This is a genomic window from Arsenophonus endosymbiont of Apis mellifera (assembly GCF_903968575.1).
Lineage (GTDB): Bacteria > Pseudomonadota > Gammaproteobacteria > Enterobacterales > Enterobacteriaceae > Arsenophonus > Arsenophonus apicola.
The window spans coordinates 57672-288357 of record NZ_CAJCFU010000079.1 but is presented as its reverse complement, the minus strand read 5'-3'; the positions used below and the strand labels follow the sequence as shown (position 1 = coordinate 288357).

At 36.8% G+C, this 230686-nt stretch carries 215 protein-coding genes, 4 tRNA genes, 11 pseudogenes, 2 riboswitches and 1 other annotated feature (2 of these 233 only partly in view); of the genes and pseudogenes, 133 read left to right on the top strand and 97 right to left on the bottom strand.

Annotated elements, in window-relative coordinates; all coding sequences use genetic code 11:
* Positions 1-153, top strand: the 3' portion of a protein-coding gene (gene pqiC / locus H1X92_RS15175) for a membrane integrity-associated transporter subunit PqiC (protein WP_180560922.1). 405 nt of this gene lie to the left of the window's left edge; the window shows 153 of its 558 coding nt (coding positions 406-558); its start codon lies off the left edge, out of view; it ends in the stop codon at positions 151-153.
* A gap of 69 nt (positions 154-222) precedes the next feature.
* On the opposite strand, the gene fabA is transcribed toward pqiC, so the two are convergent.
* The gene (fabA, locus tag H1X92_RS15170) at positions 223-741 is read right to left on the bottom strand and encodes a bifunctional 3-hydroxydecanoyl-ACP dehydratase/trans-2-decenoyl-ACP isomerase (RefSeq protein ID WP_180560921.1); all 519 of its coding nucleotides are present in this window, start codon (positions 739-741) and stop codon (positions 223-225) included.
* Between the two features lie 86 nt (positions 742-827).
* The gene (locus H1X92_RS15165) at positions 828-2567 is read right to left on the bottom strand and encodes an AAA family ATPase (protein ID WP_180560920.1); all 1740 of its coding nucleotides are present in this window, start codon (positions 2565-2567) and stop codon (positions 828-830) included.
* Between the two features lie 552 nt (positions 2568-3119).
* Between H1X92_RS15165 and matP the strand changes: the two genes are divergently transcribed.
* The gene (gene matP, locus H1X92_RS15160) at positions 3120-3569 is read left to right on the top strand and encodes a macrodomain Ter protein MatP (protein ID WP_180560919.1); all 450 of its coding nucleotides are present in this window, start codon (positions 3120-3122) and stop codon (positions 3567-3569) included.
* 119 nt (positions 3570-3688) lie between these two features.
* Here the strand turns inward: matP and ompA are convergent, their stop codons facing one another.
* On the bottom strand, positions 3689-4732 hold the full coding sequence (ompA, locus tag H1X92_RS15155; RefSeq protein WP_180560918.1) for a porin OmpA: 1044 nt from the start codon (positions 4730-4732) through the stop codon (positions 3689-3691).
* Between the two features lie 379 nt (positions 4733-5111).
* On the bottom strand, positions 5112-5627 hold the full coding sequence (sulA, locus tag H1X92_RS15150; RefSeq protein ID WP_180560917.1) for an SOS-induced cell division inhibitor SulA: 516 nt from the start codon (positions 5625-5627) through the stop codon (positions 5112-5114).
* Positions 5628-6112: 485 nt separating this feature from the next.
* Here sulA and H1X92_RS15145 point away from each other — a divergent pair, with 485 nt between their 5' ends.
* Positions 6113-6712 carry a TfoX/Sxy family DNA transformation protein gene (locus tag H1X92_RS15145; RefSeq protein ID WP_180560916.1) on the top strand — a complete coding sequence of 200 codons (600 nt, stop codon included), beginning with the start codon at positions 6113-6115 and terminating at the stop codon, positions 6710-6712.
* Between the two features lie 63 nt (positions 6713-6775).
* Here H1X92_RS15145 and yccS read toward each other — a convergent pair whose 3' ends face one another.
* A complete protein-coding gene (gene yccS / locus H1X92_RS15140) occupies positions 6776-8926 on the bottom strand; it encodes a YccS family putative transporter (RefSeq protein WP_180560915.1) in 2151 nt (716 codons plus the stop codon).
* A 127-nt stretch (positions 8927-9053) separates the two neighbouring features.
* On the opposite strand from yccS, the gene helD reads away from it, so the two are divergent.
* Positions 9054-11108: a DNA helicase IV gene (gene helD / locus H1X92_RS15135; RefSeq protein WP_180560914.1), complete on the top strand. Its 2055-nt coding sequence runs from the start codon at positions 9054-9056 to the stop codon at positions 11106-11108.
* Positions 11109-11190: 82 nt separating this feature from the next.
* Here helD and H1X92_RS15130 read toward each other — a convergent pair whose 3' ends face one another.
* Entirely contained in the window at positions 11191-11649 is a 459-nt protein-coding gene (locus tag H1X92_RS15130; RefSeq protein ID WP_180560913.1) for a methylglyoxal synthase, read from the bottom strand.
* Positions 11650-11807: 158 nt separating this feature from the next.
* Between H1X92_RS15130 and H1X92_RS15125 the strand changes: the two genes are divergently transcribed.
* A complete protein-coding gene (locus tag H1X92_RS15125; protein WP_180560912.1) occupies positions 11808-12221 on the top strand; it encodes a CoA-binding protein in 414 nt (137 codons plus the stop codon).
* A 49-nt stretch (positions 12222-12270) separates the two neighbouring features.
* On the opposite strand, the gene hspQ is transcribed toward H1X92_RS15125, so the two are convergent.
* Positions 12271-12591, bottom strand: a complete 321-nt coding sequence (hspQ, locus tag H1X92_RS15120) for a heat shock protein HspQ (RefSeq protein ID WP_180560911.1) — start codon at positions 12589-12591, stop codon at positions 12271-12273.
* Positions 12592-12792: 201 nt separating this feature from the next.
* On the opposite strand from hspQ, the gene yccX reads away from it, so the two are divergent.
* The gene (yccX, locus tag H1X92_RS15115; RefSeq protein WP_180560910.1) at positions 12793-13080 is read left to right on the top strand and encodes an acylphosphatase; all 288 of its coding nucleotides are present in this window, start codon (positions 12793-12795) and stop codon (positions 13078-13080) included.
* 3 nt (positions 13081-13083) lie between these two features.
* Here yccX and H1X92_RS15110 read toward each other — a convergent pair whose 3' ends face one another.
* A complete protein-coding gene (locus H1X92_RS15110; RefSeq protein WP_180560909.1) occupies positions 13084-13413 on the bottom strand; it encodes a TusE/DsrC/DsvC family sulfur relay protein in 330 nt (109 codons plus the stop codon).
* A 182-nt stretch (positions 13414-13595) separates the two neighbouring features.
* On the opposite strand from H1X92_RS15110, the gene H1X92_RS15105 reads away from it, so the two are divergent.
* Positions 13596-13683, top strand: a tRNA-Ser gene (locus H1X92_RS15105).
* 348 nt (positions 13684-14031) lie between these two features.
* Here H1X92_RS15105 and H1X92_RS15100 read toward each other — a convergent pair.
* A complete protein-coding gene (locus tag H1X92_RS15100; protein WP_180560908.1) occupies positions 14032-14250 on the bottom strand; it encodes a hypothetical protein in 219 nt (72 codons plus the stop codon).
* Between the two features lie 173 nt (positions 14251-14423).
* Entirely contained in the window at positions 14424-14738 is a 315-nt protein-coding gene (locus H1X92_RS15095; protein WP_180560907.1) for a hypothetical protein, read from the bottom strand.
* A gap of 457 nt (positions 14739-15195) precedes the next feature.
* Between H1X92_RS15095 and H1X92_RS15090 the strand changes: the two genes are divergently transcribed.
* The 6 genes from H1X92_RS15090 to H1X92_RS15065 all read left to right on the top strand — a co-directional run bounded on the left by H1X92_RS15090 (position 15196) and on the right by H1X92_RS15065 (position 19636).
* Positions 15196-16176, top strand: coding sequence for a hypothetical protein (locus H1X92_RS15090; protein ID WP_180560906.1), 981 nt, complete (start codon positions 15196-15198; stop codon positions 16174-16176).
* Positions 16177-16364: 188 nt separating this feature from the next.
* Entirely contained in the window at positions 16365-17045 is a 681-nt protein-coding gene (locus H1X92_RS15085) for a hypothetical protein (RefSeq protein WP_180560905.1), read from the top strand.
* A 533-nt stretch (positions 17046-17578) separates the two neighbouring features.
* Positions 17579-17722, top strand: coding sequence for a hypothetical protein (locus H1X92_RS15080; RefSeq protein ID WP_180560904.1), 144 nt, complete (start codon positions 17579-17581; stop codon positions 17720-17722).
* Positions 17723-17815: 93 nt separating this feature from the next.
* On the top strand, positions 17816-18088 hold the full coding sequence (locus H1X92_RS15075; protein WP_180560903.1) for a hypothetical protein: 273 nt from the start codon (positions 17816-17818) through the stop codon (positions 18086-18088).
* Positions 18089-18185: 97 nt separating this feature from the next.
* Positions 18186-19196, top strand: coding sequence for a gp53-like domain-containing protein (locus H1X92_RS15070; protein ID WP_180560902.1), 1011 nt, complete (start codon positions 18186-18188; stop codon positions 19194-19196).
* A gap of 2 nt (positions 19197-19198) precedes the next feature.
* Entirely contained in the window at positions 19199-19636 is a 438-nt protein-coding gene (locus tag H1X92_RS15065) for a tail fiber assembly protein (RefSeq protein ID WP_225505536.1), read from the top strand.
* Positions 19637-19875: 239 nt separating this feature from the next.
* Here the strand turns inward: H1X92_RS15065 and H1X92_RS15060 are convergent, their stop codons facing one another.
* Positions 19876-20241 (bottom strand): hypothetical protein, encoded by a 366-nt coding sequence (locus H1X92_RS15060; RefSeq protein WP_180560900.1) that lies wholly within the window; start codon positions 20239-20241, stop codon positions 19876-19878.
* 593 nt (positions 20242-20834) lie between these two features.
* Between H1X92_RS15060 and H1X92_RS15055 the strand changes: the two genes are divergently transcribed.
* Positions 20835-21308, top strand: coding sequence for a DUF1003 domain-containing protein (locus tag H1X92_RS15055; RefSeq protein ID WP_180561007.1), 474 nt, complete (start codon positions 20835-20837; stop codon positions 21306-21308).
* 78 nt (positions 21309-21386) lie between these two features.
* Here the strand turns inward: H1X92_RS15055 and H1X92_RS15050 are convergent, their stop codons facing one another.
* The 4 genes from H1X92_RS15050 to H1X92_RS15035 all read right to left on the bottom strand — a co-directional run bounded on the left by H1X92_RS15050 (position 21387) and on the right by H1X92_RS15035 (position 23579).
* On the bottom strand, positions 21387-22205 hold the full coding sequence (locus tag H1X92_RS15050; RefSeq protein WP_370520710.1) for a polysaccharide deacetylase family protein: 819 nt from the start codon (positions 22203-22205) through the stop codon (positions 21387-21389).
* 250 nt (positions 22206-22455) lie between these two features.
* Entirely contained in the window at positions 22456-22611 is a 156-nt protein-coding gene (locus tag H1X92_RS15045; protein ID WP_180560898.1) for a hypothetical protein, read from the bottom strand.
* A complete protein-coding gene (locus H1X92_RS15040; RefSeq protein WP_180560897.1) occupies positions 22592-23440 on the bottom strand; it encodes a glycosyltransferase in 849 nt (282 codons plus the stop codon). Before H1X92_RS15040 ends, H1X92_RS15045 begins: the two co-directional genes overlap by 20 nt.
* On the bottom strand, positions 23421-23579 hold the full coding sequence (locus tag H1X92_RS15035) for a hypothetical protein (RefSeq protein ID WP_180560896.1): 159 nt from the start codon (positions 23577-23579) through the stop codon (positions 23421-23423). Before H1X92_RS15035 ends, H1X92_RS15040 begins: the two co-directional genes overlap by 20 nt.
* 727 nt (positions 23580-24306) lie before the next feature.
* On the opposite strand from H1X92_RS15035, the gene H1X92_RS15030 reads away from it, so the two are divergent.
* The 4 genes and pseudogenes from H1X92_RS15030 to H1X92_RS15015 all read left to right on the top strand — a co-directional run bounded on the left by H1X92_RS15030 (position 24307) and on the right by H1X92_RS15015 (position 29425).
* Positions 24307-24675: a YcgJ family protein gene (locus H1X92_RS15030; protein ID WP_233458172.1), complete on the top strand. Its 369-nt coding sequence runs from the start codon at positions 24307-24309 to the stop codon at positions 24673-24675.
* 1673 nt (positions 24676-26348) lie between these two features.
* On the top strand, positions 26349-27611 hold the full coding sequence (gene agp, locus H1X92_RS15025) for a bifunctional glucose-1-phosphatase/inositol phosphatase (RefSeq protein WP_180560895.1): 1263 nt from the start codon (positions 26349-26351) through the stop codon (positions 27609-27611).
* Between the two features lie 679 nt (positions 27612-28290).
* A pseudogene (locus H1X92_RS15975) lies at positions 28291-28722 on the top strand (DUF3757 domain-containing protein).
* Positions 28723-29029: 307 nt separating this feature from the next.
* Entirely contained in the window at positions 29030-29425 is a 396-nt protein-coding gene (locus tag H1X92_RS15015; RefSeq protein WP_180560894.1) for a hypothetical protein, read from the top strand.
* A 212-nt stretch (positions 29426-29637) separates the two neighbouring features.
* Here H1X92_RS15015 and msrA read toward each other — a convergent pair whose 3' ends face one another.
* The 9 genes from msrA to H1X92_RS14970 form a co-directional block, all read right to left on the bottom strand.
* On the bottom strand, positions 29638-30168 hold the full coding sequence (msrA, locus tag H1X92_RS15010) for a peptide-methionine (S)-S-oxide reductase MsrA (protein WP_180560893.1): 531 nt from the start codon (positions 30166-30168) through the stop codon (positions 29638-29640).
* A gap of 296 nt (positions 30169-30464) precedes the next feature.
* The gene (locus tag H1X92_RS15005) at positions 30465-31991 is read right to left on the bottom strand and encodes a peptide MFS transporter (RefSeq protein WP_180560892.1); all 1527 of its coding nucleotides are present in this window, start codon (positions 31989-31991) and stop codon (positions 30465-30467) included.
* 507 nt (positions 31992-32498) lie between these two features.
* Positions 32499-33443 (bottom strand): Kdo(2)-lipid IV(A) acyltransferase, encoded by a 945-nt coding sequence (locus tag H1X92_RS15000; protein ID WP_180560891.1) that lies wholly within the window; start codon positions 33441-33443, stop codon positions 32499-32501.
* A 400-nt stretch (positions 33444-33843) separates the two neighbouring features.
* Entirely contained in the window at positions 33844-34443 is a 600-nt protein-coding gene (locus H1X92_RS14995) for a LuxR C-terminal-related transcriptional regulator (RefSeq protein ID WP_180560890.1), read from the bottom strand.
* 477 nt (positions 34444-34920) lie between these two features.
* Positions 34921-35970, bottom strand: a complete 1050-nt coding sequence (pyrC, locus tag H1X92_RS14990; protein WP_180560889.1) for a dihydroorotase — start codon at positions 35968-35970, stop codon at positions 34921-34923.
* A 168-nt stretch (positions 35971-36138) separates the two neighbouring features.
* Positions 36139-36214: transfer RNA gene (locus H1X92_RS14985), tRNA-Asn, on the bottom strand.
* Positions 36215-36415: 201 nt separating this feature from the next.
* Positions 36416-36491, bottom strand: a tRNA-Asn gene (locus tag H1X92_RS14980).
* A 287-nt stretch (positions 36492-36778) separates the two neighbouring features.
* Positions 36779-36854: transfer RNA gene (locus tag H1X92_RS14975), tRNA-Asn, on the bottom strand.
* Between the two features lie 151 nt (positions 36855-37005).
* Positions 37006-37491 carry a YlaC family protein gene (locus H1X92_RS14970; RefSeq protein WP_180560888.1) on the bottom strand — a complete coding sequence of 162 codons (486 nt, stop codon included), beginning with the start codon at positions 37489-37491 and terminating at the stop codon, positions 37006-37008.
* A gap of 475 nt (positions 37492-37966) precedes the next feature.
* Between H1X92_RS14970 and cspE the strand changes: the two genes are divergently transcribed.
* The 14 genes and pseudogenes from cspE to H1X92_RS14900 all read left to right on the top strand — a co-directional run bounded on the left by cspE (position 37967) and on the right by H1X92_RS14900 (position 51453).
* Positions 37967-38179 (top strand): transcription antiterminator/RNA stability regulator CspE, encoded by a 213-nt coding sequence (cspE, locus tag H1X92_RS14965; protein WP_026823671.1) that lies wholly within the window; start codon positions 37967-37969, stop codon positions 38177-38179.
* Between the two features lie 86 nt (positions 38180-38265).
* On the top strand, positions 38266-38460 hold the full coding sequence (gene dsrB / locus H1X92_RS14960; protein WP_180560887.1) for a protein DsrB: 195 nt from the start codon (positions 38266-38268) through the stop codon (positions 38458-38460).
* A 1029-nt stretch (positions 38461-39489) separates the two neighbouring features.
* Complete coding sequence (gene flhD / locus H1X92_RS14955; protein ID WP_180560886.1) at positions 39490-39837, top strand: flagellar transcriptional regulator FlhD; 348 nt, start codon at positions 39490-39492, stop codon at positions 39835-39837.
* A gap of 2 nt (positions 39838-39839) precedes the next feature.
* A pseudogene (gene flhC / locus H1X92_RS14950) lies at positions 39840-40409 on the top strand (flagellar transcriptional regulator FlhC).
* A gap of 122 nt (positions 40410-40531) precedes the next feature.
* A complete protein-coding gene (gene motA / locus H1X92_RS14945) occupies positions 40532-41425 on the top strand; it encodes a flagellar motor stator protein MotA (RefSeq protein WP_180560885.1) in 894 nt (297 codons plus the stop codon).
* A 2-nt stretch (positions 41426-41427) separates the two neighbouring features.
* On the top strand, positions 41428-42390 hold the full coding sequence (gene motB, locus H1X92_RS14940; RefSeq protein WP_180560884.1) for a flagellar motor protein MotB: 963 nt from the start codon (positions 41428-41430) through the stop codon (positions 42388-42390).
* Between the two features lie 2 nt (positions 42391-42392).
* Positions 42393-44330, top strand: a complete 1938-nt coding sequence (gene cheA / locus H1X92_RS14935; protein ID WP_180560883.1) for a chemotaxis protein CheA — start codon at positions 42393-42395, stop codon at positions 44328-44330.
* A 54-nt stretch (positions 44331-44384) separates the two neighbouring features.
* Positions 44385-44879: a chemotaxis protein CheW gene (locus H1X92_RS14930; RefSeq protein ID WP_180560882.1), complete on the top strand. Its 495-nt coding sequence runs from the start codon at positions 44385-44387 to the stop codon at positions 44877-44879.
* Positions 44880-45127: 248 nt separating this feature from the next.
* Positions 45128-46804, top strand: a pseudogene (locus tag H1X92_RS16310) (methyl-accepting chemotaxis protein).
* Positions 46805-46854: 50 nt separating this feature from the next.
* A complete protein-coding gene (locus tag H1X92_RS14920) occupies positions 46855-48462 on the top strand; it encodes a methyl-accepting chemotaxis protein (protein ID WP_180560881.1) in 1608 nt (535 codons plus the stop codon).
* Positions 48459-49322 carry a CheR family methyltransferase gene (locus H1X92_RS14915; RefSeq protein ID WP_180560880.1) on the top strand — a complete coding sequence of 288 codons (864 nt, stop codon included), beginning with the start codon at positions 48459-48461 and terminating at the stop codon, positions 49320-49322. Before H1X92_RS14920 ends, H1X92_RS14915 begins: the two co-directional genes overlap by 4 nt.
* Positions 49310-50356 (top strand): protein-glutamate methylesterase/protein-glutamine glutaminase, encoded by a 1047-nt coding sequence (locus H1X92_RS14910; protein WP_180560879.1) that lies wholly within the window; start codon positions 49310-49312, stop codon positions 50354-50356. The genes H1X92_RS14915 and H1X92_RS14910 overlap by 13 nt, the downstream gene beginning before the upstream one ends.
* A gap of 39 nt (positions 50357-50395) precedes the next feature.
* The gene (cheY, locus tag H1X92_RS14905; protein WP_026823460.1) at positions 50396-50782 is read left to right on the top strand and encodes a chemotaxis response regulator CheY; all 387 of its coding nucleotides are present in this window, start codon (positions 50396-50398) and stop codon (positions 50780-50782) included.
* Between the two features lie 14 nt (positions 50783-50796).
* Positions 50797-51453 (top strand): protein phosphatase CheZ, encoded by a 657-nt coding sequence (locus tag H1X92_RS14900; RefSeq protein ID WP_180560878.1) that lies wholly within the window; start codon positions 50797-50799, stop codon positions 51451-51453.
* Between the two features lie 133 nt (positions 51454-51586).
* Here the strand turns inward: H1X92_RS14900 and H1X92_RS14895 are convergent, their stop codons facing one another.
* A complete protein-coding gene (locus H1X92_RS14895) occupies positions 51587-51898 on the bottom strand; it encodes a DUF5339 domain-containing protein (RefSeq protein WP_180560877.1) in 312 nt (103 codons plus the stop codon).
* A 388-nt stretch (positions 51899-52286) separates the two neighbouring features.
* Here H1X92_RS14895 and flhB point away from each other — a divergent pair, with 388 nt between their 5' ends.
* Both flhB and flhA read left to right on the top strand, forming a co-directional pair.
* Entirely contained in the window at positions 52287-53438 is a 1152-nt protein-coding gene (flhB, locus tag H1X92_RS14890) for a flagellar biosynthesis protein FlhB (RefSeq protein WP_180560876.1), read from the top strand.
* Complete coding sequence (gene flhA / locus H1X92_RS14885) at positions 53431-55518, top strand: flagellar biosynthesis protein FlhA (RefSeq protein ID WP_180560875.1); 2088 nt, start codon at positions 53431-53433, stop codon at positions 55516-55518. The genes flhB and flhA overlap by 8 nt, the downstream gene beginning before the upstream one ends.
* A gap of 304 nt (positions 55519-55822) precedes the next feature.
* Here the strand turns inward: flhA and H1X92_RS16305 are convergent, their stop codons facing one another.
* The 5 genes and pseudogenes from H1X92_RS16305 to flgA form a co-directional block, all read right to left on the bottom strand.
* Positions 55823-55885, bottom strand: coding sequence for a hypothetical protein (locus H1X92_RS16305; protein ID WP_370520709.1), 63 nt, complete (start codon positions 55883-55885; stop codon positions 55823-55825).
* Positions 55886-56058: 173 nt separating this feature from the next.
* Positions 56059-56262: a type II toxin-antitoxin system RelE/ParE family toxin gene (locus H1X92_RS14875; protein WP_180560874.1), complete on the bottom strand. Its 204-nt coding sequence runs from the start codon at positions 56260-56262 to the stop codon at positions 56059-56061.
* Positions 56263-56465: 203 nt separating this feature from the next.
* Complete coding sequence (locus H1X92_RS14870) at positions 56466-56909, bottom strand: flagella synthesis protein FlgN (protein ID WP_180560873.1); 444 nt, start codon at positions 56907-56909, stop codon at positions 56466-56468.
* A 4-nt stretch (positions 56910-56913) separates the two neighbouring features.
* Positions 56914-57207 (bottom strand): flagellar biosynthesis anti-sigma factor FlgM, encoded by a 294-nt coding sequence (gene flgM / locus H1X92_RS14865; RefSeq protein WP_180560872.1) that lies wholly within the window; start codon positions 57205-57207, stop codon positions 56914-56916.
* A gap of 100 nt (positions 57208-57307) precedes the next feature.
* A pseudogene (gene flgA / locus H1X92_RS14855) lies at positions 57308-57925 on the bottom strand (flagellar basal body P-ring formation chaperone FlgA).
* Positions 57926-58177: 252 nt separating this feature from the next.
* Between flgA and flgB the strand changes: the two are divergent.
* From flgB to H1X92_RS14795, 12 genes are all read left to right on the top strand, one after another.
* Positions 58178-58585 (top strand): flagellar basal body rod protein FlgB, encoded by a 408-nt coding sequence (gene flgB / locus H1X92_RS14850; RefSeq protein ID WP_180560869.1) that lies wholly within the window; start codon positions 58178-58180, stop codon positions 58583-58585.
* Positions 58586-58601: 16 nt separating this feature from the next.
* Entirely contained in the window at positions 58602-59006 is a 405-nt protein-coding gene (gene flgC, locus H1X92_RS14845) for a flagellar basal body rod protein FlgC (protein WP_180561004.1), read from the top strand.
* Between the two features lie 13 nt (positions 59007-59019).
* Positions 59020-59742 carry a flagellar hook assembly protein FlgD gene (locus tag H1X92_RS14840; protein ID WP_180560868.1) on the top strand — a complete coding sequence of 241 codons (723 nt, stop codon included), beginning with the start codon at positions 59020-59022 and terminating at the stop codon, positions 59740-59742.
* A gap of 32 nt (positions 59743-59774) precedes the next feature.
* Positions 59775-61010 carry a flagellar hook protein FlgE gene (gene flgE / locus H1X92_RS14835; RefSeq protein ID WP_180560867.1) on the top strand — a complete coding sequence of 412 codons (1236 nt, stop codon included), beginning with the start codon at positions 59775-59777 and terminating at the stop codon, positions 61008-61010.
* 14 nt (positions 61011-61024) lie between these two features.
* Positions 61025-61771 carry a flagellar basal body rod protein FlgF gene (locus H1X92_RS14830; protein ID WP_180560866.1) on the top strand — a complete coding sequence of 249 codons (747 nt, stop codon included), beginning with the start codon at positions 61025-61027 and terminating at the stop codon, positions 61769-61771.
* Positions 61772-61794: 23 nt separating this feature from the next.
* Entirely contained in the window at positions 61795-62577 is a 783-nt protein-coding gene (gene flgG, locus H1X92_RS14825; protein WP_180560865.1) for a flagellar basal-body rod protein FlgG, read from the top strand.
* Positions 62578-62635: 58 nt separating this feature from the next.
* The gene (locus H1X92_RS14820) at positions 62636-63385 is read left to right on the top strand and encodes a flagellar basal body L-ring protein FlgH (RefSeq protein ID WP_180560864.1); all 750 of its coding nucleotides are present in this window, start codon (positions 62636-62638) and stop codon (positions 63383-63385) included.
* Between the two features lie 61 nt (positions 63386-63446).
* The gene (locus tag H1X92_RS14815) at positions 63447-64520 is read left to right on the top strand and encodes a flagellar basal body P-ring protein FlgI (protein WP_233458174.1); all 1074 of its coding nucleotides are present in this window, start codon (positions 63447-63449) and stop codon (positions 64518-64520) included.
* A complete protein-coding gene (gene flgJ, locus H1X92_RS14810; RefSeq protein ID WP_180560862.1) occupies positions 64520-65443 on the top strand; it encodes a flagellar assembly peptidoglycan hydrolase FlgJ in 924 nt (307 codons plus the stop codon). The genes H1X92_RS14815 and flgJ overlap by 1 nt, the downstream gene beginning before the upstream one ends.
* 106 nt (positions 65444-65549) lie before the next feature.
* Complete coding sequence (gene flgK, locus H1X92_RS14805; RefSeq protein WP_180560861.1) at positions 65550-67193, top strand: flagellar hook-associated protein FlgK; 1644 nt, start codon at positions 65550-65552, stop codon at positions 67191-67193.
* 29 nt (positions 67194-67222) lie between these two features.
* The gene (gene flgL / locus H1X92_RS14800; protein WP_180560860.1) at positions 67223-68161 is read left to right on the top strand and encodes a flagellar hook-associated protein FlgL; all 939 of its coding nucleotides are present in this window, start codon (positions 67223-67225) and stop codon (positions 68159-68161) included.
* A 449-nt stretch (positions 68162-68610) separates the two neighbouring features.
* On the top strand, positions 68611-69384 hold the full coding sequence (locus tag H1X92_RS14795; protein WP_225505515.1) for a transporter substrate-binding domain-containing protein: 774 nt from the start codon (positions 68611-68613) through the stop codon (positions 69382-69384).
* Between the two features lie 147 nt (positions 69385-69531).
* On the opposite strand, the gene fliR is transcribed toward H1X92_RS14795, so the two are convergent.
* From fliR to fliF, 13 genes and pseudogenes are all read right to left on the bottom strand, one after another.
* Positions 69532-70317: a flagellar biosynthetic protein FliR gene (fliR, locus tag H1X92_RS14790; protein ID WP_180560859.1), complete on the bottom strand. Its 786-nt coding sequence runs from the start codon at positions 70315-70317 to the stop codon at positions 69532-69534.
* 2 nt (positions 70318-70319) lie between these two features.
* A complete protein-coding gene (fliQ, locus tag H1X92_RS14785) occupies positions 70320-70589 on the bottom strand; it encodes a flagellar biosynthesis protein FliQ (RefSeq protein WP_180560858.1) in 270 nt (89 codons plus the stop codon).
* Positions 70590-70597: 8 nt separating this feature from the next.
* Positions 70598-71335 carry a flagellar type III secretion system pore protein FliP gene (gene fliP, locus H1X92_RS14780; protein ID WP_180560857.1) on the bottom strand — a complete coding sequence of 246 codons (738 nt, stop codon included), beginning with the start codon at positions 71333-71335 and terminating at the stop codon, positions 70598-70600.
* Positions 71328-71777 carry a flagellar biosynthetic protein FliO gene (gene fliO, locus H1X92_RS14775; RefSeq protein ID WP_180560856.1) on the bottom strand — a complete coding sequence of 150 codons (450 nt, stop codon included), beginning with the start codon at positions 71775-71777 and terminating at the stop codon, positions 71328-71330. The genes fliP and fliO overlap by 8 nt, the downstream gene beginning before the upstream one ends.
* Before the next feature lie 3 nt (positions 71778-71780).
* Positions 71781-72200 (bottom strand): flagellar motor switch protein FliN, encoded by a 420-nt coding sequence (gene fliN, locus H1X92_RS14770; RefSeq protein WP_180560855.1) that lies wholly within the window; start codon positions 72198-72200, stop codon positions 71781-71783.
* Positions 72197-73210 (bottom strand): flagellar motor switch protein FliM, encoded by a 1014-nt coding sequence (gene fliM, locus H1X92_RS14765; protein WP_180560854.1) that lies wholly within the window; start codon positions 73208-73210, stop codon positions 72197-72199. Before fliM ends, fliN begins: the two co-directional genes overlap by 4 nt.
* Before the next feature lie 5 nt (positions 73211-73215).
* On the bottom strand, positions 73216-73692 hold the full coding sequence (fliL, locus tag H1X92_RS14760; protein ID WP_180560853.1) for a flagellar basal body-associated protein FliL: 477 nt from the start codon (positions 73690-73692) through the stop codon (positions 73216-73218).
* 219 nt (positions 73693-73911) lie between these two features.
* Entirely contained in the window at positions 73912-75057 is a 1146-nt protein-coding gene (locus H1X92_RS14755) for a flagellar hook-length control protein FliK (RefSeq protein WP_180560852.1), read from the bottom strand.
* On the bottom strand, positions 75057-75497 hold the full coding sequence (gene fliJ / locus H1X92_RS14750) for a flagellar export protein FliJ (protein ID WP_180560851.1): 441 nt from the start codon (positions 75495-75497) through the stop codon (positions 75057-75059). The genes H1X92_RS14755 and fliJ overlap by 1 nt, the downstream gene beginning before the upstream one ends.
* Complete coding sequence (gene fliI, locus H1X92_RS14745) at positions 75494-76879, bottom strand: flagellar protein export ATPase FliI (RefSeq protein WP_180560850.1); 1386 nt, start codon at positions 76877-76879, stop codon at positions 75494-75496. Before fliI ends, fliJ begins: the two co-directional genes overlap by 4 nt.
* The gene (fliH, locus tag H1X92_RS14740; protein WP_180560849.1) at positions 76876-77616 is read right to left on the bottom strand and encodes a flagellar assembly protein FliH; all 741 of its coding nucleotides are present in this window, start codon (positions 77614-77616) and stop codon (positions 76876-76878) included. The genes fliI and fliH overlap by 4 nt, the downstream gene beginning before the upstream one ends.
* Complete coding sequence (fliG, locus tag H1X92_RS14735; protein ID WP_180560848.1) at positions 77609-78601, bottom strand: flagellar motor switch protein FliG; 993 nt, start codon at positions 78599-78601, stop codon at positions 77609-77611. Before fliG ends, fliH begins: the two co-directional genes overlap by 8 nt.
* A pseudogene (gene fliF / locus H1X92_RS14730) lies at positions 78598-80268 on the bottom strand (flagellar basal-body MS-ring/collar protein FliF). The gene fliG and the pseudogene fliF overlap by 4 nt, the downstream one beginning before the upstream one ends.
* A 275-nt stretch (positions 80269-80543) precedes the next feature.
* On the opposite strand from fliF, the gene fliE reads away from it, so the two are divergent.
* Positions 80544-80855, top strand: a complete 312-nt coding sequence (gene fliE / locus H1X92_RS14725; RefSeq protein WP_180560847.1) for a flagellar hook-basal body complex protein FliE — start codon at positions 80544-80546, stop codon at positions 80853-80855.
* Between the two features lie 796 nt (positions 80856-81651).
* On the opposite strand, the gene fliT is transcribed toward fliE, so the two are convergent.
* From fliT to fliD, 3 genes are read right to left on the bottom strand one after another with little or no spacing between them, the layout of a single operon-like run.
* Complete coding sequence (fliT, locus tag H1X92_RS14720) at positions 81652-81987, bottom strand: flagellar protein FliT (RefSeq protein WP_180560846.1); 336 nt, start codon at positions 81985-81987, stop codon at positions 81652-81654.
* Positions 81977-82384 carry a flagellar export chaperone FliS gene (fliS, locus tag H1X92_RS14715; RefSeq protein WP_180560845.1) on the bottom strand — a complete coding sequence of 136 codons (408 nt, stop codon included), beginning with the start codon at positions 82382-82384 and terminating at the stop codon, positions 81977-81979. Before fliS ends, fliT begins: the two co-directional genes overlap by 11 nt.
* 3 nt (positions 82385-82387) lie before the next feature.
* On the bottom strand, positions 82388-83797 hold the full coding sequence (fliD, locus tag H1X92_RS14710; RefSeq protein ID WP_180560844.1) for a flagellar filament capping protein FliD: 1410 nt from the start codon (positions 83795-83797) through the stop codon (positions 82388-82390).
* Positions 83798-83974: 177 nt separating this feature from the next.
* Here fliD and H1X92_RS14705 point away from each other — a divergent pair, with 177 nt between their 5' ends.
* From H1X92_RS14705 to fliZ, 5 genes are all read left to right on the top strand, one after another.
* Positions 83975-85183, top strand: a complete 1209-nt coding sequence (locus H1X92_RS14705; protein WP_180560843.1) for a FliC/FljB family flagellin — start codon at positions 83975-83977, stop codon at positions 85181-85183.
* A gap of 181 nt (positions 85184-85364) precedes the next feature.
* Positions 85365-86558: a FliC/FljB family flagellin gene (locus H1X92_RS14700; RefSeq protein WP_180560842.1), complete on the top strand. Its 1194-nt coding sequence runs from the start codon at positions 85365-85367 to the stop codon at positions 86556-86558.
* Between the two features lie 133 nt (positions 86559-86691).
* Complete coding sequence (locus H1X92_RS14695; protein ID WP_180560841.1) at positions 86692-87912, top strand: flagellin N-terminal helical domain-containing protein; 1221 nt, start codon at positions 86692-86694, stop codon at positions 87910-87912.
* Positions 87913-88066: 154 nt separating this feature from the next.
* Positions 88067-88789: an RNA polymerase sigma factor FliA gene (locus H1X92_RS14690; protein WP_180560840.1), complete on the top strand. Its 723-nt coding sequence runs from the start codon at positions 88067-88069 to the stop codon at positions 88787-88789.
* A 47-nt stretch (positions 88790-88836) separates the two neighbouring features.
* The gene (gene fliZ / locus H1X92_RS14685) at positions 88837-89352 is read left to right on the top strand and encodes a flagella biosynthesis regulatory protein FliZ (protein ID WP_180560839.1); all 516 of its coding nucleotides are present in this window, start codon (positions 88837-88839) and stop codon (positions 89350-89352) included.
* Between the two features lie 92 nt (positions 89353-89444).
* On the opposite strand, the pseudogene putA reads toward fliZ, so the two are convergent.
* Positions 89445-93329: pseudogene (gene putA, locus H1X92_RS14680) on the bottom strand (trifunctional transcriptional regulator/proline dehydrogenase/L-glutamate gamma-semialdehyde dehydrogenase); the annotation flags it as partial.
* A gap of 572 nt (positions 93330-93901) precedes the next feature.
* On the opposite strand from putA, the gene putP reads away from it, so the two are divergent.
* A complete protein-coding gene (gene putP, locus H1X92_RS14675) occupies positions 93902-95389 on the top strand; it encodes a sodium/proline symporter PutP (protein ID WP_180560838.1) in 1488 nt (495 codons plus the stop codon).
* Between the two features lie 202 nt (positions 95390-95591).
* Here the strand turns inward: putP and cycA are convergent, their stop codons facing one another.
* A complete protein-coding gene (gene cycA / locus H1X92_RS14670) occupies positions 95592-96989 on the bottom strand; it encodes a D-serine/D-alanine/glycine transporter (protein WP_180560837.1) in 1398 nt (465 codons plus the stop codon).
* Positions 96990-97470: 481 nt separating this feature from the next.
* On the opposite strand from cycA, the gene modA reads away from it, so the two are divergent.
* The 3 genes from modA to modC are packed head-to-tail and all read left to right on the top strand — an operon-like array spanning position 97471 to position 100012.
* Positions 97471-98244, top strand: a complete 774-nt coding sequence (gene modA, locus H1X92_RS14665) for a molybdate ABC transporter substrate-binding protein (RefSeq protein ID WP_180561002.1) — start codon at positions 97471-97473, stop codon at positions 98242-98244.
* A 17-nt stretch (positions 98245-98261) separates the two neighbouring features.
* Complete coding sequence (gene modB / locus H1X92_RS14660) at positions 98262-98954, top strand: molybdate ABC transporter permease subunit (RefSeq protein WP_180561001.1); 693 nt, start codon at positions 98262-98264, stop codon at positions 98952-98954.
* Complete coding sequence (gene modC / locus H1X92_RS14655) at positions 98948-100012, top strand: molybdenum ABC transporter ATP-binding protein ModC (RefSeq protein ID WP_180560836.1); 1065 nt, start codon at positions 98948-98950, stop codon at positions 100010-100012. The genes modB and modC overlap by 7 nt, the downstream gene beginning before the upstream one ends.
* Positions 100013-100079: 67 nt before the next feature.
* Here modC and H1X92_RS14650 read toward each other — a convergent pair whose 3' ends face one another.
* A complete protein-coding gene (locus H1X92_RS14650) occupies positions 100080-100898 on the bottom strand; it encodes a pyridoxal phosphatase (RefSeq protein ID WP_180560835.1) in 819 nt (272 codons plus the stop codon).
* An 823-nt stretch (positions 100899-101721) separates the two neighbouring features.
* Between H1X92_RS14650 and H1X92_RS14645 the strand changes: the two genes are divergently transcribed.
* Positions 101722-102321: a lytic polysaccharide monooxygenase gene (locus H1X92_RS14645; RefSeq protein ID WP_180560834.1), complete on the top strand. Its 600-nt coding sequence runs from the start codon at positions 101722-101724 to the stop codon at positions 102319-102321.
* A 206-nt stretch (positions 102322-102527) separates the two neighbouring features.
* Here H1X92_RS14645 and H1X92_RS14640 read toward each other — a convergent pair whose 3' ends face one another.
* A complete protein-coding gene (locus H1X92_RS14640; protein WP_180560833.1) occupies positions 102528-103094 on the bottom strand; it encodes a 3'-5' exonuclease in 567 nt (188 codons plus the stop codon).
* Between the two features lie 620 nt (positions 103095-103714).
* On the opposite strand from H1X92_RS14640, the gene pgl reads away from it, so the two are divergent.
* A complete protein-coding gene (gene pgl / locus H1X92_RS14635; RefSeq protein ID WP_180560832.1) occupies positions 103715-104707 on the top strand; it encodes a 6-phosphogluconolactonase in 993 nt (330 codons plus the stop codon).
* A 12-nt stretch (positions 104708-104719) separates the two neighbouring features.
* Here pgl and bioA read toward each other — a convergent pair whose 3' ends face one another.
* Positions 104720-105994 (bottom strand): adenosylmethionine--8-amino-7-oxononanoate transaminase, encoded by a 1275-nt coding sequence (gene bioA, locus H1X92_RS14630; RefSeq protein ID WP_180561000.1) that lies wholly within the window; start codon positions 105992-105994, stop codon positions 104720-104722.
* Positions 105995-106091: 97 nt separating this feature from the next.
* Here bioA and bioB point away from each other — a divergent pair, with 97 nt between their 5' ends.
* From bioB to uvrB, 5 genes are all read left to right on the top strand, one after another.
* The gene (gene bioB / locus H1X92_RS14625; RefSeq protein ID WP_370520708.1) at positions 106092-107123 is read left to right on the top strand and encodes a biotin synthase BioB; all 1032 of its coding nucleotides are present in this window, start codon (positions 106092-106094) and stop codon (positions 107121-107123) included.
* Entirely contained in the window at positions 107123-108289 is a 1167-nt protein-coding gene (bioF, locus tag H1X92_RS14620; RefSeq protein WP_180560999.1) for an 8-amino-7-oxononanoate synthase, read from the top strand. The genes bioB and bioF overlap by 1 nt, the downstream gene beginning before the upstream one ends.
* On the top strand, positions 108258-109031 hold the full coding sequence (gene bioC, locus H1X92_RS14615; RefSeq protein WP_180560830.1) for a malonyl-ACP O-methyltransferase BioC: 774 nt from the start codon (positions 108258-108260) through the stop codon (positions 109029-109031). Before bioF ends, bioC begins: the two co-directional genes overlap by 32 nt.
* Entirely contained in the window at positions 109024-109701 is a 678-nt protein-coding gene (gene bioD, locus H1X92_RS14610; protein ID WP_180560829.1) for a dethiobiotin synthase, read from the top strand. Before bioC ends, bioD begins: the two co-directional genes overlap by 8 nt.
* Before the next feature lie 565 nt (positions 109702-110266).
* A complete protein-coding gene (gene uvrB, locus H1X92_RS14605) occupies positions 110267-112279 on the top strand; it encodes an excinuclease ABC subunit UvrB (protein WP_180560828.1) in 2013 nt (670 codons plus the stop codon).
* Between the two features lie 74 nt (positions 112280-112353).
* On the opposite strand, the gene yvcK is transcribed toward uvrB, so the two are convergent.
* Positions 112354-113307 carry a uridine diphosphate-N-acetylglucosamine-binding protein YvcK gene (yvcK, locus tag H1X92_RS14600; RefSeq protein ID WP_180560827.1) on the bottom strand — a complete coding sequence of 318 codons (954 nt, stop codon included), beginning with the start codon at positions 113305-113307 and terminating at the stop codon, positions 112354-112356.
* 240 nt (positions 113308-113547) lie between these two features.
* Positions 113548-113698: riboswitch (molybdenum cofactor riboswitch) on the top strand.
* Between yvcK and moaA the strand changes: the two genes are divergently transcribed.
* From moaA to H1X92_RS14575, 5 genes are all read left to right on the top strand, one after another.
* Positions 113688-114668 carry a GTP 3',8-cyclase MoaA gene (gene moaA, locus H1X92_RS14595; RefSeq protein ID WP_180560826.1) on the top strand — a complete coding sequence of 327 codons (981 nt, stop codon included), beginning with the start codon at positions 113688-113690 and terminating at the stop codon, positions 114666-114668. Its footprint overlaps the riboswitch before it by 11 nt.
* Before the next feature lie 32 nt (positions 114669-114700).
* Positions 114701-115180, top strand: coding sequence for a cyclic pyranopterin monophosphate synthase MoaC (moaC, locus tag H1X92_RS14590; protein ID WP_180560825.1), 480 nt, complete (start codon positions 114701-114703; stop codon positions 115178-115180).
* A complete protein-coding gene (gene moaD / locus H1X92_RS14585) occupies positions 115177-115422 on the top strand; it encodes a molybdopterin synthase sulfur carrier subunit (RefSeq protein ID WP_180560824.1) in 246 nt (81 codons plus the stop codon). Before moaC ends, moaD begins: the two co-directional genes overlap by 4 nt.
* Complete coding sequence (moaE, locus tag H1X92_RS14580; RefSeq protein ID WP_180560823.1) at positions 115423-115881, top strand: molybdopterin synthase catalytic subunit MoaE; 459 nt, start codon at positions 115423-115425, stop codon at positions 115879-115881.
* A 196-nt stretch (positions 115882-116077) separates the two neighbouring features.
* Positions 116078-116788: a Bax inhibitor-1/YccA family protein gene (locus tag H1X92_RS14575; protein WP_180560822.1), complete on the top strand. Its 711-nt coding sequence runs from the start codon at positions 116078-116080 to the stop codon at positions 116786-116788.
* A 66-nt stretch (positions 116789-116854) separates the two neighbouring features.
* Here H1X92_RS14575 and H1X92_RS14570 read toward each other — a convergent pair whose 3' ends face one another.
* The 4 genes from H1X92_RS14570 to hlyD are packed head-to-tail and all read right to left on the bottom strand — an operon-like array spanning position 116855 to position 121867.
* Complete coding sequence (locus tag H1X92_RS14570) at positions 116855-117961, bottom strand: ABC transporter permease (RefSeq protein WP_180560821.1); 1107 nt, start codon at positions 117959-117961, stop codon at positions 116855-116857.
* Between the two features lie 9 nt (positions 117962-117970).
* A complete protein-coding gene (locus H1X92_RS14565; protein WP_180560820.1) occupies positions 117971-119128 on the bottom strand; it encodes an ABC transporter permease in 1158 nt (385 codons plus the stop codon).
* Positions 119125-120861 carry an ATP-binding cassette domain-containing protein gene (locus H1X92_RS14560; RefSeq protein WP_180560819.1) on the bottom strand — a complete coding sequence of 579 codons (1737 nt, stop codon included), beginning with the start codon at positions 120859-120861 and terminating at the stop codon, positions 119125-119127. Before H1X92_RS14560 ends, H1X92_RS14565 begins: the two co-directional genes overlap by 4 nt.
* Positions 120862-120871: 10 nt before the next feature.
* On the bottom strand, positions 120872-121867 hold the full coding sequence (gene hlyD, locus H1X92_RS14555) for a secretion protein HlyD (RefSeq protein WP_180560818.1): 996 nt from the start codon (positions 121865-121867) through the stop codon (positions 120872-120874).
* A 248-nt stretch (positions 121868-122115) separates the two neighbouring features.
* Here hlyD and rhlE point away from each other — a divergent pair, with 248 nt between their 5' ends.
* The 3 genes from rhlE (at position 122116) to H1X92_RS14540 (ending at position 124834) form a co-directional block, all read left to right on the top strand.
* Positions 122116-123420 carry an ATP-dependent RNA helicase RhlE gene (gene rhlE, locus H1X92_RS14550; RefSeq protein ID WP_180560817.1) on the top strand — a complete coding sequence of 435 codons (1305 nt, stop codon included), beginning with the start codon at positions 122116-122118 and terminating at the stop codon, positions 123418-123420.
* Complete coding sequence (dusC, locus tag H1X92_RS14545; protein WP_180560816.1) at positions 123421-124362, top strand: tRNA dihydrouridine(16) synthase DusC; 942 nt, start codon at positions 123421-123423, stop codon at positions 124360-124362.
* Positions 124363-124582: 220 nt separating this feature from the next.
* Positions 124583-124834 (top strand): GlsB/YeaQ/YmgE family stress response membrane protein, encoded by a 252-nt coding sequence (locus tag H1X92_RS14540; RefSeq protein WP_026822154.1) that lies wholly within the window; start codon positions 124583-124585, stop codon positions 124832-124834.
* 70 nt (positions 124835-124904) lie between these two features.
* Here the strand turns inward: H1X92_RS14540 and sseA are convergent, their stop codons facing one another.
* Entirely contained in the window at positions 124905-125747 is an 843-nt protein-coding gene (sseA, locus tag H1X92_RS14535; protein WP_180560815.1) for a 3-mercaptopyruvate sulfurtransferase, read from the bottom strand.
* A 184-nt stretch (positions 125748-125931) separates the two neighbouring features.
* On the opposite strand from sseA, the pseudogene dinG reads away from it, so the two are divergent.
* A pseudogene (gene dinG, locus H1X92_RS14530) lies at positions 125932-128036 on the top strand (ATP-dependent DNA helicase DinG).
* A gap of 57 nt (positions 128037-128093) precedes the next feature.
* On the opposite strand, the gene H1X92_RS14525 reads toward dinG, so the two are convergent.
* The 3 genes from H1X92_RS14525 to rhtA form a co-directional block, all read right to left on the bottom strand.
* A complete protein-coding gene (locus tag H1X92_RS14525) occupies positions 128094-128315 on the bottom strand; it encodes an alkylphosphonate utilization protein (RefSeq protein ID WP_026822158.1) in 222 nt (73 codons plus the stop codon).
* 147 nt (positions 128316-128462) lie between these two features.
* Positions 128463-128969 carry a DNA starvation/stationary phase protection protein Dps gene (gene dps, locus H1X92_RS14520; RefSeq protein ID WP_180560814.1) on the bottom strand — a complete coding sequence of 169 codons (507 nt, stop codon included), beginning with the start codon at positions 128967-128969 and terminating at the stop codon, positions 128463-128465.
* Positions 128970-129210: 241 nt separating this feature from the next.
* Positions 129211-130098 carry a threonine/homoserine exporter RhtA gene (gene rhtA / locus H1X92_RS14515; protein WP_180560813.1) on the bottom strand — a complete coding sequence of 296 codons (888 nt, stop codon included), beginning with the start codon at positions 130096-130098 and terminating at the stop codon, positions 129211-129213.
* 274 nt (positions 130099-130372) lie between these two features.
* On the opposite strand from rhtA, the gene H1X92_RS14510 reads away from it, so the two are divergent.
* Positions 130373-130954, top strand: coding sequence for a TIGR00730 family Rossman fold protein (locus H1X92_RS14510; protein WP_180560812.1), 582 nt, complete (start codon positions 130373-130375; stop codon positions 130952-130954).
* A gap of 88 nt (positions 130955-131042) precedes the next feature.
* Here the strand turns inward: H1X92_RS14510 and moeB are convergent, their stop codons facing one another.
* Together moeB and moeA are read right to left on the bottom strand one after the other, a co-directional pair.
* Positions 131043-131804 (bottom strand): molybdopterin-synthase adenylyltransferase MoeB, encoded by a 762-nt coding sequence (gene moeB / locus H1X92_RS14505; protein ID WP_180560811.1) that lies wholly within the window; start codon positions 131802-131804, stop codon positions 131043-131045.
* A 2-nt stretch (positions 131805-131806) separates the two neighbouring features.
* Complete coding sequence (gene moeA, locus H1X92_RS14500) at positions 131807-133048, bottom strand: molybdopterin molybdotransferase MoeA (RefSeq protein WP_180560810.1); 1242 nt, start codon at positions 133046-133048, stop codon at positions 131807-131809.
* Between the two features lie 242 nt (positions 133049-133290).
* Here moeA and H1X92_RS14495 point away from each other — a divergent pair, with 242 nt between their 5' ends.
* The 7 genes and pseudogenes from H1X92_RS14495 (at position 133291) to H1X92_RS14470 (ending at position 139216) form a co-directional block, all read left to right on the top strand.
* The gene (locus tag H1X92_RS14495; protein ID WP_180560809.1) at positions 133291-133656 is read left to right on the top strand and encodes a copper resistance protein; all 366 of its coding nucleotides are present in this window, start codon (positions 133291-133293) and stop codon (positions 133654-133656) included.
* A 48-nt stretch (positions 133657-133704) separates the two neighbouring features.
* A pseudogene (locus H1X92_RS14490) lies at positions 133705-135727 on the top strand (protein-disulfide reductase DsbD family protein).
* Complete coding sequence (locus tag H1X92_RS14485; RefSeq protein WP_180560808.1) at positions 135724-136446, top strand: DsbA family protein; 723 nt, start codon at positions 135724-135726, stop codon at positions 136444-136446. The pseudogene H1X92_RS14490 and the gene H1X92_RS14485 overlap by 4 nt, the downstream one beginning before the upstream one ends.
* Positions 136443-136952 (top strand): protein disulfide oxidoreductase, encoded by a 510-nt coding sequence (locus H1X92_RS14480; protein ID WP_180560807.1) that lies wholly within the window; start codon positions 136443-136445, stop codon positions 136950-136952. Before H1X92_RS14485 ends, H1X92_RS14480 begins: the two co-directional genes overlap by 4 nt.
* Positions 136953-137400: 448 nt before the next feature.
* Positions 137401-138069, top strand: a complete 669-nt coding sequence (folE, locus tag H1X92_RS14475; protein WP_180560806.1) for a GTP cyclohydrolase I FolE — start codon at positions 137401-137403, stop codon at positions 138067-138069.
* A 3-nt stretch (positions 138070-138072) separates the two neighbouring features.
* Positions 138073-138312: a hypothetical protein gene (locus H1X92_RS15960; protein WP_233458171.1), complete on the top strand. Its 240-nt coding sequence runs from the start codon at positions 138073-138075 to the stop codon at positions 138310-138312.
* Positions 138313-138431: 119 nt separating this feature from the next.
* Positions 138432-139216: pseudogene (locus tag H1X92_RS14470) on the top strand (DUF418 domain-containing protein).
* 11 nt (positions 139217-139227) lie between these two features.
* On the opposite strand, the gene sanA reads toward H1X92_RS14470, so the two are convergent.
* The 4 genes from sanA to metG form a co-directional block, all read right to left on the bottom strand.
* Positions 139228-139923 (bottom strand): outer membrane permeability protein SanA, encoded by a 696-nt coding sequence (gene sanA, locus H1X92_RS14465; protein ID WP_180560805.1) that lies wholly within the window; start codon positions 139921-139923, stop codon positions 139228-139230.
* Between the two features lie 357 nt (positions 139924-140280).
* Positions 140281-140976 (bottom strand): CidB/LrgB family autolysis modulator, encoded by a 696-nt coding sequence (locus tag H1X92_RS14460; RefSeq protein WP_180560804.1) that lies wholly within the window; start codon positions 140974-140976, stop codon positions 140281-140283.
* Positions 140977-140981: 5 nt separating this feature from the next.
* Positions 140982-141437 carry a CidA/LrgA family protein gene (locus tag H1X92_RS14455; RefSeq protein WP_370520704.1) on the bottom strand — a complete coding sequence of 152 codons (456 nt, stop codon included), beginning with the start codon at positions 141435-141437 and terminating at the stop codon, positions 140982-140984.
* 133 nt (positions 141438-141570) lie between these two features.
* Entirely contained in the window at positions 141571-143598 is a 2028-nt protein-coding gene (metG, locus tag H1X92_RS14450; RefSeq protein WP_180560803.1) for a methionine--tRNA ligase, read from the bottom strand.
* Positions 143599-143814: 216 nt separating this feature from the next.
* Here metG and apbC point away from each other — a divergent pair, with 216 nt between their 5' ends.
* The 4 genes from apbC to asmA all read left to right on the top strand — a co-directional run bounded on the left by apbC (position 143815) and on the right by asmA (position 148362).
* Positions 143815-144927 carry an iron-sulfur cluster carrier protein ApbC gene (gene apbC / locus H1X92_RS14445; protein ID WP_180560802.1) on the top strand — a complete coding sequence of 371 codons (1113 nt, stop codon included), beginning with the start codon at positions 143815-143817 and terminating at the stop codon, positions 144925-144927.
* A 185-nt stretch (positions 144928-145112) separates the two neighbouring features.
* The gene (udk, locus tag H1X92_RS14440; protein ID WP_180560801.1) at positions 145113-145754 is read left to right on the top strand and encodes a uridine kinase; all 642 of its coding nucleotides are present in this window, start codon (positions 145113-145115) and stop codon (positions 145752-145754) included.
* A gap of 41 nt (positions 145755-145795) precedes the next feature.
* Positions 145796-146398, top strand: a complete 603-nt coding sequence (gene dcd, locus H1X92_RS14435; protein WP_180560800.1) for a dCTP deaminase — start codon at positions 145796-145798, stop codon at positions 146396-146398.
* A 140-nt stretch (positions 146399-146538) separates the two neighbouring features.
* Positions 146539-148362, top strand: coding sequence for an outer membrane assembly protein AsmA (asmA, locus tag H1X92_RS14430; protein ID WP_180560799.1), 1824 nt, complete (start codon positions 146539-146541; stop codon positions 148360-148362).
* A 63-nt stretch (positions 148363-148425) separates the two neighbouring features.
* On the opposite strand, the gene H1X92_RS14425 is transcribed toward asmA, so the two are convergent.
* Entirely contained in the window at positions 148426-150006 is a 1581-nt protein-coding gene (locus H1X92_RS14425; RefSeq protein WP_180560798.1) for a TerC family protein, read from the bottom strand.
* Between the two features lie 232 nt (positions 150007-150238).
* On the opposite strand from H1X92_RS14425, the gene gndA reads away from it, so the two are divergent.
* From gndA to H1X92_RS14410, 3 genes and pseudogenes are all read left to right on the top strand, one after another.
* Complete coding sequence (gene gndA / locus H1X92_RS14420) at positions 150239-151657, top strand: NADP-dependent phosphogluconate dehydrogenase (RefSeq protein ID WP_180560797.1); 1419 nt, start codon at positions 150239-150241, stop codon at positions 151655-151657.
* A 627-nt stretch (positions 151658-152284) separates the two neighbouring features.
* Positions 152285-153757 carry a DASS family sodium-coupled anion symporter gene (locus H1X92_RS14415; protein ID WP_180560796.1) on the top strand — a complete coding sequence of 491 codons (1473 nt, stop codon included), beginning with the start codon at positions 152285-152287 and terminating at the stop codon, positions 153755-153757.
* 143 nt (positions 153758-153900) lie between these two features.
* Positions 153901-154860: pseudogene (locus H1X92_RS14410) on the top strand (aldo/keto reductase).
* Between the two features lie 101 nt (positions 154861-154961).
* Here H1X92_RS14410 and H1X92_RS14405 read toward each other — a convergent pair.
* Positions 154962-155969 (bottom strand): glycosyltransferase, encoded by a 1008-nt coding sequence (locus tag H1X92_RS14405; RefSeq protein WP_180560795.1) that lies wholly within the window; start codon positions 155967-155969, stop codon positions 154962-154964.
* A gap of 595 nt (positions 155970-156564) precedes the next feature.
* On the opposite strand from H1X92_RS14405, the gene H1X92_RS14400 reads away from it, so the two are divergent.
* Entirely contained in the window at positions 156565-157365 is an 801-nt protein-coding gene (locus H1X92_RS14400) for a glycosyltransferase family 25 protein (RefSeq protein ID WP_180560794.1), read from the top strand.
* An 81-nt stretch (positions 157366-157446) separates the two neighbouring features.
* On the opposite strand, the gene H1X92_RS14395 is transcribed toward H1X92_RS14400, so the two are convergent.
* On the bottom strand, positions 157447-158250 hold the full coding sequence (locus tag H1X92_RS14395) for a glycosyltransferase (protein ID WP_180560793.1): 804 nt from the start codon (positions 158248-158250) through the stop codon (positions 157447-157449).
* Between the two features lie 587 nt (positions 158251-158837).
* Here H1X92_RS14395 and H1X92_RS14390 point away from each other — a divergent pair.
* From H1X92_RS14390 to H1X92_RS14375, 4 genes are all read left to right on the top strand, one after another.
* Positions 158838-161264: a DMSO/selenate family reductase complex A subunit gene (locus H1X92_RS14390; protein ID WP_180560792.1), complete on the top strand. Its 2427-nt coding sequence runs from the start codon at positions 158838-158840 to the stop codon at positions 161262-161264.
* Positions 161265-161275: 11 nt separating this feature from the next.
* Entirely contained in the window at positions 161276-161902 is a 627-nt protein-coding gene (locus H1X92_RS14385) for a DMSO/selenate family reductase complex B subunit (RefSeq protein ID WP_180560791.1), read from the top strand.
* Positions 161895-162659, top strand: coding sequence for a dimethyl sulfoxide reductase anchor subunit family protein (locus H1X92_RS14380; protein WP_180560790.1), 765 nt, complete (start codon positions 161895-161897; stop codon positions 162657-162659). The genes H1X92_RS14385 and H1X92_RS14380 overlap by 8 nt, the downstream gene beginning before the upstream one ends.
* A gap of 121 nt (positions 162660-162780) precedes the next feature.
* Positions 162781-163377 carry a TorD/DmsD family molecular chaperone gene (locus tag H1X92_RS14375; protein ID WP_180560789.1) on the top strand — a complete coding sequence of 199 codons (597 nt, stop codon included), beginning with the start codon at positions 162781-162783 and terminating at the stop codon, positions 163375-163377.
* Between the two features lie 53 nt (positions 163378-163430).
* Here H1X92_RS14375 and H1X92_RS14370 read toward each other — a convergent pair whose 3' ends face one another.
* The 7 genes from H1X92_RS14370 to H1X92_RS14340 all read right to left on the bottom strand — a co-directional run bounded on the left by H1X92_RS14370 (position 163431) and on the right by H1X92_RS14340 (position 170286).
* Complete coding sequence (locus tag H1X92_RS14370; protein WP_180560788.1) at positions 163431-163976, bottom strand: DUF924 family protein; 546 nt, start codon at positions 163974-163976, stop codon at positions 163431-163433.
* A 440-nt stretch (positions 163977-164416) separates the two neighbouring features.
* Entirely contained in the window at positions 164417-164731 is a 315-nt protein-coding gene (locus tag H1X92_RS14365; protein ID WP_180560787.1) for a PsiF family protein, read from the bottom strand.
* 206 nt (positions 164732-164937) lie between these two features.
* Positions 164938-165768: a hypothetical protein gene (locus H1X92_RS14360; RefSeq protein WP_180560786.1), complete on the bottom strand. Its 831-nt coding sequence runs from the start codon at positions 165766-165768 to the stop codon at positions 164938-164940.
* A 61-nt stretch (positions 165769-165829) separates the two neighbouring features.
* Entirely contained in the window at positions 165830-166405 is a 576-nt protein-coding gene (locus H1X92_RS14355) for a chorismate mutase (RefSeq protein ID WP_180560785.1), read from the bottom strand.
* 84 nt (positions 166406-166489) lie between these two features.
* The gene (locus H1X92_RS14350) at positions 166490-167227 is read right to left on the bottom strand and encodes a DJ-1/PfpI family protein (RefSeq protein ID WP_180560784.1); all 738 of its coding nucleotides are present in this window, start codon (positions 167225-167227) and stop codon (positions 166490-166492) included.
* Positions 167228-167502: 275 nt separating this feature from the next.
* Complete coding sequence (locus H1X92_RS14345) at positions 167503-169068, bottom strand: trypsin-like serine peptidase (protein ID WP_180560783.1); 1566 nt, start codon at positions 169066-169068, stop codon at positions 167503-167505.
* A 918-nt stretch (positions 169069-169986) separates the two neighbouring features.
* Entirely contained in the window at positions 169987-170286 is a 300-nt protein-coding gene (locus tag H1X92_RS14340) for a phage holin family protein (protein ID WP_180560782.1), read from the bottom strand.
* 435 nt (positions 170287-170721) lie between these two features.
* Between H1X92_RS14340 and H1X92_RS14335 the strand changes: the two genes are divergently transcribed.
* Together H1X92_RS14335 and thiD are read left to right on the top strand one after the other, a co-directional pair.
* On the top strand, positions 170722-171045 hold the full coding sequence (locus tag H1X92_RS14335; RefSeq protein ID WP_180560781.1) for a winged helix-turn-helix domain-containing protein: 324 nt from the start codon (positions 170722-170724) through the stop codon (positions 171043-171045).
* A gap of 1626 nt (positions 171046-172671) precedes the next feature.
* Positions 172672-173469 carry a bifunctional hydroxymethylpyrimidine kinase/phosphomethylpyrimidine kinase gene (gene thiD, locus H1X92_RS14330; RefSeq protein ID WP_180560780.1) on the top strand — a complete coding sequence of 266 codons (798 nt, stop codon included), beginning with the start codon at positions 172672-172674 and terminating at the stop codon, positions 173467-173469.
* A 243-nt stretch (positions 173470-173712) separates the two neighbouring features.
* Here thiD and H1X92_RS14325 read toward each other — a convergent pair whose 3' ends face one another.
* From H1X92_RS14325 to hxpB, 3 genes are all read right to left on the bottom strand, one after another.
* Positions 173713-175077: an L-cystine transporter gene (locus H1X92_RS14325; protein ID WP_180560779.1), complete on the bottom strand. Its 1365-nt coding sequence runs from the start codon at positions 175075-175077 to the stop codon at positions 173713-173715.
* 161 nt (positions 175078-175238) lie between these two features.
* Positions 175239-175832, bottom strand: a complete 594-nt coding sequence (locus H1X92_RS14320; protein WP_180560778.1) for a metal-dependent hydrolase — start codon at positions 175830-175832, stop codon at positions 175239-175241.
* Between the two features lie 187 nt (positions 175833-176019).
* The gene (gene hxpB, locus H1X92_RS14315) at positions 176020-176685 is read right to left on the bottom strand and encodes a hexitol phosphatase HxpB (protein WP_180560777.1); all 666 of its coding nucleotides are present in this window, start codon (positions 176683-176685) and stop codon (positions 176020-176022) included.
* A gap of 177 nt (positions 176686-176862) precedes the next feature.
* On the opposite strand from hxpB, the gene H1X92_RS14310 reads away from it, so the two are divergent.
* A complete protein-coding gene (locus H1X92_RS14310; protein WP_180560776.1) occupies positions 176863-177402 on the top strand; it encodes a YniB family protein in 540 nt (179 codons plus the stop codon).
* 494 nt (positions 177403-177896) lie between these two features.
* Here H1X92_RS14310 and H1X92_RS14305 read toward each other — a convergent pair whose 3' ends face one another.
* From H1X92_RS14305 to H1X92_RS14290, 4 genes are read right to left on the bottom strand one after another with little or no spacing between them, the layout of a single operon-like run.
* Positions 177897-178760 carry a metal ABC transporter permease gene (locus tag H1X92_RS14305; protein ID WP_180560775.1) on the bottom strand — a complete coding sequence of 288 codons (864 nt, stop codon included), beginning with the start codon at positions 178758-178760 and terminating at the stop codon, positions 177897-177899.
* A complete protein-coding gene (locus H1X92_RS14300; RefSeq protein ID WP_180560774.1) occupies positions 178753-179643 on the bottom strand; it encodes a metal ABC transporter permease in 891 nt (296 codons plus the stop codon). Before H1X92_RS14300 ends, H1X92_RS14305 begins: the two co-directional genes overlap by 8 nt.
* A gap of 3 nt (positions 179644-179646) precedes the next feature.
* Positions 179647-180531: a manganese/iron ABC transporter ATP-binding protein gene (locus tag H1X92_RS14295; RefSeq protein WP_180560773.1), complete on the bottom strand. Its 885-nt coding sequence runs from the start codon at positions 180529-180531 to the stop codon at positions 179647-179649.
* Between the two features lie 2 nt (positions 180532-180533).
* Positions 180534-181442, bottom strand: a complete 909-nt coding sequence (locus H1X92_RS14290) for a metal ABC transporter substrate-binding protein (RefSeq protein ID WP_180560772.1) — start codon at positions 181440-181442, stop codon at positions 180534-180536.
* A gap of 325 nt (positions 181443-181767) precedes the next feature.
* Between H1X92_RS14290 and H1X92_RS14285 the strand changes: the two genes are divergently transcribed.
* The 18 genes from H1X92_RS14285 (at position 181768) to H1X92_RS14200 (ending at position 199415) form a co-directional block, all read left to right on the top strand.
* Entirely contained in the window at positions 181768-182316 is a 549-nt protein-coding gene (locus tag H1X92_RS14285) for a transglycosylase SLT domain-containing protein (RefSeq protein ID WP_225505487.1), read from the top strand.
* Between the two features lie 445 nt (positions 182317-182761).
* Complete coding sequence (gene thrS / locus H1X92_RS14280) at positions 182762-184684, top strand: threonine--tRNA ligase (RefSeq protein ID WP_180560770.1); 1923 nt, start codon at positions 182762-182764, stop codon at positions 184682-184684.
* 3 nt (positions 184685-184687) lie between these two features.
* Entirely contained in the window at positions 184688-185227 is a 540-nt protein-coding gene (gene infC, locus H1X92_RS14275) for a translation initiation factor IF-3 (RefSeq protein WP_180560997.1), read from the top strand.
* A 91-nt stretch (positions 185228-185318) separates the two neighbouring features.
* The gene (gene rpmI, locus H1X92_RS14270; protein ID WP_180560769.1) at positions 185319-185516 is read left to right on the top strand and encodes a 50S ribosomal protein L35; all 198 of its coding nucleotides are present in this window, start codon (positions 185319-185321) and stop codon (positions 185514-185516) included.
* Positions 185517-185572: 56 nt separating this feature from the next.
* Positions 185573-185929 carry a 50S ribosomal protein L20 gene (gene rplT, locus H1X92_RS14265; RefSeq protein ID WP_026821652.1) on the top strand — a complete coding sequence of 119 codons (357 nt, stop codon included), beginning with the start codon at positions 185573-185575 and terminating at the stop codon, positions 185927-185929.
* A 45-nt stretch (positions 185930-185974) separates the two neighbouring features.
* Positions 185975-186070, top strand: a complete 96-nt coding sequence (gene pheM, locus H1X92_RS16300) for a pheST operon leader peptide PheM (protein ID WP_180560768.1) — start codon at positions 185975-185977, stop codon at positions 186068-186070.
* Positions 186022-186144, top strand: a sequence feature (Phe leader region). Its footprint overlaps the gene before it by 49 nt.
* A gap of 65 nt (positions 186145-186209) precedes the next feature.
* A complete protein-coding gene (pheS, locus tag H1X92_RS14255; protein ID WP_180560767.1) occupies positions 186210-187193 on the top strand; it encodes a phenylalanine--tRNA ligase subunit alpha in 984 nt (327 codons plus the stop codon).
* Positions 187194-187207: 14 nt separating this feature from the next.
* Positions 187208-189595: a phenylalanine--tRNA ligase subunit beta gene (gene pheT / locus H1X92_RS14250; RefSeq protein ID WP_180560766.1), complete on the top strand. Its 2388-nt coding sequence runs from the start codon at positions 187208-187210 to the stop codon at positions 189593-189595.
* Between the two features lie 4 nt (positions 189596-189599).
* Complete coding sequence (gene ihfA / locus H1X92_RS14245; RefSeq protein ID WP_026821649.1) at positions 189600-189896, top strand: integration host factor subunit alpha; 297 nt, start codon at positions 189600-189602, stop codon at positions 189894-189896.
* A 405-nt stretch (positions 189897-190301) separates the two neighbouring features.
* A complete protein-coding gene (gene arnB / locus H1X92_RS14240; protein WP_180560765.1) occupies positions 190302-191447 on the top strand; it encodes a UDP-4-amino-4-deoxy-L-arabinose aminotransferase in 1146 nt (381 codons plus the stop codon).
* Positions 191447-192439 (top strand): undecaprenyl-phosphate 4-deoxy-4-formamido-L-arabinose transferase, encoded by a 993-nt coding sequence (gene arnC / locus H1X92_RS14235; protein WP_180560764.1) that lies wholly within the window; start codon positions 191447-191449, stop codon positions 192437-192439. Before arnB ends, arnC begins: the two co-directional genes overlap by 1 nt.
* Positions 192439-194439: a bifunctional UDP-4-amino-4-deoxy-L-arabinose formyltransferase/UDP-glucuronic acid oxidase ArnA gene (arnA, locus tag H1X92_RS14230; RefSeq protein ID WP_180560763.1), complete on the top strand. Its 2001-nt coding sequence runs from the start codon at positions 192439-192441 to the stop codon at positions 194437-194439. The genes arnC and arnA overlap by 1 nt, the downstream gene beginning before the upstream one ends.
* Positions 194439-195332 (top strand): 4-deoxy-4-formamido-L-arabinose-phosphoundecaprenol deformylase, encoded by an 894-nt coding sequence (gene arnD, locus H1X92_RS14225; protein ID WP_180560762.1) that lies wholly within the window; start codon positions 194439-194441, stop codon positions 195330-195332. Before arnA ends, arnD begins: the two co-directional genes overlap by 1 nt.
* A gap of 6 nt (positions 195333-195338) precedes the next feature.
* Positions 195339-197003, top strand: coding sequence for a lipid IV(A) 4-amino-4-deoxy-L-arabinosyltransferase (gene arnT / locus H1X92_RS14220; protein ID WP_180560761.1), 1665 nt, complete (start codon positions 195339-195341; stop codon positions 197001-197003).
* Positions 197000-197338, top strand: a complete 339-nt coding sequence (arnE, locus tag H1X92_RS14215) for a 4-amino-4-deoxy-L-arabinose-phosphoundecaprenol flippase subunit ArnE (RefSeq protein WP_180560760.1) — start codon at positions 197000-197002, stop codon at positions 197336-197338. The genes arnT and arnE overlap by 4 nt, the downstream gene beginning before the upstream one ends.
* The gene (gene arnF, locus H1X92_RS14210; RefSeq protein ID WP_180560759.1) at positions 197335-197727 is read left to right on the top strand and encodes a 4-amino-4-deoxy-L-arabinose-phosphoundecaprenol flippase subunit ArnF; all 393 of its coding nucleotides are present in this window, start codon (positions 197335-197337) and stop codon (positions 197725-197727) included. Before arnE ends, arnF begins: the two co-directional genes overlap by 4 nt.
* 138 nt (positions 197728-197865) lie before the next feature.
* On the top strand, positions 197866-198348 hold the full coding sequence (locus tag H1X92_RS14205) for a C40 family peptidase (RefSeq protein WP_180560758.1): 483 nt from the start codon (positions 197866-197868) through the stop codon (positions 198346-198348).
* Between the two features lie 71 nt (positions 198349-198419).
* A complete protein-coding gene (locus H1X92_RS14200) occupies positions 198420-199415 on the top strand; it encodes a lipoate--protein ligase (protein ID WP_180560757.1) in 996 nt (331 codons plus the stop codon).
* Positions 199416-199575: 160 nt separating this feature from the next.
* On the opposite strand, the gene H1X92_RS14195 is transcribed toward H1X92_RS14200, so the two are convergent.
* From H1X92_RS14195 to pabB, 9 genes are all read right to left on the bottom strand, one after another.
* Entirely contained in the window at positions 199576-199932 is a 357-nt protein-coding gene (locus H1X92_RS14195) for a helix-turn-helix domain-containing protein (protein WP_026821639.1), read from the bottom strand.
* Positions 199933-200286: 354 nt separating this feature from the next.
* The gene (gene mntP / locus H1X92_RS14190) at positions 200287-200850 is read right to left on the bottom strand and encodes a manganese efflux pump MntP (protein WP_180560756.1); all 564 of its coding nucleotides are present in this window, start codon (positions 200848-200850) and stop codon (positions 200287-200289) included.
* Between the two features lie 47 nt (positions 200851-200897).
* A riboswitch (yybP-ykoY riboswitch) is annotated at positions 200898-201038 on the bottom strand.
* 140 nt (positions 201039-201178) lie between these two features.
* Positions 201179-201637 carry a DUF986 family protein gene (locus H1X92_RS14185; RefSeq protein ID WP_180560755.1) on the bottom strand — a complete coding sequence of 153 codons (459 nt, stop codon included), beginning with the start codon at positions 201635-201637 and terminating at the stop codon, positions 201179-201181.
* A gap of 99 nt (positions 201638-201736) precedes the next feature.
* Complete coding sequence (locus tag H1X92_RS14180) at positions 201737-202594, bottom strand: PTS mannose transporter subunit IID (RefSeq protein WP_180560754.1); 858 nt, start codon at positions 202592-202594, stop codon at positions 201737-201739.
* 15 nt (positions 202595-202609) lie between these two features.
* Positions 202610-203410, bottom strand: a complete 801-nt coding sequence (locus H1X92_RS14175; RefSeq protein WP_180560753.1) for a PTS mannose/fructose/sorbose transporter subunit IIC — start codon at positions 203408-203410, stop codon at positions 202610-202612.
* A 73-nt stretch (positions 203411-203483) separates the two neighbouring features.
* Entirely contained in the window at positions 203484-204398 is a 915-nt protein-coding gene (gene manX / locus H1X92_RS14170; RefSeq protein WP_370520707.1) for a PTS mannose transporter subunit IIAB, read from the bottom strand.
* Positions 204399-204901: 503 nt separating this feature from the next.
* Complete coding sequence (locus H1X92_RS14165) at positions 204902-206266, bottom strand: L-serine ammonia-lyase (RefSeq protein ID WP_180560751.1); 1365 nt, start codon at positions 206264-206266, stop codon at positions 204902-204904.
* A gap of 168 nt (positions 206267-206434) precedes the next feature.
* Positions 206435-207010, bottom strand: coding sequence for a CoA pyrophosphatase (locus tag H1X92_RS14160; protein WP_180560996.1), 576 nt, complete (start codon positions 207008-207010; stop codon positions 206435-206437).
* A complete protein-coding gene (pabB, locus tag H1X92_RS14155; RefSeq protein ID WP_180560750.1) occupies positions 207010-208371 on the bottom strand; it encodes an aminodeoxychorismate synthase component 1 in 1362 nt (453 codons plus the stop codon). The genes H1X92_RS14160 and pabB overlap by 1 nt, the downstream gene beginning before the upstream one ends.
* A 124-nt stretch (positions 208372-208495) precedes the next feature.
* On the opposite strand from pabB, the gene H1X92_RS14150 reads away from it, so the two are divergent.
* Positions 208496-208666 (top strand): YoaH family protein, encoded by a 171-nt coding sequence (locus tag H1X92_RS14150; RefSeq protein WP_180560749.1) that lies wholly within the window; start codon positions 208496-208498, stop codon positions 208664-208666.
* Between the two features lie 97 nt (positions 208667-208763).
* Positions 208764-209141, top strand: coding sequence for a protein YebF (gene yebF, locus H1X92_RS14145; protein ID WP_180560748.1), 378 nt, complete (start codon positions 208764-208766; stop codon positions 209139-209141).
* 47 nt (positions 209142-209188) lie between these two features.
* Here the strand turns inward: yebF and H1X92_RS14140 are convergent, their stop codons facing one another.
* On the bottom strand, positions 209189-209419 hold the full coding sequence (locus tag H1X92_RS14140; RefSeq protein ID WP_180560747.1) for a DNA polymerase III subunit theta: 231 nt from the start codon (positions 209417-209419) through the stop codon (positions 209189-209191).
* Positions 209420-209681: 262 nt separating this feature from the next.
* Here H1X92_RS14140 and ftnA point away from each other — a divergent pair, with 262 nt between their 5' ends.
* Together ftnA and H1X92_RS14130 are read left to right on the top strand one after the other, a co-directional pair.
* Positions 209682-210185 carry a non-heme ferritin gene (gene ftnA / locus H1X92_RS14135; protein ID WP_180560746.1) on the top strand — a complete coding sequence of 168 codons (504 nt, stop codon included), beginning with the start codon at positions 209682-209684 and terminating at the stop codon, positions 210183-210185.
* Between the two features lie 176 nt (positions 210186-210361).
* The gene (locus tag H1X92_RS14130; RefSeq protein WP_225505480.1) at positions 210362-210712 is read left to right on the top strand and encodes a YebY family protein; all 351 of its coding nucleotides are present in this window, start codon (positions 210362-210364) and stop codon (positions 210710-210712) included.
* Positions 210713-211105: 393 nt separating this feature from the next.
* Here H1X92_RS14130 and H1X92_RS14125 read toward each other — a convergent pair whose 3' ends face one another.
* On the bottom strand, positions 211106-211339 hold the full coding sequence (locus H1X92_RS14125) for a DUF1480 family protein (protein WP_180560744.1): 234 nt from the start codon (positions 211337-211339) through the stop codon (positions 211106-211108).
* 563 nt (positions 211340-211902) lie between these two features.
* On the opposite strand from H1X92_RS14125, the gene H1X92_RS14120 reads away from it, so the two are divergent.
* The 4 genes from H1X92_RS14120 to htpX all read left to right on the top strand — a co-directional run bounded on the left by H1X92_RS14120 (position 211903) and on the right by htpX (position 216839).
* Positions 211903-212400: a GAF domain-containing protein gene (locus H1X92_RS14120; RefSeq protein WP_180560743.1), complete on the top strand. Its 498-nt coding sequence runs from the start codon at positions 211903-211905 to the stop codon at positions 212398-212400.
* A 95-nt stretch (positions 212401-212495) separates the two neighbouring features.
* Positions 212496-213212: an RNA chaperone ProQ gene (proQ, locus tag H1X92_RS14115; protein ID WP_180560742.1), complete on the top strand. Its 717-nt coding sequence runs from the start codon at positions 212496-212498 to the stop codon at positions 213210-213212.
* 19 nt (positions 213213-213231) lie between these two features.
* A complete protein-coding gene (prc, locus tag H1X92_RS14110) occupies positions 213232-215274 on the top strand; it encodes a carboxy terminal-processing peptidase (protein WP_180560741.1) in 2043 nt (680 codons plus the stop codon).
* A 680-nt stretch (positions 215275-215954) separates the two neighbouring features.
* Entirely contained in the window at positions 215955-216839 is an 885-nt protein-coding gene (htpX, locus tag H1X92_RS14105; RefSeq protein ID WP_180560740.1) for a protease HtpX, read from the top strand.
* Between the two features lie 40 nt (positions 216840-216879).
* Here the strand turns inward: htpX and H1X92_RS14100 are convergent, their stop codons facing one another.
* Positions 216880-217101 (bottom strand): DUF2594 family protein, encoded by a 222-nt coding sequence (locus H1X92_RS14100; RefSeq protein ID WP_180560739.1) that lies wholly within the window; start codon positions 217099-217101, stop codon positions 216880-216882.
* Positions 217102-217446: 345 nt separating this feature from the next.
* On the opposite strand from H1X92_RS14100, the gene H1X92_RS14095 reads away from it, so the two are divergent.
* The 4 genes from H1X92_RS14095 (at position 217447) to H1X92_RS14080 (ending at position 219970) form a co-directional block, all read left to right on the top strand.
* Entirely contained in the window at positions 217447-217875 is a 429-nt protein-coding gene (locus tag H1X92_RS14095; RefSeq protein WP_026821621.1) for a universal stress protein, read from the top strand.
* Positions 217876-218013: 138 nt separating this feature from the next.
* Entirely contained in the window at positions 218014-218451 is a 438-nt protein-coding gene (locus H1X92_RS14090; protein WP_180560738.1) for a universal stress protein, read from the top strand.
* 254 nt (positions 218452-218705) lie between these two features.
* A complete protein-coding gene (locus H1X92_RS14085; RefSeq protein ID WP_180560737.1) occupies positions 218706-219509 on the top strand; it encodes a threonine/serine ThrE exporter family protein in 804 nt (267 codons plus the stop codon).
* Complete coding sequence (locus H1X92_RS14080) at positions 219500-219970, top strand: threonine/serine exporter (protein ID WP_180560736.1); 471 nt, start codon at positions 219500-219502, stop codon at positions 219968-219970. The genes H1X92_RS14085 and H1X92_RS14080 overlap by 10 nt, the downstream gene beginning before the upstream one ends.
* Here H1X92_RS14080 and H1X92_RS14075 read toward each other — a convergent pair.
* A complete protein-coding gene (locus H1X92_RS14075) occupies positions 219967-220143 on the bottom strand; it encodes a hypothetical protein (protein ID WP_180560735.1) in 177 nt (58 codons plus the stop codon). The genes H1X92_RS14080 and H1X92_RS14075 overlap by 4 nt on opposite strands.
* A 216-nt stretch (positions 220144-220359) precedes the next feature.
* Here H1X92_RS14075 and H1X92_RS16360 point away from each other — a divergent pair, with 216 nt between their 5' ends.
* From H1X92_RS16360 to H1X92_RS14035, 8 genes are all read left to right on the top strand, one after another.
* Positions 220360-220650 (top strand): endonuclease, encoded by a 291-nt coding sequence (locus H1X92_RS16360; RefSeq protein ID WP_304488598.1) that lies wholly within the window; start codon positions 220360-220362, stop codon positions 220648-220650.
* A gap of 54 nt (positions 220651-220704) precedes the next feature.
* The gene (locus H1X92_RS16355) at positions 220705-221022 is read left to right on the top strand and encodes an endonuclease (protein WP_304488597.1); all 318 of its coding nucleotides are present in this window, start codon (positions 220705-220707) and stop codon (positions 221020-221022) included.
* A 170-nt stretch (positions 221023-221192) separates the two neighbouring features.
* Positions 221193-221369: a sunset domain-containing protein gene (locus H1X92_RS16350; RefSeq protein WP_180560734.1), complete on the top strand. Its 177-nt coding sequence runs from the start codon at positions 221193-221195 to the stop codon at positions 221367-221369.
* Between the two features lie 456 nt (positions 221370-221825).
* The gene (phoH, locus tag H1X92_RS14060) at positions 221826-222617 is read left to right on the top strand and encodes a phosphate starvation-inducible protein PhoH (protein ID WP_180560733.1); all 792 of its coding nucleotides are present in this window, start codon (positions 221826-221828) and stop codon (positions 222615-222617) included.
* Between the two features lie 53 nt (positions 222618-222670).
* Positions 222671-222856: a hypothetical protein gene (locus H1X92_RS14055; protein ID WP_180560732.1), complete on the top strand. Its 186-nt coding sequence runs from the start codon at positions 222671-222673 to the stop codon at positions 222854-222856.
* Positions 222857-223145: 289 nt separating this feature from the next.
* A complete protein-coding gene (locus H1X92_RS14050) occupies positions 223146-224528 on the top strand; it encodes a filamentous hemagglutinin N-terminal domain-containing protein (RefSeq protein ID WP_180560731.1) in 1383 nt (460 codons plus the stop codon).
* On the top strand, positions 224483-228910 hold the full coding sequence (locus tag H1X92_RS15950) for a DUF637 domain-containing protein (RefSeq protein ID WP_233458169.1): 4428 nt from the start codon (positions 224483-224485) through the stop codon (positions 228908-228910). Before H1X92_RS14050 ends, H1X92_RS15950 begins: the two co-directional genes overlap by 46 nt.
* 258 nt (positions 228911-229168) lie before the next feature.
* Positions 229169-229540, top strand: coding sequence for a VENN motif pre-toxin domain-containing protein (locus tag H1X92_RS14035; protein WP_180560730.1), 372 nt, complete (start codon positions 229169-229171; stop codon positions 229538-229540).
* 67 nt (positions 229541-229607) lie between these two features.
* On the opposite strand, the pseudogene H1X92_RS14030 reads toward H1X92_RS14035, so the two are convergent.
* Positions 229608-230686 (bottom strand): annotated as a pseudogene (locus H1X92_RS14030) (cytosine permease) (it continues 209 nt past the right edge of the window).

Sequence of the window (230686 nt, the reverse complement as noted above, 5' to 3'; positions counted from 1 at the left end):
TGGATTTATAAAAGTGATAAAGGCATTATCAAGCGAGATTTTAATCTGCAACTTGATCAAGATGAAAATGGTTATCCGGCGTTAGTCAGAACATTAGCAAGAGGTTGGACGCAGGTTGGGCAATCTATTGCCAACCAATTACCAAAATCTTGACAGTAAAATATAATATATTTACCCCTTCAACTAGATAACAGAAGGGGTTTTGACGAAAAAGCTTTGGCTTTAAAAGCTGCTAGTATCTTGAAATAAACCGACTTTCAAATCTTTTGCTGTGTAAATACACTTATCATCAACCAAGACTTCACCATCAGCCACACCCATAATTAACTTTCGATTAATAACACGTTTTAAATGGATACGGTAAGTTACTTTTTTAGCAGTTGGTAAAACTTGCCCAGTAAATTTGACCTCACCTACACCCAGTGCTCGCCCTTTACCTTTACCACCCAGCCATCCTAGGTAGAAACCGACCAGTTGCCACATTGCATCCAAACCTAAGCAGCCTGGCATAACGGGATCATTGGTAAAGTGACAGCTAAAAAACCATAAATCAGGTTTAATATCAAATTCGGCTTCAATAAAACCTTTATCAAACTTGCCGCCGGTTTCGGTCATTTTTATGATGCGATCCATCATTAGCATATTACCGGAAGGTAATGGCGGTCCATTTTCGCCAAAAAGTTCGCCTCTACCGGAAGCATCTAAATCTTCTTTACTATAGGAGCTGTGTTTATCAACCATAATACTAAATAGCCTTATTATAAATAATAAGGCTAAAGAATAGCGTACGCTTGTAAGCTGAACAAGTCCGATCAGCTATTTTTTATTTAATTTAGCCACTTTAGAAGGCCCATAAACTTGGGTCTTTCTTGATTATTAGCTTGAGTAATTCGTTCTTGTATTAAAGCTAACAGATGTAAATTATTTGTATCATACTGTTGCTTATAATAAGCATGCTTTGTCAAAATTGAAATTGCTTCAGAAACGTGTTCAACTGGCCAGATATGAAATACGCCAGATTTGACTGCTTCAATTAGATCGGCTTTTAAACATAAATGGCGAATATTAGCCATAGGAATGATAACACCTTGCTGGCCGGTTAATTCGCGCTGGAAACAGACATCAAAAAAGCTTTCAATTTTTTGGTTAATACCACCAATAGGCTGTACATAGCCGAATTGATCTACAGCACCTGTAACAGCAATTTGCTGATCGATAGGCTGAAGAGAAAGTGCACTAATTAATGCACAAAGCTCAGCTAATGATGCGCTATCACCATCTACTTCATGGTAAGACTGCTCAAATACAATTGAGGCAGAAAAGGGTTGAGGCTGTTCAAGTTTTAATTCGTAATTGAGATAAGCTTGCATAATCATCATGCCTTTAGCGTGAATATTACCACCTAGCTCAGCTTTACGTTCTACATCGGTAAACTCACCATCGCCAAAGTGTGCAACACAAGTAATTCGTGCTGGTTCACCGATAAGCTCTGGATGTCCTGGATACTGCATAACAGATAATCCATTGACTTGGCCAACCATTTCACCTTCAGTTTTGATAAAAACTTGCCTTTGCAGAATATCATCTAGATTAAGTTTTGCGCAGTAACCGTGTTGCCACTCGCGTTGTTGCATTGCTGTTTGAAATGATTTTGCTGTTAGTTGATTATCATGTTGAAATTGATTTGCTTCAGTTAAACAACGAATGAGCCAGACTCTATCTAGCGGTAGGGTTGATTTGTCTTCAGTATATCGAATTGCTTGAGTAATAAAGATTGGCCACGCATCAGTAGTTAAAGCAGGGAATTGGTGATCAGCAAGAATTTGTTTAATAAATTGCATCCATAGCGATAATTGACCACTATGTTCAAAATCCAATTCAAATTCATATTCGCCATAGGTAGCTTGCGAAAAAAGTTCAGGCTCTTTTACTTCAAGTTGCTCAAGACTAAAATCATCGCCAACCAAAATAAGTTTAATATCAAGTAGCATTGAATCAATTGGATAGGGTAAAAATTGATTATCATTGGCTGGAAGCCACTCAAATCTTTTTTGCATTACCATCTGTTTTAAACGCTGCCACATCAATGGCTGCGTTAATAATGTACTAACAGAAAGTAATAATACTCCACCATTGATTTTATGTAATAGTCCAGGCTCTAGGTGAACACTATTTTGATGTTGATGGACGCTACCAAATAATTGAGGCATTTCTATCCAATTACAGAAATAGACTGAGTGGCAAGGCGTGAATGCTCCTTTAGTATCTGCTTGCCAATGAAATCTTCCATTTGATTGTTGATAATCGCCAGTGATAGTCACTGAGGATGGATTAATATTTTTAATGCATTTTGCTAATTCAGATAAGTAGCTATGGCATTCTACTGCTCTAATGACAGCAAAGGGGGAATAGGCTGATGTTGATAAAAACCTTTTAAGACTATTATACAATCTGGGTTGAATGCTGGCCAAAGTGGCATTATCTAGTTTATCTGCAGAAGCAAAAAGATTAAGATAAGGTTCATAATCAGGTGTTAAATTCTGCCATATTAATTCGTTACTAATCACGCTATTTTTCAACTTATAATTTAAATAAAAAGTTTATAAATTATCCTCAATATCCTGATTATATAGCGTCAAGATAGAAGATATTTTAGAAACACGCTATTGTTTGTAGTTAGAGAAACAGGGTACATCTTACTATGAAAACAAGATATCTGTTTCCAGCATTATAAAATTTTTACGATGAATGATTATATTAACGTTTGTTTAAATTTATGCCACTATTAATTTTGTATATTTTAAATATAATTTTATTTTCAAGTAGTACGCTAATGACTTACGCTCTGAAACCACTAATACAGTAGATATAATGTATCATTTCAATTCAGAACACAGTGGAAATAACAAACTATCAATGAGAATAATTATATTCTATCGCATTAATTATGATTTTTTGTTAATTGACTTGCATAAATAGGAAAAATTATATTTTTTGCTAACATTTCAATATAAGTGTGATTTCTTACTAAGATTTTACTAAATTGGTTAAATAAACCAAACGTTTTTATTTCTAAAAGTGGTTATAATTACATAAGTTACGTTGTCACAGAGATGATTATGAAATATCAACAGCTTGAAAATCTTGAATGTGGTTGGAAATGGGATTACCTGGTTAAAAAGTATCGGGATGGTGAAAATATCACTAAGTATATTGAAAAAAGCGCCGCTCAGGATGCGATTGAACAACTGTTGAAATTAGAAAACACTCCAACAAAAGTGATAAACTGGATAAAAAATCATATGTCGCCAGATTTATCTAATCGAATGAAGCAGACGATTAGAGCTCGTAGAAAGCGACATTTTAATGCCGAGCATCAACACTCTTGCAAAAAATCTATCGATTTAGATTTCCTAGTGTGGCAAAGGCTCTCTATTCTAGCAAGAAAACAAGGCCGTACACTATCTGAAACTATTGTGCATCTTATAGAAGAGGCTGAAAGAAAAGACCAGTATGCTAACCAAATGTCAACATTTAAACAGGATTTACAAAACATACTGGGTGACTAGAGCAAAAGATATAATTTTAAATGCAATTTTTTAGTCTTCTGGCAAAAAATTTTAAGCAAAAAAATAACCCTAGAAGAAAGGGTTATTTTATTGGAAATAATTAATTTCTTAAAGCGATATTAAGGTTGCGGAGTTACCTCTGTAGAACCTTGGATCTCGATTTCAACGCGGCGATCTGGCGCTAAGCAGTTAATTAATGCAGCGCGAGGTTTTACGTTATTACAAGTACTACCGGTTACTGGATTTTCTTCCCCGCGGCCTTGTGAACTAATTGCATTCGCAGGGATACCTTTAGAAATCAAATAGCTCATAACTTCATGTGCACGTTTTTGAGATAAAGGTTTGTTGTAGGATGGTGAACCAATACGGTCTGTATAGCCAAGAACCATAACACGCCCTTGAGTTGGATCAAGATTAGTCAGTTCACTATACAACTTATCAAGTTCAGCTTTACCTGCTGGTTTCAATGTATGCTTATTGAATTCAAACAAAACATCAGAACGTAAAGTAAAGCGTTTGTTTTCGATTGGAGCTGGTGCTGGTACAATTACAGGAGCAGGCTCTTGATTGAATCGATATGCAACACCAACGCTCAACATTCCGTTATCTGGACGAACAGACAGTGAATCTTTATCGCCAATATGGCTAACCCATTGATAATCTAAACGAGTTGCCCATTCTGGGGTAATAGCATATTCAAGCCCTAGCGCATAAACTGGAGAAACACCAGTGTCATGCTCTTTAAAAGAGGGTTGATTTTCTACGTTTGCTTTTGCGTCAGTACGCCATACCATACCACCAAGACGAGTATAGACATCTAATTCGTCTGTGATTGGATAGCTTAGACGAGCGGTTAATTGAACACCCATCGATTTCAGACTACCGTTATTTGGTTGACCCGAATATCTCATTCTGCCAAACCAGTCATAACCTAATTCGAAACCGAGATATTGATTATGTTGGTAACCAAGATAGGCACCAGCACCTAGTTGATCGCGCTTAGTTTTACCACTACCAACATTATCACCGTAAGGATGAAAGCCGGTATCTTCAAAGTGTGACCAACCTAATTTAGCACCGGTATACCAGGTATTATTTTTGGGTGCTGCTTGGGCTGCAGTTGCGAAAGCTGCCACTGCTACTGCGATAGCTATCTTTTTCATTTTACGCCTCGTTATCATCCAATATAGGCATCAGCTTCTTGAGCTTTTTTATAAGCCGTATGGTTTAAAATGCTTGTTAAGTTATTACGCTCTACTATCTTCGTCTCTACTTTATCTGTCTAAGGAATCATTCAAATAAAAAGTAGAATCAAAGCACTACCTTAACGTTGTAAAGTCTACAACGAACTTCAAAAGTTACAAGTAGAGGAAACATTAATCTCATTAACTTTTTAAAAGGCAATTGGTGAATTATAGATATAGTTTATAACTAGATTGCCATGATTAATCAATTAACCAAATGATTTATATTATGTTTTTTTGTTTTTGTCTATTGTGGTTTATAACTCATCAATCAGATTAGGAATAATCCTAATCTAGACTAGTGATAATAATTAGAATGAATTTTTAGTTGATTAGGATGTCTGCGCTGGCAATTTGTATTTTCAGGCCGCATAACAAAGCCGATGCTGTTTCCTATCTGTGCTGCATGCTCTAAATGCTGTAAACATGATGGTGATAAAGTTGGTAACCATCCTAAGACAATACTGCAGTTGCCGCTAGATAATGCTTTTATCATGGCAACAACACTCATTTCTGGGCTTAGCGAATTTATCTGTATGGTTTTATTCAATGGTAACTCTGAGTTAAACAACCAATTGCGGCTTAATTTTCGCTTAGGATTTAGCCATAATAGCCAACGAGATTCATCGCTAAGTCGGTGTAATAGTGATGTTAGGAGTACTTCAACCATAGGATTATTTTCATTATATACCCATTCATTAACTGCGCCGTTTAAATAAACTGGCACATTTCTATAATTTGGTAATAGTAAATTTTGAACATTATTAGGTTGATTTTTTGTTTTTATTGGATAATTGCATGTGTCGTTATTCATATTGACCTCAGCTTAACACTGTATATGCATACAGTAATCGTATATTCATACAATATCAAGCCAATTTTTACAAAGCGCTTCGCAAAAAATTAACTTTTCCGCTTAATTGAACACTTAATTGTTGCAGTTTGGATAAGATGGCGTATTTTTCTATTTTACCTTTTAAGTAGAATATTTTTATTAACTATTAATGATTTAAGTGGATATAGGATACGATTTATTTATTATAAGTATTAAATATAAACGGTAGTAGCTAAGTTAGGTTTTGTAATTGGTAAGATATTTATTTGGCTATATTTAATTGAATATTAAACGATGCTTAAGGTTTTGTTCGTCGCCTTTTGTATATGAGGTTTTGCAATAACATAGAGGTTTTTAAAGTGGGAGAAATAACTTAATAAATTTTCTTGCTATTTTAACTGATTTAAATATGGAGAAGTATAAAAATATTAGATTTGTGAGCGTTCACATGGAGAGTGGCAATTATGCTTTTATTTGATTCTTGTTTTTCTAGTTTGCAAAGGCTAATGGAAAATTATGGCCATATAAAACAGAAACCGCATTTCGGTGGTTATCGTATTCTAGTCAATCATGTCATTATTGGGCAGGTATTGGATGGCAAGTTTTATCTACGAGGTTGTTTATTTGCTGAACTTCAATTTGAAGTATCTGGGTTGCAAAAATTGGTTTATACCAAGAAAGGTGTTCCTCTTATATTAAAATATTTTTTTATCAATGAGATGCTTTGGAATGATAATTTACTTTTATGTTATTACATTGATCTCGCTTATAAAGCAGCAGTAGAAGAATTATCTCAAAAACAGCTTTTACATATTAGGATCAAAGATTTGCCTAATATGAATATGTCGATAGAAAGGGCATTGGGAAAAGTAGGCATTAGCGATGTAGGCTATTTGAAAATGTTAGGTGCTAAAGCTTGCTATTTAAAATTAAGACAGAAGAAAGTGAATTTGAGTATTAAATTACTGTTTGAATTAGCGGGTGCTATCGAAGGTTATCATATTGCGGTACTTCCTGAGTCAATAAAAATTGAATTAATTACTTGGTACAATAGCTTAACGTAAAGAAATACACCAAGAAAATGATTTTATGGTTTTATGTTTAAAAATTTACTAATTAAAACGATTTTAGTCTGGCTCTTGTTGGTTAATAAAAACAATTAGAGAGGTGATTTCTGGCAACAGATTAATTAATAATAATAATTGCTCAACAATAAGTTGTTCTTTGTTATTTTCTCCTAATTGTATTGTTTGGAAGCGTTGAATTAATGGGTTATTTAACTCTTTGACTACTTGATTATTCAATAAGGCAAAGTTCAACGCCGATTCAATATAGGCAATTGTATTATCAAGAATAGATAAAACAGTCTGGTTATTAAGTTGTTCCCGATGTGCCCCCAAGGCTGAAATATAACTCAACATACTGTGATTAAGGCAGAGTAATCTAAAAATTTTTTCTGGGGAAAGAGTGTTAGTTTTCGTTCTGGCAAGCATATCGGATAACACAGAAACCAGTTCTGCGTCATTAATATGGGCGTCGCGACGAGCAATGCGATAATTGACACTGTTATCTCTGCCTTGATGATATTGAAATAAAATAGCGGCAAGATAACGACAATTACTGTGTAATGTTTGTTGCAGTACTTTAGGCAGTTGTCGAAATTTCCAATCAGGCCAAATATAATTTACTGCAATCCAAGCAATGCCACAGCCAATGAATGTATTCGTTACTCGGGGAAGCATAACGGTGAAACCTTCGCCTAATAAGTTAAAACTAAGCAAAACCAGCAAAGTAATAAATAAGGTGGCTTGGGCATATTGACTATTGCGGCAGGTAAAGAAAAGCACGCCACTAATAATAATGAGCAAGAGTTGCCCTTCTATCGAGAGGACAAAATAGAGTAGTGGTAAGCCAATTAGAATAGCGGCAATGGTTCCAATAATACGCAATATTAAGCAATTCTTAGTTGCAAGATAATTTGGTTGGCATACAAATAAGCTGGTTAATAATATCCAATAACCTTGAGGTAGATTAAAGCATTGAACAATAATATAACCCGTACACAATACTACTGACATTCTAATAGCATGTCTAAATAGGGTTGAATTAAGTGTTAAGTTATTAGTAATTGTGAGCCAAAAATCGCCAATGTTAGATAGCGAATTGTCAGAAAGTTGTGTTTCAGTCAATGTTTGACTATATGAGATTTCTATTTGCTCGACAGCAATACTATTAAGTTGAGTATCTATCTCTTTGAGATTAACTAATAGGTTATAAAGAGTGTTTATTTGTTTGTTGTTAGGATATTGTTGTGTAAGGTGTTGCAACGAATTTTCTAGGTTAGCAAATGCATCTTTAAATTTTGTATTATGCTGATACCTTGTGTGCGATAAAATGGAGTGAGCAACCAATTGGCATGCTTCAGCTTGCATCGATAGTAATTTCTGGAACCGGAACAGAATATCACTATGGGGAAAATCTTGATTTAGGTTTTGATATTTAATGTGAGATGAACTAGCTCGTTCATGTATATCTTGGACAATAAAATAGTAATGTAAGCTATTGTTAGTCCCTGTTTGGTTTTTATTATTTTTTAAGCGGCTTAGCAAGGTTACTTTCATTTGGTTCAGCGTATTGACCAGCTTGCTATTGGCCATAGCAAGATCAAAGATTGATTGTTGATAATTTTTTTCAACCTCAGGATCAAATAGATTGGCTTTATTAGCCAGGTAGATAGCAAGTTGTTGGTAACATTGGGCTAATTTATTATGTAAGGGCTGAATAGGAAAAAAAATATGGCTGATAATTGTTAATAAATAGTACCAAATGGCACCTATAAGTAACAATATTGGTTGTTGATACCAAATTGTAAAAATAGCCGTTCCAAGCATGGTGTAGATTGCGACCAGAAGTGCACCAAAAGCAATTGTTCCATAGGGTAGTCCCAAAACACCAAGGAATGTGAAGCTGAAAGTCGATATCGCTAATCCAATAAGAAATAACCAGGGATAGGGAAACAGTAACTCAACAGAGATAGAGGCAATCAGAAATGATAATAACGTGATGGCGATATTACGAAGCTTACCAATAAATCGATCATCAAGATCTGTTAATGCAGCGGCAACGACACCCAGTGTTAAAGGGATAGTTATTTTAAGCTGCTCACCTAAAATCCAAGGAATTAATGCTGTTCCTGAGAGCGCAATTAGTATTCGGATATAATAAAGGATATTGCTATTATAAAATATGTGGCGAAAGCCAGAGAACATAGTGAGCACAATAACCCCTAATTTGTCAGCGTACTAATTAATAATATAAAGCATCCATAATAACCTATAAGGTTTATTAAAGAGAAAAAACTTTTTCTTGCCATGGCCTAACATATTTTAGCTAAGGTAGTGTGTAATGGAATTGAAATCGACACATGTAGGTCAGCGTTTAGCTCAACATCCTTATAATCGAGTTCGCCTATTAAATGCTGGTGTTGAAGTGAGTGGTGAAAACCATCAGTATCTCATTCCTTTTAATCAACTTATTGATATACGTTGTAAGCGAGGTATTGTTTGGGGAGAGCTTGAATTTGAATTACCTGACAACCAGGTGGTTCGTTTACACGGTACTGAATGGAAGGAAACCGAATATTTTTTTCATTATCTTATGGATATTTGGAAAAAATGGAGCCAAGAAATGAGTTTGATTTGTGCAGATATTTTATCTGAACAAGTGCAAGAAATTGAAAAATACTTAATTCAGGATAGTTGGTTTACCCAGGCACAACTTAGTCAGTTGCAAAACCAAATTAATAACAGATTAAATAGCCTTCCTATACCGCTTGTACGTTTAAATGAATTTGTAAACTGTCGCCAAAATTTTGCTGTTTGCCAGCATTGGCTTAATTTGAGCCATCAGTCACTGTATGATATTAATCAATATTGGGTCGCTCGTTTGCTTAAGCAGTACTCTGAATTTTTTCAGCGATTTACCATTACTCCGTTAAACCTATCTCAAGTCAATTGTGTAGTTAACAGCGAAGAAAATATTTTAGTATTGGGCGGGCCAGGTAGTGGTAAAACCTCTGTTTTGATAGCGAAAATGGGTTGGCTTTTACTCAGGCAGCAGGCTATTACTGAACAGATTTTATTACTTGCTTTCGATGATAAAACCGCAAAAAAAATGGATGGACTTGTTCAGACTAATTTAGGACAGCAGGCATTTCACACAAAAACCTTTAATAGCTTGGTACTGCATATTATTCAAACTAGCAGTAATAAAAATATCACGATTAGTGAATTAGAAGTTAACCAACAAAAAAGATATAAGTTGCTGATTAGTGAATGGCAAAGGCAGTGTCATGAAAAAAAATCGCAGGCAAAGGGCTGGCGTGAGTATTTAACGCGAGAATTAGGATGGAATATTGCTAGCGGTGAGTTTTGGCATGACAAACAATTAGCAGAAAGAGTGGTAATTCGTTTAGATAATTGGCTTAATTTACTACGTAGACATGGCGGAAGCCAGAAAACTATAAGTGATTTAGCAACGCCAGCAGAGAGCAAGCAACTGCAAATGGAGCTGCGATTAGTAGCACCTATTGTTAAAATATGGAAATCGACGCTAAAAGCTGAGGGAGCGGTTGATAGCTTAGGGCTTATACATCAAGCAATTAATTTATTACATAAAGGAAAATTTATAAGCCCATGGAAATATATTCTGATTGATGAATTCCAAGATCTATCGCCATTAGAAATGCAGTTACTGCAGTCATTACGCCAACAGAATAGACAAACGCACATGTTTGCTGTTGGTGATAATGGACAAGCAATTTATCGTTTTTCGGCAGCAAAATTAAATTTAATGACTACTTTTGAACATTATTTTGGTAACGGAGTTTACTGTACACTTGATACTACTTACCGTTTTAACGATTACACTGCTAAAATTGCTAATCAATTTATACAAATGGATCCTGAGCAGCAGATTAGACCATTAAGAAGTTTGGTTAAAGCAAATAAAAAATCGATAGTTTTATTACCAGAGGAACAACTGGAAAATTTACTTAATAAAATGAGTGGTTATGTTACAGAAGAAGAGACAATTTTCGTTTTATCGCGTTATTTTTATTTACATCCTGCGGTGATTAAAAAAGCTAATATTCGTTGGCCAAAATTAAACATTAATTTTATGTCTATCCAAGCGGCAAAAGGGAGTCAGGCCGATTATGTTATCATCCTTGGCTTACAGCATGGAATAGATGGTTTTCCGATCTGTCAACCTGAGTCTGCAATAGAAAAAGTATTATTACCAAAGTTTGCTATTTTTCCTGATCGACAAGATAGACGATTATTATATGTTGCATTGACTCGAGCTAAAAAACGAGTTTATTTACTTTATGACAAATTAACCCCGTCTGTTTTTGTTGAGCAATTGAAAAAATTAGGTGTATTACGACAGAAAAGACCATAATTCTTATTTTATTGTCACTTTTTTATTATCTTAACTAAATTTCTGCGAAGAATTTATATTTGTAATTAATAAATTAAAATTATTAGTTAATACGTGTCTCAAGGTATTGTTGATAATTAGGGATCTCAATTTCAGTGTCGTGATCAAAAGCTGGTGAGGTGATAATAAAATCAGCACTTGCTATATTAGTGGCAACAGGAATATTCCATACAGTAGCGAGACGAAGAAGTGCTTTTACGTCAGGATCATGTGGAACTGCATTTAATGGATCCCAAAAGAAGATCAAAATATCGATTTTTTGTTCGGCAATCATCGCACCAAGTTGTTGATCTCCTCCCATTGGCCCGCTGAGCATATTAATAATCTTTAATCCGGTATGCTGGTGGATCAAGTTACCTGTGGTACCAGTAGCAAATAATTTGTGTGTTTTTAGCACCGAAATATGTTTTTGAACCCATGCTAATAGTGATAATTTACGGTGATCATGGGCAACTAGCGCAATATTTTTATTTTTTTTTAATCGGCGAATAACGAATTCCATAAAGCTCCTCACATTGATAGATGTTTGCTAAGATAGCAACTAAATCACTATCTACTATTCATTGAGTTACCTCAACAGATTCGACAAGTGTAGTAGCACTTTGTTGCGATTTATATCATAGTGTAGGTTATTATTTTTAAATTATGGAGTTGGCATAAATGCTTGAGAAAAAACTGGTAGATATTTTAACAAACATAAAATTTATAGCATTAGTTGGCGCCAGTGATAATGTCGAACGTCCAAGTTATAAAGTTATGCAATATCTTATAAATCAAGGATATAATGTGACTCCTGTTAGTCCAAAACTAGCTGGAAAAAAATTACTTGGACAAAAAGTTTATGCTCAATTAGCTGATATTCCATATCCGATTGATATGGTTGATGTTTTTAGAAATTCAGCGGCAGCATTAGAAGTTAGCCAACAGGCAATCGCTATTAATGCAAAGGTACTTTGGCTACAATTAGGTGTTATTAATGAAGAAGCTAAAAAAATAGCTGAGCGAGCTGGATTAGCAGTTGTGATGAACGCATGCCCCAAAATAGAAATACCTCGCTTAGGTTTAGAGAAATAGATCAAGGAAGATGATAGACTAATCATCTCCATTGATTTGCTTTAATTAGTTAATTACGTAATTGTGGTGCTCTCAGTTGAGTTTTAATCGATTCCGACAACTCATCTAAAGACGACTGTTCTGGGTGTTCATCAGAGGTTTCATAAGTAATCTGAGCTTCAGCCAGATATGTGTGAATAGGTTCACCATTATCATCTTCCATAACGACATGGTACCAGGGAGCAGAGCGTAGAGCTGCATTAGCTGCAATATCGTCATCCTGTGGTTTATCCAGCGAGTATTCGGCGTCAACGTCGACTATTACTCCAAGATAACCTAGGAGTTTGTGCCTTACTTGTTGCCCAATACTAAATTTACTGGTAGTCATCATAGCTACCTCCTAGAAGCCTTACATATTCTATAGGTAATGATATGTGGGTAATAATATAAATTTCAAGCAGGTCACTCTGTTACGCTAGTTTCTTAAAAGCTCTAATCCATATAGATTAAAAACTCTATACTATGAGAGTATCTGTTGTTTACACAAAAAACAATATGTTGAAGTTATTATTTATTATAAGAGAGCACTAAAATGCGAAAGATAGGTAGAAATTACTATATATATGGGCGAGTTCAAGGTGTAGGATTTCGCTATCATACGTTACATTGGGGGAAAAAACATGGATTATATGGTTATGTTTATAATCGCTATGATGGTAGTGTCAACATTAAAGCTTTCGGTACATTAGAGCAAATTCAACAATTAGAGGATTGGTTAAAAGCGGGTGGGCCAGTAGGTGCTAAAATTGAATATTATAAAAGTGAAGAGTGTCATGTTGAAAAAGAGGTAGTCGATTTTCATATTCGACACTCATTGTAATAGTTAAATACATTTTACCGGCTTAGGTAAACCGGCAAGTTTTGTAGCTTGCTTTGCTGGTCCTTTTGGAAAAAGGCCATAAAGATAACGGCTATTGCCAATATCCTCACCATATTTTTTAGCAATTGCCTTTACTAACATACGAATAGACGGTGAAGTATTGAATTCGAAATAAAATTCGCGAATGAAGCGAATAATTTCCCAATGTTGTTCTGTTAATATAATATTCTCTTGTTTAGCTAATAGATATACCATGGATTCACACCATTCATGGCTATTTTTAAGGTAACCATCAGCATCAGTTTTAATTTCACTACCTTCAAATATAAACATATGATATTTCTAAGCTTAAAAAAATGTATAGCTAATTTAGCAAAATTGAGCTTTTTACCCAAGTATATTCGTAAAATGCCGATAAATTAAGCAAATAATCACTTTATAGCATAAATATAAAGCGATTAAATTATATAAGGCTTTACAACTACTCAAGCTGTGTTTATAGTTTTGAACATTGCGGAGGGGTGGCCGAGCGGCTAAAGGCAGCGGTCTTGAAAACCGCCGATGGGAAACCATCCGAGAGTTCGAATCTCTCCTCCTCCGCCATTTCTGCTTTTAGCAACCTCTGCTGATCACGGATAGAGCTACAGTAATTCAGTGAGTTTTATTGCATACTATTACTACTACTATTTTTAACCAATTGGTTGAAGTTCCCTAAACTCAAAAATAGCGCAATGAATGAAATTTAAATAATCAATTACTATTAAAACTAGTTGATTTATAATATTTTTTATTCCGTCTACCTATGGCTCCATTTTTCTTCTTCCAAATATATTCCATAATGGATATAAAGAAGTTGTTTGTATTTTGTAGAGTTAGATTTTTCTTTTACTTTATTGTCATTAATATATTGATCTCTTATTAATATTTAAGAAGAGGTAAATAATTTTACTATTATAATCTAGAGCAAATATTTATTTTTTGACCATTTTCAGTTGTTGAACCTAGTGGTTCTCCATTTCCAAACTGAGTGTCGCATGCCATTTCGGTCGCTATTTTTTCATCTGAAGAATTATCTTTATCAGCATCTGATAAATTATTTTTATCAGCAAAAGCCAGCAAGCTGATAGCTAAAACAGATGTAATAGTAAATATTTTAACGAGTTGTTTCATAATTTGTTCTCTTTAAATGGTTAAAACTATATTCGATAATAATTTTATTTTCAGCAATATTGTGTTGTGTTATTTTGGCGCCATTTTTTGCTGGATGGTTATTTTTTAGCAAAAGCTGGCTGTTGCTACCGTTTAGGCAGCAACAGATATAGAGGCTTCTATTGATAATTATCTTAAGAATCACAAAGAGAAATATCGTGTTGTGCATTTTGACAAGGGGTTATAGTATCAGTAAATTGCGGATAAAAAGAGGGATCTGGGCTACTAAGATCCGCATGTTCCTGTTGTTCGCCATGACCTTCAGAATGACCATGTTCACCATGTGTACCAGTATGCTCACTATGACTGGCATGACCACTATGACCACCACCATGGCCGACGTGACTACCATGATAATTTTGAACATAATTATCAACTTTTGCTGAACTATTAAAAGTAGCAAAAGAAAACAATACAGTAATAAATAAAACTTTAGATAATGTTTTCATAATTTACCTTATGCTAAGTTGTTTGTTTATCTATTTTTGTATGAATAAATTATCAGTAACAAAAGATAGTCAAAAATTATTTATTTGTAAAATAATATTTACTTTATGTTAAATAAATGAAAATTAATGTTTGTGATATTTGCATTTTATTGTGTTGTACTTGTTGATAATGCAAGACAGAGTTAAATGTTCTTATATTTTTAATTACCCACTTAAAGTCATCATTTTATAAATTTTACTATTAACAATGAGTTCTTTATATCGCCATTTGTTATTACCACAGAGATATAACGTGAAAGTCAAAATAAATAATTGCAGATATTATTAATGTCTTAATTGATAGCTTATCACAGTAAATATAAAAGCCAGCATACTGCTACTTTGTGCTGCGAAAAATGTTAGCAGGCATATTTTGTCTATAATAATAATTAACTGCTTGAAGTATAAGATAGGTAAAATGATAAAGAAAAAACAGGTATGGTTTTTTTGCATTGCTTTAATCGGTCATCTGTTTCTTTTTATTTCCTCTGCACTTTCCAATGAAAACAAAGATATAAAGTCACGACAATTTATTTTCAATTTGGCTTATGGAAATGGTTGGGCGAGTGAAGGTGGCGGAATGAATTGGGGAAGCTATCAGGTAAGCTTTAGTGAAAAAATAGCAGATAATTTTTTCGCTTCATTGGTTTATCTCAATGAAGGCCATCCAAATAATAATTATCGCGACGGTTTTGCCGTTATAGGCACTGGCGTAGTTGATTTCAATCAACGAATACAGTTAGATTTTTCAGTTGGTCCCTATTTTAGTATGAATACAACTCGCCGTAATAAACAAGAATATAATGATAAACGAGTTGGCATTTATGGTTCAGTCGCGTTTATTTATTACCTTATTCCAGATGGATTCTTTCTTAAAGCCCAATATAATCATGTGCAAATGCTTAATTCTTTTACAACAGATTCAGTCATGGTTGGTTTTGGTGCAAACTTTCAAAATGAGCTACCATCTTCGTTTCCTACTAAAGATATGCAGATAAGTTATTGGTTAGGGACTTCGCAAACTAATCGGGCAAATTTACCATTAAAAATGGGTCACCAACTAGAGTTTAAGCATTTAATCAATGATGCTGCTGCTTATTCAGTGAGTTACCTTTATGAAGGGGATAATGGTCTAGTTAATAGGCAAGGGGTTGTTGGCCAGATTTGGTATGTCATGCCGATATTAACCCATTGGGATATTAGTGCGGGTATTGGTCCTTATTATAACGATGATAGGCATGAAATAAAGAACAAAAAAGATTTTGCCGGCGTCATTAGCTTAGAGATAAATTATCAATTAGTTAGTCATTTAAGTACTAATCTTCGCTTTAATCGTGTTGTTTCGTTTAATGATAAAGATCAAGATATGTTTATGGCAGGAATTGCTTGGAACTTTTAACATTTTAAGTTAGTTATTTTTGCTGTGAATTGCTCATAAACTTATTAGCGAGTAAATATCTTTAAGAGTTGTTTAATTAATTTTTCAAGCCTATATTATTAAATATATTTTATACATCACTTATTTTTATCAATTTAGTTTATTTATTACCATAAAAAACCGTCAAAAAAAGCATAAATAGAGGGTGTATGCTTAAAGAAAAATTTTATGTTTTTATATTAATGATATTATTTCCTACTATTGGATTAGCAGCGAGTTGCACTATGTCAAATAAAGAAGGCTTTCACCTATATGGAAATAATTTATGTCTATCAACGTTAAACTATATTGATAGTATGGCATCAGAGCGACAATTAAATATTAACAGTTTTCGCATATTGGATAATAAAACAGTTATTTTTGCTGCTAACTCTAAGGCAGGTTCATTTTTAATGTTGGCAACGCCGAGTGAGGTCGTGAAAATTTTAGGTGAAATGCCAAATAGGGATATCAAAAAAAATATTAAAAGTATCAGACAAGTCGATGTTTTTTTAATAAAAAAAGATGTTTATTTCTTATCCAGTGCATGGGCTACCTCGGGAGCAATACATAAAATAACATGGAATAAGATAATCAATATGTTTAATAATATTCCTATAACTATTGATGATATAAAATTTATCACAAACGGTAATTCTTTTTATATTATTCAAAGTGGTAAATATCAAGGTTATATAATTGCTAATAAACATAAATATAGATCTGGTGGTGGTTCTTATGATATCTACGTTCTGGTTTCTCCTTCAGGTAAAGAAATAAAAGAAATTGGACTGGAAAAACAAAGCGTCAATGATTTTCTGTCTTTATCAGGTACTAGCGAAACATTATAGTAAAAGAACTAGTTAACATTGATATATTAAAATTATTATTTATAAGCCCGCTAAACCAGTCTGAAGAAGGCTGTTACCTAATAATAAAATAACGCATAATCGCAAAAATTTCTGTAAAGCTACCAACCACCCAAACCCATTGAATTTTGCGATGTTAATCGCTATTCGCTATTAAAATGATGGTTACTAATAATACTACCACTGTCGTTATTTTTACCATCAAATATAACATTTTTTAACAATATATTATTGCTATCTCATTAATCAATATACAGTCAAAATAGTAGTAATGAGTTAATCACTGTATTTAACATAAAGATATTAATAACGGTATTACACCTGGGTTTGATTATTTCTTAAAAGATTTATTGTGGTTATCATCTATATTGACTAGAACAAAGATAGTAACAACGATCCTAAGCACTGAGGTTAGCTAAAGGCATAGATCGGTGATAGTTTTAGGATCATTTAGTTATTTCTGTGTAGGATTTATTATCGCTATTGCATTATTAGTTAAAAGGAGGATAGCAATAATGACGGTAGTTACTGAGGTTTGTGCCAACCAATATATTGGCGATTGCGCTACAACTGAATTTGATTATAAATTTAAAATAATTAGTGAGCATCATTTAGTTGTCATTATGACTGATGGCAATGGTGATCATGCACAAAGATAGACATTAAATAAGGATTATACAGTAATCGGTGTTAATTGTGACGAAGGAGGCAAAATCATTTTGTCATCCCCTTTATTTAATGGAAATCATTTATTGATAGAGAGACGTTTACCAGCAAAACAAGAGATAGCATTTGAAAAATGCAAACAATTTCATGCCAAACAACATGAAAATGCATTTGATTATCTCACGATGTTAGTTCAACAAGTGTTAGAAAATGCGTCGCTACTGCTGCAGCAACCAAGTAAGCTAGCAAATTATTTTGATGCTAAGAATTATCGTATTTCTAATATTAGTCAACCTAAAAATGATAATGATGCGGTTAACCTTGGCGTAATGCAATCTGCTATAAAAGATATGGATTAGATCGATACGGGTTAATGACATTGATATACCTGCATTACCTGATGCAAAAAACCGTAAAAATAAGCAGCTTGGTTTTGATCAAAATGGTCAACCGACCTTGTTTGATCTTAATCAATCAGGCATGTCTGATTATATTTTAGTCGATTCATTTGAAAAAGGATTTGAAATAACAAGCCGTTATCATGCATTGCAATATGAGAAAGAAAATAGATATTACCGCTGGGCAGGTGAGTTACCAAAACGGGTTTTTGAAAATTCTACACCCGTATCGTCAGGTGGGATAAAGGCTGGTGCCTGGATACAAACTGTTGTTAACTCATATACAAAAAAGGAAATTGATAATCAATTTGTTAAAGTTAAAGATAGTCGGGCTGTGCAATTTTCTGCCTTAGATTTAGTGAAAACAGATCATTATGCTGGTATGTCAATGAAAAATAATGTCCAGCAGGTATCTTTGTATATTTCTGGTAATAGTGCTTATAACGTAGTGGCTAGAAATAGTAATAACAACATTAAGTATTCAATATCATTTCCTACTTATTCAAGTACATTAGCTGCAACTAATACTTTAGATCATATAACTGCTTATGGTTTTAACGCTATTCATCCTACCAGCGATGCTGTCATCAGATTAGGTGCAGACAAAGCTGACTATGACTTAGTTTGTGCAAGAAATACCCATAAATTTTTTATCCGCAATAATAATACCCATCAAGTTATCTATTTACCAGAAAAGCAAGGAACATTTGCTATTCAAGAGGATAATTATAATAAGCAGCAGATTGATGCTAAATTAGTTGGTATTAAATGGAGCGCTAAAAAAGCGGTAAATGGTTGGATGAAAGAGCCTTACACGGGCATAATTATTCAATGGGGACGTGTTCCTAGAAAAAATAGTTCAAGAAATTTCTTTCCTATTACTTTTCCTAATGCTTTGGCCAGTATGGGGGTCGCTAATTTCAACTCTAATTCAAATCTAACTGAATTGTATACGCCTAATATATTAGATGCCAATAATAGTGGCTTTACCATGCGCCAAACCAAGGTAACTAATGGCAGTAATGCTTCTCCACTAGTTGATATGAGATGGATTGCAATAGGATGGTAACAATGAAAGAAGATAATGTTTATTACTTTAGTGCAACAAAATTATGTTGGTTATCTGAATCTTTGAAAGATAGTTACATTAGTGCTGGGACTTGGGATGATGAAGCGACTAAAATTCCTTTTAATATATATAAAGAGTATGCACTTTGTGCGCCGCCTGATGGAAAAATGTTAGGTGCAGATCAAAATGGCGCACCTATTTGGATTGATATTCCACCTAAATCTAAAAATGAATTAATTAAAGATGCAGAAAATACAAAAATTGAATTAATGCAAAATGCAGCGGGGATCATAGCTCCCTTACAGGATGCCATTGATTTGAATATAGCAACTGATGAAGAATATAAAAAATTGATGGAGTGGAAAACCTATCGCGTGCTATTAAGTCGTATAGATATATCAATTGCGCCTAATATCAAATGGCCAAAGTTGCCTAAATAAAAAAGTTATTTTATTTGTTATTAGAATAATTTTTCAATCATTAATTTATGAAATACTATTTTTAATTATAATGCAAGTTAGTTATTTGAAATAGTAAAGTTAATATAGTAAGAATATAAATTACCTTTGATCTAACAGCTGTTTTGTAATAATTTGACATCTGTTAGATCAGATTAAAAATAGTCTATTTTAGCCAATAAAAAACAGAAGATTACTGTGATTTATTTTACAATGCTTTTTTAACAATCTTTTATTTTTCTCCACGGGAATTCGCCACTATCTGGCTCTGGGAAGCCTGGTTCAGTGCCTTTACTCCACCATTTTGCTTCCCAAACAGCTTTATTCCATTTGACTTGAGCTCCGATCTGGTAAGCTGCCTCTTTTAGCCACGGTGTGGCTGTATAACATAAATCAGCATCACAATTTTTTATTTTTTCCCAAGGTAATTCACCGCTGCCTGGTTCAGGATATCCTGGTTCAGTGCCTTTGATCCACCATTTTGCTTGCCAAATAGCATTATTCCATTTTACTCGCATACCATTTTGATAGGCAGCATCTTTGATCCATTCTGCGGTATTTAGACAGATATCATTTTGTTGATTCATATAAATTGCTCCATTATTTTGTAAAAAAATTAAGTACTTTCACTCTATGTATATACAAAATGAATGATATTCGTTTATTTGTTATCTAACGAATTAATTTTTATTAAAAAAAGTTATGTTATAACTAATATTATTCTTTGTAATTTAACATATAAATTAAAAAATTATATTTTATTTTTACGTAGTTACTAAAAATTAACAATATAATGAGATTATATTTTTAATAAATTTATTTTTTTATATCAATTTTTATGTTTTTTTATTTAATTAACGTTCGTAACTTTATTTCTTTTATATCAGGTAATGTAATGTTAATTGTGAATAGCATTTCTGAGAGAGAAATTATTAAATTAAAGTTTATGAAATAATGATAAAAGTATTTAAAAAAATTGATAATAAACAAAATTACTTTAATAAAATAATAATCAGCGGGGTTAGCATTGTTTTCAGCAATGACAGAAAATTGGTTTATACTTTTTATTTATATTGTATTTGCTAATTTTATTGTTTTTAGTTTTAAACTAGATTTGCAAATAGATAATTAGAATGGTTTTTATCATAGGGGAGTTGGTGCTTATGTCGGAACATAAAAAATTCGCTTTTATCAGCCGCTTAAAGGCCATAATCATACATTTGGTGATGAATGGTTTGCTCTTAAGGCAGAAGCATTTGCGCGCTTTTTTGGCACCCCTGGTTTTTTAATTGGGCAAACTGTTGTTGTGGCTGTATGGATCTATCTTAATATAACAGGGATCACTAAATTTGATCCCTATCCGTTTATTTTACTGAATTTAACTTTTAGTCTGCAAGCAGCCTATGCGGCGCCGTTAATATTACTTGCACAAACTCGGCAATCTGAACGTGATCAAGCACATGCGATAGCTGATGCTCAACATAGAGAAGATTTAGCTGAAGCAACGGCGCAAAGGCAAGCTATTGCCGAATATAACGCTGAGCAATTATTTGTATTACTTCAACAAAATACAGAGTTAACCAAATTAACGAAAGAAATGGCCGAGCGCATTGAAAGCTTAACCATTCAACTAGAAAGCCGTACTCGCAAATAAAAATTATTTGGCAAAATGGCAAACAATAAATTTATTTACTAACTGGCTCTTTGTTTAAAGTAAATAGCGCTTATTGCATTAAGTATATCTAGGTCCTTTATGTAAAGCATAAAGTGAAGAGAGAATTGGTGTAGAGTAATAGAAAAGACGACGTTTTAGCCACCGAGTATCTTCTCTTTCTTTGGTGCTAATTCGTCCTAATCGCCAAGGTTCTGGTTGGCAAGCTTTATTCATACGACGTTCAGTCGTATAGAGATAATTAAATCCCAGCTCTTTGGCAATTTTTGCGTAGTCTCGATTATAAAATCCTTGTGGCCAACATAAATGCTGACTGCAATAACCAAGTTGTTGGATAAGCATATTACGGCATTGTTCAATATCTGCAATTAATGCTGCATGGCGTCTTTCAATATTAGTTTCCAATTGATCCCAACGTAAATGTGAATGAGTGTGGTTATGGAATTCGATTAATCCACTAGCTTGCATGCGCTCAACTTCTGACCATCGCAGCATAACATCATCGGCTTGACCGTTACGTATCTTTGCTTCACATTCACGGTGTGAATATTTAATATTAGATAGTTTTCTAACCTGACCATTGCCAATATCTTTTGTAATAAGAAAGATACTGGCTTTAAGCTGCAGTTGTTCTAACACAGGAAAAGCGTAAACCCAATTATCTAAATAACCATCATCAAAAGTGATCACGACACTCTTGCGTGGAAAAGCTTTACCCTGATAAAATTGCTCTAATTCTTTTGTCGAAAGGGTTTTCCAGCCGCTATTAGCTAACCATGTCATCTGTTGGGTGAAGGTTTTTGGCGATAAAGTAACTAACCCGGGAGACGGGCTAACATGATGGTACATAAGAATAGGAATAGTTGTTGCATTCATTATATTAATAAAATCATAGATTAATAGGTAATAAACTATTTTTACTCAATTATTAGCATAATGGCAAGTATTTAATATGTTGTGCGAATGTTGATTTTATTAATCAATCAAATAGTTAGAGAAAAAGAGTGAACACCAATTATTTGTGTGATTAGAAGACAAATATAGTTAATTATTAGCATCATTTGTTAAATTATCTATCAGCAACAGATTTTTTTTCATCTATCAACACCTGACTTTAGTTAGTTATTTATCATTCCTGATTGGTTTTATTGTTTGAATTAATATCCGACACTTTGCCAATTTGTAATAAACGAAATAAGCATGATTCAATTGAAAATTTCTTGGTTACTTGAAGTTGTCCGCGTTGAGCCATCTCTTGATATTTTTTAGGTTGCTGTAAAATCATCAATAGCGGCTACCCAATTGTTGATATCAGATGGTGGCAATAACAGTCCATTACTTTTATCTTGGATAATATCAGGTAGCCCACCCACATTACTAGCAAAGACCGGTACAGCGAAAAAAAGTGATTCAACTGCTACCATACCAAATGCTTCTTTAGTAGAAGGAATTACAGTTAAAGATGCGTAGGAATATATGGAGGAAGAAGGAAAAACAATACCGGCGAGAAGTGTTTCAGATTCTAAATCATAGTCGATAATTTCTTTCTGTAATTTAGCCTTACAAGCGCCATCGCCAATAATTGAATAACGAAATAAACGGTCTTGTCGCTTTAATTGGGCGAGTGCGGCTAAAATAATATCATGTCCTTTTTCTTCTCTTAGCATACCAACTTGAATTATGATTGGGGCTGTTCCTTCATTTATCCAAGTTAAAATATCATCAGCGACAGGGGTATGATTTTCCGCAACCATTTTAGAAAAATCAAATCCAGGATGAACAACCTTAACCTTTTGTGACAAACAACCACTTTGTATTAATGTTTCCCGCATTGGTTCGCTAGGGACAATAACATAATCGAATAAATAATTCATACTGAAGGCTTTTATTTTACCTGACAGATAGGTCTTTTGTCTCAGTACACATGGTCGTTGTTTCTTCGCTAGTGTTTTTACAGCGATGGCAAGATTATTCGCATCATGGCCACTGTGGCAAACGGCTAAAATTGTTTGCTGTTGGCGAAGTAGTTTGCGTAGGCGTATGATTGACGAGGGATGAGCACTATTAGTAAATGAAACATGATGGATTGGAATGTTATTTTTTTTTTGCTTCATGGGCAATTTGACTGTCGATATGGCAAGCTAAAGTTACGTTAAAGCCTCGATGTATTAAGCCTTTCATTTGTAGTAAAGCTTGAGCTTTTTGGCCACCAAAATTCATCGAAGATTCGGTATAGATAATGGATGTATTCATAATATACCCTGATAGTTAGCCCGCTTGTTAATTGACTTGCTGTTCGATTAACAAAATAAATGACATAATATTCTAATTTTTATGTTATTTTGCCAAAAACTTTAGCGCTATAAGTTAGTAATCTGCAATAAAACAGTTATGTCTCTAATGTTATAATTTTGTTGTATTGAAGTATTTAATTAAAATGTGTTAACCATGCTTACTTTAACTAATTGTAGTATTTTTTTATAGTAATTTTTCCTCTTATTTTGCAATTTTAATTTTATAGGATCATTTCTACATTTTATGGTCATCTGTTTACGATCATAAAAATAGCAGAGGTAAAAGATTGCGATATGATGATGTTAACACTGTTTTGGGGCATAATGGATGCCTATATTGCTAAATTTTGACAAGTATTATAATTGAATAACAATTATAATATAATTATCATGTAATCAATTGATAGTTGATATAAAATTGTTGAAAAATTTTATGCGATAGCTATACAAAAAATTAAATCATTACTTTTATTATCATAGGATATTTAATACTTAACACCTAATTTAATTACATAAACTCAATAGGTTAATTACAATAACATTTTTTTATTAATGTTAAATAATTATTATGTTGCTTAAAATGTCTATTTTTATTTTATACGGCAAAATGTAAAATAGAGATTATAGTATTGCTTGATAAGTTTTGGATTGGATACTTTATTTATTTTTTAGTTAAGGGTTAAATAATGAATATTTTTATGAATAAATTTATATTATTGTTATTAAGCGTCGTTTTATTTTTCTTTTCAGCTTTTAGTTTGGCTATCTCATCGAAATTGCTTATTTCACCACAACCTAATGTACTATGTGATAGATATATATGTGTTGATAGTATTGTAGGAGTGTCAGTCAGTTTAACCGAAAAATATTTAGGTAAAAAACAAGCTAATCGCTTATTGTCTCAAGGTTTATTTGATAAAACGGCCTTTACATTTGATAATGGGGTATTTTGCGACATAAAGGATAAAAAATGCTACGTTGATAGATATTTTAATGGGAAAGGGCAACGAAGCAATGTATGTCAGCAGTACACAGAAAAATTATTTGGAAATTAAAAATCGGCAAAAGTAGCTAATAGGTTGTATTTATTTTTTTATAATTAAAAATGGCTTTTTACTATTATGTTAAACGATATTCTAAACTCCAAATTTACTTATTTTTTTGGCATTCTATTGATTAAAAAACACTTACTCTTTTAAAGTAAGTTGTGATATTTTTATGGTTATAGAGTTGTAAAATAGAAGTATTAATATTAAAACGGAAAATATTATCATAGAAATTTTTATTTAAATATAAATATTGCGGAAATTATTGATATAAACGATCGATAATTGTATTACAATAGCTTAAGTCTATCATATATGCAAGTATTGATCGTTTATATCAATTTTTTTTATGTGACTATTTTAGGTATGATTTATTCTATAAATTTTGTTTTGGTTTAATTTATAATGATAACATTAACTAAGATTTATATTTTCTTTTAATATCTATCACTTGGTGTATTAAATTTTACTGAACTTGAGGGCAATGAAAAATGTATTACTAACACGTTTAAACAAAATGCTATCTACATTGTTACTAGTGTTAAATCGTTAGTTTTTGTGAGCTATGATTTTTCTGATTATTGGTATCTTTATGCTTACTATAATTAGAGAAGTTACGGATAGATATTCTATAAAATAATTTTTTATCAAAGTGGTTAAACAATAATTAGTTGCTTTAGTTTTAACCATTATTATTCTTTATGACATTATTGGCGCCAACACTTTAGGGATTGTTAATTTTATTATATTTTAGATATTGATCAAAATGAGCGTTTTTTAGTAAAAAATTAATAATAAATAGTACATAGGTATAAAAAATAATTAGTCATTTATTACTTGCTAAAATAGCAACTTGAGAATTTAATTAGAAAATTTTATCGTAAGATTTGTTGATTTGAGAAGGGTATCTATTATTCATAGAGAATGTAAGTTATTCAACTCAATAAAACCGAGTTAATATTGAGATTTACTAATTAATTTTCATTTAAGTTAGAACTCAATATTTTATCATTTTAATACGTTTATTTGTAATATTTTTTATTGCTTATATTTTAGTCGCTAATCTTTTATCTATTGATAAAGAATTTATATGCCTATAAGTTGGTTGAAATAAACACTATTTTAAAATGCTGATATTTTTACTCTTATTTATTAGAGTAGACAAGTAATTTTATAAAAAACATTATTTTCCTTGTGTGTTTAGAGCCAGTCATTTTGGCGATGCTGGCTTTTTTTTTGTAGTAATGCCAAGTTAAATTTAATAATAGCAAATGCCTATCTTAAATAACAATAATTATTATATGGGATTTTTTTATAATTCCTCGCCTGTGGTTAAATAATCGGTTTAGTTTTTTTCACTAATATATTACCTTAATTAGTATATTATTCTTATTATTGCGACAATATCTATTTGCTAAAGGTATGTGAAATGTTACAGAATGTTAAATAAATATTATGTGGCGCTAATAAATTTCTTATTAATAATATAAGAAAAATCCATTACTAAATATGTAGTGCCAAATACCCTTGTATTTCATGTAATTAATGTATAAATTAACAAATATTCATCAAAACAACAGGTGTCTGTGTTTTTTGTAAATAAAATTTTTTAATTGACTCCATTTAAATAAAATCTTATTAATAAAATGAATTATTATTAACTTTAAAGGAGCGTTAAAAAGATGAAAAAAATATTAACGTTATGCCTTCTTTTTATTTTAACACCCTCAGTAACTTATTCTGTAGAAAAATTTCAAGATTATGAATTAACACAGGTTTTAATTTTAAGTAGGCATAATTTGAGAGCACCTATCATATATGCAGATATATTAAAGCGTGCAACGAGTAAACCTTGGCCTATTTGGCATACAAACAATGGAGATCTTACGAATAAAGGCCACCAATTAGAGATTTATATAGGTAGCTACTTTAGGTCTTGGTTTGAAAGAATGGGTCTATTGCGTCAAGATGAATGTTCAGATGCAAATAATGTCTATGTTTATGCAAACAACCAACAACGCACTATTGCTTCAGCTCAATCTTTTATTTCCGGCGCTTTTCCTGATTGCATAGTTAAAGCATTTTATCGTGCTGATATGGCTGAAGGAGAGTTCGATCCTATTTTTGCTCCAGTTATCACTGATAATAGTATAGAATTTAAGCGGCAAGCCATAAGCGCTATGAAAGAAAAATTAGCACATTTGGATTTAGCTGAAGCTTATAAACAAGTTTCAACGATTTTGGATTTTAAGAATTCAACGCTATGTAAAAGAGATAAGTTATGCGATCTGGTTAGCTACCCAAATAAGATGATTATTAGTACAGGTAAAGAGCCCTTAGTGTTTGGCCCATTAGGATTAGCGAGCAATGCTGTAGATGTATTTGATCTTCAGTATTACGAAGGATTTGCTAACAAAGACGTTGCGTGGGGAACAATTAATACACCACAGCAATGGAAAACACTTAATAAAATTAAAAATGGCTATCATGCAGTTGCATTTACAACTAAAATAGTTGCTAAAAATATAGCTAAACCTCTATTAAAATATATTGACTTGCATTTTGTTCAACGGCGCAAAATTGAAGGCTCAAAATTGCTTATTATGTTTGGTCATGATTCAAATATCGCGTCAGTAATGTCTGCTCTTGATTTCGCTCCTTATCAATTACCTGAACAATATGAAAAAACGCCAATTGGTGGAAAATTAGTGTTTCAGCGTTGGCATAATAAGAAAACTAATAAAGACTATCTAAAAATTGAATATATTTATCCGTCAGTAAATCAATTGCGTTATGGTACGGCCTTGACATTGAATAACCCTCTAAAACAGGTAACTTTATCACTAAAAAATTGCCCTATTGATGGGAATGGTCTATGTAATTGGAATGACTTTGAAAAGAACATGCAGCATGCATTAGAAGATGAAATTTTGTTAATTAGGTAGGATTGAAGGGTGGCGCGATTAACGCTGCCTTTATTAATGTTCATCAAGAAAGTAAATATTTTGCTCGTTATTTTTTATAAAATGCAATTTTTTATTTTCTTTCTAGCTAACTATAAAGTTTATTATTTGATTATTAGTATTTATCTTAACCTAAGATAATATTGCTTTATTATTACTTTAATAGGTATTTTAACCAGATATCCCTCAACTTTTATTTTTTACTAGCTAATTTTAGCGTTAAGTATAATCCTCAACAATGAATAATTGAATAATCAACTCTTGCTGTGACTGCTGGCAGCATTTGTTTTTAGATTTATTCGCTTAAGAGAATCAGTAAGAGATTGGCATAAAAAAATAATATTATTTGACGCGATAATCTATACGTTAAAAAGAATGAAAAATAATACAGATAACTATTTTATTAACAAAATAGCGGTTATAAATAATTTAATAACATTAAATTATTTTAATGCCATAGAATATTTTATAAAACAGTTGTAAATGTAAATTAATTAGGTCATTTCTTACTTAGTATAATCTTGTGTTAATGTATTTTTTGTTATACAAATAATACCTTGTATGAGTATATAAATAATAATTTATGTAAATATACAAATCATGATCTACGTAAATATATAAATGGTAGTTTGTACAAATGTATAAATAAGGAGCGTTTGACATGAAAAAATTAGTAACTCTCACGATAGCAACATCATTGATTGGCTTCTCTTTGACATCTCAAGCCACTGAAAATTGTCCGGCATTAAATAAAATTGAAAGTAGTAATGGTGTTTTCCGCGCAAATGGAGTAAATGGAGAGTGGCTTGGCGTGCTGCAAGGCATTATTGATGAAAAAACTACGGTACAATCTTTTGAAATGGGGCTTGCAATTACGGAAAGTCAGTCGGCTCCTATAAAATTTTAGTATTGTACTTATCGTGTTGGTGTTGATAAAACCCTTGATATGCGTTTAACACCAAAGAATGAAAAAGATTTTACTATCCAAACTGTAGGTAATTTATGGAAAGAAGAAGCTGGACCTTTTGGACTTATTTATAAAGTATGTGAAAAAACCGCGCCAGAGAATTGTAAGTTTACGATTCGTCAATAAAATATCACTTAAAAAATAATTTTTGTTTGGTTCTGTCCCTTTAAAGTTGCTTCAATTTGTTCAAAGCAACTAATATCAATTTATAGTAAGCCGCTATTGCTTATTGCTCTTATCTGGTATCTTTTTAATTCGGCGGAACCTTTATTCTTAATTTAGCCAAGAGCTTCTGTGTTATTAAAAAATCAAGCTAGCTTAAATAGACTAAATATTTTATTAAGCGAATTTTTGTTTTAGCCTAAAACGAAGTAGGATAGATTTTTCGCTTTCATTATATTTATTAATAATTAATTTCTATTAGGTGAAGTATATGAATAATTTCGGTATTGGTTCTAAACATGGTTATACACGATTATTAAGTGACAGTTCTATAAATACAACAGCGAGTGATATTAGCCATACTTCAGCATTACCTGATAAGTTTATTGGGGTAAAAAATAGTGCTGCTAGTAACTATCAGCCAGATGATTATGACTTGGCGCATAATGGGCGTAGTAATAGAGATAATGGCAGGGATGTAGTAAGAATGTCGATAAGTAGACTTTTAAAAGAGGTCAATGATTCTCCTAAAACGCAAATTGTTGATAAAAATTTAGATGATCTAATTGATAAAATGAAGAATAATGAGATTAACTATTATGTTATAAAAAAGGAGGTTAAAACTAGAGGTGATTTAAAAAAACTGCATGATCGCTTAAGGGGGTAAAACTAAGATAGCAGACCATAAAATGGTTTTTTTAAAAGATAAAAAATAATAATTAGCCAATGTTAGTGATTTTTCTTATCTAATAATAAATAGCGAATAAATGAATAAGCGTTTATAAAAAGTGAGTCAATGTTGCTAAAAAATAGCAGCAAAGTCTCTTACGCTAAATTAATTATTTCTTTTGTAAAAAGTTGACTGTTTGTTTATGATGGTCATCGACTCTGCTTGGCAAACAGAGAGCGTAGTTTTTGTAATTTGGCTGGGATTATGGCTAAACAATAACTGTTCTGTTGACCTTCATTCTGCCAGTAATTTTGATGATATTTTTCTGCCGGATACCATTTTTTAAATAGCTCCAGTGTTGTTACTATTGGTGCAGTATGGTTTTTTTGAGCATCGATTACCGCCATTTCGGCAGCCTGCCTTTGTTGCTCAGAGGTGAAAAAAATAGCGGAACGATATTGGCTACCAATATCATTACCTTGTCGGTTTAACTGTGTTGGATCATGGGTAGCGAAATGGATAGCTAGCAATTCATCATAGCTTACTTGTTGTGGATCAAAAGCGATGCGAATAGCTTCTGCATGCCCTGTTTTACCGGAACAAACCTGTTCGTAAGTAGGGTTTTCGACCGTTCCACCGCTATAACCGCTTTCTACCGATTTTACACCAATTACTTCTTTAAATATTGCTTCGGTACACCAAAAACATCCACCACTAATCACTGCATATTCAATTGTCATCGTGATTGCCTTTTAAACTTGTAATAGCGTGAGCATCAATAAATACGATTTATCAAAATGTTGATAGCTGTTTTGTTATGTTAGATGAGCCGCTTGGGGCTCATTTATACTGTAATATAACCTGCTATTGTTGGCCATGCTAATGATTAGCTTATTATTTTGATGATGAAAAATTGGTTAAATTTTGCTTCTTGTTCGATATTAATAGCACTATATTGAGAAGTGAACTTTTGTAACAATATTTTACTAATAGATCCCCTTAATTTTTACTAAGGGGAAGAAATTAATTATTTGGCCTAACTTGTTTGTTGATTAGCGTTCTGCAGCATTTTCCTGATCGGAATAATTAAGATTGCCAACACCGCAGCGCAAATTATTAATGCAATAGCAACCTGGGAAAAGAGGCTTGGCATAGACTGTAATTGTTCTTTATTGATATTTCCGGCCATAATTCCTGCAACCAGATTACCTAACGCACTGGCACAAAACCAAAGACCCATGACTTGTCCGCGCATTTTTTTAGGTGCCAATAGTGTCATTGTTGCTAGTCCAATTGGACTTAAGCATAATTCACCTAAAGTTAATAGTAGCATACTGCTGATCAACCAAACGGGAGAAACAATGATATTATGCGTAATAACTATATTTGCGGCTACCATCATAATGGCAAAGCCAGCGGCAGCAAATAAGATGCCAATAACAAATTTTGTGGTACTTGTCAGATTTATATTGCGCTTAGCCATCGTTGGCCATAGCCAACTGAATAGCGGAGCAAGAATGATGATGAACAGCGCATTAATTGCTTGAAACCATATGGTTGGAATTTCAAAGCCATTAGTAAGATAGCGATCAGTATAATCACGAGCGAAAATGTTAAATGAGGTCGGTTTTTGCTCAAAGGCTGACCAGAAAAATGTCGCTGAAATAAGTAAGATAAGGCAGACTAACAAACGCATCCGTTCATTTTGATTTAAACCCGTCAAGAAAAACATGTAAATAAAATAGAGGCTAACAAAAGTGGCAATGATATAAGCAAAACTTTTGGCCACAAGGGTGGCATTAAATGGCACAATATCTGTTGCAATAAGTATCACGATAGCAGCTAACAATACCATTGCTAATGTGATCCATTTACCGACGTTTTTACGCTTTACTGTTGGTTGCTCCCAACTAGCAGCAATGCCTGTTTCTTTACTATAGCGACGCATTTGTGGGACAGCATAAAATCGGAAGATAAGGAGTGCAATCAGCATACCAATTCCACCCAGGCCAAAGCCGATATGCCAGCCATATTTTTCATAAAGTGGGCCAATAATTAACGGTGCAATAAATGAGCCCATGTTAATTCCCATATAGAACAGTGAAAATCCGCCATCACGCCGAGTATCATCTTTTCTATACAGAGTACCAACCATAACAGTAATACAGGTTTTAAATAAACCAGTTCCCAATACAATGAATAATAATCCGATAAAAAATAGACTATTACCCCAGATGGCAGACAACGCGATAGAAAGATGGCCTAATGCAATAATCAGTGATCCATACCAAACCGCTTTACGTTGTCCCAACCAGTTATCAGCTAACCATCCTCCAGGGAGTGAAGTAATATAAACGCCACCTGCAAAAATACCCACGATAGCTGATGCTTGCTCGATTGTTAATCCCATTCCTCCTTGCAATAAGGTTGCGCTCATAAAGAGGATCAGCAGTGGCCGCACGCCGTAAAATGAAAAACGCTCCCACATCTCAGTTAAGAAGAGAGAACTCAGTGGATAGGGATGACCAAAGAAAGTTTTAGTTTTTGTTACAGTGCGTTGCATCTAAATATTCCCCATCAATAACTCTACCAGTGAAATTATAAAAGTTAAAAAATATTAGTTTTCGGTTATAAATATTATCTTTTTCAGTTCAAATATCGTTGCTAATCTAATATCGTGCAATATTATTTTTCTATCATATTATTAGAAAACTATAATTACTTTTATTTAAACCATTTTTCATCAAAAAGTCGACAAAAATATTATTTTCCCTACCTTCGACGGACTAAAAACAGAAAAAATAGTTACTATTATTTTTTAAATTTAATTATTGTTAAATATAAAAATCATGTAAAACAATAAGATAGTCTGTTATTTTCTGATTGTTATGGTATTGTGGTTAATAAGTTTAACTTGAAGTAAAAAAATTAATAAAGCTATCATTTCATCACATATTTGCGTGATTCTTTAGCATTTAATCGATAGTTTATTTAATAATAGCTAATTAGTGAAAAAGATCGCCTAGTTAAGTTTAGTGACTGGTTTTGACGATACAGTCACTGCCAGTAGTTAATCATGTATATTATCAAGATCACCATAAAGTGATGGCATGCCTGCAGGCCTGGTTTTGAATCGACGATGTAACCACATGTATTGCTCAGGTGCTTGCATAATCTCTTCCTCAATCAGTTTATTCATAAAAGTTGCAGTAGTAATTTCATCCTGTTGTGGGAAATGGGTTATTGCTGGTTGAATGAGTAATTCATAACCTTTAGCGTTAGCTAACCGTTTGGGAGTAAAAGGTATCATGGCTGGATCAGCAAGCTTTGCCAGAATATGGGTGCCTATGGTGGTAGCGGTATGTTTAACTGCAAAAAAAGGCACAAAAACACTTTTTTTGGGGCCATAATCGTGATCTGGCGCATACCATAAAATTTCTCCTTGTTTAAGGTTACGTATCATGCCTTTTATATCTTTGCGATCAAGCATGAATTTATTAGAGCGCAACCGTCCCTGGGTTTGCAACCAATCCATCACTGGATTGTCGTTTGGGCGATAAACACCAATACCAGGATTTAATATACCAAAGATACGCGCGCCTAATTCGAGTGTTAGAAAATGAATTCCTATTACGATGATCCCTTGCCCTGCCAACTGAACTTTTTCAATATTATGCTGACCCTTAATTGTAAACCAGCGTTTTACTCGTTTATCAGACCAGAACCAAGCCATACCCGTTTCAAATATTCCCATACCCACTGATTCAAAATTTTTATTGATTATTTGTTGGCGTTGCTGTGCACTCATGGTAGGAAAGCAGAGTTCCAAATTACGTTTTGCAATCAGTAGGCGTTTTTTTAGAAAGTATTTTGATAAGCGTCCAAGTCGAGTTCCCAGCCAATAGATTACAGGATAAGGTAGTAAAACCAGTAAATAAAGCAGCCCAATTCCTAGCCATGTTAACCAATATTGGGGATGTAAATATGAAATTTTAAAAGGAGATACTTTTATCATCTGCGTTCTGTTTAGTTAGTATTAATATTAGTATTATCTATTGTGACACTTTTTTAGCAAAGCTAAAACTTTAACTGGATATTTAATCACCATTTAGTTCTTATTCATGGCTTGCTTAACTTGGGGTTTGTTATACAGTTTTCACTGGTGGAGCTGAAGTACTGCTATTTTATATGATCTTTGTTGTCAATAGTTGGTGATCATTTATTGAAGAAGGTATATCGAGGTATTTTATCAGGCATATCAAGTGTAAATGAAATAAAAGGATAGTGAGCACGAGAATGATGGGTCGTACTCATTTTAAAGAAATGGAAAGCAGGAAAATTGCTATAAATTGAGAATAAAATTAATTATATTATTTATAATATAATTAAGTTACTTTCTATAAATAGGAAATATTTTAATCATTTGAATAAATATATTTAAAAATATTATAAACAAAAAAAAACTCAATTCGATTATTAACAAAAATTTTTTTAGTAATGTGCCTTTTATGGGAATAAACCGTACTATTACTAATCCCAAGTTTTCTAGCAATAACATGATTAGGTACTGCATTCATCCAATTTTTGATAATTTTTTGCTCTTGATAACTAAAAATTGATGCATTGTCATTTGATAAATAAGTGATATTTTTTAATATACTATTAGTTTCTATTAAGCGTTCTAATACGTAATTTAATATTTTTTTCGACATAATAAAACATTGGTTTTTTAGTAAAATGGGTCGATTTGTAAAGGGGTAAGGAGAGTCGAGATAAATATAGAAACGCACATTGTGTAGTTTTTCAATAAATGCTTGTAGTTGATTACAATACTCAGCATGGTGACAATAATGGGTTAAATTGGCTAAAACAACATCAGGAGAAAAATTATTAATATGATTTATGGCAGACTTAATACTATCTTGACTAATAAACTGAAGTTTATTGATTTTTGATAAATATTCACTGATGCCTAATCTTGTATAATAACACTCGTCAATAATTAAAACTTTCATTACAAAACATCCTTGTCTAAATAATAGATAAACAATAAATTTCTTATGGACTACTTACCATAAGTGCAATAAAAAATAGCGATAAAAATTTGTAAATATCTTACTGTTATATAATTAAAATATCATAGTAAGTATTTAATTGAATACCCATATTAGCTTAATATTCTTTATGAATTGATTTAGTTTATTTATATAATTTAGTTTTATTAATAACGCTTTTCAGAAAGTATATCCATTATCTTTCTGGATTGTTATTGGTTTTATTGTTTATTTTTTATAAATTTTATGACTAAAAAGATTAACCAATGCCTGAAGTGTTATTGATCATAAATAATATATTGTTCGCAAAATAAACTTATATAACAATGTTATTTTAAATGAAATAATGATTTTTTAAGTACAAATCTTAGGATGAAAGAAAACCGTGGTTGTGAGACTAATAATCGACCACGGCTATGGCAACTTTATCGTAGAGAATTATAGAACATTGATTTCCCAATTAGCGTTTTCATTTGCTAAAAAAGGAATTAAATGATTTTCACCTTGGGAAATTTTGTCAGCAATAATAACTGTTTTACGTTTAAGTTCAATAAACCCTTCATTAATGGGTAAGCCATAAAATTTAGCACCGTTTAATGAACAAAATGCTTCAAAATTTTCCAACGCATTCATTTCATCAAAAACGGTAGCATAAGCTGCAAGGGCAGTAGGCGCATTAAAAACACCAGCACAGCCACAGGCAGACTCTTTTCTATTTTGGGTATGGGGTGCGGTATCAGTGCCAAGGAAAAAGCGCTGACAACTCGTTGTTATTGCTTCTCGTAATGCTTTTTGATGGATGTCGCGCTTCAGAACAGGTAAACAATATAAATGAGGCTTGATGCCACCAACTAACATATGATTTCTATTAAACATTAAATGTTGTGGTGTAATGGTAGCAGCCAGGTTGTCATTACCAGCAAGTACATATTGAACGGCCTCTTTAGTGGTAATGTGTTCAAACACAATTTTTAGGCTAGGAAAATCTTTTCTAATAGGCTCTAACGTTTGCTCAATAAAATAGGCTTCACGATCAAAAATATCAATGTCACTGCTTGTAACTTCACCGTGTACTAAGAGTGGTATACCTATTTTTTCCATTATGGCAAAAACGGAATAAATATTTTCTATCTTTGATATCCCATAGTTAGAGTTAGTTGTTGCGTTGGCAGGATAAAGTTTACAGGCAGTAAATACTCTTTGCTTAAAGCCTTCTTCAACTATTTTGGCGTCAGTGGTATCCGTTAGGTAGCAGGTCATTAATGGTGTAAATGGATGTTCTTCAGGAGTCGCATGCAAGATCCTTTCACGATAAGATTTTGCTTGATTAATATCAGTAATTGGCGGTACCAAGTTTGGCATAACAATTGCTCGGCCAAAAAATCGGCTAGTATAAGGCACAACAAGTTTTAATATATCATCATCTCTAAAATGAACATGCCAGTCGTCTGGGCGGCGAATTTTAATAGTAGTCGTGATTTGGGTCATGAAATTGACTCCATCTTAAAAGTAGATAATGAAAAAGATGAGTTGTGAGCATGTTAGATAGGGATGATAAAGTGAAAAAAATAAAATAGCTATACTAAAAAGCAGATTAATCTGGCATCAAACGAATAAGTTATAAAAGTGATAACAAAAGTATAAGTTGAAAGGGGTTGGCTCCTCCAACTGGACTCGAACCAGTGACATACGGATTAACAGCCCGCCGTTCTACCAACTGAACTATGGAGGAATAACATTTGATGTGCAGTGAATGTTATCGACAGAAAGTTAATTTGTCAAAGACCAAAAGGAGTTATTTAAAACTTTCTATATGGTAACTTGCTGGCTAGCGAGAGGTTACTTGGTGGTAAGGCATGTAGCTTGATTTTTAATATATTTAATTTGCTATTGAAAACAAAAAACCTGCCAGTTGGGCAGGTTTACTGAAATTTGGCTCCTCCAACTGGGCTCGAACCAGTGACATACGGATTAACAGTCCGCCGTTCTACCAACTGAACTATGGAGGAATGGGTCGCGTGCTTCACAACGAGCCGAATAATAGCGAGGCTTATCTTAGTTGTAAAGTGTAAAAATGAAAATAATCACTGTTTGGTTATAAGGTAATCAAGAAAGAGGATTGCTGAATTAAAAAAAACAATTTTCTATTGTAAAATTTTTAAAAATTGACCAAATCGAGAGGCTTATTTTGCATTGGCTAAAAGAAATGGACTAAAAAGCAAATTTTGTTATGGCATAATTGATGGACATTTTAAGCAAATACTAAAAGCCCGCATGATTGCGGGCTTTTAGTATTTGGCTCCTCCAACTGGGCTCGAACCAGTGACATACGGATTAACAGTCCGCCGTTCTACCGACTGAACTATGGAGGAATTGAGTGAGCTAAAAAGCTGGCAGCATACTAACGATGTCCTAGACCACTGTCAATGTTAAAAATATAATATTTTTACTGTTTGTTTGTACTTTAATCACATTGAGTTAAAAATAAGCTATTTATCTGAATATTATATGATTTCTAATGATTTATGCGTGTTTTTTTATTGAATTAGGCGAGTATGCAAGTAGATATACATCATAAAATGTTATTTTGTTTTTTTGTTTGATAAGCCGTTTTAGTTCGGTTTTGATGGCATCATTGATAGTTGGTTCAGCAAGTATTTTTTTTATAGCTACATCTGATACTTCTTCAGTAACAAACCATTCACCATTGTAACATACCCGTAAATCCAGTATTCCAATATCTTTAAAACGGTATGTTGGTTTGATATCAAACAGCAATACTGCGGCCAATAGCAGGAAAAATAGTGTGAAGCCGATTGTCCAATATAACCCAAAGTAGGGTGTGTAATAGATTAGAATTGCTGTTAGCAAGTAAGCGATGATCATTCCTATACAAAGGTAGGGATGAGTAGTAATGAACTGCCAATTTAAATAAGGTCTATTATTACGGTTTTGCTGTTTGTTTATTTGGCAGAGATTTTCATTCAGGATTACTTTTATCATATCCATGATATTTACCTTAATTGATTAGATTTATAGATGAATCTAAGCTTTGAGACTAGCATATAAAATTGCTTGAGTTATCGACATTACCGTTTTTCTCTTTATTTAAGCAAAATCTTTATTGATTAGGAATTGTCCCAAACAGAAAAAAAATTTATATTTATGAATTTATTTAGATCATTTTGATTTTTTTATTAATTTACTGGGTTAACGAAGAATATTCTTGAAAAAATTCGATTTTTTTCTTAAACAAAAGCATAAAACTATTGATATTATTAACTACTCGTGCGTTAATGGGAGGAAGCCTAATAAACAGATCTATTTTATTTACGACATTTAAGTTAATGTGTTATGAGTAGCGTTATCCTTGATAGCCTTTCGACCGTTTCTTGCTGAGTGCTTCCATGAATTAAATAGTGATGTAGGCTTTTGTATACCTGCCGAAAACGGCAATGTTTATTTGTTATATAGGAAAAGGCACATGTCTGACAAAATGAAGGGTCAAGTGAAGTGGTTTAACGAATCTAAAGGCTTTGGTTTCATCACTCCATCTGATGGTAGCAAAGATGTATTCGTTCACTTCTCTGCCATTCAAGGAAATGGATTCAAAACTCTGGCTGAAGGGCAAAATGTAGAATTTACCATTGAAGATGGTTCGAAAGGCCCAGCTGCAGCGAATGTAACTGCTCTTTAAGATTAGTTAAATAAATGGATTTCTTGAAGCCTGTCGCGCAAGCGGCAGGCTTCTTTATTTTTGTCGTAAAATTTGTGGTATAGCTTATGAAGATCAATGATAGCGTTTTAGTAAAAACAGATGGTGACCAGATGCGGGAAGGTATTATTCGCTTAATAGAGCCTTTTAATGAGGGAATAATGTATTTAATTGAGTTACCTGAATATCCGACAGGTATTTGGTTTTTTAATGAGAGCGCAGCAGGTGCAGGTACTTATGTGATGCCAAAAGAGAGTGAATAAATTTAAATTAAAATCCTCATAACTTAGTGAGCGATCATTTCTGCACTGAATATCCTTGTTGTAGTAAATGATTTTTAAGCTAAGTAACTCGCTGATTGTTTTAATAAATAATTTATAACTCAATGTAGTAGGATATTGTTTACTACAAAATTATTATTTTAATATTATATTTTAAATTTTTTAAAATATGCATTTTATTATTTATCTTATACATTCTAAATTATAAATAAGTATGTCTATATTGAGATATGTTTTTATTTTATCAGATGTTTTCAATAAAAAAATAATCTATTTTTTTGTCATAAAATAAGTAACTTTTTTATATTAAAGATCTCTAATATTATTTTTTTGCCCAAAAATTCATTAAATTAGAATTTTTTGTTTTATAATTTATTGAATAATATAGTTATTTTTGTATTTTCATCATTAATCGTTTATATGAATAGATAAAATAATTATTATTTGTTTTTAATGTAAACCAAATTAAAAATAAAATATTTACGTTGATAAATGTGGTTTTTTGTTTATTTGTCTGTATGTTATTTTGATTTTTATCATTTACGTGGTATTAAATTCTATATTTATTGCCTGTATTGTATTTTATGTTCAAAATATTGCTAATTAATAGTTATTTTAATGTTTATTAATTGACTAAATTAATAAAATAACCTTGGTTATTATTCTATTTTTCTGAGTAAATAAAAAATTAATATTGAGTTTAATAATAAAAGCCGGCTATTTTTGATATAACAAAACCTTAAATTTAAATAGCCTAAGCACAACTGAATAATCGTAAGAATCAGCTATAAACATGTAAGGTATTCTGGTTATTGAGTGTGAATTTTTATTCAAATTGAAAAATATCGAAGTCGCTTATGACTATAAGACTTTGGTTTTGAGATAAATTTATAGAGCAATTTTTAGTGCCACGATAAAAGAAATTTAACCCATTAATATCATTAATGGTAAGTACTTTTATAGCCTAACACCAGCGAATTTTAATTAAATACAATAAGTGAGTATAAAAATATGAACACAGCAGATTTATTGAAGCAAATTTACGATATTAATCTTTCTTATTTATTACTTGCACAACGTCTTATTAAGGAAGAAAAAGCTTCCGCTATGTTTCGATTAGGTATCACCGAGGAAACAGCTGATTCATTGATCAGCTTGACATTACCACAGTTAGTTAAATTAGCAGAGACTAACCAATTAATCTGTAATTTTAGATTTAAAAATAGTGAAACGATTGAACAATTAACTAAAGAATCTCGTGTTGATGATCTACAACAAATTCACACAGGAATTTTGTTATCAACTCATTTGTTCCAACAATTATCGGAAAATGATAAATCGATAAAAAGAAGGGCATAATTATGGCGAGTAAAAGTATTGTTCAAGAAGCAAAAGATATTCATTTAGCTATAGATTTAATTAATTTAGGTGCACGTCTTCAAATGTTGGAAAGTGAAACTCAACTAAGCCGAGGGAGATTAATTAAATTATATAAAGAATTACGCGGCAATCCACCACCTAAGGGTATGTTGCCATTCTCAACCGACTGGTTTATGACTTGGGAACAAAATATTCACTCTTCTATGTTTTATAATGCTTATCGCTTTTTATTAACTAGTGGTTATTATTGAGGAATAAACGCCGTCGTACAGGCTTATCGTTTGTATCTGGAACAATGCGGCACCGAGCCAAGTAACCCACCCATACTTGCTTTGACAAGAGCGTGGACGTTAGTTCGGTTTGTTGATAGTGGTATGTTGCAACCATCAACTTGTCGCTGCTGTGGTGGAACTTTTATTACTCATGCTCATCAACCGGTGAATAGTTTTGCCTGTAGTTTATGCCAGCCACCTTCAAGGGTGATTAAAAAACGTAAACATTCTTGTCAATTTGCCGATATTCATCCTCAGGTATTGGGGCAAATTCAGTAGCATACTTACTGTACTAATAAAATAGAGAGTTATGGTTTAGGTTTACCATAGCTCTTATCGGTCGGTATGCTAGCTTTGAATACAGATCTCTAGTTCATCATCATCAATAAAGGGAATATCAAGTGCTTGTATTCTTAGGCTATCTTGTTGTTATTGGAGCAGTATTAGGTGGTTATTTACTTGTCGTGGGGCACTTATCTGCTCTATATCAACCCGCAGAGTTTTTAATTATATTTGGTGCTGGTTTAGGCGGTTTTATTGTAGCTAATAATGGTAAAGCGATTAAATCAACATTAAGGGTGTTGCCAAGGTTACTTACAAGCTCCCGCTATAATAAATCAATTTATATGGATCTCATGGCGCTACAATTTCGCCTATTGACAAAGTCGCGTCAAGCGGGGGTATTATCGTTAGAACGCGATATTGAAGATCCGGAACAGAGTGACATTTTTTCTCAATATCCAAAGTTACTAAGTGATCCGCATTTAATGAGTTTTTTAACTGACTATATGCGATTGATGATCACTGGCAATATGAATGCGCATGAAATTGAAGCATTAATGGATGAAGAAATTGCCACTTTTGAGCAAGAGGCTGAAGTCCCTGCAGTTAGTTTGAGTATGTTAGGTGACTCATTGCCGGCTTTTGGTATTGTTGCTGCGGTAATGGGCGTAGTGCATGCCCTGGCTTCTGCCGATAGACCCGCAGGTGAGATGGGAATATTAATTGGTAATGCGATGGTAGGAACTTTTTTGGGTATTCTACTTTCATACGGTTTTATTTCACCATTAGCTAATTTGGTGCGACAAAAGAGCCATCAACAAATTAAGATGATGGAATGTATTAAAGTCACTTTACTATCATCCATTAGCGGTTATGCACCACAAATTGCAGTAGAATTTGGCCGTAAAACGCTATTTTTAGATGATAGACTCTCTTTTAATGAATTAGAGGATCATGTGCGTAGCATGAAAAATCCGACTAATACTAATTCTCCTCATGTTGAAGATGATTGATTATGAAAACAGCAAAATCGACCATCATTATCAAGAAAAAACGGCGTAAGAAATCCAGTTATTATCATGGCGGCTCCTGGAAAATCGCTTATGCGGATTTTATGACTGCCATGATGGCTTTCTTTTTAGTTATGTGGATTTTATCCATTTCCAGCCCGCAAGAGTTAATTCGTATTGCTGATTATTTTCGTACACCGCTTAAGGTTTCATTAAATAAGGGCCCTAAAAGTGGTGATGTCACGAATATTATACCGGGTGGCGGCAAAGACATTATTTATCGTGAGGGTGATACGATACCCAAAGAGCCCAACCAACTGCCAGAGACGGAACAAGATCGTTTTAAAAAATTACAACAGGATCTTGAATTATTGATTATGAATGATCCGCGCTTACAGGATCTAAAACCTAATTTGCTAATTGATTTAATGGATGAGGGGTTACAGATACAAATAATTGATGGCGAAAATCGGCCTATGTTTGCTAGCGGCAGCGCGGTAATTGATAAAAATATGCAAAAAATTCTGTATGTGTTGGCACCAGTATTAAATGATTATCCCAATAAAATTAGTCTGGCTGGTCATACCGATAGTACAGCTTATGCCAAAGGCGGCTATGGTTACAGCAACTGGGAATTGTCGGCGGACAGGGCAAACTCTTCGCGCCGGGCATTAATTAGTGGTGGTTTGGATGAACATAAAATTATGCGTGTTGTTGGTATGGCTTCAACGGTGCCATTAGAAAATAATCCCGCAGCCGCTGCTAATCGACGAATTAGTATTTTGGTGTTAAACAAAGAGAGTGAAGCTGCAATTATTCACGAAAATCAGCGGCCTCAGCCGACAAAAGAAATTGGCGAACAAAATAGCGAACAAGTAGAGAGTCCGTTAACACCATCTTTAGTACCAACAGCAGTATTACCTACCGACCATAGCAAAGTGATATTGGCACAATCAAAGGATAAATAGCCATGGAGCTAGGTGCGTTTTATCAAGTATTTTTCGATGAGACAGAAGAACTATTAAATGAGATGGAGCAAAAATTGCTCCATCTTAATATTGATACTCCTGATAGTGAGGCACTTAATGCTGTTTTTCGTTGTGCGCATTCTGTAAAAGGTGGTGCTGCGACATTTGGCTTTAGCCAATTACAAAAAACCACTCACATTTTGGAAAATGTGTTAGATGGTCTCCGAAGCCAAACGATATTGTTAACGGCCGATATTCTGCAGGCATTATTAAATGCTAAAGATATTTTATTAGCGCAGCTTAATGCTTATCGCCATGACCAATTGCCCGATGAATATTTATCTAGTCAAGTTGAAGCACTGTTTTATTCGGTGATACCGACCAGTGATAGACCGGTAGTAAAAGTGGCCGCGGCTAAAACGGCCGGGGAAACTTATTTTACTATCAAATTAGTTGATCTTAAGCCACATGAAGTGACATTACTCCTCGACGAATTAAATATTTTAGGTAAGGTAATTGAACATCAAATTGAGCAGACAACATTAACCGTTTTACTCAAAACCGCTGAGTCTCAACAGGATATTACTGCTGTACTCTGTTTTTTACTCGATGAGCAACAGATCCATTTTGCAATAGCAAATCCAATGGCAAAACAGTCAAGCCAGCGTAGTGATCTAATTGATGAAGATAAGCTACTAACCACAACAGATAAAACAGCAGCAAAAACTATCGCTGCTATAGAGTCAAATCGTTCTTTTACCCCTGCAGAAGCATCAACCATACGGGTTGCGGTGGAAAAAGTTGATCAACTTATTAATTTAGTTGGCGAATTGATTATTACCCAATCTATGTTGATGCAACATAGCCAACAATTGGATGATCGTCATAATCCATTACATGATTGTCTTAATCAATTAGCTAGGAATTCGCGTGATTTACAGCTGTCAGTGATGTCAATTCGTATGATGCCCATGGATTATGTATTTAACCGTTTTCCGCGTTTGGTCCACGATTTAGCAATAAAACTTAATAAAAAAGTTTCATTAACTCTTAAAGGTCAAACCACTGAATTAGACAAAGGGTTAATTGAGAAGATTGTTGATCCACTTACCCATTTGGTACGTAATAGCCTTGATCATGGCATTGAATTACCCGAAGTTAGACGGCAAAGGGGCAAAGCGGAAGAAGGGCAATTAATGATTTCTGCTGAGCACCAAGGCGGTAATATTTGCATTACCGTTAGCGATGATGGCAATGGTTTAAATAGAGAAAAAATTTTACAAAAAGCCAAAAATATTGGTTTAGAAATATCCGATCAAATGAGTGATCAAGATATTGCCATGCTGATTTTTGCTCCAGGATTTAGTACAGCGGAAAGCGTGACCGACGTTTCGGGCCGTGGCGTTGGCATGGATATTGTAAAACAGAATATTCACGAAATGGGTGGCCAAATTACGTTAACTTTTCAGGCAGGAAAAGGAACCACCACCCGTATTTTTTTACCGTTAACCTTGGCTATTTTAGAGGCCATGTCTGTCCAGGTTAGTGATGAAATTTTTATTTTACCGCTTAACTCGGTAGTCAGTGTTTTACAACCCAAAGCAGAACAAATTTTTATGTTAGGTAACGATGAAAAATTACTGTTAGTTTGGGATGAATATATTCCACTGATTGAACTCTATCAAGTGCTGGATATTCCGCAAGGGAAAAAAGCAATAAATGAAGGCATTGTCGTCATAGTTCAATATGCAGGTAAGAAATACGCTTTATTTGTTGATAGTTTATTAGGTCAACAACAGGTAGTGGTAAAAAATATAGAAACAAATTTTAAACCGATTAAAGGGATCACATCTGCCACAATTATGGGCGATGGTAGTGTAGCATTAATTATTGATATTAAAGAACTTTATCAATTGGCCTACATAAAAAGGCAGCATTAGATAGATTATTAAATGGCAAAATTATTAATATAATTGGCAACAAGGAGTTTCGCGATGATAAAACAACAGGGTTTTAGCCATATTAAAACCGAACGACAAGGAACAGGTTATTTAATTTTCACTTTAGGTGAAGAGGAATATGGGATTGATATTCTAAAAGTACAGGAAATTTGTGGTTACCATCATGTTACACGCATTGCAAATATGCCTGATTTTATTAAAGGGATCACCCATTTGCGTGGCGTTATTATACCGATAATTGATTTAAGAATTAAGTTTTCCCAGTCTGATGTAATATATGATAATAGTACAGTTGTTATTATTGTCATGTTATCACAAAGAATTATTGGAATTGTTGTTGATGCGGTTTCAGATGTATTAACGTTAATGCCAGAACAAATTTGTCCACCACCAGAAATGTCGTCAATTTTATCGGCTGAATATCTTATGGGATTAGGGATGTTAGAAGAGCGGATGTTGATTTTGGTGAATATTGAAAAATTACTTAATAGCCAAGAGATGGCATTGATTCATGATATCGATGATTAAATAAATTATCGTGTTAATTAATCTATTCGCAAATAGAGCAGTATATTTATTCAACCTATAATAATTAACTTGTCAACGAGCTATAAAAATAAAATATATTTAGCAAATTAGCGTTGTTGTAGCGATATCAGTAAAAAAAGTAATTAACCGTTTTAATAAACAATAATAAAAAACTATCAATTATTGCTATAAAGTTTCTATTCAGAGGGACGATATTTTATCTATCTTAATGAAATGGAAATTTTTATATGCTAAATAGAATGAAAATTATAACAGGTTTAATCATTACATTACTTCTGTTTGGCATATTACAACTGGCATCCGGGGCATTTTTTTTCTTTGATTTAAAAGATCAAAAAGACGAAATAGCCTTATTAGCCCAAATGCGTAACCAGCGAATATTACTCAATGAAGGCTGGGTTCATTTACTAAAGGCTAGGATCCAACTGAACCGAGCCGGTGTTAGTTATTTATTGACCAAGAAAAAAGTGCCGATAAATGAACCCGTTGGACAAATTATTGAAGCTGCTCGTTTGAATTTAATCAAAGCAAGAGAGTAATTCGATAAATATCAACGCACCGCTAAATTATCCATACATGATCCGAAAATCCTCGCTGATTTATCAAAAAATTATACCCGCTATATGGAGTCGTTACATTCACTGATTTTTTTATTAGAGAATGATCAAATAAAAGATTTTTCTGATCAACCCACATCAATTTATCAACAAGAATTTTCGCAAGCACTTGATCACTATCTTAACGAAAGTTTAGTGGTATATGATGAAATTATTGGTCACTCAGAAGTATCATATCGTTATTCTGTTTATACTTTATTCGTTGTCCTGTCAGCGTTAATCTTATTGCTGATCCTTTGTTGGTTTGGGATCCATCGTTTATTGATTAATCCGTTAAATTCCTTACTCATGAACATTAAAGCTTTTTCGGCAGGTGATCTCTCATCACATATTGCCATTAATGGCAACAACGAAATGGGCAGATTAGCGGCCGGATTAAAACATATGCAATATGAATTGATCCAAATGGTAAAAAGTGTTTCAGGCTCTGCCGACAAAATTTATGCGCGCACCAGTGAAATTGCGACAGGTAATAGTGATCTTTCCACTCGTTCAGAGCAGCAGGTTGCCGCTTTAGAAGAGACAGCCGCCAGTATGGAAGAGTTAACAATTACCGTTAAGCAGAATGCTGAACATGCTATTGAGGCAAATAAATTGGCTGATTCAGCTTCAGAAATTGCCTGGGAAGGGGGGCAAGTTGTTGCTAATGTTGTTGACACTATGAAAAGTATTTCTGAGAGCGCGCAAAAAATCGCTGATATTACCAGTGTAATTGATGGTATTGCTTTTCAAACCAATATATTAGCCCTGAATGCGGCGGTAGAAGCCGCGCGTGCTGGCGAACATGGCCGTGGTTTTGCGGTGGTAGCCGAGGAGGTTCGTAACCTTGCCCAACGTAGTGCTAATGCAGCGAAAGAAATTAAAGGTTTAATTGAAAATTCAGTTAGTCGCACGCTAAGCGGTGCAAAACTGGCGGAAGAAGCGGGCGAAACAATGGGCAAAATTGTTGAGTCCATAGTTAGTGTGACAGAAATCATGGGTGAAATTGCATCCGCCTCCGATGAGCAGAGTAAAGGTATTAATCAGGTCAGTATTGCTATCAACGAAATGGATCATGTACTACAACATAATGCTTCATTGGTTGAACAGTCAGGGGCGGCGACGGCGGAATTAGAGATCCAAACTAAAATCTTAACCGATCTGGTTTCGGTATTTAAATTACCCATAGAGGATACCGATGAACCCAATAAACAATCAAGCGAAAATCTAGCTAAGGGCGCACCGGAGGCAGAAGCGATTGATGATAAGAAAAAAGTAACCAATGATGATAATTGGACAGCATTTTAAACGCTGGTTTTCCGCTAAAGAAAAGTGAATTAAGGATTAAGGCTACAAGGATGAAATTAACACTCAGGGTATCGACTCGTCTTCACTTATTACTGCTTTTTTTTTGTACTATGCAATGTGTGACAGGGGGGACTGCGGTCAATATCTTTCATCAGCAGCAATCTCACTTTGAACATGTAGATAGCAAGATAGATAAATTAGAGGCTTTGACCTTAAGTTGGAATCATTTACTTAAAGCTCGCAGTACCCTGAATCGACTGACGTTGCGGATGCAAACAGATTATCCAGCCGATAAATTGGCGATATTAAGTAGCCGAATTGATAACCAATTAGCCGAGACAGAAAAATATTTTCACCAGTTTAGTCAGTTGTCTCAGCAATATTATCAAGAAACAAGCGGAAAAATTACCGCTGATATTGAACGCGATTATCAGGCTCTGAACCATGCACTTCATATGATAAAGAAATTACTAGATAAACGAGAGATTAAACAGGCTTTACAAGTACCGAGTGAAGGGCATCTATTAAGGTTTGAAAATAGTTATTTTACTTATATTAAGCATATCAATAATGAAGTTGGTGAGGCGGCAAAATATAGTCGAGATTCAAGTCAATCTGCCTTAATTATGGCTGTTATAACCCTGATTACGGTTTTTATCGCTTGTCTATTGACTCATTTTAATTTGCAAAAAAAATTAATAGCCCGTTTTACCATGATGAAAAATTGTTTTACTGATATTGCTAATGGTTATTTAGATAAGCCGCTAATGGAAAGTGAGCAAGATGAATTGGGTAAAATTTTTACCAAGTTTGCTGAAATGCGAGAAGCAATTATTACCTCAGTAGCGGCAGTAAGGTTCAATACCCGTGAAATGCAAACAGGTATGCAAGCGGTGAAAACGGGTAATATAGCCCTGGCGAAACATACTCAACAGCAAAGTATTAACTTAGAACAGACTGCTGCTGGCATAGAGCAGTTTACCGTCATTGTTCAACAAAATGCCCATCATGCGCAACAAGCCAATGAACTGGCAATTTCTGCTGAAAGAACAGCCACTAAAAGTGGACAATTGACGGGTAAAGTGGTCGATACGATGACCAGTATTACCCAAAGTTCGCAAAAAATTGCTGCAATTATTAGCGTGATCGATGGAATTGCTTTTCAAACAAATATATTAGCGTTAAATGCAGCGGTAGAGGCTGCCAGAGCGGGTGAACAAGGGCGAGGTTTTTCTGTTGTTGCTACTGAAGTCAGAGAATTAGCGCAACGCAGTGCAGAAGCGGCGAAAGAGATAAAAAGCCTGATAGATGAATATGTCGAATGTGTCTCTATGGGAGCTGAATTGGTTAATCATGCGGGTCGTACCATCAACGAACTAGTCGTTTCTGTTAAACAGGTTACTAAGCTTATGCAAGAAATTGCAGCAGCGACCAAAGAGCAAAATCAGGGGATCCAGCAGGTTGCGATCAGCATAGAACAAATGGAACAGATGACCCAACAAAATGCCACCTTGGTAGAGCAATCATGTCATGTTGTCGAGACCTTAGAAATGCAAACTGAAACTCTGATAAATATCGTATCGAAATTTAAGTTGCCATCACGTTGTTTTAATTATTTAACGGTGAAAATGAACTTATTACAGGCAGATAATAAATGAAATTGATGCCTGGCGATTGTCATCAGCAGCAATGGCAATTAAGTGATCAAGCGTTTAAACAGATTTGTGACCTTATTTACCAAAAAACCGGCATTGTTTTGCTAAAGCAGAAAAAAATGATGGTTTACAATAGATTGCTTAAGAGATTGAAAATCTTGCAATTAACCTGTTTTGAACAATATGTCGCTTTACTGATGCAACATAAGCAAGGCACTGAATGGCAATACTTTATCAATGCATTAACCACCAATTTGACCGCATTTTTTCGAGAAGCACACCATTTTGATGTGGTAGCGCAACATGCTAAAGCTAATAGACAGGATGTTTATCGAGTGTGGTGTACGGCCGTCTCTACCGGAGAAGAAGCCTATTCCGTTGCAATGGTATTAAATAATATTAAAGGTGATCATGTTTTTCGTAAAGAAATTGTGGCGAGTGATATTAATAGCCAGGTTTTGCAGATTGCCCAGCAGGGTATTTATGCTGAGGAAGTGATAACGGCCATCCCGCCACAGTTAAGAAAACCCTTTTTATTAAAAGGTCAAGGCGATAATCAAGGCTATATAGGTATCCATGAGGGTTTACGTAAACAAATTCAGTTTCGGCAGATTAATCTTAAGGACAAATATTGGCCAATAGAGGGGCAGTTTGATGTCATTTTTTGTCGTAATGTGATGATCTATTTTGAAAACAAAATGCAACAAGAGTTATTAGATCGTTTTTTACCGCTATTAAAAAAAGATGGTCTATTGGTGATCGGTCACTCAGAAAATATTTGCCAACCAAATAGCCATTATCAATTAGTTGAGCGCAGTATTTATCAATTGAAAAATCAGAAGATACAGCGATGGAAAAAATAAAGGTACTTTGTGTTGATGATTCAGCTTTAATGCGCAAAATTATGCGGGAAATCCTGGATCAGCAGCCGGACATGGAAGTGGTTGGCTGTGCGGCTGATCCCTATATTGCACGGGAGATGATAAAACAGCGACATCCACACGTATTGACACTGGATATTGAGATGCCACGCATGGATGGACTCTCTTTTTTAGAAAAAATCATGCGCTTACGTCCGATGCCGGTGATTATGGTTTCAACCTTAACCACTAATGGCTCACAGGCAACATTACGTGCTTTGGAGTTAGGCGCGGTAGATTTTGTCACCAAACAAACCTTGAATTTCAAACAAGGTGTATCGGCTTATGCCAATTTATTAAGTGACAAAATAAGAGTGGCAGCAAAAGCAAATATTATAAAAAGGCGCTATCAAGTAGCGAAATATCCAAAGCTTAATCTGCCCTTACCGCAAATTACCAATGATGTTATTGCAATTGGTGCCTCAACTGGTGGTACTGAGGCCATTCGACATTTATTACAAGGTTTACCGCAAAATATACCAGCAATTGTCGTTGCGCAACATATGCCAGCAGGTTTCACCCGCTCTTTTGCTGAGCGTTTGAATCGTTGCTGTTTTCTGCAAGTTAAAGAAGCAGAACAGGGAGAAAAGTTATTAGCTGGACATGTTTATATTGCGCCAGGTAATTTTCATTTAGCTTTAACCAAAACCGGCCGATATTACCAAATAGTATTGCATCAACAAGATATGGTTAACCATCACCGGCCTTCGGTTGATAATTTATTTTTTTCCGTTGCTCAAACCGCAGGAAAGCGGGCAATTGGCATGATTCTTACTGGAATGGGAAATGATGGAGCTATGGGATTATTAGCCATGCGGCAAGCGGGCGCTTATACCTTTGCACAGAATGAAAAAAGCTGTGTTGTTTATGGTATGCCAAAAGTCGCATTGCAGTTAAATGCGGTAGATGAAGTTGGTGATATTAATGATCTTGGTCGATTGTTACTTGATAAATTAGAGCAACGTTATGCAGTGTAATGTGCAACGAATAGAAAGTGAGATAGGGCTATTTAAACCATGACAAATAAAGAATTAATGTTTCTGATCGTAGATGATTTCTCAACGATGAGAAGAATATTACGTAATTTGTTGAAAGAATCAGGGTTTCATAATGTAGAAGAGGCTGAAGATGGTGAAGATGCTTTGGCTAAAATGAATAAACATAATTTTGATTTTATTATTACAGACTGGAATATGCCCAATATGGATGGTTTATTATTGCTTGAAACGATCCGCCAACAGGAAAAGTGGGCAAAGCTGCCGGTTTTAATGGTGACTGCGGAAGCCAAAAAGGAAAACATCATTGCTGCATCAAAAGCCGGTGCCAGTGGTTATGTGGTGAAACCTTTTACCGCTGCTATTCTTGAGCAGAAAATTGAACAGATTATTCAAAAAATGGCATAAAACAAGGAGGTAATATGGTTAACAGGCAAGATGAAAAACCAGAATCTCATAGCGATAAATTAGAAATCATTAACCGTCTTGGGCGGTTGACCCGCATTATTCATGAAGGATTACGTGAGTTAGGTTTAGACAAAAATATATCCAGAGCGGTAGAAGTGATACCGGATACCCAACAGCGTCTTGATTATATCGCCCAGATGACTTTTCAAGCGGCAGAAAAAACCCTTAATAGTCTCGATCAAATCAAACCAAAACAGGAGTGGTTAATTCAACAAGCAGAACAGTTGACACAACGCTGGGATCAATGGGCGCAATTATCCATTGAATTAACGGAAACTAAATCGTTGGTGGCGGATACGCGACAGTATCTGTCTCAGTCACCGCAAGTTAATAGTCAAATTAATACGCAATTATTGGCTATTATGATGGCCCAAGATTTTCAAGATTTAACCGGCCAAGTGATTAAAAAACTCTCTTTAATAATACAGGAAATTGAACAGCAACTTGTGTCAGTTTTATTAGAAAATATGACGCCAGATATTGCTAATTCCTTATCGTCGATAAATCGGTCGAATGAATTACTTAATGGACCACAACTTATGACTGACCGCAAAGAAAATTATTGTCAGCAAACCCAAGTAGATGAATTACTGACCAGCCTGGGATTATAAATGAGATAAATATAACTAGTCAGCGCCATTCACTGTAATTGATTAATAATATGCAATAGATGGAAAAAAAGAGATACAAGATTATTCAAAATAAAATAAGCCATGTATCTCTTATAAGTAGATCGCGTATTATTTACTTCATATTTAATGACTGTTTTATCTGCTTCATTGCATCAATGCCTTGTTTGCAAGCTTTATCTTGCTGATCTTTAGGCAGGGCAACGATCTGTTTTTTGCCATCTTCAAGCTGATTTTTTATTGAATCAAGTTGAGCTTTTGTTTGTGGGTTTTCAGAGGCCTTAGTAACTAGAGAGTCTACTTCAGAGAAATAAGCTTTACAGGTATCAGTTGCACCGATATAGTCAATTTTTTTCTCTTCTTCTGAACAAGCAGTGATAATAAATGCTAATAAACCCATGCTACAAATTAATAGTAATTTTCTCATAATAATCCCTAACCAAATAATATTTATGTAGTTTAAAAAGTATAGATTCATTTTATTAAGATGTGAAATATTAATGATTTTATTCAGCTATGGATTATACATTGGCATAAAAAGCGTAATTTCAAATAAAGAAAAAACCAGGGCCAATAGACAACAAGATCGTTTATCGTTATTGCGCCCGACTAATAGCAGTAAATAAATAGCCATAATTCAAGCATTTTATAATAGAGACAAATATTAACACTTTTTCAGTTATTATGATTTTTGCATTTTTTAATAGCATAAATAATAACTATTTTTTCTTTGTTATCTCCCTTTTAAGTTGATCTTATTATGGCAAGCTTAGCGCATTTCCTTTGTCAAAAGAATATTAACGAGGTAAAAGGGAGTGGCAGAAGAGAGTGATTTAGAAAAAACCGAAGAACCTACCGCCAGAAAAAAAGAAAAAGCAATGGAAGAGGGCCAGGTTGTTCGTTCACGTGAATTAAGTTCTTTTTTCATGTTAATTACCGGTGTTTCGCTATTTTGGATTTGTGGTCCTTATTGTTATCAAAAGCTGCATGCACTTTTTTCACAGACTTTTTATTTTGATAAATATATTTTATATAACAGTCAGCTATTGCCTAATATAGTGTTTGAGTCAATTAAAATAGGCCTGAATGCATTATTGCCGATTATAGCCGGATTGGTATTAATCGCCTTTGCTGCCCCCAGTTTTTTTGGTAAGATACATATTAATTTTAAAGCGATTAAATTTGACTGGAAAAAATTAAATCCAATCACTGGATTAAAACGCTTATTTTCAATTAATGCATTGGCTGAGTTGTTTAAAGCATTATTGAAAGTGATGTTAGTTTCAATTGGTATTACTCTTTTTTTATGGGTCAATCTTCCTCACTTTTTTCACTTAGTCACTGAACCCCGTCATCTGGCACTAAGTCAAGCAGCGCAATTAATAATATTTGCCGCTTATATTGCCATTTTTATGCTGATTCCATTAGTGGGTTTTGATCTTATTTATCAGCTGCGCAGCCATTTGAAAAAACTCAGAATGACACGCCAAGAAATCAAGGATGAGTTCAAACAGCAAGAAGGTGATCCGCATATAAAAGCGCGTATTCGTCAGCAACAGCGAGAGATTTCTCGCCGTAGAATGATGGCTGATGTACCAAAAGCCGATGTTATTATTACTAACCCGACCCATTATGCGGTGGCGTTACAGTACGACAATCAAGCAATGCAAGCACCGAAAGTATTGGCAAAAGGGGCTGGATTAATTGCATTAAATATTAAGCAACTGGGTGAGGAAAATCGTATTCCAGTGCTGGAGGCCCCCCCTCTGGCAAGAGCGCTCTATCGCCATAGCAAAGTCGGGGGTCATATCCCGGCAACACTTTATGCCGCGGTGGCAGAGGTGTTGGCCTGGGTATATCAGCTCAGACGCTGGCAGCGAGAAGGCGGATTGAAACCAAAGAAACCAACCAATGTATTAGTACCTCAGGGACTGGATTTTGCAGGAGATATTAATACTCATGGCTAACTTAGCCTCACGATTGCGTCTACCTAAAGACTTAAAAAATACTCAATGGCAAATTTTAGCAGGACCGATATTGATCCTATTAATTTTGTCAATGATGGTTTTGCCATTGCCGCCTTTTTTACTAGATATGTTGTTCACTTTTAATATTGCCCTCTCAATTATGGTTTTATTAGTGGCCATGTTTACCAAGCGCACCCTTGAATTTGCAGCATTTCCGACTATTTTGCTGTTTTCAACTCTATTACGGCTAACACTTAATGTGGCTTCAACCAGAGTTATACTGTTAGAAGGACATACTGGAGCGGCGGCGGCAGGCAAGGTTGTCGAATCCTTTGGTCACTTTTTGGTGGGTGGTAATTTTGCTATTGGTATAGTGGTCTTTATTATTCTGATCCTGATTAACTTTATGGTGATCACCAAAGGTGCTGGTCGTATAGCCGAAGTGGGGACCCGCTTTGTTTTAGATGGCATGCCAGGTAAGCAGATGGCGATCGATGCTGATCTGAATGCCGGCTTGATTGATGAAGCTGAAGCTAAAGCGCGACGTAAAGAAGTAACCCAAGAGTCTGATTTCTATGGTTCAATGGATGGTGCCAGTAAATTTGTGCGTGGCGATGCTATTGCTGGATTGATGATTATGGCAATCAATATCATTGGTGGTTTAGTGGTTGGTGTTGCGCAACATGGCTTAACCCTGGGTGAATCAGCCAGTATCTACACATTGTTAACCATTGGTGACGGTTTAGTTGCTCAAATTCCGGCATTGATTATTTCTACTGCTGCTGGCGTGATTGTTACCCGCGTAGCGACTGATGAAGACGTGGGTGAGCAGATGTTAGGTCAACTGTTTGATAATCCACGGGTATTGATGTTAACTGCTGGTGTATTAGGTTTACTTGGTCTAGTCCCTGGTATGCCAAATATTGTTTTTCTACTGTTTACTTTGCTCTTAGGTTTTATTGGTTGGAAATTGATGAAACGTTCAGCTAAGCCGGTAATTGATGTAGAACAAAAACAAAACATTGAGCAGCGTTATCAAGCGATAGAGGTTAGTTGGGATGATGTTCAGCCTGAAGATCCATTAGGGATGGAGATTGGTTACCGTTTGATACCGATGGTTGATCAGGGACAGAACGGTGAACTACTCAATCGGATTGGGGGCATCCGCAAAAAGTTTGCTAAAGAGATGGGTTACTTACCGCCGGTGCTACATATTCGCGATAATATGGCGCTCAAGCCGGAAGCTTACCGCATTTTAATGAAAGGGGTAGAAATTGGTCGAGGAGAAGCCTATCCAGGACGTTGGTTAGCGATCAATCCAGGTGGTGCGATAGGAGAATTAACCGGTGATGCCACCCAAGAACCCGCTTTTGGTTTACCAGCCGTTTTGATCGATGAAGCATTACGTGAACAGGCTCAAGTGCAAGGTTATACGGTGGTAGCAGCCAGTACTGTGATTGCGACCCATTTTAATCATCTTTTAAGCCGATTTGCCCATGAGTTTTTTGGTCGGCAGGAAGCACAGCAGCTTTATGAACGGATCAGTAAAGAGTTATCGAAACTAACCCAGGATCTGATGCCTGATGTGATCAATTTAACGCTGTTTCATAAAGTATTGCAAAATTTATTAAGCGAGCAGGTGCCGATCCGTGATATGCGTACTATCATCGAAACGTTAGCTGAGCATGCCGCTGAGCAAAAAGAGGTAACGGAACTGACCAGTTTGGTCCGCATTGCTTTAGCCAGAGCGATTACCCAGCACTGGTTTGGTGATAAAGAAGAGATCCAGGCTATTGGTCTAGATATTAGCCTTGAACGGGTTTTGATCCAGGCGCTGCAATCGGGAGGTGGATTAGAGCCGGGTCTGGCCGGTAATATTGAGCAACAGGCGATTGAAGCGCTGAATAATCAAAGCTTAATTGGTGCACCACTGGTATTAATTGTGAATCATAGTTTACGCCCTTTAATGTCACGTTTTTTACGTCGCGCTTTACCACAGCTTGCTGTAGTTTCCAGTCTTGAAATCAGCGATGAGCGAAAAATTCGTTTAACCTCTTTTATTGGTCAACCGACCAGTTAACATTAACGATGAACGTATTGATCACTTTTATGTGGCCAAGACGTTCATCGCCAGCGGTAAAATTCTCTCGCATAATACCTGCATAAAATATTAATCGATTAAATAAAGGCAAAAGATAACGGGTTTTATTGCCTAGTTATGGAGTTAATGAAAAAAATAATACTCAAAAATATAGATATTTCATGAATATTTTATTATTGAGGGATAGAAAACCCAGCAACAAATTGCGGGGATAATTAGAGCCTATTAAATTATATTACATTGATTCTTATTTATTTTAACCCACAGGCATTTACATATTTTATTATTCTTTGAGACTTGCCCGGTCCGCATTTCTTTTAAGTTTAGATATTGTTGGCGGAGTTATCCCGATTTTTGCCGCAATTTCTGCACTTGTTAACCCAGCTTACTCTCTCCATGTTTTCATTTGCTCTTATAATTGAATATGTAATTCAAGGGCTTGTTTATTCTCATTAAACACCTGAATGAACTCAGAATTCCCCTCTTTTTTCTTAGCTTCCAGCTTTTCACGGAATGTGATTACTTTTTTCCTGCTAACGCTCCTCTTTGATACCAACTAATCATATCTTTTTTTCTATTAATAGCTGTTTGTATATCTTTTGGATCTGTCTTTTGCGTTTTTTTGATGAAAAAACTTAAAATATAAATAATATTTTTTGCTTCACCATAACACCAAGTTCCACGGGCTATATTTTGTCTATCACCCGCCGGCCAAATCGTCAAAAGGCGGCCTTGCAGCTTCACCGACAGTGCAAAGAACAATCAGAAACGGCAATAAAAGAAGCAATATATAGCCATAAGGGAATGAAAAAGAAGGTGTCTAATTACCACATCCATTGCCACTAGTAAGGTATTAATGAAACCGCAATGGCTCAATAAAAGCTTATTAGATAGTAAATAAGGCATTGGTTTGCAATGCCTGAGGATCATATTTTGACCTGGTAACCGCTGGCGACAATATTTTCTGTCTGACCATGTTCACCATACAGTGCTGGACTATGACGTTTTTTGAGGAAGCGCAATTGCTCCTGATTGAGTTGCATATGTTGTTTGAGGATCAACCCATTTTGACTATTGCGCTGATGAAGCTGCTTAATTTGGGGTTCAATTTTCTGCCAGATTGCTGCTAGCGCAGTATCTTGTTGATAGGGTGGGGCAGAACTGCATTGTTGGCTACTAGTGATGCGTTTTTGTTCACTATGATGCAATGCAGTCAACCAATACTGTTTTTTTTCTGTTACTTCATTTAAGCGAAGTAAATCAACTTTGCCAGCATTAAGTATTTGATATTCAATATGCAGTAACTCATTAAGCGTTTCCACTTGGGAAAGTTGCTCAATGAGGATCTCCTGTAGTGTCTCTTGCGTCATCAATTTAATCACATTGGCTGGTATTTAATTTGATCAGCACATCCGCAATTTTTTCTGCATCCATGGTTAATTCGCCGAGCTCAATTTTTTGCCGTATCTGCTCAACTTTTTGCACCCGAATATCTTTGTCGTTTGCTTGTAATAGTTTTTCTGCTGCCCCACTCAGACTTAAGGTAAAGATGGGATCTTTTTGCTCGCTAGTGGCGGATTGTTTTACTTTTTTTTGTTGTGGCTGTGGCTCTTCATGGTGCGAAAGCGCTGTTATACCACTAAGCGGTGTCGTTTTTTCAATGCTCATGAGTTACATCCTGTTATTTAATCGGGTTAGGTGTGATAGCCATTATTCATGTTCACTATCTTGCTCTATGAGTGATATAACGGCTTAGCGGCCAAAAACTTTAATTTTTTAGCGTAATTTTCGCATAACCCTCTTTTTGTGCAATAGCGGTGATAATTTGTCCTGTTGGCATTCTGAGCCGGACAGACTCATTTTCGGCGGCATTATTGATCGCTTTGCCTTCATATTTCACTTGAAAATGGCGGCCTTAAGCGTAAACAGTGACATTTTTACCGGCCTGAATAACCCAAGCTCGGCGCAACATATTTTGGCTAATCGGTTGGCCGGCAGCAATATCACGTAAACTAACACTATTTGTGTAGGCATGAATATCACGAATAATACCGCGTGGTAATTTTTCTAGTAGACCACGTTTAGCCACTAGATTGTGCTGATTAATGACCGAATGACGTTTTATTGGCTGATTAGCTACCCAATATTGCCCTTCAACGCTAACGGCTAAGCGAAGATAATGCTTTTTGTCGTCACAAATCACCGCTAGAGTTAATTTTCCCCAATGCTGTTGAGAAGGGGCAGGTTTTATTTGTAATTGGTTACAGACAGATAAATGTTCTGAAGGGGCAAGAATTTTAATATTCACTTTATCTTGCTTTAGAAACTGTTGGTTAAAATAGTCCTGAAGTGTGCTTTGCAGGCTAGCCGATGCGTTAGTGATCACAGCCAGAAAGAGTAATAATGACACAATTATTCGATTAACCACAAATTTCCTCTTCATCTTTATTTAATAACCATTATTTAGTCAGCCATTATTTGCATAGACAGCAGTGTAGAGCATTATTTCGGCCATAATGGCATAAATAAACCATTAATAATCGTTTTTTCCCGCCTTTGACTTTTTTTTCTGCGTATAAGCTACTGCTCTAAAAATAGACTCAAAAATTGGCTCACAGATCGTTAACTGGGGAAAATTATGCTCGATAAACTTGATGCAACGCTGAGTTTTCAGCAACAGGCACTGTCACTAAGGCATCAGCGCCAGGCTATTTTATCGGCCAATATTGCTCATGCTGATACTCCGGGCTACCAGGCACGTGATATCGATTTTAGTGCCCAATTAGAAAAAAATCTTATGGCAAATTCAGTCACCGGTAAGCAGTTAACAATGGCGGTCACCTCCGTCAAACACATTGCGGTGCAGCCTCCAAATTCACTGACTGCCGATCTGCTTTATCGGGTTCCCCATCAAGTAGCTATGGATGGGAATACCGTCGATATGGATATGGAACGTAGTCATTTTGCTGACAACAGCGTCAAATATCAAACTGATCTGTCAATTTTAAATGGACAGATAAAAAGCATGATGGCGGTTATGCAATAAATATAAGGAATAGATGATGTCACTATTTTCGATTTTTGAAATTAGCAGCTCTGCGCTTTCTGCCCAATCGCAACGTTTAAATGTCAGCGCCAGCAATATGGCTAACGCTGATAGTGTTACTGGTCCTGATGGTGAACCTTACCGTGCTAAACAAGTGGTAATTTCTGTTTCTGAGCTGTCAGCTAATGGTATTGGTGGCGTTAGTGTTGCTCAGGTAGTCGACGACCCGTCGGCTTTTCGTCTTGAGTATCAGCCTGCTCATCCATTAGCAGATCAACGTGGTTATATCCGTAAACCTAATGTCGATGTGACTGCCGAGATGATTAATACCATCTCCGCTTCGCGTAGTTACCAGGCCAATATTGAAGTGATGAATACAACTAAATCGCTAATGCAAAAAACATTAACCTTAGGCCAATAAAGAAGGAAGATAAATGGGCGTTGTAAGTTCAATCAATGAATCACTGGACAACTCCAGAGTCGGTGATCCGGCTTCACAGCAAAATATCAAGAAAAAGAGCAGTGATGATATTCAGAATAATTTTCTGACGCTATTACTGACCCAGATGAAAAATCAAGATCCGACTAACCCGATGCAAAACAATGAACTGACCACCCAGTTAGCCCAAATCAGTACCGTGCAAGGCGTGGAAAAACTCAATGAGACAGTTAGTGGTTTAACTTGCCAACTGCATGCCAGTCAGGCGTTAAATGCAACCAAATTAGTTGGCCAGGGCGTGATGATAGCGGGTAATAAAATTACCCTATATGAAAAGCAAAATTCCCAGCCAAGCACGCCTGGCACTAATGAAACCTTTTTTACCCCATTTGGTTTTGAATTAACCCGTCCAGCAGACAAGGTCACGGTCACAATTAGTGATAAAACGGGTCGCATTGTCAAAACAATGGAGCATGAACAAGGATTTAAACCGGATGTTTATCACGCTAATTGGGATGGCCAAGATAATGATGGCAACCCATTACCGGTTGGTCGTTATCAGTTTACTGTCACAGCTACTTCTGCCCAGGGTCAAGTAAATGTCAAATCCTTAAATTACGCGTTAGTTAATGGTGTGACCAATGGTGAGCAGGGAGTGTTGCTGGATGTTGGTTTAGGTAACAGTGTTTCATTAGAAGAGATCCGTCAGGTTCTGTAATTGAATAGATAAAAAATTAATATGGAGAGCATATGGCCTTTTCACAAGCAATTAGTGGATTAAATGCCGCATCCAGTCATCTGGATGTCATTGGTAATAATATTGCCAACTCAGCAACTGTTGGTTTTAAGGGAGCTTCAGCTGCTTTTGCTGATGTCTATGCCGGTTCGGGGGTTGGATTAGGCGTCAAATTAGCAGCAGTACAACAAAATTTTAGTGATGGTTCGATCACCAAAACCAATCGCGAAACTGATCTGGCTATTTCTGGTGGTGGATTTTTCCGGCTACAAGATACCAATGGTGACATTTTCTATAGCCGTAACGGTCAGTTTGGTAAAGATGCTAAAGGCCAATTGGTTAACCCGCAAGGGATGGTGGTAACTGGCTATCCGGTGGCGATGTTAAATGGCGTGCCGACCATTCAAAAAGGTGCATTGCCAACCCCAATCACTGTCCCGACGGATATGATGAACGCCAGAGCCACCGATGATATTCGGATGACAGCTAATTTAGATTCAGGTAAGGCAGCTATTGCAGCGACAGGTGCCACTGCGTTTAATCCAACTGATAACAAAACTTATAGTTATAGCTCCAGCGTGACTGCCTTTGATAGTTTAGGCAATGAGCGGGCACTCAATGTCTATTTTGCTAAGCGCCCTGGCGCTGCTGGTGCAGCAAATACACAATGGGATATCTATGTGGTTGATCCTAGCCAGGCAACGCCAGGCGCACCTAGCCACAGTCTCTCTTTTAATCAAAATGGCCAGCTAACGAATGCGGCTAATTTCAACTTTAACTTAGCCGCCCATAATGGTGGTGCGGCCAGTACGATTAATTTTAATTTTGCTGACTCGCGCCAACAACGGTTAGCTGAGTCAAGTATTTCTCGTTTAGAGCAAAATGGTTATCAGGCGGGGCAATTCACGGGCTTCAGTTTTGAAGAAGATGGCTCAATTCGGGCTTCTTATGCTAATGGTCAACAGCAATTAGTTGGTCAGGTGATATTAGCCAATTTTGCTAATCCAGGTGGCTTAGTGGCTAAAGGTAATAATGTTTGGTCAGAAACGGGTAGTTATGGTGCTCCAATTATTGGCACGGCAGGCAGCGGTATTCTCGGTAAATTAACCGCCAATGCTTTAGAAGCCTCTAATGTCGATATGGGACAAGAATTGGTGACGATGATCCTGGCGCAACGCAATTATCAATCTAATGCGCAAACCATAAAAACCCAGGATCAAATGTTACAGACCCTGGTCAATTTACGTTAATGATGGGTGATTAAATGGATCATGTCATTTATACCGCAATGAATGGCGCGCGCCATGCGTTGGATACACAAGCGATTATTACCAATAATCTGGCCAATGTCTCAACTCATGGTTTTAAAGCCCAGTTAGCTGCCTCACGTTTTGTACCGATTGAAGGTTCAGTGGGACACCCAACCCGCACACTAACCATTGCGTCAACACCCACAGCTGATCAGCGTGCTGGTGCAATGAACTATACCGCTCGCTCATTGGATGTGGCGCTGAGTGATGGGGGTTATTTAGCGGTGCAATTAGCTGATGGGCGGGAAGCTTACACCCGCAATGGCAATATTCAAATTTCAGCTAATGGTGAATTAATGATCCAAAATCGCCCATTAATGGGCGATGGTGGCGAAATTATGGTTCCGCCGCAGGCGCAACTGACGATTGCTGAAGATGGCATCATTACCGGTTATATCCCAACAGATCCACCCACCCAATTAGGTCAGGTTGGTCAGATCAAACGGGTGAAACCCTCAGAGCAACAGTTGGTACGTGGTGAAGAGGGTTTATTTCACCTTGCGGAACCTAATGCCCCACCTTTAGTGATGGATAATAGTGTCAAGTTACTGTCGGGAGTATTAGAGGGCAGCAATGTCAATCCGGCACAAGCGATGGTGGCCATGATAGCCAATGCACGCACTTTCGAAATGCAAATGAAAGTTATTCATAGTGCTAATGATAACGCCCAACGTGCTAATCAATTGTTAGCCATCAGTTAAGTTATTAAGGGAGAAAACAAATAATGATCCGTTCTTTATGGATTGCCAAAACTGGGCTTGATGCTCAACAAACTAACATGGATGTTATTTCTAATAACCTGGCTAACGTCAGCACCAATGGTTTTAAGCGCGGGCGAGCAGTATTTCAAGATCTAATGTATCAAACGTTACGTCAACCCGGATCGCTAACGTCGGAACAGACCCTATCACCTTCGGGATTGCAACTAGGCACCGGGGTTCGTCCTATTGCGACTGAGCGGTTACATAGTCAGGGTAATTTATCGCAGACTAATAACAGTAAAGATGTTGCCATTAAAGGCCAGGGTTTTTTTCATATTCAATTGCCCGATGGTACTGATGCCTATACGCGCGATGGTGCCTTTCAGGTTGATCAAAATAATCAATTGATTACTGCTGGTGGTTTTGCTGTTGTGCCGGCTATTGTCCTGCCAGAAGGAACCCTCAAATTTACTATTAGTCAGGATGGTATTGTCAGTGTTGTCATACCAGGTAATTCTGAACCACAGCAAGTTGGCCAATTAGCATTAACCACGTTTGTTAATGAAACCGGTCTGGAAAGTATTGGTGAAAATCTTTATCTGGAAACCAACAGTTCCGGCGTACCGGTTGAGACAGCACCTGGGGTTAATGGCGCGGGTTTACTTTATCAAGGTTATGTTGAGACATCGAATGTTAATGTGGCTGAAGAGTTAGTCAGCATGATCCAGACGCAACGTGCTTATGAGATTAATAGTAAAGCGGTGTCCACTTCTGATCAAATGTTACAGCGATTAATGCAGCTTTAATTCAGCTACCATCACAGTCGCAATTCATTGTGATGGTGAACATACAAGAGTTTTTAACATGAATAAAAAAAGCATCGCCAGTTTGGCTGCGCTTATTTTTAGGCGGTTTTCCCAGCTAGGGGGAAATCGATGGCGGTTTGGCATTATCTGCTCGGCAGTAATAATGTCAGGCTGTGCTTACATACCGAAAAAGCCATTGGTCTCTGGTCCGACAACCGTTGAACCGGCAGAAATGGCAAGCATTAAGGTAACTGGCTCGATTTATCAAGCCAGTCAACCGGTCAATTACGGTTATCAACCGCTATTTGAAGATCGACGTCCCCGCCATGTCGGCGATACATTGACCATCATTTTACAAGAAAATGTCAGTGCCAGTAAAAATTCGTCCGCCAATGCCAGCCGTAAAGGAAAAAGTGGATTTTCGGCCGGCGCTACACCGCAAGTGTTAAATAAACTGGTGGGGGTTGATAAGTTACAGTTTGACATGGAAGGTGAAAATGAGTTTGGTGGCAAAGGTGGCGCCAATGCGAATAATACCTTCAAGGGAACGATAACGGTCACGGTGACTAAATTACTGGCAAACGGTAACTTACAGGTAGTGGGTGAAAAACAGATCGCTATCAATCAGGGCACCGAATATATCCGTTTCTCTGGTGTCGTTAATCCAAGAACCATTAGTGGTAGTAATACTGTGAATTCAACCCAGGTTGCGGATGCACGTATTGAGTATGTGGGGGATGGATATATTAACGAAGCACAAAATATGGGCTGGTTGCAGCGTATCTTGTTAAATATTTCACCATTCTAAACAGAGAGAGCTTATGGTTGATTCATTGCTAGGTAAGTTACTATTTTGGTTACCATTACCAATGTTATTGTTATGTTCGAGCATAGTGCAAGCCGAACGTATTCGTGATCTGACAAGTATTGAGGGAGTGCGAGAAAATGCCCTAATCGGCTATGGTTTGGTAGTCGGTCTGGATGGGACGGGTGATCAAACTTCCCAAACGCCATTTACTACCCAGAGTATGAGTAATATGCTCTCTCAATTAGGCATCACTGTGCCGCCGGGTACCAATATGCAGTTAAAAAATGTGGCAGCGGTGATGATCACGGCCAAATTACCCCCTTTTGGTCGTGCCGGACAAACGATTGATGTGGTCGTCTCTTCATTAGGTAATGCGAAAAGTTTACGCGGTGGCACCCTATTGATGACGCCACTAAAGGGCGCTGATAATCAGGTGTATGCGGTTGCCCAAGGCAATATTATTGTGGGTGGCGCCGGCGCTAGTGCCGGTGGCAGTAGTATTAAGATTAATCAATTAGCCGGTGGACGCATTAGTGGTGGTGCGGTAATTGAACGGGAACTACCCAGCCAATTTGGTAAAACCAACATCCTTAACTTACAGTTGAATGAAGAAAATTTTTCGCTGGCACAGACCATTTCCGATGCCGTAAATCGCATTAAAGGTTTTGGTACCGCAACGCCATTGGATGCTAGAACGGTTGAACTCAGATTGCCAGTTAGCCAAAGTGAACAAGTACGTTTTTTGGCGCAGATTCAGAATATTAGCATTAAATCAGTGCCGATTGATGCAAAAATTATTTTGAATGCCCGTACCGGTTCGGTGGTAATGAATCGCAGTGTGATGTTAAATAATTGTGCTATTTCTCAAGGTGGGCTCTCGATTACGGTAGATCGCCGAGTCAATGTTAGTCAGCCTGATACCCCTTTTGCCGGTGGTAAGACGGTGGTGACACGTAACACCGATATCGCCCTGAATGAAAAACACGATGGCTTACATAAAGTCAATGCCAGTGCCAACTTAAATGAAGTGATCCGCGCGTTAAATGCCTTGGGTGCGACACCAACCGACTTAATGTCAATTTTACAGGCAATGGAAAGTGCCGGTTGTTTGCGGGCTAAATTGGAGATCATTTGATGAAAGATCTTTCCACGATGGTGGGCGCCGCTTATGACGCCAGATCATTAAATGCCTTAAAAAATCAAGTGAGTCAGCAGCCTCAACAGGGGCTGCGTCAGGTCGCTGAACAATTAGAAAGTGTTTTTGTGCAGATGATGCTAAAAAGTATGCGCGCTGCTTTGCCGCAAGAAGGTTTGCTAAGTAGTGAACAAAGCCGTCTCTATACCGCACTTTATGATCAGCAATTAGCCCAAGATCTGTCGCGTAAAAGCTTAGGATTTGCTGATCTGATGGTGGAACAGTTAAGCCGGCATCACAATGAGCCGGATGATATTAAGCAGGCACCATTACTGAATACTGATTTACCCAGACAGTTCGTCAGCACTTTTCGCCGTTTTGTACCAGAAGAAGCGGCCGGGGCACTCAAGTATATCTCAGAAAATGGTACCAGTTTTCTGGCTAAATTGTTTATCCCGGCCAGAATTGCTAGTGAAAATAGCGGCATTCCCCATTTACTGATTGTCGCGCAAGCGGCTTTAGAATCTGGTTGGGGACAACGTCAAATTCTGACTGCCGAAGGCACCCCCAGTCATAACTTATTTGGTATTAAGGCAGGTAAAAATTGGCGAGGTAAAGTGACCAATATTGTCACTACTGAGTATATTGATGGTAAAGCAGTGAAAATACGCGACGATTTTCGGGTTTATCCCTCCTATTTTGAAGCCGTCACCGACTATGTCAATTTGCTGACTCAGAGCAAACGTTATGCCAAAGTTGCGGCCGCCAACACCCCCGAGCAGGCAGCAATCGCGTTACAAGCGGCCGGTTATGCCACCGATCCGGGTTATGCGAAAAAACTGATCCAACTGATTCAGCAGTTGAAAAATACCACTTCGCAGGTTAAGCAAATTTATCAACATGATCTAAGCGATCTTTTTTGATGTGCACCACTTAAGTTTTGCTGGTTTTGGCCGATATTTTATTGCGTAAAACGACTATCTTACTGTCGGCTAACCGGCAGCATCCGAATTTATTAGGGAACTGACTATGTCCAGCAGTTTAATGAATACCGCAATGAGCGGCTTAAAAGCCGCGCAAACCGCGTTATCAACAATTGGTAGCAATATTGCCAATGCTAAAGTCGAGAGTTATCACCGGCAAACCACGACATTGGCTACCGATGGTAGCAATAATAATATAAATGGTGTCAAAGTGAGTGGTATTCAACGCGAATATGATGAGTTTATTAATGCGCATTATAACAAAGCGGTGACCAAGCAAGGTGAGCGGAAAATTTATGCCGAATTTGCCTTAGAGCTAGATAAGCTGATGTCTGTTTCTGATACGGATTTAGCGTCATCAATGACAGAGTTTTTTACTAGTTTGCAAACCTTATCAACCGATGCCGCTTCTGCGCCTTTACGCAATGCGGTTATTAATAAAACCCAAGCCATGGTTAGTCGTTTTAAATCCGTTGAACAACAATTTAACGCTATGGAACAACGGCTTAATGGCAATATTGGCCAGATGGTCGATAAAGTTTCGCAACTGGCGCAACAAGTGGCCAAACTAAACGGTGAAATGACAAAAATCAAAGGCATACAAGGCTATGTGCCAAACGAGATGTTAGATCGGCGTGATCAATTAACCCGTGAACTATCAACAGTGGCTGGCATTAGTGTTATTCGGCAAGATGATAGCATCAATATTAATCTGGCTAATGGTTTATCTTTGGTTAATGGTACTAAAGCTAACAAAATCACCGCTATGCCATCGGTTGCTGATCCCGCTCAAGTCACGTTGGCTTATGATGATGGCATTAATCCGCCACAAGAAATTGATACTGGTTCAATTACCGGAGGGGAATTGGCCGGCGCTTTGGCGGTGCGTGATGAAGTACTACAGCCGAATCGACAAAAAATTAATCAGCTGGGTTTAATACTGACCGAAAGTATCAATCAGGTTCAGCAGTCAGGGTTTGATTTGCAAGGCAATGCGGGCCAAGCACTCTTTCAGACTGGCAAACCGAGCATTATTTCCCATAATCAAAATCAGGGAACCAGTAGTTTTGCTACTCAATTTACTGATGCTACCCAAGTTAAAGCCATTGATTATGCCATGAGGTTTGATGGTACTAACTGGGTGGTTACTCAACAAGCAACTGGGACACCGGTAAATGTTACTGTCACAGCAGCCACGGCTAATCACGGTACAAAACTAGCTTTTGATGGTATGGAAATTGAAATTGCTGCTACTTCAGCACCGCAAGCAGGCGACAAGTTTGTTATCAAATCCGTTGATGAAGTTATTAGTGGTTTAGCCGTTGCCATAATAAATCCAGCAGCTATTGCTGCTGCCAGCCAGACAGGAACCGGACAAGCAGATAATAGCAATATTAAGAATCTATTAGCCTTACAAGATAAAAAGTTGGTAAATGGAACGTCAACGTTAACCAAAGCTTATGCGGCGGTTGTCAGTGATGTAGCCTCGAAAGCCAATCAAGCGAAAGCGGATTTTACCGCCCAATCAGTGATCACCAAGAGTTATTTGCAGAAACAGCAATCGGTTTCCGGTGTCAATCTTGATGAAGAATATCTGGAAATGAGCCGTATGCAGGAATTTTACATGTCAAACGCCAAAGTTATTCAGACGGCCAATAGCTTGTTTGAAACTTTAATGCGTATTTTCTGATAACAGTATTAATATAGAAGGAAGTTGTTATGGTTACTCGTTTAAGCAGCCAATTTATGCATTATCAGAAAACGGATAGTATGATGCATTCTCAGTCACAACTGGCAGATAAATATCAGCGTATAACGACTGGAAAACGGTTGTTACAATCCGCTGATGATCCAGCAGCGGCTGCAGAAAATTTACAAATTAATCAAACCCAAGCGCGTTTGGCACAATATAAAACGGCACGTAATTTTTCTCAGCATCAGATGCAATCACAGCTACAGGTAGTTGAGAAAATGGAAGATCTGTCGCGCCGTGTTAAGCAGACTTTTGTGGCAGTCTCTAATCAGTCCATCATGAGTGAGGATGCCCGACAAGCTTATGCCACTGAGCTGGAAAGTTTAAAATCTGAGTTGATGGGTTTAGCCAATAGCAAAGACAGTTCAGGTAATTATCTGTTTGCCGGTTATCAAACCGATACTGCGCCGTTAATAATGAATAGTAATGGAGCGGTAAGTTATCAAGGGAGTCAGGATGCTATTAAGCAGCATATTGATGCCGATCGTGAAGTGACGGTGAATTTTACTGCTCAGCAAGTTTTGCAGTCTGCAACTGGTGCCGATATTTTTCAGTCATTGGATCTGGCAATTAGTACACTAAAAACGCCTTATCAAGCAGCAAATTCACAGGCACAAAGTATATTGGCAGCCAATATCGATAGTGCACATAGTGATTTGCAAAATACCATGAAAACGCTTGCCACAATTAGTAGCCAGCTTGGCTCACAACTCAAGGAAGTTGAACAATTAAATAGTCGTAGTGAAGATATTTCATTGCTACTAAAAGAGCGGCAAAGCCAATTGACAGATACTGATATGGCTGCGGAGATATCAGAATATTATCAAGAAGAGGCGATATTGCAGGCTTCATATGGTTTATTTGCCCAAATGAAAGATTTATCTTTATTTAAAATATTGCGGTGAATCATTTTGTTAATCCAGTTTAGATTATAAAATAAACGGCAAAATAAGCCATAATTGAGATAAAATTTTTACCAGGAGAGCTATTTTCTCCTGGTTTTTTATTTTTTTTCATCTACTCTATTTTTTATTTCTATCTTATTTATTTTAATTAATAATTAGAAAATTATTTTTATTATTCAATAATAGTTAATTCGTTATATTAAATATCGACCCAATATTATTGCAGAAAAATAGAATACGATTAATATCTATTGAATTAACGATCAAGTTACTATATATAATATAACGTTAAAAAGTATAACGTAATATCAAAAAATAATAGTTTCATAGTGTTGAAAAAATAGTAAGATTTAATAAATTTTGCTATTTTCATTTCGTAATTGAGGGTAATTTTGTTTAGCTAGCTTTTGTTGAGATAAACAATTTCCTGGGATAAAAAAGGAACAAGCATGATGAAGAAATTGACAGTAGTCAGCCTGGTTTTCTTAAGCGCAGCGGCACAGGCGCAGTCTCATCTTGACCGAGTGATGAAAACGAAAACATTAACGGTTTGCGCAACTGGTGATTATAGGCCTTATACTCATTTACTTCAGAATGGTCAATATGAAGGCATTGATGTTACCATGATGGAAAATTTAGCTGCTAGTCTGGGGGCTAAAGTTAAATGGCAGAAAACGACCTGGAATACATTAATGGCAGATTTTCATAACAAACAGTGTGATATTGCAGTTGGGGGTATTTCTGTTACTTTAAAACGTCAGCAAGCTACCTGGTTGTCTGCGCCGCTAGCGGTTGATGGTAAAATTCCATTAGTTCGTTGTGATGATAAAGCTAAATATCAAACGATTGAACAACTTAATAAACCGACAGTTCGTTTGATTGCACCTTTTGGTGGTACCAATGAGGCTTTCGCCCATCGCTATTTACCTAATGCCCAGTTGCAATTGACGCATGATAATGCGGCGATATTCCAGCAAATTATTGATAAAAAGTTTGATGTTATGGTGACTGATGCATCAGAAGCCCTTTATCAGCAAAAGCATTATCCGAGTAAGTTATGTGCGTTGAATCCAAAGCGACCGCTGCAATATATTGAGAAAGCTTATATGCTACCGCGTGATGATATGAGCTGGAAACTTTATGTCGATCAATGGATACATCTAACTAAAAAGACCGGTGGTTATCGGAATATTGTGTCTGAATGGATAGCGATACCGAAATAAATGATTAGCTGATCTGCTGATAGGTAAATATTTATTAACTTATTATTCAGTTAGCACAAAAATAACCCATAATTTATAGATTTATTTGGCAGTAGACGAACAATTTAAAAGTTAATACGATAGGGAAAAAAAGTATTTAGAAAAATATTACTTCCCGGCTAATGTAAGTAGTATCAAACTTAATTGACTCAGAATGTCATTAAATATCTTCTCGGCATATTTGGTAATGATAGTGGTTAAAAGAGGTAATAGATAGATACCAATTAAAAGTGTCAGTTGGAAGCCGACAACAAAAATAGAAAGTTGGGGGGTCATTCTATTTAAGATCCCCAAACTGATATTAATAATTAATAGTAAGGTTAAAATAGGCAGCGCCAATAGTAAACCATAATAAAAAATAATTCCGGCTGATTGAGCAACTAATATAAAGCTTTGGCTATTTAACGCTAGCGATTGGATTGGAATAAGCTGGAAGCTATCTGCCAATAGTGACAATAACAAAAGATGAATATCGAAAGATAAAAACAGTAATAACAATAATAGATTAAAAAAACGCGCAATAATTGGCATATTGGGGCCGGCTGCTGGATCAACAAATAAGGCGAAAGAGAGCCCCATCTGCATCCCCAATACTTCTCCCGCATAACGAACGATGGCAAAGGCGATTTGCATTGTCAGTCCCATTAATAAGCCGATTAAAACTTGTTGTATTAAGATCCAACACCCCATAACGGAAAAAAGAGGGATTTGTGGTAGTGGTATTGCCGCAGAGATTAAAATAGTGATCAATAAGGCTAATATAATTTTACTTTTTTTAGGGATCTGTTTTTCGCCAAAAAACGGGGCAATACTAAATAAAGCTAATACTCGCACAAATGGCCAAAAAAATTGGTTAATATAGCTATAAAAAAAATCTGTGCTAAAAGTGATCATTATTAACCAACAAGTTGCGGTAATTGTGTTATCAACTGACGGGTATACTCAATAAATAGTTGTAACATCCACGGGCCGGCTACAACCGCAGTAATAAAAACAGCGATAATTTTAGGAATGAAAGAGAGGGTTATCTCATTAATTTGCGTCGCTGCTTGTAATAAACTAATAATTAAACCACTGACCAACGCCGCTAATAATAGTGGCGCTGCTAATGCTAAAGCCACTTTCATACCATAAATACCAAGTCCCATCACTGTTTCCGGTGTCATTTTCACTCCTAATTTAAAAAACTTTGTGCTAAAGAGCCTAAAATTAATTGCCAACCATCGACCAGAACAAACAACATTAATTTAAAAGGCATTGCAACGGTAGCAGGCGGAACCATCATCATTCCGAGCGCCATTAATACACTGGCAACTACGAGATCGATAATCAAGAAAGGAATAAATAACATAAAGCCGATTTGAAAAGCCGTTTTTAGTTCACTAGTAATAAATGCCGGCACTAAAATACGCATCGGAACATCGTCTTGGGTTTGATACTCACTATCATTGGCTAAGCGGGCAAACAGTGCTAAATCAGGTTGACGGGTTTGTTGTAACATAAATTGGCGTAAGGGTTTGGCACCTTCCGCTAATGCCACTTCGATGCTAATTTTCTCTTCACTAAAGGGCAAATAGGCATTTTGATATATTTTATCAAATACCGGAGACATGACGAAAAAAGTCATAAATAGCGCTAAGCCTAATAAAATTTGATTAGGTGGGGCGGTCGGAGTGCCTAACGCATTTCGCAATAAACCCAATACGATAATGATACGAGTAAAACTGGTCGTCATCAGCAACAGCGCAGGGATAAAACCCAGGGCAGTAATAAAAATAAGTGTCTGTACCGGTAGTGACCAACTTTGGCCGCCATTGGCTAAGGGTTGGCTAGTAATTGCAGGTATAGCGGTGTAAGCGGGCAATGGCAACCACAATAGCGCGCTGGTTAATAAAAATAGCAATTTACGCATCACTGTTTCTACTTTTTACTAAGCATGTCTTCATGAATTGACCAAAAGAGGGTGGAACAGAAGCTGACTGCTGTTGTTCATCCGGTTCGGTTTTGGCCGGCATTTTATGCAACAAGGTAATGTTTTCTTCGGTGACACCGAGTACCAGCGCCTGCCCTTCAACTTCAATAATGGTAATTTTGGCTTTATTACCGAGTGAGTAATTATCCGTTACTTTGATTGCGCTTGAGCGAGTGGTCAGATAGCGTTTGGGTAAAAAACGGCGTATTAACCATAAAGTCACCAATAGACCGCCAATAATCAGTAATAGCGAGCTGCTCATTTCAGTTAACATGCTACTGCCTGAAAGTAGCGAGGGGCTGTTAGTGGTTGTGCCCCCTTTTAATACAGGAGCAGCACTATCTGCCGCTCCAGCAACTAGAAAAGAAGAATAAGCTGGCATAATCTATCGACTCAACCGACGCATACGTTCTGATGGGGTAATAATATCGGTAATACGAATGCCATATTTATCAGAGACCACCACTACTTCGCCTTGTGCGATCAGATAACCATTGATCAGAATGTCTAACGGTTCACCCGCCAGGCCATCCAGTGAAACCACCGAGCCTTGGGTTAAACTTAAAAGCTTTTTAATGGTCATTTTGGTGCGACCTAGCTCAACTGTCAATTTAACCGGAATATCCATGATCATATTAATATCTGAAAATTGGTTTTCGATATCTTGTATGTCCAAATTATCAAAGATCGCAGGTCCATTGTCGGTTGGTTTCGGCGGTTTCGATTGCTGAGCAATGGTTTCTGCCCAGATATCTTCAGCCGAGGTTTTAGCTTGATGTTCAGTAAAATCTTTAGTGTCACTCATGGTTTTTGTTCCTCTTCCAGAGCGTTTAAAACTGGATTAATAAGATGTTCGACGCGAAGGGCATACTGCCCATTTAATGTTCCATATTTACTGGTCAGCACGGGAACGCCATCGACATGAACCATAAGGCGTTCTGGTTTTTCGACAGGAATGACATCCCCTTTTTGCAGTTTCAGGATCCTGGAGAGCCGCGTTGGATGTTCAATCAGGTTAGCGATTAATTCCAATTCAGAATATTTAACTTGGTTAACCAAGCCTTCCATCCAGACACCTTCATCTTGTTTAACATTTTCTACCGGCGGATTGATTAATCGTTCACGTAACGGCTCGATCATGGCAAAAGGGATACAAATGCTAAATTCACCAATCATATTGCCAATTTCCACTAAAAATGGGGTGGTAATAACAATATCGTTAGGTGAAGACGTGATATTGGTAAATTTTACCTGAATTTCAGAACGAACATATTCTGCCTGGATTTTGAAAATACTCTCCCAGGCGTCACTATAGGCATCAAGCGCCAATTTCATCATTTTATTAATAATACGCTGTTCGGTATGGGTAAATTCACGCCCGTCAACTGGAGTTGGAAACCTACCATCGCCACCAAATAGATTATCGACCGCGATATAGACTAAATTGGGTTCAAAGGTAAAAAGGGCGGTACCGCGCAAAGGTTTTAAATGCACCAGGTTAAGGTTAGTCATCACGGGTAGATTGCGCGCAAATTCATGATATGGCTCAATTTTGATTAATCCTACCGTAATATCAGGGCTACGACGTAGAATATTAAATAACCCCATACGAAATTGGCGCGCAAAACGTTCATTAATAATTTCCAGCGACTGCAATCGCTCGCGCACAGCACGTCGTTGTGTATTCGGATTATAAGGATGGATATCCATTTCAGCTGCAGATGCTTTTTTCTCTCCACCGCTAACCGTATTATCAGTTGGCGCATCATTTAGCAGGGCATCAATCTCTGTTTGTGAAAGAAAGTTATCGCTCATGTGATTTATCGTAAAATAAACGTTGTGAATAACACATCGGTAATAATTTGTTCAGACTCTTCTAATTCAAAAGTCGGTTTTAATACCTGCTTAATTTCAGACATAAGATGAACTTTGCCTGTATCTGTTGCCAAATCAGCGGCGTTTTGGCGAGATAACAATAACAATATACGGCTGCGCACCTCAGGCATAAAATCATGAAGGCGTTTACGGGTTTCTTCACTGGTCAGGCGTAATGTAATATCAACATATAACACGCGATCGCGTTTCTCATCGTCAATTAGATTAACCGAAAAGGGTTCTAGTGACATAAATACCGGTAGCACCAGACTTCTTTTTTCCGGTTGATGCTCATCTTGTTCTTTTGCTTGAAATAGCCACCAGCTATAGCCAGCAATAAAACAGCTTAATAGTGTGAATAACGCCATAATGGTTAACAGCATCCCACTGATGCGTTTTCCTTGATGTTGCGACTTAGACATAGACAGGTAATTCCTTTTGATTCTACTTGGGATAATCAAGGCATTGTCGATTAACGTTTTATCCCTGTTTTTGCATTTCACTATAATTATCCCGATCTATGAATAACTTGACGGTAGAATAAAACAGTAAAAATAGGCGGTTATTTTGTCATTGAACAATGTTGATAAGGATAGGGGGAATGTTCCCCCACAAGAAAAAGTAAAAAAAAGCAAATGGATTTAAGCAAATACATCAATTCCGCTGGTTATTTGTGCCTGGTTAGTTTGCTGGACTTTAGTTAATGAACTATCACTCTCTTGCTCATTGGTCTCATTAGTTATTGATGATAGCGGCGTTGCCGGTTGATTATCTTGCGCACTATTTTGCTCGTTATGTTGCTCGCCAACATGCGTTTGCCCCAGTTGTATGCCTTGTTCTGATAGCGCATGACGTAACTGTGTCAGATTGCTTTCAATAATCTGGCGAACTTGTTGATTAGCGGTCACGACTGACAGTTGCGCTTTATCGTCAAAAATTTTAAGTTGAATTTGTAGGCTACCTAATTCTTCCGGATGAAGACGTAACTCGGCTTGTTGTGCGCCATGGCGACTGAGCATGACAATCTGCTCACTAAACTTTTGTCCCCACTCCGGCTGATCAATCGGCGTAGTCAAAGCCATAGAATTGATGTTAGCTGTCATTGACTGAGTTAATGCAGGATTGGCTGACAAAGAGATTAAAGGGATCGCATTATTATTGTTTGGCGATAGGCTAATTAATTCTGGATTTTCTGCCGTATTGGTCAGGGTTGCTACATTGATATTAGATTGCATGGCCGGTTGTAACGACAGAGATTGCGATGTTGCTTGTTCATTGAACGGTGCTGATAAATTGGCCAGCGGGTATTCGATTGTTGCACTATGGCTTGTGGAAGTAGCGAGCTGAGAATGCGATTTGAAATGCAGTTTTTCATCGCTATTGTCACTATTATTAGCTAATTGTTCAATAATCGCTTGCTCGATTGTTTCATCGGCTAGTGTTGCGCGATCATTTTCCAGCCGTAGCTGTGTTGCTACCTCTGCCAGTTGAATGGGTAATTGATCAATGAATTGATTAGCGGTTAATGGCGAAAATTGCGGGTTATCTGATGGTGCTGTTGCTTCATCAATTTTTGTGCTGCTTTCCTCAGTTAAAAAGTCATTGAAAGCAGGTAAGGTATTTTCCTGCTGTTCAATAGCTGAGTCAGCATTATCTGTTACGCTTTGTTCTTTTGCCGGCGATGAATGGTTAGTTAACATCTGGGCAAAATTGTCCGAATGCGATGATGATAATGGTTGGTTAGAAGCGTGCCCATTAGCGGTCAATGTTAGCGATGTGTCTATCATTATGATGTCCTTAAAACGGCTCGTTGCGCCATTTCATCCATTTGTTTTTGTTCCAGCCGATCAGCACGTTTTTTTTGTAAACGGTCACTACGTTGTTGTAGCTTACTGAAGGCATTGGTTTTTTGCTGTTTGCCTTGCCAATTTTGTTCTGCACTTGTTTCTCGCTGTTGCCATTCAACTAAATGTTGCTGATGTTGCGTGATTGCTTGTTCAAGGGTCAGCAAAAACTGCTGATAATTTTGTAATATTGCACAAGAGGTGCCTTGATGAAGCATACTATTAAGCTGTTGGCGATATTCATCCTGATACTGTAGCAGTTGTGTCAGTTGTTGCAGCATTTGTTGATGCTGATGTCGAATATGCGACAGTTTTACTGCGGCCTGGTTGCTATCTTTATGGCTTAAATCACGTAATAGTGTGAAGGAATTGCTTGCTTTCATGCTTCCTCATTAGTGATTTTGGGAAATAACTGACAAAGCTGTTGATAGGCGCTCTCCTTTGAACAGTACTCATCGCAATCTTGGCGTAAAAATTGTTGCAAATGGGGATAAAGCTGGATGGCCTGATCAAGGATCGGATCACTACCAACGGCATAAGCGCCAACATTAATCAGATCTTGATTACGCTGATAACGAGATAATAGTTGTTTGAACTGTTGAGCCTGATAAAAATGGCTTTTATCCACCAGAGTGTTCATTGCCCGGCTGATGGAAGCTTCGATATCGATAGCTGGATAATGGCCAGATTCTGCCAGGCTACGTGACAAGACAATGTGACCGTCTAAAATAGCACGCGCTGAATCGGCAATCGGATCCTGTTGATCATCACCCTCTGTTAGTACGGTATAAAAAGCGGTGATACTACCACTACCTTGTGTACCATTACCGGCACGCTCTATTAGGGCGGGTAATTTGGCAAACACAGATGGTGGGTAACCCTTCGTAGCCGGAGGTTCTCCGATCGCTAATGCAATCTCACGTTGTGCCATGGCATAACGGGTTAATGAATTCATAATCAGTAACACGTTCAAACCGCGATCGCGAAAGTCTTCGGCAATCCGGGTGGCGTAAGTTGCGCCTTGTAAACGTAAAAGCGGCGAGACATCAGCGGGAGCCGCGATAACCACCGAGCGCTGTAAACCCTCCGGGCCGAGAATATTTTCAATAAAGTCTTTAACTTCTCGGCCGCGCTCACCGATCAGGCCAACTACGATCACGTCAGCTTGGGTATAGCGTGCCATCATGCCCAATAAAATACTTTTACCAACTCCAGAGCCGGCAAATAATCCCATCCGTTGGCCGCGACCGACCGTCAGTAAACTATTAATCGCTCTTACCCCTACATCAAGTGGCAGGTTAATTGATTCTCGTTGTAAGGGGTTAATTGGCGCAGTAACTAGCGATGCAAAGCTGTCTATGGTTGGCAAGGGTTTGCCATCTAATGGTTCACCAAAACCATCCAGAACACGACCAAGTAGCGCGGGGCCCAGGGGGAATTGTTGACCGCTGTTTTGTTGCTTGTCTGAAACTGAAGGATGATAGACTTGAGCGCCGGGTACAATGCCTTCAAGATCCTGATAAGGCATTAATAGCATTTTATTGCCATTAAAACCGACCACTTCACACGTGATCTCGTCACTGGCTGCTTGATGTTGGCGTTTTATTAAACAATTTGCTCCTAACGGCATTTGCAGACCGGTTGCTTCTAACACTAAACCTGTCACGCGGGTTAATTTGCCATAATGGCGCACTGGCGCTAGCTGGATAAGCTGCTTTTCAAAGCTGTCAATTCGGCCTAACCAGCGGGCAAGTTTTGCGGTCATTGACATTTCTCCGGCATAATCAACTGACAAAGCTCAAGCCAGCGGGTTTCTAAACTGGCATCCAATTCACTATTTTCAGCGCTAATTTTGCAACCATATCGATGCAGCTCTGGCACCGCGATCAGACGCCAGCCATTAGCGGTTAAACTATCACCTAGTTGTGATTCAACCAGTGCCATATCATTTGGATTAACTTGTAGTTGAGGACGGCCTGCCAATAGCGGATCTTGTTGTAGAAAATGACTAATTTGGCTCAATAATGCGCTACCATCACAAACCGCCGGTTGGCCTAATACCTGACGAGCAGCCTGCAGGGCAATCTGCATTAAACGAGAAGCAATGAAACTGTCTAATCCTTCTAAGGAGTGACGAAACTCAGTTAATAGCGCTTGCCATTGTTGGATGATAGCGGCCATCTCATTTTTGGCATCATTGGCACCTGCCTGATGGCCTTCAGCTAAACCTTGCTGATAACCGGCCTGGTATCCTTGTTGCTGACCATCCGTCAAACCCGTTTGTTGTCCAGCCGCGTAACCTTCTTGATAGCCGATTTCTTTAGCTTGCGCTTTTAAATCGTCCAGTTGATTGATTTGCGCTAAAACATCTTTTTCACTCTGTTCAGCTAATGGCGTATCACTGGCAACATGCTGATTATTGATCACAGGATTTAAACCTGGCCAAAGGGTAATTTCGTCTGGCAGCCAGGGCTGCCATGGTGAGAGCGATTTTTTAGACATAGGTTTCTTCACCGCCATTCATCACAATTTCACCACTTTCTGCCAAGCGACGAACGATGAACAAGATCGCTTTTTGTTCTGCTTCCACTTGCGACAGGCGAACAGGGCCACGTGAAGCCAGATCATCGCGCATGATCTCAGCGGCTCGACGTGACATATTGTTGAGGAAATGATCGCGTAAATTTTGTTCACAACCTTTTAATGCAATAACCAGCGAATCGTTTTCCACTTCTTGCAACAGACGCTGCATAGAACGATTGTCCATTTCAATAAGATTTTCAAACAAGAACATTTCGTCGATAATTTTTTGTGCCAGTTCATCGTCATACTCTTTAACCGCACTAATAACCACCTCTTCTTGCTGACTCTTCATCAAGTTGATGATTTCAGCGGCAGTACGCACACCACCCATTTTACTACGCTTAATATTTTGTCCATCAAGTAGGTTATTCAGCACCTCAGTCAACTCAGCTAAAGCGGAGGGTTGTACGCCACCAAAGGTAGCAATTCTTAACATGACATCATTACGCAGTTTTTCATCAAATAAAGCTAACACGTCGGCCGCTTGTTCACGCTTTAAATGCACTAAAATGGTGGCAATAATCTGCGGATGTTCATCGCGGATCATATCTGCCGCCATCTGCGGCTCCATAAAGTTCAGCGTATCAATACCGGTAGCGGTCTCTTTGGTTTCAAAAATATCCTCTAACAAGGTATTGGCCCGCTCTTCACCCAATGCTTTGACTAATACTGAACGCAGGTAATCATTGGTATTAACATTAATAGCCGCATATTGAATGGCATTTTCTTCAAATTCGGCCAATACATCTGACAATTCCTGGTTAGAGATTTGGCGTAAACTTGACATAGCCACACTTAATTTTTGTACTTCACGGCTATTTAAGTGTTTAAAAATTTCAGCGGCTTGCTCTTCACCTACTGACATTAGCATCACTGCACTTTTTTCTGTTCCACTAAGACTCATAATTCTTTACTCATCCAATCACGAACAACCATTGCCACCACACGGGGATCTTTTTGTACCATCTGACGTAAGCGTTGGGTATGCATCTCTGCGTTAACACGTTGACGGGTCTGTTCTTGACGCGCAGCTTCATCTTGCTCAATTTTTTGGCAAGCAGCCTGCTCCGCATCTTTTTTCGCTTTCAGATCAGACGCCATTTTAGCGGCTTTCTCTGCTTCACGTTTTTTCTGTAATTGGGGTTTGACCACAAAACGCCACAATAACCAGGCCAACAGTAATAGCAGCAAATAGCGACCAATCTCTAACACGTTGGCGATAAAAACTGGCTGTTGCCAAAACTCAAGCGGTTTAAGTTCAGCGTCTTGGGCTTCAAATGGTGCATTTACTACATACAGGCTATCGCCACGCTGCTCAGAAAACCCCATCGCTTCTCGTGCCAAGGTTTTAATTTGTGTTAATTTTTCATCAGTTAGCGGTAAGCTATCATCATTTTCTTTTTTATCTTTATCGGTATCAGCATAATTAACGATGATGGCCACTGAAAGTCGCTGTAGATTGCCAATTTGATGTTGAGTATGACGAATGCGACGATCTATCTCATAGTTGGTGGTTTCATCAACCCGACTATTATGATTATTATTTACTGGCTGCGGGGCATTTTTATCATTAGGTTTGTCAATCGGTGCTTTTGGTGCCGGTGTTGGTTGGTTAGATAGCGCACCGGGTACGCCACCAACTAATAATTGACCGTTTTGCTCACTGCGACTGGTCTGTTTTGAACGCACCGCTGATTCATTGGGTGGCTGATTGGGTTTGTACTCTTCCGCTGTCTCTTCAGTACGGGCAAAATTAATTTCCGCCGTAACTTGTGCGTGTACATTACCTCGGCCAACCAGTGGCATAATAATCGATTCGATACGTTGCTTATAACGATTCTCTATCGATTGCACATAGTTGAGTTGCGTCACGTTAAGATCGCGGCTAATGCCATCGGGCTGAGTCAATAGATTGCCTAACTAATCAACGATAGTGACATTATTGCTAGTTAAACCACTGACACTACTAGAGATCATATGCACAATAGCGGCAATCTGGCCTTCATCCAGTTTACGGCCGTTTTGTAGGTTAAGGGTGACCGACGCGGTAGGATCTTTTTGCTCGCGCACAAAAAGTGACGGTTTGGGGATCGCTAAATGTACGCGGGCGCGTTGCACAACTCCCAATGATTCAAAGGTTTTGGCTAATTCACCTTCCAAAGCACGTTGATAGTTGATCTGTTCGCTAAATTGACTCAACCCAAATTTTTCTTGATCCAGTAACTCAAAACCGGCATTGCCGCCTTTTGGTAATCCTTGTTGCGCTAACTTTAGTCTAACCTCATGCACTTTATCAGCCGGCACTTTAACCATACTACCATCGGCAGATAGTTGATAAGGAATATTCATTTGACTTAGCTGAGTAACAATTTCGCCGCCATCCTTATCACTAAGATTGGTATAAACTGGGCGATAGTCAGGTCCCTGTAGCCAAAACAAAGCAGCGATGAAAAAAGTTATTGCCAAAGCACCTGCAACGATCAGCGGTACTTTAGGATCAGATTTTATTTTGTCGAAAATGGTACTTAATCCTTTGAGCGGATTTGCTCCATTAGTATTTACGGCATTCATAGACAATCCTTGCCTTCTCGTTCTTGATGAAGATTGATAACGTGGCGTAACAAAGTGGCTTCCTCATACTGATAAAGTATTTCCAGTTTCATCTTTATATTATCGTTTGTCGTGCCTTGGTTTAATGGCTGAAATAGACTTTTAGTTCGGCGCTAATTGTCGGTTTTGATTTATTTGACTTGTGGTAGGGTTATTTTCCGCTCAGTGCCAAAAGATGAGTTAATACGATGGCACAGATTAGAGAAAGGTATTGGAAAAAATAGGTAGAGGTTTTTATGTCAATTCCAGCCATTCAATCTGTTATCGCGAAAATGACAACAGACATGGTTAGTCAAAATAATATACTGTTAACAGCGACACCGCAATCCGGTTTTGCCAGTCATTTGTTAACTGCGGTGAGTAAAATTAATCAGACCAGGGTGAGTGCGAGTCAGAAAGCACAAGCATTAACCTTGGAAAAACCAGGGGTTGAGCTTAATGATGTGATGGTTGATTTACAAAAGGCCAGTTTATCACTTCAGTTTGGTATTCAGGTGAGAAACAAGCTAGTGGGTGCCTATCAGGAAATCATGAATATGCCAGTTTAAATGAGCTTTTAGTGTAATTAAGCCATGGACAAGTGGCTATCTTGGTTATTATTTGCCGGTAATAAATTTGGTTATGGTAAATAATATCCACTAACTGATAAAAGATAGCCATAATTATCATTGCTAGCGTTTTCGCTGGCAATGTCGGTTATTGATGAAATTATGTTTACTAATAATCTTAAACCTACCTCTTTCAATAATAAATATCGTTATAGTAATCTAGATAACAAAATTAACTAATAATTTTTTATTGTAAGCTATTAAATTTAAAAGTGATTATATGAATATTGGTTTTTGCGGGAAAAAAAACTGATTGAACTTGCAAATCGTGTTGCGTATTTTCTTTTATTAAAATATGACAGACAAAATAAATTAAATAATTATTAATAAAATAAGCAATACTGATAGTTTTAAACTAACAGGCAACTCAAATAATAGTTTAAAAACTGTAATGATATTTTAAATCATCTTTAGCAAAACGGAGCAATAAAATAACTTATTATTCAGGAGAATAAATTATAGCAACAAGCAAAGGAGATTTTTGGAACAGGAAGCAGGGTATAAAGACTTAGGTATTTGCCAAATTTCTAATTCAAAAAGCATGCTGATTTATTATTTCCCCGCAGTAATTTCTGTGTCATTTAACTACCCTGGTATTATGTTTTGGCCGCTTAAGCGGTCTTTTTTAATTGCTTGAACAATATAAAATAGCCTCTGACTAAGTCAATAAAGCACAATTGAGCTTGGTAATTATTAAATAAATAATCAGATTAACAGCAAAAATGGACTAAATTAATTATTCCGTTTCACTGTAACGGAATTGAAGCTGCTGCTGTTGCGCGGTCTGTTTAATTAACACCGCCAGCTCATTCATGCGGCTTTCCATCAATTGGCGGATGGCATTTTCATTGGTTAATATCGTTTGTAATAGTTCAGTCAATTGATGGCATAGCGGCTCAGGTAGATCAGCAATTGAACCTATTGCAGTGACTTGATCAACCGCTTGTTGATAACTATTTTCGCTAATTAATAATTGTTCCCATTGTGCTTGCTGTGCCAGCGATAACATTTGCTGACTAATGGTCAGCAAATGTTGATAAGCACTCAGGAAGGTATGTTGCTCATTGTACATTAGATTTTCTTGCCGGATCATTAAGTTGGTCCCAGGTATCAGCTGAGTCAGTCAATAATTTAATCACATGCTGAATTCTATCAACATTATTATGCAGACTGGCATACAGCAATTCGCGGATCATATAGTCATATAATAGGGTCATATTTTCGCCAATTTCACCGCCTTTTTCCCGATCAATACCGCCATTGAGTCCTTCACCAATAATGGCAATCGCTTTGGAGATAGCGTTGTTTTTTTGTTGAATATTGTTTTGTTCAATAAAAATGACCGCCCGCTTTAAGGCGCTAAGCGCCTCTTTATATAAGATTTGCACCAGTTGATAAGGTGAAGCATTTAAAATTTGGCTTTCAATATCCACTTGCGCATACAAAGTTTCGACAGTTGAGCTATTCATAATTTATTTTGTTAATAGGGCCATTAAGGAGTTACTGCTCTGTTTCATATTGCTGATAGCTTGATCCATCGCGATAAATTTTTTCTGATAACGTTTAAGTGTGGCGGCAATGGTGGTTTGAACACTTTCCATTTTTGTCGCTAACATTTTTTTCTGGTGATTGAGTGATTCAGTGCTTAAATGTAGTGGCCCTTCCAGTTTATCCAGGGTCTTTTTTAAATAATTAAAGGTTTCAGTGGCAAAACCGCTTTTATCGCCAGCACCCATAAAGAACTGTTTAACTTTGGCTGGGCTATCTTTTAGCGCTTCATCCAATTTTTTATCATCAATGGTTATTTTTCCTTCATGATTAAAACCAATACCAAAATGGTTCAAATGATTCATATCGGGCATATCTTGCACATTTAGCGTCAAATCTTTCACTTGGGAAAAGATCATTGCTGATGAGCTGTCGTTTAATAAAATACCGTTGTTAGCCGAAGGTGCTTCACCCGGTTTAGTCGGGATATATTTGGTTTGGCTTTTATAAAAGCTATGTAAACTATTAAAGGCATCAACCCAGCTTTTAATCGCTTTTTTAGTCGGCTCGATATCTTTAGTAATATTGACAGTTTCTGCTATCAGCGCGTTGTTATTGCTGGTATCTTTTTCAGCCGTCTTAATCAATTTAAAGGTCACGCCTTCTGGTGCATCTTTAATCTCATTGGTTTGCCGTTCAATATCAATGCCATTAATTTTTACTTTGGCATTTTGTGCGCTAACGGTTTCAATCATACTATTACTGTTAAAAATAGCATCCAGTGTGCTATCGCCTTGCACCTCAATAGCCATTTTTGCTTCAGTACCGGTTTTCTTTGAAGTCAGGACTAATTGATGCTCACCATCTTTGATTTTTACCAGGCTGGCAGTGACATTACCATCAGTTTTATTGATCGCATCACGGATTTCCAGCAGTGATGTTTGTTCATCGCTCAGTTTAATTTCCAGTGGTTGCTTTTCGCTGTTTTGCTTAATAACTAATATCCGCTCTCGGCCACTGGTAACATTACCGCCCAGTTTTTTCTTAACATCATCAATAGTGTTGGTCTTTAAGGATTGTGCCTGGGCTAATTGTTCAACAATCACCTCATAATTACCGGCTGCTGCCTTCTCATCGGTGGTGACAGCCACGGTTTTATGGTCTTTATTGACAGCAGTGGTTGTGATTTTGTCAAACTTCATCAATGTTTCTGAAGCTTGCTGTAATTTATCTAGTTCAGCACGCAATGCACCATAGGCGCTGATCTGTTTATCGTATTTCTGCTGCTTTTGTTTTAAAGGATTCAGTTTTTGATTCTCAGAGCTTTCTAATTTATCCAGCCATTCGCCAATTGGCATGCCAGATCCTGCACCTAATACTGTCATATTTGACATGATCTTTTCCTCTTCATGTGAGCAAGGTTATCCCTGTTATCGGCACTCACTAAAAAAAGCTGAGTCAATAGACAAAATAAATTTATTGGCTCAAATAATTAAAGAATTAACACCCAGCGACGATAACCAAACCAGCCAAGCGTTTTGGCATTATGAAAAATTAACAAGGAAATTATTATGGCTTTGGTTATTAATACCAATATGTCTGCGCTAAATGCACAGAAAGCACTGAATAAAACACAAGACACCTTAGGTACCACTATTCAACGTCTATCAACTGGCCTACGTATTAACAGCGCTAAAGATGACGCGGCGGGTATGTCAATTGCTAATGGCATGACTTCTAACATTATGGGTATGACGCAAGCTGCGCGTAACGCCAATGATGGTATCTCGCTCGCACAAACCACTGAAGGGGCGTTAGCGCAAGTTAATGATAACCTGCAAGCGATTCGTCGTTTAGCCGTCCAGGCTAGTAACGGCACTAACTCAGCCAGCGATATTGCTACACTGCAAAATGAAGTTAAACAGCGTTTAGACGAAATCAACCGTATCTCTGAGCAGACTGATTTTAACGGCACTAAAGTATTAAGTTCCAATGCAATGAAAACCATCCAAATCGGTGCCAATTACGGTGAAACGATAGAGATCGCATTAGAGAAAATTACTTCTGGTGAGTTAAAAATCGAAGAAGTGAATTTAAATATTTTTGCTAAGTCTTATGCTGATTATGCTACTGCAGATGCATCAACAACTGATATTTCTGCAACGGCTAACGATCCAATTTATGCAGCGGCAGCGAATAAATTAGTTGATGCGGATATTAAAATTGTTGCTGGTGGAGCAGGGCAAAGTGGTATTGCAGTAGGCGCAATCGGCGCTAATAAACTACATCAAAAAATTGATGCCGCTACCGGTAAAGCTATTGATGGTCAATTTGTGATCAAGAAAGATGGTTCTGGTGAAGTTTATGATGTGAATTTGACATTTAAAGTCACTGGTACGGGTAATAATACTAAACAAGAAGTTGAAGTTACTGTTCGTGATGAAGTTAAAGATGCACAAGATGGTGCTGTTGATACTAAAGTGGCTCGTGCTGGTATGTTAAGTGACGATAAAGTTCTTAGCAGCCTGGATGATGCTTTGACTAGCGTTTCTGCCCTACGTAGTTCATTAGGTGCGATGCAAAACCGCTTTGAAGCAGCGGTAGAGAACCTGAACAACACTATCAACAATCTATCTTCTGCGCGTAGCCGTATTCAGGATGCTGACTTTGCTGACGAAGTTTCTCGTTTAAGCAACGGTCAGATCCTGCAACAGGCGGGCACTACGGTATTGGCGATGGCTAACCAGTCTACTCAGTCAGTACTCTCTTTGCTGCGTTAATGTCAGCGATAAACTAATTAGTCAATTTATTATTTTACTTTGCCGGCCTAGTGCCGGCTTTTTTGTCGCTATTAGTAGCGAAAATATAGCAAATGGTGCTCAAGTTTAGCGTGGATGGGCCGATAAAGATAATCAGCCAGGCAAACTGGCGATCAATAAAAACTGAAATAAAGGAACAATTATGGCTCTGGTTATTAATACCAATATGTCTGCGCTAAATGCACAGAAAGCACTAAATAAAACCCAAGACACCTTAGGTACCACTATTCAACGTCTATCAACTGGCCTACGCATTAATAGCGCTAAAGATGACGCGGCGGGTATGTCAATTGCTAATGGCATGACTTCTAACATTATGGGTATGACACAAGCTGCGCGTAATGCCAATGATGGTATCTCGCTCGCACAAACCACTGAAGGGGCGTTAGCGCAAGTTAATGATAACCTGCAAGCGATCCGTCGTTTAGCGGTACAGGCTAGTAACGGCACTAACTCTGCCAGCGATATTGCTACACTGCAAAATGAAGTCAAACAGCGTTTAGACGAAATCAACCGTATCTCTGAGCAGACTGATTTTAACGGCACTAAAGTATTAAGTGCCAATGCGATGAAAACTATCCAAATCGGTGCCAATTACGGTGAAACGATTGAGATCGCATTAGAGAAAATTACTTCTGGTGAGTTAAAAATTGAAGAAGTGAATTTAAATATTTTTGCTAAGTCTTATGCTGATTATGCTACTGCAGCAACTTCATCGGCAGATATTGGTAAGGATGCAAACCTTTCATTCCCAGCGTCAGCAACTAAAGCTTTGATTGATGATAATGTTAAAATTGGTGGTACTACAAAACTAACTGGTACGCAGAAATTACATCAAAAAATTGATGCCGCTACTGGTAAAGCGGTTGATGGCCAATATGTGTTAGTGGATACAACAACGGCTAATGCAACTAAAGTTCATGAAGTGACATTAACAACTAAAGCGGTTGGTACTAATGGTGAGGATAAAGCGGTAGATGTAACTCTCGGTAAAGAGATCACTGCCGATGCAGTTGCCGGTGCTGTCGATACTAAAGTGGCTCGTGCTGGTATGTTAAGTGACGATAAAGTCCTTAGCAGCCTGGATGATGCTTTGACTAGCGTTTCTGCCCTACGTAGTTCATTAGGTGCGATGCAAAACCGCTTTGAAGCAGCGGTAGAGAACCTGAATAACACTATCAACAATCTATCTTCTGCGCGCAGCCGTATTCAGGATGCTGACTTTGCTGACGAAGTTTCTCGTTTGAGCAACGGTCAGATCCTGCAACAAGCGGGCACTACGGTATTGGCGATGGCTAATCAGTCTACTCAGTCAGTACTTTCTCTACTACGTTAATTGCTTTATTTAACCACTATTCTGGTGGTTTTTTTACTGGCCGGCTTTGCCGGCCAAAGTTATAAAATAGCGATGGATATTAGCTACAGCAATATTAATTATCATTATTATTATCTGAATGAATAAAAACAGTATGGCATTTGTCACCAATATCAATCATGCAGCGCGCTTTGCTAAACGAGCACTGAATAATCAGCAACAGAGCCTGACAACCACTATCCAGCGTTTAGCGACTGGACTGCGCATTAACAGTGCTAAAGATGATGCCGCTGGGTTATCGATTGCTAATGGTATCAGCAGCAATATTGTTAGTTTATCACAAGCGGCACGTAACACGCATGATGGCATCTCCTTGCTGCAAACCACCGAAGGGGGGTTAAGTCAGATGAGCGATAACCTACATGCCATTCGGCGCTTGGCAGTGCAAGCATTAAATGATACTAACTCTGATCAGGATATCAAAACTTTACAACAGGAAGTCGATCAGCGGTTAGCTGAAATTGATCGTATTGCTGAGCAAACCAATTTTAATGGCATTAAGGTATTCGCCAGACAGGCCAAAACCTTGTTGCAGGTTGGCGCCAATTATGGCGATACGATCGAAATCGGTGGCCAAGTAATAAGTACTAAGGCGTTAGCAATAGACGATTTGGATTTAACTAATCGCTCCAATAGTACTAGCCAACCAACTAATCCGCTGAATCCAATACCCGGCACGCAAGCTTATTCTGATTATCATATTAACCCCGCTTCACTAAGTGATATTAATCGGGATTTATTGGCGGCAGGTCATATCACGCAGCCTTTGGCTGTAACCGATATAAAAATTCGTGGCACTAATGTGTCGAATTTAAGCAGAAATGCAGTTTTTGGTCGAGACTTTAATTTACATCAAAAAATAGATAATACCACCGGCCAACTAATTGCCTCTGAATATATGCTAATAACGGCAAATGGTGATCGTTATGATATGACAACCTCATTTAATTCCACATCAATGCATATTTGGCTGAGTGGTCATGTGACTAGTGGCATACCAGGATTACCAGGAGTTCTGTTGCAACCAACGCCAGCGACTAATGACAATATCTTAACCCGCATCGATAAGGCCTTAGCCCAAATCAATAGTTATCGCAGTTCTCTTGGTGCAACGGAAAATCGGCTGGCAGCCACCATTGATAATTTAGCCAATACCACTAACCACTTACAGGCTGCCCGTAGCCGTATTCAGGATGCTGATTTTGCCTACGAGGTGGCCAATTTAACTAAAACCCAGCTTTTACAACAGATGGGTTCCTCGGTCTTAAAGTTGGCCAATCAATCAGCGCAAGAGGTACTAACCTTATTACGCTAACCTTTCTTTAATTATAGATTTGCCACTTTAGCAATTTATGCGGTTAAAAATCGTCGCTAAGTAAAAAACGGCCATTTTTTATCGCTATTTTCGCCATTATCTTAAATTTAATTTCGGATAATAAGCGCCAGTTGATAACTGACAGGTGCTTACGGTGAATGATCTCTATACCCAGGATGGGGTGATTGAAAAAGATGTGCTATGGGAGCGTTATATTCCCTTAGTACGCCATGAGGCATTAAAATTGCAAGTGAGATTACCCGCTAGCGTGGAACTAGATGATTTAGTTCAGGCGGGTGGTATAGGTTTGCTGGATGCATTAGAGCGGTTTGATGCCAGCCAAGGCACCGCTTTTACCACCTATGCGGTACAACGCGTGCGTGGTGCAATGTTAGATGAGTTACGCGCTCGCGATTGGGTGCCTCGTAGTGTGCGTCGTCAGGCGCGAGAAGCGACCAAAGTTATGCAGCAGCTTGAGCAAGCGTTAGGCCGGCCAGCGACCGAACAGGAGATCGCTGATAAGTTGCACATTGGTCTGCTGGAGTATCAACAGCTACTGCAGGATACCAATAATAGTCAGTTATGCTCGTATGATGAGTGGCATGAAGTGCATGGTGAAAGCTGCGAACCAATTATTGAGGTTGACGACGAGCGAAATCCGCTGCAAACTTTAATAGCAACTGATATTCGCAAAAATATTATAAAGGCGATAGAATGTTTGCCTGAAAGGGAAAAAATGGTTTTGACGCTCTATTATCAAGAAGATCTGAACCTGAAAGAAATAGGCGCCGTGTTGAATGTGGGGGAATCCCGCGTCAGCCAGCTACATAGCCAGGCGATAAAACGGCTACGAGCGCGCTTAAATTCAGATAAATAATATTTTTTATTTTTTTGTTTACGATTTACACACAGGGCTTATCTAATATGTCTGTTTCTAACCAAAAGAAGCGGCCGCTGAGCCGTTATATTAAAGACTATAAACATAGTCAAATTCATTGCGCGCACTGTAACAAAACCCTTGATCGGATTTCATTAGTATTTAATGATCAAATTCTGAATAAAGAAGCAATTTCAGCCATGAACGAGCTGGTTGATGGTCAGGCATGGGCAGAATTACAGCATAAATTTACTGCGTTATGTCGTTTTTGTAGTGAGATATATTGTAATAGTGATACCGGCTATTTTGATATTATGTCCTTTAAACAGTATTTATTTAAAGAGACAGAGATGAGCCATAGCACGGTGCGTGAATATGTGGTGCGCTTGCGTCGCCTGGATGAGTTGTTAAGTGAAGCGCAATTTCCTGTCAATGAAGTGGTGATTGAAAAAATTCAAGCGCAGATGCAGGATAAAATGACTGAGTCGGCCTTTAGTAATTACAACATTGCGTTGCGTAAATATGAGCAGTTTCTTAACTGGCAGGCTAACCATTTGGCCTAATACGGCGATGAATCGCAACTGAATGCTTTCATAGTGATTAGATAAATAAGGCCTTAGCGAATCGCTAAGGCCTTATTGTTTGAAGGAAAAAATTATTCAAGCGTCATTAAACTGGCATTGCCGCCGGCTGCTGCGGTATTGATACTGACGACGCGCTCATGGACTAAACGCTCAAGTAATAACTGACTGTCACCGGGTCGGTATCCTTGTACGGAAATAATTGGCCCATCACGCTCAGCCACGAGGCTACAAATGGTTTGTAACTGCTGGCAATCGCCATGAAAAATAACCGCATCAAATTGGCAGTCAACATGTTGCCAGTTATCCGTCAGGGTGATCACTTGATTGACCAATTCAGGCAAAGTCGCATGCAGTTGCTGTTGCATAGCATCATTGGGCCATAAGACTTGACATCCCATGGCTAACACCGCTGCCAGTTGCAGCAGGGCGTCTGATTGGCTTTCAGCCAAACACAGGATCCGCCCGCGCGGCACTAGACTATAACTATTATACTCGCCAGTTGGGCCAGCTAATTGATAGTTAATCCCGCTATGGGGTAATTGTTGATAGTGGAGAATAACGCTATTTAGTAATTGATTATGCTGTTTTTTCGCCCAATCAGCGAAGGCATCAAATGGCGTTAATTGAGCTAATGGGGGTTGGCCACTGGTTAATGGAGAGGGATTATCTGGCTGCTTGAACACTTTCTCAATAACGCTATCTGGCCGCTGGCTGAGCAATCGATAGAGATAGAGTGGGCCACCGGCTTTTGGCCCGGTACCGGATAACCCTTCACCGCCAAAGGGTTGTACACCAACCACGGCACCGACCATATTGCGGTTAACATAAATATTACCTACTTTTGCCGTCTGGCTAACATAAGCAATGGTTTCATCAATGCGGGTATGCAGGCCTAAAGTTAAACCATAACCTGAGTCATTAATTTGTTTGATCAGCCGTGTTAATTGATGCCGTTTAAAGCGCAAAACATGCAGTACGGGGCCAAAAATTTCCTTTTTTAGTTCGTCAAAATGGTCGATTTCAATTAAGGTGGGGCGGACAAAAGTGCCTTGTTGCCATTGATTATCATCCGCTTGGCTAGGTTGTTCAACCTGATAAATCCTTTTACCCGCTTGTCGCATTTTTTCAATATGCTGCTCAATATTCTGTTGTGCCTCGCGATCAATGACCGGGCCAATGTCCGTCTCTAGCAGAGTCGGATCACCGATCCGGTATTCGGCCATCGCACCGGTTAACATAGCCAGCGTGCGTTCAGCGATTTCTTCTTGCAGGCAAAGAATACGTAAGGCGGAGCAGCGTTGGCCGGCACTATCGAAGGCTGAGATGATAACATCATGGACAACTTGTTCAGTGAGAGCCGATGAATCAACGATCATGGCATTTAAACCACCGGTTTCGGCAATCAGTGGAATGGGCTGTTGCTGAGCATTGAGTCGATTGGCAAGATTGCGCTGGATCAGTTTGGCCACACAGGTTGAACCGGTAAATAACACCCCCGCCGTCCGTTGGTCACTAATCAATTTTGTGCCCACTTGCTCGCCTTGGCCAGGCAGCAACTGGAGCACATCACGTGGTATACCTGCTTGATGCAATAATTCGACGCCCAGCATCGCGATAATGGGTGTTTGTTCTGCCGGTTTGGCCAGTACGCAATTACCGCTAGCTAAAGCCGCAGCAATTTGACCGCTAAAAATAGCCAGCGGAAAATTCCATGGACTAATGCAAACCACCACACCCAGTGGAGAATAAGTTTCATTATTGAAATTTTCACTGATCTGCAAAGCGTAGTAACGCAGAAAATCAATGGCTTCGCGCACTTCAGCAATGGCATTACTATAGGTTTTGCCCGCTTCACGGATCAATACGCCAATTAAACGGGAAAATTGCTGCTCCATTAGGCTAGCTGCTTGTTGCAAAATGGCCGCTCGTTGTTCAACTGGTAGTGTCGCCCAGCTAGTGGCAGCGTTAGTGGCCACTTCCAGTGCATGCTCTAGATCGCTCATAGTCGCTTCATGAACATAGCCGACAATATCGCTATGATTGGCTGGATTAGTGATCGGTAGCCGAGCTGAAATTTCATACTGTGAATGATGTTTGCCGCCGAGTAAAGGTTTAACCTGATAACAGCGTGGAGTGGCTAGTAAGGTCTGCGACAGGGCCGCTAGGTGATGCTCATTGGTTAGATCAATACCAATCGCATTGAGGCGCTTTTAGCCATAAAGTGCGCGAGGCAGCGGGATTTGTGGGTGAGGTAAACCCAATTGGCCTTCTGTTTCAGCCGCTGATAGCACCTCTTGCACTGGATCGGCTAGCAGTTTATCTAATGGGATCTGATGATTGGCAATCCGATTAACAAAAGAAGTATTAGCGCCATTTTCCAGTAAGCGACGCACCAAATAAGCGAGTAAGGTTTCATGACTACCAACTGGTGCATAGATGCGGCAAGGACGATTAAGTTTACCCTCGGCGATTGAACCGACAACTTGTTGATAGAGAGATTCGCCCATGCCATGTAAACATTGAAATTCATATTGACCCGGATAATAATTTTCGCCAGCCAGATAATAAATACTGGCTAAGGTATGGGCATTATGGGTAGCAAATTGCGGATAAATTAAATTAGGCACTGACAGCAGTTTTCTGGCACAAGCCAGATAGCTGACATCAGTATAAATTTTTTTGTTATAGACCGGGTAACCTTCAAGACCATCTATTTGCGCGCGTTTAATTTCACTATCCCAATAAGCGCCTTTTACCAAACGGATCATCAAACGGTGCTGACTGCGTTGCGCTAAATCGATAATTTCGTCGATAACATATGGGCAGCGCTTCTGATAGGCCTGAATAACAAAGCCAATGCCATTCCAGCCAGCCAGTTGTGGCTCGAAACACAGTTTTTTCAGTAAGTCGAGGGAAATTTCCAGCCTATCAGCTTCCTCAGCATCAATATTAATGCCGATATCATAATGGCGTGCTTGTAAAGTTAATGTTAATAAACGAGGATAGAGTTCATCCATCACACGTTGATATTGCGCTCGACAATAGCGCGGATGGAGCGCTGATAGTTTAATGGAAATACCGGCACTGGCATAAATACTTTTGCCGCTGGAAGCCTTACCAATCGCATCGATCGCTTGTTGATAAGCAGCCATATAGGTTTTAGCATCTTCAGCGGTTAGGGCGGCTTCGCCTAACATATCATAAGAGTAGCTAAAACCTTTATTTTCCATTTTTTGGGCATTACTCAGTGCTTGTGTGATGGTTTCACCAGTGACAAATTGTTCACCCATTAGCCGCATTCCCATATTTACAGCTTGACGAATAATGGGTTCACCATTTTTACTAATGATACGGTTAAGGGCGCTGGCAAGTTTAGTTTCATTATGACTGGTAACTAATTTACCGGTAAATAGCAAACCCCAGGTAGCGGCATTAACAAATAATGACGAACTTTGTCCAATATGTGACTGCCAGTCACCCCGACTAATTTTGTCGCGGATCAAGCTATCACGGGTAGCTTTATCTGGGATCCGCAGCAGTGCTTCGGCCAGACACATAAGCGCAATTCCTTCTTGCGAGGAGAGGGCAAATTGTTGTAATAGGCTCTGGACTAAACTTGAGCGGCCAAGACTATTTTTTTGTTCGCGTAGATTTTTAGCTAGCTGATAGGCTAGTTGATATACCGCCTCGCTTTCTGCTAGCTGGGCTTGTTTTAGCAATAGCGGTAATAACTGTGTTTCAGGTAATCGATAAGCTGCAGTAATTGCCGAGCGTTTGGCTGATTGCGGTAAAATATGCGCGGCAAAATTTAAAAAAAGGGGATGATCGGTTTTAGAGCATATCGAGGGTTCGCGGGATGAGTTTGCTTTTTCATTAACTTTGGTTGCCGGGAATTGAACCATAGTTTCCTCATTATCAAAGTGTCTAAGATAATTAAATGTTGCCTGTTCTGTTAACTAATCGATGTCAGATCCAGGCGTTATAAAGTTTATTTCGCTACTTCTCTGATTACTTTATCAACAATAAGAATGACTGCAATGATTGCGCAATTCATTCTTGTTCTTTTGATGATTGTTAGAAGTCGGTAATTTAACAATATCCTTTATGTTTTAATTTGGTGCAATATTGTTAACTGATGAAAGTGTTAGAAATGTGAAATAAATCTATTTTTGTATTAATTAAAATAGATTTTATTATAAGTATTGTTATATCTTTCTGAAACATAAATAAATAAAAAAAGATCAAAGTAAATAATAAAATAATTATTTTATTAAAATATAATCAAACAAATTAACATTTGTGGGTTATTCACTGTGTTTTGCAATATAACGATTAAATTGTCGTTGTTTTGTGTTTCATCAATTGTGTTGCGTACCTTTTTACGCAAAATTAAATTTCAAGATAAACAGGAAAATAAAAAGTCAGTTTATTTGTTAAAGATTGGTTTTATTTAGGTTAAAGCAAATTGATAACAATATGCCTGCATACTGACTAAAACTAAAAAGAGAAAAACAATGGAGAGGGACAGATGATATTAAGCTATCCAATGATAATTATGTTTGTGGTTTATATTTTTGTTATGTTGCTAATTGGTTTTTGCGCATATCGTTCAACAACCAGCTTTGATGATTACATTTTAGGCGGACGTCGTTTAGGTGGGGTAGTAACGGCGCTGTCTGCTGGCGCATCAGATATGAGTGGTTGGTTATTAATGGGCTTACCCGGTGCAATTTTTCTAAGTGGCATAGCGGAAAGTTGGATTGCTATTGGTTTATCATTAGGCGCTTATTTAAATTGGCGATTAGTTGCTGGACGATTACGTATTCAAACGGAAAATAATCATAATTCGCTGACATTGCCAGACTATTTTACCAGCCGTTTTGAAGATAAAAGCAAAATGTTACGTATCGTTTCAGCTTTTGTGATCCTAATTTTTTTTACTATCTATTGTGCTTCCGGTGTCGTTGCCGGTGGACTACTTTTTGAAAATACTTTTGGTATTAGCTATCAACAAGCCATGTGGTTAGGTGCATTAGCTACGATTATATATACTTTTTTGGGTGGCTTTTTAGCGGTTAGTTGGACGGATACGGTACAAGCTACTTTAATGATTTTTGCCTTGTTATTAACCCCGCTAATGGTGATTTTTGCTGTCGGTGGTTCGGACAGCGCGCTAACAGTAATTAACAATAAAGATCCGGCTTACCTAGATATGTTTAAAGAATTAAATTTTGTCGCCATTATTTCCTTACTAGGATGGGGCTTAGGCTATTTTGGTCAACCACATATATTGGCGCGTTTTATGGCAGCCGATTCAGCGCAGACCATCACGCGGGCACGACGTATTAGTATGACTTGGATGATACTCTGTTTAGCGGGCACGATTGCCGTGGGTTTTTTTGGTATTGCTTATTTTGATCTGCATCCTGCCGTTGCCGGAGCGGTTATAGCTAATCCGGAACGGATATTTATGGAATTAGCCACTATTTTATTTAATCCTTGGTTGGCGGGAATATTGCTATCGGCCATTTTGGCGGCCGTGATGAGTACCTTAAGTTGTCAATTATTAGTTTGTGCTAGTGCATTGACTGAAGATCTCTATAAGCCCTTTATCAGACCGAATGCTCGCCAACGAGAGTTAGTGTGGGTTGGTCGTGCGATGGTGTTAGTTGTGGCGGCTATAGCAATTTTTATTGCTCGTGATCCCAATAATAAAGTGTTGGTTTTGGTTAGCAACGCCTGGGCGGGTTTTGGTGCGGCCTTTGGCCCGGTGATCTTAATTTCTGTGTTGTGGCAACGCATGAATCGCTACGGTGCCTTGGCGGGTATGCTGGTCGGCGCTTTGACGGTGTTAATCTGGATGCAATATAAGTGGTTTGTTTTGTATGAAATTATTCCCGGTTTTATTTTTGCTTCACTCGCCATTGTGATCGTTAGCCTATTAACTACTGCGCCTAGTCAAAGTGCAGTGAAACGTTTTGTTAAAGCGGAGGCCGAGTATAAGGCTAGCCAATAACTAGCCGGCGACTGCTGATTTATTAGTTGGTATCCGATGGTTTAATCTAGGATTTATGCACTATTAGCTTTAGTCAATTATTTTTTATTAACTAAATCCACCCAAATTATTTAGCGGCTCGGGTGTAGTGGCGTTTTAACCTACATAAGTCTTACCAATTAATTTGAATAATGGTGGTTTTATTAAAACCACCATTATTCATTTAATTAGCTGCAGATTTACCTTTTTTAGCAATTTGATAACCAATAAACAACATAACAAACCAAACCGGTACTGCCAACAGTGCCTGGCGAGTATCTGGTTCGAAGGTCAGCAATATTAAAACAAAAACAAAAAATAACAGACAGACCCAAGACATAAAGATCCCGGCTGGCATTTTATAAATCGAAGTTTGATGTCGATCAGGCTGTTTTTTGCGATAAGCCAAATAAGCGCACAGGATCATACTCCAGATAAACATAAAAAGAATGGCTGCAACGGTAGTAATAAGGACAAAAACGCGCATAACATCGGGAATAAAATAGATCAATACCACCGCCAAACTGAGACAGCAGCAGGTAAAATATAATCCCTTAACCGGTACCGATTTGTTCGATAATTGACTAAATTGCCTGGGGGCATTTGCTTCCTTGGCTAGGCCAAATAACATACGGCTGGTGGAAAAGACGCCACTATTAGTAGAGGAAGCGGCTGAAGTTAGCACCACAAAGTTGACAATACTCGCGGCGGCCGGCACCCCAATTAGAACAAAAAGCTCGACGAATGGGCTTTTATCGGCAGCAATCTCACGCCAGGGCGTGACCGACATAATAATCACTAAAGAAAGAACATAAAAGGCGATGAATCTAAATGGAATGGCATTAATCGCTTTTGGCAACACACGATTTGGATCCCGCGTTTCAGCCGCGGTGGCGCCAACAATTTCAATACCCACAAAAGAGAAGATCGCTAATTGGAAACCGGCAAAAAAACCGTTAATACCCATTGGAAAGATGCCATCATTCCAGAGGTGGCTAAAGGAGGCAATATGTCCGCTAGGCGTTGTGAAGCCGATGATGACTAATACTAAGCCAATCAGAATAAGAAAAATAATGGCAATAATTTTGATAATAGCAAACCAAAATTCTGTTTCACCAAATAAGGACACTGAGACTAAATTAAGTGTTAATAACATCAGTATGCAAAGTAACGAGGTCAGCCAGGGCGGAAAATCAGGTGCCCAATAGCCAATATAGGCAGTAATAGCAACAATTTCTGCAATAGCGGTGATCACCCAACAAAACCAATAAGTCCAGCCAACGAAAAAGCCGGCCCATGGTCCTAATAGTTCAGCACAAAAATCACTAAAGGATTTATATTTTAAATTCGAAAGCAGTAATTCCCCCATGGCGCGCATCACGAAAAACAAGACAAACCCAATAATTAAATAAATAATTATAAGGGATGGGCCAGCTAAAGAAATGGCTTTGCCTGAGCCCATAAATAATCCGGTTCCTATGGCACCACCAATAGCGATCAATTGAATGTGGCGATTTTGTAAACCTCGCTTGAGTTGTCCTTGATCTATGTTTACTGTCGATGATAATGGTTTGTCATTCATAGATTGTCCAATGTTGTTTTATTTTATTCAGGGAGGGTTAACTGATTACCATTTTTAAAGATATCATTATTTAACTTAAGGTGACACAATTATAGCAACAATAGCTGGTAATATTTGATTTAATTAAATGGTTATCAAATTATTGATGGTGAATATTTTATATTTAATCATAAAGATATTTTGTATAAATAATTTTATTTTAATGATAAGAAAAATAACCGATCTTTTATCAACTAATTCCACTAATTGAAAATCGAATATGATTTTTTCATTAACTATCAATATGATATAATTATTTTTATTTTGTCGTTAATTATCTTTTAACAAAAGATGTTTAGCAATTGTTATTCCATTCATTTATTCTATTTAGCACTATTTTTAACTAACGAAAACAATCTAATTTTATCGATATCATACGACTTTCTTTATTCGTTATATCCTGATATATATAACGATAAAAATAATGAAAAAGGGATTAATGATGAAAAAATATATTGCTAAGTTAGTGACAGCAGTAGCACTTTTTTGTTTGGTCAGTGGATCAAATTGGGCAGCGGAAAATAAAATCACTGTTTTTGCTGCCGCGTCGTTAACCAATGCATTAAATGATATCGTAACGCAATATGAAAAAGATCATAACATTAAAATTATTGCTTCTTATGCTTCATCTTCAACGTTAGCCAGACAAATTGAACAGGGAGCTCCTGCGGATATTTTTATTTCCGCCGATCAGCAGTGGATGGATTATGTGCAACAGAAACAACTTATTGTTAATGCCAGTCGCTATACTTTGTTAGGCAATAATTTAGTCCTTATCGCGCCAATAAATTCAAAATTAAAACAGGTCACGATTAATAAAAATACCGATTGGCGCCAACTTGCCAATGGTGAACGAATTGCTGTGGGTGACCCTGATCATGTGCCAGTTGGTATCTATGCTAAACAGGCACTAATGGCTTTAGGCGCCTGGAAAACTGTCAATACTCTGTTAGCCAGAACCAATAATGTCCGTAGTGGCATGGCATTAGTTGAGCTGAATGAAGCACCGCTAGGCATTGTGTATGGCTCTGATGCTGGAGTGAGTCAAAAGGTGAAAGTGGTAGGCATATTCCCAACTACCAGTTATAAAAAGATCGAATATCCAATGGCGATCGTCAAAAATCAGCAAACTAATAAGGTTAACGATTTTTTTGCTTATTTGAAAACACCTGCAGCGGCGGCAATATTTACGCATTATGGTTTTAATCCATTATAGGAAATTAATTTTTGCATATGTTAAGTGAATATGAGTGGCAAGCTATTATTCTGAGCTCAAAAGTATCGGGTGTTGCCGTATTGGTGAGTTTACCTTTTGGCATATTAATGGCCTGGATTTTGGTGCGTTGCCGTTTTCCCGGCAGAACATTACTTGATAGTCTGATCCATTTACCTTTAGTATTACCACCGGTAGTGGTAGGGTATCTACTTTTGCTATCATTTGGTCGCCATGGGGTAATCGGTGCATGGCTATATCATTGGTTTGGATTTAGTTTTACCTTTAGTTGGCGAGGTGCGGCTTTAGCCTCTACCATTATCGCTTTTCCATTGATGGTTAGAGCAATAAGATTAGCATTAGAAGGCGTTGACCGCCGTCTTGAACAAGCAGCTCGAACATTGGGAGCTAATCCATGGCGGGTTTTTTTTACCATTACGCTACCATTAATTTTACCAGGAATTATTGTTGGTATGGTTTTGGCTTTTGCTCGTTCATTAGGTGAATTTGGCGCCACGATTACATTCGTGTCTAATATTCCAGGTGAAACAAGAACCATTCCATTAGCTATGTATACACTGATTGAGACCCCAGGCGCGGAAATAGCCGCTGCTCGCTTATGTATTATTGCTATCATTTTAGCCTTGCTATCGTTACTCCTGTCTGAATGGTTAACCCGTTGTGGCAGAAAACGTTTGGAGGCAATATGTTAGCGTTGCGGCTGCAACAGCAGCTAGGCGATTTGTCTGTCAATGTTGATACCATACTTTCAACTCAAGGGATCACCGCCATTTTTGGTGTTTCCGGTGTTGGTAAAACCTCCTTGATCAACTTGATCGGCGGGCTTAGTAAACCCGATAAAGGACAAATTATTTTTAATGATCGTGTTTTAGTTGATACGGATAAAGGTCTGTTTGTACCGGCACAAATGCGTAAAATGGGCTACGTTTTTCAAGATGCGCGCCTTTTTCCACATTATAGCGTTAAAGGTAATCTGCAATACGGTATGGCCAAAGCAATGAAATCACACTTTGATGATATTGTTCAGTTGCTTGGAATTGAAAAATTATTGCCGCGCTTGCCAGTTATGTTGTCAGGTGGTGAAAAACAACGCGTCGCAATTGGCCGCGCCTTATTAACCGCACCTGAATTACTATTAATGGATGAACCGTTAGCTTCGTTAGATTTACCACGTAAAAGAGAGTTACTTCCCTATTTAGAAAAGTTATCGCAAGATATCCAAATTCCTATTCTCTATGTTAGTCATAATCTGGATGAAATAGTCCGGCTGGCTGATAATGTAATTGTTATGTCAGCGGGTAAAATTGAAGCTGTCGCGCCGTTAGCCGATATTTGGTCAAGTAGTGTTTTACGCCCTTGGTTACAAGCTGATGCATTAAGTAGTATTTTAAACGTTAAGGTAATAGAGCATCATAGCCATTATGCTATGACGTCGGTGGCTCTATCGGATCAAGTGTTGTGGCTTCCCCAGTTGCAATTTCAATCAGGAGCAGCGGTTCGCATTCGTATTGATGCGGCAGATGTCTCTTTAACATTAAATAAACCAACGCAAACGACTATTCGTAATATATTAAGAGCAAAAGTTGTGGAGTGTATTGATGGATCAGAGCAAGTGGATGTCAAATTAGCAATAGATAGCCACTTTATTTGGGCAAGGATCACGCGCTGGGCAAAAGAGGAACTAGAAATAAAGCCGGATAAATGGGTTTATGCCCAAGTTAAGAGTCTGTCGCTAACTCGTCGGCTTTAAATCTATTGATTAAGCAATGCTTGTTAACAAAGGTTGTTGGGCAGTAGCACAAATAGCTTTACAGCCTTTATAGCACATATTTTTGTATCACTTCAGCAATTCCAGGGGCGGTATTTTGCTCGGTAATTATATCGGCATATTTTTTCACTTCATCACAACTATTACCCATTGCCACGCCGAGACCAGCGGCAGTTAGCATGCTGACATCGTTGAAATTATCACCAAAAGCAATGACTTCTTTCATCGTTAAGCCTTGTGATTCGACCCAACGTTGTAAACGCACACCTTTACTGTTACCTTTTTTAGCAATATCAACTTGATCAAACCATGACCATTCACAAGCCAGCTCCAGTTCCTGCTGAATAGTTTGGCTAAAAACGCGTAATTTGTCGATATCTGGCGTACAAGTGGCAAATTTCCAAATAGCGTTGACCTGTTGGATTGCCGTGTTGAAATTATCAATTTTATGGATATTGGGGCGTTGATTTTTAGGTAAGGAATTTGCCCACTTCAAAGTGCGTTTAATAGCATCATTATGTTGTTGATATAGCATGGCATCATCCACATACATCAAGTGGTTGATATCAGTACCTTGTAAATGCGCAACCACTTTAGTCGCTTCTTCAGCCGATAACGGATCCGATTCCAGTACTTTTTTAGCCTGATAGTCGTAGAGATAAGTCCCATTACAACAAATTGCCGGGGTGTCTAAGTCTAGTGCTTGATAAAATGGGTGAATAGCAACATGATGGCGACCGGTAGCAATAATAACTTTGATCCCTTGACGACGAGCTTGGTTTATAGCGGCTAAGGATTGTGGCAAGATCTGCTTGTTAGGATCTAATAGGGTACCATCAAGATCTAATGCGATGACGCGATATGACATAAATCAGCCTCATAAAACAGATTAAATAGTGATTTAGTATTTAATCTGTACAGTAATTTTAAACAGTATAATTTAGTGAATTATTTATCCTAATTATTCAAACCGATAAATTTTTTCAGTACTAATCATATCGGATAATAGCCGTTAACTAAACCCATAAAAAAAATAATTAGCCCAATAGATAATAAAATAACAACATAATTAAATAGCAATAATCAGTAAAATTTTAGCCTGGCAGGTTATTAACCAGTTGTTTTATGATTAATAAGATTTAAATCAATATATTAGATTAGCATAAGTTAATTAAATGTCTTTTTGTTGATTTAATGTAAATAATTATTAATTTTAAAGCGATATTTATTACCATTTTTAACAATAAGTGCTGCTGTTAAAATAGCATCTTTTAATATTGCTCTTTAAATTTATTATGCTAAATATTGTTAATTTTTAGCTGCTATTTTCGTTAGATTATGTATTGGTCCTAACATTGTCATGTTTTATCGCCAGCGATTATTTGTAAATTGCAGCGTTCATTATTGTTAACTATAACGCTCAAATAATTTAGATAATATGAGCTGCAATTATATTTCTAATTTATTCAATATTTTATTTTTTATTAGTTGGTCACTGTTTTTCATAGAAAGTCTAATATATTAATTTTTTATTTTATTTATATTTAAATGAAATTTTTTTTAAGTAAAAAATAGATTAATTAAATTGATATTTGATTTTTATCTGCATAATAATTAACTCTGCTGTAAGTGATGTTATATAAAAATATTCTCAATTGATAAAAATAGAAACTATTTAAGGGATGTATTAAATGAAAAGTAAATTATTGTTAGCGCCATTGGCACTAATCTGTGCTGCTAATGTAGCCGCTGCCAATGTCAAACCGGAACCGCAGCATGGTTTTATTTTTGAACCCAAAAGCCGAGCAGTGTTATGTTGGATACATGAAAATAGCAACTGTGGTGCTGTTGAATATGATCCTATGTCGATTGAAGGGCCAAAAGGTTTTCCACAAAGCGGCCCTCGTGATGGTAAGATAGCCAGCGGTGATAACTCATCATTTTATAAACTCAACGAACAGAGCGTTGATCGTTGGAAGAAAGTACCACTGAATTCTGGTAAAAACACCTTTCGTTGGTCGTTAACTCAGCCACATAAAACGCAAAAATGGGAGTTTTTTATTACTAAACAGGATTGGAATCCTAACGCACCACTAACTCGTGCTTCTTTTGATTTAAAACCATTTTGCGAGCGTTTTGACGGTGGTGCAACGCCTGATGAGTACCAGATTTATTTTGATTGCAATGTTCCACAACGGACGGGTTATCAAATCATTTTAGGTGTTTGGTCAATTGCTGATACTGCAAATGCTTTTTATCAAGTTGTTGATGTGGATATGAAAGCTAAATAATATTAATAACAATTTTTCAGCTAGTAAATTAACCAACATTACAAATTTAAATTAGATTAGTAGACATTCATATTAAGCTATTTTTGTTGTTATTAAATGCTAGCTATTTCTACTTAGCTAGCTTTTATTCAATAGTTATCAGTAATAGCAAGTTTATTACCAACTAATAATTGTCATTGTTAATTTTCATTAACTGGAATATTCCGTCATTCCTCATGTTGGATAATTTTTTGCCAAATATTGGCAACATGATGCACTTGGTAAAGCGCACAATTGAGTGCATTATCTCGCGCTTGATCAATTGACAGATCATTTTGTACATTTATGCCCAGATTAATCCCCATATCGATAATAGTGTGTACATCACGATCATTGCCGACATGCCAAAAAGGGGTCAATTGTGATCTCTCATAAGCGCCTCTTAAAACAAAATTAGCGCCTTTCCCCCAGACTTTCAAACAATCCATCCGTTCTTGGGCATTTTCTCGCGCCCAAAAATGTAATTCACGCAGAACATTATCAATAAGTGGTAAACTTTTTTTGGCAATTGTTGCGCGAGCTTCATTGGATTGGCATAACCACCATTTTATAGTTTCGCCATTGACGGTACCACCGGCAGACATTGATGAAGAGAGATCGACAGCTTGATAAAAGGCAGCGCCCGTTTCACCTGTCGCTGGATTAAAAAAAACCGCACCGATTGCTACAATGGCAGCACAACTGCCCATGCCCATGGTTTCTAACTCAACCATTAAATTTTCGCGGGGTTTCATTATTATTCCTTAATTTTCTATTAACACTTTGCCGTGTTAATCTACTCGTCCTGATAGTTACGGTTTATAATTTTTAAATTTAGCTCACGACTTGTTGATTTTATTTATTACTAACAATAATTATATGAAATTGGAAAAAAATCGATACAGACAACGGGATCAAATCAAAGTTAGCTTATATGTTGCTTATATTAAAAAATAATGTGAAATTTATATTAAATTTCCAACCTCCTCGGTAGTGATCAATTTTATTGCCTTTTTAGCAAAACATCTTTATTAACAGAAATAAAATTTTATATATTTATATAATATTATTTTTTTACTTTTTAACAACAGTTTTTTATAGGGTTTAATTTATTTTTTTATTATCTGAATACTAAATTTACTTGAATAAGACTATATTCAACGGCGATTGACGGTTGGCTAATTATTGTCGCGAAATATAACCTTTAATTACATAGTGATAATTTATAAAAATAAAACCACTCCATATACTGACATCAGTCAACTGAACAATAAATTTTTTTATTACCTACTATGCTGTTTTGGTAATTATCTGCTATCAAATCGGATATGATAACGGAGGCTATTTTGTCAGATAATTTGTGAGGAGTTAATCAATGAAACAGGTAGTGTATGTTGCCAGTCCAGAAAGTAAGCAAATTCATGTTTGGATCCTAGATGAAAAAGGGAAACTGACATTATTGCAACAGCTGACATTACCCGGTGAAGTACAACCGATGCAGATTAGTCCTGATGGTCGACATCTTTATGTTGGTATTCGGCCGGATTTTGCCATTATTACTTACCTTATTTCGGCCGAAGGCAAACTCAGCCAACAGGCCATTACCGCTATTCCTGCCACACCAACCCACATTGAAATTGACAAGCTCGGTCGTTGGTTATTTATTCCCTCCTATCATCAAGGTAATTTAATGGTGTTGCCCATTGATCAACAGGGGAGCGCGCAGCCAGTGATTCAAGTTGTTGGCGATTTAAAACATCCCCATGCGTCGGGAGTAAGTTTTGATAATGCACGCTTGTTTGTCCCTTGTTTAGGTGAAGATCATATTCGCATTTATACAATTGCTAACAATGGCCATTTAACCGAACAGGTTGCTGGTCGGATTGCAACTAACCAAGGTGCAGGGCCCCGTCATTTAGCTTTTGCACCCAACCAGAACGCTTTTTATTGTTTAAATGAGTTAGATGCCACCATTAATGTTCATTCAGCATTTGCGCCTTTTCAGCAAAAGCAAAATTGTGACATTTTGCCGGCTGGTTCGAAATGTAAACCTTGGGCCGCGGATATCCATATTACGCCAGATGGCCGCCATCTTTATGCAAGTGAACGTTCTGCCAGTATTATTCGTCACTTTCAGGTGACAGCAGACGGGTTAACATTATCGCCAATGGCGGTTTATGCCACGGAAAGTCAACCGCGTGGCTTTAATATTGATCAAACGGGTCATTTTTTGCTAGCTGTGGGCCAGAAGTCGGATCACATTGCTGTTTATAAAATAGATGGAGTGACCGGTGGGCTACAAGCATTAGAACGTTATCCGGTGGGTAAAGGGCCGATGTGGATCACGACCCATTTAATAAAAAACTAAATTATTTTTAATTTACAGCTTGATAACGATTTTTTTTATTGCTTCCGTTAACTGGGTCAGTTGCTGAGCGGTAATGATATAGGGCGGCATCAGATAAATTAATTTACCAAATGGCCGGATCCAGACCCCTTCAGCCACAAAATGACGTTGTAACTCAGGCACATTGACGGGGTTTTTCATTTCAACAATGCCAATTGCACCTAACACTCGCACGTCAGCAACTTGTGGTTGATCTCGCAGCACAAAGAGTTCAGCCATCAATTGCGTTTCAATCTCTTGCACCCATTTTTGCCATGGGCTATTTTTTAATAATGTTATGTTCGCATCGGCAATCGCACAGGCTAATGGATTGCCCATAAAAGTGGGCCCATGCATAAAACAGCCCGCTTGACCTTGGCTAATGGTGTCCGCAATATGCCGGCTGGTCAGAGTAGCTGACAGAGTGACATAACCCCCGGTTAGTGCTTTACCTAGACACAAAATATCTGGCGTGATCGCACTATGCTGGCAAGCAAACAATTTGCCAGTACGGCCAAATCCGGTGGCTACTTCATCGGCAATCAGTAAGATATCATAGTGATCGCATAATTCTCTCACGCCGGTCAGATAATTAGGGTGATAAATTCGCATACCACCCGCACCCTGAACTATCGGCTCAACGATAATGGCCGCAATTTTGCCAGCTTGTTCGCTTAGCATTTTTTGTAATGGGATCAAATCGTCAGCTTGCCACTGCTGATAAAAACCGCATTGAGGGGCTTGAACGAAAAAATGGGTTGGCAAATAACCTTGATAAAGGCTATGCATTGAGTTTTCTGGATCACAAACTGACATAGCACCCAAGGTATCACCATGATATGCCCGTTGTAAGGCAATAAACTGGTGACGTGTTTCCCCGCGCGCCTGCCAATACTGTAATGCCATTTTTAATGCTATCTCTACAGCTACTGAGCCGGAGTCAGCCAGAAAAATACATTCTAAACTATGATCAGTTATATCAATTAATTGTCGGCACAAGGCGGTCGCTGACGGATGGGTGATGCCGCCAAACATAACATGGGACATTTTTGTTAATTGCTGAGAAGCGGCTTGGTTGAGTACGGGATGATTATAGCCATGAATAGCGGCCCACCAAGAAGCCATACCATCAATCAATTTTCTGCCATCGGCTAATTCGAGTTCAACACCTGAGGCGCTCACGATAGGATAAGCCGGTATCGGTTGCGTCATAGAAGTATAGGGGTGCCAAATATGTTTAGTATCAAAATTAATATCGTCGAGTTTCATTATACTTGGTAAACTAATTTTATTTATTTTAGTTGACATGATAACGCACTTATTTAAACTGGCAACACTTTTTGTTTCAAGAGAGAGAATGGCAAAGATGGAAAAAACATGGACGCTTAGCCAGGCACAAGCATTATTTGATTTACCTTTTTTTGAATTACTTTTTCAAGCTCAGCAAGTTCATCGTCAACACTTTGATCCGCAACAGATCCAGATTAGTACCTTACTCTCAATTAAAACCGGTGCCTGCCCGGAAGATTGCAAATATTGCCCACAAAGTGCTCGTTATAAGACAGGATTAAAAGCTGAGCGACTATTAGAAGTCCAACAAGTGATTGAATCGGCTAAGCAGGCCAAAAAAGCCGGTTCGACACGTTTTTGTATGGGCGCGGCCTGGCGAAATCCCCATGAACGGGATATGCCTTATTTAGAAACGATGGTAAAAGAAGTCAAAGCATTAGGCTTGGAAACCTGTATGACACTGGGTAAGTTAACTGACCAGCAAGCACGGCGGTTAGCCGATGCGGGACTGGATTATTACAATCACAATTTAGACACCTCGCCTGAGTTTTATGGCTCTATTATTACCACTCGCACCTATCAAGATCGGCTTGATACAATTGATACCGTTCGCCAAGCAGGCATGAAGGTATGCGCTGGTGGCATTGTCGGCTTAGGTGAAGAGGTGACTGATCGAGCAGCGCTATTGGTTCAATTAGCTAATTTACCGCAGGTTCCCGAAAGTGTGCCAATTAATATGTTAATAAAAATAAAAGGCACGCCCCTTGAAGACAATGAAGATGTCGATGGCTTTGATTTTATTCGTACCATTGCTGTTGCCCGTATTATGATGCCAACCTCTTTTGTCCGGCTCTCTGCTGGCCGTGAACAGATGAATGAACAGATGCAAGCACTCTGTTTTATGGCCGGGGCTAACTCTCTCTTTTATGGTTGTAAGTTATTAACGGCCGCTAATCCCAAGCAAGATAAAGATCAGCAACTTTTCCGCAAGCTAAATATTAATCCACAAGCCACTGAAACCGCATTGACTCATCAGCAGCAAATAGAGCGGCTGCAAAAAGCTATGCAGCAGGTGGATACAGCACAATTTTACAACGCGGCACTATGATGAATTGGTCAACATTTTTAGCTCGTGAACTGGATATGCGCAAGCAGCAAGCATTGTGGCGGCAACGACAGATTATTAAAAAAAATAATGCACGTACCCTAATCTTTGATCAACAACAATATGTTAATTTTTCGAGTAATGATTATCTGGGGTTAAGCCAGCATCCGGCCATTATTAAAGCCTGGCAAATGGGATTAAGCCAATATGGAACGGGTAGTGGTAGCTCAGGTCATGTTATCGGTTATATTTGCGCCCATGCCCAATTGGAGCACCAGCTTGCTGACTGGTTAGGTTATCCCCGCGCTTTATTATTTATTTCCGGCTATGCCGTAAATCAAAGTGTGATTATGGCTTTAATGAAAAAAAATGATCGTATTGTCGCTGATAAATTTAGTCATGCATCCATACTAGAAGCCGCAATGTTATCGCCAGCAACATTACAACGTTTTGCTCACAATCAAGCGGACACTTTACAACCTCTTTTAGCGGTCAATCAGACTGGTAAAACACTGGTTGTCACTGAAGGCGTATTTAGTATGGATGGCGATAGAGCCCCTTTAGATCAATTGCAAGCAGCAGCAAGGCAAGCACAGGCATGGCTATTAGTGGATGATGCCCATGGTATTGGGGTTAGCGGCGATGAAGGCAGAGGTAGTTGTCATCTGCATAAGGTAAAGCCTGAACTGCTGGTGATAACCTTTGGTAAAGCCTTTGGTCTTAGTGGAGCTGCATTGCTTTGTGATGAAAACACCGCCGACTATTTTCTGCAATATGGCCGTCATTTGATTTATAGTACTTCAATGCCGCCGGCTCAAGCGGTTGCGTTGGCTGAGGCCGTTAGGCAAATTCGTCAGGCCGATGAATTAAGAACAAATTTGCAGCGCAATATTGATTATTTTCGTCAATTAGCCCATCACTATAATTTGCCATTATTAAATTCCTCGAGTGCCATTCAGCCACTGATTATTGGTAGTAACCAACGTTGTTTACATTTAGCGCAATTTTTACGTCAGCGAGGATTTTGGGTGCAAGCTATTCGGCCGCCAACAGTGCCGCCGGGTAGTGCTAGATTAAGGATCACGTTGATGGCTAATCATCAATTAACCGATATTGCACAGTTAATGGAAACGTTAAATGAATTCTTTAACAACTATGCCAATAAATAAGCAAGCAATTGCGCATGCTTTTGGACGGGCGGCTAAAAATTACGATAATATTGCGTTATTTCAGCAGCAAAGTGGACAACATCTGTTTGATTGCTTATCGGCGATGCCAGGTAACACGATTCTGGATGCTGGCTGTGGTACCGGTTATTTCAGTCAGCAGTGGCAGTTAGCAGGAAAACAGGTTATTGCGCTTGATCTGTCTGCATCAATGTTAGCGATCGCTCAACAAAAGCAAGCGGCCAAAAGTTATATCCAGGCTGACATGGAGTGTCTACCACTAGCCGATGAAAGTGTCGATCTCTGTTTTAGTCATCTTGCTATCCAGTGGTGTAGTAATTTATATACCCCATTAAGTGAGTTATATCGTATCACTAAAAAGGGTGGGGTAGTTGCTTTTTCTACTTTAGCCGATGGCTCATTACATGAGCTACAACAGTGTTGGCAAAAAGTTGATAATAACCGACACATTAATTCTTTTATGACTTTTGCACAAATTAAGCGGACTTGTCATGGTTGGTCGCATAGTTTAGAGCAACGATCTTGGCATGTAACTTATCCTTCATTTGCTTGTTTACTCCAATCTATCAAGGGAATTGGTGCGACTTATCTAACGGCTGGACGTCAGCAACAGGGCCTAATGACAAAAAATCAGTTAGCTAAACTCCTTGATCATTATCCTTATGTCAATGAGCAATTCCCACTAACTTATCAACTGGTTTACGGAATGTTATATCGTGAATAAATGTTTTTTTCTCACCGGAACTGACACCGATGTGGGCAAAACTATTGTTAGTTGCGCGCTGCTACAAGCGGCCGCAGCTCATGGCTATCAAACGGCAGGCTATAAGCCGGTAGCTTCAGGTAGCGAACAATTAACGGATGGCTTAAGAAATTCAGATGCGCAGTTATTAAGAAAAAATAGCAGCCTGAAACTGAATTACCATGATGTTAATCCGATCGTTTTTGCCCAAGCAACTTCACCCCATATTGCCAGTCAGTTAACAGGAGAACTTATCGATTGGCAGATAATGGGTGCAGGATTAAATAAATTAAAACAATCTGCTGACTGGATCATTGTCGAAGGTGCCGGCGGATGGTATACACCGCTTTGCGCTGAGCAAACCTTTGCTGATTGGGTTATACAACAGCAATTGCCAGTAATATTAACAGTTGGCGTTAAATTAGGTTGTATTAATCATGCAATATTAACCGCACAGGCAATTGAGCAAAGTGGTTTATTATTGGCAGGCTGGGTGGCTAATGAAATTGTTTTACCGGGTCAATATCAACAGGATTATTTGTTAACATTACAGCAGCGCCTGTCAGCACCTTGTTTAGGGGTTATTCCACATTTGCCAGATTGGCAATCTCATTCGATTGGCAAATTTGTCAATATAGGTAACCTACTGTAATAGGAATAATTTTTAGGCTAAAGCATTATGCCACTTTAGCCGTATTTTGCTTGAATTAGTAAAATAGTAACAGATGAAATGCTTTTTTTCGTTTTTTTTCTTATACAAAAATTTTTTTTGTGATTATTTTTCTGGCAAAAATTTTTTACTAATACTCAAGTGAAAATCTTACAACTATTGATGCCTAAAAGAATTTCTTGAGTTATCCACCATTCCTGTGGATAACCTTGTGTATTAGATCTAGAAAAGTGTCGCTAACCAAGATGGGATGAGGCTTGGCGTGCCGTTGATGCCATTCTCGGCTCTAAATCAAAATTATATAAATATTAATAAGTTATATAAAATCAAGTCTGAAATGATATATAATAAAGTTTTATATTAGCTAATTAGCATAAAATATAAAATATAATTAAGCGTAAGAAAAAGCTTGGGGATAACTAAGTTATTAAAATAATAAATATATGTAAATAATTTATTATGGTTAAGGCTGATTTTTTATTTCTGCTGTCATTGAAACTGTTTTTTTATCCAGTATGATAAAGAAATTTTTAGTAGAGAGGGTTAGATGAGTAAAGTCTTCAAATTGCATGCTGAATTTCAACCTGCGGGTGATCAGCCACAAGCAATAAAGAAATTAATCGAAGGTCTTAATGATGGATTGGCTCATCAAACGTTGCTTGGTGTCACCGGATCGGGTAAAACATTTACTATTGCTAAGGTTATTGAGCGGGTTAACCGCCCGGTCATGGTGATGGCTCACAATAAAACGCTGGCAGCACAATTATATAGTGAAATGAAAGCCTTTTTTCCTGAAAATGCGGTGGAATATTTTGTTTCTTATTATGATTATTATCAACCAGAAGCGTATGTTCCCAGTTCCGATACTTTTATCGAAAAAGACGCCTCTATTAACGAACATATTGAACAGATGCGGCTCTCTGCCACTAAAGCACTTCTTGAACGACGTGATGTTATTGTTGTTGCTTCGGTATCAGCGATTTATGGTTTAGGCGATCCAGATAGCTATCTAAAAATGATGCTTCATTTAACTAAAGGCATGATTATTGACCAGCGTGCTATTTTACGCCGGCTGGCAGAGTTGCAATATAGCCGCAATGATCAAGCATTTCAACGAGGTACATTTAGAGTTAGAGGGGAAGTGATTGATATTTTTCCTGCCGAATCAGATGAATATGCCTTACGGGTCGAATTATTTGATGAGGAAGTAGAAAGGCTGGCACTTTTTGATCCCTTAACGGGTCAGCTCCAACATGATGTACCACGATTTACCATTTATCCTAAAACTCACTATGTCACACCGCGTGAACGTATTCTTGAAGCCATGGAGCAGATCAAAACTGAATTGGCACAAAGACGTAAATTGCTACTGGAAAGTAATAAATTGCTTGAAGAGCAGCGATTAACCCAGCGTACCCAGTTTGATTTAGAGATGATGAATGAACTGGGTTATTGCTCCGGTATTGAAAATTATTCACGTTATCTTTCCGGCCGTGCAAGCGGTGAACCGCCACCAACACTGTTTGACTATTTACCGGCTGATGGCTTATTAGTTATTGACGAATCTCATGTCACTATCCCACAGATTGGCGCTATGTATCGTGGTGATCGCTCTCGTAAAGAGACATTGGTTGAATATGGTTTTCGCTTACCATCTGCGTTGGACAATCGCCCGTTACGTTTTGAGGAATTTGAAGCACTTTCCCCGCAAACAATTTATATTTCTGCCACACCGGGTAAGTATGAATTGGAAAAATCGGCTAATGAAATTATTGAGCAAGTTGTTCGGCCAACTGGCTTACTCGATCCTGAAATTGAGGTTCGTCCAGTTGCTACTCAGGTTGATGATTTGTTATCTGAGATCCATCTACGAACAGCGGTAAATGAACGAGTACTAGTAACAACCTTAACCAAAAGAATGGCAGAAGATTTGACCGATTATCTGCAAGAACATGATATTAAGGTGCGTTATTTGCATTCAGATATTGATACCGTTGAGCGAGTCGAAATTATTCGTGATTTACGATTAGGTTTATTTGATGTTTTAGTGGGGATTAACTTGCTACGTGAAGGCTTAGATATGCCTGAGGTATCGTTAGTCGCTATTTTAGATGCAGATAAAGAAGGATTTTTACGTTCAGAGCGTTCATTGATTCAAACGATTGGCCGTGCCGCGCGTAACCTGAAAGGGAAAGCGATTTTATATGGTGATAAAGTGACTGATTCAATGGCAAAAGCGATTAGAGAAACTGAGCGCCGTCGAGAGAAACAAATCGCCTTTAATCAGCAGCATGGTATTGTGCCTAAAGGTTTAAATAAAAAAGTGGGTGATATTTTACAAGTTGGCGCCCCAGTATCGGTAAAAACGAAACAAAAGCAACCACAAGTATCAGCGATTAGCGAGGATTATCATAAACTTTCCACTAAAGAATTGGAGCTTAAAATTCAGGCGTTAGAAGCACAAATGTATCGTTATGCGCAAGATCTTGAATTTGAACAAGCAGCCAGTTTACGCGATCAAATCCAATTGCTACGTGAACAGTTTATTGCTAATTCTTGAACTTGATAGGACGCTTTTACCTACTGCACCGTCAAACCATGCCCTTTAGGGCGAGGAGAATGCCAAGTAAGAAGTCAGTTGGCATTGGAGGCAGGTGATAAATTAAAAGGTTTAAGTTGGTGAATGTTTTGTGCGATGTCTTCAATAGCTTGGCGCAGTAAGTCTCGATCATGACGATAACAAACATCTTGAGCAGCCAGTTCTCGTTGGATTACTATTCGATCTGCTAGGTTTGATGTATCGGTTGCTGGCCCAACGATAATGGCATCAATTTTCTGTTGGCCGATCCTTTTTTCGATCATGGCAATTTTATCAGTTAATTGCATATTGGCAGCAGGCTGGTTAAGCTCTTTACCAAGGTTAGCAATATAGATGATTGCTGCCCGGCATTCTTGTAGTGCTTGCGTTAAATCGTTCATCAGAAATAAAGGCATCAGACTGGTTAAAAAACTACCTGGGCCAATGATAATCAAATCAGCGTTATAAATAGCATCAAGCGCTTCTGGCGTGCTACTTACTTGCGGAGATAGCATTAATTTTTGTGGTAGTGAGGTGAGTTGATCAATATTAACTTCACCATAGATTTCATTGCCCATCAAATCGATTGCCAGCAAATCAGCAGGTTGCTCGGACATAGGAATAAGATGCGCCTTCACTTTTAATAGATTACGGATTAAGTTTATTGCATCCAACGGCCTAACACTCAAATGATCGAGCGATTTGAGCATTAAATTACCTAGATTATGGCCACCAAGTTCACCGTTACCCATAAAACGGTATTCAAACATCGTTGAAGCAATGGACGGTTCAGTAATTAATTGGTTTAAACAGTTGCGCGTATCCCCCCAGGCAATACCGCCTTCGGAACGGCGAATACGGCCGGTAGAGCCGCCATTATCTGTTGTTGTTACTATACCCGTTAATTGAGAATTTAGAACCGCAAGAGATGACATAACACGACCCAAGCCATGACCACCTCCTAGTGCAACAACTTGCCCTAAGTTATTAAGAATACTGCATTGATGCATTACTTCCCCTATTTTATTATCTGTCTTATAACGGTTTGACGTAATTTATCATTAAATATCCGATCATATTGAATTAACGTGATATTAAACAATAACTTTGTCATTTATTTATATTACATTATTTTCTGTTAATTGATTAACTTATTGAATTGCAAGCGATAGATTTAAGCGTTTATTCGCTTTTTTAAATATTTAGCAATATTATTTATAGCAACCATCACATTACGCTATTATTGTACGTGATGTTATTAACTCCTAGCCTTTTTACCTAAGTTTGTGATCTTAATGGTTTAAATAGGGTATTAAGGCCGTGGCACTTATCGGCCACTAGGGTGCGAGGTAGAAATGCCTGCTTCTCCCGTATTTGGAAAGGCGTTATTATGACTCAACTTATTGATACTTTTGCCCGTAAATTCTACTATTTAAGACTATCCATCACTGATGTGTGTAATTTTCGCTGCACCTATTGTCTACCTAATGGCTATCAATCAAAGGGTTATCAAGATTTTTTATCGCTAGAAGAAATTGGCCATTTAACAAAAGCTTTTGCCGAGCTTGGTACGGAAAAAATTCGCTTAACTGGCGGAGAACCGACCATGCGGCGTGATTTTTTTGACATTATTGCTACCATCAAACAAAACCAGGCGATCAAAAAAATTGCCGTAACGACCAATGGTTATCGGCTGGCCAAAAATGTTAGCCATTGGAAAAGTGCAGGTTTAACCGACATTAATGTAAGTGTTGATAGTCTTGATCCACGACAGTTTTTAGCTATTACCGGGCAAGATAAATTTTTTCAAGTAATGGCTGGGATTGATGCGGCCTTGGAGGCTGGTTTTGCCAAAATAAAAGTTAATGTTGTGTTGATGAAAAATATCAATGACAGTAATTTAGTGAGTTTTATAAACTGGATCAAACTGCGGCCAATTCAACTGCGATTTATTGAATTAATGGAAACCGGTGAGAGTGGTAAAATATTTCATCGTCATCATGTCTCAGGTGAAAAAATTCGTCGGCGCTTATTAGAGCAAAGTTGGCAACAAATACCACGCTATCGTTGTGATGGGCCTGCCCAGGTATTTAAGCATCCTGATTATTGTGGTGAAATTGGTTTAATTATGCCCTATGAGAAGAATTTTTGTCAAAATTGTAATCGCTTACGTGTCTCTTCTATCGGTCATCTTCATCTCTGTCTATTTGGCGAACGCAGTATTATTTTACGTGATTTATTAGTTAATGCATCTCAATCTGAGGCATTGAAAGCGCGTATTCAGGCAGAATTACAGTTAAAACGTGAAAGCCATTTTCTTCATCAAGGTGATAGTGGTATCACGTCAAACCTTTCCATTATTGGAGGATAAATGGAATTTTTAGTCATTCTAAGGAGCTTACCATGTCTCAACTAACCCATATCAACTCAGCGGGTGAGGCGCATATGGTGGATGTGGCCACAAAGGCGGAAACCATTCGTGAAGCGCGAGCAGAAGCATTTGTAACAATGAATGCTAAGACACTTAATATGATTATCAGTGCCAGTCATCATAAAGGTGATGTTTTTGCTACTGCGCGGATTGCCGGTATTCAAGCCGCCAAAAAAACTTGGGATCTGATCCCGCTTTGTCATCCGCTATTACTCAGTAAAGTGGAAGTTATACTGGAAGCGCAATTAAGCGCTAATCGCATCCGAATTGAATCGTATTGTCGGTTATCAGGTAAGACTGGTGTCGAAATGGAAGCGCTAACCGCCGCATCAGTCGCCGCATTAACCATTTACGATATGTGTAAAGCGGTGCAAAAAGATATGGTGATTAGTTCAGTTAGGTTATTGGAAAAAACGGGCGGTAAATCCGCTGATTTTAGGATAACATCATGATTAAAGTGCTTTTTTTTGCCCAAGTCCGTGAATTAACCGGCACCGATAGATTAGAGTTAGAACATCGCTATTCGACGGTAGAAGAATTACGTAATGCATTAAGCCAACGTGGTGAGCGCTGGGCATTAGCATTAGAAAAGAAAAAACTGCTGTTTGCGGTCAATCATACCTTTGTACAGCCAGATCATCCATTAACTAGTGGCGATGAAATCGCTTTTTTTCCACCGGTAACGGGAGGATAAATGACAGATACACGGCTGGTTATTCAACAAGCGAATTTTAATGTGGGTGAGCAATATAAATGGTTAGCCCAATGTCAGGATGATGGTGCGGTGGTAACTTTCACCGGTAAAGTGCGTAACCATAACTTGGGTGATAACATTAAAACCCTCACTCTTGAGCATTATCCAGTTATGACAGAGAAAGCGTTACAGGATATTGCCAATGAAGCACGTTATCGTTGGCAATTGCAACGTATCTGTATTATCCATCGAATTGGTACTTTACAACCGGGCGAGGAAATAGTGTTTGTTGGTGTTACTAGCGGCCATCGTAGTAGTGCTTTTTTAGCCGCCGAATTTATTATGGATTATATGAAAACTAAAGCACCATTTTGGAAAAAAGAACATTTGACTCAAGGGCAAAGCAGCCGTTGGGTTGAGCCCAGACTGAGTGATCAAACCGCATTTAAGCGTTGGTAAACCAATTGTTATTGAAGTTATTTCAATTTATTGAAGTTTAGCTCAATAAAGTAAAAGTAATGTAAAACCTTCATTTATTTGCTCATATCAAACCATGGTTTTAGCAAGAAATTATGATAGACTTAACTTAAGTTTACTGAGCTATCTAGTTTATTAAATAGCTTTATCTTTAACGCAAGTGATGAGGGTAATCATCATGGATCGATTTGAACGTCAAAATGATTCGATCGTCCAGCGCGCTGGCGCAGGTATTCAAGCCTATATGGCGCAAGTATACGGCTGGATGACGGTAGGTTTGTTATTAACTGCGTTTGTTGCTTGGTATGCAATTAATAATAGTAATATTATTATGTATCTGGCAACGCATGGTTGGGTATTGATAGGCCTAATTATTGCTGAATTTGCATTAGTCATTGGGTTATCATTTCTGTTGCCTAAATTGAGTGCAGGGCTAGCAACAGCAATGTTTATGCTCTACTCGGCGCTGACAGGCCTAACAATTTCTCTGGTATTAGTTGCCTATACTGGCGTTTCTGTCGCCAGCACCTTCTTTATCACTGCTGCTATGTTTGGCGCACTAAGTTTTTATGGCTATACAACCAAACGTAGTTTAAGTGGCATGGGTAGCTTCCTATTTATGGCACTAATCGGGCTAATTATTGCCTCATTAGTGAATATTTGGCTGCAAAGTTCTGGCTTAACCTTGGTCATCACCTATGTAGGTGTATTAATCTTTTCAGGTTTGACGGCTTATGATACGCAGAAATTAAAAGACATGGGCAGCCAAATTGATAGTCGTGATCAGGAAGGTATGCGTAAATACGCTATTCTTGGGGCGTTGACTCTCTATTTAGATTTTATTAACTTGTTCTTAATGATGTTACGTATTCTGGGCGATCGCCGTTAATTTAATCTGTTTTATTAAAAATCCTGCTGATAGTATTGTATTAGCGGGATTTTTTTATTTTGTTATTCAGGCAATTTTTCGACTAAATAACCAATATGCTAAGGTTGTGGTACATAATGAAATAATAACTAATGGCCACAAGTTATGCCACAGCACAGCAAAATCGGCATCTTTTAAATAAATTTGTTTAGTGATATCTGTAAAATGACGAATAGGATTGATCCAAGTGAAATTTTGTAACCAAACTGGCATATTTTCTATTGGTGAAACATAGCCTGATAACAATACTGCCGGCATCATAAACACAAATACGCCAATAAATGCTTGTTGCTGAGTTGAACACATGGCAGAGATCAATAAGCCAAAACCAACTAAAGACAGACCATAAATTGTCATGGTAGTGTAAAAAACAAGTAATGAACCGGAAAATGGAATTTTGTAACAGAAAATCCCAATAATCAGCACTAATGTTGCCTGCAAAGTGGCAATAATTAATGCTGGAACCGCTTTACCAATAAAGATCTGCCAGGTGGTTAGAGGTGAAACCAGTAACTGATCAAGCGTTCCTTGTTCACGCTCACGTGCAATTGATAAGGATGTGACAACTAATACACCAATAGTGGTAATTAGCGCGACCAAAGAGGGAACGATAAACCATTTGTAATCAAGATTAGGGTTATACCAATTACGAATGATTAATGCGCTATTATTCTTTGCTATCTGCGGGTTAGATAACTGTTGTTGATAATTTTCAATAACTTGGTTAACTGTATTAGCGGCGATCTGGGCACTATTAGAGTTTCTACCATCAAGGATTAGTTGAACCGGAGTTGATTTTCTTTGTGCTAGCTGAGCACTAAAATTTTGCGGGAAATGGACGACTAACAGCGCCTTACGATTATTAATGGTTTCTGCAACTTGTTGATTATTATTGAGTAGCAATACATTAGTAAATGTTGTCGATTTTGCCAATCTTTGGGTTAATTCAATCGAGTCTTGCCCTTTGTCTTCGTTGAAAATAGCTATTGTGGTGTTAGTGACATCTAAAGTGGCGGCTAGTGGAAATAAAATCATTTGGAAAATAACTGGTAAGATAAGAATTGCACGGGTTTGTGGCTCTTGTAGTAGCGACTGCAACTCTTTAATAATGAGTGTATAGAGACGATGCAGCATATTCTCTCCCTAATCAAGTCTGCGGCGCGTTTTTAATGCGGTGAGCCCAATAAAGATGATGGCCGTCGCGACTAATAACAGAAAATTAGTCAGCAGGACAAAATAAATGTCACCAGCCAGAAATAGAGTTTGTAAACTACTAACAAAATAACGAGCTGGTATCAAATAGGTTACCCATTGGATAACTAGCGGCATACTATCAATTTCAAAAATAAAACCAGACAACATTATGGCCGGTAAAAAAGCGGCATTTAATGCAACAATAGCAGCGTTAAATTGGTTACGGGTTAAGGTAGAGATCAGTAATCCCATACCAAGAGCCGTTGCTAGATAGAGACTGGTAATTATAAATAACAGGCAGAATGAACCGCGATAAGGAATGTGTAAAATAAATATCGTGACTAACATGCAAAGTAGCATGACAAAAGAGCCTAATAGTTGATAGGGTAACAATTTGGCAAGCAGTAACTCTGTGCGTGTTATTTGAGTAGAGAGTAAGGCTTCCATTGTGCCTCGTTCCCACTCGCGGGCTACCACTAATGAAGTCAGAATGGCACCGACGACGGTAATAATAATACTGATCGCACCAGGAATAATAAAATGTTGGCTAATGGCTGCTGGATTAAACCAGAAGCGTAATTCTGGAACAATTAATGGTATAGTGTCATAACCGGCGTTTTCACCTTGTTGCTGCTGCCAGGTTTGCCAAATACCTTTGGTATAAGCCTGTATAAAATAGGCGGTATTTGACTCACTACCATCGGTAATAACTAGAATTGAGGTATGATCCGAGGGACGATTAAGCTGATTAGCAAAATCGACAGGGATCACGACCATACCGCGGATTTCCCCAGCTTGCATTTTATCTATTAGCAATTTTCGATTATCGCTAATTGTTGCCTCAATAAAAGGAGAACCGGTAAAGGTAGCGACAAATTCCCGTACTTGGTTATTTTGTTGATTGACGAGAATGCCAAGCCGCAATTTACTTGAATCCAGATTGATACCATAGCCAAAAATAAATAGCAGCATTAATGGAATAACGACAGCAATCAGCGCACTACTGGGATCACGTATGATCTGTTTACTTTCCTTAATACACAAGGCATACAAACGACGCCATGAAAACTGCGCTTCATGGGGTGATTGTTTTTCTGTTTGCTTCATTGTTTCCCTCGATCATAGTTAAGTATCAAACTAATAAAAGCTTGTTCCATCGACGGATCTTGATTTTCTGGCGTAGCAATTTGGCTTTTTAGTTCATCAGGTGTACCAGCAGCAATAATTTTACCGCGATAAACTAAACTAATTCGATCGCAATATTCAGCCTCGTCCATAAAGTGAGTAGTGACCATTACTGTGACACCTTTATTTACCATGCCGTTGATATGTAACCAAAATTCTCTTCGCGTGAGCGGATCTACGCCTGAAGTGGGTTCATCTAAAAAAAGAATGTCAGGTTCATGCATTAACGAGCAAGCTAAAGCTAGCCGCTGTTTGAAGCCTAATGGCAATTCATCAGTAGTTTGTTGCAATATCGAATTTAAATTAAAGGCATTGATCATGCTACTGATTTTTTGCTGTTGCTGACTGCCGCTAAGGCCATAAATACCAGAGAAAAACTTTAAGTTCTGCGCAACGGTTAAATTACCGTACAGTGAAAATTTTTGCGCCATATAACCAAGATGTTGGCGGGCTTTATTTGAACTTATTTTTAGATCCATCCCCAAGACTAACGCTCTACCTGCGGTTGGTAGCATTAATCCGCACATCATTTTGAATGTTGTCGATTTGCCGGCGCCATTAGGACCTAGCAAGCCAAAAATTTCACCACGTTTAACCGTAAAGTTAACGTTATCCGTTGCGGCAAAGTCACCGAATCGTTTGCTAAGATTCTGTGCTTCAATGACAGTTTCAGTGGCATCAACTGGAATTTGCGGCATAATTGCCGCCAACTCAGAACGTTGTGAGGGACTACCCCCCAATAAATCAATAAAAGCATCTTCGAAGCGCGGTTTGGCGGTAATTAATTTATCATTAGCGAAATTTAGACGGGTTAGAAAATCGCTTTGCTGGCTGTTTTCTTTCAAGATCACGCGAATATAATGCCCTTGAATAACACAGTCAGTTGTTTGCGGTAATAATAGCGCATCTTGTAAGTATGCACGGCGTTGTGAGGCTGGAACTTGGAGTAAAAAAGAGCGTCCAGCCATTTTGTTAGTTAGTGCTTGTGGTACCCCTCGATAGAGTAGTTGCCCCTGATTTAACAGTAAAATATCTCGGCATTGTTCAGCTTCATCTAGGTAGGATGTACTCCACAGGATCAGCATACCATCGCTAGCCAGTTCATGCACCATGCGCCAAAGTTCTTGCCGAGCAATAGGATCAACTCCTACGCCAGGCTCATCAAGTAATAGAACTTTCGGTCGACTAATCAATGTACAAGCTAGCCCAAGTTTTTGTTTCATGCCCCCAGACAGTTCGTCTGCCAGCCGTTGGGTAAACCGAGTTAGGTCGGTAAAATCCAGTAATTGTTGATAGATTTTTTGCCGACTTTCGCCCATCACGCCACATAAGCTGGCGTATAGATCCAAATTTTCTTGTACGGTAAGATCTTCATAAAGACCAAACTTTTGTGGCATATAACCAAGATGGCGACGAACTTCAACACCTTGCCAAATGGGATCTAAACCCATAATAGTGATATTACCGCTATCGGGTTTTAATAAGCCAGCAAGCATCCGTAATAGCGTGGTTTTTCCTGCACCATCAGGTCCAACTAAGCCAGTCACTGAACCGCCAGTAATTTCAGTGGTGAGTTTGGCTAATGCGGGTGAGGCTAAACCAGCAAAGCGTTTCTCGACGTCAGTCAATATTATCTTATCAACGGGTGTGACCATTCATTAAGCCTTACTGTTTTTTTGCTGCAAAATGAAGTGTCACCGGCATGCCTTGGCGCAACATATCGTCAGCATCATTGACAATAACCCGAATACGATATACTAAATCAGTACGTAAATCGGTTGTTTGCACACTTTTTGGCGTAAACTCAGCAGTGGGTAAGATGAAACCGATAGTGCCATGGTAGGGTTGCTCTGGACGACTATCGGTATAGAGTAATATTTCTCGTCCGGGTATTGCTTCACCGAGATGTGGTTCACTGACATATGCTCTAACCCAGACAGGTTGAATCAACGAAACGGTAAAAACAGTGCTACCGGCAGTAAGAATAGTCCCTGGTTCAATAGCACGGGTTAAAATAGTACCTGGTGAGGGTGTGGTTAATATCGTATCTTCCAGATCAAGTTTTGCTTGTGCTAATGCGGCGACCGCCTGTTCCCATTCACCGCGAGCGGCGGCGATTTCTTCAGTTCGATAGCCAGTGGGGTATTGATTTAATTTATCCTTTGCTGCATTTAGCGCTGCAAGTGCTTGGTTGCGATTGTTTTTCGCATTTTCCAAATCATTGGCAGAAATTACCCGTTGCGTCCAAAGCCCTTGTTGGCGTTGGTAAAAACTATTTGCATATTTCCAGGCAGCTTGCCGTTGTGCCACTTCAGCTTCAACTTGGGCAATTTCTTGGCTACGATAACCACTTTCTAGCATATCTAATTTAGCTTTTGCGCTGGTTAGAATACCTGTCGCGCGTTTCAGGCTATTTTGATAAGGTGTTTTATCAAGTGAAGCTAAGATCTGACCGGGGCTAATTTTATCGCCTTCATCCACGTTCAGTGTTTGAAGTTTACCATTGACTCTAAAGCTTAAATTAACCGTTCTAATATCAACGTTACCATACAAAATGAGCATCTTATTTTGCTGAGTTTGATAGTAGTAGTATCCAGCTACTATAATAGCGATAAATAGACACAGAATAGCAATAGCTAATAAGCGCAGATTTTTTTTCATAGCATCCTTAAAATAGTTCAATAAAATGGAATAAAATAAGGTTATGCATAATTAATTTTATCAGGTTAATTGTTATTTGATGAATTTATGTGAATTATTTTATTTAGTCATCATTAGTCGGTGATAGTGACAGCCACTAATCAGTTATTTTACTGTCATCAACCGCTATTTTTAATAGCTTATAGTGATGGTTCTTATATTCAGTTGACTGAAATTAAGTCAAATGAAATTTGGAGTATTTTATATTTATGTGTTTTAACTCATTGGGTTTATCTGACGAGATATTATCGGCGATTAAAGAGGTTGGCTATGAAAAGCCGACGTTAATTCAGCAACAGGCGATCCCAGCAATATTAGCTGGAAAAGATCTGTTGGCCAGTGCACAGACAGGAACCGGCAAAACGGCTGGATTTGTTTTACCTATATTACAACATCTTAATCAGACGCCTGTTATTGTAAAAGGCAGAAAACCCGTGCGGGCGTTGATTTTGGCTCCGACCCGTGAATTAGCCGCTCAGGTTGGACAAAATGTACGTGATTATAGCCAGTTTTTGCGGTTAAAATCGCTGGTGGTTTTTGGTGGTGTTAGCATTAATCCACAAATGATGAAATTACGGGGTGGTGTTGATATTTTAGTGGCAACACCCGGTCGATTACTCGATTTGGTGCAGCAAAATGCCGTTAGTCTAGCCAAGGTTGAGATTTTAGTATTGGATGAAGCCGATCGCATGTTAGATATGGGATTTATTCATGATATTCGACGAATACTAAATAAATTACCGCCAAAACGTCAAAATTTACTTTTTTCTGCCACTTTTTCTAATCAGATTAAACAATTGGCTAATAGTTTACTGCATAATCCGACCATATTGGAGGTGGCTCCGCGCAATTCCGCCTCACAGCAGGTTAAACAGCTTATACATTTAGTGGATAAGCGACGTAAAGCTGAATTGCTTTCTTATTTAATTGGTAGCGAAAACTGGCAGCAGGTATTAGTTTTTACCCGAACTAAATACGGAGCTAATCGTTTAACTGAACATCTGATTAAAGATGGAATTAAGGCGATGGCAATTCATGGCAACAAAAGTCAAGGTGCACGGACGCGGACTCTGGCAGATTTTAAATCAGGTGCGATTAGAGTGTTGGTAGCAACGGATATTGCTGCTAGGGGATTGGATATTGAACAGTTACCCTATGTGGTGAATTACGAATTACCCAATGTGGCAGAGGATTATGTGCATCGTATTGGACGTACTGGGCGCGCGGCAGCAACCGGTTTGGCGGTTTCACTAGTTGCTATTGATGAGCAAGGTTTATTAACCGCGATTGAGCGATTATTAAAACAGAGTATCCCGCGTATGGCACTGGCAGGTTATGAACCTGATCCAACTATTAAGCCAGAACCCATACCGCCAAAAAAAACGGCAAACAAAAAACATCGACGTCATTCGGTAGCAAAAGCTTCTCATACTAATGATAAACCAATAAAACAACGGACAACGAGTAACGTTGCTAGTAAAACTTTAGCACGAAAAAATCCAAGTAGAGGATAAATGCGAATATTACTCGCCCCGATGGAAGGGGTGCTCGATTCTTTAGTGCGTGAGTTATTAACAGAAGTTAACGAATATGATCTTTGCATAACGGAATTTTTGCGCGTGGTGGATAGTTTATTGCCAGCCAAAGCATTTTATCGGATTTGCCCTGAATTATATCAAGCCAGCAAAACCCTAGCAGGCACATTAGTGCGTATTCAATTATTGGGTCAGCATCCGCAATGGTTAGCGGAAAATGCAGCTCGAGCTGTTGAATTAGGTTCTTGGGGGGTGGATTTTAATTGTGGCTGTCCATCGCCGACCGTCAATGGCCATGGTGGTGGGGCGACACTATTAAAGGATCCTGAACGGATATATCAGGCGGCTAAGGCAATTCGGGCGGCGGTAGCTGCTGATTTACCGACCTCAGTAAAAGTCAGATTAGGTTGGAATGATCGTAGCCTGGCGTTTGAAATTGCTGATGCCGTGCAACAGGCTGGCGCAACAGAAATTATTATTCATGGTCGAACTAAGGCCGAGGGGTATCGGGCAGAAAAAATTGATTGGCTAACCATCGGCCAAATACGGCAAAAATTAACGATACCAGTTATTGCCAACGGCGAAATTTGGGATTGGTCTAGTGCAAATGAGTGCCGGACTATAACCGGCTGTGACGCGCTGATGATTGGCCGCGGTGGATTACATGTTCCCAACCTAGCTCAGGTGATCAAATATCAAACTGAACCTATGGCTTGGTCGCAGGTTATGCAACTTTTATTCAAATATATTCAGTTGGAAAAACAAGGTGATACGGGTCAATATCACGCAGCGCGTATTAAACAGTGGCTAGGTTATTTGCGCAAAAAGTATGTTGAAGCGGCTGAATTATTTAATCAGATCCGAGTAGTGAAAAAATCGGCCGATATTGCTAGTATAATTGAACGTCATACTTTTTGTTGACTTGCTACAACATATTTTAAAAAAAGTATTAAATACAACATATTATAAAGTCCCTAACCAACTAAGATAAAATGATTATCACAAATATTTTATAAAAAATAGCTTATCTATTTGCATTTCTGGCGGTTAGGTTCTTTACTAAAAAGTGTTCATATATTTGAAATGTTAGCAAGTTAGTTTTTTAACTTATTTAATATGTTGGATATTTCGGAGGGTGTGTATGGGTATTTTGTCCTGGGTTATTTTTGGTTTGATCGCTGGTATTATTGCTAAGTGGGTCATGCCAGGTGCTTACAATATGGGGATTATCATGACCATTATCCTCGGTATTGTCGGTGCAGTGGTCGGCGGATATATTAGTACCTTCTTTGGTAAAGGCAAAGTGGACGGCTTTAATTTAAGCAGTTTTATTGTTGCGGTAATTGGCGCTATCGTCGTTCTTTTTATTGCCGGAATGGTCGGTCGCCCATAGCCCACTTATCTAAAGATAATAAGCATTTCTCATATAAAAACATAACTACTAAGGTAGTTATGTTTTTATTTTAGTGAGTTTCAATCGGTAAGCCATTATCTTGGCCCCATTCAGCCCAAGAGCCGTCGTAAAGTTTGACATTTTTATTACCTAACAGTATTAAAGCAAGTAATACCACAGCGGCAGTCATACCGGAACCACAGCTAATTACTGTCGGCAGCGTAATGTCAACCTGTTGGTTGGCAAAAATAGTTTTTAACTCTTCAGGTGATTTATAACAACCTTCATTGACTAACCAATTCCAAGGAACATTTTTACTGCCTGGCAAATGTCCCATCCGCAATCCTGGTCGTGGCTCTGGTTGCTGTGCATTAAAACGGGCAGTCGGTCGTGCATCGATAAATTGAATATTAGGTTGTTGAAGAAGGGCGATGACTTGCTGTTGTGATACAGCTTCATCTGGTATACATTTAGCGGTGAAATGTTGTCTCTGTCGCATCGCAGGCATGCCGGAGTCTAGCAAATAGCCAGCTTTTTTCCATCCATGTAGCCCACCGGCTAAAATTTTGACATTATTACAGCCTAATGTTTTAAAGGTCCACCATGCGCGTGGTGCAGAAAATAGTGCGCCTTGATCATAAATAACCACTTGATGATGATTGCTAATACCTAATTGCTCAACGGCATGAGTAAAAGTTATCTCATTCGGCAGCATATGTGGCAGATTGCTACTTTGATCAGCCACACTATCTAAATTAAAAAATTGTGCACCAGGAATATGTTCTTGATAATAGCGTTGTTGATAATCAGTTGGGTCGGTAGGTGGTGGCGCAGAAGCATCAACTAGAATAATATTTTTATTAGTTAAATGTTGATGAAGCCATTGTGGGCTAACAAAAAATGCTTCGTACATAATACCCTTCTATTATAAACAATAACTTATGATAGCGAGTGAACTAAAAATAGTATATCGATTTTCTGTCAGAAATTAAATGTGGATTAAATTTTTATTCTATTGATTAAACACTATGATAAATTAAATATTTTATCGTTTTATACTCATCAAACTAACGGAGAATATTTTATATAAGATTTCTATGGCGCTAACTAATGCAATTAAAAATCAGATAAGCCTTTGGTATAAATCGCTATCGACATCGATTGAAGGTTTTGTGCCACGTATTGCGCAGCGACAAATGATCGCCGAAGTTGCTAAGACATTATCCGGTGAACAAGGCCGACATTTGGTTATTGAAGCACCAACCGGAGTAGGTAAAACACTATCTTATTTAATTGCCGGTATTGCGATTAGCCGGGCAGAAAGCAAGCCTTTAGTCATTAGTACGGCAAATATTGCTTTGCAAGATCAAATATTGCATAAAGATCTGCTTTGTTAGCTAAAGTTATTCCCGAGCTACGATTTATTGCTATTTTTGGCCGCAGACGTTATCTGTGCCCACGCAATCTGGCCGCTATCTGTGCAGTGGATGAGCAGCAGCTTGACTTAATGTATTTAGTGCAACAGGAGATGGCGGTAACGAGTGAACAAGAGCGAACTGTTTGCCAACAGTTACATGCTGATTTTATGGCCGGTCTCTGGGATGGGGTTAGAGATCATTATAAAACAGCGTTAGATGACAGTTTATGGAAAAAAATTAGTACCGACAAAGTCGGATGTTTAGCCAGAAATTGTCAGTTTTACCATGGCTGTCCATTTTTTTTGGCGAGATGGAAAATTGAGCAAGTTGATGTCATTGTTACCAATCATGCGTTGGTGATGGCGGCGATGGAGAGTGGCTCGGTGTTACCTGAGGCTAAAAAGATGTTGTTATTCCTTGATGAAGGGCATCATATCGCTGATGTGGCACGCGATAGCTTAGAAGTTGAAGCAAATATTACTTTATCGCATCTGATAGCGCAGCTAGATCATTTTGTGCGTCATGTGGAGCACTATTTGAGCCAATACCGCCCAGATAAGCCGCCAAAACTGGCTAAAACAAACCATTTAACCCAACACAGACAAAAATTAATTGATTACTTCAGCCAGGTTATGGCAATCACTCAGCGTTTATTACCAGACAAAAGTCAGGAGCCCATTTATTTATTTAAATTAGGCCAATTACCGCCGGAATTATATATTTGTTGCCAACAGCTTTTACAGCTTAGTCAGGATTTGGTGGTACTTACTGAAAAAATAGTCGATCACCTATCTGAACAGAGTGGTAAACATGATGCTGCTAGTTTGCATAGTAGTTTGCTAATTAGCAGTAAGATGCTCAGTTACTGGCAAAATATGGTTAAACTTTGGCGTTTAGCAAGTTGTGAAACATCCTCAAATGCGCCGGTATCCAAATGGTTAAGCTGTCATTATGATAAAAATCAGTTACATTACTATTTTCATTGTGCTGGTATACGGGTTAGTGAACAATTAGATCAGTTGTTATGGCAAAATATTCCTCATATCATTGTGACGTCAGCCACTTTACGCTCGTTAGATAGTTATAGCCGTTTCACGGAACTGACAAGATTAAATCAGGCGGACGATGATCGCTTTATTAGCTTAGATGCCTCTTTTGATCATGTTAAACAGGGGCGATTAGTGATCCCTAAAATGTCATTTGAACCAACGCTGCAAAATGAAACTTTACATATAGCGGAAATGGCTGCTTATTTTAAACAGCAACTCCAGTTTGGAAAACATCGTGGCATCCTATTTTTGTTTAGTAGTCAACGTGCAATGGCAGGCTTTTTGCAACAGGTTAGCGAATTACGCGGGCAATTGTTGGTTCAGGGAGATAAACCGCGTTATCGGTTGGTAGAAAGCCATTGTCAACGTATTGATCAAGGACACACTAGCGTATTAGTTGGACTACAATCCTTTGCTGAAGGATTGGATCTGAAAGGCGATTATTTATCGCAGGTACATATTCAAAAAATCTCTTTTCCCCCGATCACAAACCCGATCATTATTACAGAAAATGAATGGTTGAAAACCTTAAACCTTTATCCATTTGAAGTACAAAGTTTGCCAAGTGCCTCGTTCACACTAATTCAGCAAGTTGGTCGCTTGATCCGTAGTCATGATTGTTATGGTGAAATTGTTATCTATGATAAGCGACTAAGAACCAAACCGTATGGAGCTCGGTTATTAGCTTCATTACCGGTATTTCCGATTGTTGAACCGGAAATACCAATACATTAACGAAGAGAGCGAAGTAACCAGCATTTTTGTCTGTTACTTATTACTCCTGGATTGAAATTAGTTAATTTTTTTCAGAAAGCAGGTTTTTAGCACTAAGCCTTTAATACCTTCAGCATTACACTCAATTTCATCTTTATTTTGCGTTAGGCGAATGTTTTTTATTGCCGTGCCTCGTTTTAAGGTTTTTGATGTTCCTTTAACTTTAAGATCTTTTGTAACTTGCACACTATCCCCATCGCTTAAGTGTGCCCCATTAGCGTCTTTAACGACAATATCCATAAAAATCCTTATTGATTGCTTACTATGCTGACAATTATAGTAAAATAATTAATTGATATTAAGGGGATAACAAAAATAAAAAAACCACACTCCTGTGTGGCTAAATGACGACATTTTATTTTTATATAGTTATCAATTATGCATTGGTTACTTTTCAATATTTGCTTCGATAAACCAGAGATATTTTTCCAGATCACGAGAAGCTGCGGTGAGAATATCTTCAGCATCTACTTCACCTACATCATCAATCGCTTTACGAACATTATTGGCAACCACCGCAGCGCGATCGGCCAAGGCTTTCAAATGATCTTGTACATCGTGAATATTGGTTGGATAGGCTTTAAGTGGGGTATGGTCATGCACATACTCTATTGTGCCCATCGCCGTACCGCCCATTTGTACCACACGTTCTGCCAATTCATCTTGGTGCTCCAAAATAGAGGAATTAAATTCATCTAGTAATTCATGAACGGCAATAAAATTTCTGCCCCGCAGATTCCAATGCGCTTGCTTGGTCATTAATGAAAGATTAATAAGTTGGGCAACTAGCGGATTTAAAACAGAAATAACGTGTTTTTTAGTACTATCACTAATATTATTCCGGGTATAGAGTAAATCAATTTTTGGTACTTTAACTAATTTAGCTGTGCTCATTATTACGCTCCCGTTATATCAAATAATGTATTAATACTTTATATCTAAAAAATAGCTTATTATCGATCAATAGTCTTATCATTTGATCCTATTAAATTGATAGGTAATATTGATGTAAGCGTTATTTTATTACTTACAATTATAAATATGGTGATAAAAAATAGGAATGCAAGCCAAATTAGCAACAAGTTACAGTGTGAATTTAGGTTTGAATACACACTGTTTGAGTGCTAAGAACGACTTAATTGATTTCGACCGTTTCGGTTTTGCTTTTCATAGTTGATGTTGAACCAATTGATGCGCCAATGATACATAATAGCGCAAACCACTGGGTTAAAGTTAAGTGTTCATTAAGAAATATCATGCCCATAAAAGCCCCCATTGCTGGTTCCAGACTCATTAAGGTACCAAAGGTTTTCGCTGGCATGCGTGTCAGGGCAAACATTTCAAGTGTGTAGGGGAAGGCCGTTGACAAGATAGCAACTGCCAGTGCAATGGGTAGGATAGAGAGATCAAATAGAGGTTCGATGCCAACGGTGAGAAGGCCGACTGGAAAAAAAATCAATGTCGAGATAAACGAACCTAAAGCCACGGTTGCTGAGCCATAACCCGCCCCCGCGCGCTGACCAAAGATGATATACATTCCCCAACAAATACCGGCAGCTAAAGCATAAACAATACCGACAGGATCTAAACTATTAATACTGTTTCCGATAGGTAGTAGAAAAGCTAGTCCAACAATAACCATTAATATCCAAACAAAATCAATCGCTCGGCGAGATGAGAACATTGCTACGGCTAAAGGACCGGTGAACTCTAATGCAACGGCAATCCCCAACGGGATCCTTTCTAGCGATAGATAAAACAGCGAATTCATTGACCCTAAGGAGATACCATAAATAAGTAAATGTTTTAGTGAATGGCCGCGTAACTTTTTGCGCCAGGGCTTAAAAATTATAAAAAGAATAATTGTTGCCAAAAAGAGTCTTAAAGCCGTTACGCCAAGTGCACCGATAGTTGGAAATAAACTTTTTGCTAATGAAGCACCACTTTGTATTGAGAGCATTGCAAAGAGCAACAACAATACAGGCAACAGCGTTTTACGCTTTTGATTTAAGACAAATGACATTTGGAGGTAACCTCGATAAATATAGAACCAAATAAATGTTAGAAAATTAAATAATCAGTTAGTAACAGCAAGATTTACTTAATGTTATTGAGTAATTATTGCATAAAAGATAATTGAACAAGTATTATTTTCAGCGCCGATTGTAAATAAGATATTCACTATAATAAATGTTAATTTTAAAAAAGGAATCACATGAAAAATATTTATCGGTTTGTTAGATTTGATTAATGTCTGCTGGGGCTGGAACTAGCCAATTTAAGTTAAGGAGGATCATGTGGGAAAGATAAATAGTGTAACGGTATATTGCGGTTCTAGTGTAGGAGACAGTGATATTTATCAACAGCAGGCTATCGCGTTAGCAGCTGAGCTGGTTAACAGAAAAATAACGCTGGTTTATGGCGGTGGTCGTGTCGGTATTATGGGTATTTTGGCCAATTCGGTATTAGAACAAGGAGGTCAGGTTGTGGGCGTAATGCCTAAATTATTAGTCGAACGTGAGATTTCCCATACTGGGCTGACTAAAATCCATATTGTCGATACTATGCATCAACGTAAGCAAAAGATGATTGATTTGGCTGATGGATTTATTGCACTACCAGGGGGATTTGGTACGCTGGAGGAATTTAGTGAAGTGTTTACTTGGGGCCAAATTGGCTTACATAAAAAACCTTGTGGCTTATTAAATGTTAATAATTATTGGGCACCGTTAGTTGCTATGATAGAAAAAATGGCTGATGAAAAGTTTTTACAAGAAAAATATCGCCATATGGCGATTGTTGATGACAATCCGGCCAATTTGCTTAATCGTTTTTCGCACTACACGGCACCATCAGTCAAAACTTATGATAATCTATAGCTATGTTATGTTTCCATCACTTGGTTAGCATTAACAAAATAGATGGTACCAAAAGCGCTTTGTTGCTCTCATGGCGATAAATATTAGCCTATAATTGGTTTCTCTGACAGATTTCACAATTAGGATCAGGCATTAAATTGATCGTGTGGAACTCGGTTGACATGGCATCATAAAATAGCACTTTTCCGCTTATGATTTGACCATAGTTAGTGAGTAATTTTAGTGTTTCCATCGCTTGCAGGCTACCAATAATACCAACCAGTGGAGACATAACGCCGGTTTCGATGCAGGAGAGATTATTTTCACCAAATAAACGACTTAAACAGTGATAGCAGGGGGTATTATCTTGATAAGTTAATACCACCAGTTGTCCTTCCATGCGAATAGCTGCGCCGGATACTAATGGGCGTTTTAGTGTTAAACATAGGCGATTAAGTTGCTCGCGAATTGTGACATTATCCGTACAGTCAACAATCACATCTTGTCGCTTAATTAAATTATTAAGTTCATGTTCGGCTAGTTTTTTATTAACGGTAGAAATTTTTATGTATGGATTAATGTTAACTAATGTGGTTTTGGCCGAGTCAACCTTTGCGCTACCGATAGATTGCTCGTTATAGAGGATCTGCCGTTGCAGATTTGATAGGGAGACAGTATCAAAATCCAGCAGTGTTAACTGCCCCACACCTGCGGCAGCTAAATATTGAGCAGCGGCACAACCTAAACCACCCACTCCAACCAGCAATACTTTCGCTGCTTTTAATTTTTCTTGTCCGTCAAAATCGAAGTTTTGTAAAATAATTTGGCGATTATAACGCAGCATCTCTTGGTCAGATAATTCAATAGCCATGCTTATTCACTTATCAATAAATGATTAAAATACTCAATATCAACTAATTCACCTAAGTTAACCATGCCACGATTTTGCGCTAAAACGATAAAACAGTTACTTTGGTTAAAAGAACTCAAAATGTGTGACCCTTGTTGTGTCATCGGTGTTACTTCTAAATCTCCTTGAGAATTAACTTTGGCAATTCCGCGTTGGAACTCGAGGCGCCCAGGAGATGTTTTTATCGGGCTAGTGGCGCGTGCTTTCAAATAGGGGGTGCTTTGCCATTGACTAAAGGCACAGAGGTGATTAATAAAAGGTTGTACCAATTGATAAAACGTAACTATAGCGGAAACAGCATTACCGGGTAAGCCACAAAACCAGGCAGATTTTAGTTTACCGAAGGCAAATGGTTTACCAGGTTTTATTGCCAGTTGCCAGAAATTGATGCTGCCTATTTGATTAAGGATCTGCTTGGTATAATCGGCTTCACCCACTGACACTCCCCCGCTACTGATAACCAAATCGGCTTGTTGATCGGCTTGCTTAAACGCTTGATAGAGTTTGTCAGGATCATCAGCAATAATACCTAAATCAATCACGTGACAGTTCATTTTTTCCAACATTAAGCGTATTGCCAGTCGATTGGTATCATAGATTTGACCTGCGACCAGTGGCTGACCAATAGTTTGTAGTTCATCGCCGGTAGAGAAAATAGCCACTTTCAACTGGCGAAAAACTTCTATCTGACTTATTCCTAATGAGGCGATCAGGGATATTTGGGTGGCGGAAAGTTTTGTTCCTACTGGCAATACGGTATCACCTTGTCGAATATCTTCGCCGGCATAACGAATATTAATGCCTGGTTTTATTGGTTGTATAAAACTGATGGCATTATCAGCTAGGCGGGTGTTTTCTTGCATGATGACTGTATCAACTCCGGTGGGGATCGGCGCTCCGGTCATAATGCGGATACAAGTTTTCGCCGGCAGGGAACCGCGAAAAGGAGAACCAGCCAGTGCTTTACCGGCAATAACCAACGGTGTTGCATCATGCCAATCATTAAAGCGTATTGCATAACCATCCATAGCTGAGTTATCCAATGGCGGGACATTAATTGGTGATATAATTTCTGTAGCAGTAATACGATTAATCGATTCGGTTAATGAGATAATTTCTTTTTCTGCGATCGGGGTAGTTAGAGTCAATATATTATTTAATGCTTCCTTCAGCGATAATAATTCGCCGGTATACTCATGCTCCATATTTGGCTCCCAATAAGACTACCATTTTGACTGATATTGGCATAATTTTGCCAAATATTTTTAGCGTATTATGCCAATAATCTCGCTTATTGACAAAGTAGATAACTTCTTTGTCGCCTATTTATGGATTAATTTAATTTAACTATCAAGGCTGATAAAATAATTACGTCTGTTTAGCTAGTCTAGGGTTGTACAATTTATTGTCAATGCTAGAATAAACATTCGTTTTTATCGAGGTTAGCATGAGAAAAATGCAGCAACTGTCAAAATGGTTTCTCGCCCTGGCATACCTAATAGTCATGATTTGTATGATTAGTCGTATTGCTATGGGGCAGTTGATATTTTCTCCGGTAACTAGCGTGCAGACCTCCGTATTTGCAGAGGATCATCAGGATGATATTGATAATTCGCTGACTCCTTGTGAGTTGAGTACTAAATCCTTAGTGAGTATCCCACCTGAGATCACAGAAGCGCTACTACTAATTTTTAGTGTGTTATTAGCGTTACTGGTATTTATCCCACGCTTTGCTGTACTACTCTCTTTTACTATTCCACTTTCATCTCCTCGACTTCGTATTCATTTACGACTCTGTAATTTCCGGGAATGAACACTGACAAGTTTATTACTTAGTCATTTTCATTTTTGGAGATAAAATATGCTAAATTTTTTTCGTAATAGCCTGCTGGCATTGCTTATGCTATGGTTGCCAGTTACTTTTGCAGCCGACACCGGTTGGCTTAAAAACTTACAAAATAGTCATGCTGAAGTTCGTTTACGCGCTGACAATAACGCAGCTGACGTTACGCGCCTTTTACTTGATATCCGTTTACAAGAGGGGTGGAAAACTTACTGGCGAACACCGGGAGAGGGGGGGATTGCGCCGAAAATCACCTGGCACGATAATTCAATTGCGGCAAAATGGTTTTGGCCAACCCCACAACGCTTTGATGTTTCTGGCATCAGTACTCAAGGCTATCATGAGGGTGTTAGCCTGCCGATCCAGTTAACAGCAAAACCTGACTCACTGCTAAGTGGTACCTTGACATTGTCAACCTGCAGCAACGTCTGTATTCTAACCGATTATCCTTTCACGTTAGATCTACAACAACCCACTGATGCAAACTTTGCCCATAATTACGCTGCAGCGATGGGTAAAATCCCACAAGAAAACGCATTACTAGCAAAGCTAACAGCAGGTTATCGCAGCGGTGTAGTGCAGGTACTGGCTGAACGGGTAGCTAGCTGGCAGGCACCAGCAGTTTTTGTCGATATGCCAGATGGAGCCAGCCTTGGTAAGCCAGTTTTGCAACTACAAGGACAACGTTTGCAGATCACTTTACCTGCGACTGATGAGTGGGGCGATGGTGCACCAGATTTGACCGGTAAAACATTGTCGTTAGTGATAGAGGATGAAGGCATTGCTCAGCAAAGCACGGTAACCATTGGCGCGCCACTAGCCTCTGAACACTTACAAATGCCACTTTGGCAGATTGTGTTATTCGCCATCGCAGGCGGTTTGATCCTTAATTTTATGCCATGTGTTTTACCAGTGTTAGGTCTCAAGCTTAGCACTATTTTACAGCTGCAACAGCGTGATCGTCGCAGTGTAAGATTACAATTCTTGGCTTCAAGCGGCGGTATTATTATCTCTTTTATGGCGCTTGCGTTGTTGATGACGATTTTACGGCTAACCAATCAAGCAATAGGCTGGGGTATTCAGTTTCAGAATCCGTGGTTTATCGCTTTATTAGTGATAGTCACCCTGCTATTTAGTGCAAATCTCTTTGGACTGTTCTATTTCCGCTTACCCACTAATTTTAATACACGATTAGCAAACTTGCAGGCTGATGGGTTAGTGGGCCATTTCTTACACGGTGCATTTGCGACGCTACTAGCAACACCGTGTTCGGCTCCTTTTCTTGGTACTGCAGTTGCTATTGCACTGGCAGCACCATTACCGCAATTATGGGGACTATTTATCGCAATGAGCATTGGTATGAGTTTACCTTGGTTATTAATTGCCGTGAGACCTACGCTAGCTTTCCGGCTACCTCGACCTGGCCGTTGGATGAATAAATTGCGTCTAGGGGCTGGCTGCTATGATGCTGGCATCCTGTCTCTGGTTACTTAGTTTGCTCACTGCATTTATCGGTACAAGTTGGACATTGTTTTTGGGCTTTTTAATACTAGCGGCTTTATTGTTCAGTTGTGCACGTCATTATTCATTACGTTGGGCAATCACTGTGTGTGGAAGTGCTGCGCTCGCTATTGGGTTAGTTATGCTTACTTTACACTACAGCAAGCAATCACTGAAAGATGAGATCCGCTGGCAACCATTAACCGAAGCAGCAATTAACCAGGCACTAGCGGCGAATAAACGGGTATTCATCGATGTAACTGCTGACTGGTGCGTTACTTGTAAAGCTAACAAATTTAATGTTTTGCTAGGTAGCGATGTGCAAAAAGCTCTACAGGCTGAAGATGTGGTCGCATTGCGTGGTGACTGGACTCAGCCATCAGCCGCCATTAATCAATTTTTACAAAAACGCGGTATGCTGGCGGTTCCCTACAACCAGATTTATGGCCCTGGATTGACGCAGGGGAAAATTCTATCGCCTTTGTTGAACAAAGATGACTTATTGCAAATTTTGCAGCAGGCAAAAGGAAATGTAAGATGAAAAAACTCATTTTGCTGCTATTACTAATGACGACGCCATCATTAGCTAATAATCACTTGTTTACATTAGAACAGAAAGCTTTTTTGCAAGAACAGATCCGCGAAACATTAGTTAATAATCCGGAAATACTGTTACAAGCGGCTAATGCTTATCGTGAACAGCGACAACAACAAAGACAGCAACAGTTGAAAAAAATAATTAAACAAAACCAAAATAGGCTATTTAACGATCCGAATAGCCCACGTCTTGGCGCCGCTGAGGCTAAATTAGTGATGGTTTATTTTACTGATTATAACTGTTCTTTTTGTAAACAATTTGATCCGTTACTGATAAAAATTGTCCAGTCTCAACCGCAAGTTGCTTTGATTATCAAACCACTACCGTTTCGAGCGCAAAGTTCAGTGACAGCTGCGCGCAGTGCGCTTTCCCTGTGGAAACAGGATAGGGAAAAGTTTTGGTTGTTACACCATCGTCTGATGGCCAAGAAAGGTTATCATGATAACGCCAGTATCAAAGCAGCAGAGCAAAAAATTGGTATTAATTTAATGCAGTTTGATAGCCAAACGCTGGATACCATTAACGACAATTTGGCTCTAGCACAACAGCTCGACGTGCAAGGTACGCCTGCTACATTGATTGGCTCTCAAGTGCTGAGTGGTGCGGTGAGTTATGAACAGTTGCAAGGGATAGTTAAAATAGAATTGGAAAAACTTAAATGACAAATAAATTTTATCGTTGGTTGCGTGAGGGGCTGTTTTTTTTGTTGATCCTAGTCATTTTTATTCTATTACTGGATAATTTCCGTGCTCCTCAAGCGCCCTATAATTTTGCTAGTGACACCGTAATAACGCTAGCGGAAAAACAAGTAACATTGGCAGAGTTAAGTGCCAAACAACCACTATTGCTCTATTTTTGGGCTAGCTGGTGTGGCATTTGTCGTTTTACTAGCCCAAAAATAGCGGACTATGCGGCTAACGGTGGTAATGTATTAACAGTCGCCTTTCGTTCAGTCGATGACGCTAAAGTACAGCACTATTTGAGGCAAAAGCACTTTATGATGCCAACTGTTAATGATCCAACCGGTGCCCATGCTGCTCAATGGCACATTAGTGTAACACCAACTTTTGTCATTATTTATAAAGGCAAAGTGGTTAGTACCACTACTGGCTGGAGTAGTTTAATTGGTTTGAAGTTTCGTCTTTGGTGGAGTAATTACATGAATTAAATAAATTGCTATCTAATGATGAAATCTATTTCAGTTAGCAAAATAATTGACTTAACAACTGTTGATTAACCAACAGTTGTTTAATTAACGCTATTTAAGTGAATAACAAATCAAATAAGTTAACGAAGACAATAACAGCTATTTTTGTCTGTTATATTACAGCAATAGATTTTTTTGGTTAAAACTCACATATGTTATAACAAAAAGTTAATCGTCGTTGAGTGGGTTTAAAATGAGGATATAGTTAGTAAATTGATTATTTAGAGTAAAATAAATAGATATTTTTATATAAATGGTTAGTAAAAAAAGATAAATAGTGACTCTGATATGAAAAATTAGCGCGATATAAAAAATATTTTGTTAGGATAGGTTATTGTCGAGGGATAATGGTATCCATTGGTTGAATATATAGTTGGTTAAATGTTGAATTTTATTGTTGGAGAAATGCATGTCATCGCTAAGTCAAGAAGCGCATCTTGTTCGTCAAGCACTTGAAGCTCGTGGTCTTGAAACTCCACTTTGTGGCCAATCTCTTTGTGCAAATGAGCGTAAACAACAGATTGAAGCGCATATGGGTGAAATTATGCGTTTACTTAATCTCGACCTTAGCGATGATAGCTTAGTAGAAACACCGAAGCGCGTTGCTAAAATGTATGTCGACGAAATTTTCTCCGGGCTTGATTATAATAACTTCCCTAAGATTACCTTGATCGAAAACAAAATGGATTTCGACGAAATGGTTACGGTTCGTGATATTACGTTAACCAGTGTTTGTGAGCATCATTTTGTTACCATCGATGGTAAGGCGACAGTGGCCTATATTCCCAAGGATAAGGTAGTTGGTTTATCTAAAATTAATCGCATTGTTCAATTCTTTTCTCACCGCCCACAAGTTCAGGAGCGTTTAACTCAACAAATTTTAATTGCGCTTCAAACTTTATTAGGCACAGCTAATGTTGCTGTTACAATCGATGCCGTTCATTATTGCGTTAAAGCTAGAGGCGTTCGTGATGTAAGCAGTAGCACAATGACAACCTCGCTAGGCGGTTTATTTAAATCTAGTCAAAATACCCGTCAGGAATTTTTACGTAACATTTCTCGCCTGCGTAACGGCTAATTAATGTTTGTTATTACAGCTAACTGGCAGCGGATTAAGCAAATTGATCTGCTGCGCGGAAGCGCTATTTTAGCTATTTTATTGATAAATATTTTTGGCTTTGCACTACCTCAATTAGCTTATGTGAATCCAGTTTATCTGCTGGCACGACGGCCGGCGATATTTGGTGCTGGGTGTATTTACATATATTTGTTCAGGGAAAATTTCTGGCAATTTTTAGTTTGTTATTTGGTGCAAGCTTAGAATTTTTGTCTAAACAGGGTTTATATTGGAATCAAATCCGGCTATTTGTGTTGGCTATTATTGGTTTAATACATGGCATTGGATTATGGGATGGTGATATTCTCTTGCCTTATGCTTTGATGGGGCTATTAGCCATAAAAATTATTTATTTTAATAGCCTTAGACAGTTATATTATAAATCTATTGTTATCTATTTATCTGGCTTAATTATTTTTTCCAGTTTTAGTTATTTTACTGATGCCTCGTCCTTTTGGTATTTTGCAGAAAATAATTTTATTGAAGAAATTAACATTAAAATAGCTGGTGGATGGCAAGCTTTTTTATATCGGGCTGAATCGGTCGCACAGAGATTAATTTTGCTAGTGATCGGCTATGGTTGGCAGTTATTGGCACTCATGATAATGGGGTCAGCATTAATAAGAAACGGATGGTTGACTGGGCATTTTTCTTTATTTCATTATCGCTATGTTGCATATTGGTTAATCCCGGTAACTATTATTATTCAATTATTTTCTATAGCAATTCAGTATTACTATGAGTGGAATTATATAGCCACTGGCCTATTAGGATTTGTTATTAATCAGCTAATTATTCCGATTCAAGTTGCTGGTTATATTGCTATTATTTATGGTTTTTGGCCGCAAATAAAAAATATCTTTATTATTAGATGGCTACAATCAATAGGTCGTATGGCTTTAACTAGCTATTTATTACAGACATTAATCTGTACAACTATTTTTTATCGTCTAGGTTTTTTTGCTCAATTTAGTCGCATTGAATTACTTCTTTTTGTATCGCTGATTGGCTGATTAATATTTTATTTGCTGTATGTTGGTTGAAGTATTTTACTCAAGGCCCGATAGAGTGGTTATGGGGTTATTTAACCAATAAATGTGCTAATTGAACTGGCTAATATTATTTGAGTTCATCAGGTAAAACGGCCGGATATCCTTTGATCCCCTCAGGCATTTTTATCGGTGCAGGAATAGACTCTTGTTGACCTAAAAAACGGGGTTCACTTTTTAATATATAAAGATCAATCAGAGCATTAATACGGGCAAAAACTTCGCGTAAACGAACTTTAATGATTTTTTTAGGTGAAGAAACTGCATAGCACTGTGCATCTATCCCTTTTTTTATAGCGATAAAGAGTGCCCTTTCACAATGAAAACGTTGGGTAATAATAGTAAAGTTGTTGGTGGCAAACACTTGGCGAGTTCGGATAACCGAATCTAATGTTCGAAAGCCGGCAAAATCCAGTACAATTTTTGCAGCCGGTATACCAGCAGCGATCAAATCTCTGCGCATGGTGATCGGTTCATTGTAATTGTAATGTGCATTATCACCACTAACGAGTAAGTATTTTATTTTACCGCTATTGTAAGCATTTATGGCGCCTTGAATTCGATACTTATAGTACTCATTAGGTAAGCCGGCGGAATAATATTTTGCGGTGCCCAATATCATGCCAACAGTACGTGGCGGCAATTTTTTTACATCATCATAGATATAATCATTAGTTTTCCAGCTAATCCACCGATCGAATGCCAGAGTGGCAACAATTGCTGTCACTATAATAATAAGTAAACTATAAATAAGAAATTTCCTCATCACCTATGCCTATAGATTAAAGGATAGAGAAAAACTGCTCAACTCTAACTATTTTACTTATGATCATGCGGCTTCCTGATTAATTTAACAGTTTATTGTTAGATAAGACTTATAATAGTCAGAAGGGAGTAAGTTTGTAAATATGATATTCAAACGAGCAGAAATTACCGTCAATAAATTGATCGAACGCCTTGTCCAAGATCGCTGTAGTTATACGCTAGATTTGATTTTAATTTATTCGACTTTATTATAAAGCCTAAAATTAAAGTTAGGGCTTGCTAGTGAGGTTAGATTTTCTTGCCTATAAAAATAGCGAAAGTGTTTATAGTTTTGCTGAGTCGTTTTATCGATAATAATTTAATTTAATAATTCCATTAGTAAAGGAAAAATAAAAGGCGCAATTAATGAAGTAATAATGCCACAAGTCATCAATGCAAGAGAACTATATGCACCTTCAATGTAGTTTATCTCGGCGCTGCGCGCCGTACCCACGGCATGTGAGGCTGCTCCCATCGCTAATCCTCGAGCAATAGGGTTTTTTATCCGCAATAGATTAAACAGTAACTGCCCAAACATAGCACCAAAAATACCAACTAAGATCACACAAGCGGCACTGATGGCAGGCACGCCGCCAATGGCCTCTGATACAGCCATAGCAATGGGTGTTGTCACTGATTTTGGCAGTATTGAAGCGGCCATTTCGACGGTTGCTCCTGTCCATAAGGCAATTGCGGTTCCGGTTACCATGGCAATAAGACTACCAATAAAACAAACGCTAATAATGGATTTCCATTGGGCGCGAATCTGATGTAACTGTTCATATAATGGCAAAGCTAAGGCAACAACTGCCGGCTGTAACAAATCATTCAGAATACGACTACCAGAGAAATAATGGTCGTAAGAAGTCTGCGTTATTAATAAAATAGGAACAATGATGCTGATTGAAATCAGCAAAGGATTTAGAATGATCAGTTTATATTTTTGGAATAATCTTCTTGCTAATAAGAAAACAATAATGGTAAATGGTAGTGACCACCAGATATGATTTATCATTATTATTACTCGTTATTTGGCCTATTTTTTGGGGCTGAATTTTGTTTTTTTCTCTGTTGTTTATAATTATCCAAGGTATTTATGTTAGTTTCACGATGAATATAATGTGAGCTATAAGCAACTATAATCATAATAATCAATGTACTAACAATGCACGAAAGCAAAATAGGGATAATTTGTTGGCTGAGCTTATCATAATAATTCATTATGCCTACTCCGATAGGAATAAATAGCATGGTAATATTTTTTAGTAATAAATGACAACCCGGCTGTATCCATTCTACCGGTATGATCTGTATTGTTAACATGCTAAATAAGATCAGCATACCGATTATACTACCTGGCAAAGAAAAAGGCAGTAGAGTTGAAATTAGGTTTCCTATTATTAGGCAGAGATAAATGAGTAAAAAAGCACGTAGATACTGCCAACTAATATAAAGAATATTTTTAACAAACAACATAATACCAGTCCTATAACAAAACATACTGCTAATACAATTAACCCATTTAATGGGTTAGGCTGGTGTAATAAGTGAGTTTAAAATGGCGAAAATAGTATTGTCGCCATTTTTATTTAATGTATTTATTATTAATTTATTTTACCTGCATACCAGGTTTGGCGCCAGCATCAGGACTTAATAGAAAAATATCTTTGTTACCAGGTCCGGCTGCTAATACCATTCCTTCGGAAACACCAAAGCGCATTTTTCTTGGCGCTAAATTAGCGACCATAATCGTTAAGCGGCCTTCCAATACTTTAGGATCCGGATACGCTGTACGAATACCCGAAAAAACTTGTCGGCAGCTATCACCTAAATCTAATTGTAGTTTGAGCAGCTTATCGGAGCCTTCGACTAAATCAGCTTGCTTAATTAGAGCCACTCGTAAGTCTACTTTGTTAAAGTCATCAAAACTAATTACATCTTGGCTAGGATTTTCTGCATCTAATTGATTAGTCATTGTTTGTGCCGTTATATTTTCGCTAGATGCCGCTAACATCGCGGTTATATTGTTCATTTCAATTCGCTGGAATAAGGTTTTGAATGGCGTAATTTCATGATTTAACAATGGATTGCTGATATCATCCCAGTTGAGTGAAATATTTAAAAAAGTTTCTGTCCGGCTGGTAAGTCCCGGTAATATGGGTTTTAAATAAGTCATTAGCACACGGAATAAATTGATACCCATAGAACATATGTCATGCAAATCTTGTTCGCGTCCTTCTTGCTTGGCAACTACCCAGGGTGCCTGCTCATCGATATATCGATTGGCCAAATCGGCAAGTAACATAATTTCACGAATCGCTTTATTATATTCACGTTGACAAAACTCTTGACCAATTTTGTCTGCGGCGGCAATAAATTGCTGGTAAAGTTCGGGAGCAGCAAGGCGCGATGATAACTTACTATGAAAGCGTTTAGTGATGAATCCGGCATTGCGTGCTGCAAGATTGACAACTTTATTAACAATGTCGCTATTTACCCGTTGGACAAAGTCTTCTAAGTTAAGATCAATATCATCAATGCGCGAAGAAAGCTTAGCAGCATAATAGTAACGCAAACAATCAGCATCCAGTTGATCTAAATAGGCGCGCGCGGTAATAAAAGTACCTCGTGATTTGGACATTTTTGCGCCATTAACAGTGATATAACCGTGAACAAAGATATTGGTAGGTTTACGATAACCACTACCTTCTAATATTGCTGGCCAAAATAGACTATGGAAGTAGACAATATCTTTGCCGATAAAGTGATAAAGATCGGCAGTAGAATCTTGCTGCCAATAACTAGCAAAATCAATATTCGGTTGTTTTTCACATAGATTTTTGAATGTTCCCATATAACCAATTGGTGCGTCTAACCAGACGTAAAAATATTTGCCAGGCTCATTAGGAATTCCAAAACCAAAGTAAGGGGCGTCACGAGTAATATCCCATTGCTGTAAACCCGCCTCAAACCACTCTTGCATTTTATTCGCCACTTGTGGCTGTAAAGCACCTGAGCGCGTCCAAGTTTGCAACATATTACTAAATGCAGGTAAATCAAAGAAAAAATGCTCTGTATTGCGCATTTCAGGCGTCGCACCCGAAATCACCGAATGGGGATTAATTAGCTCCGTTGGGTTATAAGTAGCACCGCAGACTTCACAATTATCACCGTATTGATCAGCAGCCTGGCATTTGGGGCAACTCCCTTTAACAAAGCGATCGGGTAGAAACATTCCTTGCTTAGGATCATAAAGTTGTGAGATTGTTTTGCTTTGGATAAAACCGTTCTTTTTTAGTGTCAAATAAATTTGTTCAGATAAAGTTTTATTTTCTACACTATGAGTTGAATGATAATTATCATAACTGATAGCAAAGTCAGCAAGATCGTGTTGATGTTCCTGATTTACTTTACTAATCATTTCCCCAGGCGTTATACCTAATTGCTGAGCTTTTAGCATGATTGGCGTGCCATGGGCGTCATCGGCACAGATAAAGTAAACTTGTTTGCCGCGCATTCGTTGATAACGAACCCAAATATCGGCCTGAATATGCTCTAACATATGGCCAAGGTGAATTGAACCGTTAGCATAAGGTAACGCACAGGTTACCAAAAGATTTTTCGCGACTTGAGACATAATAAGGATCTAACTTCCATAAAAATTGAACAATAATTGATGTTAACCGATTGTGTTTTTTCCGGCTAGGCCTAAACATGACTAATCTATCATTATTTTATCGTAATTTTGCTTGATAAGTGTCGTTTTCATTATCTATTTATCTTAATTAAATTGTTCTCTGGTATGATGCCGTGATCAATTGTTGATAATTTAATACTAATAAAAGGAGCTGCGATGAATTCAGGATCCTTCGAACAGATAAAGCCAGAACAGTTAACTCAGCAAGTCGCTGAGGTTTTGGACACATTTTCCCATCCTACACTGCAAAGTAATCTGAGTAAATTAAAAGCATTATATCATTGTGTGTTATTGGAAGATGTTTTGCATATTGAATTAGTGATGCCGTTTGCCTGGAAAACACCTTTTAAACTATTAATTGAACAGAAAACATCACAATTACGAAAAATAGCCGGTGCGCAAGCCGTAGAGTGGAAATTACGTCATAATATCAGTACATTACGTAGAGTGAATGATTTGCCAGGCGTTAATGGAGTGCGCAACATTATTGCGATCAGCTCAGGTAAAGGGGGAGTTGGCAAATCAACCACGACAGTGAATTTAGCGTTAGCATTGGCGCAAGAAGGCGCGAAGGTAGGTATTCTGGATGCGGATATTTATGGTCCCTCTATTCCGACTATGTTGGCAACTAAAAATCAGCGGCCCACCTCACCAGATGGGCATCATATGGTACCTATAATGGCTTATGGTCTGGCAACTAATTCAATTGGTTATTTGGTTAATGATGATAATGCGATGATATGGCGTGGTCCAATGGCTAGCAAAGCTTTGATGCAAATGTTACAGGATACCGAATGGCCAGAATTAGATTATTTAGTCGTTGATATGCCTCCGGGAACCGGTGATATCCAATTAACATTATCACAGAATATACCCGTTACGGCTGCAATTGTTGTTACTACACCACAAGATATTGCTTTGCTTGATGCGATGAAAGGCATTGCGATGTTTGACAAAGTAAAAGTGCCGGTATTAGGAATTGTTGAAAATATGAGTCTCCATATTTGTAGCAATTGCGGTCACATAGAGCCTATTTTTGGTTTTGGTGGAGCAGAAAGATTGGCGGAAAAATACCAGTGTAAGCTATTAGGTAAGATACCGTTACATATTTCGCTGCGTGAGGATTTAGACCAAGGTCAACCAACGGTTATTCGAGATCCAGATGGGGAATTTGCTGATATCTATCGGGAAATAGCCTCGGCGATTTCTGCTCAAATGTTCTGGGCTGGGGAAAAAATTCCCACAGAGATTGCTTTTCGCACTATTTAAACTGATTAATCCCATGACTTATTGATTGAAAATAGAGGTAAGGTGATAATTATTGTTAGGTCTTGTTATAAAATTAGCTAGACCTAATTTTAAATGCTGGAAGATACTAAAATAACCCCTTATAATTCCGGCGATCATAATATTTAATTATATTAATTTCTTTATTCAAATTCAGGTTATTTAAAATGGCTGATACAGCACATAAGTGCGCTATTGTAGGTATATCAGGTGCTTCAGCATCGGGTAAAAGTCTTATTGCGAAAACGCTTTATCATGAATTACGTACTCAGGTGGGTGACCACAATATTGGGGTGATTACTGAAGATTGTTACTATCGAGATCAACATGATATTCCGATGGAAGAACGAGTGAAAGTAAACTATGACCACCCAAACTCAATGGATCATGATCTGCTTTTTTATCATCTTCAATTGTTGAAGAGCGGAAAAGGCATTGATCTGCCGCAATATGATTATACTCAGCATACACGTAAGCGTGAGACTATTTTTTTTCAGCCTAAAAAAGTTATTATTATTGAAGGTATTTTATTATTAACGGATAAGCGTTTACGTAAGAATATGGATTTTGCCATTTATGTTGATACGCCATTGGATATTTGCTTAGTAAGAAGAATTAAACGCGATGTAAATGAACGCGGGCGAACATTAGATTCTGTTATTGAACAATATACTAAAACAGTCCGTCCAATGTTTCTTCAGTTTATTGAGCCATCAAAACAGTATGCAGATATTATTGTCCCTCGAGGCGGAAAAAATCGGGTGGCGATTGATATTCTAAAAGCTAAAATAGGGGAGTTCTGCCAGTAAATCTATAAACAGATTAGGCATTCTCGCAAGGAGATGGAAAAATGCGACTTTGTGACCGCGATATAGTCAAATGGCTTGATGAAAAGAAATTGGTTATTGAACCACGCCCATCAATCGAACGAATCAATGGGGCAACAGTTGATGTTTGTTTAGGCAATAAATTTCGAGTATTTCAGGGCTATACTGCACCTTATATCGATCTTAGTGGGCCAAAAAATGAAGTTAATGCTGCATTGGATCGGGTGATGAGTGATGAAATTACCTTAAACCATTATGATGCGTTTTTTTTACACCCAGGTGAATTAGCATTGGCGGTCACTTTAGAATCAGTTACCTTACCTGATAATGTAGTTGGTTGGCTTGATGGTCGTTCCTCTCTTGCTCGCTTGGGATTAATGGTGCATGTCACTGCTCACCGTATTGATCCCGGCTGGTGTGGTCAAATTGTGCTAGAGTTTTATAATTCAGGTAAACTGCCATTGGCGTTACGACCAGGTATGGTTATTGGCGCATTAAGTTTTGAAGCATTATCCGGTTCGGCTGATCGTCCCTATAATCGTCGTCAGGACGCAAAATATAAAAATCAACAAGGTGCAGTAGGGAGTAGAATTAGCGAGGAGGGTAAAAACAATCATAAATTGTGATGTTTTAAGTTAATTAATTCGTTGTTTTCCTAAGATCATGCTATAACCAAAATAATTCTATTTTCTCAGCTTACGGGAAATAAGCTATCTAAAGATGAAGTCATTAATTGGTTGCTTGAGTACCATTGATGGAGACAGTGATGAAACGATTTCTGACAACATTAGTTATCCTGATGGTGGTTATTTTTGCAGGATTAACGGCGCTAGTGTTGCTTGTTAATCCCAATGATTTTCGGCACTATTTAATTGATAAAGTTGAACAAAAAAGTGGCTATCATTTGGTTTTTCAAGGCGAAATGCGTTGGCATGTATGGCCCAGGTTAAGTATTATTACTGGGCCGATTTCACTCACTGCGCCAGGCGCGACTAAGCCAGCAATTAGTGCAGATAACATGCGGCTTGATGTCTCGTTATGGCCATTAATTTCCCACCAACTTTCGGTTGAAGAGATTGTAATTAGTGGTGCAGTTTTGCGCTCAACTCCTGATAGTGAAGCAAAATTAAATCAAGATGCTCCCATTGCACCAGAAAGCCTTGATCATATTAGTAGAAAAAATAATATTGATAATAAAAGGTTATTTGAGATTAATAAAATTACATTGACCGATAGTCTGTTAATTTGGCAGTTGAATAATGATAGCCAGTTAAACATGCGTAATATTATGTTGTCACTGAGTAGGCAAGATGATCATTTCATTAAAGTTAACTTTAGTAGCAATGTGAGTAAGGATCAGCAAGATCTAACTTTTTCTTTAAAAAGTAAGCTAAATATTACAGATTATCCGCATCAAATCACTGGCGAAATTAATCAATTAGAATATAAGATGAGTGGTATTAATTTACCAACAGATGGAATTAGTGGTAATGCAACTTTATTGTTTGATTATTGGCGTGAGCAGCAACCCGTATTAACCCTTTCTAATTTAGCTATTAATATTAACGATAATCATTTAACTGGCAGTCTAGTTGCTCATTTAGGTAAATCGCCAGATTATCAATTAAATATTGCTTCCGCTAAACTGGATCTAGATAAAATTTTAGGTTGGCAACCCCTATTGCAGCCTTTGGCAGAGATAAAGATAATACCACAAACAAGTACTAAGCCTGTTATTGCGACAGCTAAAACAGATAGTTATGATTTAAGTTATTTAAAACAATTTCCATTTCAAGCGACAATTTCTGCCGATAAACTTATATATCGAGGTTTAATTATAGATGGCTTCCAATCTAAGATAACCAATAAAAAAACTTTATTAAATATTAGTCAGCTAGAAGGTGGATTATTAGGTGGCAATTTTGAGCTACCTATTAGTTTGAATTATGAAAATAGTCCGGTTATTGTCACGGCTAAACCCAGATTTAATAAGGTTAAGTTGGCTCCTTTACTTCAAGCATTTAACATGCCTACTAAACTAGATGGTTCTCTGGTGCTAGCTGCGAAATTATCAGGGCCTGGTTATGGTAAATTTGCGGTGCTAAATTTTTGGTCCGGTACTGCTAATGTGACGTTATCCAAGGCGCAATTAACAGGATTAAATATAGCTTCACTGATCCAACACGCTTTTTCACGTCTTACTGATAAAGTTGATACTCCGCAAAATCAGGCAGATAATACTCAAATTGAAAATTTAAACGTTGATACAAAACTTAACAAAGGTCTGTTATCGTTCTCAAATTTGGTTGCTTCTTCTGACGCTATCAATCTCGATGGTAACGGTTGGCTAAATTTAGCGAGTAAATCAGCAGACGTAAAATTGCAGGTTAATATTCATAAAGGCTGGCATGGGGATGATAATTTTATTAATAAATTGAAAAAATTGGTAATTCCTCTGCGTATTTATGGTAAATGGCAAAATTTACAATATCAATTGAATATTGAAAAATTGCTGCGTGATGAGCTTCAATCTCAAGCTAAAAAAGCATTAGATAGTTGGTTAGAAAAAGAAGCTCAATCGCAAAATTAGTTTAAGCTAAATCTTTCTAGTAAATTTAACGCGCTAAATTAAGCGCGTTAAGATTATGTTAGATTAATGTTTTGTTTTAACTTCTTTTTTAGCCAGTTGCAGGGGGGTGATCAGCACCTTTTTAAGGCGGTGACTGGTTACTTCTAACGGTTCAAAAATCCAGTTTTCAATTTTGATACGTTCACCGACAACCGGCATTCGTTGTAGGTGCTCCATCAATAATCCGGCAATCGTCTCATATTCACGTTTTTCATCAAGCGTTATTGGCACATAAAGGGTCAAATCTTCTAACGGCATAAAGCCATTAGCAACCCAGCGACTATCTTCTAATTGTTGAATATCATGACGAGAATCCACCTCTTCTTCACTGATTGGCATATTACCGGCAATAGTTTCCATAATATCTGTCAGCGTAACAATTCCTTCAACAGAGCCAAATTCATCAACAATAAAGGCAAAATGGGTATGCGCTTTACGAAATTGCTCTAATGCTTGAAGTAGTGATAAACCTTCAGGGAAAATTAGTGGTTGAGTAATTAGGGCATGTAAGTTAAGTTTTTGCTTTTTCAATTGTTGATTTAATATGTCGATAACATGTATAACCCCGACAGGCTCATCGCTTATTGATTCATCCGTAACAACAAGACGTGTATGGGGTGTTTTTTCTAACAACGAAAGTAGCTTATCCGCAGGTTTGTTGATATCAATATATTCAACGTCATGGCGTGAAGTCATAATACTACTAACATTACGTTGAGCGAATCCTAATAAACGAACAATCATTTGACGTTCTTGCGGATCAAAAATGCCATTATTATCAGAAATTAAATCAGAGGTACGATGATCTAACTCAGCGCGTTCATGTTGACCATCTAAAACCCGCAATACTGCTTCAGCAGTTCTTTCGCGTAGTGATTTGGTGCCTTTTAAAAAACGGCGTCGATTAAAGGAAGCAAATTGATTAAGCGATTCAATTATAATAGAGAAACCAATAGCGGCGTATAAATAGCCTTTCGGTATCTGATAACCGAATCCTTCAGCCACTAAGCTAAAACCGATCATAAGTAAGAAACTAAGGCAGAGAATAACAATAGTTGGATGGGTATTAACGAACATGGTTAATGGTCTACTAGCAATAATCATTAAGATCATTGCAATAGTGACTGCTGCAATCATAATGCCAATATGTTCAACCATACCAACGGCAGTAATCACTGAATCAAGTGAAAAAATAGCATCTAATACAATGATTTGTGCTACAACAGCCCAAAATTTTGCCGTTTTGCGTTGTTTGCCAGATTGTTTATCTTTACCTTCTAACCGCTCATTAAGCTCCATAGTGGCTTTAAAAAGCAGAAAAAGTCCACCACCAAGCATTAATATATCGCGCGCGCTAAATGGGTGATCCCAAATGTTAATAATAGGATTGGTTAAGGAAACGAGTAAAGTAAGACTAAACAATAAGATAACACGCATAAATAGTGCGCATGTTAAACCAGTTATTCTTGCTTTATTACGTAACTTGGCTGGTAATTTATCCGCTAAGATCGCAATAAAAACTAAATTATCAATGCCAAGCACGATTTCGAGTACGATAAGAGTAAGAAGCCCCGCCCACATCGTAGGATCAGCGATCCATTCCATAAAATTTATTTTACCCTCTAATATGACGGCTTATGCCGACCTTTAGAATAATGGGCACTTTGAACAAAAATTTCAATATAATAACGTTTTTTTAATCGTTTTTAGCCTAAATATCGTGTTGTTAACGGCATGAAATACTATCACCAAACTATAGAGTAAGTTAATATATCAATACGTAAAAATATATTTGCTCGTTAACTGTGGGTAATGAATTGTCAGGCAGGAGTTTTTCATGTCAAAACAACAAATTGGTGTAGTTGGTATGGCTGTTATGGGGCGTAATTTGGCGCTCAATATTGAAAGCCGGGGTTATTCGGTTTCGATTTTTAATCGTTCTAAAGAAAAAACCGATGAAGTGGTTAAAGAAAATCCAGGTAGAAAATTAATCCCCTGTCATACGATTAAGGAATTTGTTGATTCATTAGAAAAACCACGTCGTATTTTATTAATGGTAAAAGCGGGTGAGGCGACAGATAAAACTATAGCTTCATTAACACCATATCTGGATAAAGGTGATATCCTAATCGACGGTGGTAATACTTATTTTCAGGATACTATTCGACGTAATCAAGAACTTTCAGCGCAAGGGTTTAATTTTATTGGCACCGGCGTCTCTGGCGGTGAAGAAGGCGCATTAAAGGGGCCTTCTATCATGCCTGGTGGGCAGAAACAAGCTTATGACTTAGTGGCACCTATCTTACAGCAAATTGCTGCCAAGGCCGATGGAGAGCCTTGTGTAAGCTATATTGGTGCTGATGGGGCAGGTCATTATGTAAAAATGGTACATAATGGCATCGAGTATGGTGATATGCAGCTTATTGCTGAAGTTTATTCAATTCTCAAAAACGCATTAAAGTTAAATAATGAAGAATTAGCCGATATTTTTACTGAATGGAATAAAGGTGAATTAAGCAGTTATCTAATCGAAATTACGGCGGATATTTTTCGTAAGAAAGAAGATAAAACTGGTAATTATTTGATTGATGTTATATTGGATGAGGCTGCAAATAAAGGAACCGGAAAATGGACCAGTCAAAGTGCATTAGACTTGGGAGTACCGGTCACGCTTATTACTGAATCGGTATTTGCACGTTATCTTTCTTTTTTGAAAGTGCAGCGGGTGGCAGCGGCAAAAATTCTGACTGGGCCGGTTGTTAATTCATTTAAAGGTGATAAGCAGGAATTTATTGAAAAGGTTCGCCGTGCACTTTATTTAGGTAAAATTGTGTCTTATGCACAAGGTTTCCAGCAATTAAAGGCCGCATCGGATGAATATAAATGGCAGCTAAATTATGGTGAAATTGCTAGGATTTTTCGCGCAGGCTGTATTATTCGGGCGCAATTTTTGCAAAAAATTACCGATGCGTATAGCCAAAACCCGTCTTTAGCAAACTTAATGTTAGCGCCTTATTTTAAAAACATTACTGATGAATATCAGCAATCATTACGCGATATTGTCTGTTTTGGTATACAAAATGGTATTCCGTTACCTACACTTACGGCAGCAATTTCTTATTATGATAGCTATCGTTCTGCAGTTTTACCGGCAAATTTAATTCAGGCACAACGTGATTATTTTGGCGCTCATACTTATAAAAGAATTGATAAAGAAGGTATCTTTCATACTGAATGGTTAGAGAAAAAAGAGTAGCTTAACTGATATAAAATTATTGCATGGTCTTTACCAGTAATGTTAAAGGCCATTTTTATTGGCTTCAAGTTAGTACAGATGGACAAATTTATTTGCTGCTGTATTTTGTCACTTTAATTTTAGCACTATTCAAAATAAATAGATTTATACATTATATTGTAATATAAAATATATTATTTTTTATAAAGTAATTCTTATTTTTAAATGGATTTACTTTTTTATAAAATAATAAATACTGTTTGTTTTTTGACATAATTAAACCATTACTAATTATAGTTAATTTTCTATATTAAGAATATCATTAAGAGTAAAAAATAGAAATAGTTCGTTACAGTAAATTAATAAATAAAATTAATTGTAATTTTTGTAATACATATCACAGTTTTAACATATAAAAATAACTTATTCTTATAATAAAGAGGTGAAAATTAAAAGAATAAGTTAGATAATTTAATAAAATTATAAATCAATATTTCTTTATTAGTAAGCTTGATAAAAATAAATATAGTTACTAATCTATAAATTTATATAATAAGTAGTTGTATGATTTGTTAGCGTGATTTTGTTCATTTATAAGTTGTTAATTATTTCTTGTCTAAATATGTTTCACCAATTGGATAATACAATATGGATAAATTGACCCCATTCAAACCTTTACCAACCATAATTGCTATTACAATCACTCTGATCATCTGGTTTATTATTCCCGCTCCTGACGGTGTAGATGTTAATGCTTGGCAATTATTTGCGCTTTTTATTGGAACTATAACCGCTATTATTGGTAAAGCTTTACCTATAGGTGCAATCTCCATTATCGCTATTGCTTTAATTGCTATTACTGGAGTAACGAATCCCAATAATCCGACGGCAGCAATTAATGACGCATTGAGTGGTTTTTCAAATCAACTTATTTGGTTGATAGGTATTTCAATAATGATCTCTGTTAGTCTAAATAAGACAGGATTAGGTGCTCGTATTGGTTATTATTTTATTTCTTTATTTGGCAAAAAGACCTTGGGTATTGCTTATTCATTAGCGATCGCAGAGACAATATTAGCGCCAGTTACACCAAGTAATACTGCGCGTGGTGGTGGAATTATTCATCCTATTATGCGCTCAATTTCAAATAGTTTTGGCTCTAATCCCGAATCAAGTAGTTCACAAAAAATTGGCCGCTATCTTTCATTGGTTAATTTTAATATCAATCCAATTACATCAGCGATGTTTATTACGGCAACTGCACCTAATCCATTGATTGTCAGTTTGATTATGGAAAATACCACCCCTCCATTTGAGATCAATTGGGGAATGTGGGCAATAGCCGCTTTTATACCAGGCATAATTTCGTTATTCATTATGCCATTAATTATTTATTGGATTTATCCACCTGAAATCAAAGTAACACCAGATGCGCCAAATTTTGCTAAGCAAAAATTACATAAGCTTGGGCCTATTTCGACTGCAGAAAAAATTACTTTAGCGGTATTTGCCATGCTATTGTTGATGTGGGCTGGCGTGCCTGCGCTTATTTTTGGTAGCGCATTTACTATTAATCCTACGGCTGCGGCATTCATTGGTCTTTCCGTTTTACTGTGTACAGGCGTATTAGCTTGGGATGATATTTTGAAAACCAAGGGAGCCTGGGACACAATTACTTGGTTTGCGGCATTGGTTATGATGGCATCTTTTCTAAGTAAGCTTGGACTGACTAACTGGTTTTCTCAAACAGTTGGTGATGCTATTGATCATATGGGCATCGGCTGGATTGGCGGCATGCTGTTACTTGTTTTAATATACGTCTATTCTCATTACTTTTTTGCCAGCACTACCGCCCATATTATGGCAATGTTTGCGGCATTTTTCACTGCTGGATTAGCATTGGGCGCTCCACCTATTTTGCTCGCATTGATCTTGGCTTTCTCTTCATCATTAATGATGTCGTTAACACATTATGCCACAGGTACCGCGCCGATTATTTTTGGTTCGGGTTATACAACTTTAGCTGAATGGTGGAAAATTGGTTTTATATTAAGTGTGGTCAATCTTCTTATTTGGTTTGTCATCGGTAGTTTATGGTGGAAGTTACTAGGTTATTGGTAAGAAATCATCAATATAACTAACTTGTAGTAGTATATCTGTAAGTTAAATAGGCGGTAACGTTTTAAATATAATCTTGTTGTAAGAGCACCATTACAATCTTCTAGTGAGTATATTCGCTTTATTTAATAAATAAGTGAGGAAATATGCAATTGCGTAGGTTAGGTTCAACAGGATTTGTTATTCCACCCCTTGTTTTTGGTGGTAATGTTTTTGGCTGAACTATCAATGAAAAAGAGAGTTTCACCATCTTAGATGCTCTCTATGATAATTGTTTAATTGCCATTGATACGGCAGATGTTTATTCACGTTGGGCAGCCGGTAATCAAGGTGGAGAATCGGAAACCATCATTGGTAATTGGCTGACTAAACATTCCATTGCCAGAGATAAATTAATTATTTTTACCAAAGTGGACGCAGATTTAGGTTCACCCGGTAAGCGAGGTCTGTCTGCTCGCTGGATTATCAACGCGGTTGAGGACTCATTGCGGCGTTTGCAAACAGATTACATTGATCTCTATTTTTGCCATTGGCCGGACATAAATACCCCTCATGAAGAGACGTTAAATGCTTATCTGAAGCTTTTAATAACGGGTAAAATTCGTGCTATAGGCGCTTCAAATTTGGATGCAGAACAATTAAAAACGGCGTTAGAAGTGGCGGATAATCAGTGTTTACCGCGTTATCAAGTATTACAACCGGAATATAATATTTATGATCGTGCCGCTTTTGATGATAAGTTGAAGGAACTCTGTATCAAAGAAAATATTGGTGTTGTCACTTATTATAGTTTGGCATCTGGTTTTTTAACTGGGAAATATCGTCGTCAAAGTGATTTAAATAATAGTCCTAGGAAAAATGATATCGATAAATACCTTAATCAAAGAGGCGAAAAAATTCTCAAGGCATTGCAGGTAGTTGCTGATGATCATCAAGCTACATTAGCGGAAGTTGCGCTTGCCTGGTTAATGGCTTTTAATGGGATCACCGCACCAATTGCTAGTGCAACTACCATTGCTCAAGTTGAAAGTTTTGTGAAAGCCATTCATTTAACATTGACCAAAGCGCAATTTGAATATATAGATTCAGAAAGTAAATTAAATTGAAAATATTTTTTATATCTAATTAATTGAAAAAGTTAACTATAAAATGGATGAATGTTAATTATCAAATAGCAATTATCCATTTTTTGGGCTTTTGTCATTCGCTATTTTTTTTTATAGGCTTTATTAATAAAATAATAGAGATAATTTAATAGCCATTTAAAGTATTTTTTCTTATTAAACATATGCTTCGCAGCATATCTATATTGGTTAGATGTTGATGCTGCCATGAGCGGGGTAGTTTTCCAAGGAGAATTTTCTTTTATTGTGATAAAGAGATGGGTACTTGGGTATTCTGACCAATTATTCCATGGTTTTGTCGGGCCAATATAATGAATGAATTTTACATTATCAATTACAGGAAATAATGTTTTATTTTTTAACTCGTAATTAATACTAAATTGGGTATTAAATTTTTTATCTAAAAATAAAACTTGATTTACCAGCGATATATTCAATGCATCTTGATCATAAAATATAAACTTTGCTTTTGTCTTGTCATCAAGTAATATATTTATTGTTTTCTCAGTTATCTTATTTTTGTGCCATTTATCAGTATCAATTAGCATAACACCTGAGTTAAAGTAACCATTAGCTATTTCTGGTGTTGCTAACATTTCAGCCCGTTTTTTCCACAGGTATTGGTCGCGATCAGCGACAGCAGCAATAATATGCTGGTTTAAATTGATGTCGAATAATTCTGATATATCACCCGAACAAATAATGTCTGAATCTAAATATAATATTTTATTGGTTTTATTATGAAAATAATTTGCAATGATAAAGCGAAAATAGATTGCATTAGACCATAATTTATTTGTTGGTAATTTTTTTAACTGTAGCGTATCAATGAGAAATATTGTTATTTTTGTATTATAAGATTTTGTTAGTTGATCATATTTTTTTAGTTCGCATTCAGAAATCATATCAGTGAAGATATAGAAGTGAAAGGTATAATTTTTATTAAAATGTAGCACCGAACAGATTGAAATCGCTGTGCCAAGGGAGAAATTCATATCTGCGCCGTAAGCAATATGATATTGGCAATTTTTTGCCGCAGCAGATGAGAATTCATAGCTTGTTAGTATGATCTCCTTACTATTGAAATACATTAAGTTTCCTTTTGGCAAAGAAGTATTAATTTTATTGTAAACAGTTACTGATTTTAGCGTTAGTGGAAAGAAAAAACCATCACTATCATTATTATACTTTATAAAAATTGATCAATAAAAATTATATTTTTAGAAATGAATAAAAACTTATACCTTGTTGAAAGTAAAGATAATATATTGTAATGGTTATATGATTTAAAATAATTTTTTATCTGTTTGAAATCAGTTTGTTACGTCAAATTAAGTATTTTTTTTAAATAATATAAATTAGTCTCTCATTTTATTTTTATGATAATTAATATCATGATAGGTAAATATAGTGATTAAATTAATATTATTTTGTATGCATTTAATTAATTAAATTTATTGTTTAATAATTTATTACACATGATAAATAACATTTTTAATTAAGTTTCAACATAATAAATTGTTTTAATTTTTTTTTAAAAATTATTATGCTAGTTTTGTAATGAATACTAGAATAAATCATGCTGATTGCGGTTTAGTTTTGAAAGTAAAAAATAGTCGTAAAATAAAATTGATTAGTTATAATTTATGTTAAAATATTATTAAATATAAAGTTTTGGTGGCGTCAATGAATAAATCTTGCCCTATTTTTATTATTTCTTTAAAAAAGGATACAGATAGAAGAACACAAATTAGTAATGCATTGTCGTCACAAGCTTTACCTTTTACGATGGTTGACGCCATTGAAGGGAGTAAATTGACTAAAGATGACATGCCTTGGTTTAAATCGCCTAATTCTAGCAAATTTGAAGTGAAGGCAAGTGGGGTGAATGAAATTGCCTGTAGTTTGAGCCATCAATCAATTCATCAATATATTATAAAAAAGGATATCGAATGGGCTTTGATTCTCGAGGACGATGTTATTATTGATAAAAAATTAGCCTGTTTAATCAAATCATTGGAGCAGGGTAAAAGTGATTTATTAAAAAAAGATTATGTTTATCTGCTCGGTGGTCAAGAAGGGCTGAGCTCAAGAAAACGAATTTCGTTAAGCTTTTTTAATAAAATAACCATCGCTAATGTGACATTTCGTCTATTAACATATAGCCCAGATAAAATTTTTCGTGCCTGTTGTTACTTAATTCATCGTAGCACCTGTGAAAGAATAATCGCTGAGTTTGCCAGGGAATTTTTTGTTGCTGACTCGTGGGGTTTGTTATATAAAAAACAAGCAGTAAAAGGCTATTATTTAGCCGAAATTATAAAGCATCCGATAGTCACCGTTGAAAATAGTAATTTGGAGGCGGATAGAAGAAAGTATAGTAATAAGGCCGAGAGACGGAAGCGAGGTAGTTTTGAGTCTATTTTTGCTTCTATTTTGCTACAAATTAGGCGTTTTTTACGTTCATTAATTTTTTGGCAAAAATAGTGTTTATATCTTTTTGGGACGTTGCAAGCTAATATTGTTTTTAATACGGATTAATCATAATGATTAATCCGCTAAATGCTTTTACGCTAGAATTTTTTTAAGAGATAAATTCACTCTTTCAATATAGCTATTTTCATAAAAATCTAAGATAGAGTTTTTTATGTTCATCTGTGAGGGTAAGGTTTTATTATTAACGATAGCTTGTAATATATTAACAAAATATGGCATATCATTAACGGGAAATAATTTTCCATTAATATTATTTTTAATAATATCTTCCGGTCCCGTTGGACAATCTGAACTTATTGCATAAATACCGTAGGATATGGCTTCAAGAAGAACCATACCCAGTTTTTCTATGCTGGAAGTCAGGAGTAGAGCGGAAACTGTTTTTATATTATCGTGTATATAAAACCATGGATCTGGCTGCCAGCCATGCCAGTTAATTTTTTTTTCAATATTTAGTTTTTTCGCTAGCTGTTTTAATTGATTGATTTCATTTTGTTCGCCACTACCGACAATATCCAATTGCCAATCACCGCTAATATTTGCCAGGCTAGTAAAAAGAAACGCGAGTTGTTTTTGCCCATCAAAGAATATCCGACCTAAATAAAGAAAGGAGGTTTTATTTTTAGGGCGCGGGATGACAAAATCGTGTTTTTTTATTGGATTAAATAAGGTGAAAATATGACTTTCATCGACGCCGAGGGCAATTAATTGTCTCGTTATACCCGTGCTTATGGCGTAATAGTAATCTGCTTTTAAAAGATATTCTTTTTTATAGCTTCCAACAATGGAAAAGTGTGGCCAGCAAATTAGCGGTATTTTTCTACCTAAGATAAGTTTTCTACTGATGTTTGAGTTATAACAGGCAATTGCATCCAAGGTGATAATTGCGTTGATTTTCTGCTCAATAAGTAATTGTCGCAGTTGCCAAGCATAATGAATACGACGTAGCTTGCCGTTTCTAATGCGAGAATAGAGTCGTGTATATTTTATATTGTCTAACCAATCATCATTTGGTTGAGTCTGTTTATCATTAAAAAAAAAAGCTGACAGTTATATCTGGTCGCCGTTGTTTTAATAACCTGATAAAATCACGACAAACGGTTTCCATACCGCCAAAGCCACTAATGTTGTAGCTAGTTATCAAAATTTTGCTTGGCATCATCTATTAGTCTCATTAAATTTTAGGTTAAATTATGCCTGTTAATTTCGCCTACTATAAAGAAAATACTTTGTCATTTATCAAATAGTTCAGATAGTGTTTTTGATTATTGGAAAATATAACTAGCTAGCTAATAATCGATAAAACGCAATAATTTTATCGCCGTTATTTGGCAAACTAGTGCCTATTACTGCAAATTTGATAAATACCCATCATTGATTTAAATCATAATCTATTTTGTCATTATTTTTTAACATAAAACAATAACGATAATTTGCTGTTATTTTACTATTGGGTAATGTCAATGACTAAAAATAAAACAACACATTTGGTGCAAATGAATCGGCGGGAATTTTTGCAAACTTCAGCGACGATTGCCAGTGTTGCAGCCATTGCTGGCAGCATAACACTTCCTTTCTCTGTTCAGGCCAAATCGACCGGTATTATGCATGATGAAACAGACGAAATAATTAAATATAGCGCTTGCTTGGTTAATTGTGGTAGCCGTTGTACACTCAAAGTACATGTGAAGGATAATATTATTCAACGTATTTCAAATGAAACCTTCTATGATGATAGCAAATTTGGCGAACATCAGATTAGGCCTTGTTTGCGTGGCCGCTCAGTTCGTTGGAAAACCTATAATCCAGATCGGTTAAAATATCCCATGCTACGGGTGGGTAAACGAGGTGAAGGTAAATTCAAAAAGATTAGTTGGGATGAAGCTACAACACTTATTGCGCAGAAGTTAAAGGAAACGATTGAGAAATATGGTAACGAAGCTATCTATTATCAATATGGTACCGGTTCAACTGGAGCAAATTTACATGGCCGTACCGCTTGCAAACGTTTGTTAGCACTTATTGGCGGCTTTCTGGGAGATTATGGTACCTATTCTTATGCTCAATTAACTGAAATTACCCCATTTGTTTATGGTAGTGCTGAAGAAAGTTTATTAAGTGAAATTGCGCATTCTGATTTAGTTGTCATGTTTGGCCATAATTTAGCAGAAACGCGCATGTCTGGAGGTGGTCAGTTTTATGAAACTTTAAATGCGCTGCAAAAAAGCCAAGCAAAAGTCATTATTATTGACCCACGTAATACCGATAGTGTTACCACATTAGGCGCTGAATGGATTCCTATTTATCCTGGCACTGACGCAGCATTAGTCGCAGCGTTGGGTTATGTCATGATTCATGAAGGACTAACAGATGAAGCTTTTCTTGCAAAATATTGTATAGGCTGGGATAAAACGACGTTACCGTCATCGGCGTTACCGAATGCGGCTTATAAAGATTATATTTTAGGTAATGGGGCAGATGGTATTGCTAAAACACCGGAATGGGCAAGTCAACTAACCGGTATTTCAAGTCAACGTATTATTCAGTTAGCGCGTGAAATTGCTAATGCAAAAGCGGCATGGATTTCACAAGGCTGGGGACTACAACGTACGGCGAATGGTGAGCAAGCCTGCCGTTCAATTATGATGCTACCATTGATGAGTGGTCATATCGGTCGTCCAGGTACTAATACCGGGCTTTGGGGTGGTAGCGTTACTTATCCTGTTGCTAGTTTTTCGCTACCCAATCCAGTAAAAACAACCATCCCGACATTTATGTGGAGTGAAGCTATAGTTCGAGGTACTGAATTAACGGCTAAAAACGCCGGTATCAGAGGTAAAGATAAATTAGATATTGGTATTAAATTTTTGTGGTGTTATTCCAGTAATGTAATTGGTAATCAGCATGCAGATTTAAATAAAACGCATCAAATTCTTACTGACGAATCCAAATGTGAGTTTATCTTGGTATGGGATAATCATAATACTGCTTCAGCCAAATATGCGGATTTGTTGCTGCCCGATGTTACCCCGGTGGAAACAGATGATTTAATCAATAACTCATATGCAAGTGGTAGCTATCATTACTTAGTGCGCTTACAACAGGCTATTAAACCACTATGGCAAAATCGGCCATGTTATGATGTGTTAGCCGAGATTGCTGAAAAATTAGGTGTTGCTGCTGAATTTACCGCAGGACGTACTTATCAACAGTGGATCGAATACTGTTATAATAAAACTCGTAAAACTATGCCACATTTACCACCTTTTGAGCAAACTGATGATCAAGGGATTATTGATCGGCGATTAGCCGATAGTGATAAACAAATTGCCCTTAAAGATTTTCGTCAAGATCCAGATAAATATCCACTAAAAACCCCGTCAGGAAAAATTGAGATCTACTCTGAGCAGTTAAATAAAATAGCGCAAGAATGGCAATTACCTGACGGTGATCGTATTCCCGCTATACCTGAATATTGCGCTAATCGTGAAGGTGTTGAAAATGTAGCCCGCAAAAAACAATATCCCTTACTGATGACCGGGTTTCATAACAAAGGTCATGTTCATTCAAGCTATTACAGTGTTGCAATGTTACGTGAAGCTATTCCTCATCAGTTTTGGATTAATCCAATTGATGCAAAGATGAGAGGTTTGAAACAGGGTGATATAGCCGAAATTTATAATGATCGCGGTCGCATATATATTAAAACTAAAATTACTAATCGGGTTTTACCAGGTGTAATTGCTGTTCCACAAGGTGCCTGGCGCAATGTTAATAAGCAAGGAATTGATGTGGGAGGGTGTATTAATACACTAACGTCACTACATCCTTCTCCCTTTGCTAAAGGTACCCCACAACATACCAATTTAGTTGAAGTTAAATGCGCATAAGGATTTTATTTATGAAACAGTATGGTTTTTTCTTTGACTCGACTAAGTGCACGGGTTGTAAAACATGTCAGGTTAGTTGCAAGGATGAAAAAGATCTGACATTAGGCCCTAAATTTCGTCGGATTTATGAGTATGGCGGGGGNAATTGGCAACAACAAGATGGTATTTGGAAACAGAATATTTATAACTATTATTTATCAATTGCTTGCAATCATTGTGATTCACCAACTTGTGTTGCGGGTTGTCCAACAGGTGCGATGCATAAACGACCAGAAGATGGGTTAGTGGTAGTAAATCAAGATGTGTGTGTGGGGTGTCGTTATTGTGAACTTCGTTGCCCTTATGGTGCTCCTCAATTTGATGTTAGTAAAAAGTTGATGAGTAAATGTGATGGCTGTTACCAACGCGTTGCTAAAGGTATGAAGCCTGTGTGTGTTGATTCATGTCCCCAACGAGCGCTGGATTTTGATGAAATAACTTTATTACGTGAGCGACATGGCCACGAAAATGGCATTGCCCCGATGCCTGATCCTAGTTTGACTCGACCGAATATTGTGATCAAACCCCATAGAGATGCTAAACCATTTAATGATCAAAGTGGCAAATTACAAAATCTTCCGGAGGTTAAATATGCATGAACTCCCACTGGTTTTTTTTACGGTATTGGGTCAGTCAGCAGCAGGATTATTTTTTGTTGCCTATTTGAGTAATAAACTTAACCTAATTAATAACAATCAACACAATGTTGCTAATTTGCTTGCTATGGTAGTCATGTTTTTTGGATTAGCTATTGGTGGTTTACATGTTGGGCAACCAATACGTTTTTTTAATATGCTGTTGGGAATTGGTCGTTCGCCGATGAGCAATGAAGCTTTTTTTAGCGGTATTTTCATGGCATTGGCAGTTGGGACGGTAGTTTTTTCCTTTTTTGAAAAATTTACTAAATTGAAACAAATTTGTAATTTAGCTGGGGTTGTTGCTGGCTTAGTCTTTGTTTGGTCAATTCCACAAGTTTATTGTATTGATAGCGTAGCTAATTGGAACACACATTATACTGCATTACAAATGTGGATGACTTGCTTTATCGGTGGTGGAGCATTAGCGACTTTAATTGGAGCACATAAATTAGGGGCATTGTTTTTTATTATTGGCGCAATGGTTATTTTGGCTACTAAAGCCGAATATATTAGTTTACTTAACGCCAAAGCGATTGATCAAACTTGGTTTTGGGGAATACAGTTAGTTATACTTGGTTTATCGTTATTTGTGATGGCAGCGGTAGTATTGCAAGATAATGTACCGCGCACGACTTTAGTTGCATGTACCGTTATTATTTTTGTAGCTGAACTTTCCGGCCGTATCGCATTTTATAATTTATGGGAAATTACTATGTAAGATATGTTTTATTATTTACTCTGTAAAACTTTTTTACAGAGTGATTTGCTTTCAATATCAATTAATTAATTGATTATTTTACTAATAAATTACATATTATTTTGGCTTGGAAATACAATTTATGTTATTAAATACTTCAATTTTGCGTATTCTCGGGGCATGCTTTTATTATTCTCCAGATTCACCCGCAGTAAAATCATTAATTCCTGTAATGCCTTTTTTGGTTGAATTGTTTCCATGGCCAGATAGGCAGCAAATTAAACAATTAACAAAAGACATAGCAAAGCAAGATTTTGAATTATTATATTATGATTTTTCTATTTTATTTGAAGGGCAAGGTAATATGCCAGCACCGCCTTGGGGATCAGTTTATTTAGATCCCGAAAAAATTGTAATGGGAATTTCAACTCAAGCATATCAACACTTTCTATCTTTACATTCTATATCTCTAGAAAGTGATCAGAATGAACCAGCAGATCAATTTGGACTTATGTTATTGGCGGCAGTTTGTTTATTAGAAACAAATAAAAAAATTATAGCAATTGAATTAATAGAGCAGCATTTACTACCTTGGGCATATCGTTATTTATCTTTAATACAAATGACAAAGTTAGAACACATTTTTTATCAAAATATTGCGGTGATTTCAGAGACATATTTAAAAACAATTGAACAACAACTTAATTTAAAGGTTCCCACAAGACAATTGTTTTATTAATGTAGTCAATAGAGCATATGTTGAAAACATATACTCTACTTTTTATTTATAAACTAAAAACTTAAACCCGATTTTTTTAAAAATAATTTTTCTTCAGGCGTAGAAATTCTATTAAGAATTTTATTTCTATGTGGATAGCGGCCAAAATGATCAATAATTTCTTTATGCCGCATTTCAAATTCAAGTGTTATTTTATCATTTAATGCAGTAAAAAGAGGAACTGCTTGTTGATGAATAAAAGGTGATTCTGAATGCATGAATGGCATTAAAATGAATTTTCGTTGTGTTGTTGGTAAGTTCTTGTAATCTGGTTGTTTAATTGCCTCTTGAGCTAACATTAATGCCATATTGTCTTGTGAAAATGCTTTTACTGTATCACGCCAAATATTACGAGAAAACTGATCAAGCACGATAATTTCAGCTAATCTACCCTTTATTGAACAGCGCCAATGTGCAAGTTCACCACGGCTAGCTTTCTCAGTAGTGAGTTTAAATCTATCCCGAATGATAGCGTCAAATTGTGGCTTTTTTTCGAACCATTGTTTATTGGTAGATTCTTTAAACCAAAAATCAAAAACTTCTTGCCATTCATTATGCATTATATTTATCTCTTTAGGTTAGCAACTTTACCGCTGTAGACCATCTATAATTCTGAATAGGTAAAAATGAAATGAAGATGAAAATATAATATAGCTACTTTATAAGAAAAATTCTGTTAAATGAAGCAAATTATTATATAAAATTATTTGATATGTAATGATACTGTTATCTTATATTTTAGATTAGTATGGATAAAACGAATAAGGTTATTATTTTAAATTATATTGAATTTGGAAATGTTAATTTTTTAAAATATTAATTATTATTTTTTATATGTTAGTGATGTCAGTTTTTTATAAATAATAGACTATGTTATTTTTTTTATAAATATATAGTGGTATGATTTCAATTTAAATTATTTAATTAAAAAATCAAACACTCTACTTAAAATAAAAAATAAGGCTAATAAAAAGAAAATGGCCTTATTTGTATATTTAAATTAACCATGTAGGCATTTGCTCATAAATATTTTCCGTTCACCTTCTTTAAATTTTATTTTTCCAGCTTCGGCATTACACTTGATCATTTTCTCATTTTGAGAGTTACTTTTTTTAGACGGTTTACTGCTAAGACAAGATTGCATAAAGGATTTTCTTTTATGACCCTCTAATGATTTTTTCTTAGCTTGAATATTGCAATCCTTCATTTTAATTTGTTGAGATGACATGGTTTTTTTCGTCGTTTTTTCGGCAGCTAAAACCGGGTTTACAAGTAAAACGCCTATTAATGTAACAAAAAATATTTTCAATTTCATAATAAAACTCCGAATTTGCAAGATATCACTACAACAATAGCAGCAAATCATGATTTGTGGAGAAAATAGTTATTAAATAATTAGAATAATCTTTTCTATGAGGTACTTTCTGCTTTTTGTTAGGCTAAATTATCATGCTTCTTTGTTTGTATAAGCTGGAGTATTGGCAGATATAATAGTTATAGTAATGTAAGATTTAGCTACTTCTATATTTGACTGCTTGACTCTAACTTTTTAAATTCCTGTATTATCGATTCGGCTATATAGAGTGATTTGATTTCCGTTAGCACATCACATTTTCTAGCTAATTGTTCAACATGACTATTTTTATTTCTGGCTAAATAATTATTATAAAAAAGATTAACCTCTTTAAGTTGTATATACAAAGTATTATTTTTAGGATACTCACCAGCAAAAGATTTCTCACATAGGATTAGCGCACAGCGTGCATTTGCTATTGCAAATACTGTATCTTCTGGCAAATTTTTTGTTTTTAACTCATCGACAATGGAATAATATTCTGCATTATTCTTATCAGCGGGAGGTTCAACCTTTTCATAGGCTAATTGATGGGCAAAGTTATATAAACAACAATACCAGACATAATTTCTATTTTCTTCCGTTATTTTTTGTAATTGCTGCTCATCTGATGATAATAAACATAAATTAGAATTAAAAAATTTATTATTATTTTCAAGTATTTCTTGAGAAAGACCAAGACTTTCCCAATCAGTATCACCATATTTCATAGCAACCATACCAAATTTTACTTTTAGTATTTGTAATTCTTTTATAAAAGTGTGGTTAATATTTTTATATGATTTGATATGTTTATCATGTAAGCTTTCAATTTCATTAATTAACCCCATAATTTTACTGTTAAAATCTATTTTTTGTTTCAATGGTATATCGTTTGAATAAGTAATTATTTCATCAAATTCTAATAATTGATTATTAAAATTGTCAGTATTATATTCGTTATTGCTTAGTTTCTCAGATGAATATGCTGGCAAAACAGTTAATGGGGATATACGCATATTAATTTTCTCAAGAATATAAATTAAATAGAAAATTTTGCTAATGACTTTATTAGTTTTGCTAGTTAGAATTTTTATTTTTTAAAGATATTTGCTTCAGTGATGAACAGATTATTTTTTTATCAGCGTCTTTAAGATTATGTAGCTGGATTTTATTTATATATAAACAGATCTGATTTTTTATTTGGCCGTTTCTTTTTAATTCATTAGCAATTAATAGTAAGATGTCATCACTTAATTTACTAATTTTTAAACGAATGTCCTTCAAGTCATCATATTGATTTATAGTTTCTGGCATGGATAGCCAATCTGCCTTATAACGATACTGAATTGCTTTAGCTGCATTTATTTGGGATATCATAAAAGGCTCTATTGATTTTTTATCCAAGCCTAAAGTTTCTGCTTTATTAATAGAATTTAAAATAACTTTATTTTCTTGTGTATGATCTTCTACCGAAAGGTGTTTTTCAAATTTATACTTAGCAACATATTTCATATAAGAGAGACGTTGTTCAATCAGAACAGCGATTTTTTGGTATTGATGAGCCGTCGCTGTAAATGAAATGAAAAAAAGCGTAGATAAGGAGTACTTCAATATAACTGCACAGGGTTTATAGCGCTTAAGGTTATTAATCATAATGCATCCGGATGCTTATATTGTCAAAATAACCTAAATGTATCAATAAATTAAATAATATTCAACAATATTAGATACATTAATTTAATTCTTCATAAAGTCTTTTTTTCTTTCAATGGTACGCTTTAGTATTTCTAGATAATCGGGCGTTTCTGTTGCAAATGATGTTTTAATATTATCACACGCTATATTAATTATTTCCGGTTCAGCTGTTTCAGGATTTCCTGACTGAAAAGGGGGTTGTGGATCATATTGGGTAAGTAGTTGCATTACTTTGGCATCGGTTTCTGATTTTATCATTGATAATATATGTAGCCCAAAATCAATACCAGCGGTTACGCCTCCACCTGTAATTCTATTTCTATCAATGGTAATTCGTTCGTTTGAAACAGTAGCACCTAACTTAGCTAAAAACTCATTACAACTCCAGTGTGTTGAAGATTTATAGTTATCTAAAAGATTTACTGCGGCCAAAAACATAGAACCATTACATACACTAGTAATATACTTAGCATTCTGTCCAACCTTATGTATCCATTCTAACATTTTAATATCTTTAAGTGCGGGAAATGGATTATGTGAACCGGTAATGCATAATATATCGACAGCATCTAATTCATCAAAAGTTGTGGTAGGTGTAAGCGTTAGACAATTAATTTCTGTTGAGATAGGTTGTTTATTATGCCAAACATATTCTATAGTAAACCCTTGATTTTGCAATAGAGTGGCAGGCCCTATAATATCTAATGGTGTCATTCCAGGGAAAAGGACAAATGCAAAAATTAAATCTTTTTTCTCGCTAGTAATTTTTTCTTTATTCATCTTATGGCCTATTTAATTCCATTAAAAAGTTAAATGCTAAGTTACTATTATGATGTAGTTAACTTATTTTCTTACTATTAATCTTAAATAGTTTGTCTTATTAATAGCAAAAAAATATAACTGAATGATATTAATAATAGCTTTTTTTACCGATTGAAACTGATCGAATATCCAATGTTAAATATTATGGTTTATTATAGAAATAATTATTAGTAATACCTTTTTTATTAAAAAGAGTATTACTATTTATCTATTATTTTCGTAATATTATTAAATTATCCGTTTATTGTAATATCCAATAGAATATTTTTACATAAACGATCTGCAGAACCACTTTCATCACTGCCATGAAGCGCAATAATCCCCTTAAATGTTCCTTTACCAATTAAATGCAGATTATCCTCGGGGTAATAACAGATTCTTAAATATGATGGTCCTTTAAAGTCATAATTACATTTTACATTAATTCTGCTTGGTGAATAGATCAAAGGGTAAGGCTCACTTTCGGTTACTGATTTAATCCGATATGCCTGGAAAGTAACTAGCTCTTTTTCACCTTTTTCATTAATGACTTGTGTTTTTAAAATTGAGTAACCATCACTAATTTCACCAACATTTTCTGGTCCTTGCCCATGGCGTAGAGTATAAAATGATAAATTAGGATTGGTTTCGGTAAATGGGTGTAGAATAGTATTAGCTTGTTTGGCATCAAATATTAATGGCATGCAATCTGCATTGTTAACATCAAATGGTATTTCGAAGACATCGTAGTTATAGCTTAAGATGCGAGTAATGTAATTGTTGACAATTTCACCATCTCGTTCTATTCGAGCAACAAACCAGCTTTTAATAACAGTTTCTTGTGGATGTTGGTAAGGAATAAATCTCAGCGTTACTTCACCAATTAACGCAGGATCATTAAGATGGCTTACCTGGTGATTAGACATAATTGCCAAGACTTTATATTTTACTGGCATTGTTTTTCTGGTTGTAAGATCCAATCCAGCCATTTCGACAATAGAGTAGCCATCATGGTTTTCAACAAGAATGGTATCAAAAGGAATTAATTGTTCTTTATCACCTAATATCACTTTAATTTCAGCATTATCGACCGGTGTTGCTTCAATATTATGTGACACAATATTATCTTGTGCTTTGATATGAATATTACTATCAGAAATAAAATCTTTGAGCTTATCAATAAGGTATGGTGATGAAATGCCATGTTGGGTAAATAAAAGACGTCCCCATAAAATTCCTAATATATTGTGTGTTTCGCGACCAATTAGAGGAGCGCCTGAGGATCCTGGTTCCATATCTCCTAGAATGAATAAATCACCATACTCTGGCTGAGTGGTTATTGATGCAAAAGGATGCATAGAACTCACCAGCCGGGCACTGATTTGTAACGGTTTTGCTCCACCATGTTGCGGAATATAAATATTTTCGTGCTCGTCATTTATAGTTTCTTGAAGCTTTAGACCACCAAATAAAGTTTTAACGTGAGCATTTTGATAATCAAAATCCGTGATAGTAAATAAGGCATAATCCTCAACCCCACCAATTTCTTTGCCATAGGTTAATACCTTATCGACATCAAAATTGATAATATCAGTAATCGGTGATGAAAAATCGTTAGTAATATTGTGCCAGTTAACCCACATTTCGCTGGAATTTATTGCTTCTGGATCAATTTGGCTATTGGGGCCTAAAGCAACATGGCGATTTGTTAATACGTGATTAGCCGAACCTATAAATGAGCAACTTCCACCATAACCATTAAATGCAGCAAAATGGACAGCGCGAACTGGATTAAAAAAAGGTGTATTTTTATACCACATGTAAGGTTGCCGCCCATCATGACTATCTTCAACGATTTGCGTTAGATCTTGAGGAAGTGCTTCATAATAAGTAAGCTCTGCTATTTGATTTTCATTATAGTAATAATTTTTGGGTAAAATAACTTTGATATCGATACAATTAGTATAAAAAGTTACATCCAGCGTAGCCCCTTTATTTAGTGGAAATATACGTGTATGTTGTCTCTTACGATCAGTAATTTATATATATGAACCAGATGGCATATTGGCTAAACTAAACATCAATCGGATAAATTCAACATTAACTTCTTCAATAACAAAAGTTCTAATTAAGGAGCTTTGGTTGTCTTGCATAAAGTTATGATTGACATGTATTATTTTACTATTATCTGCATATTTTTTTATATTCATTTTTTCCTACTTATGTCTAATTTACTACTTGTTAATATGATCCAAAAAATGATTAAGGATCTTAATATTTGTTCAGAATAAAATGAAACTAATTTTACTTAATATTATTAAATATATAAAATTAAATTTTTTATATTATAAGTTTTATTTTTTTATTTTATCTTTTTTACTTATTAATTTTAATAAATGAATATAATAGATTGTATATTTTATGATTTATAATACATTATTAATATTAAGTAGGAATGATATTAACAACTACAATTTCTTTCCATTATTTAAATGCAATAGTTTAATAATTATTATCTTTAAAGCACATAATATAATAAAGTTAACATTGTATTTAAATAATATTATCTATTTAGTAAATAAGCTGTGAATATAATAATTTAGTTATCAGAATGATAGAGTTGATATCACTAAAAGTAGAATATTATTTCAAAACTACCCTTAGTGGTATTTATAGTAAAAGGAAAACATAGCTAGTAATAATTAAGTGTTTATAATTATGGTAGTTATAAAAGTAAATTATTTTTTATCAATCTTAAAATTGAAAACTTTTTGGTATAGTAATTTTAATCCTGTACCACCCATAGATCCGAGTAAACCTGCGACTACTAGTGCAATATAATCACTAGAGCCATATTCCATAGCTAATAAACCGCCAATAAATCCAGTAAAGCAAGATATAATCATTTCAAATATCATCGCTATCCATCGTCGTTTTGATTTCTTTTTTTCCGTATTTAGTATATATCTAGTAGCACCTCCCCATGCAGAAAACAAACCTATAAGACACCATAAAAGAACATCATTTTCTTTAGGCATATGGGTATAACCCCCAGATTCTAGATTTACTTTTTAAACAATTTCATTGAAACAAAAATAAGACAAATATTAAACTTTATTGTTACAATCATTATGATTACCATAATGCTATGCTCATTATTTTATTTTACAAATATACTATTTGGAAAGATATAATTGATTTTTTTTAATAAAAGAGATAAAGATGACTTTAAAATTTTCCATAATTAGTAATAATATTTAGATACTATTAGGAACTAAAATTCATTAAATGAAATAAAATTTATGTTAATTAAACCTGTTATTGCTGTAAAATGAATTTAGTTAATTTAGTCTTTAAAAAATTATTATCAAAATTTTGAACATTAGCTCAATAAAAAAGTATAGTTTTGTATTCTTTATTGATATAAGTATAACTATATTAGTTTATTTATATTTTATCAGGAGGAGGGAGCTATGAAGTCGTATATAGTTATCAATAGCGTTGGTAGGACGGTTGAAGTAGAAGATGAAGTTGTGAAATTAACCCCTAAAGAATTTCTTATGCTTGAAGTTATCCTCAATTTTTCTCATGGCAAGGATACGATGGATTTAGAACACCTTATTCAATATGTGTGGATGGATAGATATAGGAGTATTACAGCAAATAACGTTAGCCAATTGTTTTCTAGAGTACGAAAAAAACTTTACAATGTTAGTGGCTATCTTGATTTGAAAAGAATGCCCAACGGGATGATTTGTGCAATTATAAAAGATTGTACAGAAATATTATGGAATTAAAAGCCCCCTAAAAGATATCTTCTTATTAGTCATATCTACAATTATTTAAAAAAATTACAAATTAAATTATAATTTATCTCAAATTATTATCTAAAATTAAAATAGTAGAATTTTATAGTATATAATTCAAATCGCCTTATTACACCAGGGAAATCACGGTAGCTTAAATGTATCTAAGATTGATTATATTTTGTTTTTATTAAAAAACACAAACGTTAAATAAAGTATGAAAATTACATCATTATGTTAATTAAATGTTTTTTATTTATATATTCAATTTGGCAAAATAGTCTATTATTGCTTAAGTTTGAAATTTATTAACTATTTATAGTGTAAAAGGTTTTTAAAATATAAAATTAAACTAACAATGAATTAAATAAATTATCAAATAGCATTGTTAATTTATCAAATAATTTAACTAAGACGATAGAATTATTAATGCCAAATTCAACAGTAAAGTTATAATTATCGATTTATATGCTAATCAATATGTTTATAGTTTTCAGTTATATTTTTTAGATAGTGAAAGTAAGTGTTATATATTAATTTTTAAGTGGGGTATTTCGCGACAAAATGAATTGCTAAAGTTAAATATTTATTATGTTTGAAGTGTTTATGATACTAGATTATGTATAGCAAATGTTTTAAATATATTTCTCAATCGAAAATTAAATAAAGGGTAAATAATAAAAAATTTTACAATAAGATTAGTTGAATATTAAATCGTTGTTGTGACTTTGCATTTCAAACAAAGGGCATTAGTACTAACAACAAGATTGCTGCACCCATTTTTTCTGATTTTTTATAAAATAATTTTTAAATGAAACCATTTTTTCTTTTTAAAATTAAGCTTGATTGTGAAAACAATAGATTACTTAATCCTATATCAGGCTTTAATTAGCTATTTATTATTCAATTTTGATTTAATAAAATGTATATTAAATGCATATTTATATTCATTACATTAAATTTTTATATAATTAAATCATTTTATTTATAAATAGTTTTTGTTAATAAGTATTAGATATCCAATTTATTATCTATTGTTGTCTATATAAATTTTTTATTGAAATTGATGAAAATAAAAATTCTTACATAATTTATTATATTTAAAGATTGAAGGATAATATAATCTAATAAGAGTGTTAATTTTTTGTTTATAAAAATTGATTTTATAATCACATTATCAGTAAATGAAGTCGTTATTAATAACCATTTCATTATGAAATACTATTCTTATGTTAAAGCAAGATAATAACATGTGATACCGACTAGTTTTGTTTATTGTCAATGAATGTTATTGATAGATAAATTATTTAATTTTATAAAGCACAATGAGTTAACTTTTAATTTGAGGGACTTTTTTGATAAGTAATAATATTATGTTTAAGTTTTATAAAATTAGTTGTGTTTAGGTTATTTAATTAAAATATAAAATTAATAAAATATATATAATGAGAATGGTTTTTATTACATATTTAATGTTAAATAAAAAAAGAGCTAGAGTGGCGAGTAAAAGCAATAAATTCATTTGCTATGATATAAAAAAACTATTGGTTTCATCTAATAAGTCAAGTAAGGTTGCATAAATTATTCTGTTTACTATATAAAACATTAGGGAAATTTATGATTTATAATTCGTTATCAATTGCCGGAACAGATCCAACAGGCGGGGCAGGTATTAATGCTGATTTGAAAGTATTTTCAGCATTAGGAAATTATGGTGCAGCTGTGATAACAGCATTAGTCGCGCAAAATACTTGCTCAGTACAGTCAATTCATAATCTTCCTGGTGAAATTGTTGCTTCACAACTTGAATCAGTATTGACCGACGTTCATATTGATAGTGTGAAAATTGGTATGTTATCAAATACTACAAATATATGCATAGTAGCAGCCGCATTACAAAAATATTCATTATCTTTTACGGTGCTTGATACCGTTATGCTAGCAAAAAGTGGGGTACCATTATTAAATACTGATGCGATTGATATTCTTATCAATATGTTGTTACCTAAAGTGTCACTTATCACGCCGAATTTACCGGAGGCTGCAGTACTTCTTAATTGCACTGTGGCTAAAAGTGAACAGGAGATGGTATCTCAGGGAAGAAAACTTTTATCATTTGGTTGCCAAGCTGTACTTATGAAGGGTGGACATCTTAATAATAAAGAAAGTCCAGATTGGCTTGTTACCCATAGTGGTGAATGGCGATATTCATTACCTAAAGTAAAAACAAGACATACTCATGGTACCGGTTGTACATTATCTGCAGCGTTGGCGGCACTGCGCCCTTGTTTTAACAACTGGCATGATACAATTATTGCAGCAAAAAATTATGTGCAAAATTCTTTAATACATGCCAATAGATTAAATGTCGGAAAAGGTGCTGGGCCAGTGCACCATTTTTATACATGGTGGTAATTTTTTATCCAGTAAAATAATTGTTAGTGATACTATAATTTTTATAAATTGAATATTGATTTGATAATTTGTATTTATTTGTTATCTAGTGTATTTATAATAAAATCATTAATTAAAGTAATAATTATTATTGTTAATGGTATTTAATAATAAAAATAATCTATTCCATAAACTTGATTGTAGTTTAAAGTCCTAAATAGATTTCTAATAGGACTTTTGAGTAGAGATTATAAGTTTGATATATTATTTATTGAAAATGCGTTTATCTGTTTGATGCATCAATTGGCTAGTAATTGTGCCAGCAACCATTGAGCCATTAACATTTAATGCAGTTCTTCCCATATCAATCAGTGGTTCAATGGAAATAAGTAACGCCACTAAAGTTATAGGTAACCCCATCGCGGGTAAAACCATTAAAGCAGCAAAAGTTGCTCCTCCACCAACGCCAGCAACTCCGGCAGAACTAATAGTAACAATACCAACAAGAGAAGCGATCCATATAGGATCCAGCGGATTGATTCCAACTGTTGGGGCAACCATTACAGCCAGCATTGCAGGGTAAATACCTGCGCATCCATTTTGACCAATTGTTGTACCGAAGGATGCTGAAAAATTAGCGATTGATTCAGGAATACCCAATTGTTGAGTTTGTGTTTCAACGTTTAATGCAATACTGCCAGCACTAGAACGACTAGTGAATGCGAAAATTAATACTGGAATAACTTTTTTAAAAAATTTTATTGGATTAATGCCAGAGAAAGAGAGAAGTATGCCATGGATGATAAACATTAAGGATAATGCTAAATAAGAAGCAATAACAAAACCACCCAACTTAATAATATCTTGAAGGTTTGAATTAGCAACGACTTTAATCATTAAAGCCATTACTCCATATGGTGTAAGCCGTATAACTAAACGAACCAGCTTCATGATCCAGGATTGAAAAATATCAATAGCTGATAATATTTTTTCACCTTTTTGTGGATCAACTTTGGCTAATTGAAGCGCTGCTATACCTAAAAAGCTAGAAAAAATAACAACGCTAATAATAGATGTTGGATTAGCACCTGCCAGATCAGCAAAAGGATTTTTAGGAATAAAAGATAATATTAAATCAGGTATTGTTAAATCAGAAACCTTGTGAATATAGTTGTTTTCTATAATCTCAAGTTGAATAGCTTCATGACTAGTTTGTACTAAACCTTCTGCAGTTAAGCCAAACCAACATGTAACAACGATCCCAATTAGAGCGGCAATGGCTGTTGTAAAAAGAAGGATACCGATCGTAAAAAAACTGATTTTCCCTAATGAAGATGTTCGATGTAAGCGTGCTATAGCATTAAGTATTGATGCAAATACCAACGGCATGATAACCATTTGAAGTAATTTTACATAACCATTGCCAATAATATTGAACCATGATAATGAATCATGCACTATTTGATTATTCGTACCATATGCTAAATGTAAAACAATCCCAAAAACAGTACCGATAAGAAGACCGACAAAGACTTTTTTTGATAGACTCCATCCATTTGCACTTACTTTGGCCAATAACAGCAATAATATGGTAAAGATAAGTATATTAAGAATTACGGGGAAATTCATACCCACTCTCCAGCTCCGGTTTCTTGTTCTAGGTATAAGATACTTTGTCATTGGTGAAGTAAGATAATGAAAAACTTCCAATGAAACTCTTTTCCCTTATATATTATCAGCAATAAAAATAAATTTGTTATAACTAAATGCAATTATATATTCATAATGTTTTAGGGAGAATGTGATAAAATTAAATCGTTTAGTTCATTAACTACATAAGTAATAACGTTTTTTTTCGTTTCTTGCAATAGCGGTTGTAATGGTAATTGAAAATTCGATGGAATTAATATCGCACAAATAGCTAATAAGATGGCGATAGAATGTTCTGCTCTTTGATTAGAATTATTACCTAGTAAAGGAAAACAGAAGGACATTTTTAATGGCCATAGCAAAGGAATCCCTTTTGCGGTTAACATATCCCCAACTAAATGACTGAAATAACCCAATAAAAATGCTTGAACCAGCGCTTCAGAAAGCCAGTAACTATTGGGAAGTTGAGTTGATAATAACATAATGAGCAACCATGCAAGTAAACTATGGGTAAAACCGCGGTGGCCACATAAACGACAAATTGGAACAGAAATAAAACGAAATAAACGTCCTAGATGAGATGATGGATGGTCTATATCGGGTAGCAGAGCGCCAAGTAATGCACCGGCTAATAAATGAAGCCAATCACCATGTGCAAACTCGGGTGTAATTGCTAGTTTATGCACAAGAATCAATGATGATACTGAAAAAAGCAGATGCCCGGTGGCAGTCATAGCAGATAATATCCAACTGTTTATTTATACAGTTTGCAAAGTATAATAGTTTTGGCTTGGTTTGAGTAGTGTAATCGAAAAAAATATCTTATTTATTAAATAATAAGAGTAATTTTTTGTAAGAAAAATGATAATACACCAGTTTGGCAGTATACTGATGTAGCAAATTACTGCCAATCCATGAAATTTAAACGATATGCTTTGTTGTTAATTCAACCAGGCTAGTGAGCTTGAAGTCAGCTAATGTCCAACGTAGATCCGCGAAGTAATCTTTGTGGGGGACAACAATACTACGCATACGTGCAGCTTTAACAGCAATCATGCCATGGAAAGAGTCTTCAAAAGCCACACAATGGGTTGGTTCAATATCTAGCAATTTTGCTGCTTGTAAGTAAACTTCTGGATGGGGTTTACTATAGGGTAATGGCGTTGCTGATACTACGGTTGAAAAGTAATCGCGTATATTAAACATAGTGAGTACTTTTTCTAATATATGCTTTGGTGAAGCTGAAGCTAAACCAATTTTTAAATTATGATCTTGGCATAGTTGAAGTGCATGTTTAACACCCGGTAATAAAGTTCGTTGTTCTTCTATAAGTTCAAGTACACGTTTAACAATTTTTTGTTCAACCTCTTCTAATGAGGTTCCTTGCCAGGGGGCAACTGAGTACCACAGTTGTATAACTTGATCAATACGTAATCCAAGTGTGTCAGGGAGTTGATTGGCAATTGAGGTATTAACGCCAAGTTTACTAAGAATTTCTTTTTCTGCTTGGCTCCAAAGGGGTTCAGAATTAATTAATAACCCATCCATGTCAAAAATAGCAGCTTTGATAGATAGCTTATGAGACATTAAAAGCACTCCTATTATTCATAATTTGCTGATTAATTCTATCAACTTAAAATAAAGAAATCTTTTAATATAGATAAATGAAGGTTAATTTTGATTAGTGATAAAATAACATTTATATATTTTTGATAATATTTTGTCATTTAGTATAAACATAATATAGAAATTTGAGGAGTATGGATGAATTATCAAACAGCATTTTATATCGCTATTGGAAAGCGTGTTTTAGGGTGGATAGTTTTTTCATTAGCACTGTTGTCTACATTAGTTTCATTAGTTTTGCTAGCAGAAAAGCAAGGTTTGCAGGGGGATGGCTTAAATGCTGTAGCCAATGACTTTATTAAAATTATGGCTCATATCATACGACAAAACACAGCTTTTTTAGACTTTTTTTGGCATCATTCACCAATTCCCAGTACCCATATGGGGTTTTCAACAGCTAATGTCGGTTTTATTTTGCTGTTTTTCTTAGTGTTTGTTGGTCAAGCTTTGAGTGCTTCAGGTAACAGAATGAATCGTCAATTGAAATTTATTAAAGAGAGTATTGAAGATCACCTTATTTTTGAAAGAGCAAAAGGGGTTGAAGTATCAAAAGAAGAGATAGAAGCCAAAATTACTATTCCTCGTCATACTATTTTCCAGCAGTTTTTTATTCTGTATATATTACCGCTTATAATAGGGGGAATACTTTATTTTATGATGAATATCTTGGGCTGGTAGTTTTCTTATATTATAATCAATTGGAAAATAATTTTATTAAACAGTTGCACGAAGATTATTAATCATGACTTATCTAGCAATAAAACTATTATTGCTGGTGTGATTATAGTAATTTAACAAATAATGGCGTTGATATTTTTTGGCGCTTATTACAGTCTATAAGGAAAGCTAAACTACTTTACTAACCAGATTTGACAAAATTCCGTTTAATTAATTTTTAACATCAATTAATTACAATATATAGTCCGCTGCGATTGTTAGATATATTGTTTTTTTAATTTAGCTTTAGTTAAAAGCTTTATGATAGTAAAATATTAATTTCAACAATCAACTATTACTTATTTGCGTTCTGGTTATTTCAATATTAATTTCAATTTCTGAACTCCTACTATTACAGTCTGTAGTTAATAAATAGTCTAATAAAAAAATAGGATCATATCCTGTAATAAATAAGATAGTCCTAATTTTTGCTAATTATTTTTTTAATATATTTCTTAAGAGCGTATTGAAATTTTATTGGAAAAAGAACGTTTTTTTATTTTACTAATAAAATTGTAGATTAATGCAAATATAAAATAAATTGCTTGAGTTAATACAATACAAGGCCCAGTTGCTGCATCAATATGAAAACTCAGAATAGTGCCAATTAAAGAGGATGTGGTCGAGGCAATAACGGCAATAATTAGCATTCGATTGAAATTTTGGCATAGTGTAAAAGCGATAATTCCAGGCGAAATAAGCATGGCAATGACCAATATTATTCCTACTGCTTGTAAAGATGCAACAATAGTGAGCGCTAATAAAGAGAGTAATCCATAATGTAAAAGTGTAACGGGTAAACCAATAACCTTTGCCTGATTAGGATCAAAACAATAGAGCATAAAATCTTTGCGTTTTAATAGCATAATCGCGATAGTAAAACCTGAAATCCAAAGTGTTTGTTTAAATTCTGTTGTAGTAATGCCAAGGATATTACCAAAAAGAATATGAGTCAGATGTTGATCTGTGTCAATCCGTGCAAATAGTACTAATCCAAAAGCAAACATACCAGAAAAAACAATCCCCATGACAGTATCTTCTTTTATACGGCTATTTTCTTTTAAATAACCGGTCGCAACTGCACAAAAAATTCCTGACATAAAAGCGCCAATTGATAAAGGAATACCAATAACAAAGGCAATAACGATGCCGGGTAATACAGCATGTGAAATAGCATCACCCATTAAAGACCAACCCTTAAGTATCAAAAAGCAGGACAGAATAGCGCATACTGTTCCGGTTACAAGGGCGGTAATGAGGGCTTTTTGCATAAAAGGAAAAATAAAAGGTGTTATTAATAATTCCATCAGATTATTCATTGTTGCTCACCTCTTGTTCTAACTGTTTGAGGTGTACAATTTCTTGGCGTGCTTTTTGGCGGGAAGCGAATAAACCATATTTAGGCGCAAAAAAGAACGCAAAAAGAAAAATTAGCGTTTGTAAGGTAACAATAATTCCGCCTGTGGCACCATTAATAAAATAACTGATGTAAGCGCCAAGCGCACTAGAGGTAAATCCAATCAATACGGCAATAATAAGTAACCGTTTGAATTGATCCGTGAGTAAATAAGCTGTTGCACCAGGTGTAATCACCATTGCAATGACAAGTATGGCTCCCACTGTTTGTAAAGCAGCAACCGTACATGCGCTTAATAGGGTAAAAAAGATAATTTTTAATTTTAGCGGATTTAGTCCAATAGAGCGGGCATGATTTTCATCAAAAAATACGACAAGTAAATCTTTCCATATAAACATAAGTACAATAAAAGAAATGGCAATAATAATTTCAACTTGTAGTACATCTTCATCTGCAATACCTAAAATATTGCCAAAGATAATGGTTTGTACATTCACTGAAATCGGATTTAATGAAAGGATTAGCAATCCGCTGGCGAAGAATGTGGAAAAAATAAAACCAATTATTGCGTCTTCTTTCAGGCTTGAAATATGGCGTACTAAGGTCATAGAGAGTGCAGCTAGAATACCGGTAAAAAACGCCCCTACAGAATAGGGAAAACCAAGTGCATAGGCGCCTGCCACACCAGGAACAACTGAATGAGAAAGGGCATCGCCCATTAACGACCAGCCCTTTAACATTAGATAAGCAGAAAGAAAAGCACAGACTGCGCCAACAATAGCACTGACCCAAATTGCTTTGACCATGTAGTTATATTCAAAGGGCTGAAGTAATAGATCCAACATGATTTATTTCTCCGGTTGCTTTTTAATAACAGATGTTTGTTCATGGTGGCCATAAAAAACCGCGGCTCTTTCATCATCAGTAATAACAGTCAATGAACGAGGGTCATCGTCATCGTGAAGATCTGCACCAGACAGATTAATATGACGTAGTACACCGCCAAAAGCAAGTTGAAGATTTTTTTGAGTAAACGTTGTTTCGATAGGTCCGCTAGCTAATATAGTTCGATTTACTAAAATAACTTGATCACAAAATTCAGGTACGCTTCCTAAGTTATGAGTAGAAACCAAAATTAAATAGCCATTGCTACGTAATGAACGTAAAAGCTCAATAATCGCATTTTCTGTTTTTACATCGACACCAGTAAAAGGTTCATCAAGGAGTAGTACTTTTCCTTCTTGGGCCAAAGCTCGTGCAAGAAAAACTCTTTTCTTTTGACCACCAGAAAGCTCACCGATTTGGCGTTGTTCTAAACCCGTCAGATCAACACGTGCTATAGCATCAGCAACAATTCGTTTATCTTGCTGGCTTGGAATACGTAAAAATCCCATTTTACTGTAGCGGCCCATCATGACGACATCGGCAACGAGAACCGGAAAGTTCCAATCAACCTCTTCAGTTTGTGGTACATAAGCAATAATATTTTGTTTAAGTGCTGTTTTGATTGCAGCATTGTTTAATGTAACGCGTCCTTTTGTTGGTGACACTAAACCCATTATTGTTTTAAATAGCGTTGATTTACCACTACCATTGACGCCTACTAGTGCGCAAATTGTTCCACCAGTAATATTGAAGCTGGCATCATAAATGGCAGTATGCCCGTTACTGTATGTAACGGTAGCATTATCAACAATTAAGTTAGGTTTTTCGTAAAAAATATTATCGCGCATTATTATTGACCAAAACCTTTTGCAATAGTATCAACGGTAGTTTTTAATAATTCTATATATGTAGGAACCGGGCCATCTGAAGTAGAGAGAGAGTCAACATAAAGTACACCACCATACTGCGCCCCGGTTTCTCGACTCACTTGTTTCGCTGGTTTATCAGAGACGGTACTTTCGCTAAATACGACTGGAATATGGTATTTTTTTACAATATCAATAACTTTACGAACTTGTTGTGGTGAACCTTGTTCTTCTGCATTAATTGGCCACAAGTAAGCTTCTTTAAAACCATAATCTTTAGCGAGATAACTAAAAGCACCTTCACTAGTAACTAACCAGCGTTTTTGCTGTGGAATTTGTGCTAGTCTTTTCCGTAATGGTGCATCAATTTTACTAATTTTACTGGCATATATTTTCGCATTTTGGTTATAAATATCTGCATTTTTAGGGTCATATTTTACCAGTGCTGCTCGAATATTTTCGATATAGATCAATGCATTTTGGGCAGACATCCAGGCATGAGGATTAGGGTTACCTTGATATTCACCTTCTCGGATAGCCATCGCTTTTATTCCTTTAGTCACAGTAACGGCAGGAATATGTTTGAAGTTTTCAAAAAAACGATTAAACCATGTTTCAAGTCCTAATCCATTCCATAAAATTAAATCAGCATTATGCGCTTTTAATATGTCTTTAGGAGTTGGTTGATATTCATGAATTTCTGCTCCAGGTTTGGTAATTGATTGGACAATGGCTGCATTACCGGCCACATTTTGCGCAATATCTTGAATAATAGTAAAAGTAGTGACGACGGTAAATTTTTTTGCGTATGCGATTGGATTAAAAAGAATAAGAATAGCAATTATTAAACCAGTAAAAGTGTGCTTAGATGAAAGTTTGGATCTTTTATACATAAGTGTTTTCCGGTAATAAAGAAGTAAACTGCACTTTAATGACAATGATTATCAACTATATATGAAAGATGTCAATAAGATCAATTATTGTAATTATAATGTTGATAGCAGATATGAGAGCCTCTTCACAACTCAATGTTAAAGGGGGTAATTTTTATTTTTATCCTATTAGGCTATGCTAAAGAGAATCATGCCATTAGAGGATTGGTGCAAGGTGAAATTTAAATGTTGTGGGCTCGTATTGATTATTTTATTAATAGGCTGCTCAAGCAAACAATCTAATAGCCCAAAAACAGTCTATCAGAACGATTATCTACGCTATTTCATGGAGGAACAAACCGAAAGTGTACCGTTAAAAACGCCTTACGATCTTGTAATTAGACAAGCGGCGCAACGCTATGCTATTGATGAAAACTTAATTAGAGCGATTATTCAAGTGGAATCTAATTTTCGTGTTAATGCAGTGAGTAAATCCAATGCGATAGGTTTAATGCAAGTTAAGGCTTCTACTGCTGGTCGTGAAGCGTATCGCTTACAAGGTAAAGCGGGGCAACCTACCACCAGTCAACTTAAAGATCCGGCAATTAATATTGATGTGGGAACAGCCTATATTCGTTTTATTCAAGATAATCATTTATTCGGTATTCATGATCCTAAAGTACTTTATTATGCAACTGTGGTTGCTTATGTTAATGGTGCTGGCGCATTATTACGGATTTTTGATAAAAATCGTCATATTGCGATCGATAAAATTAATAAGTTGTCAGCAGAAGAGTTTTATCAACATATTCAAACAAAACACCCAAATGCACAAGCACCGCGCTATCTTTGGAAAATTAAAAACGCATACAATTCAATAGCCATGATAGATTAATTTTTGATTTATCATAAAAAAATTGATAATACTTTTTACCACAATCGATTTTTACTAAAAAACACGGTGCTACCAACACGAATAAAAATTTTAGCGATAAACTAATCTAGTTTTTTATTGCTATTCCATTGTATAATAAAAAATAATTTTAAATTAGCTTAATTAATCAAAATTTAACTAGCTGACAATTATTTTGTCACTGGTTTTTTAGCATTTTATTCTTATTAGCCAAGATTTAATCTATTAATTAGACCTTTATAGTGGTAATATGCGCGGCTAAGTTAATGCAAGTACGTATTCCTTTTGCCCTATTTTGGCTATTTATCACGTACATCACTTACAAGGTGAAGTAAGAAATTGCTTTAACTCATATTTAATAAAAATATATTTCTATACATACATGTGATCTTGCGTATGGGTCACCACTGTAAATTAAGGATTTTAAATGCCAGTTATTACTCTTCCTGACGGAAGTCAACGTCAATATAAGCATGCTGTTTCAGTCATGGATATTGCAAATGATATTGGCTCAGGCCTTGCAAAAGCCTGTATAGCCGGTCGTGTTAATGGTGAACTTGTTGATGCGAGTGAATTGATTAATAATGATGCTCAATTAGCTATTATTACCAGTAAAGATCTCGAAGGGTTAGAGATTATTCGTCACTCATGCGCACATTTACTCGGCCATGCAATTAAGCAATTATGGCCAACGACTAAAATGGCAATTGGTCCTATCATTGAAAATGGTTTTTATTATGACGTTGATTTGGAACACGCTTTAACCCAGGAAGATTTAGAAAAACTTGAGCAGCGGATGCACGAACTTGCTGAAAAGAACTATGATGTTATCAAAAAGCGGGTTAGTTGGCAGGAAGCGAGGGATACGTTTGTTGCTCGAGCTGAGGATTATAAAGTTAAAATTTTGGATGAAAATATTAATAAAAATGATCATCCAGGACTTTATTATCATGAAGAATATATTGATATGTGTCGTGGGCCGCATGTGCCTAATATGCGTTTTTGTCATTACTTTAAATTACAAAAAGTAGCTGGTGCATATTGGCGCGGTAATAGCGACAATAAAATGCTACAAAGGATCTATGGAACAGCTTGGGCTAGTAAAAAACAGTTAGCTGCTTATTTATTGCGTTTAGAAGAAGCGGCCAAGCGCGATCATCGTAAGATAGGTAAACAACTTGATCTTTATCATATGCAGGAAGAAGCACCAGGTATGGCGTTTTGGCATAATGATGGTTGGGTAATATTTCGTGAATTGGAAACCTTTATTCGAAGTAAATTGACTGAATATCAATATCAGGAAGTAAAAGGTCCATTAATGATGGATCGCATTCTTTGGGAAAAAACAGGTCACTGGGAAAACTATAAAGAAAATATGTTTACCACATCATCGGAAAACCGAGAATATTGTATAAAACCGATGAATTGCCCAGGGCATGTACAGATATTTAATCAAGGTTTGAAATCTTATCGTGATTTACCATTACGCATGGCAGAGTTCGGTAGTTGTCATCGTAATGAGCCATCTGGCGCTTTGCATGGCTTGATGCGCGTACGTGGTTTCACCCAAGATGATGCGCATATTTTTTGTACTGAAGATCAGATTTTAGCTGAAGTGAAAAGTTGCATTAAAATGATTTATGATGTTTATGCAACCTTTGGATTTGAAAAAATTGCCGTTAAATTGTCAACCCGACCAGAAAAACGGATAGGTACTGATGCGCAGTGGGATCGTGCAGAAAGCGATCTGGCTAAAGCACTAGAGGATATTGAATTTGAGTATCAACCTGGTGAAGGGGCATTTTATGGGCCTAAAATTGAATTTACTCTGTATGATTGTTTGGATCGGGCTTGGCAATGTGGTACTGTACAGCTCGATTTCTCATTACCGAGTCGTTTAGGTGCTTCCTATGTAGATGAAAATAATGAACGTCAGGTGCCTGTGATGATCCATCGCGCTGTTTTAGGATCACTTGAACGTTTTATTGGAATTTTAACTGAGCAGTATGCTGGTTTCTTCCCAACCTGGTTAGCGCCATTACAAATTGTTATAATTAATATCACGGATGCACAGGCAAATTTTGTACAAAAAGTAGTAGAAAAATTGAGTAATTTTGGTATTCGTGTAAAAGCAGACTTGAGAAACGAGAAAATAGGCTTTAAAATTCGTGAGCATACTTTGCGTCGTGTTCCTTATATGTTAGTTTGTGGTGATAAAGAAGTTGAATCGAATCAGGTATCTGTTCGAACCCGTAATGGGAAGGATTTAGGAACATTTGACGTCACAGAATTTGCAGAAAGAGTGCTTGATGAAATTCGCACTCGTCGTATTTATCAACTGGAGGAATAAGGTATTAAAGGCGGAAAAAGAATTCAAACGGCGCGCCCGAATCGTATTAATACGGAGATTCGGGCTTCTGAAGTTCGTTTAACTGGTTTAGATGGTGAGCAGATTGGTATTGTCAGTCTAAAAGAAGCTCTTGAAAAAGCCGAGGAAGCTGGTGTTGATTTAGTCGAAATCAGTCCAAATGCCGAGCCGCCGGTTTGCCGTATCATGGATTACGGCAAATTCCTCTATGAGAAGAGTAAATCGCTCAAAGAGCAGAAAAAGAAGCAAAGAGTTATTCAGGTAAAGGAAATTAAATTCCGACCTGGTACAGATGAAGGTGATTATCAGGTCAAACTACGCAACCTGATTCGCTTTCTGGAAGATGGTGATAAAGCCAAAATCACGTTACGGTTTCGTGGTCGTGAAATGGCGCACCAGCAAATCGGTATTGATATGCTTAATCGTATCAAAAACGATTTGGATGACATGTCAGTCGTCGAATCTTTTCCATCTAAGATCGAAGGCCGTCAGATGATCATGGTGCTTGCACCGAAAAAGAAATAGTTAGGCAACCAAGTAATAGTGTTCTATTTAGGTAGAAAACTATTCGCCTGGCTAGTTAGTTATAATTAACAATGCGAAGTGGATATTTATAATGCCAAAGATTAAAACAGTACGTGGTGCGGCAAAACGTTTTAAAAAAACTTCCAGTGGTGGTTTTAAGCGTAAGCATGCTAACCTTCGTCATATTCTGACTAAAAAGTCAACTAAGCGTAAGCGTCATTTACGACCAAAGACCATGGTTTCTAAAGGTGATCTGGGTTTGGTTGTGGCTTGTTTGCCATACGCATAAGTTTGGTTTTTTAGTTTAAGATTATCGAATTTAATTCGAAGTGATAGGAGAAATGTATGGCTCGCGTAAAACGTGGTGTAATAGCCCGCGCACGTCACAAAAAAATATTAAAGCAAGCGAAAGGTTACTATGGTGCTCGTTCGCGTGTTTATCGTGTTGCTTTCCAGGCGGTAATTAAAGCCGGTCAGTATGCTTATCGTGACCGTCGTCAGCGTAAGCGTCAGTTCCGTCAATTATGGATCGCACGTATTAATGCTGCTGCTCGTCAGAATGGTTTGTCTTATAGTCGCTTTATTAATGGTTTGAAAAAAGCCTCAATTGAAATTGACCGTAAGATCTTATCTGATATTGCTGTTTTTGATAAAGTTGCATTTGCAGCATTAGTCGAGAAAGCAAAAAGTGCATTAGCTTAAATCAGTTAAATTAAGAGGGGCTTAGCTCCCTCTTTTTTATTATCGATGACCCTGTGTATTATAAATAAGAGTTATTTCATGAATAGCTGCTTAAAGATGAAAATTGTTTTTTTTCGTTTCTTTTTTTATTTTAGCACCTAAAATTTGGGGCTTTCGCGTATTTAAGAAAAGAAACGAAAAACCGCGATAAGCCTCCAAATGGAGGCTTTTTTGTTAGTAATTGCTAAAAAATTTTATTTTCAACAATGATTAGGCCAAAGGGTCGTAAGAAGAGGGAACAATGCCACATCTCGTCGAGTTGGTTGCGCAGGCAAAAGCAGCCATAGAAAAAGCTCAGGATGTTGCTGCGTTGGATTCAGTGCGTGTTGAGTTTTTAGGTAAAAAAGGCCATTTAACACTACAGATGTCAACGTTGCGTGATGTACCTGCAGAAGAGCGCCCTGCAGCAGGAGCGATTATTAATCAGGCAAAACAAGAAGTTCAGCATTCATTGAATATGCGTAAAGAGCAGTTAGAAAATGCAATCTTAAATGCTCGATTAGCGGCAGAAAAAATCGATATTTCATTACCCGGTCGCCAAACCGAAAATGGTAGTCTTCATCCTGTAACCCGTACCATTGATCGTATTGAAGAATTCTTTGGTGAACTTGGTTTTTCTGTTGTTTCTGGCCCGGAAATAGAAGATGATTATCACAATTTTGATGCTTTAAATATTCCAGCACACCATCCTGCTCGAGCTTCACATGATACTTTCTGGTTTGATACTACGCGGCTATTACGTACACAAACTTCAGGTGTGCAAATTCGTACTATGAAAGGTAGACAACCACCAATTCGTATTATTGCTCCTGGTCGTGTGTACCGTAATGATTATGATCAAACCCATACGCCAATGTTCCATCAGACAGAAGGCTTGATTGTTGATAAAAATATTAGTTTTACCAATTTAAAAGGTACACTTCATGACTTTTTAAATCATTTTTTTGAAGAAAAAACCCGCGTTCGTTTTCGACCATCATATTTTCCATTCACTGAACCTTCAGCTGAAGTTGATGTGATGATTAAAAATGGTAAATGGTTAGAAGTGTTAGGTTGTGGCATGGTACATCCAAATGTATTACGCAATGTTGGTATTGATCCTGACTTATATTCTGGTTTTGCCTTTGGAATGGGAATGGAGCGCTTAACAATGTTACGTTATGGCGTGACCGATTTACGTGCTTTTTTTGAAAATGATCTTCGTTTTCTTAAACAATTTAGATAAGGCAGGATTATCATATGAAATTGAGTGAATTTTGGTTACGTGAATGGGTAAATCCAGCAATAAGCAGTGAAGCCTTATCAGAGCAAATGACGATGGCAGGTTTGGAGATTGATGATGTTAAACCTGTTGCCGGTCAATTCCAAGGTGTGTTAGTTGGCGAGATTGTAGAATGTGTGCAACATCCTAATGCAGATAAATTGCGCATGACTAAGGTCAATATTGGCACAGAACAGTTACTCAATATTGTTTGTGGAGCACCCAATTGCCGTCAAGGATTAAAAGTCGCTGTGGCAACCATTGGCGCAGTTTTACCCGATAATTTTAAAATAAAAGCAACAAAACTACGCGGTGAGCTTTCTGAGGGTATGCTTTGTTCTTATTCAGAACTTGCCATTTCTGATGACCATACAGGCATTATTGAGCTACCACAAGACGCGCCTATTGGTATCGATATTCGTAACTACTTGCAACTTGATGACCACATTTTCGAAGTGAGTTTGACGCCGAATCGTGCTGATTGTTTAAGTATTTTAGGTATCGCACGCGATATAGCGGCTATCAATAGCCTTGCATTAAATACGGAAAAGATTGAACCGGTTAAAGGCAGTGATGCTAGCGTTTTTCCTATACGGGTGGAAGCGCCTATGGCGTGCCCACGTTTTTTAGGGCGAGTAATAAAAGGCATTGATATTACAGTACAAACCCCTATCTGGATGAGAGAAAAATTACGTCGTGGGGGGATCCGTGCAATTGATCCTGTGGTTGATATTACTAATTTTGTATTATTAGAGTTAGGTCAGCCCTTACATGCTTATGATCTGGATCGTTTAAATGGCGCGATAATTGTTCGAATGGCAAAACCGAATGAAACATTAGTTTTGCTTGATGACAGTGAGGTGACTTTGAAACCAGATACTTTAGTTATTGCCGATGACAATGGTGCCTTAGGGATTGCCGGTATTTTTGGTGTCAAGCATTCCAGTGTCCATCAAAATACCACTAATATCCTGTTAGAAAGTGCTTTTTTTGCTCCATTAGCAATTGCTGGTCGGGCCCGTAATTATGGTCTTCATACTGAGGCTTCACACCGTTTTGAACGGGGTGTCGATCCACAGCTGCAATATAAAGCCATGGAGCGCGCAACCAGATTAATTGTTGAGATTTGTGGTGGAGAGGTGGGAAATATTATTGATGTTAGCCAGCAAACTAGCTTACCAACAATGGCAAACATAACACTGACTCGGCAAAAGCTTGATCGTTTAATAGGTCATTGTATCCCGGATATCAAGGTCACTCAGATCCTTCAGCGCTTAGGATGCCAAGTGATTGGTGAGCAAGATAGTTGGCAAGTGGTTGCTCCATCTTGGCGCTTTGATATGCAAATTGAGGAAGATTTGATTGAAGAAGTCGCCCGTGTTTATGGTTATAATAATATACCCAATGTACCGTTACATGCTGATTTAGTCATGACCCCTCGTTGTGAGTCAATTCTGCCATTAAAGCGGGTGAAAACGTTATTAATTGATCGTGGTTACAATGAAGCGATTACCTATAGTTTTGTTGATCCTAAAATTCAGCAACTGCTGCATCCAGGTTCCGATGCAATGATTTTACCTGATCCTATTTCAACTGATATGTCAGCAATGCGGCTTTCTTTATTACCTGGCTTATTAGCGACAGTAATTTACAATCAAAACCGCCAACAAAATCGTATTCGATTGTTTGAAACTGGATTACGATTTGTACCGGATGTATCAGCAGAACAGGGTATTCGGCAAGAATTGATGTTAGCAGGCGTGATCACTGGCAATCGCTATGAAGAGCACTGGTCACAAGAAAAACGCGCGGTTGATTTTTTTGATATAAAAGGTGACGTTGAAGCAATACTGGAATTAACCGGAAAATTAGACAATATTATTTATAAGGCTCACTCTAATCCTGCACTTCATCCTGGACAGAACGCTGGGATTTATCTGAATAATAATTATATTGGATATGTAGGTGTTATTCATCCAGAACTGGAAAATAAGCTAGATTTGCATGGTCGGACACTGGTTTTTGAATTGTTGTGGGATTCCGTTGCAGAACGTGTTATTCCTAAAGCAAATATGATTTCACGTTTCCCTGCCAATCGACGAGATATTGCTGTTGTAGTTCCACAAGAGGTAGCAACAGCGGATATATTGGCTGAATGCAAGAAAATTGGCATAAATCATATAGTTGGCATAAACTTGTTTGACGTGTACTGTGGTAAAGGTGTAGCGGAAGGTTATAAGAGCCTTGCTATTAGCTTAATCTTGCAGGATACAAACCGTACTCTGGAAGAAGAAGAGATTGCCGCAACTGTTGATAAATGTGTTGCTGCGTTAAAACGGCGATTCCAAGCATCCTTGAGGGACTAAACCTATGGCGCTTACAAAAGCTGAAATGTCAGAAAGTCTGTTCGAAAAACTGGGTATAAGCAAACGTGATGCGAAAGACCTAGTTGAACTTTTCTTTGAAGAAGTTCGTCGTTCATTAGAAAATGGGGAGCAGGTGAAACTGTCAGGGTTTGGTAATTTTGATCTGCGTGATAAAAGTCAACGCCCAGGTCGAAATCCAAAGACTGGAGAAGATATTCCCATCACTGCTCGCCGAGTGGTGACTTTTAGACCAGGGCAAAAGTTGAAAGGCCGGGTTGAAAAGATAAAGCCTCATAAATAATGAATTATTATATGCTAAAAAGCCGCTAAAGCGGCTTTTTTATTATTTACGAATGCCAAAATAATCTTAAAAAATAAAGATACCTTTAATAGATTAGTTATACGAGATTTTGTAAGCCAAACAATTTTATTAGTGAAAGTTATGCTAATAATGCTTTTAAATTCCCTTATTTTTGTTATTGGGTTACTTTCTTAGTGATAAGAATTTTTTGGCAATTAATGAGTTTTCTATTCTACTTGAGTCACTTAAGTCAGCGTTTGAGCTTTATATATTTATTATTTGAACGCTTTCTAACTGATTATATTGGAAAGTTATTGTCATGTTGATGTGTAGTTAAGCTATTTTATGATATTATAGACAACTAACTCTAAAAAATATTAGACGAATTGTTAGTAGGTTAATCTCATGAATGATTTTCTTCCTTTTTCTCGCCCAGCAATAGGTGACGAAGAGATCCGGGCGGTAGAAAATGTATTACGTTCTGGTTGGATCACCACTGGACCGCAAAATCATCAACTCGAAGAAGACTTTCGCCATAAGTTTGGTTGTCAGCATGCAATTGCTTTTTGTTCGGCAACAGCAGGTATGCATATAACGCTTATGGCCTTAGGAATTGGTCCTGGAGATGAAGTTATTACCCCCTCATTAACATGGGTGTCAACCATTAATATGATTACCTTGTTAGGGGCAAAACCGATCATGATTGATGTTGATCGTGATACTTTAATGGTTCAGCCTGATGTCGTTGAGAAGGCAATTACCCCTAAGACAAAAGCGATTATACCGGTACATTATGCCGGTGCACCATGCGATCTTAATGCGTTACGTGAGATTGCACAAAGAAATAATATCGCATTGATCGAAGATGCTGCTCATGCCGTAGGTACTCAGTATCAAAATCAATGGATTGGTCAACAAGGCACGGCTATTTTTTCATTTCATGCGATTAAAAATATTACTTGCGCCGAGGGTGGCTTAGTTGCTACTGATGATGATGCTTTAGCCACCCGCTTGCGATGTTTAAAATTTCATGGTTTAGGTGTGGATGCCTTCGATCGACAAATACAAGGCCGTAAACCACAGGCTGAAGTTGTTGAACCTGGATTTAAATATAATCTTTCTGATATTCATGCTGCAATTGCAGTTGTTCAATTAAAAAAATTAACCCAAATAAATAAACGTCGTGCTGAACTTGTTGCTTACTATCGACAAGCGCTAGCCAAGTTGCCGTTAAAAATGCTGGATGTGCCTGATTATCCTCATTTGCATGCCAATCATCTGTTTATGGTGCGCGTTGATGAAACAATCTGTGGTATTAACCGTGATAGTTTTATGGAACGCTTAAAAGAGAAGAATATTGGTACAGGTCTGCATTTTCGAGCGGCTCATACGCAGAAATATTATAGAGAACATTATCCATCACTTTCTCTACCTAATTCTGAATGGAACTCGGCTACCTTATGTTCATTGCCACTATTCCCTGATATGCGTGCTCAAGATGTTGATCGCGTTGTTGCTGCTATTAATGAAATTTTTTCGGAGCTGAAATAGTGCCTGTTCAAAATGATTTTGAAGAAATAAAGAAAGTTTCTATCGTTATCCCTATTTATAACGAAAAGCAAAGTTTACCCCAATTATTGGAAAGAACATTGGCTGCTTGTCAGAGATTGAAACAGCCATATGAATTAATTTTAGTTGATGATGGTAGTGCTGATAATTCCGCTAACTTGCTAATAGAGGCTGCAGAAAATTCGGCAAATCATGTTATTGCCGTAATTTTAAATCGTAATTATGGACAGCATTCTGCCATTATGGCGGGTTTTAAACAGGCAACTGGCGATCTTGTGATCACATTAGATGCTGATTTACAAAATCCACCTGAAGAGATCCCCAATTTGGTACAGGTAGCCGAGCAGGGCTATGACGTAGTTGGCACTAGGCGGATGAATCGGCAAGATTCTTGGTTTCGTAAAACGGCGTCGAAAATTATTAATGCCATGATCACCAAAGCAACAGGGCGCACCATGGGCGATTATGGCTGCATGTTGCGGGCTTATCGGCGTAATATTATTAATGCGATGCTACAGTGTCATGAACGTAGTACATTTATTCCCATTTTAGCAAATACCTTTGCTCGAAGAACGATCGAAATCGATGTGGCCCATGCAGAACGTGAGTTTGGTGATTCAAAATATAGCTTTATGAAGCTAATAAATTTAATGTTTGATTTACTTACTTGTTTAACGACTACCCCATTACGTTTATTGAGTGTGGTTGGTAGTTTTATTGCAGCAAGTGGATTTTTTCTGGCGGTTCTGCTAATTATCTTACGTCTTATATTTGGTTCCATGTGGGCTGCAGAGGGTGTTTTTACCCTGTTTGCTATTCTATTTATATTTATTGGTGCGCAGTTTATTGCCATGGGATTACTCGGTGAATACATTGGCAGGATGTACAATGATGTTCGTGCCCGACCCCGTTACTTCATTCAAAAGATAGTTGGTATTCATCATGATACTAACGAAAATCAGGAAAAAAAATAATGAAAGCTATTGTTTTTGCTTACCATGATATTGGTTGTGTGGGATTAAAGGCGCTAAAGAAGGCGGGTTTTGAAATTCAGGCTGTTTTTACACATACAGATGATCCAAAAGAGAATCATTTCTTTTCCTCAGTTGCACGCTTGGGAGCTGAGATGGGCTTGCCTGTATTTGCGCCAGAAAATGTCAATCATTCACTTTGGATTGAGCGTATTGAGAAAATGCAACCTGATGTCATTTTCTCTTTTTACTATCGTCACATGCTGAGTCAAGAGTTATTGGCACTAGCCCCTAAAGGTGCTTTCAACCTACATGGTTCTTTACTGCCTAAATATCGTGGTCGTGTGCCGATTAATTGGGCTATTTTAAATGGCGAAACAGAGACTGGTGTCACGCTCCATAAGATGATAGCTAAGGCCGATGCGGGTGATATTATTGCGCAGAAAAAAGTTGCCATTGATGCAACTGATACCGCATTAGTGTTACATGAGAAAATTCGTCACGCCTCCGAACAGCTGTTAGCTGATACATTACCGTTAATTAAAATGGGTGATTATTCAGCAACACCACAGGATGAGAGTCAGGCAACCTATTTTGGCCGTCGCCGCGCTGAAAATGGTTTAATTGATTGGGCTAAATCTGCTACTGAAGTGAATAACCTAATACGAGCAGTGACCGAGCCATATCCGGGTGCATTTACCTATTTAGCTGAGAGTAAAATGATTGTCTGGCGTGGCCGAGTGTTAGAAAAATCACATGATAAATTACCTGGTACAATCATTTCTACTGAGCCATTGCAAATAGCTTGTGGTCAAGACGTGCTTGAGATCCTAACTGGCCAGTGTGGATTGGGTTTATATGTTGAAGGATCGCGTTTAGCGGCTGAAATGGGGATTGTGACGGGTGTGCGGGTGGGGGCAAAACCGACTGCACAGGTGAAACGCCGTAAGCGCGTTTTAATTTTGGGGGTTAATGGTTTTATTGGTAATCACTTAACCGAACGTTTATTAGCTGATGGACACTATGATATCTATGGCTTGGATATTAGTTCTTCTGCTGTTTCACGTTTTATTAATGATCCCCGTTTTGGTGATGATCAGCGTTTCCATTTTGTTGAAGGTGATATTAGTATTCATACTGAGTGGATTGAATATCATATTAAAAAATGTGACATCATTCTGCCCCTGGTTGCTATTGCAACACCGATTGAATATACCCGTAATCCATTAAGAGTTTTTGAATTAGACTTTGAAGAAAACTTAAAGATAGTGCGTTATTGTGTAAAATATAATAAACGTATTATTTTCCCATCAACTTCTGAAGTTTATGGGATGTGCGATGATAAAGAATTTGATGAAGATACCTCTCGTTTGATTGTAGGGCCAATTAACAAACAGCGTTGGATTTATTCTGTTTCTAAACAGTTATTGGATCGCGTTATTTGGGCATATGGTGTTAAAGAAGGGTTGAAATTCACTCTATTTAGACCGTTTAATTGGATGGGTCCACGACTAGATAGTTTACATTCTGCCCGTATTGGTAGCTCAAGGGCAATCACCCAATTAATTTTAAATTTGGTCGAGGGTTCACCAATAAAATTAGTTGATGGTGGTGCTCAAAAGCGTTGTTTTACCGATATTAAAGATGGTATTGAAGCATTATTTCGTATTATTGAAAATAAAGATGAAAAATGCGATGGTCAAATTATCAATATTGGTAATCCAACCAATGAAGCAAGTATTGCTCAATTAGCTGATATGTTACTTGACAGTTTTGAAAAACATCCGTTACGTAAACTCTTTCCTCCATTTGCTGGTCTCAAAAAGATTGAAAGTAGTAGTTATTATGGTAAGGGGTATCAAGATGTTGAGCATCGTAGACCGAGCATTGAAAATGCGCGTCGCTTGCTCGATTGGGAGCCAACTATTGATATGAAGCAGACTATTGATGAAACTTTAGATTTCTTCTTGCAAGCTGCCGCGGAAGAATTAGGTAAAAAATAATGAAGAAAATTGGCTTAAGAATTGATGTAGATACCTACCAAGGTACTAAAGAAGGTGTGCCACAGTTACTTAAAGTGCTCGCTAAATATCAAATTCGAGCCAGTTTTTTTTTCAGTGTCGGGCCAGATAATATGGGGCGCCATTTATGGCGCCTGTTTCGACCTAAATTTTTATGGAAAATGTTAAGATCGAATGCCGCCTCACTGTATGGTTGGGATATTTTATTAGCCGGTACAGCCTGGTCAGGTAAAAAAATTGCCAATGATCTAGGCTACTTAATGAAACAAACATTGAATGAAGGTCATGAAGTTGGGTTACATGCATGGGATCATCAAGGCTGGCAAGCTAATGTAGGGAAATGGCCGAGAACTAAATTGGTCGAACAAATTAAATTAGGCGTAGATGCGCTTGAGGCTGCAACGGGCGCTAGGGTAAAATGTTCAGCTGTAGCAGGTTGGCGAGCCGATGAACGCGTATTAACAGCAAAAGAAAATTTTAAATTTGACTATAATAGTGATTGCCGAGGTACACATCCGTTTCGTCCTATTTTAACTGATGGTTCGATTGGTACCATACAAATTCCAGTGACACTACCAACTTATGATGAAGTTGTTGGCACGTTGGTTAAAGATGAAAACTTTAATGATTTTATTATTAACGCGATGCAGGAAGATGTAGGAACACCTGTTCATACTATTCATACTGAAGTGGAAGGTATGTCTAAATCGATGCAATTTGAAAATTTATTAGAGAGAATGATTGCAGAGCAAATGGTATTTTGTCCGTTGCGTGAATTAATACCAAATGATATAGATTCTTTACCGCAAGGAAAAATTATTCGTTCATCTTTTCCCGGTCGTGAAGGCTGGCTAGGGTGTCAACACGAGGTATAGTGCTTGATGTTAACTAAACAGTTACAGAAAATAGGTGATTTTTTATTAGCACTTTTTTTCATTTTTACTTATTTAGTGCCGTTAAATGGTCGATTGCTCTGGCAGCCAGATGAAACGCGTTACGCTGAAATTAGTCGAGAAATGTTGCTGCGATGCGATTGGATTGTGCCTTATTTGCTTAATATTCGCTATTTTGAAAAGCCAGTGGCCGGATATTGGATAAATAATATCAGTCAAATGATATTTGGTGATACTAATTTTGCTGTCCGTTTCGGTGCTGTGTTTTCAACTATGATCAGCGCCGGCTTAATTTACTGGTTGGCGATGATAATGTGGCGTAATCGAAATGTCGCGTTTGTGGCTACTTTAATGTATGTTTCGATGTTTTTGGTATTTGCGGTTGGCACGTATAGCGTACTCGATCCGATGCTTACCATGTGGCTTACTGCTTGTATGCTATGCTGTTTTTGGTTATTAAAAGCACCAACGGTTGCTGCAAAGTTACTTGCCTGGGCCGTCATGGGGCTTACCTGTGGTATGGCCTTCATGACTAAGGGTTTTTTAGCGTTAGCTATCCCGGTGATCGTGATGCTGCCAGTTATGCTATATCAAAAACGTTTTACTGAAATGCTTAAGTTTGGTGGCATAGCAATAATCAGTGCGGCATTGATAAGCCTTCCCTGGGCACTAGCTGTCAATAAATATCAACCTGATTATTGGCATTACTTTTTCTGGGTAGAACATATTCAGCGCTTTTCATCAGAAGATGCTCAACATAAAGCCCCTTTCTGGTTTTATATTCCAATCATTTTACTTGGTGTGATACCTTGGTTAGGACTTTTACCTGGGACATTATTAAAGAGTTGGCAGGAACGAAAAAACAAGCCGGAAATGTTTTTTCTGCTTTGCTGGTTTATTGTCCCGTTCCTATTTTTTAGTATTGCTAAAGGTAAATTACTCACTTATATGTTGCCAGTGATGGCACCGCTTGCATTAATGATGGCAAAATATGCGGTTGATTGTGTTAAAAATTGCAATCTAACCCCACTTAAATTTAACGGATTTACCAATATTGCCTTTGGCATACTGGCAATTATTACTTTGATTATCATGGGGTTATTTGTTGATCATCCTTTATATACTACAGAGGAATGGCCCAAACTGGCATTAGGTATCACTGTTTTTTGTATTTGGCTGATTATTGGCTATTTTAGTCTGATATCCAAAGCTAGGTATTGGTTGTGGGGGGCGGCCTGTTCGATAGCCTTGAGCTTATCGATAGGTTATGCATTACCGCAAGATACTATCGATTCTAAATTACCACAGCAATTAATTCGGCAAAATATCTCTTTGTTGCAACAAAGTAAATTTGTGCTGGCGGATAATGTTGGAGTTGGTGCGGGTTTGGCATGGGAATTACATCGAGGTGATGTTTATTTATATGAAAGATCAGGTGAATTAAGATATGGTTTAAATTATCCTGATAGTCAATTTCGCTTAATTAAACAAGGCAATTTTGCTAAATGGCTTAGCCAGACCCGGAAAGAGGGACAAATTTCAGTGGTTCTTTTATTGCGTAGAAATGAAGGTCTGCCTGATGATATTCCTAAGCCTGATCATGTGGTTCGCAATACACGAATGGCAATAATGACTTATTATCAGCAACCATGACACATTTTTTATTATTGATAATTGTTAGCCTGTTGACTTGCTTTGGACAAGTTTGTCAAAAGCAAGCAGTGGTATATTGGCAAAGTGTTTTGCCATCAAAAAAAAGTTTAGCCTTTAAATGGCTGGTAATCGCTATTATTTTACTGGCTTTAGGCATGCTATTTTGGCTTAAATTATTACAAATTTTACCACTTAGTATTGCTTATCCGATGTTAAGTATTAATTTTGTTATTGTGACACTGATAGGCCAATTTATCTATCAAGAGAAGATCAGTATAAAACATTGGGTAGGCGTATTTATTATCATGCTGGGTATTGTTTTATTAAATTTATGAAAGGTTATTTTTGGGGTATCAGTAGTGTAATATTGATCACTTTCGCTCAGCTTTGTCTTAAAGCTGGGGTAACTTTATTACCTGAGTTTAAATTAAACCATCAATGGATGGATGTTAATTGGTTATTTGAAAATCGGCAAGCGTTTGGGCTGATTTTTATCGGTTTGATTGGCTATGCTATTTCTATGTTTTTTTGGCTATTTGCCTTGAAATTTTTAGCATTAAGTAAAGCTTATCCACTCATTAGTTTAAGCTATGTATTAGTTTATTTATCAGCAGTCACTTTGCCTTGGTTTAATGAATCGGCGACATTAGTTAAAGTTGTGGGAGTGGTATTTATTTTGCTAGGTATTTGGATCATTTCTCGGCCTGAAATAAAGCGATTATAAAGTGAAAAAGTGAGCAGGATATTTATTTTTTAACGCCAGAGTTTACTAAAAATAAAGATCACCCATTAATAAAAACTTGTTTTTTTATTAAACTCTAATTAAAGTCAGTTAGTTATCTTAAAGCGATAAAGGTGCTTTATGTTAATCAGAATTAAACACCTTCTTTTTTTATTCTATCTAACTTTAATGGGCTGTTCTTCTTCAGTAAATAGAATAGCTCCGCCGTTAAAAAGCCAACTTTCTGATCCTATTATGACCATCGCTCAACTTAAAGAGCAACTATTCCAATGGCATGGCACGCCATATCGGTATGGTGGTTTAGCATCAAGTGGAATTGATTGTTCCGGATTTGTTTATCGGACTTTTAGTGACCGTTTTGCCATTCAATTACCACGTACGACAGTGGCTCAAACAACATATGGCACCCGTATCGATATTAAGGATCTTATGCCGGGCGATCTGGTTTTTTTTAAAACCGGCTCAGGTGAAAATGGTTTACATGTTGGTATTTATGATACAGATAATACTTTTATTCATGCATCAACCAGTAAAGGCGTTATCCGCTCTTCATTAAATAATATCTACTGGCGCAAGGTTTTCTGGCAGGCACGTCGTTTTTAAATGTCTTTTTTAGTTATAATTTTTTTTCTTCCTGAGCGGTAGCAAAATAAATATAGGCTGGCAAAATTTTTATGGCTTCAATACGTCTTCTTATTTCTGAATCATTTGATCCCTGGTTTAATTTGGCAGTTGAAGAGGCTATTTTTCGTCAAATGTCAGTCAGGCAACGGGTTATGTTTCTTTGGCGCAATAATGATACTGTCGTTATTGGTCGGGCACAAAATCCATGGAAAGAGTGTAATACCCGAAAGATGGCTCAAGATGGAGTTAAATTAGCTCGCCGCCGCAGTGGTGGTGGTGCGGTTTTTCATGATTTAGGCAATACTTGTTTTACCTTTATGGCAGGTAAACCCGCTTATGATAAAACCGTTTCAACCCAAATTATTATTGCGGCGTTAGCAGAGGTTGGGGTTAGTGCTGAAGTTTCCGGTCGAAATGATTTAGTAATTCATTCCCCACATGGTGATCGTAAAATTTCAGGATCAGCTTATTTTGAAACTCTTGATCGCGGTTTTCATCATGGCACTTTGCTCATTAATACAGATTTAAACCGGTTAGCCAGTTATTTAAATCCAGATGCAAAAAAATTGATTAGCAAAGGTATTACATCTGTTCGTTCGAGAGTAATGAATTTAGCTGAAATTGATGCTGATATCACCCATCAAAAAGTTTGTAACGCTTTAGTAAACCATTTTTTTAACTATTATGGTGAGCAAGTGAAGGCAGAAATAATTTCACCAACTAACTTGCCTGATTTACCCGGTTTTATTGACACTTATGCTAAGCAATCCAGTTGGGAATGGAATTTTGGCCAAGCGCCAGCTTTTAGTCATATACTTGAAACCAGATTTGCATGGGGTGGTGTTGAACTTTATTTTGATATTGATAAAGGTAAAATTTCAGCTAGTAAAATTTATACTGATAGTTTAGAACCATCGCCATTGGAGCTTTTTAGTCAACAGTTGATGGGGAAAAAATACCAGCCAGCGACAATTAAGGAATTAGTCGCGGAGATAAAGCTTCAATATCCAGATTTTAATCAGCAGCTTTTACAATTAGAAAATTGATTGGTTAATGAAATAACATGAATAAAGTAAGTCATTATTAATTATTAGCACGCATTGCTGGCTGGATAAATATTCAAGCGAATTTTATTGTAAATTGACCATAAAGCCAGTATTTAGACTGGCAGATAACAAGGAATATTTAAAAATTATTTTTTTTAGTTTAGTCCATAAATTGATTAAAATCGGGTAACTGCCCATTTTGACGAAATTTAGCCGGTGTAGTATTAAAATGTTTTTTAAAAATGCGGGTAAATGTTGCTTGGGAGCTAAAACCGTATTGTAGCGCTATATCCAAAATAGAAAATTTATCTTCTCGTAATAGCCTGGCTGCTTCAAGTAAACGACGTTTACGAACATATTCCCCTAGGGTGCAACCTTTTAATTGTTTAAAGATCCGTTGTAAATGCCATTTAGAATAACCACTTTTATTAGCAATGGTATCAATCTTAATGCCTTCATTTCGTTGTAATTGGCTTTCTAACCAATTAACAATATCATTGATTACATTTTCCGACATGTTCACCTTCCACAATCAGTGGGTAAATAGCCTAGCTGTAAAGAATCATTCATTTATTTATAAGTTCTATTTTATGATTTTTGATATTTATAGATAGGCAAAAAATGCCATTTGTAATTGATAATAATTATTATCATTAGTCTATAATATATTATGTTTCATTTTAAGATAATGAAATAAATCAATTAAATAGCTTATCATTTTTTTAATGAATATTATACATTAAAGAGTTTTCAATTAATAATTTTTGTTAGAAATAGTAAAAATTCTTATTATTTAGTTTTCCTTTTCAATTATTTCTTTTTAACGTAAATAAAAAAATTAAATATACAAGTGAATTAATTATTTAATAAATTAAATATGTTGATAAATTATACTAAATCCGATAATGATTAGCGTAACACCGCCAATTATTTCGGCTGTTTTTCCTAATAATGGGCCAATATAACGGCCTAATAATATTCCAAGTGTTGCCATAATCATGGTCATTAGTCCGATTGTCATCGCTGTATGGATGATATTAATTTGCAAAAAGGCCAGACTGACCCCAATGGCCATTGCATCCAGGCTAGTTGCTAGGGCGGTAGTAATAAGGGTAAAAGAATTGTGATAGTGAATAAGGGGAGGTTTGTTGTTGTTTTTTGCACGATGATAGCTTTGATATATCATCTGCATACCCAATATAAATAATAAACCAAACGCTATCCAATGATTCCACTTTATAACATATTGGCTGGCAAATAGCCCTAAACTCCAGCCAATAATGGGGGTTATGGACTCAATTATGCCAAAGATAAAGCCAGTTCTTATTGCTTCACGTAAAGAGGGATTAAATAAGGTGGCACCTTTGCAAACTGATGCAGCAAAAGCATCCATGGATAACGCGAGAGATAAAGCTAGGGTTGCGTATAAATTCATTATACTGTCTCAGTTGGATAGTTACCCATACACATATTTTTACTTCCAACCTTAAGTAAAAATATGTCTATGGTCTTGCCAACCTTGTCAGGTATTCATGCCACGTTACGGTAACATAACGAGTATGTTGACATGAAATTCTAAACAACAATTTTATTTAGAACAGGCTACTCCCCAATGACTTATAGAAAAAGATATCATAAAAATAATAAAAGGCAATTATTTAAATTTCAATTAATTTAAAAAATTAATATTATTTAATGTTTTAATAAAAATAATAATTATCGTTAATTAATTACATAAAAACCATTAACAATATTGTTTATATTTATTTATTATTGATCAAAAAGTTGTAAATTTTATCTAAATCATCAAACTGTTTAACAGCAATATAAATTTTTCTTTTGGCTAAACCGACTATTAATATTCCATCCTTAGATAAATTAATTGTTTTAATTTGATCGTACAATATATAAACATTATTGTGATAAAAACCTTTATTTTTAAAATAAAGCTTAGGATAACGAATAAATGTTAAGTAAATAGCGATAAGAACGGTGATCATTAATAAGTAGGTTGTTAGCTGGCTTCCATGCTGAATAATATTATGATAAATAACAATCGCGATAAGTATAATAAAAATAACGGCATCAATTCTATTTCTACGCCTTAACTTTATTTTTAATTTTGTTTTTCCATTTAACAAGTTAACAATAAATTCTTCATAGATAGCATAAGTTAGCATTAGTAGAATTAAGATAGTCAATACACTATTGTTCATATTCATGAGCAAACACTCCGATCGATTATTATTCTGCTGTAAAGATAAAATTAAAAACGGGAGGCTGCAACCTCCCGCAATTGACAATTAAGATCTATAAGTATCTTAGCCTAGAAATCCTGCCCAGTAGCCAACAATACCAAGGATAAAGAAACCAACAATGATCCATAGTGGATTGACTTTACGCCTCAATAGCCACATACAGCCAAAGGTTAATAGTAAAGGTACCAGACCAGGCATCAATTGATTTAATATAGTCTGTACGGTGGTAATCGTTACTTCGCCCGTTTCTGGATTTTTTATCTCGGAAACAACTAAGGGGATATTAACATTAGTCCATTTATTGACTAATGCGCCCATCACAAATAGTCCCAGAATTGAGGCGCCTTCGGTCATTTTTTGTAGGAAGCCACCTCCCATATCATGAACAATATCGAGCCCTTTTTTGTAGCCATAGCTGACACCGTAATAACGTGTTATTAAACGAACTAAATTAAACAAAATAAAAAACAGTAGTGGTCCTAGTAGACTACCTGACATCGCAATTCCTGCACCTAATGCCGCAAAAACCGGACGTACTGTGCCCCAAAAAATAGGATCTCCAACACCTGCTAAAGGGCCCATTAAGCCAACTTTAATACCATTAATGGCACCATCATCAATATCTGCACCATTAGCTCTTTGTTCCTCCATTGCCATGGTAACCCCTAAAACCGGTGCTGCAACATACGGATGGGTATTAAAAAACTCTAGATGGCGTTTAATTGCTTGTTTACGTTCTTCACTATTTTCAGGATATAAACGACGGATCACAGGGATCATGGAAAAGCAAAAACCAAGTGCTTGCATGCGTTCAAAGTTCCACGATCCTTGAAAAAGATTGGAACGTAAGAAAACTCCGCGAATATCACCAGCAGTAAGCTTTTTTTGATTTGTCTGGTTTGCTGAAGTTGTATCTGCCATTATTCCATTCCTTAATTAATCTAATTCATTATCTAAGTCGCTATTGCCATTATTTTGCGAATTAGCAACTTGTGATTGGTTGTATTTTGGACTGAGTTGAATATAGAGGATCGCCATTACGATACCAATAACGCCTAAAGCAACTAGGTTGAAATTGGTAAATGCCGCAGTTACAAAGCCCAAGTAGAAAAATGGCATCAGATAACCTGCGCGCATCATGTTAATCACCATCGCGTAACCGACAACAACGATCATACCGCCAGCAATGTTCAATCCTTTAGTCACAACCTCAGGAATAGAATCCAGTAGGTGTTGGACTTCTGAGGTACCAACAGAGATAGCAACAATTAAAGCAGGAATAGCAATACGCATCGCCTGTAGTAACAGGGCAGAGATGTGAATTGTTGTTAATGCACGTAAATTAGCAGATTGCGCGGCGCGATCAGCGGCATGTTGGAATGCAACCGTGAGTGTCCGAACAATAATAGTCAATACTTGACCTGCGGCAGCTAGCGGGATCGCCAGAGCAATACCGGTACCGATATCTTGTCCGCCGGCAATAACAAGAATGGTAGAAATAATTGAGGCGAGTGCAGCATCAGGAGCCACAGCTGCCCCGATATTCATCCATCCAAGAGCAATCATTTCCAGTGTACCACCAATAATTATGCCTGTTTTTAGATCACCGAGAACAAGGCCAATTAGAGTACAAGCAATTAACGGACGATGAAATTGGAATTCATCTAGAATAGAACCCATACCTGCAATACAGGCAACAAGGAAAACGAGTATGATTTGAACAACGGTAAGCTCCATTGTTTATCTCCTGTAACCAACAACGTTGGTGAATCTATTTTTAAGTCGTGAATGTATAACCAAAAAAGAAAACTCATCTTTTTGCTTTTTTGATGAGAGTTAACATATCCAGTTTGTTGTCACTAGAAACTTTACGTGCTTCGAGTTCAATGCCCCGTTTAGATAATTGGTTAAAAGCCTTAATATCCTCATTATCGATCGAGATAGCATTGTTAACCTGTGTTTTACCATCACGATAGGCCATGCCACCGATATTGACAGACTTTATGTCGACGCCGCCTTCTACAATACGTAAAACGTCTGTTGGATTGGTAAATAACAGCATAACGCGTTCACCGGCATACTTAGGATTATTATAGACACGAATACATTTTGCTATATCGATCACATGCGCTGTGACACCCGGTGGCGCTACCTGCTTCAATAGAGTTGAGCGAACATGATCTTTTGCAACCTCATCGCTCACTACGATAATACGCTTAACTTTTGTCTCTTTAGTCCAGCGAGTAGCCACCTGACCATGAATTAAACGGTCATCAATTCTTGCAAGGGCAATGAACATATGACCTTGTGCGGTTGAATTGGCTGCCTGAGATGAGGGGGATGGCGTCGGTAAATTTTGCGGTTTATTGCTAGTTTGTAGACTATTTAGCGCTTTAATTTCACTGCGACCCGTTTCTATAGCAGTGGTGACTAATTCACTAAAAGTAGGATCATCATCACGGGATAGTAACGTCGCAACCAACATGGGGACGTTAACACCGGTGACGATATCATATTTGTCTTTATCCTTACTTTCGATAATGCGACTAGCGGCGTTAAATGGACTGCCTCCCCACATATCTACCAAAAATAACACACCTTGAGAAACATCGAGCTCATTAAGCTTTTGATTATATTTTTCAATTAATGTATCAGCGTTTTCACCTGGAACAAAATCGATATAAACGACATTTTGTTGTTCGCCAATCAACATTTCAGCGGTCATGAGCAACTGTTTTGCAGCAACACCATGAGTGCTAATTATAATAGCTACACTCACTACTTTTCCCCTTAGAAGTAGGTTAAATAATAAAAATGATTATTAGAGTGTACTCTCCGTTGACAGATGAATACAATCAAATAATCACTAGTATGAATAGTTTTTCATGTTATAAAGTATTAACCATAATTGTAACTAATTAATCATTTTATAGATTATCATTTAAATATAAGAAAAAATATGCCACTGATCAGAAAATTTAAAATACGTATCAATATATTTAGAGAAAGATAAATTTCATCAAACAATTTAATTTTGTTATAGTTGTTATTATCTTGTGTGAAATAATAATAAATTTTAATTAGTAATTCTATGAATATAAACTGTACTTTAATACAGGGGAAGTTTTTTGACTAATTGAATATAAAGATGGGTGATAAATAAAAATAACCCTTTTTATATTAAGGGTTATTAAATGAAAAGGAATATATTTTAAGATGTGTCCTGCATCAATCACAATGTACTTTAATAGCTAAACCTCCACGAGAAGTTTCACGGTATTTAGCGTTCATATCTTTACCTGTTTCGTACATAGTCTCGATAACTTTATCTAAAGAAATGCGTGGTTCACTCGTTCTACGTAGTGCCATTCTTGCCGCATTAATCGCTTTTACTGACGCAATTGCGTTACGTTCAATGCAAGGAACTTGAACTTGTCCTGCAACCGGGTCACAGGTGAGCCCCAAATTATGCTCCATACCAATTTCAGCCGCTATACAGACTTGTTCAGGATTGCCACCCAGTAATTCAGCTAACCCAGCAGCGGCCATTGAGCAGGCGACACCGACTTCCCCTTGGCAGCCGACTTCAGCACCTGATATAGAGGCATTCATCTTGTAAAGAATACCAATCGCTCCTGAAGCTAAAAAGTAACGGCTATAAAGTGCTGGGGTAACAGGTTCAATACAGTGATCATAGTAAGCTAAGACAGCTGGAATTATGCCGCAGGCACCATTAGTTGGTGCTGTTACCACACGACCACCGGCTGCATTTTCTTCGTTAACCGCTAATGCTAACATATTGATCAGATCAACGATCTCCATTGGATCATTAGACAGTTTTTGAGATACCGTTAACATACGATGTAATGCCGGAGCGCGGCGGGGAACGCGAAGAGGGCCGGGTAAAATGCCTTCAGTATTCAGTCCTCGTTCAATGCAGGCCTGCATGGTATGCCAAATATTAGCAAAATAGTGATCAATTTCTTCTTTCGTATGCAGCGCTAATTCATTTTTCATCACAAGATGAGAAACTGATAAACCGGTTTTTTTACAATGAAGTAACAATTCAGTTGCTGAGTTAAAAGAATAAGCTACTGTTTTATTAGTAGAGGTTTGTTGGTCAAAATGTTCTTCATCAACAATGAAGCCCCCACCTATCGAGTAATAAGTTTTACTGAAAATTTTGTTATCATTATTGAAAGCGGTAATGGTCATGCCATTTTCGTGTAATGGTAAATTATTATAATGAAAATTTATTCCGCCTTGACGTGGAAAATCAACATAATGGCTTGTATTTGCTAAAGGTAAACGTTCAGTTTGCTCAACATTAGCAATAAAATCTGCTATTGATTCGATATCAACGGTTGCTGGCAAATTACCCGCCAAACCCATAATAATAGCGATATCAGTATGATGTCCCTTGCCGGTTAATGAAAGGGAGCCATAAATATCAACAGCGATACGCGTGACGAAGGAAAGTAGATTTTTTTCGATCAATTGATCGACAAATTCTTTACCTGCTTTCATTGGTCCAACGGTATGAGAACTGGATGGGCCAATACCTACTTTAAACATATCGAAAACACTGATCACTAAAAACCCCTTGGAAAATAAAAACGATAAAATAATCACTTAATACTAAATGTTATAGTTGTAATATTACTGTATTGTAATGGAGTGCCAGTTTATCGTTTTTTTTGAAATTTACTAGTGCTAGTGAACAAAATGTAAAATAAAAAGACTTTTTATTTTTTGCCGATTTTAAATGAGTTGTAATGCTAACTTATTGAGAATAGCTGCAGTTAAACCCCAAATTAGATATTGCTCATACCGATAAAAAAACAGACGCTTTTTATCGCCGGCATTATTAATCATAATGGAATGATGATGAGTTAAAGAGACGGCATGTTCCAATGGTACTTCAAAGATAGCGGCTACTTCCGCTGGATTTCGGTAATAAGAGACCTTTGCTGATAGTAATCCAACAATAGGCGTTACTAAATAGCCACTGTGGCTTTTTATTGGTTGCATTTTTCCCAGGATTTGCACTTGATCTGGCAAGATATTGATTTCTTCGTAAGTTTCGCGTAATGCTGTTTCAATTAGGCTATGATCATTGCGTTCTCGAGCTCCACCAGGAAAAGAGATTTGACTCGCATGAAGGCGTAAGTTATCCGTTCTTTTGGTAAATAGTAGTGTGGGTTCAGGTTTACAAATAATGGCTAATAGCACGGCCGCACTTTTTTTGGCGCGATCTACATTGATAGATTGGACGGAGCCAATGGGTTCAGGTAATATTAATTGAAATCGGTTAATAAAATTATCTAATGTATTCATTAACATGGATTATTTTCTAATACAGGTAATATTCGACTCAGCTTGTCGAAAGTCTCTTGATACTCTTTTTCAGCTGTACTATCCGCCACAATTCCGCCGCCAGCCCAACAATAAAGGTATTGATTTTCAGTTAATAAAGTACGTATGCTGATATTTGTATCCATCGTACCGCAGAAACTGATATAACCAATCGCTCCACAGTAGCTATGGCGTCGATGAGGTTCAAGCTCATCAATAATTTCCATCGAGCGTATTTTCGGTGCACCGGTAATCGAGCCGCCTGGAAAGCAGGCTCTTAATAGATCAGATGCATGATAGTGAGAGGGTAATTGTGCAATAACAGTGCTGACTAGATGATGAATAGCTGGAAAAGATTCAACAACAAAAAGTTCTGGTACACTGACTGTCCCTGGTATTGCGACTTTACCAATATCATTACGCAATAAATCAACTATCATGACGTTTTCAGCGCGATCTTTGATTGATGATTGTAAACGTTTTATCTGTTCTTGATCTTCTTTAACATCCGTTAATCTGGGTAATGTGCCTTTAATTGGACGAGTTTGAATTGAATCGTCGTGCAGCCAAAGAAAACGCTCAGGGGATACACTCAATACGCAATGTTGTTCTAAACGAATAAAGGCAGAGAAAGGGGCTTGATTATTTTGATTCAGTTTAAGAAAGGCCTCCCATTCATTACCTTGATATTTGGCTTTAAAACGTTGCGCTAAATTAATTTGGTAACAATCACCATTGCGTAAATATTGATGAATTTGGCCAATTTTATAATGATATTGCTGTTCGGACATGTTACTTTGCCATTTTTCACACATTTGAAACTGTTTAGCAGGTATTTTTGTTTGATTTTCTAACCAAGCTAAGCGTTGTTCGACATTTTGATAACTAAGCAAAGTAACTATTTTTTTATGGTGATCAACGATTAATGCCCAAAGATAAACACCGATTGCCATATCGGGAAAGCTTAATTCTTTTTTTGCCTGTTCGGGCAATATTTCGATTCGCCGGCCTAAATCGTAACCCCATATACCTAGAGCACCGCCTTGGAAAGGAAGGTCACTATTCGCTGTGAAAGTGACATTCAAATGTTGCATTTCACCTTTTAATAACTCAAAAGGATCAAGTTCTGAGCTGATTTTTTCATTTTCACGGTTGATTTGCGTGATATTGTCTCTTGTTTCTAAGGTGGTTATTGGATCAGCGACCACAATATCAAAACGGTTATGTGGGTGGTTGGCGTTACCTGAATGTAACAACATCGCCCATGGTTGGTTGGCGATAGCATTAAAATAATTTAAAGCCGCATCTAATGAATAAGGTAATTGAATTTTTTGCAGGCGCATATTTAATTAGGCAACGATAAAGGTTATTAACGAATATACTATCATAAAATAACGTTTTTCATAGGCTAAACTATGCTAATGTTATATTGATAATGATGTTTAAATTAAAAATGAGTAAAAATAAATGTTTTCAAAAATGCCCACGTTAAATCATCAAGAGCAACAAGAAGCGGCTGAGCGCATTCATCAATTGATGGCTGAAGGAATGAGTAGTGGAGAAGCAATTGCTTTGGTCGCAAAGGAAATACGTGCAAAACATGCCACTAAAGAGCAAGTTTATAACGATCTTAAATAAAAAACTTTTTTACGTGATCGCATATTGTTGATGTGAAGGATACGGCTTTACACCACTACTTACACTTACTAATCTTAAAAAATATTTAGGAGTAAATATGAAAGTGATGAATAGGCTTTTTATGTTGCTTGCTATGATATTGTTCACGTTAGTATCTTTTTCAATGACTGCTCAGTCAATTGAAATTAATGAGGTAAGAACGGCTAAATTTATCAGTTGTGATAATTTAAGCCAACAGCAAATTGGCGCAAAAGTGAAAAATGATTTTATTCAAACTCGCTTGCCATACTGGGATGAAGATAAAAAACTACTTGGCCCAAAGGTAGTGGTGTGGATTAATAACAATAGCATTACACCAATTAAAAATGGTTATAAAATCCTTTTGACTGTTCGAGGAGCGAGAAAAGATCTTAACTACCAGGTCATTGTTAATTGCCAAAATGAGACCATTAGTTATCAGATAGATAGTCATTAAAGATTGATAAATTAACAGCAAAAGTTGTCACTATGGTAATGTTTATATTATCCCTTTCGCGGGTCGTAAGGTAATCGATTGAGAGTAAGCGAAATTTTGCGAAATAGAGTAAGTCGCTTACGGAAATGTTCTCGTAAATAAGGAGCTTGCTCTGCTTCAACTTTATCCGCGATAACCGGCATATTATACCTTTCTTTAAAAGCGACACTTGCAGCGGCAAGATCAAGGTTTAATTTTTCCCTCTCCTCTTTTGCTAATTCGGCAAGATTATAACTCATACTCGTATTTCCAACCTCATCAAATCTGACTACTAAATAAATTTTAGTCAACGAGACACGGTTTGTCTTGAATAAATATGTAACTGTTTATTATTACTATAATATTTTAATACTGTTTGTGATCAAAATGAGCGGTTTTAACCTGGTTTTTGATCAAATAACGATTAATTTTAATTTTATTTTTATTACAACACCTTTATTATTCATATTACTGGAGATAATAAAATTGAATTTTTATTTAATAGCATAGGAATTGTGAACAATGTTACAGCAAGAGATGGTTAATAAATTAAATAAACAGCTTAATTTAGAATTTTTTTCAGCTAATTTCTATCTTCAAATGAGCGCATGGTGTAATTATAAAGGTTTTGAGGGTGCTGCGATGTTTTTAAAAGCCCATTCTCAGGAAGAGATGGGGCATATGCAACGGTTATTCAATTATCTTAGTGATACAGGTGAAATGCCGATATTAGGTCAAATTGATGCGCCAACTGGGAAATTTAATTCAATAAAAGAGGTTTTTGAAAAAACTTATCTACATGAACAAAATATTACACATGAAATTAATGCTCTTGTAGATCTTGCATTGGAGATGAAAGACTATTCGACATTTAATTTTTTGCAGTGGTATGTTGCTGAACAGCATGAAGAAGAGAAGTTATTCAAATCAATTTTGGATAAGTTTGAGCTAGTTGGAGAAGATGGTAAGTCACTATTTTTATTAGATAAAGAGTTGAAAGGCATGTCTAACGTTGTGCATGTTTAATTGATAGCTTCCCACTTTGAATACCAGTGGGAAGTTTATTTTCTCTATTAGCATTTTGTTTTAACTTTTTTGATCAATCTAAAAATAAAAAACGGCTATATAAATTATTTTCAATAATATGAATGATATTGTAAGTAATAGTATTTCATGATTATAAATTATAAGGAAATATGGATATGGTAAAGTTTAGTAGATTAGTATTATTATTAACAATAACAGTCTCTTTTCCTGTCATTTCAGCGCCACCAATTGTAACTGTTAGTAAAAAACAGTTTGGTGACAAATGGATTTTTAAACGTGAGGAAGTAATGCTTGAGTGCCGTACTAATGGCGCATTATTTGTTATAAATCCTAGTACATTAATGCAGTATCCTCTCAATAATATAGCGGTAGAGCAGATGAAAAAACGTGAAATTATTGCATCTCCACTTTCAGCTATTTTATTGAAACCCACAAATTTATCACAGCAAAAAATAGATATCACACCAATACTTAAAACCGCGCAAAATCTTTGTAAAACTAATTAAAAATTATTTATTGATTCATAATATCTATCAAAATAGTTTTGGCGGCGATATTATTTAAATAAAGGCTATCCCTAAACTTTAAAAATTTGTTAATTTTTGGTTGCTACCTAAAATTTTAACAAAACATATCGGGTATATTTCGATCTTTATAAAAAGTATGGGTTATTCAAATTTAATTTTCGGCTAGACAAATATTTTGTTCTATAAAAACAATTAATGTTAATTTAATGTAATAAATATGTTTTTGTTGCTGGCTAATTTTGTAACTGACAGCTAGTATTAAATTGCATTTTGTTACGTCTCTATGACACATTTTAGCGCACGGCTCTCTAGAGCCATTTCCCAAGACCGAGTATTGGAATTAGCTCGGTCTCTTTTTTAATACCACTGTGATTAAACTATTCTCATAACCCAATGATGTTTTTTTTTATCATAGTAATGGCGATAGAGAAGAACAGGTTTATTATCTAATGTGGCAGGAATACTCGTATTTTCATCCCAGCCATCAAGTTGCATACAAAATTCAGTATCTGATTCACATGGAATACTGATAGTATTTTCAGCTGCGTCAGACAAGAGTGCATCATCAATAACATAGGTGGAAATTTTTAGTTTTGCCTTTTTCATAAGTGATCCCCACTAATTATTCAAAATGTTAATAAATCGCTATAGGTACTTTAAGCTCTTAGAATAGTATAGATGGAACTCTTTTCCAAAATTATTGCTGCGGTGGTGGCTTAGCGGCTTTTTTTACTATTATTTATTGAAAATTAACAAATTTAAATAATTTTTATATTGATTGAAAATTTGCTTTAGACCAAATAAAAAAGATACCGACTTACAGATAAGTTGTTTTGGGTCAATATTGCTAATGTAAAATAGAATTAGCTCTTAGATTAAGAGGATAAAAGGGATGGCCGAATAATTATCGCTGGTTTTTTTGTTATATGTTATTACTAAAAATGTTTATAATTTTTTTATTGAAACTTTTTTCATAATTAATAATTAGCTAAAATTTGAATTAGTTTTCATTTGTTGTGTGATCTGACCGAGCAATTAAATTACAATAAGTTAAAAAATATCACGATTAATATAGCGAATTGTTAACCTTAAGAGATAAAAACAATTACCATATCGATGATTTTTTATCTGCAAGACGCGTATATGTAAAATTTGACAAACGGAATGTTATGAGAAAAAAAGCCTTTTATCATGATCTTTCATGTGATTTAACTAGCTTAATTGCTGGTGAATATGATTTTATTGCCACACTTGCCAATACCAGTGCTCTACTTTTTGCAAAATTAGATAATATTAATTGGCTAGGGTTTTATCTGAAAAGTCGTGATACGCTTGTGCTTGGGCCTTTTCAGGGTAAAGTTGCATGTGTGCGTATAGCGCAAGGAAAAGGTGTTTGTGGGACTGCTTTTATGGAAAATAAAGTACAGCGTATTGCCGATGTTCATTCTTTTGCCGGCCATATTACTTGCGATAGTTTCAGCCGATCAGAGATAGTTTTGCCGCTGGCAGTCAATGGACAGTTAATTGGGGTATTAGATATTGATAGTCCTATTTTTAATCGTTTTGATGAAGAGGATGAAAATGGTCTAAGAGCCTTAGTTGTAATACTTTGTAACTACATGAAAGCGTGTGTTATAGCAAAATATCCACAAATTAATGTAATTTAACAGTTGGTTTGCGTGGCAATTGTCTGCAACGCTATTATAATATCGCCTGTTCATGCCTGCGTTGGTTGGCAAAACCGTTGTAATCAGGAAATTTCATGGAAAATCAACCTAAGTTGAATAGTAGTAAAGAAATAATTGCTTTTTTGGCTAAGCGTTTTCCTCACTGCTTTATTGCTGAAGGTGAGGCTCGTCCACTGAAGATTGGAATCTTTCAGGATATTGTGGCGAGACTGACCGAAGAGGATGGCATCAGTAAAACTCAATTGCGATCTGCTTTGCGGATGTATACTTCTAGTTGGCGTTATCTATATGGCGTTAAAGAAGGTGCTAAACGTGTTGATTTAGATGGCAACGATTGTGGTGATCTGGAATCAGAACATGTGGAGTACGCCCGTCAACAGCTGATAGAAGCGAAGGCTCGTATTCAGGCTCAACGTACAGAGCAAAAATTAAGAAAACGGGAATTACAACAGAAAGCACAGAATACAGAGAACGAAAAAGCCTTACCGGCAACTTCAAGCAAAAGAAATGAGGCCTCGCGCTCAACGACTAAGGAAATAAATAAAAAAAATAAACATTCTTCTTACTCTAAAAATCAAGCTAAAAAAGCCCATAATAGTAAAATGGCCAATCTAACCAAATTACAGTCGGTAACGGATATTTCTACATTAAAAGTTGGTCAAGCTTTAAAGGTTATGGTTGGCCAAAGTATTGTAGATGCATCAGTGCTTGAGATAGCTAAGGATGGGGTTCGGGTACAATTGACCACAGGACTGGCAATGATTGTACGCGCTGAGCATTTAAAGTTCTGATACGGAGGCCAATCACTGCATGAATAATTATATTAAACTGGCTTTTGTGTTTGGTATAACTACACTGGCTACTTCATTCGCAGATACTGTAGCGCCTCCAACACTATTAACAGCTCAGAAGCTTCCTCAGCTTCACCAGGAACGTCAGCATGCCATTATTAGCGAAAGAGTTGTTTCACGCTTTACGCGTTCTCACTATCGTCAATTTGATTTGGATGAAAACTTTTCTAGCAAGATTTTTGATCGCTATTTAAATCTGTTGGATTATAGCCACAATGTTTTTTTACAATCGGATATTGATAAATTTGCTAGTGAAAAAAGCAAAGTAGGACAACAGCTTGAAACCGGTCATTTGAATGAGCTATATGCGATATTTAATTTAGCACAACAGCGGCGTTATGAACGTTTTCAATACGCTTTATCACGGCTTAATATGCCGCTAGATTTTGCTAGTAACGATGTCATTGAAGTTGATAGAAGTAAAGCGCCTTGGCCTAAAACCATTGAGGAGCTAAATAGACTGTGGGACGCGAAGGTTAAGTTTGATTGGTTGAATCTGAAACTGTCAGGTAAAAATGACAAAGAAATTAAGCCAATATTAACCAAACGCTATAATTTTGCACTAAAACGTCTAGCACAAACGCAAAGTGAAGATGTTTTTCAGTTGATTATGAATGCTTTTGCACGAGAAATAGATCCGCATACTAACTATCTCTCTCCCCGCAATACGGAACAGTTCAACTCAGAGATGAGTTTATCATTAGAAGGGATAGGCGCAGTACTTCGGCAAGATGAAGATTATATTATTATCAACTCCATGGTGGCAGGTGGCCCGGCAGCAAAAAGTAAATTATTAAAGGTTGGTGATAAGATTATTGGTGTAGGCCAAACGGGTAAGGCGATGACAGATGTTGTTGGCTGGCGACTGGATGATGTTGTTGCTCTAATCAAAGGCCCTAAAGGCAGTAAGGTACGTCTTGAAGTAATTTCAGATTCAAAAGGTGCCAAGCCACATACCGTGACATTAATTCGTGAGCATATTCGACTGGAAGATAGAGCAGTGAAACTCACGATCAAAAATGTTGGTAAGAAAAAAGTAGGTGTACTTGATATTCCCGGTTTTTACGTTGGATTAACCAATGATGTTAAAGCACAGTTACAAAAAATGACTAAAAGTCATGTCGTGGCACTTGTAATTGATTTACGAGGTAATGGCGGTGGTGCTTTAACCGAAGCAGTATCATTATCGGGTTTATTTATCCCAAGTGGTCCAATTGTTCAGGTGCGTGATAACAACGGCAAAATTCGTCAGGATATGGATGATGATGATGTTGTTTATTATAAGGGCCCACTTACAGTATTAATTGATCGCTTTAGTGCTTCAGCGTCAGAAATTTTCGCTGCGGCGATGCAAGATTATGGTCGCGCATTAATTGTTGGAGAATCATCCTTTGGTAAGGGAACTGTTCAACAATACCATCCTTTGAGTCGTGTTTATGATCACATGTTACGCCCAGATTGGCCTGCTCTAGGCTCTGTCCAATACACTATTCAAAAGTTTTATCGTATCAATGGTGGAAGTACTCAGCGCAAAGGTGTAACACCGGATATTATTATGCCAACAGGTATAGATCCAGCTGAGACAGGTGAAAGTTTTGAGGATAATGCCTTACCTTGGGATAGTATTGCACCTGCTAGCTATAGTGTTATTGGTAATATTAGCCAATATGTGGCTAATTTGATTGCTAATCATAAGGAACGTATAGCGAAAAATCCTGAGTTTAAATATATTGAGGAAGATATTGCCCGCTATAGTGCAATGAAAGCCAATAAAAATATTATTTCGCTTAATTATGTTAAGCGAGAAAAGGAAAATAAAGAAGTTGACGCTATTAAATTACGTCGTGTTAATGAACGTTTTGCTAGAGAAGGTAAAGCATCATTAAAAACGATAGATGATTTACCTAAAAATTATGAATTGCCTGATCCATACCTTGATGAAACGGTGAAAATTGCCGTAGATCTTGCCGATTTGGAAGTACAGCATCAGGCTAAACAATAATTAAAATTCACTTATAAACAAAAACCGGCTTTTGCTGGTTTTTTTGTATATAGAGTTTTGTTAATATTTAATGAAAATTTTTTACATCAATTCAAGGTTCATTATTTTATAATTTAACCTGGAAGTTCCTCTCTTTTTAAGCGATAACAATGTTATCTGTGCTATAGCTAAAATACGGCTATTTAAAGAGATATTAAGTTTATAATTTATTGCTGCTTGAACTACCTATTTTTATTTTATTCTTATATATAATCAGGTCTATTGTATAAGAATGTTTAATTTTTTTAGTGTTTTATTAATAATTTATTATTAATTTAATAACTCTTGCATAAAATATGACTATTATATTTTTTTGCTGAGCAGTAAGTTTTTTTGCGCATAATCAAACAAATAATTTTAACTCAATAAGCAAAAAATGAAGCCATAATTGACCCGCTTGCGGTTATTTTGTATAGTTTTTAACTATAGTAGTTTTATTGAAAACAATAAGTTATATCAACAAGTTGTTATTTTACCATCAATAAAAATGCAAGCTTATGCTGGCTTTTTTGTAAAAATGTAAAGTTGCGTGATTTTTTCATATCTGCACAACAAAGGGCTTGAAAAATAGTTAAAAAACATTATTTATATTACTAATTTAATGTTAATCGTTATTAATTAATTAAAGGAAAGCAATTTTTATGATGCGAATCGCCTTGTTTTTACTTACAAACTTGGCAGTCATGTTTGTATTTGGGATTATTTTAAGTTTGACTGGTATCCAGGGACAAAGCGTTCCCGGGCTAATGATTATGGCTGGTCTTTTTGGTTTTGGTGGCTCATTTATCTCATTATTAATGTCAAAATGGATGGCATTGCGTTCTGTTGGAGGGCAAGTGATTGAAAGTCCGACAACAGAAACGGAACATTGGTTGTTAAATACCGTCAAGCGTCAGGCTGATCAGGCGGGTGTTAAGATGCCAGAAGTTGCTATCTATCAGGCCCCCGATATTAATGCTTTTGCTACTGGAGCTCGTCGTGATGCGTCATTGGTTGCTGTTAGTACTGGTTTACTAGAAAATATGGATCGTCATGAAGCCGAAGCGGTTATTGCTCATGAGATCAGTCATATTGCTAATGGTGATATGGTAACAATGACTTTATTACAAGGGGTAGTAAATACTTTTGTCATTTTTATTTCACGCATTATCGCTCAGCTGGCGTCTGGATTTTTGTCAAATAACAATAATGACAGCGAAAGTAGCCAGGGCAACCCAATGATTTACTTTGCAGTATCAATGGTGTTAGAAATTGTATTTGGTATTTTGGCCAGTATTATTACTATGTGGTTCTCGCGTTATCGTGAATTCCGCGCAGATGCTGGTTCGGCTCATTTAGTGGGTAAAGAAAAAATGATTGCTGCGCTACAGCGTCTAAAAACAAGTTATGAACCGCAGGAAGCTGGCAGTATGATGGCTTTTTGTATTAACGGCCGTTCTAAGTCTTTTAGTGAGTTGTTTTTATCTCATCCCCCTCTCGATAAACGCATTGAAGCTTTACGTATGGGCACTTATCTTAATCGATAACACCCTAGCTAATCCCACCAAATGAGGTGGGATTTTTTTATTAACTACGATAGGCAGTTTTGATTTGTTCGATTATTCTTTTAAAAACTTCGGCTTGTTTAGGATCCTGCATAGTAAGCATTTCTTTTTCCATACTGAGTATAGCTCTTCCCGCATCAGCTTGATTTAGTGCTTTTAATATATAGGTTATAAAAGTTTTCAAGCAACCAATTTCAGTAGCAATGGTTTCCGTATCAGGAGTACTCGAACAATCATTTGTCATTTTTTTGCCTCAATCAATTAAAAATAAAGCAATAGTTACTATGGCGTATTTTACACAGTTGTGGAATTTAATATAAGACTTTATACAAATTTTTTAATTTAAAAAATCTATTTAATATAATATTAACTATTTGATTTTTGTTTTTATAATATTTCTTTATCGCTTCTGTTTTGCAGCTATAAATGGCGAAGAAAAGGAATAAAAACAGGATTGCTGATAAGTGCGGAAGTTATTGCAGTTTAGGTAAAAATATTTAATTTATCTACGTAAAGATATTCACAATTATTTTATCACTTTTATCTTATACTTTAAAAGTTGGAATAAAACATTTAGATGGAGGTGTGTATGTATAAGGTTATTTTAGTAGCTGTTGATATTGCACAAGAAGAATTAACAAGTAAAGCTATACGACAGGCAGTACAGTTTGCAAAAGTTTCAGGAGCTAAACTCAATTTTATTCATGTATTGCCTATTTCATCGGCGATTATAAATGCTTATGCATTGGGATATATGGAAATAAAGGATCGGGCCACATTAAAAGCAGAAGATGATATGCAAAATCTACTTGAACCCATCGATTTACCCGCGGATCGCCTGGGTTATACCATTGCTTTTGGCTCACCGCGTGATGAAATTGTCAGTCGAGCAGAAGAAATTAACGCTGATATCATCATTCTTGGTTCAAGAAGCCCTAACATAACAACTCATCTTTTAGGTTCGACGGCGGCAGGTGTGGTACGTTATGCAAAAACATCTGTATTAGTGGTGAGATAAAAATTAATAATCAAAATTAAAAGTTTAATTATTTATTATTTTAACGGCTAGTTTAATCAATTTATTGCTTTAGTAGGGTATTTTATATTGATAAGTAAGGAAATTAAGATTTAATGCTTACCGTTTTAAGGAGTAAATATGTATAAAATCATTCTTGTTCCAATTGATATTTCAGAAAAGGAACTAATAAAAAAAGCACTTAAACATGCACTATATATTGCTAAATTATCTGATGCTAAATTGCATTTTTTTCATGTTGCCCCTGATATGTCCCGTTATTCAATGAGTTATAGTTATCACTATGATTTATTAGCTAATTTTGCCAAAAAGACGATTGAAAGTTCAGAAAAACAATTAGAAAAAATAGTCAAACATATTGATTATCCTAAAGAAAAAATTTCTTATTCTGTGGAAATGGGCTCACCTAGAGATAAGGTTTTATCAGAAGCAGAAAAAATTGGCGCCGATTTGATAATAGTTGGCTCCCGCCGACCCAATATTGCCACCCATTTGCTAGGTTCGAATGCTTCAGCTATTGTTTCTAATGCCCCGATTTCGATATTGATAGTTCGGTAGTTAATATTATTTTAATGCAAAAATTTAGTTAATTTTCCTGTTTTCAGGTTGGGTTAATCATATGATTTTATTTTAATCATATTAAATGAAAGAAATCGCCTTAATTATTAGTCGTTGTAAATTAGATTATTGACGGAAAAGTATGACTAATTTTGATCTAAAGAGAGGGTTATTAATCATGTTGTCTGATATGGTCAACAACTTGATTCGCTATCAATTACTATCAATAAAATTTTGTAGGTATAGGCCAAAAAATGGAATATGTTGCATCTAATTTTCATACTGAAACTGAAACTGAAAGGCAAAGAAAAATTACTCGCTTATGTATTCAATGTGCTCAGTTGCTTTTTCAACACGGCGCTGAAAGTATGTTAGTGGAGCAATTATCAACTCGATTAGGTATTGCTTTAGGGATGGATCAAGTTGATAGCGCGATTTCTTCTAATGCCATTGTATTAACAACCGTTATTAACGGTCGTTGTATGACGTCTACCCGCAAAAATATTGATCATGGCATAAATATGCATGTAGTGACTAAGGTTCAGCACACGGTGATATTGGCTGAATATAAATTATTAGATAGCGATAAGGTTCAACAACGCCTGGCCGAAATAAAACCACTACGTTATCCTCGTTGGTTACTGGTTTTTATGATTGGATTATCTTGTGGCTGTTTTTGTAAGCTAAATGGCGGCGGCTGGGATGGTTGCTTGGTCACTTTTATTGCCAGTAGTTGTGCAATGTATATTCGACAAATTCTTACAGCCCAATATATGAATCCATTGATTAATTTTTGTATAACCGCCTTTGTGGCTACCACCGTATCTGGTTTTGTATTAAAGATCCCTTATTTTTCTAATGCATCGACGGTTTCTATGGCAGCCAGTGTGTTACTGTTAGTTCCTGGATTTCCATTAATTAATTCTGTGGCAGATATGTTTAAAGGCCATATCAATACTGGATTAGCGCGTTGGGCAATGGCAAGTTTGCTGACATTAGCGACTTGTATTGGTATAACCATGGCGATGGCTGTTTGGGGATTAAGAAATTGGGCATAATATTTTTATTAACCTTAATTGAAAAAATGTTATTAGCTGCAATACCAGCAGCTGGTTTTGCCATGGTCTTTAATGTACCAGTACGGGCGTTAAAATATTGTGCTTTACTTGGCGCTACAGGTTATGGTTTTCGTATGATACTAATGGAAATGGGCTTTAGTATTGAATGGGCAAGTTTTTGCGCTGCAATTTTAATTGGTATCATTGGTATTCAATGGTCACGCTGGTGGTTAGCACATCCAAAAGTGTTTACCGTTGCGGCGATTATTCCGATGTTCCCAGGGATAAGTGCTTATATTGCGATGATATCGTTAGTAAAAATTGCTCATTTGGGTTATAACGCTGAGTTACTTGAGACATTAGTAACACATTTTATTAAAACCTTATTTATAGTCGGCGCTTTATCTGTTGGTTTATCTATTCCTGGGTTATGGTTATATCGTAAGCGTCCACGAGTTTAGTTTTGTACTGAATTTAAGGTAATATCAAATTGTTGCTTACCTGATATTATGATTTTAATATTTAGTTCATCTGCTGAAAATTTAGTCATAATCACTTTAGCATCTTTTTCTTGAGCATGTTTTTTAGTCACATCAATTAATTCTTCTTTTAAGAGTTTTATTAATGTATACATTTTATTTTCTAAATGAAAATTAAATTTTATTTTTGTGTAATGTATTTTAAAGTGTTAATTATATTTTTATACAAAAAAAGATATTCTTTTTATAGATATTCATCATATAAAATAAGAAAATAAAATTAAATTTTTTCATGCAGTTGCGCTAATAATGAAAAAATTATATGCCTAAAATGTTCAATTTATATATTAATTTTAACCAGGATGTTAATTTTGAATTTAATCCATTCTTTAGCGGTAATCATTACCGTGACAGTAGTTTTTTGTGCACCATTTAATTTATCAGCGACACCCACTAGTTTTGACGAAGCAAAAAAAATTGCCCGTAATGAAGTTTACTTTGATCAAGCTGCTGGAAATCAAGGCACGCTTTATTGCGGATGCCGATGGCAATGGATGGGAAAAAGTGGTGGTAGGGTAGATTTAACTAGCTGTGGTTACCAAGTCAGAAAACAGATAAATAGAGCTCAGCGGATAGAGTGGGAACATATTGTGCCGGCATGAGTATTTGGTCATCAACGCCAATGTTGGCAAAATGGCGGGCGAAAGAATTGTGTAATGACAGATCCGGTTTTTCGCGCCATGGAAGCCGATCTGTATAACATTGCACCTTCAATTGGTGAAGTCAATGGTGATAGAAGTAACTTTAATTATGGTCAACTCCCATCTTCAGTGTTAACTTCTTATGGTCAATGTCAAAGTCGGGTGGACTTTAAAAACCGTATTTTTGAGCCCAGAAATGAAGTAAAAGGCCAAGTTGCCCGGGTTATGTTTTATATGTATGACCGATATAATCTCAATATGTCAAAGCAACAACAACAGCTATTAATTGCCTGGGATCGACAATATCCAGTTAATGGTTGGGAAAAGTTGTAAAATGAGCGCATTGGTAAAATTACCGGCCACTATAACCCGTTTGTAACCGGTGAATTAACCTGGCAATTAGGCCATAAAAATCAGGCCATAAAAATCAGGCAGCCGGTCTATTAGCGATCACCGCTGAAACAGACAACAAAGTAGATAAAATAAAACCTAATATTTCCGATATGGCGAACAATTATCTTACCTCGGTAATTAAAGGTAACCAAATCAGTCAAATATATCACTTTTCTCATTGTCAGGGATACAAGGTTTTATCAGCAAAAAATAGTATTGTTTTCGAAAATGAGCAGGCAGCGATTGCTGCGGGTTATCGGTTAGCAAAAAATTGCCAGCGGCAATAAAAAACATTTATTATCAAATAAATAGCATATTATCACGCTAGTCTTATTAACTCGGCTATGAATAGATTATCAAGTGACTGGAGGCGATTGTTTGCGTAATAAAGTTGACAGGCAAGCAATAATCTACAATATTTTTTGTATCAGAGATGTTAAATTATTTTTTATAATCAATTAATGAATATAAAATAATATTAAGTTGTTGAAGATGTTTTATAGTCGTAGTTCTGTGTTTGATGATGTTCAACATAGGGGATATAGATGATAAAATGTTTAAAAAATACTCTTCAGACGTCAACCGGTTATAAGTTATCCATAACATGCAAAATGGAGAAATTTGTAACCGGTTTTTTCATGCACATCATAAAATTGGAGTCAATTTTCTGTTTTAAATAGCTTTTTTGTGTAGATATTCAAATATTATTACCATCGAAATATAGACTATCGAAAGGTAACACTATGAGTAGACAGAAAGCTGCAACAAGAGCACGCCGAGAATTAAGAAGATCTTTAAGAAAAGAAAGCCGTTCGTCTCGTTTAAAAAAGATCAACAATGTGGCATCTTTTGCTGATTTTACAGGTATTGAAACCATTGGTATGGCATGTGAAACTCGTGATCGTTCTCCCATTATGCCTCGCAGTGAAGCACAAAGAAAATATATTGAAGCGATTAAGTGGCAAAAATTGATTTTGGCAAATGGTGAAGCAGGATGTGGTAAAACGTTCATTAGTTCTGCAATGGCTGCTGATGCCCTTATTAATAAAGAAATTAATAAAATTATCGTAACTCGTCCGGTTCTACAAGCAGAGGAGGATTTGGGTTTCTTACCAGGTGATATGGCAGAGAAATTCGCGCCTTTCTTTCGGCCGGTATATGATATTTTAGCCAAAAGATTGGGTCACTCTTTTCTCCAGTACTGCCTACGGCCTGAGATAGGTAAAGTAGAAATCGCGCCTTTTGCTTACATGCGTGGTCGAACCTTTGAAAACGCCTTTGTGATCCTGGATGAAGCGCAGAATGTGACTGCCAATCAGATGAAAATGTTTTTAACTCGCTTAGGAGAAAATGTAACTGTAGTTGTCAATGGTGATGTTTCCCAATGTGATTTACCGTTAGGGATCATTTCTGGTCTGGAAGATGCGTTACGACGTTTTAATTGCGACGATTTGGTTTCTGTCGTGACATTTACCATTGGCGATTGTGTCCGCTCTGAGCTCTGCCATAAAGCCTTATTAGCCTATGAACTGTAATTAATCGATTGTTTATTTGCATAGCGCCCAGACAATCTGGGCGCTATTTGTTTTTGCCTAGCAAACAAAACTATTTAATCTATTCTAGATATGCCCATCTGATGGCCATATTATCAGTAAATAGTAAAGTAGGTTTTTTGCTTTATGCTGTGGTGAATAGCAGTAAACAAAGCAATAACGCAATAACGCAATATAGTGTTCAACATATTGCTCAGGCTTTTGTCACAGCAAGTCGTTAACTGAATTTAATTAACATCAATAATCCTATCAAAGATAGTGGTAATTTAATCACTGGCTTTTATTTATTAAATATAAAATTATAAAAATTGTATTTAATTTTAGGAATAAAAACAAAATAGCATCACTTAAATTTAACATCTTAAATTACAAATAAAAATATTGATCATTATAATAATAACTAATTAACTTATTGATTATTATATATTGCCTATTAAATTTTTCCTTTCTATTTTGGAGACGATAGCTTTCATCCTCATATTTATTCAAATATAGAATATAGGTAATGCTATGAAAAATAAAAATATTAGTTATAGCAGCAAAATAGTTTATCTCATTGCCAGTTATCCTCTGTTGCCGGTTTTTAGCTCCACTATTCAACCGGCGAATGACAAAACTCAACTAACGGTTAAAAATCAAATTCCTATTATCAATATAGCAGCGCCAAATCAGGCCGGTATTTCTCATAATCACTATCAGCAATTCAATATATCGCCGCAAGGTGCGGTCTTGAACAACGCTATCCGACCCACTCATAGTGAACTAGCTGGTCAACTGGCTAAAAATGAACAGTTGGTTGAGCGGGCAGCAAGCTTGATCATTAATGAAGTAACCGGCTCATCTTCTTCACAACTTAATGGCAAATTGGAAATCGCAGGTAGGAAAGCGGATTTGATCATCGCTAATCCTAATGGCATCAGCTGTGATGGTTGTCGTTTCAACAATATTGGCGGATTAACCTTAACAACGGGCCAGCCGACACTGAATCAACGAGGCGAATTTAACCATTTGAGGGTTAATAAAGGTGATATTACGATCCTTAATAAAGGGCTCAATAGTGGTAGTCAAAATTATACTGAGATGATCAGTCAGACTGCTACGATCAATGCCAGTATTCACAGCAAAACTATTAGCTTACTGCAAGGCACTAATGCGATTGACTATCAGACTGGAAAGATTTCCCAAATACCTAACCCGAGCCTAAAACCACAATTTGCCGTTAACATTACCGCACCAGGTGGCATCTATGCTAATCAAGTTAAAATAATTGCTACCGAGCCAGACAGTGAGGTGAAGCTGGACAATATTAAAACCAGTGAAAGAGATTTATTTGTTTCTGCTAAAGGTAAACTGACGCTAGGTCATATTACCACTAAAGGACATTTAACCGCCAAAGCGCCAGCAGTTATAATCCCAGCAACCAGTGAAATTTTATCTCAACAAGATCTATTAGTTGAAAGCGATAGCCTAATTAATCAAGGTAAAATAACCGCTCAACAAAATATGCATCTATTTAGTAATATCATCCGTAATCAAGGTGAAAGCGCTAAAATTGAAGCCTATAACAATCTCTGGCTGCAAAAAAATGCCCGAGGTGAGCTCAGTGAAAGGATTGAAAATAGCGCGGCCACTATCTCAACGCAAACCGGTGATCTGTTCCTGAGAGCCAAGCATGTAATTAACCAAACTAATAACCCTAACATCACGCAACAATTAATAACACCGGACAGTAATAAAGTTAAAGAGTATGTTGTCAGAGCGTATGGCCACGGTGTTGTTCTCAGCAAAAAACTAAAACCAATTATCAGATCAATGGTAAACAGCGCTGGTTTGGTGAAATTGATCCATTGTTTACGCAATTTGTGCAATTGGAGAAAACGAGTTACACATTAGCTTCCCCGCTAGTCGTTGGGCGCATTTCTGCCGGTAACAATCTCTATATTAAAAGTGATCAATTAGTTAATGATAAATCGATTATTGAGTCCCGCAATGATAGTTATCTGCACAGTAAGAATATCACTGCCATTAGCCAAAAACTGGGTGAAAAATCCGTCTGGGTAGCTATGCACAATGCGTTAGATCAATCGGCTAATTATATTTTACTGCAAGGATCTTTACATCAAATATTCGGTTATATACCAGCTCATCATGCTTATCAAAAAAGTGATTATGAAGATGCTCGCATTCGTTATTTTGTCGATTATGGTCAATATCTGTCATTTATACCGGCAGACATAGCAGAAAAAGCACCTTATGAGTCATTCATTTATGACAGCGCGACTCACTTAATACCCGTTAACCAGCCAGAAATAGGCCTTTGGCGGGATCACGATTTTTTAGCGGCCAGATTTTCAGCGACCAATAACCTGGTTATCACTGCGGATAACATACAATTCAATAAGATCTATCCACAGCCGCTTAATTCCGTGGCTGAATTACATGAAAAGTTCGATGATAAACAACTTTTAGTCGGCAAAAATATTACCCTAAATAGTAAACAGCTCACTGGCTCATTATCAGCCCAGGCACAAAATAACCTGTCTATTAGCAGTGAAAATATTCTACTCAATAATAGCGAGCTTAGCGCTAACAACGAACTTAACCTGATCGCTAAGAATGACATTGCACTAACGGATACCGGATTAGCAGGCCATAATGTGCTGCTACTGAGTAAAAATGGGGCTATCAGCTATCAGGCAGCTGAATATCACCGCTACGATGACGATGATTTTTGGCAGTATGATTTGTTTCCAGATGAAGACTTATTTCCTTACTTTGATATAGCGCCAAAATATAAATTGCTTGCGGCGAAAAACCGGTTGGATATGATTGCCGGCCAGGATATACAAATTGATAACAAAGTGGCGTTAAATGTGCCAATAATCAATATTACCACTAATGGCAGTATTTATTTCAATCGCCCGGAAAAAGCGTTGTTTAACAAACCGCTGCATTATGATCGATTAGAACTGAACTTAAAATCAATCTATGATTTCCATGATAAAGAATATCATCAACGCGACTTAGAAACGAGTGAGCAATATCAACCTAAATGGCAAAAAGCGCGCCATATTTTACTTAATGCCGGTAAAGATATTGTTTTTAATGGCGTAGACTTACAGGCTGAGCAAGGGATAGAAGTCTTCGCTGGTAACGATATTCAGTTAGCACCCGCGCCATTTAAGCTACAAGACAATTTTTATCTGCTATTAAAACGTCGTTTTACCAATTTGGATACCTTAGCGGCATCGTTTTATTCCCCACAGCTTAAATCGCCTTTTGATTTGAGTAGTAATATAAAATCACCCACAACCCAAGCATTTAAATCTTATTTGACCTCTGAGGGGACTTTACTGCTCAATGCAGGTCGCGATCTTAACTTGCAGGCCGCCGAATTATCCTCTAAGCAAGCCACCCATCTCTTTGCTGGACGTAACATTGATCTCTCTGTCAAGATCCTGACAACCGATTTAATCGCCCAAAAAGAGCTTCAACAGACTTATCAACCACAAAGTTTCACGCCAGTGGTACACTCGGGTGGCGCATTACATATGGTGGCCGGTGAAAATCTTTTTTTACAAGCCGCCAATATTAAAAGTGGTGGGGCAATGGCACTGACCGCCGGCAATGAGTTTGTCATTGATTACGTACCTTATCGAGCAGAAATCGAATCCGATGGCTATCATGAAAAACTTCGTCACCTAACTACGCAACTACACAGTGGTGGTCGTTTAGATTTATTCAGTAAACAACACTTGCTTATCAAAGGCGCTCAACTACTGGCAACTGGCGATATTACGCTGGTATCGGCCGGCAATACAAAATTAAAAGCGCTAAAAAATCGCGATCACGGTTGGCAGCATGGCAAATTAATTGATAAAACCTATCAACAAGGGGTTGAAATTGAAAGCTGTGGCGCGCTTAACATCCTCGCTGGTGGCCATCTGCTTTTTCAGGCCGCTAAGCTTAAGGCACAGCGGATAATGGATATTGCTGCGCAAGGAGGCTATCTCTACGCTCAGGCGATGGAAGAGACTGAACACTATGAAGAAAAACGTAAAAGTTGTAATCGTTGGACATTGTGTTTAACTAAAAATAGTGAGCATCGTACCTATCATGCAGTAAAAAACAGAGTGACTGAATTTCATGCCGGTAATGATATCAGTTTGTTGAGTTATAATGACAGTATTTATGAAGCGACAAAAATTAATACCCAACGTAACGCGACATTAACTAGTACCCATGGCCGTGTTCTATTTAAGGCGGTGCAGAACCAAACCTTGAATCAAACCATTAGTAACTCACAAGATATCTTCATTACTCGGCTTGATAAAGGGTCGTATTCAGCAGTGTGGCAGTTACCGACGATTCAATATGGTGGTGAACTAACAGTAAATGCCGCACAAGGGATCGAAGCAGATGTCAACGGTCAAAAAGGACAAACGCTTAAACAGGTTATCGCCAGTTTAGGTGACTCGCCTGAGTCTCAATGGTTGAAAGTACTGCAAGACAAGCCGGACGTTAATTGGCATAAAGTGGAAAATGAGTATAAAAGCTGGGATATCACGCAACAACAACTTCACCCGGTCAGCGCAGCGGTGATAGCGATTGCGACCGGTGCGGCCGCCTCGGCCTTGGCGATACCGGCAGGAATAAGCGCGGCCTCGGCGGCCGGCTTGAGCGGCACGAGTGCGATTGTGATGCAGGGGGCAGTCTCAGCCGGTGTAAGAGCGATTGCCGCTAAAGCGGCCGTTTCACTGGCGAATAATCAGGGGGATATTTCAGCGACCCTCAAAGAGCTTGGCGGCAGCCAATCGGTCAAATCGATTATTGCTTCGATGGCCATCGAAGGGTCACTGGCGGGTTTAGATACGACAGTATTAAGTAACGGTGATAGCGTTGCGCACAGCGCCCAACACTATAACCCAACCTTTCCGAGATTTAGTGATGGTGAATGGCAACATACTGTTCAGCGGGTGACGGCGCAATCACTGATTACCTCAGGTGTAGACACGGCACTTAATGGCGGCAGTTTTAAAGATAAACTGGCCGCCGCGTTAGTCAGCCAGACCAGTCGTCAATTACATGCCGAAGGGGCACATTTAATCGCTAAAAATGGTCAGGTACTTGGCAACCCGGGCAAACTGCTCAGTCATGGCGCCATGGCGGCTTTAAGTGCAGAGATAGCCGATAGTGATAAAGTAGCAGCGGCGGCCGGCGCCTTTGCCGCGGAATTGGCGGCAATCGGATTAGGCGATAATTACTATGTTGATAGTTCAAATAGACAGCAAAAAATCCTTGACACCAGCCGAGTAATAGGCGGCCTGGCCGGCGCACTAGCCTCGGGTACCGCCGAAGGCGCCTATAGTGGCGCGGATGCGGGGGTTATCGCGGTTGAGAATAATTATCTGACGGCTAAGGAATCTCAACGATTAGAGAAAGATTTAGCCGCTTGTAAAGCAACGGGTGGGGATTGTCGTTCAGTTATTCAAGAGTACATTGATATTAGTAATAAGAATAGCCAAGCACTGATAGAAGCTTGTACTGGCGGTGGCGTATCTTGTGTGACTTGGGAAGAACTGATTACCGCGTATACCAATGAAGCCAAAGATGCGCATCCATTGCAAATTCGATTTGGCGAAAGATTAAAAGATCCAGATGCTGCTGCTTTAGTGAATTATCTTAATGGAACAGATCTGAAATTTTTGCAAGAAAATATCACGCAAGGTGATAGAACGCTGGTAGTGATAATGGATCCGAGCTCTTGGCCTGTCGCCGTGATGGGAGCAAAAGCGATAGTTACCAATAGTGTTACAAGAGGTAAAGAGCAATTAATCGCAGTAGGAGTATCTAGTGCGGCTAATGCAGGGATCCAATATGGTATAACCGGAGAAGTTAAACTGTCTGATGTTATTGGCGCAGGGGTTATTGGCTCGATTACAACAGGAAAAGGATACAATCCAACAGTAACCTGGAATGCGGCAGGAGGTTATTACACTGCTGAAATTAAAGGTGATGATCCGTTTATTTCTGCATTATTAAGTAAAGCTGGAGCATCTGGTGGATATGCAACTGGTAATATTATTAAGGTACCGATGAATAAGAAATTAAATCCTATATCGAAACAGTATGAATGGGTTCCAACAGGAGTTTGGACTATAACTAAACCAGCCCCACAAAATTCAATACCATCGATAGCAGGTAATATTGGTGATTCTGTTATGTCAGAAGTAGTTCAAGATAAATTAAAAAATATGCCGAGAAAAGAACAATGAAAAAAAATAATATTACTTCATTGCTCAATCTTGTGTACATGTGTATTTCAATGACATTTATGATCTTTTTTTTGGTAACGCTGGCACAATTATTTGGAGCATGGTTATCTTGGTATGGCAGTAGTGATTTTCCCTATTCGATAGAAGATTTTATTGTATGTTTAAAATTATTATGGCTAGGGCCTTTTATAGGGAGTATTTTATGGTTTTTTTATTACAAAAATGTCTAAAAATCCTACATGCTCTTAACTAACCTAATTGACTTGGTGGTTTATCGCCCTGGCCTCGGGCACAGCCGAAGGTGCCTATAGTGGCGCGGATGCCGGTGTTATTGCGGTGCAAAATAACTTTTTGAGTGCTAAGAATGTCATTGACATGAAAAAAGAGCTTGAAGAGGCAGAGAGAATTGGGGCGGAGAAAGAAGCGATTTATCAAAAATATGGCAAAATTAGCGCAGAGAATAGAGATAAAGCAACAGCACTAGTTCAAAATGGCACACCATTCGATGTGATAGGGGTATGGGAAGAATTAAACGGCGGTGTTGATGTAGCGGATTCATTGAAATGGGCTACTATTTTTGCTGATCTCAGTGCTGAAAAAAACACTCGACTCATTAGGCTAGCAGAATAATGTTGATAAATAGTTATTCGTTCTGTCTCTTGTCTATGTCAAGTACTCAAGAGACAGTTTTCAGTAGTTAGTTTTTATTTTCAAAAATAAAAATCTTAGTTTTCATTAACAAAAAATAAACTATGCTGGCCATTAAAATAGAGTTTAATGACGGTATCCCTACCTTAACTTCTATGCCGACAATAGCGCCTAGAATGCATGCCATAATCGCTGGCCAGCCAATTAATGGTGTAGATAATTCATTCGGTAACATGCCATTTTCTCTGCTTGCATCTAATATTTTCCGGCTGGTTCGCAAAATATAATAATCAACTAGCATCACACCAGTAATGGGTGGAAAAATAGTTCCTAGTAAAGAAAGAAAATTAGTAAAGTGAGTTAAAATACCAAGCATCGACAAAAGGGTACCGATACAGCCGACAATTAATGTTAACTGAAAATATTTAAATTTTTTACCGGTAAAAATTTCGATGGTATTAGCGATGCCTAAAGATGAAGAATAGAGATTAACATCGTTGACTTTAATAGCAGATAATATAACCGTTAATAGGCCTATTACGCCGGCACTGGTTGTCATTATTTTTACTACATCAGCCGTATTTAACGCGTGGGCAATTAATATTGCTATTCCAGTTACAATGAATGGTCCTACTATTATTGATATTGTGCTCATCAAAATGACATCTTTAGTATTTCTACAATAACGACTAATATCTGGTGTCGTTAAAGTGCCCGCTATGCAACCGCCTGCAACTATTGTTGCTCCCTCGCTAATAGTTAATCGATTTCCGTTTGGTATTTTATTAAAAACATCAATAATATTAAAATCTTTTGTAAGAATAAAAAAAATATAACCAATTACGATAAAAAATAATGGCACGGATATTAACGCGGTAAAGCTTAAAGCACGAAAACCAAAAGCCACTAAAAAGGTAAGGCACAAACCGGATAGAGCCGAAGTTAATGTGATTTATCTTATAATCAAATGTATATTGTATTCCTTCCGCCAAAACAGAATTTTGTATACCAAACCAACCTAATAAGCTAGTAGCAATAGCTAATCCTATTATTGCCGAACCAATTTTTCCAAATCCACACCATTTGGCCAAAATAGAAGTAGATAAACCTTCTTTCATTCCGGCTAAA

Excerpts from the sequence above, each read along its gene's own strand:
- fabA (WP_180560921.1), bottom strand. The coding sequence starts at position 741 with ATGGTTGATAAACACAGCTCCTATAGTAAAGAAGATTTAGATGCTTCC.
- matP (WP_180560919.1), top strand. The coding sequence starts at position 3,120 with ATGAAATATCAACAGCTTGAAAATCTTGAATGTGGTTGGAAATGGGAT.
- ompA (WP_180560918.1), bottom strand. The coding sequence starts at position 4,732 with ATGAAAAAGATAGCTATCGCAGTAGCAGTGGCAGCTTTCGCAACTGCA.
- sulA (WP_180560917.1), bottom strand. The coding sequence starts at position 5,627 with ATGAATAACGACACATGCAATTATCCAATAAAAACAAAAAATCAACCT.
- H1X92_RS15145 (WP_180560916.1), top strand. The coding sequence starts at position 6,113 with ATGCTTTTATTTGATTCTTGTTTTTCTAGTTTGCAAAGGCTAATGGAA.
- helD (WP_180560914.1), top strand. The coding sequence starts at position 9,054 with ATGGAATTGAAATCGACACATGTAGGTCAGCGTTTAGCTCAACATCCT.
- H1X92_RS15130 (WP_180560913.1), bottom strand. The coding sequence starts at position 11,649 with ATGGAATTCGTTATTCGCCGATTAAAAAAAAATAAAAATATTGCGCTA.
- H1X92_RS15125 (WP_180560912.1), top strand. The coding sequence starts at position 11,808 with ATGCTTGAGAAAAAACTGGTAGATATTTTAACAAACATAAAATTTATA.
- hspQ (WP_180560911.1), bottom strand. The coding sequence starts at position 12,591 with ATGATGACTACCAGTAAATTTAGTATTGGGCAACAAGTAAGGCACAAA.
- yccX (WP_180560910.1), top strand. The coding sequence starts at position 12,793 with ATGCGAAAGATAGGTAGAAATTACTATATATATGGGCGAGTTCAAGGT.
- H1X92_RS15110 (WP_180560909.1), bottom strand. The coding sequence starts at position 13,413 with ATGTTTATATTTGAAGGTAGTGAAATTAAAACTGATGCTGATGGTTAC.
- H1X92_RS15100 (WP_180560908.1), bottom strand. The coding sequence starts at position 14,250 with ATGAAACAACTCGTTAAAATATTTACTATTACATCTGTTTTAGCTATC.
- H1X92_RS15095 (WP_180560907.1), bottom strand. The coding sequence starts at position 14,738 with ATGAAAACATTATCTAAAGTTTTATTTATTACTGTATTGTTTTCTTTT.
- H1X92_RS15090 (WP_180560906.1), top strand. The coding sequence starts at position 15,196 with ATGATAAAGAAAAAACAGGTATGGTTTTTTTGCATTGCTTTAATCGGT.
- H1X92_RS15085 (WP_180560905.1), top strand. The coding sequence starts at position 16,365 with ATGCTTAAAGAAAAATTTTATGTTTTTATATTAATGATATTATTTCCT.
- H1X92_RS15080 (WP_180560904.1), top strand. The coding sequence starts at position 17,579 with ATGACGGTAGTTACTGAGGTTTGTGCCAACCAATATATTGGCGATTGC.
- H1X92_RS15065 (WP_225505536.1), top strand. The coding sequence starts at position 19,199 with ATGAAAGAAGATAATGTTTATTACTTTAGTGCAACAAAATTATGTTGG.
- H1X92_RS15060 (WP_180560900.1), bottom strand. The coding sequence starts at position 20,241 with ATGAATCAACAAAATGATATCTGTCTAAATACCGCAGAATGGATCAAA.
- H1X92_RS15045 (WP_180560898.1), bottom strand. The coding sequence starts at position 22,611 with ATGATTTTACAGCAACCTAAAAAATATCAAGAGATGGCTCAACGCGGA.
- H1X92_RS15040 (WP_180560897.1), bottom strand. The coding sequence starts at position 23,440 with ATGAAGCAAAAAAAAAATAACATTCCAATCCATCATGTTTCATTTACT.
- H1X92_RS15035 (WP_180560896.1), bottom strand. The coding sequence starts at position 23,579 with ATGAATACATCCATTATCTATACCGAATCTTCGATGAATTTTGGTGGC.
- H1X92_RS15030 (WP_233458172.1), top strand. The coding sequence starts at position 24,307 with ATGAATATTTTTATGAATAAATTTATATTATTGTTATTAAGCGTCGTT.
- agp (WP_180560895.1), top strand. The coding sequence starts at position 26,349 with ATGAAAAAAATATTAACGTTATGCCTTCTTTTTATTTTAACACCCTCA.
- H1X92_RS15015 (WP_180560894.1), top strand. The coding sequence starts at position 29,030 with ATGAATAATTTCGGTATTGGTTCTAAACATGGTTATACACGATTATTA.
- msrA (WP_180560893.1), bottom strand. The coding sequence starts at position 30,168 with ATGACAATTGAATATGCAGTGATTAGTGGTGGATGTTTTTGGTGTACC.
- H1X92_RS15005 (WP_180560892.1), bottom strand. The coding sequence starts at position 31,991 with ATGCAACGCACTGTAACAAAAACTAAAACTTTCTTTGGTCATCCCTAT.
- H1X92_RS15000 (WP_180560891.1), bottom strand. The coding sequence starts at position 33,443 with ATGATAAAAGTATCTCCTTTTAAAATTTCATATTTACATCCCCAATAT.
- H1X92_RS14995 (WP_180560890.1), bottom strand. The coding sequence starts at position 34,443 with ATGAAAGTTTTAATTATTGACGAGTGTTATTATACAAGATTAGGCATC.
- pyrC (WP_180560889.1), bottom strand. The coding sequence starts at position 35,970 with ATGACCCAAATCACGACTACTATTAAAATTCGCCGCCCAGACGACTGG.
- H1X92_RS14970 (WP_180560888.1), bottom strand. The coding sequence starts at position 37,491 with ATGGATATGATAAAAGTAATCCTGAATGAAAATCTCTGCCAAATAAAC.
- cspE (WP_026823671.1), top strand. The coding sequence starts at position 37,967 with ATGTCTGACAAAATGAAGGGTCAAGTGAAGTGGTTTAACGAATCTAAA.
- dsrB (WP_180560887.1), top strand. The coding sequence starts at position 38,266 with ATGAAGATCAATGATAGCGTTTTAGTAAAAACAGATGGTGACCAGATG.
- flhD (WP_180560886.1), top strand. The coding sequence starts at position 39,490 with ATGAACACAGCAGATTTATTGAAGCAAATTTACGATATTAATCTTTCT.
- motB (WP_180560884.1), top strand. The coding sequence starts at position 41,428 with ATGAAAACAGCAAAATCGACCATCATTATCAAGAAAAAACGGCGTAAG.
- cheA (WP_180560883.1), top strand. The coding sequence starts at position 42,393 with ATGGAGCTAGGTGCGTTTTATCAAGTATTTTTCGATGAGACAGAAGAA.
- H1X92_RS14930 (WP_180560882.1), top strand. The coding sequence starts at position 44,385 with ATGATAAAACAACAGGGTTTTAGCCATATTAAAACCGAACGACAAGGA.
- H1X92_RS14920 (WP_180560881.1), top strand. The coding sequence starts at position 46,855 with ATGAAATTAACACTCAGGGTATCGACTCGTCTTCACTTATTACTGCTT.
- H1X92_RS14915 (WP_180560880.1), top strand. The coding sequence starts at position 48,459 with ATGAAATTGATGCCTGGCGATTGTCATCAGCAGCAATGGCAATTAAGT.
- H1X92_RS14910 (WP_180560879.1), top strand. The coding sequence starts at position 49,310 with ATGGAAAAAATAAAGGTACTTTGTGTTGATGATTCAGCTTTAATGCGC.
- cheY (WP_026823460.1), top strand. The coding sequence starts at position 50,396 with ATGACAAATAAAGAATTAATGTTTCTGATCGTAGATGATTTCTCAACG.
- H1X92_RS14900 (WP_180560878.1), top strand. The coding sequence starts at position 50,797 with ATGGTTAACAGGCAAGATGAAAAACCAGAATCTCATAGCGATAAATTA.
- H1X92_RS14895 (WP_180560877.1), bottom strand. The coding sequence starts at position 51,898 with ATGAGAAAATTACTATTAATTTGTAGCATGGGTTTATTAGCATTTATT.
- flhA (WP_180560875.1), top strand. The coding sequence starts at position 53,431 with ATGGCTAACTTAGCCTCACGATTGCGTCTACCTAAAGACTTAAAAAAT.
- H1X92_RS14870 (WP_180560873.1), bottom strand. The coding sequence starts at position 56,909 with ATGACGCAAGAGACACTACAGGAGATCCTCATTGAGCAACTTTCCCAA.
- flgM (WP_180560872.1), bottom strand. The coding sequence starts at position 57,207 with ATGAGCATTGAAAAAACGACACCGCTTAGTGGTATAACAGCGCTTTCG.
- flgB (WP_180560869.1), top strand. The coding sequence starts at position 58,178 with ATGCTCGATAAACTTGATGCAACGCTGAGTTTTCAGCAACAGGCACTG.
- flgC (WP_180561004.1), top strand. The coding sequence starts at position 58,602 with ATGTCACTATTTTCGATTTTTGAAATTAGCAGCTCTGCGCTTTCTGCC.
- H1X92_RS14840 (WP_180560868.1), top strand. The coding sequence starts at position 59,020 with ATGGGCGTTGTAAGTTCAATCAATGAATCACTGGACAACTCCAGAGTC.
- flgE (WP_180560867.1), top strand. The coding sequence starts at position 59,775 with ATGGCCTTTTCACAAGCAATTAGTGGATTAAATGCCGCATCCAGTCAT.
- H1X92_RS14830 (WP_180560866.1), top strand. The coding sequence starts at position 61,025 with ATGGATCATGTCATTTATACCGCAATGAATGGCGCGCGCCATGCGTTG.
- flgG (WP_180560865.1), top strand. The coding sequence starts at position 61,795 with ATGATCCGTTCTTTATGGATTGCCAAAACTGGGCTTGATGCTCAACAA.
- H1X92_RS14820 (WP_180560864.1), top strand. The coding sequence starts at position 62,636 with ATGAATAAAAAAAGCATCGCCAGTTTGGCTGCGCTTATTTTTAGGCGG.
- H1X92_RS14815 (WP_233458174.1), top strand. The coding sequence starts at position 63,447 with ATGTTATTGTTATGTTCGAGCATAGTGCAAGCCGAACGTATTCGTGAT.
- flgJ (WP_180560862.1), top strand. The coding sequence starts at position 64,520 with ATGAAAGATCTTTCCACGATGGTGGGCGCCGCTTATGACGCCAGATCA.
- flgK (WP_180560861.1), top strand. The coding sequence starts at position 65,550 with ATGTCCAGCAGTTTAATGAATACCGCAATGAGCGGCTTAAAAGCCGCG.
- flgL (WP_180560860.1), top strand. The coding sequence starts at position 67,223 with ATGGTTACTCGTTTAAGCAGCCAATTTATGCATTATCAGAAAACGGAT.
- H1X92_RS14795 (WP_225505515.1), top strand. The coding sequence starts at position 68,611 with ATGATGAAGAAATTGACAGTAGTCAGCCTGGTTTTCTTAAGCGCAGCG.
- fliR (WP_180560859.1), bottom strand. The coding sequence starts at position 70,317 with ATGATCACTTTTAGCACAGATTTTTTTTATAGCTATATTAACCAATTT.
- fliQ (WP_180560858.1), bottom strand. The coding sequence starts at position 70,589 with ATGACACCGGAAACAGTGATGGGACTTGGTATTTATGGTATGAAAGTG.
- fliP (WP_180560857.1), bottom strand. The coding sequence starts at position 71,335 with ATGCGTAAATTGCTATTTTTATTAACCAGCGCGCTATTGTGGTTGCCA.
- fliO (WP_180560856.1), bottom strand. The coding sequence starts at position 71,777 with ATGCCAGCTTATTCTTCTTTTCTAGTTGCTGGAGCGGCAGATAGTGCT.
- fliN (WP_180560855.1), bottom strand. The coding sequence starts at position 72,200 with ATGAGTGACACTAAAGATTTTACTGAACATCAAGCTAAAACCTCGGCT.
- fliM (WP_180560854.1), bottom strand. The coding sequence starts at position 73,210 with ATGAGCGATAACTTTCTTTCACAAACAGAGATTGATGCCCTGCTAAAT.
- fliL (WP_180560853.1), bottom strand. The coding sequence starts at position 73,692 with ATGTCTAAGTCGCAACATCAAGGAAAACGCATCAGTGGGATGCTGTTA.
- H1X92_RS14755 (WP_180560852.1), bottom strand. The coding sequence starts at position 75,057 with ATGATAGACACATCGCTAACATTGACCGCTAATGGGCACGCTTCTAAC.
- fliJ (WP_180560851.1), bottom strand. The coding sequence starts at position 75,497 with ATGAAAGCAAGCAATTCCTTCACACTATTACGTGATTTAAGCCATAAA.
- fliI (WP_180560850.1), bottom strand. The coding sequence starts at position 76,879 with ATGACCGCAAAACTTGCCCGCTGGTTAGGCCGAATTGACAGCTTTGAA.
- fliH (WP_180560849.1), bottom strand. The coding sequence starts at position 77,616 with ATGTCTAAAAAATCGCTCTCACCATGGCAGCCCTGGCTGCCAGACGAA.
- fliG (WP_180560848.1), bottom strand. The coding sequence starts at position 78,601 with ATGAGTCTTAGTGGAACAGAAAAAAGTGCAGTGATGCTAATGTCAGTA.
- fliE (WP_180560847.1), top strand. The coding sequence starts at position 80,544 with ATGTCAATTCCAGCCATTCAATCTGTTATCGCGAAAATGACAACAGAC.
- fliT (WP_180560846.1), bottom strand. The coding sequence starts at position 81,987 with ATGTACAATGAGCAACATACCTTCCTGAGTGCTTATCAACATTTGCTG.
- fliS (WP_180560845.1), bottom strand. The coding sequence starts at position 82,384 with ATGAATAGCTCAACTGTCGAAACTTTGTATGCGCAAGTGGATATTGAA.
- fliD (WP_180560844.1), bottom strand. The coding sequence starts at position 83,797 with ATGTCAAATATGACAGTATTAGGTGCAGGATCTGGCATGCCAATTGGC.
- H1X92_RS14705 (WP_180560843.1), top strand. The coding sequence starts at position 83,975 with ATGGCTTTGGTTATTAATACCAATATGTCTGCGCTAAATGCACAGAAA.
- H1X92_RS14700 (WP_180560842.1), top strand. The coding sequence starts at position 85,365 with ATGGCTCTGGTTATTAATACCAATATGTCTGCGCTAAATGCACAGAAA.
- H1X92_RS14695 (WP_180560841.1), top strand. The coding sequence starts at position 86,692 with ATGGCATTTGTCACCAATATCAATCATGCAGCGCGCTTTGCTAAACGA.
- fliZ (WP_180560839.1), top strand. The coding sequence starts at position 88,837 with ATGTCTGTTTCTAACCAAAAGAAGCGGCCGCTGAGCCGTTATATTAAA.
- putP (WP_180560838.1), top strand. The coding sequence starts at position 93,902 with ATGATATTAAGCTATCCAATGATAATTATGTTTGTGGTTTATATTTTT.
- cycA (WP_180560837.1), bottom strand. The coding sequence starts at position 96,989 with ATGAATGACAAACCATTATCATCGACAGTAAACATAGATCAAGGACAA.
- modA (WP_180561002.1), top strand. The coding sequence starts at position 97,471 with ATGAAAAAATATATTGCTAAGTTAGTGACAGCAGTAGCACTTTTTTGT.
- modB (WP_180561001.1), top strand. The coding sequence starts at position 98,262 with ATGTTAAGTGAATATGAGTGGCAAGCTATTATTCTGAGCTCAAAAGTA.
- modC (WP_180560836.1), top strand. The coding sequence starts at position 98,948 with ATGTTAGCGTTGCGGCTGCAACAGCAGCTAGGCGATTTGTCTGTCAAT.
- H1X92_RS14650 (WP_180560835.1), bottom strand. The coding sequence starts at position 100,898 with ATGTCATATCGCGTCATCGCATTAGATCTTGATGGTACCCTATTAGAT.
- H1X92_RS14645 (WP_180560834.1), top strand. The coding sequence starts at position 101,722 with ATGAAAAGTAAATTATTGTTAGCGCCATTGGCACTAATCTGTGCTGCT.
- H1X92_RS14640 (WP_180560833.1), bottom strand. The coding sequence starts at position 103,094 with ATGAAACCCCGCGAAAATTTAATGGTTGAGTTAGAAACCATGGGCATG.
- pgl (WP_180560832.1), top strand. The coding sequence starts at position 103,715 with ATGAAACAGGTAGTGTATGTTGCCAGTCCAGAAAGTAAGCAAATTCAT.
- bioA (WP_180561000.1), bottom strand. The coding sequence starts at position 105,994 with ATGAAACTCGACGATATTAATTTTGATACTAAACATATTTGGCACCCC.
- bioB (WP_370520708.1), top strand. The coding sequence starts at position 106,092 with ATGGAAAAAACATGGACGCTTAGCCAGGCACAAGCATTATTTGATTTA.
- bioF (WP_180560999.1), top strand. The coding sequence starts at position 107,123 with ATGAATTGGTCAACATTTTTAGCTCGTGAACTGGATATGCGCAAGCAG.
- bioC (WP_180560830.1), top strand. The coding sequence starts at position 108,258 with ATGAATTCTTTAACAACTATGCCAATAAATAAGCAAGCAATTGCGCAT.
- uvrB (WP_180560828.1), top strand. The coding sequence starts at position 110,267 with ATGAGTAAAGTCTTCAAATTGCATGCTGAATTTCAACCTGCGGGTGAT.
- yvcK (WP_180560827.1), bottom strand. The coding sequence starts at position 113,307 with ATGCATCAATGCAGTATTCTTAATAACTTAGGGCAAGTTGTTGCACTA.
- moaA (WP_180560826.1), top strand. The coding sequence starts at position 113,688 with ATGACTCAACTTATTGATACTTTTGCCCGTAAATTCTACTATTTAAGA.
- moaC (WP_180560825.1), top strand. The coding sequence starts at position 114,701 with ATGTCTCAACTAACCCATATCAACTCAGCGGGTGAGGCGCATATGGTG.
- moaD (WP_180560824.1), top strand. The coding sequence starts at position 115,177 with ATGATTAAAGTGCTTTTTTTTGCCCAAGTCCGTGAATTAACCGGCACC.
- moaE (WP_180560823.1), top strand. The coding sequence starts at position 115,423 with ATGACAGATACACGGCTGGTTATTCAACAAGCGAATTTTAATGTGGGT.
- H1X92_RS14575 (WP_180560822.1), top strand. The coding sequence starts at position 116,078 with ATGGATCGATTTGAACGTCAAAATGATTCGATCGTCCAGCGCGCTGGC.
- H1X92_RS14570 (WP_180560821.1), bottom strand. The coding sequence starts at position 117,961 with ATGCTGCATCGTCTCTATACACTCATTATTAAAGAGTTGCAGTCGCTA.
- H1X92_RS14565 (WP_180560820.1), bottom strand. The coding sequence starts at position 119,128 with ATGAAGCAAACAGAAAAACAATCACCCCATGAAGCGCAGTTTTCATGG.
- H1X92_RS14560 (WP_180560819.1), bottom strand. The coding sequence starts at position 120,861 with ATGGTCACACCCGTTGATAAGATAATATTGACTGACGTCGAGAAACGC.
- hlyD (WP_180560818.1), bottom strand. The coding sequence starts at position 121,867 with ATGAAAAAAAATCTGCGCTTATTAGCTATTGCTATTCTGTGTCTATTT.
- rhlE (WP_180560817.1), top strand. The coding sequence starts at position 122,116 with ATGTGTTTTAACTCATTGGGTTTATCTGACGAGATATTATCGGCGATT.
- dusC (WP_180560816.1), top strand. The coding sequence starts at position 123,421 with ATGCGAATATTACTCGCCCCGATGGAAGGGGTGCTCGATTCTTTAGTG.
- H1X92_RS14540 (WP_026822154.1), top strand. The coding sequence starts at position 124,583 with ATGGGTATTTTGTCCTGGGTTATTTTTGGTTTGATCGCTGGTATTATT.
- sseA (WP_180560815.1), bottom strand. The coding sequence starts at position 125,747 with ATGTACGAAGCATTTTTTGTTAGCCCACAATGGCTTCATCAACATTTA.
- H1X92_RS14525 (WP_026822158.1), bottom strand. The coding sequence starts at position 128,315 with ATGGATATTGTCGTTAAAGACGCTAATGGGGCACACTTAAGCGATGGG.
- dps (WP_180560814.1), bottom strand. The coding sequence starts at position 128,969 with ATGAGCACAGCTAAATTAGTTAAAGTACCAAAAATTGATTTACTCTAT.
- rhtA (WP_180560813.1), bottom strand. The coding sequence starts at position 130,098 with ATGTCATTTGTCTTAAATCAAAAGCGTAAAACGCTGTTGCCTGTATTG.
- moeB (WP_180560811.1), bottom strand. The coding sequence starts at position 131,804 with ATGGCTATTGAATTATCTGACCAAGAGATGCTGCGTTATAATCGCCAA.
- moeA (WP_180560810.1), bottom strand. The coding sequence starts at position 133,048 with ATGGAGCATGAGTATACCGGCGAATTATTATCGCTGAAGGAAGCATTA.
- H1X92_RS14495 (WP_180560809.1), top strand. The coding sequence starts at position 133,291 with ATGAGAAAAATGCAGCAACTGTCAAAATGGTTTCTCGCCCTGGCATAC.
- H1X92_RS14485 (WP_180560808.1), top strand. The coding sequence starts at position 135,724 with ATGAAAAAACTCATTTTGCTGCTATTACTAATGACGACGCCATCATTA.
- H1X92_RS14480 (WP_180560807.1), top strand. The coding sequence starts at position 136,443 with ATGACAAATAAATTTTATCGTTGGTTGCGTGAGGGGCTGTTTTTTTTG.
- folE (WP_180560806.1), top strand. The coding sequence starts at position 137,401 with ATGTCATCGCTAAGTCAAGAAGCGCATCTTGTTCGTCAAGCACTTGAA.
- H1X92_RS15960 (WP_233458171.1), top strand. The coding sequence starts at position 138,073 with ATGTTTGTTATTACAGCTAACTGGCAGCGGATTAAGCAAATTGATCTG.
- sanA (WP_180560805.1), bottom strand. The coding sequence starts at position 139,923 with ATGAGGAAATTTCTTATTTATAGTTTACTTATTATTATAGTGACAGCA.
- H1X92_RS14460 (WP_180560804.1), bottom strand. The coding sequence starts at position 140,976 with ATGATAAATCATATCTGGTGGTCACTACCATTTACCATTATTGTTTTC.
- H1X92_RS14455 (WP_370520704.1), bottom strand. The coding sequence starts at position 141,437 with ATGTTGTTTGTTAAAAATATTCTTTATATTAGTTGGCAGTATCTACGT.
- metG (WP_180560803.1), bottom strand. The coding sequence starts at position 143,598 with ATGTCTCAAGTCGCGAAAAATCTTTTGGTAACCTGTGCGTTACCTTAT.
- apbC (WP_180560802.1), top strand. The coding sequence starts at position 143,815 with ATGAATTCAGGATCCTTCGAACAGATAAAGCCAGAACAGTTAACTCAG.
- udk (WP_180560801.1), top strand. The coding sequence starts at position 145,113 with ATGGCTGATACAGCACATAAGTGCGCTATTGTAGGTATATCAGGTGCT.
- dcd (WP_180560800.1), top strand. The coding sequence starts at position 145,796 with ATGCGACTTTGTGACCGCGATATAGTCAAATGGCTTGATGAAAAGAAA.
- asmA (WP_180560799.1), top strand. The coding sequence starts at position 146,539 with ATGAAACGATTTCTGACAACATTAGTTATCCTGATGGTGGTTATTTTT.
- H1X92_RS14425 (WP_180560798.1), bottom strand. The coding sequence starts at position 150,006 with ATGGAATGGATCGCTGATCCTACGATGTGGGCGGGGCTTCTTACTCTT.
- gndA (WP_180560797.1), top strand. The coding sequence starts at position 150,239 with ATGTCAAAACAACAAATTGGTGTAGTTGGTATGGCTGTTATGGGGCGT.
- H1X92_RS14415 (WP_180560796.1), top strand. The coding sequence starts at position 152,285 with ATGGATAAATTGACCCCATTCAAACCTTTACCAACCATAATTGCTATT.
- H1X92_RS14405 (WP_180560795.1), bottom strand. The coding sequence starts at position 155,969 with ATGTATTTCAATAGTAAGGAGATCATACTAACAAGCTATGAATTCTCA.
- H1X92_RS14400 (WP_180560794.1), top strand. The coding sequence starts at position 156,565 with ATGAATAAATCTTGCCCTATTTTTATTATTTCTTTAAAAAAGGATACA.
- H1X92_RS14390 (WP_180560792.1), top strand. The coding sequence starts at position 158,838 with ATGACTAAAAATAAAACAACACATTTGGTGCAAATGAATCGGCGGGAA.
- H1X92_RS14380 (WP_180560790.1), top strand. The coding sequence starts at position 161,895 with ATGCATGAACTCCCACTGGTTTTTTTTACGGTATTGGGTCAGTCAGCA.
- H1X92_RS14375 (WP_180560789.1), top strand. The coding sequence starts at position 162,781 with ATGTTATTAAATACTTCAATTTTGCGTATTCTCGGGGCATGCTTTTAT.
- H1X92_RS14370 (WP_180560788.1), bottom strand. The coding sequence starts at position 163,976 with ATGCATAATGAATGGCAAGAAGTTTTTGATTTTTGGTTTAAAGAATCT.
- H1X92_RS14365 (WP_180560787.1), bottom strand. The coding sequence starts at position 164,731 with ATGAAATTGAAAATATTTTTTGTTACATTAATAGGCGTTTTACTTGTA.
- H1X92_RS14360 (WP_180560786.1), bottom strand. The coding sequence starts at position 165,768 with ATGCGTATATCCCCATTAACTGTTTTGCCAGCATATTCATCTGAGAAA.
- H1X92_RS14355 (WP_180560785.1), bottom strand. The coding sequence starts at position 166,405 with ATGATTAATAACCTTAAGCGCTATAAACCCTGTGCAGTTATATTGAAG.
- H1X92_RS14350 (WP_180560784.1), bottom strand. The coding sequence starts at position 167,227 with ATGAATAAAGAAAAAATTACTAGCGAGAAAAAAGATTTAATTTTTGCA.
- H1X92_RS14345 (WP_180560783.1), bottom strand. The coding sequence starts at position 169,068 with ATGTGGTATAAAAATACACCTTTTTTTAATCCAGTTCGCGCTGTCCAT.
- H1X92_RS14340 (WP_180560782.1), bottom strand. The coding sequence starts at position 170,286 with ATGCCTAAAGAAAATGATGTTCTTTTATGGTGTCTTATAGGTTTGTTT.
- H1X92_RS14335 (WP_180560781.1), top strand. The coding sequence starts at position 170,722 with ATGAAGTCGTATATAGTTATCAATAGCGTTGGTAGGACGGTTGAAGTA.
- thiD (WP_180560780.1), top strand. The coding sequence starts at position 172,672 with ATGATTTATAATTCGTTATCAATTGCCGGAACAGATCCAACAGGCGGG.
- H1X92_RS14325 (WP_180560779.1), bottom strand. The coding sequence starts at position 175,077 with ATGAATTTCCCCGTAATTCTTAATATACTTATCTTTACCATATTATTG.
- H1X92_RS14320 (WP_180560778.1), bottom strand. The coding sequence starts at position 175,832 with ATGACTGCCACCGGGCATCTGCTTTTTTCAGTATCATCATTGATTCTT.
- hxpB (WP_180560777.1), bottom strand. The coding sequence starts at position 176,685 with ATGTCTCATAAGCTATCTATCAAAGCTGCTATTTTTGACATGGATGGG.
- H1X92_RS14310 (WP_180560776.1), top strand. The coding sequence starts at position 176,863 with ATGAATTATCAAACAGCATTTTATATCGCTATTGGAAAGCGTGTTTTA.
- H1X92_RS14305 (WP_180560775.1), bottom strand. The coding sequence starts at position 178,760 with ATGAATAATCTGATGGAATTATTAATAACACCTTTTATTTTTCCTTTT.
- H1X92_RS14300 (WP_180560774.1), bottom strand. The coding sequence starts at position 179,643 with ATGTTGGATCTATTACTTCAGCCCTTTGAATATAACTACATGGTCAAA.
- H1X92_RS14295 (WP_180560773.1), bottom strand. The coding sequence starts at position 180,531 with ATGCGCGATAATATTTTTTACGAAAAACCTAACTTAATTGTTGATAAT.
- H1X92_RS14290 (WP_180560772.1), bottom strand. The coding sequence starts at position 181,442 with ATGTATAAAAGATCCAAACTTTCATCTAAGCACACTTTTACTGGTTTA.
- H1X92_RS14285 (WP_225505487.1), top strand. The coding sequence starts at position 181,768 with ATGGAGGAACAAACCGAAAGTGTACCGTTAAAAACGCCTTACGATCTT.
- thrS (WP_180560770.1), top strand. The coding sequence starts at position 182,762 with ATGCCAGTTATTACTCTTCCTGACGGAAGTCAACGTCAATATAAGCAT.
- rpmI (WP_180560769.1), top strand. The coding sequence starts at position 185,319 with ATGCCAAAGATTAAAACAGTACGTGGTGCGGCAAAACGTTTTAAAAAA.
- rplT (WP_026821652.1), top strand. The coding sequence starts at position 185,573 with ATGGCTCGCGTAAAACGTGGTGTAATAGCCCGCGCACGTCACAAAAAA.
- pheM (WP_180560768.1), top strand. The coding sequence starts at position 185,975 with ATGACCCTGTGTATTATAAATAAGAGTTATTTCATGAATAGCTGCTTA.
- pheS (WP_180560767.1), top strand. The coding sequence starts at position 186,210 with ATGCCACATCTCGTCGAGTTGGTTGCGCAGGCAAAAGCAGCCATAGAA.
- pheT (WP_180560766.1), top strand. The coding sequence starts at position 187,208 with ATGAAATTGAGTGAATTTTGGTTACGTGAATGGGTAAATCCAGCAATA.
- ihfA (WP_026821649.1), top strand. The coding sequence starts at position 189,600 with ATGGCGCTTACAAAAGCTGAAATGTCAGAAAGTCTGTTCGAAAAACTG.
- arnB (WP_180560765.1), top strand. The coding sequence starts at position 190,302 with ATGAATGATTTTCTTCCTTTTTCTCGCCCAGCAATAGGTGACGAAGAG.
- arnA (WP_180560763.1), top strand. The coding sequence starts at position 192,439 with ATGAAAGCTATTGTTTTTGCTTACCATGATATTGGTTGTGTGGGATTA.
- arnD (WP_180560762.1), top strand. The coding sequence starts at position 194,439 with ATGAAGAAAATTGGCTTAAGAATTGATGTAGATACCTACCAAGGTACT.
- arnT (WP_180560761.1), top strand. The coding sequence starts at position 195,339 with ATGTTAACTAAACAGTTACAGAAAATAGGTGATTTTTTATTAGCACTT.
- arnE (WP_180560760.1), top strand. The coding sequence starts at position 197,000 with ATGACACATTTTTTATTATTGATAATTGTTAGCCTGTTGACTTGCTTT.
- arnF (WP_180560759.1), top strand. The coding sequence starts at position 197,335 with ATGAAAGGTTATTTTTGGGGTATCAGTAGTGTAATATTGATCACTTTC.
- H1X92_RS14205 (WP_180560758.1), top strand. The coding sequence starts at position 197,866 with ATGTTAATCAGAATTAAACACCTTCTTTTTTTATTCTATCTAACTTTA.
- H1X92_RS14200 (WP_180560757.1), top strand. The coding sequence starts at position 198,420 with ATGGCTTCAATACGTCTTCTTATTTCTGAATCATTTGATCCCTGGTTT.
- H1X92_RS14195 (WP_026821639.1), bottom strand. The coding sequence starts at position 199,932 with ATGTCGGAAAATGTAATCAATGATATTGTTAATTGGTTAGAAAGCCAA.
- mntP (WP_180560756.1), bottom strand. The coding sequence starts at position 200,850 with ATGAATTTATACGCAACCCTAGCTTTATCTCTCGCGTTATCCATGGAT.
- H1X92_RS14185 (WP_180560755.1), bottom strand. The coding sequence starts at position 201,637 with ATGAATATGAACAATAGTGTATTGACTATCTTAATTCTACTAATGCTA.
- H1X92_RS14180 (WP_180560754.1), bottom strand. The coding sequence starts at position 202,594 with ATGGCAGATACAACTTCAGCAAACCAGACAAATCAAAAAAAGCTTACT.
- H1X92_RS14175 (WP_180560753.1), bottom strand. The coding sequence starts at position 203,410 with ATGGAGCTTACCGTTGTTCAAATCATACTCGTTTTCCTTGTTGCCTGT.
- manX (WP_370520707.1), bottom strand. The coding sequence starts at position 204,398 with ATGACCGCTGAAATGTTGATTGGCGAACAACAAAATGTCGTTTATATC.
- H1X92_RS14160 (WP_180560996.1), bottom strand. The coding sequence starts at position 207,010 with ATGAATACATTAGATAATTTTATTAACCGATTTCAATTAATATTACCT.
- pabB (WP_180560750.1), bottom strand. The coding sequence starts at position 208,371 with ATGCGCCTGCAAAAAATTCAATTACCTTATTCATTAGATGCGGCTTTA.
- H1X92_RS14150 (WP_180560749.1), top strand. The coding sequence starts at position 208,496 with ATGTTTTCAAAAATGCCCACGTTAAATCATCAAGAGCAACAAGAAGCG.
- yebF (WP_180560748.1), top strand. The coding sequence starts at position 208,764 with ATGAAAGTGATGAATAGGCTTTTTATGTTGCTTGCTATGATATTGTTC.
- H1X92_RS14140 (WP_180560747.1), bottom strand. The coding sequence starts at position 209,419 with ATGAGTTATAATCTTGCCGAATTAGCAAAAGAGGAGAGGGAAAAATTA.
- ftnA (WP_180560746.1), top strand. The coding sequence starts at position 209,682 with ATGTTACAGCAAGAGATGGTTAATAAATTAAATAAACAGCTTAATTTA.
- H1X92_RS14130 (WP_225505480.1), top strand. The coding sequence starts at position 210,362 with ATGGTAAAGTTTAGTAGATTAGTATTATTATTAACAATAACAGTCTCT.
- H1X92_RS14125 (WP_180560744.1), bottom strand. The coding sequence starts at position 211,339 with ATGAAAAAGGCAAAACTAAAAATTTCCACCTATGTTATTGATGATGCA.
- H1X92_RS14120 (WP_180560743.1), top strand. The coding sequence starts at position 211,903 with ATGAGAAAAAAAGCCTTTTATCATGATCTTTCATGTGATTTAACTAGC.
- proQ (WP_180560742.1), top strand. The coding sequence starts at position 212,496 with ATGGAAAATCAACCTAAGTTGAATAGTAGTAAAGAAATAATTGCTTTT.
- prc (WP_180560741.1), top strand. The coding sequence starts at position 213,232 with ATGAATAATTATATTAAACTGGCTTTTGTGTTTGGTATAACTACACTG.
- htpX (WP_180560740.1), top strand. The coding sequence starts at position 215,955 with ATGATGCGAATCGCCTTGTTTTTACTTACAAACTTGGCAGTCATGTTT.
- H1X92_RS14100 (WP_180560739.1), bottom strand. The coding sequence starts at position 217,101 with ATGACAAATGATTGTTCGAGTACTCCTGATACGGAAACCATTGCTACT.
- H1X92_RS14095 (WP_026821621.1), top strand. The coding sequence starts at position 217,447 with ATGTATAAGGTTATTTTAGTAGCTGTTGATATTGCACAAGAAGAATTA.
- H1X92_RS14090 (WP_180560738.1), top strand. The coding sequence starts at position 218,014 with ATGTATAAAATCATTCTTGTTCCAATTGATATTTCAGAAAAGGAACTA.
- H1X92_RS14085 (WP_180560737.1), top strand. The coding sequence starts at position 218,706 with ATGGAATATGTTGCATCTAATTTTCATACTGAAACTGAAACTGAAAGG.
- H1X92_RS14075 (WP_180560735.1), bottom strand. The coding sequence starts at position 220,143 with ATGTATACATTAATAAAACTCTTAAAAGAAGAATTAATTGATGTGACT.
- H1X92_RS16355 (WP_304488597.1), top strand. The coding sequence starts at position 220,705 with ATGACAGATCCGGTTTTTCGCGCCATGGAAGCCGATCTGTATAACATT.
- H1X92_RS16350 (WP_180560734.1), top strand. The coding sequence starts at position 221,193 with ATGGCGAACAATTATCTTACCTCGGTAATTAAAGGTAACCAAATCAGT.
- phoH (WP_180560733.1), top strand. The coding sequence starts at position 221,826 with ATGAGTAGACAGAAAGCTGCAACAAGAGCACGCCGAGAATTAAGAAGA.
- H1X92_RS14050 (WP_180560731.1), top strand. The coding sequence starts at position 223,146 with ATGAAAAATAAAAATATTAGTTATAGCAGCAAAATAGTTTATCTCATT.